The sequence below is a fragment of the Arthrobacter globiformis genome (assembly GCF_030817195.1).
Classification (GTDB): Bacteria; Actinomycetota; Actinomycetes; order Actinomycetales; family Micrococcaceae; genus Arthrobacter; species Arthrobacter globiformis_D.
Window position 1 is genome coordinate 965,708 of sequence record NZ_JAUSYZ010000001.1, and the last position, 230,686, is coordinate 1,196,393.

Here is a 230,686-nt window from a genome sequence, read left to right on the forward strand (position 1 = left end):
GGCCGCGGCCAGTTTCAGCACGCCGTCCAGGATCTCCTCCACGCGTTCCAGCTCTGCCAGGGCGCTGGCCGCGGCGTCATGCTCCCGGGCAGTCTTCAGCTCAAGCTGGAGAACGTCCAGGCGCAGCCGCAGGGCCGCTATCGGGTTGCGCAGCTGGTGGGACGTGTCGGCTATCAGCTGGCGCTGCGATTCGATACTGGCACTCACGGTCTGCGCCATTGCAGTGAACGACCTGCTCAGTTCCCGCAGCTCCGGCGGCCCCTCCTCCGGCAGCCGCCCGGCCCGTCCGGTTTCCTCAAGCTCGGTGACGGCTGCGTTCAGCCGGTGCACGGGGCGCAGCACCCAGCCCGTTACGCGGGCGGCACCAAGCAGCAGTACGGCCGCGAGGACAGCCGCGGCAGCAGCCACCACCACCCACCGTTCCAGCAGCTTCTGCCGGGCCGTACGGAGGTCCACGTCCATGACCACGGCGCCCAGAACCTGGCTGGCACTGCCGAAGGAGCGGGAAATGACTTCTGAGCCGGAGCTGAAGGGCTGCAGCGTGGCGAGGGACGTGTCATTGAGGTTGAGCTGCGCCCGGGTCAGCGCCTCCCGTACATCAGCACTGTCTTCACTGAGTCCGCCCGAGCGCGCGGTGCCCTGCTGGAGCCGGACCACAATGCCTTCTCCGTACAGTCCGGAGTAGGTGTCCATCTCTCGCTGCAGCCGCGACGTGTCACCGTCCCCGGCCGCTTCATAGGCCACCTGCGCCAGCCGGTTCAGTGAGGCCACCCGGTTTATCTGGAGTTCCTGGGTGAGTTCCCTGGCAGCGGAGGTCAGTATGGTGCCGGACACCAGGAAGACCAGCAGCAGACAGAGCACGCTAAGGATGCCGAGAACACGGAGCCTCACACCGGATCCGCTTCGATCCGGTAGCCCACGCCGCGGACATTGATGATTAAGCCGGGTTTCTGCAGTTTCGCCCGCAGCCCCGTCAGGTGCACGTCAAGTGACCGTGAGGAAGCCAGAAAAGCATCGCCCCACAGAGCGTCAAGGATCTGCTCCCGGGTGACCACGGACCCTGCATGGCGGGCCAGAAGGGCCAGGAGCTCGAACTCGGTGGCGGTCAGCGGCACCATTTCCCCCGCCCTGGTGGCTGCCCGCCGGTCCAGGTCGATTTCCAGGTCGTCCACGACGACGGTATGCGGCGCGCTCCCGCTGCTGCGCCCGGCACGCCTTGTGACAGCTTCGATCCGCGCCAGCAGTTCCACGAGCTTGACCGGCTTGACCAGATAGTCATCAGCACCGGAGCGCAGCCCGAGCACCACGCTGCGCTCGTCGTCGCGCGCAGTGAGGATCAGGATGGGGCAGTCGGTCACCTGACGAAGTTTCCGCAGCACATCCAGCCCGTCCATGTCGGGCAACCCCAGGTCCAGGAGGATCACCTCGAACCTGCGGTGCGTCAGGAGCGCATCAGCTCCGCGGGACACCCGTGTGGTCTTATGCCCGGCGGTGGCGACGGCTGCGGTCAGAGCGCCAGCCATGGCGTCGTCGTCCTCGACGATGAGCACTTCCATGGGCATGTCCCTTGTACGTTGATGCAAAGCCCGGCTGCTGAATCCGAGCGCGCAGTCCCGCAGCAAGAGCCGGCCCGTGCGCCCGGCCGCATAGTCCCTTCTGGAGATTACCGCTTTGCCAGCTTTTTCGCCCGCCGCAGGAGCAGACCCGCCTGCGGCAACCGCAAACCCGCCCCGAAACCTAAGGAAGTGTTAGGAAATCCCGTTCGCGTTGGTAGTGCGCTGGATCACCCCTAGTTTGGATAGGGTCCTCCGCGCTTCCGGGAGGCCGTTCTTGCTAAGGAAGGTTCATCGATGAGCACCCAGCACGCCGCGCCGCTGAATGAGGCAGCACAAACCCGCCGAGCCGTCGGCAACATCCTCAAAGGCTCCGCCGGAAACCTCGTGGAGTGGTACGACCTCTACGTCTACACCGTCTTCGCCGCTTACTTCCAGGCCCACTTCTTCAACTCCAAGGATGAACTCCAAGCTGGCCTGGAAGCGATGGCGGTGTTCTCGACGTCGTTCCTGATGCGTCCCATCGGCGCTTGGTTCTTCGGCCGGTACGCCGACCGCAACGGCCGGAAAGCGGCCCTGACCCTCAGCGTGACCCTGATGTCCGCCGGATCCTTTGCCATCGCCGTGCTGCCCACCACGCAGCAGGTCGGCGTCTGGGCCCTGGTGCTGCTGATCCTCATCCGCCTGGTCCAGGGCTTCTCCGTGGGCGGCGAATACGGTACCAGCGCCACCTACATGTCGGAGGCGGCCACCTCCAAACGCCGTGGCTTCTTCTCCAGCTTCCAGTACGTGACACTGGTGGGCGGCCAGATGCTGGCACTGCTGGTCCTCGTGATCCTGCAGAACGTCCTGGGCAAAGACATGCTCAACGAGTGGGGGTGGCGCATCCCGTTCGCCATCGGCGGCGTTGCTGCACTCGTCGTCCTCTGGCTCCGCCGGTCCATGGAAGAGACCGTCTCCGCAGACCAGATCCAGGCCGCCCGGGTTCCGGCCGCGGGCGAGGCGCAGCCGGGCACCATGAAGTTGCTTTTCACCCGGCACTGGAAGCCTCTGCTGGTCTGCATCGGCATCACTCTGGGCGGCACGGTTGCGTTCTACACCTACACCAACTTCATCCTGAAGTTCATGAACGATACGTCCGGCATCGCCAAAACGGACACGTCCGTGATCAACTTCTGGGCGCTGTTCATCTTCATGCTGCTCCAGCCCGTCTACGGCATCATTTCCGACAAAGTGGGCCGCAAGCCGCTGCTCCTCTGGTTCGGCATCACCGGCGTGCTCTTCACCTGGCCGCTGCTCTCCACGCTGTCCAACACCAAAGACCCCTTCACCGCCTTCCTGCTGATGATGGGCGGGCTGCTGATCGTCGGCGGTTACACGTCCATCAACGCCCTCGTGAAGGCGGAACTGTTCCCCGCCTCCATCCGCGCCCTCGGCGTCGGGCTGGGCTACGCGATTGCCAACTCACTCTTCGGCGGTACGGTGCCGCTGCTCGGCGCTGCCTTCCAGAAGGCCGAGCGCGTGGATCTCTTCTTCACCTACGTCACCGTGGCCATTGCCATCTCGCTGGCGGTTTACGTCTTCTGCCTGCGGAACAAGAAGTCCACCCACCTGGACCACGAACAGGGCCACGCCTGGTCGGCGGACCGCAAGGACGACGATAAGGACCTCGTGGACGCCTAGCGTCCAGGCGGCAAAGCTCCCAAGAGAGTACGGCGGCGGGTGGCCGGCAACGCGGTTCCGTACGGGGCGGGCCGGGCTCCCGCCGTCGTCGTCTGTCCGGCCCGCGTTCAGGCTGCCCTACTATATTGGGCCCTGTCAGTTGATCAACCTGTCAGCTGTCCCAGACGTTCGCGGGAGTATGCACTCATGGCCAAGGAACTCGCAGTCCAGCTCATTGAACAACTCCAGGCTGCCGGTGTGCAGCGGATCTACGGGATTGTGGGCGACAGCCTGAACCCCATCGTCGACGCGGTACGGCAGACCGGCGGAGCGGCCAAAGGCGGCATTGACTGGATCCATGTCCGGCATGAAGAGGCCGCAGCCTTCGCCGCCGCTGCCGAAGCCCAGCTGACAGGGAAGCTTGCCGTGTGTGCCGGCTCCTGCGGCCCCGGCAACCTGCACCTGATCAACGGCCTATACGACGCGAACCGCTCCGGCGCACCAGTTCTGGCCATCGCATCGCACATCCCGAGCAAGCAGATCGGCAGCGGCTTCTTCCAGGAAACCCATCCGGACCGGATCTTCAACGAATGCTCCGTCTACTCGGAGCTGATCAGCACGGCGGAACAGGCGCCGCGGGTGATGCACAGCGCGGTCCAGCACGCCGTGGCATTAGGCGGCGTCGCCGTCGTCACCCTTCCCGGCGACATCGCCGGGCTGGAGGCCACAGGCGAAACCCCGCTGCCCGCAAAGTTCCGGCCCGCCACGCTGACGCCGGCACCGGAAAGCATCCGTGAGCTCGCCGATGCCATCAATGCGGCGGGCAAGGTTGCCATTTTTGCCGGCGCGGGCACTCAGGGAGCCCATGACGAGGTCATTGGGCTCGCGGAACTGATCGGTGCGCCGGTCGGCCACACGCTGCGGGGCAAGGACTTCCTGCAGTACGACAATCCCTACGACATCGGCATGACCGGGCTGCTGGGGTATGGCGCCGCGGCGGAAGGGATCGAGGACGCGGACCTGCTGATCCTGCTGGGCACCGACTTTCCGTATGACCAGTTCCTGCCCGGCACCCGGACCGCCCAGGTGGACCGCGCCGCCCACCGGCTGGGCCGGCGGACCGACGTCGACATTGCCGTCCATGGCGACGTGCTGCCCACGCTCACCGCTCTGTTGCCCCTGCTGGAACGCAAAAAGAGCCGCCGCTTCCTCAACCAGATGCTCAAGAAGCATGACCGGCTCATGAACAAGGCCGTGGGCGCCTACACCCGCAAAGTGGAGAAGAAGCAGCCGATCCACCCGGAATACGCGGCCTCGCTCCTGGACCAAGTGGCGGCCGAGGACGCGATCTTCACGGCGGATACGGGGATGTGCAATGTCTGGACTGCCCGATACATCAATCCGCTGGGCACCCGCCGGCTGATCGGCTCCTACCTGCACGGCTCTATGGCCAATGCACTGCCGCACGCGATCGGGGCGCAGCTGGCGTACCCCGGACGGCAGGTCATCTCGGTTTCGGGCGACGGCGGCCTGTCCATGCTTCTCGGCGAGCTCATCACCGTGGCCGCGCACCGGTTGCCGGTCAACGTGGTGGTCTTCAACAACTCCACCCTGGGCATGGTCAAGCTGGAGATGCTGGTGGACGGCCTGCCGGACTTCGGCGTGGACGTGCCCGACGCGGACTACGCCGCCGTGGCCCGTGCCCTCGGCTTCCATGCCGTCCGGGTCACGGATCCCGCCCGGATCGAGGACGCCTACCGCGAGGCCTTCGCCCATCCGGGGCCGTCGCTGGTCGAGCTCATCACGGATCCGAAGGCATTGTCGATTCCGCCGAAAATAACTGGCTCGCAGGTCCTGGGGTTCGCCACCGCCATGTCGAAGGTGGTCCTGAACCGTGGCGCCGGTGAGGCCGTGAGCATGGCGCGCAGCAACCTCCGGAATATCCCGCGGCGCTAGTGTGCGGGCGGTTGTGCGCGGGGCGGCAGGTTCCCGAGGACGACGGCGGGCCGGCCCGCCGTCGTCCGCTCCCGCCGTCGGCCGCGTTCGATGGCGGGGTGGTACAGGCAGCGGTTAAATGTGGGAGCGTCGGAGGGTGAGACCAAACCGACGGCAAACCGTGACCGGCCAGGCATCGATACTGTCAGCGGCCGCTGGTTGACTGTGGACATACGGTGTTCGCCGGATGAGCCGAGGACTGCAATGAACAGGATTCGAATGGCCAAGATGGTGGCGGCCTCGGCCGCGGTCGCACTCGCAACGGCGTGCTCGGCGCCGGTGCCGGAAATGTTGAAGGCCAACGGCGTGGAGCGGGTTTCGGTGGATGGCACGGCGTTCGCCGCCGAGTTCCGCGCGTTCCGGGACTCCGCCCTGGGGCTTGGCCAGGCACTGCAGGCCGACGGCGGCAACGGTTCAGGCGGGAACGTGGTGTCCTCGCCCGGAAGTCTGCTGGTTGCACTGGCGATGCTTCGAGCCGGCGCATCCGGGGAAACGGCTGCCGAGCTGGACTCTGTGCTGGGCCTTCCGCTGGATCAGCGCGATGAGGCCATGAATGCGCTGCTCGCCTCCTTGGCGAAGTTCGACGGTGATCCCGGCGCCGTGGACGAGGGCAACCCGCCGCGGAGGCCTGTGATGCATGCCGCCAACGGATTGTTCGTGGACAAGGACGTGCCAACCGGTGAATCATTCCTCACCACGCTGGCAAGGCATTACGGAACCGGCGTTTATCCGGTGGATTTCAGCGACGAGGGCGCCACCAAGCCCGCGATCGATGCCTGGGTGGACAGGAACACGGGCGGCCGGATCAAGGAAGCGCCCGCGAAGTACGACCCCCGGAACACGTTCAGCCTGCTCAATTCTCTGTACTTTGCGGCGGCCTGGCAGACCCCGTTTGACCCGGGCTCAACGTCGGATTTGCCCTTCACCCTCGCCGGCGGCGAGCAAATCGACGTCCCGGCCATGCACACCCTGCTGGAGATGAAGTACGCGGAGGGGGCAGGCTGGCGGGGTGTGGACCTCCCGTATGCTGAGGGCTTCGTGATGCGTCTGGTCCTGCCGGACGCCGGGGCGGATGCCTTATCCAGAGGGTCGCAGCTCACGGAAATCGCGAATTCCATGGACAGCGCACCCCTGGAGACCGTGCAGATTCAGCTGCCCCGCTGGGACCACAAATGCAGCTTCGACCTGCGCACGGTTCTGGAAGCCGCCGGACTGCACAAGACCCTCACCAGCACTGAGGACTTCAACGCGATCCAGCCGAAAATGACCATCACGCAGGCGGCGCAGACCGCCAACATCACGGTGGCCGAGAAGGGAACCGTGGCTGCCGCGGTAACCCAGATCAACGGCATGGTGACGAGCGCGCCACCCCGGCCCGAGCGGACCATCGATTTCGACCGGCCGTTCCACTATCAGATCGTGCACCTTGAAACCGGATTGCCTCTTTTCATGGGAACAGTGGCCGACCCCCGCTCCTGACCAAACGCTTCCTCAGGTCCTGCAGCCAAAACCGGAACCCTTCCTCAAACGGTGAGGAAGGGTTCCGGATTTTTTGCGAAAGGTGAGGAAGCGTCCCCGCCAAGGCCTAGCGCGGACCGCCTTGCCAGAGGGCGTCGAACGGGGCGCCGGAGGCCACGCGGTTGCGGATGCCCGCTGTCACGAAGTCCTTCGCAGTCCGCGCTGCCTCCAGCGGCGTAGCTCCCTTGGCCAGCTCCGCCGTAACAGCCGCAGCCAGGGAGCAACCGGCTCCGGAGACAGCCACCTCGCCCACCTTTGGCGCAGTCAGGACCTCGAGGGTTTCGCCGTCGTAGAAAACGTCGACGGCGTCGAGACCGGACAGGCGAACGCCGCCCTTGGCCAGCACCGCGGCTCCGCTCAGCTCGTGGATGCGAATTGCCGCGGCCTTGAGGGACTCGACGTCGGTAATCTCCAGGCCGGACAGCGACTCGGCCTCGAAGTGGTTGGGCGTGACGAACGTGGCCAGCGGCAGGATCTGCGCCTTGAGTGCCTGGTCCGTGTCCAGGGCGTGGCCGGGCTCCTGGCCTTTGCAGATCAGCACCGGGTCCAGGACAACGTTGCTGAATGCGCCCGAAGCCAGAGCGGTGGCCACGGTCGAGATGGTGGCCGGGCTGCCCAGCATGCCGATCTTCACGGTGTCCAACACGGAAGGCGCGCCGGAAGCGGCACCGTAGGCCGCCGTCGTTGCTTCCAGCTGGTGCGCGATGACTTCCTGATCCACGGGCACGAAGCGGTGGTTCCAGTCATTCTTCGGGTCGAACGAGACGATGCACGTGAGGTTGGCGATGCCGAAAACGCCGAGTTCCTGGAACGTCTTCAGGTCGGCCTGGGCTCCAGCGCCGCCGGTCGCCTCCGAGCCGGCGATGGTCAGGACGACGGCGGGAGCGGCGGTGGTGCCGGAAACGGCGTCGGACGCGGTATCGGACGCCAAAGCGGTGGAGTCAAACGCGGTAGAAGTCATGCCCCCATCCTGCCACCGGCCGCGCGGCGCCGGCATTGTGCTCATGAACAGTTTGACCACGACGGCGGGTGGCCGGCCCCGGCGGTGACCTTTGGGTCCCCGGGGCGGCAGCCCGCCGTCGTCGTCCCCGGGGTTTTGCGTACGTGAGACTGCCCTTCCCGGTGCGGGCAATGGTGGGAGAATGAAGGGCGGTTTCGGCCAGCCGGCGGGACCGGTCCAGTGCTAATACAGCCGGCTGCCATCTCCGTTCGTGGGGACGCAGGCAGCCGAGCGAACCACTACGAATGGAAAACCATGACTACCGCCCAGTCCTCCGTGCCGAAAGCAGCGCCGAAATTCGCCTCAATCGGGTCCCCCTACTTCGGCATCATGCTTGCGGTCATGGCCGTGGTGCTGATCCTGTCCAATATCGGGGCCTCCAAGGGCGTGGCGCTGGGTCCAATCGTCACGGATGGCGGCTTCTTCCTGTTCCCGCTGGCCTACATCCTGGGCGACGTCATCAGTGAGGTCTACGGCTTCAAGGTGGCCCGGAAAGCCATCGTCACCACGTTCGCCCTGTCGGTCTTCGCCGCGATTTGCTACTGGGTGATCATTGCGCTGCCTGGCTTCGACGACGACTTCGGCACCGCCAAACAGGCCGCCCTCGAAGGCGCTATCGGCCCGGTTCCACAGATTGTGCTTGCCTCGCTCCTTGCGTTCTTCGCCGGGCAGACCATCAACTCGTGGATCCTGGTCCGGATGAAGGCCCGCACCGGGGAGAAGTCGCTGTGGGCCCGCATCATGAGCTCGTCCGTGGCCGGGGAATTCGTGGACACGCTGATTTTCTGCAGCATCGCGGCCTCGGTGATCGGCATCAGCGACTTTGGCATGTTTGCGAACTACGTGCTGGTGGGCTTCCTCTACAAGACCCTCGTGGAGTTCCTCTTCGTCCCCGTGACCGCCTTGGCCATCGGCTGGGTCAAGAAGCGCGAACCGAGCTACGGGGCGTAGGAACCCCGGGTAGGCTATGCGTGGGCCCGCCCAGCCCGGCCGCCGCGAAATCGCCGGAGCCGCGGCTCAGGAGCTTCAGGTGTAGTACCGGCCGAGCGTCTCGGCTTTGAACTCGAAGAAGTCGCCGGACTCGATCGCCAGCCTGGCGTCGTCCACCATCTTCACCACGAAGCGCTCGTTGTGGATGGAGATCAGCGTGGCGGAGAGCATCTCCTTGGCCTTGAACAGGTGGTGGATGTAGGCCCTCGAATAGTTCAGGCACGCGTAGCAGTCGCAGCCCTCCTGCAGTGGGCCGAAGTCGCGCTTGTACTTGGCCCCGGAGAGGTTGAAGCGGCCGTCGGGCGTGTAGAACGCCGAGTTGCGGGCCACGCGGGTGGGGGAGACGCAGTCGAAGGTGTCGGCGCCGTTCTCGATGGCCGTGAAGATGTCGTCCGGCTCGGAGATGCCCAGCAGGTGCCGCGGCTTGTTCTCGGGCAGTTCCTCGTTGCACCAGCGGACGATGGTGCCCAGGTTCTCCTTCTCAAGGGCTCCGCCGATCCCGTAGCCGTCGAAGGCCATGGCGCCGAGGTCGCGGCAGGCCTTGCGGCGCAGGTCCTCGTACTGGGCGCCCTGGATCACGCCGAACAGGGCCTGGTACGGCTTGCCGGCCCGCTCGGCCGTGAGCCGGAAATGTTCCTCAAGGCAGCGAACCGCCCACAGCCGCGTTCGTTCCAGCGACTCCTCCTGGTATCCCCGCGAGTTCTGCAGCGTGGTGAGCTCGTCGAACGCGAACATAATGTCCGCGCCGATCTGGTGCTGGACCTGCATGGAGATCTCGGGGGAGAAGCGGTGCCGGTCCCCGTTGAGGTGGCTCTTGAACCAGACCCCGTCGTCGTCGATGTGGGCCAGGCGCTCCTTGCCGGGGGCCACGGCATCGTCCGGTCCGGAGGTGTCCACGGACTTCATGTCGATGACCTTTTTGAACCCCGAGCCCAGGCTCATCACCTGGAAGCCGCCGGAATCGGTGAAGGTGGGCCCGGGCCAGTTCATGAACGCGCCGAGGCCGCCGGCCCCGTCCAGGACCTCGGGGCCGGGCTGCAGGTACAGGTGGTAGGCGTTGGCCAGCAGGGCCTGGGCGCCGAGTTCGGCCATGGACTCCGGAAGCACGGACTTCACCGTGGCCTTGGTTCCGACGGCGATGAATGCCGGCGTTTGGATCTCGCCGTGCGGCGTGGTGATGGTGCCGGTCCGGCCCAGGAACCCGCCTCCGTTGGCGGCCACCTGCTCGGGGGTAGGGTTGCATGTTTCGGTGAGACGCTTGCCCACCCGGAAGGAGAACTCCGACTGGCGGGCGGCCGGCACCGGTACAGAAGTGGAAGGTGATTCAGGATTGGCTGGCACGGTTCAAGTGTGCCAGCTAACAGCGGCGAACCTTCACTGGATGGGTTCTGATGTGGGGTAGTTCTCAGAGCGCCAGTCGTCCCAGAGGGAGCGGATCGTTTCCATGCTGTGGGCGCCCAGATCGTAGAGCGAGATGATCACCATCGAGCCGCCGTCGGGCCTTTTCTCGGGGATCACGGGCTGGTCAGCCACAATCAGCAGGCCCTCCCCGTGCTCCGCGTAGCTGTGTACGGTGATCCCCACCTGGTGGTTGGTCTTGTGCCAGACCCTGCCCGAGACCTCCTCGCCGGTGCCCAGGGTCAGCGAGTACTCTTCACCGGGGGCGGGGATGTCCTTGAGCCCGAGTTTCTCGATGGCGGAGCCGCCCGAGCCGGGGACGGAGAAGTAGCAGGTGCGGCGCTTCCCGTGGGGATGGCGCTCCACCGCGAACCGCAGCTGCTGCAGGAAGATCAGCCACCCCTGGGTGATGTCCTCGTCCCACGCGGCCCATTCGGAGTTGTGGTCCACACCGGCGCGGGTGACGCTGACCTCAGTTCCCGTGGGGACGGGCTTCAGCGTGAAGATGTCGCCGTTGTTGACCGTCAGGGAGGTGTGGTCCGGCCCTTCGACCACGTTCTTGCTGAAGTAGATCTCATTGATTTCTGCCGCCAGCTCGTCGGCTTCCCAGCCGTGCCATTGCGCAACTTTTGAGGGTTCACGCAGCATCGTCCAAATCTGTGGGGCGTCGGAATTGATCACAACGCTGAGATTGTTGGTCATGGCCTGAATCTACAACTTGGGCGCGACCCGGGCTAGAGGAATTTCCGGCGGAAACGGGCAGCCGTACCGCAGGGCCGCTTAGCCCCGCACGGACTCCAGTTCGTTCGCAATCCGCCGCTCCAGCTCCGATGCGCTGATGGTCTGCGATCCGCCGTGGGCGCGCAGGAACAGCAGCGATTCCAGCCGCAGCAGCCGCCACTCGCGCTCGGCCTCGTGGTTGGAGTTGTCGATGGAGCGGAAAATCTCTTTGTCGTACAGGTTCGGCTCGTTCAGTGAGCGCTGGCGGACCCGGGCCTGCATCCGCGCCTTGAACGGGTCCGTCTCCTGGTTGTCCGGCGCCCGAAGCAGCTTCTCATACACTGCGGCGCGGTCCTTCTGGCCCGTCTGCCGGCACACGTAGCTGGACAGCGCGAGCGACGCCTCCACCGACCCCCAGCGCCCCGGGTTGCCGTCGAAGGGAAGGACGTTCAGCAGGTCGGCCACGGCCAGCGACGCCTCGGCGTCCTTGAGCATGACGAACAGCTCATGCGCGAGGTCGCTCAGGTCCTTGAGGCAGCTGCCGGACTTGGTGTTGATGCCCTTGACCAGCTTGTCGGCCAGCAATTGCACGCCCACGGAGTCCGGATGGGCCTCCGCCACGGCTTCCACCACGGATTCAGGCGTTCCGGAGGGCACCGGGATCAGGGCCAGGTCCTCCGCGCTGGGGCCGACCACCGCCGGGGTGGTGGACGGCAGCGGAGGGACGACGACGGCGGCAGGCGCCGTCCGCGCAGTCTCCCCAACTGCTTCGTTCCCCACGACGGAAAGGGGAGCGCCGGCGTCGGACGCCTGGGCATCCGCCCTTTGGGCGCCGCCGTCCGCCTCTTGGGGGGCGCCGTCCGCGCCGGCGCCGTCTGCGGTGGCGGCATCTTCGACGACGGCAGCAGTCTTTACAGCGGCAGTGGCGGCGGCTTCCGGGGACGCGAAGTCGTCAACCGCGGGTCCGGGGATGCGGACGGACGAGCCGGCAGCGATGCGCAGCGTGCCGCCGCCGGTGAGGGTCGCAAGGATGATGGCGGGGCTGCCGAAATCATCGGTTTCGACTTCCACGGAGTGGATTTCCGCGGACCGCTCGCCGTCCGGCAGGAGAAGGTGGTCGCCCGCCCGCAGAGAGCCCGCCTGCTGTTCACGGTAGGTCTTGGCAGCTGCAGGGTGGTTCATCGGGAGTCCTTAAGTTCTCTTGCGGTCCGCCCAACAGTCTACAAAGGAGAGGGTGCGAAGTCCGGGAGGCGCGGGCGCCCGGGCGTCAGCTGCCGACGCCGGCGTAGGCCAGGGCCTGCCGCACAAGGGCACCGCGGCCGCCGCTGAACTCCAGCTGCACGCCGTCGCTAAGCACTTCCTGGGGCGTCATCCAGGTCAGCTCCAGCGCGTCCTGGCGGGGTTCGCATTCACCGGTCACGGGGATGATGTAGGCCAGTGATACGGCGTGCTGGCGGTCGTCGGTGAACCCTGTGTGGGAGGGGGCCGGGAAGTATTCGGCCACGGTGAACGGCGCCGGGCTGATGGGGAGCTGGGGGAATGCCAGCGGGCCGAGGTCCTTTTCCATGTGGCGCAGCAGGGCAGCGCGGATGGTCTCGCGATAGAGCACCCGGCCGGAGACGAGGGACCGGACCATGGTGCCGTCCTCGTCCGCCTGCAGGAGCGTGCCCACCTCATTTACAAACCCGAGTGGATCCAGCCGGACCGGCACCGCCTCCACATAGACCATCGGGAGCCTGCCTCTGGCTTCGAAGAGATCCTCGTCCGAAAGCCAGCCGGGGTTGGGGTCAGGGGTGCGCACGTTCATGAGTCATTTTTACCCCATCGCCACAGGTCCGGCCGCCGAGGCGTGGGATCGCGGCCCTTGGCGGCGGGCAAAACGACGAGATCCTGCCACTCGATTTGCCGCTCCGCGCCGCCTCTCTGCGCCGCAGCGGCGCGCCGCAGCGGCGCGCCGAAGCGGCGCGCCGCCCGGGGCTACGACGGGCGCCGGGCGGAGATCCAGAGCGGTGCCCGCTGTGCCGCCGCGCCGTCATTGTCCGGGTGCGGCACATGAAGGGTGCGCCCGAACGCCTCCTCGGTCAGCGTCACTTCGTGGCCCGCGGCTGTGAGGCGGTCCCGCAGGGCGTCAAGGTCCCCGGCGTACTCGAACCCGAGTCCTGCGTGCGCCGCGCCGGTGCCGGGCCGCGCCATCAGCACACCGCCGTTCTTGGCGGTGAAGTCGGCAGTTTCGTCGTCGTCCGGGACGGGCCGGAACCGTGCTCCAATGTCCCGCAGCGCCTGGGCAGCGGCCGTCACGTCCTCGCTGAACCAGACCTCCACCACGGCCAGCGCCGGATCCGCATCCGCACAGCCGGCCCCGTGGGCGGCCTTGTCGGCGAAGAAGCTGAAACCGTCCGCGCCCGTGATCCGGCAGGAGTCGCCGTGGTCCGCGCGGACAAGCTCGGCGGACGAGGAGTCAGATTCCGCGCCGGACTGGTTGGTGCGCCGGGCAAACTCCTCGAGGTCGCCGACCTCCACGCCAAAGTGCGTGACGCCGTCTTCCGCAGCGCCCGGTTCGGCCTGGTGCAGCGCCAGTCTGCCGGCTCCGGCGTCGTACTCCCGCCAGGAGCCCTCGTCGGTGGTTTTTATCATCCCCAGGTCGGTGAGGAGCCGCTCCCAGGGGTCAACCCGGGACGTGAAGTGGATGGGGCGGACACGAAGCATGCTCTCTCCTCGAACTCGAAACACCTGGATCCCGAAAACGGCGCCGACATGGCCATGATGCCACGTCTTGAATCGCGCGGCACCGGGTTGAATCACGCAGCGCTGGAGGCAGAATAGGCGCATGGCCGTTGAACTCGAGGAACTGCTGGTGACCGATGCCGCCGCATGGCGGACATGGCTGGAATCCCACCACAGCGACAGCCCCGGCGTCTGGCTGGTCCTGCACAAGAAGGGCGGCAACGTCACTGAACTCGATTACGACGCCGCCCTGGACGAGGCACTCTGCTTCGGCTGGATCGACGGCCAGGTCAAAAAGCGCGACGGCGGCAGCTACCTCCAGCGCATGACCCGCCGGGGGCCCAAGAGCCCCTGGTCGGAACGGAACGTGGGCAATGTGGCCCGGCTTGAGGCAGAAGGGAAGATGACGGTCCCGGGACGTGCCGCCGTCGACGCCGCCAAGGCCGACGGCCGCTGGGAGGCCGCCTATTCAGGACAGGCGACGGCGGAGGTCCCGGCGGATCTGGCCGCCGCCATTGCCGCCGTGCCCGAGGCACAGGCCATGTTCGACGTGCTGACTTCGGTGAATCGCTACGCGCTGATCTACCGCACCAATTCGGTCAAGCAGGCCTCCACAAGGGAGCGGAAGATCGCCGGATTTGTCGAGATGCTGGCCCGCGGCGAGACGCCGTACCCGCAGAAGAGGCGCCCGGTGCAGAATCCCGCTGGTTGAGCTTGTCGCTTCATTCCGCTGGTTGAGCCTGCCGAAACCCGGCGCCGAGCGTCCTGGTAAGGGGCATCGAAAAGGCCGCCCGCGCTAAAATTGGGAGCAACTCCCAACACGAACGGCGAACATGCAGCGGTTTTCCCTACGCACGCCCGGCCCCCGCGCGCGGTGGATTGCGGTGGCCGTGGCCCTGGCTCTGGTGCTCGCCGCGGCCGCGGTGATCGGCCTGGCCGGGCGTTCGGGCGACGGCGGAACGCAGGGCGGACTCCAAGGCGGTGGCACCCAAGGCAGCAGCACCCAGAGCGCAGCTCCGAAGTCGTTCACCCGGCCGGAGGGCACGTCGCAGTTCAGGCCCTCCTATCACCTCACTCCGGCCAAGGAATGGATGAACGATCCGCAGCGGCCGTTCCTGCTGGACGGGGTGTGGCACTACTACTACCTCTACAACGCGGACCACCCCGAGGGGAACGGCACCGAATGGTTCCACGTCACCAGCACCGATCTGGTGCACTGGAAGGACGAAGGCGTGGCCATCGAGAAGTTCAAGAACGGCCTCGGGGACATTGAGACCGGCAGCGCCGTGGTGGACCAGGACAACACCGCCGGCTTCGGCAAGGGCGCCGTGGTCGCCGTCATGACCCAGCAGGACAAAGGGGTGCAGCGGCAGTCCCTGTTCTACTCCACGGACAAGGGCTACACGTTCAAGGCCGCTGACGGGAATCCCGTGATGGACAACCCGGGCAAGGAGCACTGGCGCGACCCGAAAATCATCCGCGACGAGGCCCGGGGACAGTGGGTCATGGCGTTGGCCGAGGGGGAAAAGATCGGCCTGTACACCTCGCGGGACCTCAAAGACTGGCGCTATGCGTCGGGCTTCGAGCGGAAGGGCCTGGGGATCCTCGAATGCCCTGACCTCTTCCAGCTCGATGCCGACGGCGACCCCGCCAAGCGGACCTGGGTCCTGGCAGCCAGCGCGAACGGCACCGCGGAAGGCCGGACCACCGGGGTGGCCTACTGGACCGGGGCCTTTGACGGGACCACGTTCACCCCCGCGGATGACAAACACCAGTGGCTCGACGCCGGCGCCGACTTCTATGCAGCCGTCACCTGGGACGATCCCCGGCTGCCGGAAAACGAACGGATGGCGTCCCGCCACGCGATCGGCTGGATGAACAACTGGACTTATGCCCGGCAGCTGCCCACGACCGACTGGCAGGGCGGTGCCGACTCCATCGTCCGGGACATCCGGCTGAAAACCGTGCAGGGCCGGCCCACGCTCGTCTCCACCCCCACTCCCGCCCTGTCGGCGCTGGACGGCGAAGCCAAGACGGTAGACGGCAGGGCGCTGACCCCGGAGGCCGCCGGCGGGCTTCCCGAGCCCGCAGGTGGTGCCTACCGGCTGGACGTGACCCTGGAGCGTGCAGCGGGCGACGACGGCACGGAGGCCCTGCTGAAACTGGGCAGCGGCGGCTCGGACTTCGCCACGGTGGGCTACAACTTCGAGGCAGGCACGGCATGGGTGAGCCGGACGGCAGTGGTGCCCGGCGCTGATGCCCTCGGACCTGTGTTCACGGACCGGCGGAGCGCGCAGAGCCCGCCCCGCAACGGCAGCGCGCCGGCGAGGGGCAGCGTGGACCTGACCATTTTCGTCGACTATTCCTCGGTGGAGGTCTTCGTGAACGGCGGCGAGCAGACCCTGACGTCCGTCGTGCTGCCCAGGTCAGGCCAGCCGGCGGCCAGCGCCGCCACCGCCGGCGGAAAGCTGACACTGAAGTCGTTCAAGTACACCCCGCTGGCCACCGTGCTGACGGCGCGGTAGGCAAAGCGGCGCAGGTCAGTCCGACTCGAGCGGGAAGGCCACCGCTTCCCCCACCACGCGCAGGCACAGTTCCGTGCCTGGCTGCGCAATGGACGCATTCCAGTGGCGGATGGTGATCACCTCACCGCCGCCGGGATAGCGGTGGTCGGGCATGGCACCGGCCAGCTTGGGCGGCACCGCGAGCTTCAGCCGCACGGTGGTTTCGGGGCCGAAGTAGTCGGTATCCACCACCACGCCGCGGATCGGCCCGTCCTCGGCGATCCGGATCTGCTCCGGACGCAGCATGAGCTGGACGCGGCCCTGCGCGGGCGGGCGCCGGACGGGGATCCCACCCAGCGAGCAGGTGGCCAGCGAGCCCTCCATCCACGCATCGAGGATCACCGCATCGCCCAGGAACTCGGCCGTGGCACGGTCCGCCGGCCGGGTGTACACCACGAACGGGTTGCCGATCTGTGCCAGCTTGCCGCCCCGCATGACGGCCACCTGGTCCGCGAAGGAGAGCGCCTCGGCCTGATCATGGGTGACGAGGATGGTGGTCACCCCGGCCTCGTTGAGGACCTTGGCCACCGCCCGCCGGGTGGCGACGCGCAGCCCGGCATCCAGGGCGGAGAACGGCTCATCCAGCAGCATCAGTTCGGGCTCGCGGGCCAGCGCCCGGGCCAGGGCGACACGCTGCTGCTGGCCGCCGGAAAGCTGGTGCGGCCGGCGCTTGGCCATGGCCGTGTCCAGCGACACCATCTCGAGGAGTTCGTTGACCCGGGCGTTGACCGCGCGCCGGCCGCCGTCGAGCTTTGCGGCACTGAGTCCGAACGCGATGTTCTGTCCGACGGTCAGGTGCGGGAACAGGGCGCCGTCCTGGGCCACGTAGCCGACGTGGCGCTTGTGCGCCGGCTTCCACACACCGTCGCCTGCCACCGGGGATCCGTTCAGCGAGATGCTGCCGGTGCCCGGGTGTTCAAAGCCGGCGATAAGCCGGAGCAGGGTGGTTTTTCCCGAACCCGAGGGGCCCACGATCGCGGTGGTTCCGCCCTTGGCCACGGACAGGTTCACGCCCTTGAGGACGGCCTGCGAGCCGAAGTTCTTGGTGACGGCGTCGATCTCCAGGTGGCTGTTGGTGCTCGGCGCCACGGACGGTGAGATGCGTGGTTCCGGGAGCCTGGACGGGGATTGTTCGGTCACTGTCCCGCTACTTTCTTGGACTGCTGGAAGAGCAAATAGGTCATGGGCGCCGAGATCACGATCATGAGCAGCGCGTACGGCGCCGCGCCCGCGTAGTCGATTTCGCTGCTCTTGCTCCAGAACTCGGTGGCGAGGGTCCTGGTTCCGTTGGGGGAGAGCAGCAGAGTGGCGGTCAGCTCGTTGGCGATGGCGAGGAAGACCAACGCCGCACCGCCGGCCGCCGCGGGGGCGGTGAGCCGGAGCGTCACGCGGATGAAGGACAGCAGGGGAGGCGTGCCCAGGGCCTGGGCGGCCTCATCCAGTTCCTTGGGGGCCTGGGCCAGGCCGGCGCGGATATTCACCAGCGCGCGCGGCAGGAACAGGAGGACGTAGGCGGCGATCAGGACGCCCGCCGTCTGGTAGACGCCAGGGACCAGCCGGATGCTGACGGTGACGAAGGCCAAGGCCACCACGATGCCCGGCATGGAGCTGGTGACGTAATTGGAGAGTTCAAGTGCCTTGCTGAACCAGCTGGCGTGGCGAACGGCGAGGTACGCCATGGGGAAGGCGACAACGGTCGTGGCCGCCGCGCCGGCCAGCCCGTACAGCAGGGTCTGCCAGAGGGCCGGAACGAACTCGTCGGCGGCCCAGATTTCCGCCCCGCCGGCAAGGATCCAGCGCAGCACGAACAGCAGCGGGAGCCCGAAGGCAAGCAGGGTCAGCGCGAGCAGAGCCAGCTGGGCCGGCGCCTGGTAGCTGTGCAGGGGCAGGCGCAGGGCCTTTGCCTGTGCGCCGGATCCAACGCGGGCGTACCGGGCGGTGCCGCGGCTGCGCACCTCAACGAGGAGCAGGACCAGGCAGAAGAACACCAGCACGCTGGCCAGCATGGTGCCCGCCGCGCCGTTGAACGTGGACTGGTACTGCACCATGATGGCGGTGGTGAACGTGTCGAAGCGGATCATCGCGAAGGCGCCGTACTCGGCCAGCAGGTGCAGCGCCACCAGCAGTCCGCCGCCCGTCATCGCAATCCGGAGCTGCGGCAGGACCACCCGGAAAAACGCCCGCCAGGCTCCCAGTCCAAGGGACGCAGCCGACTGCTCCACGGCAGGATCCAGCCGGCTGAGCGTCGCGGCAGCGGGAATGTAGACCAACGGGAAGTAGGAGAGCGTGGCGATGAGCACGCCCGAAAACAGGCCGTGCAGGGACGGCACGGCGGAAACCCACGCATAGCTGTTGACGAACGCGGGGATGGCCAGCGGCGCCGCGAGCAGCACCGCCCACACCTTCTGCCCGCGCAGCGTGGTCCGTTCCACGAGCCACGCCCCGCCCACACCCAGGATGAGGCACAGCGGCACCGTGAGCACTATCAGGAGCACGGTGTTGAGCAGCAGTTCGCCAACGCGCGGCCGCACGATCAGTTCAAGGGCGGTGTCCCAGCCCGTGGCCGCGGTCATGACCGCGACGTAGCCGAGCGGGACGAGGGCGAACAGGGCGATCAGCATCGCCATGACGGCTACCGCGGAAACGCCGAAAGGCGGGCGGGGGCGCTTGCCCCGGCCCGCCGTCGTCGTGCTTCCGGATGTCTCCGGCGCCGATACTTGCGTGGTCACAGAATTAGAGCAGTCCTGCCTTGGTCATCAGTTCGGTGACCTTCTCGGAGTTCAGCTTGGCGGGGTCCACGGCGGGAGCCTCGAGTTCCTTGACGGGAACCAGCTTCTCGTTGGCGGGGACGCCGGAGGCGATGGCGTATTCGAAGGACGTGCCCTTCTGCAGGACTTCCTGGCCCTTCTTGCCGGTGATGAACTTCAGGAAGGCCTGGGCGTTTTCAGCGTTCTTCGAGGACTTCAGCACGCCGCCGCCGGAGACGGACAGGAACGCGCCCGGGTCCTGGTTCTTGAAGTAGTACGGCGTGACGTTCTTGGAGTTCTCGCCCGTCTTCGCCTGGTCGCCGTAGTAGTAGTAGTGGTAGATCAGCGCGGCGTCGACCTCGCCGGCGTTCACCGCCTTCATGGCGGTGCTGTTGCCCTTGTAGGCAGTGAAGTTTTCCTTCATGCCCTTCAGCCATTCCTCGGCAGCGGCTTCACCCTTGAGCTCAACGAGCGCGGAGACGATGGCCTGGAAGTCAGCGCCGCTGGGGGAGGCTGCCCACTTGCCCTTCCACTCCGGCTTGGCCAGGTCAAGCATGGACTTCGGCAGCTTGTCCTCGGTCAGCTTGGACTTGTCGTAGACCAGGACGGTGGAACGGGCTGCAATGCCGGTCCACTTGTTCGTGCTGGGGCGGAACTCCGCCGGAACCTGGGCGATGGTGTCCTTGTTGACGTCGGCGAACAGGCCGGCGTTCTCCACCTGCGCCATTGCGGGGGAGTTTTCAGTGAGGAAGACGTCCGCCGGTGAGGCCGCGCCTTCCTGGACGATCTGGTTGGACATCTCGGTGTCGTCACCTTGGCGGAGCGTCACCTTGATGCCGGTTTCCGCCGTGAAAGCATCCACCCATTCCTTGGTGAGGCTTTCGTGCTGGGCGTTGTAGACCGTGATCTCGCCCTTGGAGGCGTCAGCGGAAGACGTGGCAGCGGGGGAGGTGCTGGAGCCGCAGGCCGAGAGGCCGAGGGCTGCGGTGGCGGCAATCGCGATGCCGGCCAGCGCGTTGATGCGGATCTTCATCGGGGTGCTTCTTTCTGCAAAAGTCTCGTGGGCGAGGCCCTTCGTGAGCTGGGGAAGTTAGGTAAAGCTCACTCGAAAAACTGTAGGTTAGCCAAACCTAAGCACCAAGCGATAGTGGCGTTTAAGTGAGGAGGATCACATCAATTACGACACTGTTGCGTGTCCTATTTACCTGATTGCCGCACGTTACCTGATTGCCGCACGTTCGCTGACGCGGACGCCGCGGCTTCCAGTGCCATCCAGGCCTGAAGCTGGGTGGAAAGTTCGACGGCGGCACCCCGCGGGTAGGTGCCGCCCGCTGGCCGCCTCGGTTCGAAAGAGAAGATGGGGTCCCCCGCCCGGCCGTGCCGGGCCAGCGGCTCGCCTGCCGCAATCGGCCGGCGGCCGGACCAGAGGGCGCCGGCCGTTCCGGTGACCAGCCCGGCGGCGGCGGTCCGGACTTCCCGCGGCAGCCGTTGGTCGTTGGCGGCCAGCGCCAGGTAGCCGGTGAGGATGCCGGTAAACAGCCCGCCATCGCCGGTACCGTCGCAGCGGAGGACCATGGGGTTGGCGGGGTTGGCGGCGGCAGCCTCCGGCAGGGTGAGGTGTGTTGCCACGGCGCGGACCACGGTTGCGGCGCGTTCCAGGTTGGCGGTGCCGCCGAGTTCCAGCAGGGCGCCCAGGACGGGCCCCTGGTTGTACGTGTAGATGGCGTCCTCCAGCACGGTCTCCCCGGTGTTGCGGACCCGGATCCCGTCCAGGTAGAGCCCGCGGGCGGGGTCGAACAGCCGCGCATCCAGCCAGTCGAGCAGGGCCTGCGCCTTGGCGGTGTTGCCCGTGCGTGCATAGTAGAGCGCCACCGGTGCCGTGGCGGGGGTGTTCTTGAAGTCCCGCTTGGTGCTCCAGAACGTGCCGCCGCCCAGGTCGTCGGTGGATGCCGAGTCGAACTGCAGCGTCAAACTCTTGCGGATTCTCTCCTGCCGCCGGGGGCTGGGCCTGCGGCTCTCCTCGGCCAGCCCCTCCAGCCGGAGCGTGGACAGGGCCAGCCAGGCCATGTCGTCGTAGTAGTGGTTGACGAACGTCAGGAAATTCCGCAGCCGGATGCCGGTGACCAGCCGTGACGCGAGCTGGCCGGCGCTGGGGCGGCTGGCGCCGTCGAACTTTTCCGGCGGGCGCCCCGCCCTCCCAAGTTCCCGAAAGCCGGCGTCTACCAGGCAGTCCAGGTAATGTGCTTGCCACCAGTAGTGCCATGGGCGGCGGAGGTTCTCGATGCGGCCGGACGGCCGGGCGGTGGCGGCGATGTGTGTCCCGGGCAGGAAGAACAGCCGCTGGCCGAACAGGTGCGTTACCGACCGTGCGGCAACGTCGGCCCGCTCTGCCCAAGCCGTCGCAGAGGCGGGCATGGCATCCGGGGTGGCGTCAGCATCTGGCTGGGTCATGCGGCCAGCCTAGCGAACTGCCTGGCGGCGGGCGTGGGGCATGGAGGTGGGCGGCCTGGCGGACCATGCGCCGAGGGATGCATCCGCCGCCCATTTCAGTTAACATTCACTAACTAACGTTCGCGGCCGGGATCCGGATCCGCATCGACCGGTTCCGCATCAAGGAGGATGTATGGAAATCGAGGGTTCCGTCGCGCTCATCACGGGCGGTGCATCCGGCCTGGGCGCTGCCACGGCCCGGCGGCTGTTCGACGCCGGCGCTTCGGTGGTGCTAGCTGACCTCGGTTCCTCGGCCGGTGCCGCCTACGCCGACGAGCTGAACGCGGCCGGCCCGCAGAACCTTGCGGGCCATCAGGCGGCAGCCCCCAAAGCCGTTTTCATTCCGGCGGACGTGACCAGCGAGGAGCAGGTGCAGGCCGCCGTCGACGCAGCCGTCGGGCTGGGACCGCTGCGGATCGTGGTTAATTGCGCCGGCATCGCCACGCCGGGCAAGGTCCTGGGGCGCGACGGCGTGCTGCCGCTGGAGACCTTCCAGCGCGTCATCCAGATCAACCTGGTGGGGACCTTCAACGTGGTCCGGCTGGCCGCCGCCGCGATGGCCGCCACCGAGCCCGCTGCTACCGAGCTCGGCGGGGAGGAGCGCGGAGTCATCATCAACACCGCCTCGGTGGCCGCGTTCGACGGACAGATCGGCCAGCCTGCCTACGCCGCGTCCAAGGGCGGCGTGGCCGCCATGACCCTGCCGCTGGCCCGCGAACTGGCCCGGTCCCTCATCCGTGTGGTGACGATCGCGCCCGGGATTTTCGAGACCCCGATGATGGCCGGACTGCCCCAGGATGCCCAGGAGTCACTGGGCCGGCAGGTGCCGCACCCGTCCCGCCTTGGCCGGCCCGCGGAGTACGCCAACCTCGCCGCGCACATCGTGGAGAACGCCATGCTCAACGGCGAAACCATCCGCCTCGACGGCGCCATCCGGATGGGCCCGAAGTGACACAGGCCACCGGGGTTCAGGCCCTGCCCACCGCCGACTTTTTCGGCTACGAGTCCCTGCTCAACGACTCCGAGCAGCGGAAGCTGGGCGAGCTGCGGGAGTTCCTGGCCGTGGAGATCGCGCCGTTCGCGGGGGACTGGTGGAACAAGGCCGAATTTCCGGGGCACATCCTCCCCAAGCTCGCCGCCCTGGAGCTGAGCACGCCCGCCCAGCGCGGCTACAGCCACCTGTTCGCCGGGCTGGTGATCGCGGAGATGACGCGCGTGGACACGTCGATCGCCACGTTTTTCCTGGTCCACCACGACCTCTTCGTCGAGTCGCTCTACCGCTTCGGCTCCGAGGACCAGCGCACCCGGTACCTCGACGACGCCTCGAACCTCAGGACGACGGGCGCGTTTGCGCTGACCGAACCCGGTCACGGCTCGGACGTCGCCGGCGGCATGGAGACGCGGGCGCGCCGGATATCGAGCCGTACCGGAGAAGCCGACGCCGGCGGGGACTGCTGGGTGCTGAACGGCGCCAAGCGGTGGATCGGCAACGGGACGTTCTGCGACTACATGCTGGTGTGGGCGCGGGATGAAGCCGACGGTGCGGTCCGCGGCTTCATTGTGGACGCCAGCCTGCCCGGGGTGGGCCGGAGCCGGATCGAGAACAAGATCGCGCTGCGCACCGTCCAGAACGCGGACATCGTTTTCGAGGACGTCCGGGTGGCCGAGACCGACCGCTTTGCCGGCATCGGCAGTTTCGAGGACACCAATGAGCTGCTCCGCGGCTCACGCATCATGGTGGCGTGGCAGGCGGTGGGGCAGCAGTTGGCCGCGTTCGACGTCGCCCGGCAGTACGCCGTCGAACGCCAGCAGTTCGGCCGTCCGCTGGCGAGGTTCCAGCTCATCCAGCAGCAGCTGGTGTCCATGCTGGGCAACGCCGTGGCGAGCATGGGCATGATGGTCCGGATCGCGCAGCTGCAGGAGCAGGGTGCCGGGATGGCGCAGGTGGCGTTGGCCAAGTCCTACACATCGGCGAGGATGCGCGAAACCGTGGCGATGGGCCGGTCCATCCTGGGCGGCAACGGCATCGTCACGGACTACCGGATGGCCAAGATCTTCGCCGACGCCGAGGCCATTTACACCTACGAGGGCTCGTACGAGATCAACACGCTGATCGTGGGCCGCGCAGTCACGGGTGTCTCCGCGATCGCCTGACGCATCTCCCGCAGCGTTCGGAGCGCGAACGAACACTTGAGGCCCTGCGGAGCGCGAACGAACACTTGAGGCCCTGCGGTGCGGGGCTTAAGTGTTCGTTCGCGCTTGTGGCTGGGCTGAGGGAAGGCCGGCTCAGGAAACGGGCTGCTTCTCCCCGGCTTCGATCCGGGCGTCGAGGCTGTTGTTCCTCACGGGCATCGGGCAGGTGCCGTACGGCGTGAAGGCACTGGGGTAGTTGATGGCGCGGTTGAAGTCCAGGACCACGGAGCCGTCCGGCCGGGGACGCGCGGTGGACACCTTGCGCCACTCGTCGGTCGATTCGCCGTTGGTTTCGTCGTGGAACGTGACCGTAAGGGCGCCGAGCTTCTCTTCTTCAGCATGAAGCCGGTACTCGTGGTCCTTGCCGGGCAGCCGGAAGACCAGTTCCCCGACGCTGCGGTGCACCCCGTCCACCAGCGGGTTCGCGGTTGCAATCGGAACGTCCTCCGGCTCGGGAAACGCCTCAAACCGTGCTTCAACCACCAAGTCGGGCCGGTAATCGAAGGTGGGCACGCCGTCGAACTCGGTGAACACCGGCGACGTCGAATCGCGGGTACGGACCGCATACCTGTCGGCGCGCATCGCCAGCTCCACCACTACCTGTTTGCCGTCCTCGCCGCCGAACTGCACCCACATGAGGGACTCCTCGTTGGCGAGCACTGCCGTGATCGTCCCGTCCACCGGTTCCCCGGTTTCCACGAGTGTCAGCCCGTCGGACGCCGCGGCGGTGAGCGTCGCCGTCGTTACGTCCGCTGACCACAGCCCGGGGACGAGGTCGACAGCGGCCGGCTGACTTTCCAGCCACTGGAACGACGTGAGGGTGAGCCAGCCGTGTTCGGCCGCGAGGGCGGTATTGCGGCCTTTGCGGAAGCGGAGCCAGCGCTCCAGCTGGGCGTCTGCTGCGGTGCTCATGTGTCCTCCATACCGCGACCGGCTGTTCGGGTTCAAGGGCGCGACAACATCTGAGACATATTCCCGGCTCCGGCCTGCTGCGGGTAACATCCCATAGGAACAGTAACCCGGCTCACAGTATCCAGCGCAGTGTACGAGCCAAAGTCGAACACTCGAAAGATAGTTTCCATGGCTGACACTGCAATGAATTCAGAAACAGATCTCGCCGCCGAACTCCGCGCCGATGTGCGCCGCGTTTCCACCCTGCTGGGTGAATCGCTGGTCCGCCAGCACGGACCCGAACTCCTTGACCTCGTGGAGCAGGTGCGCCTGCTCACCAAGGAATCCAAGGAAGCCGCCCGGGGCGGCGCGCACGCCACAGGTCCGTGGAGCGCGCACGACGTCGTTGCCCAGGTCCGCGAGCTGCTCGCCTCCCTGCCGCTCGAGCAGGCGACCGACCTGGTCCGCGCCTTCGCCTTCTACTTCCACCTCGCCAACGCCGCCGAGCAGGTCCACCGGGTCCGCCGGTTGCGCACCCGGCAGGAGAAGGACGGCTGGCTGGCCAAGGCCGTCGAGGACATCGCGGGGCAGGCCGGCCCGGCGGTGCTGCAGGAAGTCGTCAACGAACTGGATGTGCGGCCGATCTTCACTGCGCACCCCACCGAAGCCTCCCGCCGTTCCGTGCTGGACAAGATCCGCAAGCTCTCGGACGTCCTGGCCCAGCCCACGGAGGAGGGCACCAGCGCCCGGCGCCGGCAGGACCGCCAGCTGTCGGAGATGATTGACCAGATGTGGCAGACGGACGAGCTGCGCCAGGTCCGGCCAACTCCCGTGGACGAGGCCCGCAACGCCATCTACTACCTCAACAGCATCCTGACGGACGCGCTGCCGGAGATGCTCACGGATTTCTCGGAACTCCTCAACGAGCACGGTGTTGCGCTGCCGGCCCACAACGCCCCGATTCGGTTTGGTTCCTGGATCGGCGGTGACCGCGACGGCAACCCGAACGTCACCGCGGCGGTGACCCATGAGATCCTGCAGCTCCAGAACCAGAACGCCGTGCGGATCAGCATCGCCATGATCGACGAGCTCATCTCGATCCTGTCCAACTCCACGGCCCTCGCCGGCGCCGACCAGGCACTGCTCGATTCGATCGACGCCGACCTCGCGAAGCTGCCCGGACTGGACCGCCGCATCCTGGAGCTCAACGCCCAGGAGCCCTACCGGCTGAAGCTGACCTGCATCAAGGCCAAGCTCATAAACACCGGCAAGCGGGTTGCGTCCGGAGCCAAGCACCAGCCCGGCCGCGACTACACCTCCACCGAGGAGCTCATCGGCGAACTCGAGCTGCTGGAACTGTCCCTGCGCAACCACTCGGCGTCCCTCGCCGCGGACGGCGCGCTGGCCCGTGTCCGCCGGGCCATCGCCTCCTTCGGCCTCCACCTCGCCACCCTCGACATCCGCGAGCACGCAGACCACCACCATGACGCCGTCGGGCAGCTCATGGACCGCCTCGGTGGTCCCGGCATTCGCTATGCCGAGCTGACCCGGGGCGAGCGCCTCGAGGTCCTCAGCGCGGAGCTCGCCTCCCGCCGTCCGCTGTCCGGCCACCCGATCAAGCTCGACGGCGCCGCTGACGGAACGTACGACGTCTTCCGGGAGATCCGCCGTGCCCTGCGCACGTACGGCCCGGACGTCATCGAGACCTACATCATCTCCATGACGCGCGGCGCCGACGACGTCCTGGCCGCCGCCGTGCTGGCGCGCGAGGCCGGCCTGGTCAGCCTCTTCGGCGATGCGCCGTACGCCAAGATCGGCTTCGCGCCGCTGCTGGAAACGGTTGAGGAGCTGCGGGCCTCGGCGGAAATCGTGGACGAGCTGCTGTCCGACCCGTCCTACCGCGAGCTGGTCCGGCTGCGCGGGGACGTCCAGGAAGTCATGCTCGGCTACTCGGACTCCAACAAGGAATCCGGCGTGATGACCAGCCAGTGGGAAATCCACAAGACCCAGCGCAAGCTGCGCGACATCGCCGCCAAGCACGGCGTCCGGGTGCGCCTGTTCCACGGCCGCGGCGGTTCCGTGGGCCGGGGCGGCGGACCCACCTACGACGCCATCATGGCGCAGCCCAACGGCGTCCTCGAGGGCGAAATCAAGTTCACCGAACAGGGCGAGGTCATCTCGGACAAGTACTCCCTGCCGGAACTTGCCCGCGAAAACCTGGAGCTGTCCCTGGCCGCCGTGCTGCAGGGGTCTGCGCTGCACCGCACGCCGCGCACATCCGAGGACCAGCGCGAGCGTTTCGGGCACGTCATGGAGACGATCTCCGACGCCGCGTTTGCCCGTTACCGCAGCCTTATCGACCACCCGGACCTGCCCGCGTACTTCCTGGCCTCGACGCCGGTGGAGCAGCTCGGTTCGCTGAACATCGGCTCCCGCCCGTCCAAGCGCCCGGATTCCGGTGCGGGGCTGGGCGGCCTGCGCGCCATCCCGTGGGTGTTCGGCTGGACCCAGTCGCGGCAGATCGTGCCGGGCTGGTTCGGCGTCGGCTCCGGGCTGAAGGCGGCGCGTGAAGCAGGCAACTCCGCCCAGCTTGTGGAGATGATGCACGGCTGGCACTTCTTCCGCTCCGTGCTTTCCAACGTGGAGATGACCCTGGCCAAGACGGACATGGAGATCGCGGGATACTACGTTGACACCCTGGTCCCGGCGGAACTGCACCACCTTTTCCGCGCCATCCGTGACGAGTACGAACTCACCGTCGCCGAGATCCAGAACCTCACCGGCGAGAACGTGCTCCTGGATGCCCAGCCCACGCTCAAGCGGTCCCTGGAAATCCGCGACCAGTACCTCGACCCGATCAGCTACCTCCAGGTGGAACTGCTCCGCCGCGTGCGTGCAGAGGGTGCCAGCATTTCCGGCGGCGAGATCGACGAGCGCCTGCAGCGGGCCATGCTCATCACCGTCAACGGCGTAGCAGCAGGCCTCCGCAACACCGGATAGCCCGCCCAGGCACCGGACGCGTCCTCACGTTTGGTCGCTTCATTCCAGACGCTTCCTCACTTTTGGTCGCCTCATCCCGAACGCTTCCTCACGTTTGGTCGCTTCATCCCAGACGCGTCCTCACGTTTGGTCGCTTCATCCCGAACGCGTCCTCACTCTTTGAGGAAGCGTTTGGCGTGGGGCGACGGGATCTGAGGAAGCGTCCGGCGTGGGGAGGCAGGACCTGAGGAAGGGTTGGTGGAATCGGTGCGAAACGTGAGGAAGCGTCAACTGCCGTAGTGGACCACGATGGTCCGGCGGGGCGTGCTGCTGGGGAAGCCGTCGCCGTCGTCGGAGTAGGCCACGGTGCTCACGCGCACACCGTAGAGGGCTGACAGCTGGGCGTCGGTCAGGAGCTCCGCTGCCGCGCCGGTCCGCACCCCAGCGTGGCCCAGCAGGACCACGCGGTCGGCCAGGTGCAGGGCGTGGTCGGGATGGTGGGTGCTGAGGAGCAGGGCCATTCCGTCCGCCATCAGTTCACGCAGCAGCGTCAGGACGCGGGCCTGGTTCTTGAGGTCGAGGCCGGTGGCGGGCTCGTCCAGCACCAGGACGGGCGAGCCGGCGGCAATGGCCCGGGCGATCAGGATCAGCTGCTGCTCGCCGCCGCTGAGGGTGGGGAAACGCCGGTCCCGCAGCCCGGCCGCGCCCACCCGTTCCATCGCCTCCAGAGCTGCCTCATGGTCGGAGGGCCCGGGTGTCCGGAACACTCCAACGTGCCGGGCGCGCCCCATCAGGACCATGTCCAGCGCCCGGTAGGCAAAGGCGCTCCCATGCGCCTGCGGAACGTACCCGGCGCTCTCGCTGAGCCGGACCGTTCCCTCCTGCGGGTCCAGCAGTCCCGCGGCGCAGCGCACCAGCGTGGTCTTGCCGCTGCCGTTCGGGCCCAGCACGGCGGTGGCGGTTCCCGGCGGCACGCGGAAGCTGACGCCGCGGAACACCCAGTCCCGGGGCGAATAACAGAAGCCCACGCCGTCGAGTTCAAGCACTGTCCCAGACCTTCTCGCGGTTCCGGCGCAGGAGCAGGAAAAACACGGGTGCGCCGATCAGGGCCGTCAGGACGCCGAGCGGGATCTCTCCGGCGGTTGCTGTGCGGGCGATGGTGTCCACCAGGACGATGTAGGCGCCGCCCAGCAGGAACGACACGGGCAGGAGGACACGGTGGTCCGGGCCCACCCACATCCGGGCAAGGTGGGGGATCACCAGGCCAACCCAGCTGACGGCGCCGCTGACGGCCACAGCGCCGGCCACGATCAGCGCCACGGACACCAGCACCACCCACCGGAGCGGGCGCGCGCGCACACCCAGAGCCGCCGCGTCCTCGTCTCCGAGTGACAGCACGTTGATCCGCCAGCGCAGGGCAACGAGGACGGCGGCTCCACCGAGGACGGGGATGAGGGCCACCGCGACTTTGGTGAAGGTGGCCGTGGACACGCTGCCGAGCAGCCAGAAGACGATGGCGGGCAACGTGGTGTTGGGGTCCGCAATGTAAGTCACCAGGGCAACCAGGGCGGAGAAGAAGGACCCCGTGACCACGCCGCCGAGCACGATCATGAGCATCGGCGTCCCCGCCCGGCCCGAGGTGATCAGGAACAGGGTTCCGAGGGCCAGCAGCCCGCACGCAAAGGAGCCGCCCACCAGGAGGAACGGACCCAGGCCGAGCAGCAGCGCCACGGCACCGCCGAAGGATGCGCCGGCGGAGACACCGATGATCTCGGGGCTGACCAGGGGGTTGCGGAAAATGGCCTGCAGCGCTGCGCCGCCGATGGCCAGGCCGCCGCCCACCAGCAAAGCGAGCAGCACCCGGGGCAGCCGGACCAGCAGCACCACATTTAATTCGGTGCCGCTGGCCTGAACCGGGATCGGCCCGATTTGTGCGGTCAGGATCTGGACCACGTGGTCCAGCGGCACGCTGTAGCGCCCCACCGCCAGTGCCAGCACCGTCACCGCGGCCAGGAAGCAGGCACTAAGGGCAACGGGAACGACGACGGCGGGTTCCCGCCGTCGTGCCGTCGCCTTTCGTTCCACCGCCCCGGCCGGGGCGGAAGCCGGACCCGCCCGGGGCAGTGCCGGCCGCACCCGCCTTCGCAACCGTGGAGCGCCGGCCTCATCAAGCATTGAACTGACGGTAGTTGGCGGACGGCCCGTTCTCCGCGGTCCGGAGAATCTTGTCTAGTTCAGCCTTCGTGAGCTCGTGGTTGTACAGGAACCTGAAGTATTCGGACGCCTTGTCCCGCACCGCCGACCTCTGCTGCGGGAAGGCGATGTCGCCCAGCCAGTGCCACATCAGCGGCGACTCCTGCCCGGGCGGATCCCAGCGGTAGCCGCCCAGCGGGACCTTGTAGACACGCTTCGAGCGGACCGCGGACACGTTTTGCCACACCGGGTCCGAGTAGATGTCCTGCGGCATGGCGGCGTCGAAGTTGCCCAGCAGGATGACCTCAGGATCCCAGCGCAGCACCTGCTCAATGTCCACGCCCACCATGCCGGAGCCGGTCAGCGGATCCTTGCCTGTTGGAGGGTTCGAACCTCCCACCAGCTTGATGTAGAAGTCGTTGTAGCTGTTGGCGCCGGCAACCTTGAGCCCGCCGGTGAAGCGGTTGAAGTACAGGATGCTCGGACCCTGGGCCGCCCGCCCGGATGCCAGTGTCTTGACCTCGGCGAGCTCCCGGTCGCTGCGCGTCTTTAGCTCGGTGGCACGTTCCGGCTTGCCGAGCATGGCGGCAAACATGGCCACCCAGGCGTCCACGTCCTCCTGTGTGCCGGAGTTTTTCAGCCCCAGAACCTGAAGCCCGGCCTTCTCGAGGGGCTCGATGAGCTGCGCGTCCGACCATTGGACCACCACGTCCGGGTTGAGGGCCCGGATACTCTCAACGTTGGCGGTGAAGTCCTGGGTGGCGATGTCGTGCGGGAGGTCCAGGGCGGCGGGAAACATGGCGCCCATGATGCCGTCGCGCATGGCCGCCCAGGAGGCGTTGTGCATGGCGGTGAGATGGTCGGCGCTGCGGTCGACGGCCACCAGCAGGGACGCCGACGGCATCGGGATCGTCACCACCCGCGCCACCGGCCGGGCAAAGGACAGGGTCCTGCCGCGCTGGTCCGTGAGGCTGATGCTGTTGGTGCTGCCCGCAGGGGACGACGGCGGGGCGCTGCCGGATGCGCCGCATCCGGCCAGCACGGCGGCGGAGCCGCCTGCAATGAACACCTGTAGGGCGGCGCGGCGGTTTAGGTCTGCAGCTGTCATCGTTGACTCCCTGCGCGTGGGTCTTCACAGCATCCGCTTCAAGGACAGGGCTGTCAACGCCTTCTCGGGTGTCCCGCGAAGGGCCGTCCCTTGTCCGCGCCATGGGCCGGTGCTACTTTCAGAAGACGCTCGCAGAAGGTGGCCACGGGATGGTTATCGATGGTGCCCAGTTGTTTGTCCGCTATGCCTATCCGCCCAATTCACGCGGGAGTTGCGGGCCGCCGGACAGTGACGCCCTGCTGCACTACGGGCAGTCCGGCGTCACGGACCAGGGACTCCGTGAACTGGCCAAGGGCTTCGCCGGCGCCTGGCCCTACCTCGAACTGATCGCGGGATCGCACCGCATTGCCGATCCGCTGGACGCCCGCGTGGTGGAGGCCTACTGGGTGGGCAACAGCCTTCTGGATACCGTCGGCATCACCAACATCGGCAATTCCATGGAGGACCGCTTCCGGGCCCGCACCGGGCGGCAGTTCCCGCATCTGGTGGAAGGCGTGCTGGCCGGCGGGGTCCCGCACCACAGTTTCCACGTGTTTGAGATCTACCCGTGGCTGGGCCTGCTCCGCGACGAACGCCGGCACGCCACCGCGCTGAACGTGCTGGACAGGTGCCGGATCCGCTGGGGACAGGTGCTCGCGATCACCGGGGACGACGCCGTCGTGCGGTCCCGGCCGCTGGTCTGGGACGGCACAGCCCTCGACATCGGCGAACCCGCGGTGGAGTCGGCCAAGTTCGCGGTGAACGGAACCGGCTTCGTGGAAGGGCTGGCCGTGGGCGACGTCGTGTCACTGCACTGGGACTGGGTGTGTGACCGCCTCTCGGCGCACCAGCTCCAGCAGCTGAAGCACTTTACTGCCCGGCATCTCCGCATCGCCAACAGCGGCGTCGAGCACCGCGGCGCCGCCATAGCGCTCGAACATTAGCCCCGAGCACCAGCCCCGCGACTGCCTACGGTGACTGCGGCGCCGCGCCGTCGGGGTGTTCGGGGGTCTTGACGGCGGTGGCATCGCGGGCCGACGACTCGCCGGCCGGCCGGCCGGCAGGTGATTCATCGGTGCCCGTGTGCTCGCGTCCCGGTTCGGTGCCCTCCTCCTTGATGACGTCCTCGCCCCTGCGGGTGGTGCTGACGCCGACGCCGGCGGGAGCCGGGGCCGCGTCCTCCGGGGTTTCGTCTGCTCCGGGCTGGGCGGGTTCCTTCAGCGGCGGTTCACTGCCGAAGGCCCGCGCCGTGCCTGGTGCGGTGCCCTGCGTGGCGCCCTTTTCCGTGTCGTCGGGATCAGGCTGGTTTGTGGGTGACATGCTGCCCTCCTTGTGGTGGTTGTGCAGGTTGGGATCCGGGTCCGCTGTCCGCCGGGCGGCCCATCAGTTCCAGTCCATCCATGGCCTGTGCTGCGCCCGCGGCGTCCACGCGTTCCAGCGCGAAGCCCATGTGGATAAGGACCCATGTCCCGGGTTCGAGAGGGCCCTCATCCAGCAGCCCGATGTTAATCTTCCGCTGCACTCCGGCCACGTCGACGAGCGCGAGCTGGCCGCCGTAGCCCTCGAGGAGTTCGACGACCCTGCCGGGTATTCCGAGGCACATGTACGGACACCGCCTTAGCTTGCAGTGGAGGAGCTTGGAGTGGAGGTCTGCTGGCCGAGCAGGGACCCGACGGCGGCGGCCGCCTCGGGCACCGCCGCGGCCACCGCCGGCGAGAGACCGATGCCCTCGGACAGGTCGGCGGGGACACAGCCCACCACATACGTGGCAGGCAGGCTGCCGCCCATGGACCGAAGCCTGCCCAGCACGGCCGCCGGGTCCATGCCGTGGGGATCGAGCACGGCCCTGCCGTCCAGGTCCGCCGCGCTGACCTGCAGCACGCGGATGCTGCCGGGGGCCGAGTTCGCGTCCGGGGGCACCGTGTCCACGAGGACCAGGATGTCGACGCCGGCGAGCAGGTCGTAGGCCAGATGCATGCCGCGGATGCCGTAGTCCACCACTCGGACGCCGGGGTCCAGCGGCTGCGGGTGGGCGGCGAGGTGCCGCGCCACCTCGGGACCGAAGCCGTCGTCGTGCAGGAACATGTTCCCGACGCCGGCCACGAGGACGCCGCCGGTGCGCTCGCCGGACTCATGCGCGCCGGAACCCTGCGCGGCAAACTTCTGCGGGGCGCTCCCGGCCCTGCTGGCGGCGGTCACATCCGCCGCACTTTCATGTACCGCCGGATATCCGGAACTGCGCGGATCCCGGCGTAGATGCCCCAGAGGGCCATCGCCGCCAGCACCGAAACAGTGGCCATTCCTATTGCCTTCATTGCGGGTTTTCCTTTCCCTCCAGCGGTTCGAGCTCGTCGGGCGCGTAGTAGAAGGACCGGCCGTAGCCCTCATGGAGATCGGCCGCCGGATCCTGCTCCAGGACGAGCCCGACGTGGGTGCCGCCGTCGACGTCGAAATGTACGCTGGTGACCCGCCCGGTCTGTCCGCCGAAGAACAGGTCCTGGGCGTCGGCGCGCCGTTTCGGGTGCACCCTCACCCGGCTGCCGCGCGCCACTGCCACACCATTGATCACGACGGCGTCCTCGTCCGGCCGGACACCGGCCTCCGCCTCAGGATTCCACCAGGGAACGTCCTGACCGGCTGTGCTCCATGCTTCGGCGGGATCCGCGGCGAACGCGTGCGGGTTCCGCAGAGCGCCGTGCAGCTGCTGGAGGTCCTCCGGCGACATCGCCTCGCAACGGTCGATGACGGCGGCGGCGCGCGGGTCCGTGGCCCGCGCCTCGGCCTTTTCCTCATCGGTCAGCGTGAGCACCCGCAGTGTCAGGATCTCGTCGATCTCGGTGGAGTCGTACAGCGCCACCGAACTTTCCGGGGCGACGGCGGGATGGTCGTACAGGATGATGGGCGAGATCAGCAGCACGTCGGTCTGGCCTTCCGGACCCGCCAGCACGGGCCAGCAGCGGTGCTGGGAACACCGCCCGGCTGCGGGCTGTGCCCACTCCGGCGGGTCCAGCAGCGAGACGAAGTCGCCGTCCCGCACGCCGAGCAACACGTGTGCGCCAATGAAGGAGACCGCGGTGGCGTCCTGCCGGTTCCCGGCAGGCAGCGGACGCGCCGGCAGCGGACGGGCAGGCAGGAAATCGGCCGTGTTGGCCGCGGTGACGCTGAGCCGCAGCAGCCCGCCGGAGTCTTCGGCGGCGCTGAGCCGCAGTTCGCCGCGGAGAGCCCGACGGCGGCGCACCAGTCTGCCGGCCGGCCTCCCGGCGTCGTTCTTCAGTTCCTCCACGTCGAGTCCCTCCGGGACCTCCACCGGCAGGACCAGTCCGGTCCGGAGCTGGGCCACGGAGAAGGGCCCGAACGCCGCTTCCTGTTCGACGGCCTCGTCCCAGCTCAGCCAGTTCGCACCGCCGACGGCGAGGCTGTCCACGGGAGTGAACCCGCCGCCGTCGTCCGCTTTTTCTGCCGTGCGCGCCTGCAGCTGCAGAAAGCGGAAGTGGATTTCGAGCCCGGCCTGGGCTCCCGGGGCAAGCAGGCAGTCGGCGGACATGGACGGCTCCTCCCCGCTGCCGTCCGCGGCGGCCCCCTGCGGACCCAGGATCCCGAACTGCCACCGGGCCTGGTTCTTCTGGGCCGAGGCGCGGTAGGGGTAGAGCAGGTAGCCCTCGTAGAGGACGGCGTCGGCGACGGCGCGGGCAAGGGCCAGGCTGGTGTTCATGGCAGCTCCCCGGACACGTCGGCGGTGGCCTGGGCGAGCAGCTTCTCCACGGCGGCCTCCCAGGACGTGAGGCCCCGTGAGGACTTGTACCGGGCGAGTGCTGCCAGGACGTCCCGGTCCAGGCGGATCCATCCGGTGTTGGGGAAGTACTGGTCCATCAGGCTGCGCCAGGCGGCGACGGGCAGCTGGTAGGACGCCTCAAGGTCCCAGGGCACCTGTTCCACGGTGAACCCCGTCTGCCCCCTGGTGAACACCGTGCCGGAGAACAGCAGCTCCAGCGGTATCTCGCCGTCGTGCAGGGCATGCAGGTATTTGGCGGCGGCAACGTCGAAATCAAACGTGCAGGGCAGCGGGAGGTCCACCTCGGTGCTGCCCGTGAAACCCTGCACCATGGTGCTGCACTGCATCCAGACGAACGACTTCAGGGTGGTGGGCCAGCGCCCGCGGTCGCCGAAGAGGTCCAGCAGGCCGGTCTCCTCCCCGGACGAGTAGCCGCGGCGCTGCGGCAGGATCCGGACCTGGCAGCGGAGCGCCACAGCGTGCACCACGGCACCCGTGCCCTCCGTCACCTGGAGCCTGGCGGTCAGCTGCGGGGCGGCGGCGTAAGGTTCGGGCCGGATCTCCAGCACGGCGAAGGAAAGTTCGGTCACCGGAAGCCTCCAGTGCCCGACGGGCGGCTGGTGGACGCCGTGCTGCCGGATGCCGCGCCGCCTGATGCCTCGCCGCCTGATGCCTCGCCGGCGGGATCTGCCGGTGCCGGAACGCTGCGGCGGCCAATCCGGTCGAAGAAGGCGGTGAGCTCATCGCGCGCCTCCTGGCCGCCGTCGAACCCCCGCCAGAGACGGCGCAGCCGGCCCACCAGCTCGTAGCAGGCGTCCACCGGAACGAGGTGGCAGTCCGCGGCGGCCCTGCCCGGACTCGGGCCGCGGATCAGCAGAGCCTCGGTGTCCGGCGCCGCGAGGCCGAGGGCAGGATTGCGGGCCAGCACGCCGTCCCAAGCGGCGAGGGGCAGTTCCGATTCCGTGGCCCCGGCCGGGCCCGGGTAGAACGCCACCGTGCGGCCGAGCCTGGAGCTGCGGAAGAAGAATGCCAGGCCCACCGGAATTTCCAGTTCGTCCCACTGCCCCGGACCGAGATCGAAGTCGGGGAAGGAGAGATATCTGTCCGGCACCGAGCGGTAGCGCATGTGGGCGGTGGCATCGGTGAAGAGGAGGTAGCAGGGCCGGCAGGTGCACATCATCGCGTGGCTCTCCAGGTCCACCACGTGCTGGTGTGCGTCGGGAATCGGTTCGCCGCACATTTCGCAGCATTCCCCGGCGGCGGGAGCGGGCCGGTTCGCGGAAATCCGCCGCAGTAGGGCCACCGGCAAGGCGCCGCTGGCCCGGCCGGTCCCCGCGCCGCGCCCTGTACCTCCTCCGTTCTCCACGTTCATGTCAGCTGTCCTGTCCCGCGGCTGCCTGCAACGCCGGTGCCATGGCGGCTGCCGGCGCAGATGCGGGCACCGAGGCCGCTGGCGCGGACAGCGCAGCTGGCGCAGACACCGGGGCCAGCCCGGACAACGGGGCCGGTTCCGCCGCAGGCACTGCGGCATGGGCCGGTGCTGCAGCCGGGGCTTCCGCCGGCTCTGCCGTTTCGTGGACCGCGGGGACCTCCAGGCCGGCCGGCGTCACCAGCGGGAGTGCCTGCACCGGCGTCACCTCGGCAGGGGCCACCGGTACCGGCGGAGCCGGCAACGGCGCGGACTGCACGGACACTGTCGGAACCGCCACGGACATGACTCCGTTCCGGACCAGCAGCGGCAGCGGCTCCAGGTGCAGGTCCTTGTCCTCAAGGCAGGCACCCGCACGCCTTACGTCAAAGTGCCCGCGGCAGGTGGGGCAGCGCAGCAGGCCCCCATCGGCAGGCGCCGCGAGGGCGCGCTGCAGTACGGCGCCGGCCATGGAGCCGGTGCAGCGCGGGCAATAGTCGCGGTAGGCGTAGATGTCCTGACCGGTGCGGCAGGCCAGCACCGGATAGCCGCCGACCAGGAAACCCGCCACCTCGCCGGCTTCGAGCCCGGCGACCTCCGGAAGCGGTTCCCACGTGCCGCCGGACATGTCGTGCCAGGATTCCGCCGGCGTTCCGCCCGCCGGATTGTTCACTCGGACCAGCAGTGAGTCCACCGGAATCAGCGCCGGTGAGCCTGGCTGCTTTTCCGCCTCGACGACGTCGATGGCCGTCACTTCCGGCGCGGCGTTCTGGATGGCTTCCTCAACGGCGTATTTGAGGGTGACGGACGACGACGGGCACCCCTGGCAGGTGCCCAGCAGCTTGAGCCGGACCACGCCGTCGGGGCTGATGCCTTCCAGTTCCACGTCGCCGCCGTGCGATCCCAGGTAGGGCCGGACGCTGTCCAGCGCCGCCGCCACCCGTGCCTCCATCGAATGGGGGTGCAGCCCGTGGATCACCAGGAGGCCGGCCACCAGGCTGTCAGCGGTGAGCGCTTCCAGAGTGGCGTCGTCGAGCTTTCCCTGGGCCTGCAGGATCTCCATGATCCGCTGCAGTCCGGCGCCGTAGAGGTCTGTCACCTGCCGGACCAGGTCCTCGGCACGGCCGCGGGCCACCGCCCCGCCGGCGCCGAGGGCGTCAAGGAGTGTGCCGATTTGGTCGCCGTTCTGCAACGGCGGCCGGTCCCCGCCGAGCATGGCCTACTCGCCGGTCAGGGTCTGGGTGGGGGAGTGCAGCATATCCAGCGTCTGCCCGTTGCCCAGGTACATGTGGACGCCGCACGGCAGGCAGGGGTCGAAGCTGCGGACGGTGCGCATGATGTCGATGCCTTTGAAGTGCTCCCGGTCGTTCTCCTCGAAGATGGGCTGCCCCTGGACCGCGTCCTCATAGGGCCCGGACACGCCGTTGGAATCGGTGGGGCTGGCGTTCCAAGGGGTGGGCGGGTAGGGATGGTAGTTGGCGATCTTGCCGTCGCGGATCACCATGTGGTGGGACAGGACCCCGCGGACCGCCTCGGTGAAGCCGCAGCCGATACCTTCATCGGGGACCTCGAAGGTTTCCCACGTCTTGGTGCGGCCGGCCCGGATTTCCTCGAGGGCCTTTTCCGCGAAGTGCAGCGCAGCAGCCGCGGCGTACGCCTGGAAGTAGGTGCGGGCGCGGTTGCGTTCGAGCGTGTTGCTCCACTGCGGGATGTTCCACTCGAAAGTCACGGGCCCCTTCAGCGCGGTCTTGGGCAGGTTGATCTGGACGCTCCTGCCGGTGGCCTTGATATAGCCAATGTCCACGAGTCCGGCGAGCGCCGTGGCCCAGAGGCGGGCCAGCGGGCCGCCGCCGGTGTCCAGGGCGAGGTTGTCCTGGCCATCGAACCAGCGCGGGGACATGACCCAGCTGTACTTGTCCGAAAGGTCGCGCTTCTGCGGCCGCGGGTTGGTGTGCTGGTTCCAGGGATGCCTGCGGTCCACAGGGTTGCCCAGGGGGTCGTGGGTGACGAACATTTCCTGGTCTTCCCAGTCCTCGTAGTACGAGGAGCCCAGCATGATCCGCAGGCCCAGGTTGATCCGCACCAGGTCGGTGGTGACCAGCTTGCCGTCCACCACCACGCCCGGGGTGACGAACATCTTCCGGCCCCACTCGGTCATGTCCTTGTACTCGAAGTTGCAGTAGTCCGGGTCCTGCAGGGATCCCCAGCAGCCCAGCAGCGTGCGGCGCAGCCCCACCTGCTCGTAGCCCGGCAGCGCCTCGTAGAAGAAATCGAACAGGTCGTCGTGCATCGGGACGACCTTCTTCATGAACTCGACGTAGCGCATCAGCCGGGTGAGGTAGTCCGTCATCAGTTGGATGGTAGCCACCGTCCCCACGCCGCCCGGATAGAGCGTGGAGGGGTGAACGTGGCGGCCCTCCATGAGGCAGAACATTTCACGGGTGAGGCGGCTGACCTGCAGCGCTTCCCGGTAGAACTCGCCGGTGAACGGATTCAGCGAGCGCATGATGTCGGCGATGGTGCGGTAGCCGTGGTCGCCCTCGTGCGGCGCCCTGGTGTTCTCGGCCTTGGCCAGGACGCCGGGGTTGGTTTCGGAGACCATCTTTTCGCAGTAGTCCACGCCGACGAGGTTTTCCTGGAAGATGTTGTGGTCGAACATGTACTCGGCCGCTTCACCCATGTTGACGATCCACTCGCCCAGGTTTGGCGGCTTCACGCCGTAGGCCATGTTCTGCGTGTAGCAGGAGCAGGTGGCGTGGTTGTCGCCGCAGATCCCGCAGATACGGCTGGTGATGAAGTGGGCGTCCCGCGGATCCTTGCCCTTCATGAAGATGGAGTAGCCGCGGAAGATCGAGGAGGTGCTCTTGCATTCCACCACCTGGTTGTTCTCGAAGTCGATCTTTGTGTAGATGCCGAGGCTGCCGACGATCCTGGTGATGGGGTCCCAGTTCATCTCCACCAGGTTGTTGTTGCCCGTTCCGGCTCCGGAACCCATGGGAATTGTGGACGTCATTGTCTTCGCCTGTCTGGAAGTGGGTGGGTTACCAGGTGCGCCGGGCCCCGGTGAGGAGCTCGGTTCCGGGCCGGCGCCACTTGGGCTCCTGGTCCAGCGTGTGCGTCGTGATGCCTCTCAGGGCCCGGATGGCGGATCCGTAGGGGCGGATGGTGCTGGTGGAAAGCTTGCCGCCGGGAGGCTCATCCATGAAGGGCATGAACTTGTCCGGGAAGCCCGGCATGGTGCAGCCGATGCAGATGCCGCCGACGTTGGGGCAGCCGCCGATGCCGTTCATCCAGCCGCGCTTGGGCACGTTGCACTTCACCACGGGACCCCAGCAGCCGAGCTTGACGATGCACTTGGGGGAACCGTACTCGGTGGCGAAGTCACCCTGCTCGTAGTAGCCGGCCCGGTCGCAGCCCTCGTGCACCGTCTTGCCGAACAGCCACGTCGGGCGCAGGTTTTCGTCCAGCGGAATCATCGGGGCCTGCCCCGTGGCCTGGTACAGCAGGTAGGTCATGGTTTCGGAGAGGTTGTCGGGCTGGATCGGGCATCCGGGCACGCAGACAATGGGAATGCCGGCCTTGGACTTCCAGTCGTAGCCGAGGTAGTCCGGCACGCCCATGGCCCCGGTCGGGTTGCCTGCCATGGCATGGATGCCGCCGTAGGTGGCGCAGGTTCCCGCGGCGATGATGGCGGTGGCCTTGGGCGCCAGACGGTCCAGCCACTCGCTGGTGGTTATGGGCTGGCCGGTCTCGACGTCGTTGCCGAACCCGCACCAGTAGCCGCCGGGCTCATGGAGTTTCTCGTTGGGGATGGATCCCTCGACCACCAGCACGAACGGTTCCAGTTCGCCCCGGTCCGCCTTGCGGAACCATTCCAGGAAATCGTCGGCCCCTTCTTGGGGACCGCATTCAAAGTCGATCAGTGGCCAGTGCATGGCGATCTTCGGCAGGCCGGGCAGCGCGCCGAGGGCGATTTCCTCGACGCTCGGCTGGGTGGCCGCCGTCAGGGCGACCGAATCGCCGTCACAACTGAGCCCTGCGTTGATCCACAGCACGTGGATGAGGGCTTCTTCGGCCTTAAGGGAAGTTTCCGTAGGCATCGTTGCCTCTTTCAGTGCCCCTTGCGGAGCTCAGTGTGCTTCTGTCAGGGAGCCGGTCAAGGGTTCTGGCCGGGCTGCCCCGGGGGTTGGCGCCGCCGCCGGGGAGGTGGCGCCGTCGAGCCAGCCGTACCAGTCGGCGAGGCCTTCGCCGGTGGTGGCGGACAGCGTGATGAATTCGGCCCGCGGATTGATCTGCCGGATGCGGCGCAGGCACTCGTCGACGTCGAAGTCGACGTAGGGGAGCAGGTCCGACTTGTTGACGATCACGAGGTCGGCTGCCATGAACATGTGCGGGTATTTCTGGGGTTTGTCATCACCTTCCGTTACCGAGACGATCACCACCTTGGCTGTTTCGCCGAGGTCAAAAAGCGCGGGGCAGACGAGGTTGCCCACATTTTCAATGAAGACCGTGGAACCCGGCTCCGGGGACAGGGCATCGAGCCCGTGCCGCAGCATGTCGGCGTCGAGATGGCAGCCGGCTCCGGTGTTGATCTGGATGACCGGGCGCCCGGTGGCGCGGATGCGGTCAGCGTCGAGGGACGTCTCCTGGTCCCCCTCGATGACGCCCGCGTTCAGGCGCCCGCCAAGCTCCGTCAGGGTGCGGACCAGCAGTGTGGTCTTGCCGGCACCGGGTGAACTCATGACGTTGAACGCGCGGACTCCCCGGCCCGCAAGCCAGCCGCGGTTCGTGGCGGCCAGCAGGTCATTCTTGGCCAGCAGGTTCTGCTCGAGCAGGATGGTCTCCGTGCCCGGATCCGCATGGTGGTGGCCGTCTGCGTGCCCGGGGTGGTGGTCATGGGAGTCGGCGTGGGCGTGCTGATGGGAGTCTGGGTGCTCGTGCGTGTACGTGCGCCCGTGCTCATCGGTATGGCTGTGCAGGTGCCCCGGCCCGGGCGTCTGCAGTTCTCCTGCGAGGTTTGAAATGCGGGTGCCGGCCTCGTCGCCGCAGCCGCATGTTGTACACATGTCCTATGCCACCTCCACGGACATCAGCATGAGCTCGCGGCCGCTGAGGACTTCGACGTCCGCGCTTCCGCAAGGGCACAGCAGAATGAGATCGCTCAGGGTGAATTCGTCCTGGCAGTTGCGGCACCGTCCCCGGCCCTGCGGTTCGTCGATGCGCAGCCGCGCGCCGGCCATCGGCGTGCCGGCCGTTGCCACCTCAAAACAAAAGCGCACGGCATCAGCCAGTACGCCGGAGAGGGGACCGATTCTCAGGTTGACCGCCGTGACCGTCCGTTCGCCTGTGCGGTGGAGAACGGCTTCAACAAGGCCCTGCGTGATGGAGAGTTCGTGCATAATCGCGCCCCTTCCTGCCAAGATAGGCTCGCGCCAGACAAAACGCAACCGTCCGAATACCTGCCCGCCGCTCCCCGGCACGAACGGACAGTTAAGGCCCTGCCGGGGCCCGGATTTTAGGGGTCAAGTGTACGTTCGCGCTGTGTCCGTCGCGCCCGGCGCTAGGGTGGGATCATGCCGTCCTTTCAGACCAGACTCAAGATCACCGGGCTGAAGCCGGGCAACCCTCCCGAAGCCGTGATGGACACCGCTGTCGAGTCGCTGCGGACCCGGCACCATGTGGAATCGCACCAGCTGGAACTGGCCGGCGGCGTGCCGCAGCTGAACCTGCGGTTCCTCGTGGAGCCCACCGAATACCACAGTGAGAACAGCGCTGCCCGGGAGTCGGCAGCCGTGATGCGCGACGCCGTCGAACGCGTTGCGCTGACAGGCTCGCTTTCGGTGCTCCGCCGCAGCCGGGGCCGCTGGGCGCCCGTCTAACCTTAGGGTCAGGCTTAGCCGGGCGGATCTTAATTGGCTGGGCCAGGGGCTTCGCCCGGTTCGTCCACGGGCGAGCGGTCGCCGCGCCGGCGCGTCACGATCAGACCCAGGACGGCGCCGATCACCAGGCCAACGGCCACACCGATCAGCGAACTCGCCCAGAAGGGCAGACGCGTGGCCGAACCCGTGAAGTAACCCAGGCCCACGAGCCACGTCGCCCACAGGACACCCCCAAGCCCGGCACACAGGTTGAAGCCCGGAGTGGAGACGTCGGCGATGCCTGCGGCGGCGGACGTGGCAAGCCGCCCGCCCGGGATGAACCGGGCCCCGATGATGGTGCCGTAGGTTGAGGAACGGCCGGCCTTGGCGATTGCCGCGTGGATGCCGTGGTGGAGTTTGCGGCCCCAGGTCCAGCGGTCCAGGACATGGCTCAGCCGCCGCTTGAACAGCTGGAACACCACCATATCGCCCAGCCATGATGCAGCCGCGGAGAGGATCCCGACCAGGAAGAGGTTGGCCCGTCCCGCGGCGGACAGGGCACCGCCCGTGATCAGCACCATCTCGGACGGGATCGGCGGAAAGATGGCATCGCCGAGGACAGCGGGGATGATCCAGAAGTAGATCGCCGTGCTCCAGGTGTCCGGATTGCCGAAGTCCATTTGCTCAACGTACCGCACACGGAACGGGGGCGCGCCGTGTGGATCGCCTGCATCCCTCGGAACACCCCACAGCCGGTGGACCGTTGCGGCTGGCGGACCGCTACGCCTGATCGGGGGCACAGTGCCACACTGGCTGCATGCGGATAGAGATCGTTGAGGGTGACATCACCGGGCGGCCGGTGGACGCGGTGGTGAATGCGGCGAATTCCTCGCTGCTGGGAGGTGGTGGCGTGGACGGCGCGATCCACCGGGCGGCGGGGCCGGAACTGCTGGAGGCCTGCCGCGAGCTGAGGGCAACGACGCTCCGGGACGGCCTGCCTGTTGGCGCTGCGGTGGCGACCCCCGGGTATAGGCTGCGGGCTCAGTGGGTCATCCACACCGTCGGTCCCAACCGCCACGCGGGCCAGACCAATCCTGCGCTGCTCGCGTCCTGTTTCACCGAGAGCCTGCGGATTGCCGAAGGCCTGGGGGCCCGTTCGCTGGCCTTTCCCGCTGTGAGCGCGGGGGTCTATGGCTGGGACGCCCGCCAGGTGGCGCAGGTGGCCTTCGATGCCGTCCGGTCCTATGCCAGCCGCTCCGCCGAAGGCGGAGTGGAGCTGGTGGAGTTCGTGCTCTTCAGCCCGGAAACCGTGGCGGTCTTCCGCAGTGTCCTCGAAGGTGGTTCGTAGCGGACCCTGCTCCGGTTAGCGGACTTCGCTCAACTGGAGGCGGCTGCGGTACTCGACGGGTTTCTTCGTGATGGGGTCCACGAACCGGATGCCGCGTGCCAGCAACTGGAGCGGCCTGGTGTAGTCGTCGGGCGCCTTGTCCAGCAGTTCGGGGTAGAACGAATCGTGCAGGATGCCCAGGCCCAGCGAGGCCATGTGCACCCGGAGCTGGTGGGTTTTCCCGGAGTGCGGTTCGAGCCGGTAGAGCGCGCGCCGTTCCGGGGCTCCTGCCGGAGTCCCGGCGTCGAACGTCCGCAGCAGGTCGATGCGCGTCTCCGCATTGGGTTCGCCGTCGATGACCTCCGCCAGAAGATAGCTGCGGGACTTGGTCATCCGGTTCCGGACCACAACCGGAAATTCGACGGCGGGATGCCCGGCAGCCGGTTCGGCGGCTGACACACACTCGTATTCCTTCTGGACCTGGCGCTTCTCGAACAGCACCTGGTACTTGCCCCGGGTCTCCAGGTTGGTTGAGAGCAGGAGTATGCCCGCGGTCATCCGATCAAGCCGGTGCATGGGGATCAGATCCGGCAGGTCCAGCTGGTTCCGGAGCCGGACCAGCGCCGATTCCTGGATGTATGTTCCGCCGGGCGTGGTGGGAAGGAAGTGCGGCTTATCCACCACCAGGATGTGCTCGTCCTGGTGCAGGATGTTCAGCTCCACGGGCAGCCGGGTTTCCGGCGGGAGCGTGCGGTAGTACCAGATGAAGGTGTGGTCCTCGAGCCTGGTGCCGCGGTGCAGGGGGATGCCGCCCTCGCCCACGATCTCGCCGGCGTCGAACCGGTCCTCGATGCCCTGGGGGTCGATGTGGCCCCAACGGTGCATCATGTAATCCATTGCGGTGTCCCAGGGGCCCTCGTCCGGGAGGCGCAGGCGGGTCGCGTTCACGCCGTCGCGCACGGGAAGGGGGGATTGCATCACCGGTCCATTCTACTTTGCGCCGCCGTGCCCGCCCGGCGTCCCCTCTGCCGCCGCCCAGCCCGCCCGCCGTCCCGGGCCCTCGCCCCCGCCGTCGAAATCGCCGGAAACCTCCCAGTTCACCGACGTTCCGCCGAATTCGCGCCGTTCCGGCGAAGTGGCGACCCGGCACAGGAACCGACGGTAAAAAAGTTCTTGACAAATAAAATTGTCGGTGCGGATACTTGGACCATGTTGGACATCGAAGTGATCGAGGACCCGGCGGCGGCGGAGGCTTCGTTGGATCCGATCCGGACCCGCATCCTCCAGGAGCTGGCGGAGCCCGGGTCGGCCACGCAGCTCGCCGCGAAGGTGGGGCTGCCACGGCAGAAGGTGAACTACCACCTCAAGGCGCTGGAGCGGCACGGCCTCGTCGAGCTGGTGGAGGAGCGCCGCAAGGGCAACGTCACCGAACGCGTGCTGCGGGCCACGGCGGCGTCCTACCTCATTTCCCCGGTGGCGCTGCAGTCCGTGGCGCCGGATCCGCACCGATTTGCGGACCGCTTCTCGGCCTTCTGGCTGCTGGCGCTCGCCGGCCGCATGGTCCAGGAAATGGGCAAGCTCATCGCCGGCGCTGCCGCGGCACGGCAGAAACTCGCCACGTTCGCGATCGACGGCGAGATCACGTTCCGCACCGCCGCGGACAGGGCCGCGTTCGCCGAAGACCTCGGGGTGGCGGTCGCGCGGCTTGTGGACCAGTACCACCACGGCGGTGCCGGGGGACGGAAGCACCGGCTCGTCGTCGCGCTTCACCCCGCACTCAAGCCGGAAGTACAAGACTCAACCAAAACCAAACCAGCCAAGGAGCGGGACAATGACTGACGACAGGAAATTCGAGATTGTTTTTGACACCGAGCTGCCCGGCACCCCGGAGCGGGTCTGGGAGGCCGTAACCAAGGGCACCCCGGGCTGGATGTTCCCCACGGACCAGTGGCCGGATGTGAAGACCGTGGAGGAATATCCGCAGCATCTGGTGTCGCGCATGGACGGTCCGGATGGCTGGTTCAACCAGCTGGAGCATGTGCTGGAGCCGGTCGACGGCGGCCGGGCCAGGCTCCACTATGTCCACAGCGGCATCTTCGCGGACAACTGGGACCAGCAGTACGACGGTGCCAGCAAGCACACGGAGTTCTACCTCCATACCCTGGGCCAGTACCTGAAGCACTTCGACGGCCAGCCCGTGATTTTCACGGACATCCAGGGGCCCGCGGAATCGCAGACGACTGACGGCTTCGTGCGGCTCAAGAAGGTGCTCGGCGTGGAGGGCGCCTCGCAGGGGGACGCTCTTGATGTGGAGGTCGACGGCGTCGGGCGGCTGAGCGGGCAGGTGGACTTCTCCAACGAGAACTTCCTGGGCCTGCGGACCGCGGACACCATGTACCGGTTCTTTGGCCGCAACGCGTTCGGCGCTCCCGTGGGCATGACCGTCCACGACTTCAGTGGCAGCGGGGATTCCGCGGCGACTGCCAGCGCCTGGGGTGCATTCCTCCAAAAGGTCTACACGTAGGCCAGCCAGCGACGCCCGGTCTGCCGGGCGACGCGCATATTGCCTCAGGACACTCGAATTCAAGCGTCGCCAGTCAATATGCGCGTCGTGGGGGCGGAGGCGCGACCTGAGCCGCCGGACATCAAGCGATGGCCGCGGCGGGGGAGTCCCTGAGCGTGCGCCGCAGCTGCGGGGCGGCCTCCAGCCGGTCCTGGGCGGCCCGCAGTGCGAGGACAGCAGTCTCCAGCTGGTCCGGCGGCAGGGTGAACGGGATGCGAAGAAAGTTCTCGAACACCCCACCCACACCGAAGCGTGGGCCGGCAGCTAGCCGGATGCCGAGTTCCGGGGCGATCACGGTCAGTGCCGTGCTGCCCGGGTACGGAAGCCGGCACCAGACGGCCAGGCCGCCGTCGGGCCGTTCCGCCTCCCACCGGGGCAGGTGGACCTTGAGCAGCTCCAGCAGTGCGGAGCGGTTCTCCCGGAGCGCGGACAGGCGGGCCGGCAGTGGATCGGCCAGGCTCCGCACCAGGTGGGCTGCCGCCAGCTGCTCCACCACCGGACCGCCGAGGTCCATCGTGGTCCGGACGGCCGCGAACCGCTGAATCAGGCTCTCCGACGCGCGGATCCAGCCCGTGCGCATGCCCGCCCAGTGGGACTTGCTCAGTGATCCGATGGACACCACGGCCGGACTGAAGAAAGCCAGCGGAGCCGTTGTGCCGCCGTCGAGGTTCAGCTCACGGAGCGTCTCATCCACCACCAGGACTGTGCCCGACGCCGCGGCCGCGCGGACCAGCCGGCGGCGCTGCGCGTCAGGCATTAGCCGGCCGGTGGGGTTATGGAAATCGGGAACGGTGTAGGCCATGCGGGGACGGTGCTGCACCAGGGCGGCTTCGGTCGCGTCCAGATCCCAGCCCCGCTCCGACGCAGGGGGAAGCGGGACCGGTACGATGCGGCAGCCTGTGGCACGGATGGCGTCGAGCGCGTTCGGATAGGTCGGCTGCTCCACGAGGACCTTGTCCTGCTTGCCGACCAATGCCCGCAGCACGATGTTGAGGGCATGCTGCGCGCCGGACGTCACGAGGATCTGCCCGGGCGTTGTGGGCACACCGGCGTCGGCATAATGGCCGGCAATTGCTTCCCGAAGGCCCGGCACGCCCAAGGCGTCGTAGCCAAAGCCGGGCAGCAGGGCGGGCAGCTCGGTGAGGGCGGCGGCGAAGGCCTGGTGGACCGCTTCGCCGCTGGCCGGGAGCGACGCGTACGCGAGGTCGATGACTCCGTCGGGAACCGCCAGGCCGGGCGCCCCCGACAGGCCGGCCCCGGAATCCCGTCCCTTTCCGGCATACGCCGTCCGCGGCAGGCACGTGCGGCCGCGCGTGCCCTGGCCGCTGCTCAGGAACCCCTGCTCGCGCAGGCTGGAATATGCCGCCGTCACCGTGGTGCGGCTGACCGCGAGGGTGGCGGACAGTGTCCGTTCGCTGGGCAGCGCGGTCCCCAGCGGGATGCGCCCGTCCAGAACCAAAAGGCGGACGACGTCGGCCAGCTCGCGGTAGGCGGGAGCGTTGCCGTGGTGCCACTGGCCCAGGAGGCGGGCGAGGGCGGTAGGGGTGAGTGATCCGGACATGAGGCCAGTATTTCAAACTGGCCATGGAAAACAAGGCCAGTTCTGCTTCAGGATGGTTCAATGATGACTCGCAGACTTGTACAGCTCTTCACCGGCCTTGCTATGTACGGCATTTCGCTGGCCCTGTTCATCCGGGCCGGGCTCGGACTGGACCCCTGGGACGTGTTCCATCAGGGCGTTGCCGGCAGGACAGGCCTGAGCATCGGCGTGGTGGTCATCATTGTCAGCTTTCTGGTGCTCCTGCTGTGGATTCCGCTGCGGCAGCGGCCCGGCTTCGGCACGCTTTGCAACGCCATCCTGGTGGGCGTCTTTGCCGACGTCGGGCTCGCCCTGATCCCCGCGTTCTCCCACCTCGGGGGCCAGATCGCACTGCTGGGCGGTGCGGTGCTGCTCAACGGCATCGCCTCGGCGTGCTACATCGGCGCCCGCTTCGGCCCCGGTGCCCGTGACGGGCTCATGACCGGCCTGGCCAGGCGCACCGGCTGGTCTGTGCGCCTGTCCCGCACGCTGATCGAGGTGGCGGTGCTTGCCGCGGGCTGGCTGCTGGGCGGCTCGGTCGGCGTGGGAACCGTGCTTTATGCCCTGGCGATCGGTCCGCTGGTCCAGATCCTGCTGCCGTACTTCCTGGTTCCGGCCGCCCGTGGAGGCGCCGGCCAGGCCGCCGATGCACAGTCCGGGGACCGCGAGGACCAGCCCGCGGCGCCGGCGGCCGCGTCCTGACACAGTTCATTCTGCGGCGGCTCCGTGGCCGTCAGGCTTCGGGGCCGTCCAGCAGGGGCTGGCATGTCGGACAAAAGTAGATGTCGCGTTCTTCCGTGACCGCCGCGGATGCACTGCCGGGGCGGCCCGCCGCCGCGATTCCCGCACCACTTTTGCCCGGCACGCTCTTGCCCGGCACGCTCTTGCCCAGCACGGCGTGGCGGATGGGGGTCCGGCAGCGCAGGCACGGCTGGTGCTCGCGCCGGTACACCCAGTAGCCGGGCCGCCCGGCCGCGCGGCCCACCGGAGTTCCACGGGCGTTGAGCAGTGTGGTCCGGCGGCCTGGTCCGAGGTTCGCCTCAAGGAGCTGCTTGGCGTCGGTAAACATGGCGGGCCAGTCCCTCACCGCGGCAACGGGCGACGCCGGGTGGATCCCGGCCAGGAAGCACACCTCGCAGCGGTAGATGTTCCCGATGCCCGCGAGGTTGCTCTGGTCCAGGAGGGCCACCCCGACCGGCACGTCGGGCCTCGCCGTCACCCGGCGCTCGGCCTCGGCCGGGTCCCAGTCCGGGCCCAGCAGATCGGGGCCCAGGAACCCCACAGCCTTGTCCTCTTCGCTGGTCTTGATCACCTCAAGCAGGCCAAGGGAAAATCCGACGGCGTCGGCAACGGCCGTGCGGAGCACGCACCGGGCCGTGAATCCCGGCTTCCGCCACCGGCCTCCCGGCGGGTAGACCTGCCAGCTGCCCTCCATTTTCAGGTGCGAGTGGATGGTCAGCCGCTCGTGGGCCGGGCCGGCGAGCCGCATCAGCAGGTGCTTGCCGCGGGGGACCACCTCCTCCATGGTCCAGCCGGCCAGGTTCAGTGTGGCGAAGCGGGGCACGCGGAAGTCGGATGCGAGGAGTTTCTGTCCGGCGAGGGCGGTGTGCAGCTGGTTGGCGGCGCGCCAGACGGAGTCGCCTTCAGGCACGGATCCTCAGCCCCTTTGGTGTGGAGTAGGCGCCCGCGGCAGTCAGTGCCGATGCCGCAGGGGTGTCGAGGATGCCGTGGCCGTTGACCTTTTCCATGATGAGCTTGTCCACTGCCCCGCGCTTTACCACGTCCACGAGGGCTCCGGCAGCGGCGGCGAGGACGGAGTCGCCTTCCGTGAAGACCAGGAGCGTCTTGCCGCCCCGTTCGACGTACAGCACCAGCGCGCCGTCGACCAGAACCACCAGCGCGCCGGCCTTCCGGCCCGGGCGGTGCCCGCTGCCGGCTTCGACATTGCTGGCGGGCCACGGCAGGGCGGCGCCGTAGGGGTTGGCCGGATCTGTTGCCGCCAGGGCCAGCGCCACCGGTTCCGGCTTGGCCAGCTGGGCGTCCTCGGTGTACGTGCGCAGCCTGTCGACGGTAGCGGGCACGGCGAACTGGGCAGCACCGAGATGCTCGATGAAGTACCCCCGCCGGCACCGTCCGGCTTCCTCCAGACGGGCCAGGACCTTGTACATCAGCCCGAAGCCGCCCAGGATGTTCTCGGCCATAACGGATCCGCGGGTGACCACCCCGTACCTGTCGAGTAGAAGCTCCGCAGTGGCGCGGGCGTGGATGGTGGGATCGAGCTCGGGCGTGGGCAGCGCGGACCAGCGCCCGGCCGCGAGGGGCGGGGTGGGGACAGCGCCGCTGACCGACCCGTACCGTCCGCCGGACAGTCCCGGCGAGCCGAGCAGGCCCGTGCCGTGCGACCGTCCCAGCCGGCTGAGGCGTGGCGCCCTGGCGCGGGGCGCGCGAGCGACCTGCCGGTGGGCGGTGTGCCCGCCGGCGATCAGGGACCGGACCGGGGCGAACGTGTCACCGGTGACCCGGCCTGCCCAGGCCAGATCCCAGATGGCGGAAACGACGTCCTGGTCGCCCAGTACCGCGTCCATGCCGCCGGCAATGTCCGTCAGCTGCCGGAAGAAGTAGCCCCCGCCGTTAGCCTGCAGGTGGTCCAACAGCCGACGCTGGGCGTCACCCGGTTCAAAGTCAGGGGCCGGGTTCAGCGTCAGTTCCACTGAATCTGCCAGGTGCAGACTGATCCAGCCGTCGTTGCCCGGAAGTGCACCGGCACCTGACCAGAGGACCTCCCCGGCGGCCATCAGTTCATCCAGCATGGCGGGCTGGTAGTTGGACACCCGGCTGGCGAGCACCAGCGGTTCCCAGGCCGACGCAGGTATGGGCACGCCGGAGAGCTGGTCCACGGCGGTGATGATGCCGTCGAGTCCGCGCAGCGCCGGCTGTCCACGTCCCGCGCCCGGCGTACGGACATGTTGCCAGGCCGGCAGGAACCTGCCGTAGGCGGTGATGTCCACGGGCTCCACCTCTGCCCGCAGTGCCGCGAGCGAGCGGCGGCGGAGCTTGCGGAGGACTTCGGCGTCGCACCATTCGCTGCCGGCCAGGGCCACTGCGGCCGAGGCGGCGGCCGATGCAGCTGCCGCTTGGGCGACGGGGTCAAGGCCGGAATCGGAATCAGACAGAGCGGCTGCCGGGCTTTCGCCGGCGGCGGACCCGGTGGCAGCGGACTCGGCGTGGGGCCGGAATTCGCCTTCCACCACGCGGCCGTCGGCCGCGAGCCGCTTCAGGGCAGTTTCGACGACGGCCGCACCAAGTCCCAGCCTGGCTGCGGCTTCGGTGGCGGTGAACGGACCATGGGTGCGGGCATAGCGCGAGACGAGGTCGCCCAGCGGGTCCGTCACCGGCTCGATAAAGGCGAGGGGAACGCCCATGGGCAGCGGGACGCCGATGGCGTCGCGCAGCCTGGCGGCGTCTTCCACCGCGGCGAAGCGTTCGACGCCGGCGATGGTCACCTTGATGGCCCGGTTCGCCCGCTGGAGGGCGGCGAGGTGGGCGGCAGCTTCGGCCGTTGTTGCCTGGGACGGCGGGGTTTCGACGGGCTCAACCAGCGGGGTTTCCAAGGTTTCGACGGGCTCGGTTTCGACAGGCTCAACCAGCGGGGCCTCAGCCGGGGCAAGCCTGGCGGCGACTTCCACGGGATCCAGCGGCCCGAGCAGCCGGAGAAGATCGGCCACACCCTCCATGCCCCGGACTTTCCGATCGGGGGCAAGGCGCTGAAGCTCGCGTTCGGTGGCGTCGATGACCCTGGCGTCCAGAAGCTCGCGCAGTTCGACACGGCCCAGGAGTTCGTTGAGCAGCGTGGAGTCAAGGGCCAGCGCGGCCGCCCGGCGTTCGGCGAGCGGGGAATCGCCCTCATAGAGGAACTGCGCCACGTAGCCGAAGAGCAGGGACTTGGCGAACGGGGACGGCTGCTGGGTGGTGGTCTGGACAATCCGGAGTTCGCGCCGTTCAATCGAGGCGGCGATATCCTTCAGGGCCGGCAGATCGTACACGTCCTGGAGGCACTCGCGGACGGTTTCCAGCACGATCGGGAATGCCGGGTACTTCCGTGCGACGTCCAGCAGCTGCGCGGACCGCTGCCGCTGCTGCCACAGCGGCTGCCGCTTGCCGGGGGTCTGCCGGGGCAGCAGCAGGGCACGCGCCGCGCATTCACGGAAGCGGGAGGCGAACAGGGCGCTGCCACCCACCTCGGCGGTGACAATCTGTTCCAGTTCCTCGGGGTCGAACAGGAACAGCTCGGCTCCGGGAGGTTCGTCCTCCATCATCGGCACGCGGAGCACGATGCCGTCGTCGGCGGCCATGGCCGATCCGTCCAGGCCGTAGCGCTGGTTCAGCCGCCGGCCCACGGCGAGGGCCCAGGGCGCATGGACCGGCATGCCGAACGGGCTGTGCAGGATGACCCGCCAGTCGCCGAGTTCGTCGTGGAAGCGTTCCACCACGAGCGTCGTGTCGCTGGGGACCACCTCTGTGGCCAGCTTTTGTTCCGACAGGTACTGCAGCAGGTTGTTTGCGGCGAAGTCGTCCAGGCCGCTGGCCTTGCAGCGCTCGGTGGCAGGGCCGACGTCGGATGCCGACAGTTCACGGACGAACGCGCCGAGGGCGCGGCCCAGGTCAACGGGGCGTCCCAGCGAGTCACCCTTCCAGAACGGCAGCTTGCCGGGCTGGCCGAAGGCGGGCGAGACGAGCACGCGGTCATGGGTGATGTCTTCGATCTTCCAGCTGGTGGCGCCCAGCGCGAAGATGTCGCCGACGCGGGATTCGTACACCATCTCCTCGTCCAGCTCGCCGACCCGCCGGCCTCCCTTGGCCGGGGCGGCCGTGCCAGATCCCTTGCCGTCACCTGCTCCGGCTGGGGAAGCCGATCCCTCGGTCTCCGTGCCGATGATGTAGACGCCGAACAGCCCGCGGTCCGGGATGGTGCCTCCGGACGTGACGGCCAGCCGCTGGGAGCCAGGCCTGCCCTCGATGGTCCCGGCGTTGCGGTCCCAGACGATCCGGGGGCGGAGCTCGGCGAATTCGTCGGAGGGGTAGCGCCCGGCCAGCAGGTCCAGCGTGGCCTCGTAGGCGGACCGGGGAAGCGTGGCGAACGGGGCCGAGCGGCGCACCGTGGAGAACCATTCCTCCACGTCGATGCTGCCGAGCGCGGTGGCCGCGACGGTCTGCTGGGCCAGGATGTCCAATGGGTTGGCCGGCACGCTGAGCCGCTCGATCTTGCCGTCCAGCATGCGCTCCACGGTGATGGCGGTGTGCACCAGGTCTGCCCGGTGCTTAGGGAATAGGTAGCCCTGGGAAATTTCGCCCACCTGGTGCCCGGCGCGGCCCACCCGCTGCAGTCCGCTGGCCACTGACGGCGGGGACTCGACCTGCACCACGAGGTCCACGGCACCCATGTCGATGCCGAGTTCCAGCGAGGACGTGGCCACCACGCAGCGCAGCCGCCCGGACTTGAGGTCGTCCTCGATGAGGGCCCGCTGGTCCTTGGATACTGAGCCGTGGTGGGCCCGTGCCAGCAACGGTTCAGCCCCTGCGGTGCTTCCGGCCTGCGCCATCATGTGCGCAGGCGTGCCGGTGGACGTGGCCACGCCTCCGGGCGCCGGCGGAGCAGGGTCATCCCAGCCTCCGCCAACGGTCAGGAGCTGGCGTTCCGCGTGGATCTCGTTGAGCCGCGCCGTCAGGCGCTCCGCCAGCCGCCGCGAGTTGGCGAAGACGATGGTGGACTGGTTGGCCAGCACCAGGTCCACGATCTTTTCCTCCACATGGGGCCAGATGGAGGCCTGCGGCTGCAGTCCCGACGCAGGCCCGGAATCGAAAGCCCCGGCGGCGCCCTGAAGATCTGACATGTCCTCCACGGGTACAGACACCGTGAGATCCCAGTTCTTCCGCGAGGGAGGGGCCACAATCTCCACCGGGGCGGAACCGGCCAGGAACTGCGCCACGAGTTCCCGCGGTTCCACGGTGGCCGAGAGCCCGATCCTTTGGGCGGGCGCGGGCAACAAAGCATCAAGGCGCTCGAGCGAGACGGCGAGATGCGCCCCGCGCTTGGTGCCGGCAACGGCGTGGACCTCATCCACGATGACGGTGTCCACCTCGCTGAGCGTTTCCCGCGCCCTGGAGGTGAGCATCAGGAAGAGGGACTCGGGGGTGGTGATCAGGATGTCCGGCGGGTTGCTGAGCAGGGCACGGCGGTCCGAGGCGGGGGTGTCGCCGGACCGGACTCCGACCGTGATCAGGGGAGCCGGCAGATCCAGCCGCTTGGCGGTCTGGGTAATGCCGATGAGGGGAGAGCGGAGGTTGCGTTCGACGTCGACGCCAAGCGCCTTGAGCGGGGAGATGTACAGTACGCGGGTTTTCCGCTTGGGCTTCCGTGCCCGGGGTTGTTTGGGCTTGGCGCCGGCAGGAGGCTCTTCAAGGCCTGGCAGCACTTCAGTGTCGGGCAAAGCAGCATCGGGTGCGGCCGACCCGGCCACCAGGAGCCGGTCCAGGGCCCAAAGGAACGCGGCCAGGGTCTTGCCTGAGCCGGTGGGCGCCACCACGAGGGCGTGTGAACCGGATGAAATCGCGTTCCAGGCCCCCTGCTGGGCGGGGGTGGGCTCGGAAAACGCGCCGAGGAACCACTCCCTGGTGGGCCGGCTGAACTGGCCCATCGAGTCCCCGGTGGACGTGCCGGTGGAGGTACCGGCGGGCTCCTGCGACTGCATGCCTCCATCATGCCTCACGGCACTGACACCTATAGGAACATCAGGAATTCCCTACCCGGCCGGCGGAAGGTCGCGGGTGGCCGGTCCCTCAAGGACCTGCCCGTCGCTGCTGAACCGGGAGCCATGGAGCGGGCAGTCCCAGGACTTCTCGTTGTCGTTCCAGTGCAGGATTCCGCCCAGGTGCGTGCAGACCGCGGACAGGCTGCACGTCGTTCCGTTAACAGTGGACGTGGCCACGGGCTTCCGGTCGCGCAGTGCCACGGTTCCCGTGCCCTCGGCCGGCACGGCACCGTCGGCCGGTGGAAGCTTTTTCAGTCTGCCCCAGTCCTTTGCCAGCGTGGCGGCCACTCCGGCATTCAGGGTCACGGCCGAGGCTGCGCCCGGAGGCGATGTCACCCGGCGGTGGATGGTGTTGGCCCACGGCAGCTGGCCGCCGAGGATGTCCGCAGCGATGCCCAGGGATGCAGCCACCGCGTTGGTCATGCCCCATTTGTTGTAGCCGGTGGCGAAGAAGATGCGCCCGCGGCCGCGGGGGAGCTTGCCGAAGAACGGCATGAGGTTGGTGGCCTGGTAATCCTGCGCGGACCACGTGTGGGTGACGGCGGCAACAGGGAAGTGCTGCCGCGCCCAGGACAGGACATCCTCCAGGTGCGCCTGTTCCGAGCGCGCCTTTCCCACCGGGTGCCCGTTGCCGCCCACGAGGAGGAGGTTCCGGCCGTCCGCCGGGTAGTCCCGGATGGAACGCACGGGCTGCTCGACGGACAGGTACATGCCCTCGGGCGGTGTCGCATCTCCGGTCAACTCCAGGGCTGCGGCGTAGGATCGGTTCGGTTTGAGCTTGGCGAAGTAGAGGCCGCGGTTCAGGATCGGGCTGCCCGTGGCCAGCACTACCGAGTCGGCCTGGACGGATCCGCGGTCAACATGGATGGTTGACGGCCCCGCGCCGGTGACGTTCCGGACCCGCAGCCCACTGACAATCCGGCCGCCGTGGCTCCGGACGTCCTCTGCCAGCGCAGTGAGCACGTCCATCGGGTTGATCTGGGCCTGACCGCGAAGGCGCACGGCTCCCCGCACAGGAAACGGCAGGCCCGCATCCCGGACGTAGTCCACCTCCAGGTCGGCGCTGAGGGCCGCGACAAGCTCCGCGCGGACCGCTTCCGTACCCTGCGGGGTGGCGGCGTAGGTGTAGGCGTCGCGCACCTGGAACGGCACGCCCCGTTGTTCCATGTAACGCAGCAGCCACGCCTGCCCCTCCCGGTTGCCGGACACGTAGGCGTCCACTACCTTCTGCGGGTATTGCTGCCGGAGGGCGGAGAGTACGGTGCCCTGCAGCAGGGTTACCTTGGCGGTGGTGTTGCCGGTGGTCACTGCGCCCAGCCCGCGTGCCTCCAGGACAAGCACGTCCTGTCCCGAGCGGGCCAGCAGCAGCGCCGTGGTCAGGCCAGTCAGCCCCGCACCCACCACCACGGTGTCAAAGGACTCGCCGGGGGTGAACGGGTCGCTGGTGAAAGTGTCGTTACGGTCCAACCAGAGTGACGTCACGTGTCTCAACCTGCCTTTGGCCTGCGTCTTTGTCGCGAGGCGTTCCCGCGGCTGGCCCCCCGCTGCCAGCCAGGGCCCCGACGTAACCGTAAGTGTACTTACGAAGTCAGGGCCGGAACAGGCTTGCGGCAGGGCAGGGTGGTTCCGGCAATCTTTGCCCTAGCGGGCCTGGAACGCCCCGATGCTCAGGAGCTCAATCGAGGCATTGCTGCAGGCATCCGAGGGCCGTGCCACGAACAGCGACGCCGTGTCCTCCGGCGGGTAGATCCGGAAGCCGGCGGCTGCGGTCTTGGCGCAGTCCGGGTAGTTCCCCGCCTGGGTGTAGCGGAGCACCGCCGTGCCGGACTTCCCGGGGGCCAGCAGGACGTCCTGGACGGCGACGGAGGTATCACGCTGCGCCGGTGCCCCGATCGGCTGGCCGTTGGGCCCGGTGGTCAGGGACACACCGGCGAAGCCCTTCAGATGGCAGTCGGATTTGCCGCTGTTGGTCAGGATCAGCTCCATATAAACGCTGCCGGCGGCACCGCCGCCGGTGGCATCCGTGGTGGCTTTCAGCCCTGAGGCCTTGCACAGCTGGGTGCCGGCGGCGGTGGACTGGGGCGCCGCTGAAGTGGCCGTCGGGGGCGCTGGTCGGGGTTGGGTAGGAGCGGCAGCGGACGACGACGGCGCGGAAGTTTCGGGGGCCGACTGGGTGCTCGGGGTGGCTGAGCCGGGTGCCGGTTCGGATGTCCCCTGGCTGGCGGGCTGGCTTGGCCCGCAGGCCGCGAGTAGCAGCGCCAGTGCGGCAGCCGCCGTCGTACCTATTAGTCCTTTGGTGATTCGCTGAGGCCTCATGGCTCTAACATTGCGGGCGTTCCTGCCGGAGTCAACGAAGGCGCGGCGGGCACCCGGATTTGATGCCCGGATTGTGACATCAGCCGGCAGACTCCATCCGTTCGGCCCAAACCCGTTTCTGCCGACGATGATGCAACGATAAATCACTTCCTTGGCGCAGAATTGGCTAATTTCAGCGTAAATGTTGCGTTGATCTGCAGATTTGGTTGTGTCAAACTGATCTTGGTCTCGCTTGTCCACAATTGCGTAGGAATCGAAAAGCCGGCAGGAAAAGCCGGCAAGGAAATAACGCTCATAGTCTGGCCGCGGTCCGTCATCACTCCCATGGCCAGAAGTGTCCTCCGTAAGGAGGATGCGCAGGGTTGAGGGGAGACAGCTCGGCACTCGTCCACAGCAACGCCGCTGCGGACGTACCTGAAGAGGCGCATCAGTCATTGGTTTCCGGCAACGCCGCCGAAGCTAATAACGATGGGGGCTGAGGTTATGACCGGTTGGCTTGTCCGCTGGAGTCTTAAGTTTCGATTGATTGTTTTAGCCGCTGCTGCCGGCATTCTGGGGTTTGGAATAACCACCCTGCCGTCAATGCCAGTGGATAACCTTCCAGAATTCGCTCCACCGCACGTGGAGATTCAAACCGAGGCACTGGGCCTGTCGGCCGTGGAGGTCGAACAGCTTATTACCTCGCCTATGGAGGCCGACCTGCTGAACGGGGTTGCCTGGCTCGACGAAATACGTTCGAAGTCAGTCCCGGGCCTCTCCTCTATTGAGATGGTTTTTGAGCCTGGCACAGATATTCTCCGCGCCCGGCAGCTCGTGGCAGAGCGACTGACGCAGGCTTTCGCGCTGCCCAATGTGTCGACTCCGCCGGTACTGATGCAGCCGCTCTCCTCGACGAGCCGCGTCATGATGGTGCAAATGACCTCCCAGGACGTGTCGCCGATCGACATGTCCGTCCTGGCCCGCTGGGACGTCAAGCCGGCGCTGATGGGTGTCCCGGGGGTGGCAAACGTCTCCATTTACGGCCAGCGCGAACAGCAGTTGCAGGTGCAGGTGGACCCGAAGCAGCTCAAAGCGAAGAACATCACCCTCAACCAGGTGGTCGAGACCGCCGGCAATGCGGTGTGGGTATCGCCTCTGAGCTTCCTGGAAGCATCGACCCCGGGCACGGGCGGTTTCCTCGAGTCCGCCAACCAGCGTATCGGGATCCAGCATGTGCTTCCGATCCGGACACCGGCAGACCTCGGCAAAGTCAGCGTTGAAGGTGCATCCGACAAGTCGCTGACGCTGGCCGACGTCACCACCCTGAGTGAAGACCACCAGCCGCTGATCGGCGATGCTGTCACTGGCAAGTCGCCCGGTCTGCTGATGGTCATCGAGAAGTTCCCGGACACGAGCGTCGCCGACGTGACGCAAGGCGTTGAGGCGGTGCTGGACGGTCTGCGTCCGGGCCTTTCCGGCATCACCGTGGATTCCACCGTGTTCCGCCCGGCCTCCTTCATTGAGTCCGCTGTTGGCAGCCTGGGCGTTGCCCTGCTCGTCAGCCTCCTGGTGGTTGCCGCACTGGTCGGCATCGCATTCCGGTCCTGGCGGTACGCCCTGCTGGCCTTCATCGCCATTTCCGTGGCGGCCATGGCAGCGGCGCTGGTGCTGCAGTTCCAGGGAGCGGTCCTGAACGTCATGGCGTTCGCGGGTCTGGTCCTTGCCCTCCTCGTTGTCATCGGCGATGTCATCAGCGATCTGCACAGCTTCCGGCGGGAATCGACCGGTGACCGGGTGACGCGCGAAGCCCTGCTTGCCCACGGCCTGCAGCGGTCACGCGTGCCTGTCCTGTTCGCCGGACTCACTGCACTGCTTGCCCTGGCCCCGGCGCTGTTTGTCCCGGGTGTGGAAGGGGCGTTCCTGAAGCCACTGGTGCTGTCCTACCTGTTGGCCACCGCCGTGGCAATGCTCGTCGCCCTGACAGTCACACCCGCCCTTGCGAGCCTGCTGCTGCGGGGCCATAGGCGGCCGCGGCGCAGCCTTGCGATAATCCGGAAGGCCCGGCTCGGCTACGAACGCTCGGCGAGGGCCTTCACCGGAACAGTTGCCACCGTGTTCGCCCTTGCGGCGGCGGCAATGGCCATTGCCGCACTCGCCATCGTCCCGGGAGCCACCAAGGAACTTCCTGTTGTGGCCGCTGTTCCCGACCGGACCCTCCTCGTGGAATGGGCGGCGGCGGCAAGCACAGGTACCGATGTGATGAACCGGGTGATGACCAACGCCAGCGAAGAGCTCAGTGGAATCCGCGGAGTTTCCTCCGTGGGCGGCCACGTTGGACGTGCCATCACCTCCGATAGCTCCTCTGACGTCAATGCCGGCGAACTGTGGGTGACCATGGAGGACGGCGTCAACATCAGCAGGGTGCGCTCCGAGGTGCGGGAAATTGTTGAGGGGTACCCGGGGCTGACGGCGAAGGTGACCACCTACCCGGAGCAGCAGGTTGCTGCTGCCAGCGAAATCGACAACCGCCAGTTCAGGGTGCGCGTTTTCGGCGTGGACCTGGACATCCTCCGCCAGAAAGCAGAGGAAATCCGCGGGATTCTGTCGCGTACGGACGGCGTGGTTGAGCCCCAGGTGGATGTCAGGGTAGACCAGCCTGTTGCTGAAATCGAGGTTGACCTCGCAAAGGCGCAGAAGCAGGGCATCAAGCCTGGCGATGTTCGGCGGGCGGCTGCCACCGTCCTGCAGGGCATCGAGGTGGGGTACCTGTTCGAACAGCAAAAGGTTTTCCAGGTGATCGTCAAGGGTAAGGAATCCACCCGTGACAGCCTGACAAGCGTTACCGACATGATGGTTGACAAGCCTGAAGGCGGGCAGGTCCGGCTGGGTGACGTGGCAAAGGTCACGCTCCGCCCGAACCAGACCGTGATCCACCATGATGACACCTCCAGGCGCATCGACGTCGTGGCCAACATCCAGGGCCGCAACCTCGGTGACGTTACCCGCGACGTCCAGGCCGCCATCAAGGGAATGCAGTTCCCGGTGGAGTACCACGCTGAGATCCCGCCGCAGTACGCCGAAAAGGAGGCCGCCGGCGCGTTCATCTGGTGGCTCGCCCTGGCAGCGGCAGCCGGCATCCTGGTCCTGCTGCTGACGGTCCTCGGCAACTGGCGGCTCGCAGCGCTCGTCTTCGTGCTGCTTCCGGTGGCCCTGTCCGGCGGCATCCTCACCGCCGACCTGGCCGGCGGTTTCGGCTCCGTGTATGTCCTGGTGGCCCTGGCAGCAGTGCTCGCCCTGGCAGTCCGGGACGTGGTCATGCTGATGGGAACGTACCAGTCACTGCAGTCCCGTGCCCCGGCGGACTCGCCGGCGCATCTGATGCGGCAGGCGGCCGGAGAGCGGCTGCTGCCAACTGTTCTGACCACCGTGATCACCGGACTGGCACTGGTGCCGCTGGTGCTGCTCGGCGGGCCGGTCGGCGGAGGCATGCTCCTTCCGCTGGCGCTGGTTGTGTGGGGCGGGCTTATTACCACTGCCCTCCTGACCCTCTTTATTCTGCCGATCCTCTTCCTCCGCATTGGTCCACGCACCAACACGGACTGGGGGAGCTCATTGGTGATTAATAACGGACCGGTTCTGGCAGAGAGGTCGGAATTGTCATGAAAAGCAAGAGTGATTTTGGGGGCTGGCGTTCTGTTCTTGTGCTGGTCTGCGCAGCATCGATCGGCCTCTCCGGATGTGCCACGGTAAAAACTACCGCGACACCCGCTGGGGAGGCAGCGTCCACCATGGAGAAGGCCGGCCCGGACCTGAACAGGCTGACACTGACAGACAAGGCAGTGGAGCGGCTGGGAGTAACCACGGTCAAGGTGGCCAAGGGCGAAGGCAGTCCGCTGCAGGTGTCCTACGGAGCCCTGGTCTACGACGCCAACGGTAAGACCTGGGTCTATACCAATCCCGCGCCGCGGACCTACATCCGGGCCGCGGTGACGGTGGACAAGATCGCCGACAACAAGGTGCAGCTCCGGTCCGGTCCGCCCGTAGGAACCGATGTTGTCACCGTTGGTGCCGCGGAACTGTTCGGCGCCGAATTCGGCACAAAGGGTCATTGACATGCGCCGGATTGTCGGGTTCAGCCTGAAATTCCGCGCCTTGGTGGTGGCTATTGCGGTGGCAATGATGGCGTTCGGCGGCGTCCAACTCAGCACGGCCTCGGTGGACGTCTTTCCCGAATTCGCGCCGCCGAAGGTAGAGATCCAGACCATCGCCATAGGCCTGACCGCCGCCGAGGTGGAGCAGCTGGTGACCGTTCCGCTCGAAGACGCCCTCAACGGCGTCGAGGGACTGGACGAGATCCGCTCCAAGTCAGTGGAGCAGCTGTCCTCGATCGTGCTCCTTTTCGCTCCGGGGGCGGACCTGCTCAAGGCCCGCCAGCTGGTCTCGGAGCGCATTGCCATTGTCACGCCGTCGCTGCCCACCTGGGCGGCTCCACCGGTGATGCTGCAGCCGCTCTCGTCCACCAGCCGGGTCATGAAGATCGGGCTGACATCGGACCAGCGTTCGCTCATGGAAATGTCCATGATCACGTACTGGAAGATCCGCGCCCACTTGCTGCGGGTCCCGGGCGTGGCCAACGTGGCCATCTGGGGTGAGCGTCTGCAGATGCTGCAGGTGCAGGCCATTCCGGAGAAGCTCAAGGCCAACGACGTCAGCCTGAACCAGGTCATGGAAGTCACCGCCAACGCCCTTGACGCGGGCCTGCTGCAGTATTCGCCGGGTTCCGTCATTGGAACCGGCGGGCACATCGAGACGCCCAACCAGCGGCTCAGCATTCAGCACGTGCTGCCGATCACCACGCCGAAGGACCTCGCGGGGATCACCATCGAGGAGAAGAACGGGAAGCCGCTCCGCCTCGGCGACGTGGCCAATGTGGTGGAGGACCATCAGCCGCTCATTGGCGACGCCGTGATCAACCAGGGCGAAGGGCTGATGCTCATCGTTGAGAAACTTCCGTGGGGCAACACACTGGAAGTCACCCGGGGTGTGGAAGCAGCGCTGGAGCAGATGGAGCCGGGACTCAGCGGCATCACGGTCGATACGGAGATCTTCCGTCCGGCAACCTTCATCGAGGAGTCCCTGAACAACCTCAGCCGCGCTCTGATGCTGGGCTGCATCCTCGTGGTGCTGGTTCTGGGCGCCTTCCTCTTCCAGTGGCGCACGGCGCTGATCAGCCTGATCGCCATCCCGCTGTCACTGGTGACGGCGGCGTCCGTTCTGTACCTCACAGGAGCGTCGGTGAACACCATGGTCCTGGCGGGGCTGGTGATTGCCGTCGGGGTGGTGGTGGATGATGCGATCATCGACATCGAGAACATCATCCGAAGACTCCGGCAGCACCGGGCGGAGGGCGGGACCCGGTCCACGGCATCGGTGGTCCTGGAGGCCTCGCTGGAGGTCCGCGGACCGATCATTTACGCCACGCTGATCATCATCGCCGCCGCGGTGCCGATCTTTTTCCTCCAGGGACTGACCGGGGCCTTCTTCAGGCCGCTGGCCATCTCCTACACCCTGGCGGTGCTGGCATCGATGCTCGTGGCACTGACCGTCACCCCCGCACTGGCACTGATCTTCATGCGGAAAGTCCCGCTGAAGGAGCAGGAACCGCCACTGGTGAGGGTGCTCAAACGCGGCTACCGCGCGGTCCTGAGCCGGATGGTCAGGCGGCCCGTTGCAGGTTATGCGGCCTTCGGCACCATGGCGGCCATCGGTGCCATCACGGCACCGCTGTTGGGGCAGTCGCTGCTGCCTGACTTCAAGGAACGCGACTTCCTGATGCACTGGCTGACACAGCCGGGCACGTCGGTTACGGAGGAGTACCGCGTCAGCCAGAAGGCCTGCGAGGAACTGCTCACGATTCCGGGGGTCCGGAACTGCGGCTCGCACATCGGGCAGGCCTTCAACGCCGACGAAGTCGTGGGGGTGTACTTCGGTGAGAACTGGATCAGCATCGACCCTGCAGTCGACTATGACAAGACGCTGAAGTCAATCCACGAAGTCGTGGACGGTTATCCCGGCATTGTGCGCGACGTCCAGACGTACCTGAAGGAGAGGATCCGTGAGGTTCTCACGGGTGCCAGCGACGCCGTCGTCGTCCGGCTTTACGGGGACGACCTGGCCCTCCTGCGTTCAAAGGCCGCGGAAATCCAGACGATCTTTGAGCAGACCGAAGGAACGGTTGCCCCGCACACGGCACTGCAAAAGGACATTCCACAGCTTAATATCGAGGTTGATCTGGCGAAGGCCCAGAGCTACGGGCTGAAGCCGGGCGACGTGCGGCGGGCGGCGGCAACACTCGTGGCCGGAGAGGAAGTCGGCGACGTCTACCGCGGCGGCAAGGCATATGACGTCCAGGTCTGGAGCCCGCCGGAGGTCCGTTCCGATATCAGTGCCATCCGGAACCTTCCCATCGACACCCCCAGCGGGCGGAAAATCCTGCTGTCCGATGTGGCAAGCGTCCAGGTGAAGCCGACCCCGAACGTCATCCAGCGTGACGCGCACTCCAGGCGGATCGATATCGAGGCCAACGTGAAGGAAGGCGCCCTGGGCTCGGTGGTTGCGGCCATGGAGGAAGGGCTCAAGAAGGTGGAGTTGCCGCAGGGCTTCCGCACCCAGATCCTGGGTGAGTTCCAGGAGCGGCAGGCGGCGACCAAGACCCTGCTGACGCTCGCCATCGGGGCACTGGCCGTGATCTACCTGCTCCTGCAGGTGGCCTTCGGAAGCTGGCGGCTGGCGACGCTGGTGATCCTCACGCTCCCGATTGCCCTGGTGGGCGGCGTGTTCGCCGCCTTCATGGGCGGAGGGGTGCTGTCACTGGGGTCCATTGTGGGCTTCCTGACGGTCATGGGCATTGCGGCCAGGAACGGCATCCTGCTCATCAACCACTGCCAGCACCTGGAGAAATATGAGGGTGAAAAGTTCGGTCCTGAACTGGTGCTGCGGGGCGCAGGGGAACGCCTCTCTCCGATCCTCATGACCACCCTGGCCACGGGGCTTGCCCTGGTGCCGCTGGTGGTCCTGGGGAACATCCCCGGCCATGAGATTGAACATCCCATGGCCCTGGTGATCCTCGGCGGGCTGGTCACGTCCACGCTGCTCAACCTGTTCGTGGTCCCGTCGCTGTACCTGCGGTTCGCCAAGCCGAAGGCCAGCCGGAACCAGGCACCGCCGGAGCCCGTACTGGCTAACGCCTAGCCACGACCCGCCGGTCCATCCGCCGCCCACGCCCCGCCACCCGCGGGAACGTGGGCGGCGGTGGTGCGGGGACGGAATGCGTTCCGGTGCCCGCCCGCCGGCGGCGCAGCTCCAGCGCCAGGCTCTCCTGCCCGCGGGCCATTGCCCAGCGGTGGTTGGCCGCGAAGCCGGGCTTCAGCAGCCAGCTGAGCCGCCTCAGCAGCGGCTTGGTGGCACTGACCCGCCAGTCGTAGGTGATCAGGACTTCCGGCCCGTCCTGTTCGAACGTCCAGCGCCCGGTCCCGTCCAGGTCGCCGGTTGCGCGGATCGCGAAGCCCCTGCTGGTGGTCGGTTCCGTGACGGTCAGCGTCCAGCGGAGGGTGTAAGGGAGCCAGCCCTTGGTGTGGAGCCTGGCCATCCGCCCCACACCGTTCTCCTTGCCCGGATGGATGAGGTCCACGCGGAGGTACACGGAGGGCCACCACGTGGCCAGTCCGACGGGGTCGGCCAGGATCTCGGCGACGTCGTCCGTGGTCCCCGCCACCCGCCAGACCGTGACGAAGGCGTAGTCCGTGCTCCTGGTGCCCTTGGCGTTCATCTGTGCCTCCTGCCGCGAAAAGATCTGCAACCATTCAAGCGCGTGCCGCCCGTCCGCCATAGACTGCTGGCGTAAGTCACCACGCCCAAATTGAGGAGTAGCGATGAACTACAGCGGAAGCCAGTACGAAAAGGCCGTGACGGCGGGGGAGCTTGACCGCAGCCACGTTGGCCAGACGGTGAGCTTTCAGCCGAACGATTTCACCGTGGTGTTCGGCAGGATCGCCGGAATCGCCCGCACCGACGCCCAGGTGTACCTGAGCCTGGAAGGGGTCGGCGGCGGGACGCACCTGAAGGACGAGTACGACCTGCCAGTGACGCACGAGGTGTATGTGCAGCTGGATCCGCTGAGCAGCGCGGGGAAGACCATCTCGGATGCGGAGCGGGTCATCAAGGAGAAACTGGACGAGCTCAAAAAGAACCTCCTCGACCGGGATCAGAAGTCCGGCTCCGAGTAACAGCCCCAACGGCGAAGAACCCCGCTGCACAACCGTGCAGCGGGGTTCTTCTAGGCAACCGCTCCGCGTATGGGGGAACACGGAGCGTCCCTGTCAAAACTAATGGAAAGCTTGCTTAGGTCTCAAATCGGAGCCACCTTTTCCCAAGCCCGCGGCGGTACTATCCCGCTACCGTCGCCGTAACGGGTCTCCTGGATCTACGGCCTCGGTAGGTGGCCCGCTCTGCGAACCGGGGAATGAGCGGGCCGCCGCCCCGGCCCGGGAACTTGCCCACGCCGGATGGGATGGGCCGCCGGAGTGAGATGCCGCCCGGACAGGTCCAACCAGGTTTCGATCGCTGCTCATAGGAGTCCGGCGAGGACACCGGCGGACCGGAGTTAGCTGACGCGGCGGTAGCGGATGTGGGTGGCCAGCGGTGAGTGAAGCACCTCGGCGGGTTCGAAGCCGAAGGATTCAACCCCGTCGAAGATGCGCTCGCCCGAACCGAGCAGGACCGGTGCGATGTCGAGGGTGAGTTCGTCGATCACGCCGGCGATCAGAGCCTGCCGGACGGTCGAAGCCCCACCGGCAATGTCCACGCCGTTTTCCCCGGCGGCCTGGCACGCAGCGGAGTAGGCCGCGTCGAAGCCCTCGGTGATGAAGTGGAAGGTCGTCCCGCCGTCCATCTGGATCGGGTCATGTCCGTGATGGGTCAGCACGAACACCGGCGCGTGGTACGGCGGCTCGGGGCCCCACCACCCCGCCCATTCCTCATCCCAGTCCCCGCGGATCGGGCCGAACATGTTCCGACCCATTACATACGCGCCCCGCGGGCGCATGAGCCACTCGTTCGCGACCTTGTCGGCATCGTTCGCCCGCGCGTCGCCGATGTGCCAGCCGTGCAGCTCCAGCCCCCGCTTGCCCAGGGGGTTCTCACGGCTCTGGTCTGGCCCGGCGACGAAGCCGTCCAGCGAGATCGACATGTGGCAGGTGGTGTCCGGCATCGCGAACCTCCCGGGGGATTGCGACTTTGCATGCGGTCGTGCGGGGATCGTAGCACGTGATGACTCAGAAGAAGTTACCGCTGGGCTTCTTGGAGATGAAGAAAGACCCCGGTTCCCTTTGTTTACAAGGGAACCGGGGTCTTTCTCATTGGCGGTGACGGTGGGATTTGAACCCACGTTGGCTTTTACACCAAACAACATTTCGAGTGTTGCACCTTCGGCCGCTCGGACACGTCACCAACCTGAATAGGGTACCGGAGCAAGGCCCGCATCCCCAAAACGGCATACTTTTGCCGGCAACACAGTCAGCGGCCTGGCGTTCTCAGCGGGCGCGCCGGGACGCATCTTCCCGGAAATCGGGGCCGGGCACTAGATTCATAAGCAAGATGAGTACTTCCCAGCAGCACACTAAAGCAACCGCATACTGGACCGTGGGCCCCGGCCGGGGTGAACTGCGCAGCGAGGAGCTGCCCGTCCCGGGCCCGGAGGAGGCGCTGGTGCGCTCGCTTTATTCGGGCATCAGCAAGGGCACCGAACTCGTGGTCCACCAGGCTGCCGTACCGCCCTGCATCGCCGAGAAGATGCGCGCCCCGCACCAGGAGGGCTCGTTCCCGTCGCCGGTCAAGTTCGGCTACCTGTCCGTGGGCGTGGTGGAGCAGGGTCCGGATGACTGGATGGGGCAAATGGTGTTCTGCCTGCATCCGCACCAGGACCGCTACGTGGTGCCGGTGTCCGCGCTCACCCGCGTTCCCGACGGCGTTCCTCCCCGCCGCGCGGTCCTCACCGGCACCGTGGAAACGGCCGTGAACGCCCTTTGGGAGGCGGGGCCGAGGCTGGGCGACCGCGTCGCCGTGATCGGCGCCGGGCTGGTGGGCGGCATGGTGGCCACGCTGCTGCGCACGTTCCCGCTGGCGCGGCTCCAGCTCGTCGACCTGGCCCCTGACCGCCAGGACCTCGCCGACACCTTGGGCATTGACTTCGCGCACCCGGACGACGCCCTGCCGGACTGCGACATCGTGTTCCACTGCTCCGCGTCCGAAGGCGGGCTGGAGCGCAGCCTGAAGCTCGTGGGGGACGAGGGCGACATCATCGAGATGTCCTGGTACGCCGACCGGAAAATCACCATCCCGCTCGGCGAGGACTTCCACGCCCGCAGGCTGTCCATCCGCGCCAGCCAGGTGGGCGCCGTGGCACGGGCCCGCCGGCACCGCCGGACCAACGCCGACCGGCTGGAGCTCGCCATGTCCCTGCTGACAGATCCGGTGTTCGATGCCTTCCTGACAGGTGCCTCCGCGTTCGCTGAGCTGCCGGGCGTGGTCCAGGACCTGGCCAGCGGCCGGCTCGATGCGCTGTGCCACGTGATTGAGTATCCCGCCACTGATGATCCCCTGACTGAAGACCACCGGACCGCCACCACCGAAACAGCGAGGTAACCATTGTTCAGCCTGACCGTTCGCCGCCACTTCATGATCGCCCACAGCCTTCCTCGGGAGGCGTTCGGGCCAGCCCAGGGCCTGCACGGGGCGACCTTCGTGGCGGAGGTGAGGTTCCGCCGTCGTGCTCTCAACGACGACGCGATCGTACTGGACATCGGCGCCGCCGGAAGCATGATTGAGGAGGTGCTGGCCGGGCTCAACTACCGCAACCTGGACGATCACCCGGACTTCGCCGGGAAATTGAGCACCACCGAGGCGCTGGCGCAGTACATTGCCGGCGCCGTCGCGGAGCGCCTGCGGGAGGACAGGGACGGCCGGGAACTCGCCGGCCTGGACGTCACGCTGCGCGAAAACCCCGACGCCTGGGCGAGCTATGCCCTCGAGTTCGACCGCAACTAAGGCCGCCATGCTGCCCCCACCAGCCATCCGGCTCCTGGTTCCCGCGAACATCCGCCATAACTCCGGCGGCAACGTCTACAACGCTGCGCTGGCGCAGGGCCTTGAGCAACTGGGAGCCGGGGTAACCATCCAGCCGGTCGCCGGCGAGTGGCCGGTGGGCAGCAAGGAAGAACGACGGCGGCTGGCCGGCTTGCTCGGTTCAGGAACCGCTGCAGGGGGCCCGGCAGCGGTGCCGGCCAGCACCATCACGATCGTTGACGGTCTGGTGGCCTCCGGCGCCCCCGACGCGATGGAGGCGGCCGCCGCCGGCGGGCACGCGCCATGGGTCCTGCTGCACATGCCCCTGGACGAGCACCCGGACCTGGAAGCCCGGGCACTCCGGGCGGCTGCCGGCGTGATCTGCACCAGCGGTTCAGCCGCTGCCGAGATCAGCCGGCGGCACGGACTGGCCGGCGTCCGCGCTGCGCTGCCCGGAACCAGACGTGCCCGGGTGGCTGGCGGGTCCGAGCCACCGCGCCTGCTTGCCGTGGCGGCACTGCTGCCCAACAAGGACCAGTTGACTCTCCTCGGTGCGCTGGCCCGGCTCCAGGATCTGGAATGGACGGCAGCCCTCGTCGGCTCGGGCACGGCGGACCCCGACTACGCCCGCCAGGTCGCGGCGGCGGTCGACCGGCACGGGCTGGGCGGCCGGGTGCAGCTGCCCGGCGAACTGACGGGCCAGGTGCTCGAGCAGCAGTGGCACGCCGCTGATCTGAGCCTGCTGGTCTCCAAGGTGGAGGCTTTCGGCATGGCGGTCACCGAGTCTGTGGCCCGCGGGGTGCCGGTCATCGTCCGGGCCGGCACCGGCGCGGTGGAGGCGCTGGAACTGGGTGCAGAAACCGCGCCAGAGCCTCCGGAAGGTGCAGCGCCCACCCTGCCCGGCGCCGTCGTCGAACTCGGTGCCGCCGGGGATGTTGACGCCGGGGATGTTGTGCCCGGGGACGGGGACGGGGACCCGGAGCCGCTGGCGGCCGTGCTGCGCAGCTGGCTCACGGACCCCGCCCTACGTGCGGAATGGCGCCGGCGTGCCCTCGCCGGCCGGGAACTCCTGCCTGGCTGGGACGCCACTGCACGGCGGGTGCTCGGCTACGTGGCGCCGGAGGCATCGGTAGGCGGCCATTCCTCGCAACCGCCCGCTGGTGGAGAATGAGGCATGACCAGCCACGTTCCGTCTGCCGCCACTCTGGAAACTGCTACGGCCCTCACCCCGGAGCTGCTCCGCGCCTGGGCCTGGCACCGGCAGGGGCTGGACGGCACGCTCGAGGGCCGCACGTCGCAGGAGGTGCTCGCCACGGCGGGCTGGGCGAGGTCGGTGGGCGGCGCCAATCCGTACCTGACCCTCTTCGCCCGCGCCGGAATCCGCCGCGGCCAGGTGGACGCGGACGTCCGCGAGCTCACGATCCACGAACTGCCCACCGCCCGCGGCTGCACCTATGTGCTGGGCCGGGAGGACTTCGACTGGGCGCTGACCCTCGGCAAGAGCGCTGACGAGGCCTTCCGCGTATTGGCCCGGCTCGGGGTGGACCGCGGCGAGATCACGCTGCTGGAGGAACAGATCCTGCACGTTCTCGGCGAAGCCGACAGTCCGCTGGACCCCAGGCAGCTGAAAGAGGAGCTCGGGGAGTCGGTTCGGAACCTGGGCGAGGAAGGCAAGAAAAAGGGGGCGGCCACCACGCTGCCCACGGCGCTGGGGCTGCTGCAGGCAGACGGCCGGATCCGCCGCGTTCCGGTCAACGGGCGGCTGGACCAGCAGCGCTATGCCTACACTCTGTGGGGCCTGCCGCCCAGCCGGCTCGGCCCGGAAGGCGCCCGCGAGGAACTGGTCCGCCGCTACCTCGGCTGGACGGGCGGCGCCACCAGCAAGCAATCCCAGTGGTTCACCGGCTTCACCCTCACCGACACCAAGGCGGCGCTCGCCGCCGTCGGGGCCGTGGAGGTTCCCACCGCCGCGGGCGACGTGCTCTGGATGCTGCCGGCCGACGTCGAACGCCTCGCGGACTTCAGTCCGCCGGACGGGGAACAGATCCAGTTGCTGGCCGGCACCGATGCGCTCGTGCTGCACCGCCGGAACGCAGGTGACCTGTTTGCGGACGCGGACCGGGACCGGAAGCTGCTGAACACCACCCTGGCGCTGCAGGCGGACCTGCCGGACCACCCCATCTTTGACCGTGGCACGATCATCGGACTCTGGCAGTACGATCCCGGCAGGGAAAGGATCGCCGCCTGGCTCTTTGCCGGCCGGACGCCCGCCGTCGAACAGCGCATCGCCGAGGTTGAGGCGTGGATCCGGGAGGATCTGGGCGACTTTCGCTCCTTCAGCCTGGACTCGCCATCGTCCCGGCAGGAGCGGATCGATGCGCTTGACGCCGCCGGCGTCTGACCAGCCGCCGTCTAACTGCCAGTGCGGTGGGCTGCGAAGAAGTCCCGCAGCAGCAGGCCGCATTCCTCCTCCTGCACGCCGGCGTAGACCTCCACCCAGTGGTTGAGGCGGCGCTCGCGCAGAATGTCGAACACGGAGCCCGCCGCCCCGGCCTTCTCGTCCCAGGCCCCGAACACCACGCGGTGGATCCGGGCCAGAATGATCGCTCCGGCACACATGGCGCACGGTTCCAGAGTCACCACCAGCGTGCAGTCCTCCAGCCGCCAGCCGTCGCCGCCGCCGCCGTCGAGCGCCGCGCGTTCCCGCAACCGCGCGGCGGCCTTCCGGATGGCCACCACCTCGGCATGCGCGGTCGGGTCCCCGAGGGCTTCGCGCTCGTTACGTCCGCTACCCAGGACCGTTCCGTCCGGACCGATCACGACGGCGCCAATCGGCACGTCCTCGGTTGCCAGGGCCCGCCGGGCTTCTTCGAGGGCAAGGCCCATCCATTCCAGGTGTTGCGGATCTGCCGGGGCCATGGGTCAATGATAGTTTCGAAGGATACTTAGCATCGGACAACGCGAGTGCCGGGAGTAACGATGAAGTCCTTGACGGAAAAGTACGGCCGGTGGCTGGGGCCCTACGCGGCCCTGTGGATCACCCTCGTCATCGGCGGCTTCCTGGTGGTGGTCCTGACGCTCCTCAGTGCCGAGGTATACAACAGCGTTGTCGACCAGGACGGCGTTTCGGGACTGGACAGACCCGCCCTCCAGCTGGCCAAGGAATTCCGGAGCCCCGGACTCGATTCGGCTGTTACGGCCTTCACGAACATCGGCGGCGGCATTGGCATGCCCATCCTGGCGAGCCTCCTCGTTGCCTGGCTGATCTATGTCAGCCGCAGCTGGCGGCCGCTTATCCTGGTGGGCGGCGCGGCCGCAGTCTCCGTCACCGCCACCAGCGTAGGCAAGACCCTGCTGGGCCGCACCCGTCCTGACCACGTCGACGCCGTTCCCCCGTTCGAGTTCTCGCCGTCATTCCCCAGCGGGCACACGCTGAACACCACCGTGGTGATCGGCATCGTGGTGTACCTCATGTGCCTGGAGTTCCGGAAGACCTCGGCGCGGACGTGGTTGATCATCGCGGGGGCGGCGTTCATCATCGCCATGGGACTGAGCCGCGTGTTCCTCGGCCACCACTGGCTGACAGACGTGATGGCAGCCTGGCTGATCGGGGCGGCCTGGGTGGGTGTGGTGATCCTGGCCCACAGGCTCTTCCATGCCATCCGCCGGCGGGAGCATGCCGGCCCCGCGCCCACGTTCGAGCACCCGGCCCATCTGAAGGACAGCAAAACCGAGCGGGCGGAGCGCCTCCAGGGGTCTCCCGATGCCGGCGGAGGAGCCGGAAACCGGGGCGGGGAGCCAAGCCCCGGGTGATAGTTTTGACCCATGCGCACACTCGTCGTGGACCATCCGCTGGTCGCCCACAAGCTCACCGTCCTGCGGGATAAGAACACCTCCTCGCCGGTCTTCCGCCAGCTCACCGAGGAGCTGGTCACGCTCCTCGCCTACGAGGCCACACGCGACGTCCGCACCCAGCCGGTCACCATCGAAACCCCGGTCGCCACCACGGTCGGGACCGCGTTCACCAAGCCTACGCCGCTGGTGGTCCCCATCCTGCGCGCCGGGCTGGGCATGCTCGAGGGCATGACCAAGCTGGTCCCCACCGCCGAAGTGGGCTTCCTGGGCATGGCCCGCGACGAGGAAACCCTGGACATCATCACCTACGCAGAGCGCCTGCCGGACAACCTTTCGGGCCGCCAGATCTTCGTCCTCGACCCCATGCTCGCTACCGGCGGCACGCTGCGTGAGGCAATCAAGTTCCTGTTCAAGCGCGGCGCCGCTGATGTCACCTGCATCTGCCTGCTGGCCGCTCCGGAGGGCCTGGCCAAGCTGGAGGAGGAGCTTAAGGTTGCCAACGTCACCATCGTCCTTGCCTCCATCGACGAGAAGCTGAACGAGAAGGCCTACATCGTGCCGGGCCTGGGTGACGCCGGCGACCGGCTCTACGGGATCGCAGGCTAAAGCCCCTTCCGGAGCGCAGGTCTTCCGGAGCGCGGGGCGCCCCGGCTAGCCTGTGCAGCATGGACTGGAAACTTGAACTCGTCTTCGTACCCGTGTCCGACGTGGACCGCGCCAAGGACTTCTACGTCAACAAGGTCGGTTTCAACGCCGACTACGACGAGCGGCCCATGGACGGCATCCGCTTCGTCCAGCTGACCCCGCCCGGGTCGGGCTGCTCGATCGCCATCGGGGAAGGCCTCAACGATGCTCCTCCGGGCACGGCGCCCAGCCTTCAGCTCGTGGTGAGCGACATCAACGCCGCCCACAACCAGCTCAAGGCGAACGGCGTGGACGTCAGCGATGTGGACATCCAGGATTGGGGCCACTTCGTCTACTTCGCCGACCCGGACGGCAACAAGTGGGCGGTGCAGTACCTCCCCAACCGGCCGAACGGCTGAGTTCGGAAGTCCACGTTTGCCGCGAGGATAGTGCAGGATGGAAGCCATGAGCCTTCCTGCCGAATCCGCCACCGTCACGCTGACAGCCCGAGCCGTCCTGTTCGACATGGACGGCACCTTGGTGGATTCCACGGCCATCGTGGAGCGCGTGTGGACCGAGTTCGCCGGACACTACGGCCTTGATATCGAGGAAATCCTGCGCACCTCCCACGGCGTGCAGGCTCTGGATACGGTCCGCCGCTTCGCTCCCGAGGGGGCCGACATCCACGCCCTGGCCGCCGAGCTGGGACACATGGAGCTGACCGAGACCGACGGCATCGTGGCGGTGCCGGGCGCGCTGCAGCTGCTCGACTCCCTGCCCGCCAATGCCGTGGCCCTGGTGACCTCGGCGTCGCGCGACCTTGCCACTGTCCGGATGGCTGCGGCGGGGGTGGAGATGCCGGCGGCGGTTGTCACCTCCGAGGACGTGTCCCGGGGTAAGCCGCATCCCGAGTGCTACCTGCTTGGCGCGTCCCTGCTCGGGGCCGACCCCTCGGAAGCGGTGGTGTTCGAGGACGCTCCCGCCGGCATCGCAGCAGGAGTTGCCGCCGGCATCCGGACCGTCGCGGTGGGGCCGAACACCGGCGTCCTTCCCGACGGCGTGCTGCACATTCCTGACTACACCGCCGTTTCCGCGTCGGTGGAGACCGGTGAGGACGGGCGCCGGGCGATCTCCCTGCGGCTGTAGGCAGGCCGGACGGTCCAGGGGCCAGACGGCCCGGATCCGTCAGGACAGGTTGTACACCGTGGCGCCGCCGATGGTTTCGGCCTGGTAGTTGGCGGCAACCCAGGTGGCCACCTCGGAGTTTCCGCCGCGTCCGCCGCCTCCGCCCATCTCGCCGCCGGAGATGAAGTAGCCGATCTCGCCGTTGGCCACCATCTCCTGGAACTGTGCGAGCGTGGGATAGGGGTCACCGCCGTTCCAGCCGCCGAGGGCAATCACATTGGTGTCCGTGGTAAGTTCCAGGCTGGCCGCCTGGCTGGCGCCGGAAACGATCCCGGACCACTTCGCAGTGCTGGCCTTGAGCAGCACGGTGAGTTCGAAGTTCGCCGTGCCGGCGCCATCAGGACCCATTGCACCGCCGGGAACAGTACCGCCGGGAACAGTGCCGCCGGGGGCGTTCCCGCTGTCGGTTGAGCCGTTGGGCGCTAGACCGGAACCGTCCGGGGCCAGGCCGGAGCCATCCGCCAGCCCCGAGCCCGAGGTGTCCGAGCCGGACGTGCCCGGGCCGGCAAAGCCGGTGCGCCCGCCCTGGCCGCCCGGTCCGCCCATCGCGGAGGCGGTGGGGCCCGACGTCGGAATCGACCCGGAGTGGGGCTGGGCTGCCGTGGCGAAGGTCCAGGCCGTGCTGCCCAGCCCGCCGGCCAGCAGCGAAACCGCCACGACAGTGGCAGTTGCCGTCCTGCGGAAGCGGGCGGGAACAGCCTGGAGCGAGTCGAGCCGGAGCAGCAGCGCTACGGCGGCGAGCACGCCGAGGATCACCACCGCCACCCTGATCCAGGGCAGCCACGTGGCGTCGCGTCCCAGGAGCACCGCGGACCAGACAGATCCGCCCAGGACTGTGGCGGCCAGCGTAATCCGCGCAGGCCAGTGGGCCCGGCCTCGCCACAGTTCCAGGGCACCGATGCCCACCAGTGCGGCGATTGCCGGGGCCAGCGCAACAGCGTAGTACGGGTGGACGGTGCCGCTCATGAAGCTCAGGATCCCGGCGGTGACCAGCAGCCAGCCGCCCCAGAGGACCAGAGCCGCGCGGGTCCGGGACGTGCGGGCCTCGCGGCGGGTGAACCACAGGCCGGCACCCAGCAGGATCAGGGCCGACGGTAGCAGCCAGGACACCTCGGCGCCGAAGCTGGTACCGAACATCCGGGTGATCCCCGCGGTTCCACCGAAGCCGACGTTCCCGCCCATGCCGCCGCCACCGCCGGGCATGCCGCCGCCCATGCCGCCCCCGGCCCCGGTAATGCGGCCGAGGCCGTTGTAGCCGAAGGTCAGTTCCAGGAAGCTGTTGGTCTCGGACCCGGCCATGTAGGGCCTGGCCGAGGCCGGCGTGAGCTGGAAAAGGGCGATATAGCTGCCGGCCACCAGCACGATGCCGCCTGCCGCGGCGAGCAGGTGCAGGAGACGCCGGCCGAGGCCCGTGGGGGCAGCCCAGAGGTAGGCCAGTGCGAGGCCGGGAACGATCAGGAAGCCTTGGAGCATCTTGGTCAGGAAGGCCAGGCCAATGACTGCACCGGCGGCCACCAGCCACTTCCACCCTGCCTTTTCGATGGCCCGCGTGGTCAGGTAGGCGGCCAGCACCAGGCACAGGGTGAGCAGCGCGTCGGGGTTGTTGAACCGGAACATCAGCGCGGCCACCGGGGTCAGCGCCAGCACACCGCCGGCGACAAGTCCCGCCGCGGGACCGGATATGCGCTTGACCGTCAGGTATAGGAGTCCGACGGCGGCCACGCCCATGAGTGCCTGCGGCACCAGCATGCTCAGCGGTGAGAAGCCGAAGACCCGGCCCACGAGGGCGGGAATCCACAGGGCCGCCGGGGGCTTGTCCACGGTGATCGCGTTACCGGCATCGAGGGAGCCGAACAGCAGCGCTGTCCAGTCCTTGGTGCCCGCCTGGATGGCCGCTGCATAGAAGGAGTTGGCGTACCCCGTGGCTTCAAGGTTCCACAGGTACAGCACCGCGGTGAACGCCAGGAGCGCCGCCGCCGACGGCCGGATCCAGCGGTGCTGGTTTCCCAGCAGCAGCCGGGATGCGCTGCCGGTTCGGTGGGTTCGTTCCGCAGTATCTTTGGGCTCACCGGGTGCGGCCGGCGCGGTCTGCACGGCGTTCGCCGGCTCGCGGTCTGGCGTCTGGTTGGGAGGAGTGACAGTGGTGCTCATGACTTTGTCATTTCTGTGGTCGGGGCGGATGCCTGCGGGAGGGATGCCTCGGAAGCGGCAGGATCGGCGGGAGCGTTGGTGGGGGAAGCGGCAGGATCTGCGGGGGCGTTGGCGGGGACCGGCCGCCGTCGGAAGACCCACAGACGGAACAGCAGGAACTTCACCGCGGTGGCCGCGAGGTTCGCGGCGGTGACGGTCGCCAGCTCAAGCCAGCGGTCCGGCGTCGTGCCTCCCGGCAGTGCGCCGCTGTGGACCAGGGCGAGCGCGCCGGACGTGAGGGCGAGCCCGATCCCGAAAACCAGCAGCCCCTCGAAGTGGTGGCGGGCAACGTCGCTGTTGCCGGCGATGCCGAACGTGAAGCGGCGGTTCGCGGCGGTGTTGGCCACGGCCGTGGTGAGGAGGGCCAGCAGGTTGGCCAGCTGCGGGTCCATCAGGTTGCGGCAGAGGTAGAAGAGAACCAGGTACGCCAGGGTGGATGCCACGCCGATGGTGCCGAACCGCACCAGCTGGCCGAACAGGCTGCCGCCCGGGCTTTGCTCCTGGCTGCGTGATGCGGCGGGGAGGGGGCCGCGGGCCAGGGCCGCCCGGAGTTCGGCGACCGGGATGCGGCCGGTCACCATGTCTTTGCTGAGCCGGGCCATGCCGCGGGCGTCGGCGAGGGCCGTCTGGACGATGTCCACGCTGGAGTTGGGATCGTCGGTCCAGTCCACCGGCACCTCGTGGACGCGCAGGCCGCAGCGTTCGGCGAGGACCAGGAGTTCGGTGTCGAAGAACCAGGCTGTGTCCACGGTGTGCGGGAGGATCTGCTGGGCGATGTCGGCCCGGATGGCCTTGAAGCCGCACTGCGCATCGCTGAAGTGGGCGCCCATCAGGGATTGCAGTATGAAGTTGTAGCTGCGGGAGATGAATTCGCGCTTCGGCCCGCGGACCACCCGGGAGTTGCGGGTCAGCCGCGTGCCGATGGCCAGGTCCGAGTGGCCGGAGATGAGCGGTGCCAGGAGCGGACCCAGTGCGGCCAGGTCGGTGGAGAGGTCCACGTCCATGTATGCCAGGACCGGTGACGGCGAGGCCAGCCAGACTTTGCGCAGGGCGTTGCCGCGGCCCTTCTCCTCGAGGTGCACCACGGTGACCTCACGGAGTTCGCGTGCCACCCGCTCGGCTGCCTTGAGCGTGCCGTCGGTGCTCGCGTTGTCCGCAACGGTGATGCGGAATGAGTGCGGGAACATACCGCGCAGGTAGGCGTGCAGCCGGCGCAGGCACTCCTCCAGGTCGCGTTCCTCGTTGTAGACCGGGATGGTCACGTCCAGGACCGGTACCGCCGTGGCGGTGTCGATGGGCGACCGCCGCGTGTGCCTGATGAGGGTCTGCGCCGGGGCGTGTCCGGCCGCGCCGGCTCCATGGAGCGCCTGCGGCTGGGTGTGCTGCAGCGGTGGGTGCGGCTGGGTTCCTGAAGCCTGGTCAGTGATGGTCATGCATCAACAGTGGCGGCCGCTGTTATGAGGGTTTTAGGGCGAAGCTGTGCAGGGGCTGTGGAAGTGACGGCAAGGACAGCGAGGGCGGCGATCTGTAGAACTAGGTAGCAGCACAGGGCCTTCCCAGCCGTGGGAACGCCCTGTGCTGCGACCTAGTTGGGTTGGCGGTGCTGAGTACTCGCCGTCAGCCGGTGTGGCTGCGGCAACCGGTCAGTACCAGTTGTGGGCGAGGTGGAAGTTCAGAGCACCGCACGGGGAGCCGTAGCGCTCCTTGATGTAGTCCAGGCCCCAGTTGATCTGGGTGCGGTAGTTGGTGCGGTAGTCCGCCCCGGCGCTCGCCATCTTTTCGGCCGGCAGTGACTGGACGATGCCGTACGCGCCGCTGCTGGCGTTGGTGGCCGTGGTGCGCCATTCCGATTCCTTGGTCCAGAGCCGCTTCAGGCACTGCATATTGTCTGCGGACCAGCCGAAGGAGCCGAGCTTGCTGGCCGCGTAGGCCTGGGCGCCGGCCGGATCATTCAGGGCAACAGGCGCGGCAGCCTTGGCCCTGGCAGCGGCGGCAGCCTTAGCGGCGGCGGCCTTGGCAGCAGCAGCCTTAGCGGCCGCGGCGTTGGCCTTGGCAACCGCAGCGGCGTTGGCGGCGGCGGCATTCTTAGCCGCGGCTGCCTTGGCGGCGGCGGCCTTTGCTGCGGCCGCTTTCGCGGCGGCGGTCTTGGCGGCGGCTGCCTTGGCGGCGGCAGCCTTGGTTGCGGCGGCAGCCTGGGACGAGGACTGCGGAGCGATGGACGCCGCAGACGGGGCCGGGAGGGCGGAGATCAGCGACTTGTCGAAGCTCAGCGTCTGCCCGCTGTCGGCGGTGGCCACGGACGATTCGGCGGCGGAAGGCGCAGCCTGGTCGGCCGCGTGGCCTGCGGCGCCGACGCCAACGAGCACGGCGGCCGCAGTGGTCAGGACGGCTGCCCGGCGTCCGAAGGACGGAAGGCCTGCGGCGAAACGGCCAAGTGCATTCTTGGGCTGGGCAGGCTCGGCCCGGTGACGTGAAATTTTGCTGTCGGACTGCTTGGAGGCGCGTTCAGGGCGCGCCTGAGTCTTAAATTCAGACATGGTGGATTGCCTCTCAACACCTGCGGAGTTAGCTGTCGGGTTCGGATGAGGTCATCCGGCCGCACGGAAAATTCACGTGTCGGCTTCACCCCAAGGGCTGATGCGGAAAGCCCGGGACTCTGGTTCCCCCGCCTCTGCCTGATCTAGCGGAATCCGGGAAGCGGCAGAGCTGGGCGTCAATCCGGACATGCGGCTCTAGTGGCGGCCGCACGCTATCGACCGTACAGGAGGCTTTTGATTAAGTCACATTTGGGTAACGGACATCACGACGCCGGCGCGGCGCCTTGCATGGGCAGCCGGACGGCAAACTCCGTCCGGCCCGGCCGGGATGTGACTTCCACTGTGCCGCCGTGCGCCTCCACAATGGACTGCACGATGGACAGGCCCAGGCCGCTCGTTCCCTCTGCCGACGCGACCCCCGCTTCTCCCTGTGCAGCCGCGGTATGGAGGGCCATCCCCGCGGTTGCGCCACCGGCCCCGGAACCCTTCGCCGCGGCGGATGCCGGCGCCAGGGGCGGCTGCGCCGGAGTCGCCCGTGACGCGTCTGCGCGGGCGAAGCGAGCGAACACCTTGTCCACGAATTCGGGCGGGATGCCGGCACCGTCGTCCGTGACAGTAATCACAGCGCTGCCGTCAGCCGACCGCATCACGCCGGTGGTCACCGTGGTGCCAGGCGGGGTGTGCTTGCGGGCATTGGAGAGCAGGTTCACGAGGACCTGGTGCAGCTGTGAGGCATCGCCCCGGACCGACACGGGTTCCTCGGGAAGGTCGAGGTGCCACGCCCGGTCCGGCGCCATGACTTTTTCGTCGCTGACGGTCTCGATGACGAGCTGGGTGAGGTCAACGTCGCTGAGCTTTAGCGGCTGGCCCTCGTCGAGCCGTGCCAGCAGCAGGAGGTCCTCCACCAGGGCGGTCATGCGTTCCGACTGGCTCTGCACGCGTGCAAGGGACCGCTGGCCGTCGGGGGTGAACTTTTCGGTCATGCGCATCAGCTCCGTGTAGCCGCGGATGGCGGTGAGCGGCGTCCGGAGCTCGTGGGAGGCGTCCGCCACGAACTGCCGCACCTTCATTTCGCTTTCCTGCCGTGCTTCCAGCGCGTTGGAGACGTTGTCCAGCATCTGGTTCAGGGCGTGCCCAACGCTGCCCACTTCGGTTCCCGGATGGGCGTTCGACGGCGGGACGCGGACGGCGAGTGCCACCTCACCGGCGTCCAGCGGCAGGCGCGACACCTGGGTGGCCACCTCGGAGAGCTGCTCCAGCGGTTTCATGGTGCGGCGGATGAGCACCGTCCCGGCCAGACCGATCAATACGAGGCCGCCCAGCGAGACAATCGTGATGGTCCAGACGAGCGAGGTCAGGGTGCTCTGCTTGTCCGCCAGGGGGAGCCCTGTCACCATGACATCGCCATAGGGTGTCTGGGCGGCAACCAGCCGGTAGGCCCCGGTGGAGAGGGTGCGGTCGACGGGGACGCCGTCGCGGCGCAGATCCAGGAGAACCTGGTTGTCTGCCGCCGAGAGTGCCTTGCGGGTGGCATCGGAGGCCAGGAATCCTGCGGTGACCTTGCCCGCCTGGATCCTGCCGGCAAGAGTGCCCACGCGCTGGCCCCGGCCTTCGAGGGGATCCGGCTTGTTGCCCGAGGCGCCGAGCGGCGGACGGCCAAAGTCCCGGGCCCTGTCAGCGGCCCCGGTGAGCTGCTCGTCGAGCTGGCGTGTCAGAAATGCGTCCATGCTGGCGTAGCTGAACAGGCCGATCGCAGCGCAGATGGCCACGAGCAGCGCCATGGCCACCAGGACCAGGCGGGTGCGGAGATGCCACGTGCCCGGCTTCAGCCAGCTTCGGCGCTGGGTACGAACTGCACCGGAAAGGTTTGCCACGGCCTACTCTGCCGGCTTGATGACATAGCCCGCGCCGCGGACCGTGTGGATCATCGGCGGATGCACGGCATCCACCTTCTTGCGCAGGTAGGAGATGTACAGTTCGACGATGTTGGCCTGGCCGCCAAAGTCGTAGTTCCACACCCGGTCCAGGATCTGGGCCTTGCTGACCACGCGCTTGGGGTTCTCCATGAGATAGCGCAGCAGCTCGAACTGGGTGGCGGTCAGCTGCAGCTCGTCGCCGGCGCGCGTGACTTCGCGCGTGTCGAGGTTCAGGACCAGGTCGCCCACCACAAGCTCAGCGGAATCCATGGCGGCCACCCCGGAGCGCTGGACCAGACGGTGCAGGCGCAGCAGGACCTCCTCCATGCTGAACGGCTTGGTGACGTAGTCGTCGCCGCCCGCGGCGAGGCCCACGATGCGATCCTGCACCGCGTCCTTGGCGGTGAGGAACAGGGCCGGGACTTCCGGCGCGAAGGCGCGGATCCTGCCCAGGAGCTCGACGCCGTCGAATCCGGGAAGCATCACGTCAAGCACCAGCACGTCCGGGCGGAACTCCTTGGCGAGTTTCACGGCCTCGGGGCCGTCGGCAGCGACGGCGACCGACCAGCCGGCCATGCGCAGGCCCATGCTCATGAGTTCGGAGAGGCTCGGCTCGTCGTCAACCACAAGGGCGCGGATGGGGGAGCCATCCGGGTGGGTCAGCTGGGGAAGGTTGTTGGTCATGGAGTGCGAAGTGGCCATGTGACAACTCTCCGTTCTGGTGTTTAGCCGCCGCTTTGGCAACCCTGTGCGCCAGCTGTGAATCACAGCCTAGCGAGCTGAAAGGCCCGATGGACGCATTTTTCAGGTCACAGCCATGGCTCTTGCGCGCCGCACAGGCCAAGCACAGGAAGGCTTTCCAGTCTGGAACGGACGCTTCCGCAGCCCTAAGGAGATCGCAATGAGCGGCCAGCAGCACGCACCTGTTCCAGAAACCACACCCCTGCCTCCGGCGCCGCTGCCGGACGGGCAGGCCTACCAAACGGGACCGGCGGCCGAACCGGTGACGCCCCTGGGCACGTTCTCCCAGCGGCAAGCCCTGGACCATGAAGCGCGGACTGGTCGTGGCCGGTGCGGCAACGGTTCTGGCGGCAGGCGCCGGAGCCACCGTGTACGGCCTGGGCAGCAACGCTGCCGCTGCCGGCGGGACTGCCGCCGGGGCCCAGGGCGGCCTGAGCCAGGGTGGCACGCAGGGTAGCCTGCCACAGGACGGCGGGTCGAGGGGCGGCCCGGGCGGGATGCAGGCCCCGGGCAGCGGAACCGTGCCCGGCCAAGGAGGCGACTTCGCGCCCTACGCTCTCGGCGGCATGGGCAGCGGCGTCCCGGCGGCCGTCCATTCGGAGTACGTCATTGAGGAGAACGGGCAGTACGTCACCAAGGTGGCGCAGCTCGGCGCTGTTTCCGCCGCTTCCTCCGGTTCGGTCACGGTGAAGAGTTCCGACGGCTTCACGCGCACCTACACACTCAGCGGCGACACGGTGGTGAGCAACCTGCTGCAGAGGCGGCAGCAGTCAGCAACGGGCGACCTGACAGTGGCTGACATCGTTACCGGAGCCACTGTCAGGATTGTGGCCGGCAAGGATGGCTCGGCTTTTGCAGCCGAGAACGTGCAGGTGAGCGGGACCGCCACACAGTCAGGCGGAAGCACCGGTTCGGGCGGAAGCACTCAGTCAGGAACCAGCGGCTCGAGCCAGTCCAGCTGATTAACGCGGAAAGGCGCAGCGCCCAGCCGAACCGGGCGCTGCCGCCGCCCGTCCTGGCGGATTTGACCCCTGCCGCGACCTGCGCCCGAGCAAAAAACTTTCGCCCCGCGTGCGTCATAGCTGGACAATCGGCGTATGGCGGCTGCCGGTTTGCGGCAATTCAGATGTCATTGAATATTCAGCGCGTATTCATGGAAAAATCGAAGAAGATTCCGCAGGAGCAGCTTTCCGACCGTCCGTTCAGGAAAATAAATCAAAAAACCGGCCGCCTGCAAAACTGTGATTTACCACACAAACGAGTCGTTTGTCTCAGTATGCGGACGCTTTCGTCCATTGTTACTTGCAAGTTCTCATTGTTACGTTGCACACTTTCAAATGTGAACAAGAACTCAACAGCACCTGCAGCCGCAGAACATTGGTCCAGCACACCCGCTGCTGCCGACATGCGCTGTTGTCGAATGCACGCCTAACTTTCACCACCCCTCGAAGTTTTTAGGCATTCGCCCCCAGCCCAGCGTAGGGCGCCCCTCCCCAGAATCATTGCGGGACCCAAGCATTCGAGCCGCGATGACGGCCATTCACATTGAGGTAAGCATTCATGTCAGTTGCATCCGGATACGTCCACATCTCAGTCCGTAACGCCAACAAGGCAGGTCAGGCACAGGGATTGCGCCAGGGATTCGGCGCCCGCCCCGCCTTCGCCCCGGCAGGCCCGGCCAATACCGTTCCCGCTGCCCCGGGTTACGCACCGCAGGGCTATAACCCGAACTCGTACGGCCAGTTGCGCGCCGTGCAGGCCGACGAAGCCGCGCCGCTGACCGCGCCCACACCTCTTGTGGCCCCGGCTGCCACCTCCCCGGTCCGGCCCCGTGCCGAACGAAAACGTCGCCCGCGGGTTCGTCCTGTACATGGGCATTGACGAGGAAACGGCGGCTGCCGCCGGCACCTCGATCGCCAAGCTTGCCCAGGAGATCCGCGCCTACGCCCAGTCCCTGGTTACCGGTGCTGAGAGCTACGCCGCCGTCGCTGTGGCGCCGGCCAGCGCGCCCGGTTCCGCGCTCGACGTGGTCCGTTCCACCTTTGGTGACCCCACCGTCAACGCCCGGCAGCGCACCGAGACTGCCCGCGTGCAGCCGGCCCAGGATCCCCGTCCCTCCGGTGTTCTGATCGACCTCGCCCGCCGCGAGGTGCACCTCGACGGCGAGTCCCTGAACCTGACGTTCAAGGAATTCGAACTGCTCAACTACCTCGTGGAGAACGGCACCCGCACCGTGGGCCGCGACGAACTGCTCGAGGGCCTGTGGCGCAACGCCGAAGAAGTGCCGAACGAGCGCACCATCGACGTCCACATCCGCCGCCTCCGCTCCAAGCTCGGCCGCCTCGCCAACACCGTGCGCACGGTCCGCGGCCAGGGCTACCGCTTCTACGAGCACCCGGAGGTCGTTGTCTGGGCCGCTCCGGAGTACTCGATCTAGTCGCCTCCGTCGCTCCTTGGCGCGGCTGGTCCAGGTTTGCGCTTGGCCGCCCGATAGTAGGGTGAGTCCATGAGTGCGCACCATAAGAAGCGGCTGGTCCTGATGCGCCACGCCAAGGCCGACTGGCCGGGCGGGGTGGCGGACCACGAGCGTCCCCTGGAGGAACGCGGCCACCGCGAGGCTCCGCTTGCCGGTAAATGGCTGCTCAAGCACAACATCGTCCCGGATTTCATTCTGTGCTCGAGTTCCCTGCGGACGCGGCAGACATGCACGTGGGTGTGCAGTGAACTCGGTGAGAAGGCCCCGACGCCGAAACTTGAGGACGGCCTCTACGGCGCCTCTGCGCTGCGCATGCTTGCGGTCATCAACCACGTGCCCGACACCGTGACCACGCTGATGGTCATCTCCCACATGCCCGGCGTGCAGGATTTGGCCATGCACCTGGCGTCGCGGGATTCCAACCACGATGCCTATATGGATGCCGCCACGCGCTTTCCCACGAGCGGCCTGACCGTGCTGGAGACCGAGAAGCCCTGGGCCGAACTGGACGGCCAGGACGCCAGGCTCACGCACTTCAAGGTCCCGCGCGCACACTAGCGCGGACGAGTAGGCTTGTCCCCACTGTCGTCTAATTTGGGGAAGGGCCGCCATGCTGAATTCCGTATCCGCCCGGTGGCGGGCCGGTGCCCGGCGGTTCGCTGCCGCCGTCGTCGTTCTGATGATGCTGTCCGCCGGGGCGCAGCAGGCAACCGCGGCTCCTTCCGGTGAGCCGCTGTCCACGCAGGTGGTGTCGAACCCCAGCCATGCGTGGGTCCTCGTGAACAAGTCGCGCCCGCTGAATCCGCGGCAGTTCGCGCCGTCGGACCTCGTCAGCTCGAACGGCACCGGCCACCTGCTGCGGCGACAGGTCGCAGGTGCCCTGGGCCAGCTGTTCGCCGGGGCGCGCGCCGCCGGATATTCCCTGGAAGTCATCAGCGGCTACCGGTCCTACGCGTCCCAGAGTGCCCTGTATAGCTCCTACGTGCAGATGTACGGGCAGGCCTATGCCGACCAGATTTCGGCCAGGCCGGGCTACAGCGAGCACCAGACCGGCCTGGCGGCGGACATCGGCAACGCAGGCGGCGGCTGTGGCCTCACCGCCTGCTTCGGGACCACACCCGGCGGGCGCTGGGTGGCGGCGAACGCCCACCGCTACGGCTTCGTCGTGCGCTACCCGCAGGGATATTCCGGCATTACCGGCTACACATATGAGCCTTGGCACCTGAGATTTGTCGGCGTTCCACTGGCCACGGATATGAAGATCCGGGCCATTCCCACCATGGAGCAGTATTTTGCCGCCCGCCCCACCATCCGGAGCGGGGCCGACGTACTCGCTGCCGATTCCAGCGGCGTGCTCTGGTCCTATCCGGCCAACGGCCGCGGCGGCTTCGGCACGCGCGTCCGCATCGGACCGGGCTGGTCAGGCCTGAAGGCCGGCTTCGTCGCTGACTGGAATGCCGACGGCGTTAACGACATCGTGGCCCAGTGGAAGACCGGGACGCTCGCCGTGTACCGCGGCAAGCTCTCCGGCGGATTCCTCAGCCCCCTCCGCGTGGGCAGCGCCGGATGGCAGTCCATGAACATCACCGTGGGCAAATGGCACAACGGCCAGCGTTACCCGGGCGTGGTGGGCACCGCAGCCGACGGCGCCATGTACTTCTACCCGAACGCCACGGGCGGTGCGCTCAGCACGCGGCTTCGGCTCGGGCAGGGATTCCAGGGCATGAAACTGACCATGGCCGACTTCGACAATGACCGCCGCCAGGACCTGCTGGTCACCAGGGCGACCGGCGAACTCCTGCTCTACAGGTCCGACGGCGCCGGCAAGTTCGCTGCGGAACCCCGCCGCCGGGTGGGGACCGGGTGGAACGCGCTGGTCCAGTCCCACGCGTCGTTCGGGTTCCAAGGGCCGGGAACACGCGGACTCACTGCGAAAACCACCGATGGGCGCCTCGTGTACTACAGCCTGGGCAACAGCCAGTTCACCGGACTCCGGGCGGTTGGGCCAGGCTGGCAGTCGTTTAACATCTTCCGCTAGCCGGTCTTCGGTCCGGTGGCCGGACTATGGGTGGCCGGCCGCCGGTTGCCGGACTATAGGTTGCCGGCCCTAGCGTTGCCGGACTGCGCGTTTTTGCTGCGGCGGCTTTGGCTGGGCTGGCCGCTGGGCCTGCTGTGGCCGAACCGTGGCCTGCGCTGGTTGCCGGGCGCCCGCCGGGAGTCTCGTAGCAGGACGCGCCGGCCCTCCGGCCGTCCTGGCCGGGCTTGCGCTCCGGGGCCTGGCCGCGGCCGTGGGCTGCTCCCGCCGGAGCCGCCGCCGGGACGGCCAGACCGCCGCGCAGAACAGCACCAGCAGCGTCAGGCATCCCGAGGCTGCGGCCAGGTAGAAGTAGATGTCCGAATCCCGTGTGGTCACCGCCTGGCCCAGGGCTGCCGGACTCTGGTTGAACGCCAGCCCCCACATGCGCAGGAAGGCGATGCTGCAGCCGATAAACAGGCTGGTTCCGGCACCGCCTGCCAACAGGGCAAGGTAGCGGTGCCGGGCAAAGCCTTCCGCCACGGACGCCACATACCCCACGGCCAGGGCGCCCAGGAAGGCCACCAGCGCGGCCTCTTCCAGCGTGACGGCCGTCAGCACCAGCAGGCCTGCCGCTGCGGCAAACGCACCGATCGCTGTCTTTCCGCTGTTACCCATGTGGCGCATGGGACCAATCATCCCTGAGGATCGGGTCCCTTCAGCACGTAGCCGCGCATGATTGTCATGATGGCTGCAACGCTTTGGTCACGGCTCCGTTCCGGGTTGTACGTCTGGCGATCCAGCCCCACCACAAAGCAGGCGCCAAACACGGCAGCTTCCAGGCTTCCCCGGGAAATGGTGGCGTCCACCGGATACTGCTCGGCAACGCTTTCGATTGCCGTGCCGATCACCTGCAGCAGCCGGGTCCGGAGCTCGGCGAAGGTGTCCTGCCATTCGCTCGGGCTGCGCCACTGTTCGCCCACCCACAGCCTGGCGAAGGACGGATACTCGGCCATGAAGTCCATGGCCTGGCCGATCATCGCCTCCATGCCGGCCAGCGGATCGGCCGTCCCGCCCTGCACGCTGAGCAGCCTGGCCTCGAGGATGTCCACGCCGTGCCGCAGCAGCTGGGCAATCAGGTCGGACTTGCTGCCGAAGTTGTAGTAGACGGTCCCCTTGGACACGCCCGCCGCGGCGGCGATCTCGTCCACCGTCACACCTGACGCGCCGCGTTCCCCGATCAGGTCCATGGATGCCTCGAACAGCTTTTGCTTGGTGGCGTTGGTCCGGCCGGGGCGGAGCTTCCTCGGTGCAACGGGTTCCTGGTCCGCCTCCAGCGTGCTCATACGGCGATCTCCGGTTTCAGGGTCTTGAGGGTCCAGAACTTGTTCTTGCGGACGGCCAGCGTCGAAAGGGCCATCCCCAGCAAAGTGTAGCCAAAGAGCCCCGCCACGGTGGCCGGGAGCAGGGACAGGTCCGCGCCGTAGACCAGGTGCCGCATCCCATCCACCACGTAACCCATGGGCAGGACCCGGTGGACGGCGTGCAGCGGCTCCGGTGTGGTCTGCCACGGGAAAGTGCCGCCGGAGGAGACCAGCTGCAGCACGAGCAGGATGAGCACCACGAGCTTCCCTGGCGAACCGAGCAGTGCCACTACGCCCTGGATGATGGCGCTGAACGCCATGGCGGCGGCCAGCAGGAACAGCCACATCAGCCACGGATGGGCAGGACGCAGTCCCAGGCCCACGTTGACGACCACCGTGAGCAGGCTTGCCTGCACGGCGGATACCGCCAGAAACGGAAGCCAGCCCCCGACGGCGATCTTCCAGGCGGGCGCATTGGAAGCCAGGGCGCGCTGGGTGATGGGCCGCATGGCCTGGACCAGCATGAAGATGCCGATCCACAGGGCCAGGGTCATGAAGAAGGGAGCGAGTCCTGCACCGTAGGAGCCGGCCTTTGCCTGCGAGACGTTGCTGACGGCCACGGGATCGGACATCACAGCCGAGAGGCTGCTCTTTTGCGCGTCATTGGGGTGGGGGACCTTGCCGGCTCCTTGGGACAGCCCGTCGGCCAGTTTCCCGGCCCCCGCCGCGGCGGTGCCCGCTCCGCTCTCCAGCTGCGCCGCACCGTCGTCGAGCGTTTGGGCACCTGCCGACAGGGCAGCGGAACCGTCCACCGCTGTCTGCTCACCGGCAGCGAGCGTCGAGGCTCCGGCGGCCAGCCGGTCTGCCCCGGCGGACGCGGTGGAGATGCCGCCGGTCAAAGCCGGTGCGGCGGCGGCCAGGCGCGCCGCGCCGGCACTGACCGCAGCTGATCCGTCTGCAAGCTGCTGGATCTGCGCGGCGTCCGCCTGGATTTTCACCCTGGCATCGCTGACCGGGCCGGAGGCCGCCGCGGAATCAACTTCCGCGAGCACCTTGTCCGCCTGTTCCTGGGTCAGGACACCGGCGGCCACCAGCTTGTTGTTGGACTCCTGCAGCCGGCCGCGGAGACCGTTTTCAGCAGCCTCGAGCTGCCCGACAGCGTCCTGCACCTTGCTGTTCAGCGCCGCGTTTCCTGCCGCAACCTGCGCGGCACCGTCTGCGAGGCGCTGAGAGTCCGCCGGAAGCCCGGCCGTCCTGTCCCGCAGTTCCGCCAGCCCTCCGCTCAGCTGTCCGGCGCCGGCCGAAAGCTCGTTTGCCCCGTCACGGAGCCTGACCTGGCCGTTGTGAAGGTCGGCGGCCCCGGTTTCCAGTTTCCCGGTTCCCTCATGGAGGGTGACCGTGCCGTCGTGCAGGCGGGTGACGCCGTCGGCCAGCTGGACGGCACCGTCGGCCGCCTTCACCATTTGGGTGTGGATGGTGCCAAACCCGGTGAGGAGCTGGTTGGCGGTTTCCGCGCCGACTTCCTTGGCCACCGACGCATGCACGGCCGTGGCCAGCTTGTCCACGATGGTGCTCAGCAGGTAATTGTTGGCGTCGTTCGTGGTGACGTTGAGCATGGCCTGGGTCGCCGAATCGAAGCTGCCGGGCGAGGCGAGGTTGGCGGAGAAGTCCTTGGGGATCTTGAGCGCGAATGCGTACTTGCCGTCACTGACGCCCTGGTCCGCCTCGGCGGCGGTGGGGACCGTCTGCCAGTTGAACACGTGCCCGTCGAGGAGGTTGTCCGCCACCTTCTGCCCGGCCTCCAGCCGCACTCCGTTGCCGGTGGCCGCCCCGGCGTCCTCCACCACGAGTGCGGCGTCGATCCGGTCCAGGTTGCCGTACGGATTCCAGTTGGCATACAGGTACACCGCGCCGTAGAGCAGCGGCACCAGGGTGAGCGCCATGATGGTCAGCTTGGGCAGCAACCCGCCGGTCATGCGCTTGAGTTCAGAGCGCGCCAGCCGCAGGACAGTCACTTGGCTACCTCGCTTGCCAGGCTGGAGTTTTTGTCCACATATTTGGACTTCGGGGGTGTTTTGGGGCCATTATCTGTACAAAAACTCCCAGGGGAGGGGCGGCGGTCCGCGTTGCCGATTGCCGCGGACGGTCCGGTCCAGCCGTCCGGGAGGGCAGTAACGGTTGCGACGACGGCGAGGGGCCGGCCGCCGTCGTACGCCAGTTCGCTGAGCCGCGGCAGCCAGCCGGCGGGGTCGGCGCCGTGACGGTCGGGGGAGTCCACGACGAGGAGGTCCGTGCCGGGGTTGGCGAGGGCCAGCGCCGTGAGGAGCTCGGTGCGGCGGGCCGGCGGCAACTGCTCCGTCCACAGGCCGGCGACATCCTCGAAACGGTTGACCTTCAGCCACGGCTTGCTGAGCAGGGCCCCACGGTAACGGCGGGGAACCAGGGCCAGATCCTCCGTGACGAGATCCGCGACGCTCAGGTGCTGTTCGGGTTCGGTGACGCCGGGGGAGTCCACCAGCGCACTGGCGCGCCGCAGCGGCCTGATCCCGGCCGAGCCGTCCCAGCTGACAGTGCCGCCGTCGGGCCTCATCCGGCCGCTGAGGACCAGCGCGAGGGCCGTCCTCTGGTCCTGGCGGTCGCCGGTCACCAGCAGCAGTTCGCCGCGGGCTACCTGCAGGGAGGTCGGTGGCAGGAGGTCGAGCCGCCGGCCTTTCACGCTGGGCTGTCGTGCGCAGAGCAAAGGGAGCCTTTCGCAGAAGTTGGTCTGCTTCAAGGCTAACTGAACTGACCAGTCAGTTCAAATAAGAGTTAGAGGCCGTACTTCTCCAGCAGGCGCAGCCAGACCTCGCTGATGGTTGGATAGGAGGGCACTGCGTGCCAGAGCCGGTCAAGCGGAACCTCCCCGACGACGGCGATCGTCGCGGCATGCAGGAGTTCGGCGACGTCCGGCCCGGCGAACGTGGCGCCCAGGAGCACCTTGCGGTCCTCATCCACCACGAGCTGTGCCCAGCCCTCATAGTTGCTGGCGTGCAGGGAGGAACCCGCCACGGCGATGGGCAGCTCCACCGACGATGCGCTGTAGCCATCCTTGCGGGCCTGCTGCAGCGATCTGCCGACGTTGGCCAGCTCGGGGTCCGTGAACACCACGTTGGGAATGGCGTGTTCGTCGGCCGTCTGCGCGTACCGGCTCCACGGCTCGGGTTCCCCGCGAAGCTCGCCCTTGGCCCGGGCTGCAATGGCTGCCCCGGTGGCCCGGGCCTCGTATTTGCCCTGGTGGGTGAGCAGGGCCTTGCCCGCCGCGTCGCCCACCGCGTACAGCCACGGACCGCCGCCGTTGCGCGCCGCTTCCGCCACCAGGCCGGTCGAGTCCGTGCGGATGGCCAGGGGCTTGCCGTCGCTGGCCGACAGCCCCACGCTCTCCAGCCCGAGTCCGTCCAATGCGGGCCGCCGGCCGGTGGACACCAGCAGCTTGTCCACCGTGACGGTGTCGCCGCCGTCGAGCGTGAGCGTCAGGGAACCATCCGAATTCCTGTGGACGCTGCGGGTCTTGGTGTCGACCCGGAGCTCCACTCCGTCGGCCCGCAGGCCGGCGGCCACCAGTTCCGCAGCCTCAGCCGGGAAGTTCCGCAGCAGCCCGCTGCGCGCCACCAGCGTGACCGCGGACCCGAGGCGGGCAAAGGCCTGGGCAAGCTCCGTGCCGGCGACGCCGCCGCCCAGCACGCCAAGCCGCTTGGGGACCTCCTTTGCCGAGGTCGCCTCCCGCGTGCCCCAGTACTCAACCTCGGACAGCCCGTCGACGGGTGGCTGGTTGGGCGTGGAGCCGTTGGCAAGGACGACGGCGTGACGCGCCGTGAGTGCATAGTCGTCACCGTCCAGCCCGGCTACTTTTACGGCCCGCTCGCCGGTGATCCGTGCCCGGCCGCGGATCAGTTCGATGCCCGCGCCCTCCACCCATTCCACCTGGCTGGCGTCCTGCCAGTGGGACGCGAAGGAGTCGCGCCCTGTGAGGACCGCGGCCGCGTCGAGCGTTCCGGTCACGGCTTCGCTGGCGCCGGGAACTGCCTGGGCCCCGTGCAGTGCGGTGCCCGGGCGGAGCAACGCCTTGGACGGCATGCAGGCCCAGTAGGAGCATTCGCCGCCCACCAGTTCGGCTTCCACGAGGACCGCCGTCAGGCCTCCCTGCACCACCCGGTCCGCGGCATTTTCGCCCGCGGCGCCGGCGCCGATCACAATGACATCGAATTCGCGTTCAACAAGACGTGGCATGGCATCAGACTACGCCCACGCCTGACGCGGATTTGGGCAGGGGCAGCCGTAATAATGGACCGGCCGTTCCGGGGACGTGGGACATCCGATACGGTGAGGAAAAGTACGGCCAGTGCAAAGGAGCCCCCCATGCAGCCCTCCAACGTGGTTCCGCCGGCCCGCTTCAGCGCCCAGGCCCGCCTGCGCGCCCTGCAGTCGGACATCATGGAACTGATCCTGGACCGCGAACTGGAGCCCGGAGATGCCCTGCCCACCGAAAACGAGCTGTGCTTGGCCCTCGGGGTGGGCCGGAACACTTTGCGGGAGTCGCTGAAGGTCCTGCAGGCGCTGGGGGTCATCGAGATCCGCCACGGCTTCGGCATGTTCGTCGCGCCCAGCAATTTCGAGTCCCTCGCCGACGGCCTGATTTTCCGCGGGCGGCTGTCCCTGCGGCACCACGGCCTGGAAGCGCGGCAGCTGGTGGACGTCCGCCAGGCGCTGGAGGCGGGCCTCATCGGCAGCGCGATGGATGAGATGACGGCCGAACAGCTGTCCGCCATCGAGGAGTCCGTGATCAGCATGGAGCGGAGCGCGGCAGCAGGGGAGCCCTTCGTGGAAGCCGATGCCGAATTCCACCGCCGGCTCTTTGAACCCCTGAACAATGAACTGCTGCTCAACCTGCTGGGCGTCTTTTGGAAGGTCTACCGCAAGATCTACACCGAGGTTGGACCCGGGGTGGAGGACCTTCCTGCGCTCGCTGCAGTGCACCGGAACATTTTTTCGGCCGTCGCCGCCGGGGACAAGGCACTGGCAGCCCGCGAGCTGACTCACCACTTCAACGGATTCCGCAGGCGGATACTTGAGGCCGTTGGCGAATAGGTAGCCGGTTCCGGCGTGAGTGGTTAACGGGTTTGGGGCCGCGGTCCAGGCGGGCTTAACGCAGCTCGGTAGACGGGCTTAACGCAGAAGGTCCGCGCCGGTTTCCCGGTGCGGACCTTCTCTTTGTGCGCCCAAAGGGATTCGAACCCCTGACCTTCTGTTCCGTAGACAGACGCTCTATCCAGCTGAGCTATGGGCGCATCTTCCGGTTCTCAGCGAGTTTTTCGCTCGCCCCGAACCTCGAATAACTTTACGCGAGGACAGCCGCAGTTCCAAATCGAGGACCATGTAATTTACACAACTAGACCGGTCTACGTGACCTTCGTCACTAATTTCGACTTTCCTAAATCAAAATTCCTTGATTTCCCGCGGAAGTTGTCTTCGGACGGGCAGGACATCCGATGTCTGACAGTGAATTGGTCCAGATCATCAGAAATAGCATTTAGCACACACCACTGAACCCGACGAAGGGAACTGCAATGGCCCACCTGACGCGACTGCCGCTGCTTGAAGAGGCACCCACCACCCACCCCGGTCTGCTGGCGTGGGTTGAAGAGGTCGCTGGGCTGACCCAGCCGGACCGGATTCACTGGGTCGACGGCTCCGAGGAAGAAAACACCCGCCTCACCGACGAACTCGTCGCGGCCGGCACCCTGAAGCGGTTGAACCCGGACCTGTTCCCCAACTCCTTCGCAGCCTTCTCGGATCCCGCTGACGTGGCCCGCGTCGAAGAGCAGACCTTCATCTGCTCCGAAAAGGAGCACGACGCCGGCTTCACGAACAACTGGATGGCCCCGGCGGAGATGAAGGAGAAGCTGCGCGGGCTGTTCTCCGGCTCCATGCGCGGCCGCACCATGTACGTCATCCCGTTCGTCATGGGCCACCTCGATGCCGAGGATCCGAAGTTCGGCGTCGAGATCACCGACTCCGCCTACGTTGTTGCCTCCATGCGCATCATGGCCCGCATTGGCACCGACGTGCTGAACCGGATCACCGAGACCAACGCCTTCTTCGTTCCGGCACTGCACTCCCTGGGTGCTCCGCTGGAGGCCGGCCAGGCCGACGTCCCGTGGCCCTGCAACCCGGACAAGTGGATCGTGCACTTCCCCGAAGACCGCTCCATCTGGTCCTTCGGTTCGGGCTACGGCGGAAACGCCCTGCTGGGCAAGAAGTGCTACGCCCTGCGCATCGCGTCGGTCATGGCCCACGACGAGGGCTGGCTTGCCGAGCACATGCTCATCCTCAAGCTCACCTCGCCGGAACAGAAGACGTACTACGTCTCGGCGGCTTTCCCGTCCGCCTGCGGCAAGACGAACCTTGCCCTCCTGGACCCCACGATCGAGGGCTGGAAGGTCGAGACGCTCGGCGACGACATCACCTGGATGCGGTTCGGCAAGGAAGGCGAGCTCCGCGCCGTCAACCCCGAGGCCGGCCTCTTCGGTGTGGCTCCCGGCACGGGCTGGGGCACCAACCCCAACGCCATGCGCGCCATCGCCAAGGGCAACAGCATCTTCACCAACGTTGCACTGACCGACGACGGCGGTGTCTGGTGGGAAGGCATGACCGAGGAAACCCCGGCTCACCTCACCGACTGGCAGGGCAACTCCTGGACGCCTGAGTCCGGCAAGCCGGCAGCCCACCCGAACTCGCGCTTCTGCACCCCGATCGACCAGATCGACATGCTGGCCGAGGAGTACCACAGCCCGAACGGTGTGGAACTGTCCGCCATCCTGTTCGGTGGTCGCCGCAAGACCACCATCCCGCTGGTCACCGAGGCCCGCGACTGGACCAACGGCATCTTCATGGGCTCCACCCTGTCGTCCGAGACCACCGCTGCTGCGGCCGGTGCCGTCGGCGTGGTCCGCCGCGATCCCATGGCCATGCTTCCGTTCATCGGCTACGACGCGGGCGACTACCTGAACCACTGGGTCAACCTCTCCGCCAAGGCCAACCCGGAGCGCCTGCCCAAGATCTTCCTGGTCAACTGGTTCCGCCGCACGGCCCAGGGCGGTTTCGCCTGGCCGGGCTTCGGGGACAACGCTCGTGTCCTGAAGTGGGCCATCGAGCGGCTCGAAGGCAAGGCCGACGCCGTGGAGACCCCCATCGGCTTCGTCCCCACCGGCGACGCCATCGACCTCACCGGGCTCGACATGACCCCAGCCGAGGTGGAGGAAGCAGTCCAGGTCGACCCCGACGAGTGGAAGACCGAACTCGCCTCCATCGAGGAGTGGTTCGCCAAGTTCGGTGATTCACTGCCCGCCGCACTCCAGCAGGAGCTCGAAGGACTGAAGGCCCGCCTGGTCTAGTCCAAAAAGTACGACGGCGGCCCCGCACCTTTTTCATCCAAAGGTGCGGGGCCGCCGTCGTCGGTTAAGCCGTCGTTCGTTAAGGAGAAGCGCGAACGGACATTTAAGCCCCGGGGCTTAAATGTCCGTTCGCGCTCAACTAGGGCAGCGGCCGGGGCTAGGCGGCCAGCCAGATGTCGGGGCCGAAGACCTCGTAGTGGATTTGTGTTGCCGGGATCCCGGCTTCGATGGCCTCGTTGCGGATCTTCTTCATGAAGGGGAGCGGGCCGCACAGGTACAGGGAGGCATCGGCGGGAAGGTCCACCTCGCGCAGGGACATGAAGCCGGCCTTGGTGCCGGCCTGGGGTTCCTCGAGCCAGACTTCAAGGTCCGCCCCGTCCAGGCGTGCCACGTCGGCGGTCATCTGCCCGCGGAGGGCCCAGCTTTCCATGCTGCTTTCGGCGTGCAGCACCAGGACCTGGCGTTCGGAACCGGCTTCCGCGAGGGAGCGCAGGATCGATGCGGTGGGAGTGCAGCCGATGCCGGCGGAAGCAAGGACCACCGGTCCGTCGCCGTCCTTCAGGGTGATCTCGCCGTAGGGGTTGGAAATCTCCAGGACGCCTCCCACGGCGACGCTGCGGTGCAGCACCGGGGACACCTCACCGCCGTCGTCCAGCTTGGCGGTGAAGGTGCGGCTGGCCCCGGCCTCATCGGACAGGGAGTACTGCCGGACCTGGCGGATGCCGTCGGGCAGCTGGACCTTCACACTGATGTACTGGCCAGGCAGGGCGGGGGTGACCGGGGTGTCATCGGCCGGCGCCAGGGTGAACGTCATGGCGCCTGTTCCTGCGGGTGTCTTTTCGACGACAGTCCACGGCATCCACATCTTGGTGTTTGACTGTGCCGCGTACAGGTCCTTTTCGAGCTTGATCAGGGCATCGGCCATGAGCCAGTAGACCTCGGTCCAGGCCTCGGCGATTTCCGGGGTGATGACCTCGGCCAGGTCATCGGCGATGGCCGCGAACAGGTGCTCGTAGACCACCTGGTACTGCGGTTCGGTGATGCCCAGGGAGGCGTGCTTGTGGGCGATCCGGGAGAGGACGGCTTCGGGGAGCGTGCCCGGGTTGTTCACCAGGTGGGAGGCGAAGGCGGCGATGCTGCCGGCAAGGGCCTGCTGCTGGTTGCCGGAGCGCTGGTTGGAGCGGCTGAACAGCCCGTCCAGGAGTTCGGGGTGCGCGGCGAAGAGCCGGTCATAGAACTTGGGGGTGATCTCGCCGATTCGTGAGCCGACCAGGGGAAGGGTGGCTTCGATGACAGGACGGGCTTTGTCCGAGAGCATTGACACTCCTGAGCTAGTGGTCCGGGGTCTTTGGCCGGACCGGAACTTCAGATACTGGCATTTGAAATGCGAGTTTCTGATGACTCATTTCTACACCCTGTAGAAGGGATTTTCCAAAATGGAAGGGGAACCGGCGGGGACGGGGCCTTCAGGCCCGCGATGGCAGGGCCGGTCAGGCGCAGGTTGGACGCCGGGTACCGGTCGCGCGCCGCTTGGACGCCGCCTGTCGGTCAGGCGCCCGGGCGCAGCCCAATCGCCTCGAAAACGGGCGTCATCTGGCGTGAGGTCGGCAATTCGGCCACCACGACGTCGTCGAGCTCACGGTAAAAAGCCTCGCGCGCCCGCGTGAGGGCGCCGCGGAGCCGGCATTCATTGATGAGGGGGCAGCTGCCGGCCGGGCCGATGCACTCGGCCGCGTCCTCGCGGGTGTCCAGCTCCCGCAGAACCTGGCCCACGGTGACACGGCGGCCGGCGGCACTGAGCCGCGAGCCACCGTTGCGGCCGCGCTCAACGTCAATTAGGCCCAGCATGCGCAGCTTCGCCACGGCCTTGCTGACGTGGTTGTAGGGGGTTCCGACGGCGTCAGCGACGTTCTGCGTGGTGAGCAGTCCGCCCTCGGGTGCGGCAGCGAGCACCATGAGGGCGCGCAGGCTGACGTCCGCGAAGGCGTTGATTTTCATGCTTCTAGCCTAATGGCCTGTGCAAGTCAGGGTCCGTCCGGTGCGCAGCGCGTGATCTGTGCGCAGCGCGTGACCGGGTTAAAGCCCCTGTTGCGGACCGGTCTAGTCAGCCCAAATAACAGGCTCATTGGAGTCGGCGGCAAGGTCGCCGAACTCAAACTCACTGCCTTCGCTGTTCGGTGAGTATGGCAGGACGGCTGCGAAAACCGCGCCGTCCCGGTGTTCGGTGGCCACGTGGATGGCGTCCGAGTCCTCCTCGACCAGGGTGATGTCGCAGACGATGGCGGCGGCTCGGAACTCGTCCCGGTGCTGGCGCAGAAGCTCGGTGACGTCGCGGATCATGCCGTCCGCGTCGAACTCGCCGTCCCCGTCGGCATCTTGGTCCGCCGGCGAGACCGCCACGAGGCGGACGTCGCCGTCGTTCTCCACCACGAGGGCGAACGGCAGGAACCCGCCGCTCCGCTCAAGCTGCTCCTGGGCTGCCGCCATGCCGGTGCCCAGAAGGTTTTCCAGGTCCGTGGCCGTGGCCTCCGGCACGGATGCGCGCCACGATGACTGGTCCGGGGTCGGGTCGGGTGATTCCACGGGGCTGTCCTAGCTGCGGACCAGGGCCAGCACGCGGTCGCGCACGCGCTCCATCGTGGCCCGGTCCGTGGCTTCGGCGTTCAGCCGCAGGTACGGTTCGGTGTTGGAGGGGCGAAGGTTGAACCAGAAGCTGCCGTCGGCGGCGGTGAAGGTGCTGCCGTCCAGGTGGTCCACCGCCACGTCCTCGGTCTCGAAATCGGCCCGCACGCGCTCCACGGCGCCGGCCTTGTCCTCGATTTCGGAGTTAATTTCGCCGGAGGACACATACGGTTCGTACTCCCGGCCGAGCTCCGAAAGCGGGCCGTCCTGTTCGCCGAGAGCGGCCAGCACGTGCATGGCGGCCAGCATCCCGGTGTCCGCGTTCCAGAAGTCACGGAAGTAGAAGTGGGCGGAGTGCTCCCCGCCGAAGATGGCGCCTTCCTCTGCCATGACGGCCTTGATGAAGGAGTGGCCCACCCGGGTGCGCACAGCCCGGCCGCCGTCCTCGGCGACGAGTTCGGGCACCGCACGGGAGGTCAGGAGGTTGTGGATGATGGTGGGCTTTGCCTCGCCCTGGGCCTTCGCGCGGGCGATTTCGCGGCGGGCCACCATGCCCGTGATGGCCGACGGCGAGACCGCCTCGCCCTTTTCGTCGATGACGAAGCAGCGGTCGGCGTCGCCGTCGAACGCCAGGCCGATGTCCGCGCCGTGTTCGACGACGGCGGCCTGCAGGTCGCGCAGGTTTTCCGGCTCCAGGGGGTTGGCCGGGTGGTTCGGGAAAGAGCCGTCCAGTTCGAAGTAGAGCGGAATGATGTCGAAGGGCAGCTTCGGAAGCAGCGTGTCGCCCAGGACGGCCGGCGTCGTCAGTCCGGCCATACCGTTGCCGGCGTCCACCACGACTTTGAGGGGGCGCGAGCCGGAGAGGTCAACGAGGGTGCGCAGGTACTCGGCGTAGTCCTTCAGCACATCCCGGACGCCGATCTGGCCCTGGGTTTCGGCAGCGGGAATGGAGCCTGTGTTCAGATACTGCTCTGCGAGTGCCTGAATCTCCTTGAGGCCGGTCTCGGAGGAGATCGGGACGGCGCCGGCCTTGGCCATCTTGATGCCGTTGTACTCGGCGGGGTTGTGGCTCGCGGTGAACGTGGCGCCCGCGGCGTTCAGGGCTCCGCACGCGTAGTACAGCTCGTCTGTGGAGATCAGGTCCAGCAGCTGGACGTTGGCTCCCCGGGTGGCGGCACCGGTGGAGAACGCCTTGCTGAATTCGGGGGAGGACGGGCGCATGTCACCGCCGACCAGGACTGTCTGTCCCTCAAGGCCAAGCACGTCAACGAACGCTGCGCCTACGGCTTCGACGATTTCAGCGGTGATGGATTCGCCCACGATGCCGCGGACGTCATACGCCTTGAACGAGGCCGAAAGGTCAAAAGTACGGGTCTGGTCGCTAGTCACGGCACTTATCTTACGGGCACGCGCGCGGCGGCCTGTGAAGGGGAAGTCACAGAAGCGCGCGCCGGCGTTGTCCACATGGCGGGTGCCCGGGGTTTGGTGTGTCAGAGGCGGCTGGGATACTGAATCAATGGCAAATAACCAGCACGCTCCTGTCCTTGCTTCTGCCCCCGGCCCCTCCGGCACCGGCGCCGGAAGGGATGAGGGAGCGGTCACTGGGACCCGGGGCCAGGCCCTGTCGGTGCTGCGCGAGCTGGTGGGCCGGCCGGATGCCGACTTCCACGACGGCCAGTTCGAGGCGATTGAGGCGCTGGTCGACGGCGGCCGCCGGACGCTCGTGGTGCAGCGGACAGGCTGGGGAAAGTCCGCAGTTTACTTCGTGGCGTCCCTGCTGCTCCGCCGACGCGGGGCGGGACCCACGCTCATCGTTTCGCCGCTGCTGGCCCTGATGCGGGACCAGGTGGCGGCAGCAGCCCGGGCAGGTGTACGGGCCGTGGCCATCAACTCCGCGAACCAGCTGGAGTGGGACACGGTGCGGGAGCAGCTTGCCGCTGACCAGGTGGATGTCCTGTTGGTTTCCCCCGAGCGGCTCACCAACCCTTCGTTCCGCGAAAACCAGCTGCCGGAACTCATCCGGCGCACGGGGCTGCTGGTCATCGACGAGGCCCACTGCATCTCCGACTGGGGCCACGATTTCCGGCCCGACTACCGGCGCATTGCCGACCTCATCACGCAGCTTCCGGACACCGTGCCGGTACTGGCCACCACAGCCACGGCCAACTCCCGGGTGGTCCACGACATCGAGGAACAGCTCGGCGACGGCGTGCTGACCATCCGCGGCGCGCTGGGCAGGGAGTCGCTGCGGCTCGGGGTCCTGGCGCTGCCCGACTCGCGTGAGCGTCTCGGCTGGCTTCTCACGCACCTCGCGGATCTGCAGGGCAGCGGGATCATCTACACCCTGACGGTCTCCGCCGCCGAGGACACGGCCAGGCTGCTTGCGGAGGCAGGCCACGAGGTACTGGCCTATACCGGCCGCACCGACCCGGCTGACCGGGAGAGGGCGGAGCAGCTCCTCAAGGACAACCAGGTCAAGGCGCTGGTGGCCACCTCCGCGCTGGGGATGGGCTTCGACAAGCCGGACCTCGGGTTCGTGGTGCACCTCGGCGCCCCGTCGTCCCCGGTTGCCTACTACCAGCAGGTGGGCAGGGCGGGCCGTGGCGCCGCCAACGCAGACGTCCTGCTCCTGCCCGGATCCGAGGACCGTGAAATCTGGCAATACTTTGCCACTGCCTCCATGCCCTCCGAGGAGAAGGCCGCGGCTGTGCTGACCGCGCTGGCGGAGGCCGGCTCGGCCGTGTCCACCGTGGCTTTGGAAGCCCGGGTGGACCTTCGCCGGACGCCCCTGGAACTCCTGCTGAAGGTGCTCGCCGTGGATGGTGCAGTGGAACGAGTAGGCGGCGGCTGGCGCTCCACCGGAATGCCCTGGACGTACGACGCCGAACGGTACCGCCGCATCGCGGAAGCGCGGGTGGACGAGCAGGACTCCATGGTCATCTACCAGGACACTGCCGGGTGCCGGATGGAGTACATCACCTCCGTCCTGGACGACGAAACCGCCGCCGCCTGCGGCCGTTGCGACAACTGCGCCGGCCGATGGTTCCCCGCGGAGGTCGCGTCCACAGCCACGGAGGCTGCCGGGCAGACCCTCAGCCGCGCGGGCATTGTGCTGGAGTCCAGGCTTCAGTGGCCCAGCGGAATGGACCGCCTCGGAGTGCCGGTGAAGGGCAAGATCAAACCCGACGAAAACACAGCGGACGGCCGGGTCCTCGCCAGGCTGACGGACTTGGGCTGGGGCGGGGCGCTGCGCGAACTTTTCGCGGCCGGGGCTCCGGACCGCGCTGTCGATCCCGGCATGCTGCAGGCCTGTGTCCAGGTGCTGCGCGAATGGGGCGCCGGTAACTCGCGGATTCCCGGTTGGAGCGGCGCAGGCAGGCCGGCAGCGATCGTCAGCATGCCCTCGCGCAGCAGGCCCGAACTTGTGGACTCGCTGGCCCGGGGCATTTCCCAGATCGGCCGCATCCCGTACATCGGCCAGCTGCAGCTCGACCACGGCGGGCCCACCGGCGGACGCGGCGGCAACAGCGCCTACCGGCTGGCCGGGGTGTGGGACCGGCTCGTGGTGGGGGAGTCATTGGCGGCAGAGCTCGCAGGCCTGGGCGGCGGCAGCGTGATGCTTATCGACGACCTCGTGGACAGCCGCTGGACGGTTACCGTCGCGGGGCGCGCGCTCAGGCGGGCCGGTGCGGGCGCGGTGCTTCCGCTGGCGCTGGCCCAGGCCGGCTGACCTCGGCCCCCGCATGCCGGTGCAGCATAAGGCTGTCGACGGTGCTGAGGAGCATCAGCACCGCAATCGACAGGAATGCGCCGCGGTAGGCGGCCACGCCGCTACCATCAGGTCCGGCTAACAGGACGCCGCCAAGCCCGGACGAGAGCAGGGACTCCGACTCGAAGAGGCGCAGCAGCAGGGCGCCCACTGCGATTCCGGCCCCGGTGGCCAGCTGAACGATCGTGGCCGAGACGGCGTTGGCAGACGTCAGCTGCCCGGGCTGGATATCCGCGTACTGGACCGACGCGTACGCGGAGAAGCCAATGGAACGGAACGCCCCGCTGCACACGAGCAGCGCGAATACCAGCGGTTCCGGCGTGGCCGGGGTCAGCATCGCGCAGAGGGCAAAGGTGGCAGCCGACGCCAGGGACGCGAACACCAGCGCGGGCTTGAATCCGAAGCGCCTGATGAGCGGCGTCGTCGCGGGTTTGATGCCGATGTTGCCGATGAACACGGCGGCCACCATGATGCCCGCGTGCAGGGGGCTCCATCCGAAGCCGTTCTGGAACATCAGCGGCAACAGGAACGGCACGGCACTGATGGTCAGCCGGTAAATGAAGCCGCCCGAGTTGGTCGCCCGGAAGGTGCGGGTGCCGAACACTGTCAGATCAAACAACGGGTGGGCCGCGCGGCGCATCCAGAAGACCGCCACTGCCAGCGCGAGAACCCCGGCCAGAATGCTCGGCCAGGTCCAAAAGCCGCCGGGGTGGCCGCTGGCCAGTTCAAGTCCCGCCACCAGCGCTCCCACGCCGGCCGTTGTGAGGGCAAGTCCAAGCCAGTCCAGCCGGCGGTTGCTGTCGCCGGGGACGGCGGGGACCAGGCGCAGGGCGGCGAGGAAGGCGGCGGCGCCGAGCGGCAGATTGATCAGGAAGATCCAGTGCCAGGACAGGTATGTGGTCAGGGCGCCGCCCACGAGTGGCGCCAGGACCGGAGCCAGCAGCCCGGGCCAGACCAGATAGGCCGTGGCGCGCAGCAGATCCGACTTTGGCGTCCCGCGAAGCACCAGCAGCGTACCGACCGGCACCATCATCGCCCCGCCCAGGCCCTGCAGGACGCGGCTGACGGTCAGCACCGTGAGGTCCTGGCTTGCAGCGCACAGCAGCGACGCCACGGTAAAGACAGCGATGGCAAGGCAGAAAATCCGCCGGGCCCCGAGCCGCTCTGCCAGCCAGCCGCTCAGCGGGATGCCCATGGCCACCGTCATCAGGTAGGCGGTCATGGTGATGTTCACACTGGCCGACGGCACCCCAAAGTCCCCGGCGATGCTCGGAATGGCGGTCGTCAGGACCGTCCCGTCGAGGAATTCCATGAAGAACGTGGCCGCCACAAGCAGGGCCAGCCGGGGGCTCCAGGCCTCGTTGGCGGAAAGCTTGTTCATGGACTCATCCTGCCACCGGAAAGCGCTTTATCGCCTTGACCGTCCGGCACGCGGACGGCTGCCGCCGCCGAGACGCAGGAGCCCGGGAACGCAAAAGGCCCCGGTCCGAGGACCGGGGCCAAACGCGGAGACGGGGGGATTTGAACCCCCGGTCGAGTTTAACCCCGACCCTTCATTAGCAGTGAAGTCCATTCGGCCGCTCTGGCACGTCTCCAATTGCTATTACTAGCCCACCAAGGATACGCAGAACCGGCCACCCAGTGCAAAACGGCCCGTGCCGCCCGCGAAAAACGCGGCGGCCCGGCCCAACCGCCGGAGTTTTTGTCCAGATAATGCGGGCTCAAGCGGCCCTGTCTCGCGATATCTGTACAAAAACTCCAGGAGGACCGCGTCAGGCCGTGCCTTCTGCCAGCGCCTTCCACAGGAAGTGCTGGCTGCGGCCCTGGAGCGCGGCCGCCTGCCGGTTGTCCGAGGCGCCGGCGTGCCCGCCCTCCAGCGCTTCGTGGAACCAGATGTTGGGGATGCCCATGGCCAGCATCCGCGCAGCCATCTTCCGGGCCTGCACGGGACCCACGCGGTCATCGGAGGTGGCAGTCCAGATGAACGTCTCCGGGTACTCCACGCCGTCCTTCAGCTGGTGGTACGGCGAGAAGGTCTTGATGAATTCCCAGTGCTCGGGCAGGTCAGGGTCGCCGTACTCGGCAATCCACGAGTGTCCTGCCGACAGCTTCGTGTACCGGCGCATGTCCAGCAGCGGCACCCCGCAGGACACGGCACCGAACAGTTCGGGGTACCGCGTCAGCATGTTGCCCACGAGCAGGCCGCCATTGGAGCCTCCGACGCAGCCGAGCCGTTCCCTGCTGGTGACACCCCGCGAGATCAGGTCCCTGGCCACCGCCGCAAAGTCCTCGTAGGCGCGGTGCCGGTTCTCCTGCAGCGCTGCCCGGTGCCAGGACGGGCCGTATTCCCCGCCGCCGCGGATGTTGGCCACGACGTACACGCCGCCGCGGCTGTGCCCCTCCGCTAGGCCGTCGCCCGGAACCGCGGCAGTGCGCCGCTCCAGCCACGCCCGGCCGACGGTGCCGCTGTACGCCGGCGTGCGCGAGACTTCGAAGCCGCCGTAGCCGGAGAGCTGCGTGGGGTTCTGCCCGTCAAGGACCAGGCCCCGCGCGGCCACCTGGAAGTACGGGACCCTCGTGCCGTCCGCCGAGACGGCAAAGTGCTGCTGCACCTCGTAGTCCGCTTCATTGAAGAACGACGGCGACGCCTTCACCTCCGCATGGCTGCTCACCACGCCTGCCACGGCAGTTCCGCCTGAAGCCCCGCCGTCGGCAGTTCCCCGGGCCAGTGTGTCCCGGGTCAGTGTGCCGCGGGTCAGCGTGCTCGGCGTCGTGAAGCCGGTGGCAACGAGCCAGAAGTCGTCCCCGGCCCCGCTTTCCGCCTCGTCCTCGTCGTCCACGGCGAAGGCATTGACGTCGTGCAACGGCGGGCAGGCGTCCAGCAGCGAGGACCGCCATGAGCCGGCAGGATCCAGCACGCGGATTTCCGAGGACACGTCCTTCAGCAGGTTCAGCAGCAGGAAGTTCCGCGTCCAGCTCCAGGACTGCAGGGAGGTGTGCGCGTCCGGTGCGAAGAGAACCGTCAGTTCGCGCTCGCCGGCCAGGTACGCCCGGAAATCAGCGGCCAGCAGGGAGCCCGCCGCGTAGGTGGTCCCGTTCACCGTCCAGTCGAGCTGCGGCCGGAACAGCAGCCATTCCCGGTGCACGCCCGTGTTCACGTCGGTGGGCACGTCCACCGGCACCCAGTCGCCGTCCTGGAGCACGGAGGTGCGGCGGTTGAAGAAGTCGATCCAGTCCACGGCGAACGTCCGCTCAAAGCCCGGGGTTGAGTCGTGGGCCACGATGGCCATCATGTGGTCTTCGGGGATCTCGAAGATGCGCGGCGCATCGGCCAGGACCTGGCCGCGGCGGAGCCGCACGGCCGTGCGGGCGTACGACGACGCAGTGCGGGGGAGCCCATCGGCCGTGCTGGCGACCAGCAGCGTGTCCGCATCGAGCCATGAGACGTTCCCCTTCGCCGTCGGGAGGTCAAAGCCGCCCATGGCGGGAGCAACGAAAGCCCGGGTCTCGACGTCGAACTCGCGGTAACGGTTGGCGTCGCCGCCATCGGGGGAGAGCGCCACCAGAGCGCGCCGGTACGGCTGCCCGGGTTCGGGCCGGAGCAGGTTTGCGCCGTGAAAGACCCATTCCACGCCGTCGGCGGCCGCCAAGGCGTCCACATCGAGCAGCACCTCCCACTCAGGGGCGTCGCTGCGGTAGCTGTCCCAGCTGGTCCGGCGCCACAGGCCCTTGGGGTTCTGCCGGTCCTTCCAGAAGTTGTAGTACCACTCGCCGTGCTTGCTCACCATGGCGATCTTGTCCGTCGAGTCCAGCACCTCGAGGATCTCGCCCTCGAGCCGGGCATAGTCGGCGTCCTCCAGGAGGTCCTCCGTGCGGGCATTCTGCTCGCGTACCCAGGCCAGCTGTTCCTCGCCGTAAATGTCCTCCAGCCAGATGTTCTCGTCGGTGGGCGCGGGCGCGGTCTCTGTGGGAGCGGCGCCGGACGCGGGGGCAGAATCAGCTGCGGTGGTGGTCATGCGCCCATCCAAACAACATCCCCACTCAGCTAGCAAGTCACATGCCGATACTCTGGAAGGCGTGGTTATTTCGCAGAGCATCCGGACCGCGCTGATTGGCGCCGGTCCTAGGGGTACCAGCGTGCTGGAGCGGCTGCTCGCCAACTGGTCCGCCGCCGGCCCCGCCGGAGCCCGCCTGCACATCGACGTCATCGATCCGTTTCCCGCCGGTCCGGGGCACGTCTGGCAGCCCGGACAGTCGCGCCTCTACCTGATGAACACGCAGTCGTTCTACCCCACGCTCGTTCCCGAGGACACGGGTCTGGCCGCGCCGGTGGCGGGCACCACCTTCGACCGCTGGCGTACAGCCCAGCAGCACAGCCCCCTGCCCGGGCTCTCCGACGACGAGCGGGCGGAGCTCGCCGTGCTGGGATCCTGCGACTTCCCCAGCCGCGCCATCTATGGCCGCTACCTGCGGTCCACCCTCGAGGAGCTGCTCGCCGCGCTGCCCGACGGCGTCACCGTGGAAATGCACCAGGCGACGGCCACCGCTGCGCGCCGGCAGCCGGACGGAAGGTTCGAGGTCGAACTGGACGGTGGTGGATCGGAGGGTGGCGAACCGAACGACGGCGGGACCCTCACCGTCGATTCCGTCGTCCTCGCGCTGGGCCACCTCGCGTCCCGCCTCAGCCCCGAACAGCGCGAACTGCAGGCGGCCGCCGCGCAGTTCGGCCTGCGCTACCTGCCGCCGGCCGTTCCTGCCGACGTCGACTGGAGTGTGATTCCCGCGCAGGAGCCGGTATTGGTCCGCGGGATGGGCCTGAACTTCTTCGACGTGATGGGCCAGCTCACGGAGGGCAGGGGAGGGAAGTTCGTGGAGGCAGGGGACGCCCTCGAGTACCTGCCTTCTGGCCAGGAGCCTTTCATCCTCGCCGCGTCCCGGCGCGGAACGCCGTACCGGTCCAAGGCCACCCTCGCGGGCTACTACCCGGCGTCGGTCACACTCCGCTACTTCACCGGCAAGGCGCTGCGGAGGTTCTCGGCCGCCGGGATTGTTCCGGCCTTCGACCATGACCTTTGGCCGCTCCTGCACCGGGACGCGCTCTGGGCCTATTACACGACCCTCGTGCGCTCGCAGCCGGACGCTGTTCAGGACCATGCCGCCTTCCTCAAGGAACTGGACGACGCCCTGCACCCGCATGCCCACGGCACCGGCCGGTGGGAAGAGGACTTCAACGCCGTCGTCGGCCGCCATGTCCATCCGGACAGCAGGCTGAACCTGCGCGGTCTTGCTGCCCCGCTGGCCGGGCAGACCTTCGCCTCGCGCGCCGAGCTGGACGCCGCCGTCGTCGACTACCTCGACGACGATGCCCGCCGCTCCGCGCTTGGCGAGGACGATCCCGTCAAGATGGCCATCGGGGCGCTGCACCACGGCCGTGCCGTGCTGAAATCGGTGGTGGCCGACGGCGGGATCACCGATGAGTCATGGGTCGCCGGCCTGCGGGGCTGGTTTGAGTCGCTGGTGGAGGGTCTCGCCAGCGGTCCGCCGGCGCTGCGCGCCGAGCAGTTGGCGGCACTGGCGCGCGCCGGAATTGTCAGCTTCGTGGGCCCGGACCCCAAGTTCGGCGTGGCCCGCGGGAAGCGCGCCTTCACCGCCGCCTCGCCGTGGGTACACGGCGGTGCCGCGGAAGCTCACACCCTGGTGGAGGCACTGGCGCCGGCCAACCGGGTGGCCCTCAACGAGTCCCCGCTGCTGGAGCAGCTCCTCGCCGACGGGCTTGTGCGGCCACGGACCATGATGACGGTGGAAGGCACGCCGGTGCAGTCCTCCGGCCTCGACGTCCGCCCGCACCCGTACCGGCCGGTTGCGGCGAACGGCGAGGTCACAGACGGGATGTACGTGCTCGGGCTTCAGCTCTCGGCCGTCCAATGGGGAACCGCCATTGCTGCCGAAGCGGCCCAGCAGGCCGGTCCGGTCTACCCCAGCGGGCAGCGTACCCTCCGCGACGCCGACGAGATCGCCCGCGCCATCCTCGAACTTCCCCCAAACGCTTCCTCAGGTCCTGCCGCTTGAGCCGGGACGCTTCCTCAGGTCCTGTCGCTTGAGCTGGGACGCTTCCTCAGGTTCTGCCGTTTGAGCCCAAACGCTTCCTCAGGTCCTGTCGCTTGAGCCCGGACGCTTCCTCAGGTTCTGTCGCTTGAGCCCGGACGCTTCCTCGTTTCCCGGCCTAACGGCACACAAAGAATGCCGGCCGGTAGCTTCCTGCGAAGCTGCCGCCCGGCATCCGTTCGGGGAACGTCGCCTACTGGGCGCCCTGGCCCGTGTCGGCCAGAAGCTTGAACCTGGCCCCGGTGGGGTCGGTCAGCGTGGCCATCCGGCCGTAGGGTGTGTCGTCCGGGCCGTCAAGGACCGTCGCGCCCAACTTGACGGCCTTGTCGATGGAGGCGTTGGCGTCCTCTACGGCGAAATAGACCACCCAGTTGGAGGGGACTTCAGCGGGAAGGTCGGCCGACGCATCATAGATCCCGGCCTTAGCCTCCCTGCCGGCGCCCAGGGTTGTGTAGCGGAACTCCGGGGTGTCGCTCATGACGTCGGTGTCCCAGCCGAACACGTCCTGATAGAACTTCACCGCGGCGGCGTAGTCCTTGGTGTGAAGCTCGTGCCAGGCCGGGGCGCCCGGTTCGCCCACAAGTTCGTAACCGCGCATCTCCCGCGGCTGCCACACACCAATCGCGGCGCCGGAGGCATCACCGAAGAACGCCATGTGGCCCTGTTCCGGGACGTCCATGGGTTCCATGTACACCTGGCCGCCGTTTGCGGGAACCGCCGCGGCTGTGGCGGCGGCGTCGTCCGACCACAGGTACGTCGACCACATGTCCGGCATGCCCGCCTGATCCTCCTGCTTCTGCATGATGCCGGCGACGGTCTTGCCGTTCTTTGTGGCGGTGATGTAGCCGCCGTACTTTTCCTGGTCGCCGGTCTGGAAGTCCCAGCCGAACAGTTCGCCATAGAACTGTTTCGCCTGGTTGGCATCGGTGGTCATAAGGTCGACCCAGCAGGGGGCGCCGGGAGTGGGTTCGGGCGTAGGCATAGTCTGCTCCTGGTGTTGTTTGCGGGACATTCCCGCAGGTCATGGAGGTGCTACGGACAGAACCGACACTATGCCGGGGGTGTGACACTTTCAATGGGGGTGTGCCGTCTTCAGGCGTGCGCTCAGGGCAGGTCCGAGTATGACGTGGCCGGCTCCTGGTCGTCGTCGGCCTCGATCCATTCAATGAAGTCCTTCAGCGACATGCACCAGTAGTAGTCCGAGTACCGCAGGCTCTGCTTCTCAGCCTTGCTCATGACCTCGACCCCCCACATGCAACGGTGGATGCGGAAGCTCTGTCCTGCGGTCGCGGGATAGAGCTGTGCTGATACAAGTGAACGCCTTCCGGCAACGGCGCGCATGAGTGGCGCGTACTCGTATTCTGCAGAGCAGGTACTCGGACTACCTGATTTTCGGACTGTGGTCCGAACCCCTACTTGCCCGTACAAAAGAGCCACCACTTGCCCACGCAAAAGGCCGGCAGAACCAACCTTTCGATTGGCCCGGCCGGCCTTCAAAATGGCCGTCAGCGCGGTGCTTTTCGCACGCCGCCGGCCCTGCGCGGAAGGTAAGAGATTCGAACTCTTGGTACGGGGTTACCGCACACTGGTTTTCAAGACCAGCTCCTTCGGCCGCTCGGACAACCTTCCCTAACTAGTAGTGTTTCATAGGCAGTTGGCTGCAACAAAAACCGCCGCGTGGCAGTTGTCGCCGGTGCACAGTATTTTTGGGGCAGGAATCAGCTAGAAATCGGGAGTTCGCCATGAAAGCCGTCTTTATATCGGAGCCCGGCGGGCCGGAAGTGCTGGAAATCCGCGAGGTGCCGGCTCCCGAGCCGGGCCAGGGCGAGGTTCTCATCGATGTTGTGGCGGCGGGCCTGAACCGCGCCGACGTCCAGCAGCGGAGGGGCTACTACCCGCCACCGCCGGGCGCCTCGGAGATTCCCGGGCTGGAGGTTTCCGGCAGGATCGCGGGCTTCGGCCCCGGCGTGACCAAGCCGTTTTCCATCGGGGACAAAGTCGTGGCGCTGCTGTCCGGCGGCGGCTATGCGCAGCAGGTCGCGGTGCCCTCGGAACAGGTGCTGAGGATTCCCGACGGCGTCGACCTGGTCACAGCTGCCGCCCTGCCTGAGGTGGCGGCCACCGTGTACTCGAACCTGGTCATGACCGCGCAGCTGCAGCCGGGGGAGACCGTCCTGATCCACGGCGCCACGGGAGGCATCGGCACCATGGCCATCCAGTTGGCCAAGGCGTTGGGCGCCACTGTGGCGGCCACCGCGGGCACCGACGAAAAAGTCAGCACCGCCAAGGCCTTTCTTGGTGCCGACATCGCCATCAACTATGCGGAGGAAGACTTCGCCGAGAGCCTCCGCGCGCAGAACGGGGGCAAGGGCGCCGATGTCATCCTGGACGTGGTGGGCGCCAAGTACCTGCAGAAGAACGTCGACGCCCTGGCGGATTACGGCCGGCTCGTCGTCATCGGACTGCAGGGAGGCGCCAAGGGGGAACTGGACCTCGGGCAGCTGCTGCGCAAGCGTGCGGCCGTCGTGGCCACGGCGCTCCGGCCCCGACCGGCTGCGGAGAAGGGCGTCATCATGACGGCGGTCAGGGACTCCGTGTGGCCCCTTATTGCTGACGGGCGGATCCACCCGCTGGTGGCCAAGACCTTTCCGCTGGACCAGGCAAGGGCGGCCCATAAGTACTTCGACTCCGGCGAACACGTGGGCAAGGTCCTGCTGGTGATGTAACGCCGCACCGGCGGTAGATACTCAGTATTGCCATTCGCGAAAAGACGGGCTACGCTCTGGACATACGCGGTATGCACGCGTCTTGGGGGCGCGTGCATGCCGCCGACTTCCAGCCAAGGAGCCAGATGTCCATTCGCCACAGCCTCCTCGCCCTCCTGCAGGACCAGCCGCGTTACGGCTACCAGCTCAGGGTCGAATTCGAAGACCGCACAGGCTCCACCTGGCCTCTGAACATCGGGCAGGTCTACACGACCCTCGACCGGCTGGAACGTGACGGCCTTGTCAGCAACGACGGCGGCGACGGCGAAGGCCACGTCGTCTACAGCATCACCGATGCCGGCCGGGCCGAGGTCCAGGGCTGGTTTGCGACGCCGGTGGAACGCAGCAATCCGCCGCGGAACGAGCTCGCCATCAAGCTTGCGCTCGCCGTCACCCTGCCCGGGGTGGACGTGGCAGCCATCATCCAGGCCCAGCGCGCCGCTTCCATGCGCGCGCTGCAGGACTACACGAAGTCCCGGCGGGACACCGCGGCCAACCAGCGGGCGGCGGACATGGCCTGGTTGCTGGTGCTGGATTCGCTGATCTTCCAGACGGAGGCCGAGATCCGCTGGCTGGACCTGTGCGAGGCCAGGATGGTGCAGCTTGCGCAGGCCTCTGGGACGCGCAGCCAAGCACGTAAACCGTCCAACGGGGTCACTGCGGAAGAGGCTGCCCCGCTCACAGCGGAGAACCGCCGGTGAGCGTGCAGGGACCGCAGCAGGTCCTTGAGCTCGCCAAGGTCAGCAGGACGTTCGGGCAGGGAGCGACGGCCGTTGCCGCCCTGCGGGATGTGGACCTCACCATCAACGCCGGGGAATTCGTTGCGGTGATGGGGCCATCCGGCTCCGGAAAATCATCCCTCCTGGCGCTGGCCGGCGGACTGGACCGGCCGACGTCGGGCGCCGTCTTTGTGGAGTCAACGCCCCTGGCGGGGCTGGAACTGAACGCGCTGGCACGGCTCCGCCGCCGTGCCGTGGGCTACGTCTTCCAGGACTTCAACCTGGTTCCAACGCTGTCAGCCGTGGAAAATGTCGCACTGCCGCTCGAACTCGACGGCGTGCCGGCCAGGAAAGCGCACCGGCAGGCACTGGATGCACTCCGGCAGGTGGGGATCCCCGGCCTCGCGGACCGGTTCATGGATGAAATGTCCGGCGGGCAGCAGCAGCGCGTGGCCATCGCACGCGCCATCGTGGGGAGCCGCCGGCTGATCCTTGCCGACGAACCCACCGGTGCGCTGGATTCCACCACCGGCCACGGCGTGATGGAGGTGCTCCGTTCCCGGGCCGACGACGGCGCCGCGGTCATGCTGGTCACGCACGAGGCCCGCCATGCCGCGTGGGCGGACCGCGTGGTGTTCATCCGCGACGGCCGGATTGTGGATGAGGCAACGGCGATGCACGATCCCGCGGTTCTCCTGGCGCCGGCCGGCTGAGATGGCCCTTGACGTTGCGCCCGTGCCCCACGGCCGCTGGCACAGTTTCCGTCTTGCCCTTCGGATGGCGCGCCGGGACATCAGCCGGCACCGCGGCCGCTCCCTGCTGATCATTCTGCTGATCCTGCTGCCCGTTGCCGGCATGACCGGTGCCGCGGCCCTGGCGCAAAGCATGCAGGAAACGCCCGCGGAACGGGTGCAGTACCAGTTGGGCAGCACCCAGGCGCGGCTCCGCAGCATGCCCGCCTCCAACGCCGAGACGGTGCAGGATCCCGTGCTGGAGACGGCAACCATGACGCGGAACTTCACCATCGATCCAAACTTCACACCGCGAAATCCGAGGGACGCCATCCCTGCCGGCTACGAAGTCCTCACCGAAACGCAGCTCACACTCATGGTCCGGGCCCGCGCGTCCCATGGCGGCGCGTCGGATGTCCCGGTGATGGCCAAGGCCGTTGACGCCCTGAACCCCGCTTTCACCGGCAAATACACGCTTCTGGAGGGCAGGCCGGCCGCCGCCCGTGATGAAATCCTCGTCTCGCCCGGAGCGCTGGAACGCTTCGGGATCCGCCTCGGGGACAGGCTGACGACGGCGGACGGCACCTTCGCCGTCGTCGGCACCCTCCGGGATGCCACCTACTCGGACGGCAACCCCATCCTGTTCCTCCAGCCGGGCCAGGCGGCAATCGACAGCCCGGCCGCCCAGGGGAGTCCGCTCGGCGAAACGATGTATTACCTCGTGGGTTCAAAACCCGTCACGTGGGACCACATCCGTGACCTGAACAAGTCCGGCATCGCTGTGCTGTCCCGCGCCGTGGCCCTGAACCCGCCGGTCACGTCGGGCGCTGCCGCCAACTCCGGGGCCATGCCCGCCGCCGGCTACATTGCCGGAGTGCTCATCGGGGCACTTGCCCTGCTCGAAGTGGGCCTCCTGGCTGGCGCAGCCTTTGCCGTGGGCGCCAAGCGGCAGGTCCGCGAGCTGGCACTGCTTGCCGCAAGCGGTGCGGAAGCACCCACGGTCCGTGCGGTGGTGACTGCCGCCGGGCTGTGGCTTGGGACCATCGCGGTGGTTGCCGGCGCCCTGGTGGGGGCCGGCGGGGCTGCAGCGGTAGCAAGCGTCGCCAGGCACCTGGGCTCCGTCCGATTTCCTGGCTTCCACCTGGACCTCCTGCCGACTGTTGCGGCCATGGCCATGGGCCTGCTGGCATGTTTCCTGGCCGCTGTTGTTCCTGCACGGCAGGTGGCGCGGCAGGCGGTGCTCGGCGCGTTGAAGTCGGGCCGCGCACCCGCTGCTTCGGGTCCCTGGCCGGCTCGGGTGGGAGCCTTTCTGCTGGTTGTGGCCATCATCTGCCTGGCGGCCGGGCGGACGCTGGGACTGACCGGTGACCTGGACGCCGTGGCTGCCCGCACCCCGCTGCTCGCGGCATTGCTCACCGGCGGCGCGGTCCTTGCGGTCACCGCTTTGGTGCTGCTCACCGGGACGTTCGTGAAAATCCTAACGGCACGCACCGCCTGGCTGCCGCTTCCACTGCGGATGGCCGCCCGGGACTCTGCCAGGAACCGGAGCCGCACGGTGCCTGCCGTGGCGGCGGTCCTCGCCGCCGCGACGCTTGCCAGTGCCGCTATGGTCCTCTCCGCCAGCCAGATGGGGGAGGCGAAGCGCACCCACATGTGGGCTGCGCAGGAGAACCAGGTCTCGCTGCCGCTGGAAACCGCACCTGTCCAATCACCGGGGACGGACTCCGCCCCGCCGATTGACCCGGCTGCCGTAGCCGCGGCGCTGCAGCGGGAGCTTAAAGCCGTGCAGTGGACGCAGGTCCTGAAGGGCCCGGTGCTGAGCAAGTGCGACATGCGGGCGTCCGCCGGTGGATCCCTTCCCGCCAATGCCGACGGAGCGGACTGCCGGCAATACAAGCTCGCCGTGCCGGCCGGCCAGGAATGCCCCGCCACGCCGCAGGGCCGCGTTCTGGACGGGCAGGACTGGCGGTGCAACGGATCGATGTTCCCCGCCGGCGCCGCGGGCCAGCTTCCGCCAGTGGTGGTTGGCGGCGCCGACGAGCTCCGGGCACTGCTGGGCCGGGAGCCCAGCCCTGCCGCGCTGGAGGCACTGAACACCGGCGGAATGGTGGTCAGCAACCCGGTCTTCGAAAAGGACGGGAAAACCACGCTTCAGTCCTATGACGTTCGCCAGCCCGTTCCGGGCCCCGGGTCCGCCGTTGCCTACAAGCCCCAGAGCAACACAGTGCTGCCTGCCGTCGTGGAGGCGCCGGAGGTGCCGGTCCCGTTCTACGGAGTCATCCCACCGGGCACCGCGTCCAGGGCGGGCATGCACGTGGGCAACTCCGTTCTGCTCGCCCAGCTGTCCGCATACCCGGAAGCCGCTGAGCAGGACCGGGCATCGGCGGCACTGGCGCAGGTTTACCGGATCCAGGCCTTGGGCTTCTACGTTGAGCCGGGAGCGGACCGAACGGGGTCTGAACTGCTGTGGCTGATCGTTGGCACCAGCGCACTCATCACGCTCAGCGCCGCCGGCATCACCACGGGACTGGCGCTCGCCGATGCCCGGGCAGACCACATGACGCTGGCGGGGGTCGGGGCGCCGCCGCGGCTGCGGAAGGCACTGGCCGCTGCGCAGTCCCTCATGACCGCATCCCTTGGCACCTCGCTGGGAGTGGCCGCCGGGGTGCTGCCCGCAGTCCTCCTCATTGGGGCCACCCGGATGTTTGCAGAGCCCGTCGTTCCCTGGATGCCGCTGCTGGCCCTGCTCGTTGGCGTACCGCTGACCGGCAGCGCACTGGCCTGGGCCTTTGCCCGTGCCCGCCTGCCGGTGTCCCGGCGAAGTCTCGGCTCCTGACAGTTGGCTCCTGAGAGCCGGGTTGGCCCTGACAGCTGGGTTGGCCCTGACAGCCGGGTTGGCACTGACTGCCGGCACGGGACGGGCGGCGGACAACCCGGCAAGCCGTGGGTCTCCGTGGCAGGCCGTCCGCTCACCGTGGCAGGCCGCCCGCTCACCGCGGCATCGCGACCGCTCGTCGATTCCCCGGGCAGCACCCCGCAAATGGCCGCGATTGCAGCCATACCCGTTGGTAGGGTGCCCGTGGCACACTCCGTGCCACCTGGGAATCTCAAGGAGGAGACATGGGCACCATGCCTGAGGACGGGACCCGAACCGCGGCCGAGGACCTGAATCCCGACGCCGACGGATCGCTGCCGCCGGCGTCCGTTGATGACGCGGTCCGCGACGCCGAGGAGCGCAGATGGACCCCTGCGAAGATCGCCATCTGGATTGCCATCGCACTCCTGGGCGGCGTGGCCTGGTTCATGCTCGCAATCGTCAGGGGCGAAACGGTCAACGCCATCTGGTTCGTGTTTGCCTCGGTGTGCACCTACCTGATCGGCTACCGCTTCTACTCGAAGGTCATTGAGCGGTATCTGCTCAAGCCTGATGACCGCCGCGCAACGCCCGCCGAATACAAGGCCGACGGCAAGGACTACGTCCGCACGGACCGCAACGTCCTCTTCGGACACCACTTCGCCGCCATCGCCGGAGCCGGTCCGCTCGTGGGGCCCGTTATCGCCGCCCAGATGGGGTATCTCCCCGGCACCATCTGGATCATCATCGGCGTCGTCCTTGCTGGCGCCGTCCAGGACTACCTGGTCATGTTCTTCTCCATGCGCCGCGGCGGCCGTTCCCTCGGCCAGATGGCACGCGAGGAGCTCGGCGTCATCGGCGGTACCGCCGCCCTCGTGGCCACCCTGCTGATCATGGTGATCATCGTCGCGATCCTGGCGCTCGTCGTCGTCAATGCCCTGGGCGAGAGCCCCTGGGGCGTCTTCTCGGTGGGTATGACCATCCCGATCGCCCTGTTCATGGGCGTATACCTGCGGTACCTGCGTCCTGGCAAGGTCATGGAGGTTTCCATCATCGGCTTTGTGCTGCTCATGGCGGCCATCATCGGCGGCGGGGCCGTAGCGGGCACGGAACGGGGTGCTGCGTTCTTCCACCTGGACAAGGTCACCATCGCGTGGGGCCTCATCGTCTATGGCTTCATCGCTGCCATCCTGCCCGTGTGGCTCCTGCTCGCACCGCGCGACTACCTCTCGACGTTCATGAAGATCGGCGTGATCGCGATGCTCGCCGTGGCCATCATCGTCGTGCGCCCCGAAATCACCGTTCCCGCCTTCAGCGAGTTCGCCGGCCGCGAGAACGGTCCGGTCTTCTCCGGAGCACTGTTCCCGTTCCTGTTCGTCACCATCGCCTGCGGCGCGCTGTCCGGCTTCCACGCACTGATCTCCTCCGGCACCACGCCCAAGCTCATCGAGAAGGAGCGGCAGACCCGCTTCATCGGCTACGGCGGCATGCTGATGGAATCCTTCGTCGCCATCATGGCGCTCGTGGCGGCCATTTCGATCGACCGCGGGATCTACTTCGCCATGAACGCCCCCGCGGCGCTGACCGGAGGAACGGTGGAGACGGCGGCCCAGTGGGTCAACGGACTCGGCCTGGCCGGCGTCAACATCACTCCCGACGTCCTGGCCCAGACCGCCTCCAACGTGGGCGAGGAAAGCATCGTCTCGCGCTCCGGCGGTGCACCAACGCTGGCCGTGGGCCTTGCCCACATCATGCAGCAGTTTATCGGCGGCACCGGCATGATGGCCTTCTGGTACCACTTCGCCATCATGTTCGAGGCTCTGTTCATCCTCACCGCGGTCGACGCCGGAACCCGCGTTGCGCGGTTCATGCTGCAGGATTCGATCGGGAACTTTGCCCCGAGGTTCAAGGAAGCGTCATGGCGGCCGGGCGCGTGGCTCTGCACGGCGATCATGGTCGGCGCCTGGGGCGCGGTGCTGCTGATGGGCGTCACCGACCCGCTGGGCGGCATCAACACCCTGTTCCCGCTGTTCGGCATCGCCAACCAGCTGCTGGCCGCGATCGCCCTGGCGGTGTGCATGGCCATCGCGGCCAAACGCGGCTCTTTCAGGTACCTGTGGATTGTTGCCGGGCCTCTGGCCTTCACCGCGGTGGTCACCATCACGGCCAGCATCCACAAGATCTTCTCCTCCGTCCCGGCGGTGGGGTACTTCGCCAACAACGCCGCGTTCAGCAAGGCCCTGGCCGACGGGAAGACCTCCTTTGGCACGGCAAAGACCACCGCGGCCATGGAAGCGGTGGTCCGCAACACCATGATCCAGGGCTGGCTGTCCGTCGTCTTTGTGGTCCTGAGCAGCATCGTCATCATCACCGCAGTGGCGGCCACCGTGAAGGCCTTCCGGAACACGACGGCAGGGATCCCGAACCTCAATAACGAGGACCGGCCCCATCCCTCGCGGGTGTACGCACCCGCCGGGCTGATTCCCACTGCCGCCGAACGCGAGCTCATGGCGGAATGGAACAAGGTGCCGGCAAATATGCGTGCTGAGCGGGCAGGCCATCACTGATGAGTGCCGGTGCGGGACTGGGCGGCCTGCTGCCCCCGGTAGCGCAAGCCTTCCGCGGCTTCGCGAAGTACCTGCAGGGAGTCATGGGGGCTGACGCTTACCGGAAGTACCTGGAGCACCATGCGGCGGCCAGCCACGGCACGCCGCCCATGGACGAGCGGGCGTTCTGGCGCGACCGGACCGACCGCCAGGACACCAACCCGCAGGGCAGGTGCTGCTGACCATGGCTACTCTGCCGGCCGGATTCGCCGTCCGCAGGATCGGGCCGGCGGATGCCGGCGCGCTCGTCGCGCTGGCGGCCACGGACAAGCTCTTTGACGAGGCTCCGGGCACCGCGCCGTCGGGGGTCTTAGACCCCGACGGCGCCCGGGACTTCCTTGCGGACCCCTCAGTTCTCTTCTGGCTGGCGGAGGCCGGGGGACAGACCGTGGGTTTCCTGCACTGCTGCATCCAGCGGCGCCGGACGCCCGGCCCCTGGGCGGAGCTGCTGCTGATGGAGATGGGCACCCATGCCGAGTGGCGCCGTCGGGGCATTGGCCGGACGCTTGTCGCGGACATGGAGGCCTGGATGAGGAGCAACGGCGTGGCTGAAGTGTGGGTCCCGGCCAACACCTATGCGGTCGGTTTTTACCGCAAATGCGGTTTCGCTACGGACGAAGGCGAAATCCTGGTCAAGGAGCTTCATTGACTGGACTCCGCGTTCCGGGCCCGTGAGAGTATGAACGCATGAGCGATCCTGAAGACACTCAACCCACCCAGGCGGCCGGTCTGCAGGCCGCCGTCCAGCCCGGCGAGCCCGGCGTTCAGCCCGCAGCGCAGCAGGCGGCAGAGCCTTCCGTGCCGCAGGACGACGAGGAGCCCGTAGAGGGCACTCCCCTCGATGCCGGGGCTGCCGATGGTCCCGTTGACGCCGGCAAGCCCAAACATGCCAGCCTGCAGGACCTCGTGGATGAGCCTGCCAAGGTGATGCGGATCGGCACCATGATCCGGCAACTGCTGGAAGAGGTGAAGTCAGCGCCCCTCGACGACGCCGCACGGGGCCGCCTGGCGGAGATCCACGAGCGCTCCATCAAGGAGCTTGAGGACGGCCTGGCGCCGGAACTGGTGCAGGAGCTGGAACGGATCAGCCTGCCCTTCCCGGACAACGGCACGCCCTCGGACGCCGAACTGCGGATCGCCCAGGCCCAGCTGGTGGGCTGGCTGGAAGGCCTGTTCCATGGCATCCAGACGGCGATCGCCGCCCAGCACGCGGCCCGGGAACACTCGATGGCCCAGATGCAGCTCCGGCAGCTTCCGCCGGGGACCGTCATCGCCCCCGGCGTCGTCATTGGTGAAAACGGCGAGCCGCAGCGTGCCAAGGCACCCCAGCCCGGCACCGACCCGCTGCACCCGGGCCGGAAGGAAGACCCCGACCACGGCCCCGGCCAGTACTTGTAGGCCTCTTTGGGATTTTTCACGGCCGCCCGGCAAGGGCGCAAAGACGACGCGGAACTTGGCAAGGGCTTATGGCGCCGCGCCCATGACCGGTTCCACCGCGGCCTTGACCGGTACCATCAGGTGCTCGAGGGCGTGGAGGACGAGCAGCTCTATGGAGAGCTGGTCGAAATAGCCAACCAGCTGGCGGGACTCTCCGGCCGTGTCCGGGAGATCTGTGTTGAGGCGCAGCGGCGGTCACCCAGCGACGGCCTGGATATTCCGCACGCCCTGTCCGGTGTTCACCGCTCGCTGTCGAAGGCGGGCAATTCGCTGGCCGCCACCGCCGAGGCTGCCGCGATGCTCCGGCTCGCCGTGGGACCTGTGCCCGTCGGGGCGGCCTCGGTCTGGCGCCGGGCGGAAACGGTATTTGAGCAGGTGGCCGACGCCGAGCGGTTCCTGTCGCAGTCCTGACCGGCCGGTATTTCGCCTGCCCCCGAAATATTCCTCGTGCCGGGCCGTTACGCGGCTAGCTTAGCTTCGTCATATTCCGTGCGCTCGAATTCGCTTGTTGGCAGGATGGACAAATGACTTCTTCACCAACACTGACATTCAATGACGGCAACACCATTCCCCAGCTGGGCTACGGGGTTTGGCAGGTTGAAGACGACGTCGCCGAGAAGGTTGTCTTCCAGGCATTCCAGGCCGGGTTCCGCCACATCGACACCGCCAAGATCTACGGCAACGAATCCGGCGTCGGCCGCGCGATCGCCAGCTCCGGGCTGTCGGCCGAGGAAATTTTCATCACCACCAAGCTGTGGAACGCCGACCAGGGTTACGAATCGACGCTTGCCGCGTTCGAGGAGTCACTGGAGCGCCTGGGCCTTGAAACACTGGACCTCTACCTCATCCACTGGCTCCAGCCCAAGCAGGACAAGTACGTGGACACCTGGAAGGCGCTGATCGAACTTCAGAAGCGCGGCAAGGTCAAGTCCATCGGTGTCTCAAACTTCACCATCGAAGGCCTGCAGCGGATCATCGGTGAGACCGGCGTGGTGCCCGCGATCAACCAGGTGGAACTCCACCCGTACTTCAGCCAGTCGGAACTGCGCGAATTCAATGCCTCCCAGGGCATCCTGACCCAGGCCTGGTCTCCGCTGGGCCAGGGCGGTGAGCTCCTCGAGGATCCGATTATTGCCGGCATCGCACAGAAGCATGACGCCACTCCGGCGCAGGTGGTCATCGCCTGGCACCTCGCCATCGGAAACGTCGTCATCCCCAAGTCCGTCACGGAGTCCAGGATCCGCGAGAACTTCGACGCCCTGAACGTCACGCTGGACGCCGAGGACGTTGAGGCCATCAACGGACTGGACCGGACCGCGGACGGGACCGGAAGGATCGGCCCGGACCCGGCTGTTTCTGACTTCGCCTAGTTCCCGGGCGGCCGCTGAGAGGCTCCGCCGCGTTCGCTCAAGCGGACGCGGCGGGGCCTCTCCACGTTGACCGGACCGGGCTGTTCGGGCTTGGCTGGGCACGCTTTGACGGCTTTAGGCGGCGAGCTGTTCCTGCTGGACCGCGACGGCGTCGATGATGGCCCAGCTGTCCTCGCCGGTGATGCTCCGGCTGGCGAAACGCTCTGCCGCCGCCACAGTGTCGAAGGCCTCCGAGCGGATCCGGCCGCAGTCGGCGTCGAAGTAGGTTACGTGGAACTCCTGATTAATTTCCATGGCTCCATCGTGCAACCGGGGTCTGACATTTTTGGCAGTTCAGTCCGGCGTGTTGCGGAGCCGGAGCACACGTTCCTTCGCCAGCACGGCAGACCGCTCGCTTTTCTCCGCTGCCCGGGCGTACTGCTTCGCCTCAGCGGCAGCCGTCTCACGGTCCTTGCGCGCGGCATCCAGTGAGAGCTCCAGGGCCCGAAGCCGCTGACGTGCCTCGTTGACGTCCGCGGTGAGCTGGACGAAGGCTGCCGCGGCTTCCTCCTGGGCCTGGGCGCGGCGCGCGGCCTCTTCTGCGGCATCAGCGGCCGCTTCCTCAGCCTCCGCCAGCGCCGCCTCGGCCTTCTCCAGCAGGGACGGCGTGACCGGGCGGGGAGCGGTGCGGACCGCATGGAGGCGCGGCTTCTCGGGCTCTGTGGCGTCGGCATCGCTGTCCGTCCGGGCCGTGGCCTTCCGCGGCTGGGTCCCTGTGCGCTGAACGGAGGGAGCCGTAGCGGCGGATGGTTCCTGCCGGCGACCTTTCGGTGCTTTGCCAGAGGGGCGCTGCATTCCACTGGGCCGCTGCGGCGGGAGCGGCCGCGGCGGCAGCTTGCCGAGAGCGGACGGAACCGCCACGGCGTCACTGACATCAACCTGGTCCACGCCGTCGGCTGACAGTCCGCGGAGCAACAGCCCGCTTTCGATGGCGGCGGCAGCCGCCAGATCCGCAGTTGCGGCCCGCAGTGTCTCTTCCACTTCGGTGGCAACTGCGCCGCTGATCTTCCGGCCCTGCTTTTCAGCGGCGAGCCGTGCTTCACCCACAGCGGTGCCGAGGAGCTTCCGCCGTTCCTTGGCGAGTTCCCTCAGGGCTGCGGCATCGAGTGACGCCTGGGCCTCCTGCATGGTCTGTCCGAGAGTCCTGAGCTGCTGAACGGCGTCGGGGCTGTGATGCGCCAGCATGTTGACGGTCCACGCGGCCACGGAAGGCTTCGGCAGGGTACGGATCGCCTGGGCAAGGGGCTTGTTGGACGCGGAGGCATCCTTGGCGGCGGCAGTGCGGGCGGCGACGAACTCGTCGAAGGGAAGCGCGTACAAAGCCTGGGCGGCGCGCTCCAGTTCCTCCTCCATGCAGCCATCATATGTTTCGGCGCGCAGGTTTCAGCATGCCTTCCCACGGGGCGGAGTGTCCGGCGGGACGCATTCCGCCGGACGTCGTGCCCCCTCTAGTGGGCGGCCAGTCTGCCGCCATGGCCGCTCTGCCACCTGTCCAGCAGGTAGTGATACATCCTGAGGACGGCTTTGTAGAGGCCAACGGCTATGGCGTTGATGAGTAAAACGATCACTTGCACGGCGCCGGCACCGAGCAGAAGCAGGCCAAGAATGGCGAGCGCCGGCAGGAACATAAGAAAAACGGCTATGGCAACGGCGATATAGCCGACGGCGTAGCTGACGATTGTCGCCTGGTCCACTGGAATCCAACCACAAGCTCAATGACTCCGGATGCTGCGGTCCCCTCTGCAGCTAGGGTGATGTGGTCCCCGGCTGCTTCTGCAGCCGGGGACCACTTAGCGGGAATAGGATCCGCACGCTGATGTTGCTGCACCTGCGCATTATGCGCTGTGGCGTTCTCTATAAGCTCTCCGCCCAATAAGCAGCTTTGCGTTTACCGGTATCCCGTCCCGGTCCATGAGACGTTGACTTGCTGCCGGGGACCCCTCCTTGACCTAGTTTTCCGGTGCTGGCTGATACAGATTTTTATAGCACCGGCCCCACAGGCCTGACAAGAGAATTTTCTGGGCACGGGCATCGGGTGCTTGCCAGCTACTAAGCATGCTGATTAACTCATCTCTATAGCTGGTGCCACACCCGCGGTACCTGTCTGGTGGAAAGGAAAGTGCGTCATGGGAATTCTTGGATTTCTCCTGCTCGGTCTGATTGCGGGGGCCATTGCAAAAGCCATTCTTCCCGGGAGGCAGGGCGGCGGTTGGATTGTCACCCTCGTCTTGGGTGTCGTCGGGGCTATCCTCGGCGGCTGGATCGGTTCGCTGATCTTCGGTGGTGGCTTGGGTGACTTCTTCGACCTGAGGACCTGGTTGTTGTCCATCCTCGGAGCTGTCATTGTGTTGCTGATCTACGGCGCCGTAACACGCAGAAGCCGGGTCTGACCTGACTTCATAGCACAGGGATCTGCACGTGGGGTCGGCCCAGGCATGGGCCGGCCCCACTGGTTCCCGCGTTTCCGGGGCTAGGCGGGCACGGTGGGAGCGACTATATCGATCGAGGGAACAGCATCGATCGCAAGAACACTCGGGGGAAAGAGCTCGCGGCCGGTTGGGAGGTGCACATGACGTACGCTTCGGAGGATTGGACGATACGCCGTCAGGTCATGGACGTCATTATCGATGTCCTTTCTGCGGTTGCCACGGGGCCCGACGTGCGCCTCAGCCTGTTGCGCCACCTCGAGGAAAACCCGGGCAATCCGGAAAAAGCCCTGCTGGCCCACCTGTCGGACCGGAGCATCGCCGATGACGTCGCGTAGCGGCGCCCGGTTGAAATGCCCGGTTGAAACGCTCGGTTGAACAGGCGGAAAGCCGGCCGGCCGCCGTCGTTGTGGATATCACGCCCAGGGGAAAAACCAAATTATCAGGACCAGAAATCGGCGGCCTTGGCTGTGTCCTCCGGGAATTCGTATACCTCGCTGACTTTGCCGTCTTTTAGTGCGAAGACGATGACGGTGCGTTGGTCGATGGCAGCGCCGTTGCGCTGCGCGTGCACCCTCTGGAAGCCAATGGTGTGATTTTCCCCGCCGATCAGATCGTCCAAATCGACTTTGATGGTGCCGTCGGATCGTGTGAACAGTTCGCCGAAATAGGCGAGGATGGCGTCCAGGCCCTGCTTGTCACCGGACAGCCCGCCGCTGCCGCCCAGATGCCAGACGGCGTCCTCCGCGAACAGGCCGCGAAGAGTGTCCATGTCACCTGCACCGAACGCTTCGTAACCCCGCCGCACCAAATCAACATCTTCCCGGGTTCCCATTTCGCACCTCACCGTCGTCGTTGTCGGGTCCCAGCGAGGAAAGGTTAAGCCTGCGCGAGGATGATGTCGATGGTCATTTGATTGCCGGCGTCCGGGCCTCGCGGCGTCAGCGGAAGCGGAATCCCCGCACTTATCCATTCACGAAGTGAAATTCGCAGTAAATTTTCTGCATCCCTCGGGGGATCCGGGAGTTTGGCCCCTAGGATGGGCTCGTCTCATAACTCAGAACCCGTGGGGGGAAATCCATGAGCTATCAGCAATATCCACAGCAGCAGGCCTATCAGGCGGGTGCCGGGGAGCCGCCGCTTTGGGCACCGTACTACGGGGCGCCCTTTCCTGTGGCAGTCCGCCGGTTTTTCAAGAAGTACGCCACGTTCTCGGGTCGCGCCAGCCGGAGTGAGTACTGGTGGTGGGTGCTCGTCGCGGCCGTGGTCGGCATCATCATCAACATCATCACGGCCGCCGGGGGTTCGGCGGGAGCAACCGTGGCCGCCAACGGTACTGCAGTGCCCGGTCCGGGCGCCACGGTTGGCCTCGTCCTGGCCATCATCTGGGGACTGGCGACCATTGTTCCTTCCCTGGCCTTGACTGTGCGGCGCCTGCACGACGTAAACGTGAGCGGCTGGCTTGTGCTGCTGGGGCTCGTGCCGTTCCTTGGGGCCATAGCACTGCTGGTCCTGACCATCCTGCCGTCAAAGCCCGAAGGGCAGCGGTTCGACGTGCCGGTAGCCTGAGGCCAGGGCATTACCGTAAGGAGCCCGCCGACGACGGACCAACCGGCCGTCCCGGCGGGCTCCTTTTTGCCCTGGTAAGGGCGGCAGGCTGGTGCGTAGGGGATTGACGCCGGCTTGTGAACGCCCTATGTTATCGATTGTCGTTTTTAACGAGTTTCGATAACTGGGGGATTAATGGGAGTCATCAAACGCGCCGCTCAGGCTTCAGCCGGGAAGAAGATCGTGTCCAGAAGCGATGCGCTTTTGCTGATGGTTGCCTCGGCGGCGGCAGCAGTCACGACGACGGCGTTCACGGTGTCGGGCATTGTTGCTTCCTCTGCCGGGCAGGTGACGCTTACGGTTCCGGTGGCAACGCCGCGTCAGGCTGCGTCTGGATTGTCGCTGGGTGCGACCGGACACTACACGGCCCTGGACGCGACCATTCCGGTGCTACCTTCCGGCCCGGCCGCACTGCTGGCGTGGGCTGAGGCCTTGAACCAGCTCGGCATTCTTGCCGTGTTGGGGCTGGTCTTCCTGCTCGCCTACCGGCTCCGAAGTGAGATTCTCTTCACACGTGGATCCGATTGGCTCGTTGGTGCCGGGGGAGTTGTCCTCGCACTGGCCGGGACAGCCGGGCAGATCCTCGATTCCCTTGCACGGAGCAGGCTGGCAGACCTGATCGGAGCCAACGGGCGTGTGCCAGGGGAGTCCTACCTCTTCTCCCTGGACTTCAACGCCGCTCCCCTGGTGGTGGGCATCGCCCTGGTTCTTGTTGCCGGGGTCCTCCAGTTTGGCCGCCGGCTGCAGAAGGACACCGAGGGCCTGGTCTGATGCCGGCGGACGAAACCTCGGGAATCCATTGCCGGCTCGACGAGCTGCTGGCAGAGCGCGGGATGACCCTGACCGAACTGAGCAAGCGGGTCGGCGTCAGTCTGGTGAACCTGTCGGTGCTGAAAAACGACAGGGCAAAAGCGATCAGGTTCTCCACCCTGACAGCCATCTGCGACGCCTTGGACTGCCAGGTCGGGGACCTTCTGGTCACCTCAGGCGGCACCGCTGGCATTCCCTGATCCTAATCACCTGCAGGGTCTGGACACGGGAAGCCGCCGGACCTACCGTTCAGGTGGTGGTTGCTGTGGGAGACGACGGCGACTGCCGATGGCCCGTAATCGGGCCACCCGTAATGACAGGAGGAAGCAGATGGAAACTGTTGAAGAGACCGTTGATGTCGCAGTTCCGGTCCATACGGCCTACAACCAGTGGACACAGTTCGAATCATTTCCGCAGTTCATGTCCGGCGTGGAATCCGTAACCCAGCTGACCAACACCACCAATCACTGGGTTACGAAGGTCGGCGGCGTGAAGCGGGAATTTGATACGGAGATAGTGGACCAGGAACCGGATGACCGGATCGCCTGGCGCAGCACCGACGGCAAGTCCCATGCCGGCATCATCAGGTTCACCCCGCTGGACGCCACTCACACCAAGGTGAAGGTCCACTTCGAGTGGGCGCCGGAAACCGTTACTGAGAAAGCGGGCGCGGCCCTGCAAATCGACAAGATGCAGGTGAAGTCAGACATGCGGAAGTTCAAGGACTTCATCGAATCACGCGGCACCGAAACCGGTGGCTGGCGCGGCGAAGTCGAGGACACCGGCCCCATCGGGCAGTTCTAGAGAGGCTCTGGCCGTGGACCTGTTGCATGAACAACAGGTCCGCGGCCCGTGCATTTATGCTGAGGGGTCCACAGCGCTGGGGTCGCCTGCGGCGGGGATGCGTGCGCAGACACGCGGGATTCGTGCGCGCGCACGCCGGTGGCTCGCCATCGTAGCTGTGACTGCGTTGGCGGCTGTATTTCCTGCGCTGTCTGCCTGCACCGCGCCGGAGCCACAGGAGTCTGCTGTGCCACTGCCGGTAACGGTGGAGGTGAACCAGTCGCGGGACCAGTACGGAAAACAGGCAATCCAGCTCCTGCTCACCAACGTGTCCGGCAGGCCCATGACGGTGGCTGCCGCGCAACTCGCGTCGCCCCTGTTCCGCGGGCGGATCCTGTGGGAGCCAACCGGCGGCGGCCTCGAACTGCCCCCCGGCCAGCCCAAGAGTCTTCCAGCCCGGCTTCCGGCCCCGGTCTGCGGCCCAGAGCAATCAGCCGCGCGGCAATCAGCCACGGGGCAATCAACCGCGCAGCAGCCAGTCGCCAGCGTGAGATATTCGCAGGCCGGGCAGGCCGGCGTGCGGGAGGTGGCGCCCGTCGCCGTCGACCCCTTCGGGGTCCTGGAGCGGAACAACATGGAGCTGTGCCTTGCGGCAGAGGCGGCCGCCGTGGCGGACATCGTCCTGGACCGCAGACTTGACGTTGCGCCGGACTCCCGCACCGCCGTCGTCCGTCTGGTCATCACCCCGAAGGAAACGGGCGGCGCAGGCCCGGGCGAAGGATCGATGATCATCGCGAGCATCGCCGGGACCACCCTGATTGCCGAACCGGCGGAAAGCCCTTGGCCGCGGAACATCCGGATCGTGCGGGGCGCCCCACACACTGAGCTGCGTTTGCGCATCCGCCCTGCCCGATGCGATCCGCATGCCGTCGCCGAGGACAAGGTGGGCACCCTGCTGCCCCTGAATGTGAGTGTGGGAAGACGAGAGGGACAGTTGAAGATCGCGGCCGGGCCGGCACTGCGTGGACAGGTTTACGACTTTGTGACGTCAGCCTGCGCCCAGCGCTGAAGGTACTAAGCGCTAGGTACTAAGCGCTGAAGGCACTAATGGTCCGGGCTCGGGCGGCTTGCGAGGGCGTCCTGCAGTTCCGGCAGGTGGAGGTCGATGTCCCGGGCCACGCCGGCAGCGGCGGCCAGGTCGGCGACCACCAAGGCCTTCTCCAGTTGGGTGCACAGGTGGCTCATCTGCAGGGCGCCAGCCATTGACGACGCCGTGCGCAGGCTGAGGGCAGCGTCCAGGGCCGTCTCCCGGTGCCCGACGCCGACACTCCGGATGATGCGGTCAACGCGCTGTGGGAGGAGGGCTGTGTAGTTGTCCGCGAAGGCCTCAGCTGCCGCCGTCGAACATTCTTCCGCCAAGTTTGTGAGGTGCTGCCCGTCCAGGACCGGCGGGGGCGCCTCAGCCTGAGGACGGTGTTTTGCACCATCCGCCCCCGTCCTTGACCCGTCAGCGGCGGCGGGGCCTTTCCGCCAGATCCTTGCCAGCATCACGACGACCGGCAGGCGGCCGGCCTTGAGTAACAGTTGGCTCTTGGCGGGGACCGCCGTGCCGGTCACCCCGGCCGCCGGCGCTGCTGCTGCTGTCATCGCGTGCTGCCTTACGGATGGGCCCCCTCCGCCGCGGTTCTGGGGCCAGACGACGGAGGGGACGTGTGTGGGTTAGTTGTTGGCACGGCAGGGCTGGCTGCCGGTGAACGCCACGGAGGCGAGGGCCCTGCCCGTGGTGGAATTCAGATCGCGGCCCATGGGCGAACGTCCGTTTCTTGAAGGCGCCCGGCGTGCGGACTTTGGTATGACCGGTCTTCCATGCCGGTAATGAACACTCTGCCTTCGTTGCCTCAAGGACCTATCGAGTGCTGATCAATACTGGCTCAAGAAAATCCGTCCCGCGGCCGGCAAAGAAAGATTCGCTCAAGACGCAGCGGGCCCTGCGCGGGCTTGCAGTGGAAGCGGCGATCGACGACGGGTGGACATTCACCGTCCCCGCGTGAAGCGGACGTTGGCGCTGACGGGCGCCGCGCCGACAGACGCCAAAGATGTGCCCCGGGCCTCTCGGCGCCTGGGGGCGAAACCAGCAAAAAACCCCGCATCATCGTCGAAATCAACGACAATACGGGGTTCTTCCCGAGCTTCCTATCAGAATCGAACTGATGACCTTTTCATTACGAGTGAAACGCTCTACCGACTGAGCTAAGGAAGCACCGCACCAATCAGCCGGAAAACCGGCCGGTTCATGCAAGAGACAACTGTAATAGAGTCCCCGCGTCCGGGTCAAAATGAGCGCCCCGCAGGGCTGACATTGACGTTGGCAGGACGTTCATTCCGCCGTCGGGTCCGGTTCAGGCCCGCAACAGCAACGGCCGCGATGCTGGACCCAACAGTGTGGCGCAGCATGCCTGCGCGCCAGCGGCAAAGGAGCTCGACCATGACACCAGACAGTGCAATTTCTACCCGTAGCGCACGACGCACAGCCTCCGCGGCGGACGCGGACGCGGCCGACGGCCGGCCCGTCCTGCTGGCGGTGCTGGCCATGGTGGGAACAACCGTGTACGACGGCGGCCTCATGGACCGCGCGATGTCCCGCACGCTGATGGAGCAGGGAGTCCCGGTCGGCTCCGCGCGCTTCGAAGGCATGCTGCGCTACGCGAGGGAGCGTTCCGGCATCTCGCGGATGACGGTTTTCGCCGAGTTGTTCGACGACCCCCAGTCGGCCGCCAGCGCCAACAAGAGGTTTGAGCTGAACTGCGACGAACTTATCGCCGACGGCGGCGTGCGGGCCGTCCCCGGGGCGGAAGACACCATCGGCTGGCTGCGGGACGCCGGCATCAAGGTCTGCCTGGCCACCGGCTTCGGGCGCCACACGCAGAACATGGTGCTGGAATCGCTGGGCTGGATGGGGCTGGCTGACCTTAGCCTGTGCCCCGCGGACGCCGGCCGGGGCAGGCCGTTCCCGGACATGGTGCTGACGGCGGTCCTGGCCCTCGACATCGACGACGTCCGGAAAGTGGCCGTAGTGGGGGACTCCGCCGCGGACATCCATTCGGGCCTGCGCGCCGGGGCCTCGGTGGCTGCGGGGGTGCTGACCGGGTCGAACTCCGAGGCGGCGCTTCGCAGCGCAGGTGCCACCGACGTCGTGCCTTCCATCAAGGAGTTTCCGGCCCTCCTGGAGCGGCGCGCCTCCCGGCTGTGAAGACCCCGACGGCGGCCGCCACTGCCGCAGGGGTCAGCAGACGGTGTTGTCCGCCGGCTCCTTGCCGTCAACCAGGTACTTGTCCACGGCGTCACTGATGCAGCTGTTGGACCGGCCGTAGGCCGTGTGACCCTCGCCTTTGAAGGTCAGCAAGGACGCGTTGCCCAGCTGCTTCCGCAGCTCGCTGGCCCATTCCACCGGCGTTGCCGGGTCACCGGTGGTCCCGACGACGACGATCGGTGCGGAACCGCTGTACTTGACGGCGGACGGGGTGCTGCGGACGTTCTTGTACGGCCATCCGGCGCAGTTCGCACCTCCGTAGGCGAAGAAGTAGCCAAGGGTGGGAGAGGCGTTGAGGAGCCGCTGCTCTTCGGCGCGCATTGCCGCCGGATCGCTGCTCATGGGGTAGTCCAGGCAGTTGATGGCACTGAAGGCCAAAGCCGTGTTGGAGGTGTACTTGCCGTTGGGGGAGCGGTCTGCGCCCAGGTCGGCCAGGCGGAGCATGGGGCTGACATCGCCCTTCATGGCGGCGTCCAATGCCTGGGTCAGGGCCGGCCAGCTTTCGTTGCCGTACATCGGAACAATGAGGCCGCTGACGAAGAGGTTGCCGCCCACCAGCCTGCCGTCCTTGGCGGTGCGCGGAGTCTGGACCACGGAAGTGATGAGGTCGCGGATCTGCTGGAGGCCGTCGTCGACCGTGCCGTTCAGGGGACAGCCTTCCTCGCCGAGGCAATGTTCAACGTAGGCGCGCAGCGCCTTTTCGAACGCCCGGGCCTGGCCCAGCGTCAGGTCCTCGGCGCTGAGCGAGGGGTCAATGGCGCCGTCGAGGACCATGCGCCCCACATTGTCAGGGAACAGGGAAGCGTACGTGGAGCCGAGGAAGGTTCCGTACGAAAAGCCCATGTAGTTCAGCTTGGAATCGTTGAGCACGGCGCGCAGGACGTCCAGATCCTTGGCCGCGCTGACGGTGTCGATGTGCCCGAGCACGGGCCCGGTCTCCTCTGCGCACTTGGCCGCGGTGGCCTTGTTGTCGGCGAGAAGCGTGGCCAGCCCGGCATCGGTTTCCGGCGTGTAGATCTTCGCCCGGGTCTCGTCCCGTTCCTTGTCGGTGAGGCAGGTGACGGGCGCGGAACGCTTGACGCCGCGCGGATCGAAGCCCACGAGGTCGTAGTTGGCGCGCACAGTCTCGGAGAAGTGGCTGTTGCCGGCGTCCCTGACGAAGTCGTAGCCGGACGCGCCCGGACCGCCGGGGTTGACCAGCAGGCTGCCCTTCTTGTCCCCGGTGCTGGCGATCTTCACCGCAGCCAGTTCAATGGTGTCGCCGTCAGGCTTCGCATAATCGACGGGCACCTTGACCTTGGCACACTGCAGCTTGTCCTCGCAGGGCTCCCAAATGATCCTCTGGGAGTAATAGGCCTTCAGCCCCTCGGGGGCAGCCGCCGCTATGGAGGGGTCGGCCTGTCCCGTGGAGCCGTTCTGCGAGGACTCGTCCTTGGACGGTCCCAGGGCACTGCACGATGCCAGCAGTACGGCCAGCGCCATGGCGCCGGCCGCCCGCATCCCGGCCGCGAGGGTCCGGGGTCGCGAGGACAGGGGCGGTGCAGACATCATGCGGTTTCTCCTTGTGGGCGGTGCCAGCTCGGTCAGGCAAATGGGGGTGCGTGGCTACTGGATCAGGCTTGCGGCCATTGACTCTACGGCCAACAGCGGAGCGACGTTGGTGGTGGTGATTCGCTTGCGGGTGTTGTTAATGGCGTCCATCCGGGCGAGGGTCACGTCCGGCCCGGACCTTTGGGCAAACTCTTCCAGCTCGCTCCTCAGCTCAACGTTCACCAGTTCCACGGCGTTCCCCAGCTGGATGATCAGGACATCCCGGTAAAACGACAGGAGGTCGGTCAGCGTCCGGTCGAGGGAATCGGTGACCGAGCGCTTGGCACGCCGCTTTTGATCGTCCTCCAGCTGCTTCACCTGGCTGCGCATGGCGGGCGGCAGGGTGCCGGTCTCGGGGGCGCCGAGGGTGGCCAGCAATGCGGCCTTTTCGGCGGCGTCACGTTCCTCGTTGGAGCTCGTGGCCTCTTCGGTGGCGATCTTGACGAGTTTGTCAGCCATCATCACGGCGGCCGTGATGCCCCGCAGCCCCAGCGGGAACCCGCACGGTCTCCAACCGCCGCTCCCGGGCCTCGGCATCGCGGGCCAGCCGCCGGGCGATGCCCACGTGGCTCTGCGCTGCCCGGGCGGCACGCTCGGCAAGGGCAGGATCCACGCCGTCGCGCTTCACCAGCAGGGCCGCGACGTCGGCGGCCGGAGGCAGCCGCAGCGCCACCGCACGGCACCTCGACCGGATGGTCACCAGGACGTCCGCGGGGGATGGAGCACACAGCATCCAGATGGTGCGCGGCGTGGGCTCCTCGATGGCCTTGAGCAGCACGTTGGTGGTGCGCTCTGCCATGCGGTCGGCGTCCTCCACCACGATGATCCGCCAGCGCGCCGACGACGGCCGGTTGCCGGCCGTGGCCACGAGTTCGCGCGCCTCTTCAATGGTGATGGTCACCTTTTCGGTGCGGACAAAGGAGACGTCCGCGTGGGTTTCACCCAGGATGGTCAGGCACGCCGGGCAGGTGCCGCAGCCGCGCATGGTGACGTCGTCCTGGTCGCAGTTCAGTGCGGCGGCGAAAGCTTTGGCGGCATTTGACCGCCCCGAACCCGGAGGCCCGGTGAACAGCCAAGCGTGGGTGAGCCCCTCACCCATGGATGCTTGCCGCAGCTGGGCGACGACGGCTGGCTGCCCCTGCAGGTCATCCCAGACGGTCATGGCCGCCTGCCGGTTGCTGACAGGAGATGCTCGACGCGCGCCAGGATCAGTCCGGCGATCTCCTCGACGGGCAGCCCCGCCTCCAGCACCAGGTAACTCTCCGGCCTGGCCTCGGCGAGGTCCAGGAACGCCTGCCGGATCCGGGCGTGAAACTCGTCTGCTTCCGATTCCAGCCGGTCCTCGGCAGCGTCCCCGGCGGTGCGGCGGCTGCGTCCCTCGGCCGGGTGAACATCCAGGAGCACCGTCAGGTCCGGCTGCAGCCCGGACGTGGCCCACTCATTAACACTGCGGACGGCGTCCGTCCCGAGGCCGCGGCCGGCGCCCTGATAGGCCACCGAGGAGTCGATGTAGCGGTCCGTCAGCACCACCTCGCCGCGGGCCAGGGCGGGCCTGATGACCTGGCTGGCGTGAGCGGCCCGGGAGGCGGCGAAGATCAGGGCCTCGGTGTGGGCGTCAATGTGGCCGTGGCCGTGATCCAGCACCAGGGAACGGAGCTTCTCGCCGATGGGCGTACCTCCGGGTTCCCGGGTGCGCAGCACGGTGAGGCCGCGCGATTCCAGCGAGCCGGCCAGCCGGGCCGCCTGCGTCGACTTGCCGGCACCGTCACCGCCCTCGAAGGCGATGAAAAGTCCGGGACTTTGCATATTCACTTATCCAGCCTACCGATTTCCACCGACGAAAATGCCCGGCGCCCGCTTCCGCACCTCGCCGGAAGCGGCCGCTTTCCGTGCGGGCAGGCACCCAACGTACGCTTTGACCATGAGTCTTTCCGATCAGCATGCCGCATCCCTGTCGGCCGAAACGGTGGTTGTGGCCGCCGGCCGTCCGCCCCGTGAACACGACGCGCCCGTCAACCCACCCATCGTGCTCTCGTCCACTTATTTCGGCACCGGCGCGCTCGACGACGGTGACCGGGGCTACGGCCGCTACTCCAACCCCACGTGGGACCCGTTCGAAGAGGCCCTCGGCCAGCTCGAGGGTGCCGCGCTGCCGGGCCTGCTGTACTCCTCTGGCCTGGCGGCGGTCAGCTCTGCGCTCTCCCTGATTCCCAACGGGGGCGTCCTGGTGATGCCGTCCCACAGCTATTCGGGATCGCTGGTCATGGCTGCCGAACTGGCGGAAAAGGGCCTCCTTGAGCTCCGGACCGTGGATATCGCGGACACCGAAGCGGTCCGGGCCCAGATTGCGCCGCGGAACGGCAAAGCGGCGGACATGCTGTGGCTGGAAAGCCCCACCAACCCGATGCTCGGCATCGCGGACATCCGGGCCCTGACGCAGGCCGCTCACGACGCCGGCGCCGTCGTCGTCACGGACAACACTTTCTCCACCCCTTTGGTGCAGCAGCCGCTCAGCCTGGGATCCGACGTCGTTCTTCACTCGGTGACCAAGTACCTGGCCGGCCACTCGGACGTGGTACTGGGCGCCCTGGTCACCTCTGATGCGAAACTGCGCGAAACCCTCCTCCACCACCGCATCATCCACGGCGGAATCGCCGGCCCCTTCGAAGCATGGCTGGCGCTGCGCGGACTGCGGACCCTGGCCCTGCGGATTGAGCGTTCGCAGGCCTCGGCCGCGGTGCTCGCCGAGCGGCTCAGCGCGCACCCGGCCCTGGAGAGTGTGCGATACCCGGGGCTGGTGTCGGACCCTGGCCACGATCTGGCCAAATCTCAGATGACTGGCTTCGGTTCCATCCTCTGCGTCCAGGTTGCCGCTGCCGGCGGGCTCGGCGCTTCCGAAACAGCGGACAAACTGGTCCGTGCCCTGAACCTGTGGCTGCCGGCCACGTCCCTTGGCGGGGTTGAGTCGCTCATCGAGCGGCGGCGCCGGCACGCCGCGGAACCGGTCAGCGTTCCTGAGAACCTGGTCCGGCTGAGCGTCGGCATCGAAAACGTCGAGGACCTTTGGGCCGATTTGAAGCAGGCGCTGGACGCGCTGGACCGATAGGCTGGGCTGGTGGACGGACGACTACTGATTTTCTACGTTGAGAGCACGGTCTACTACATCCTGGGGCTGATAGCACTGGCACTCGAGGTGTGGGCCTTCTTCGACTGCGTCCGCCACCGGGCCAACGCCTTCGAGGCTGTGGGCAAGCGCACCAAGACGTTCTGGCTGGCATTGACCGGCGGCAGCCTGGCCGTTGGAGCGCTGTCCGTGCTCGGCGGCGGAGCGGGCGGCCTCCTCGGCCCGCTTGGCCTGTTCGGCCTCGGAGCCGTCGTGGCAGCCTCTGTCTACTTGGCAGACGTCCGTCCGGCCGTGAAGGACGCCGGCCGCGGCGGCAGCCGGAACATGGGCCCGTACGGCCCCTGGTAGTCCCCGCCGCTGGTTGAGCTGGTCGAAACCCTGCCCGCTGGTTGAGCGTGTCGAAACCCAATGTCAGCCGGGCGCCACAGCTTCCCAGCCGACCGTAAGTTCCCCCAGCCGCCAACGCGAGGGACCATCCTGCACAGGCCACCCGCCGTCGAGCAGTGCCCGGCACATGGCCGTCCACCGTTGCCGGTTTCCGAAGGGTGCCAGCGGCGCCGACTCGAGCCAGGCCCGGTCCATCGCCTGCAGCAGCGTGTGGATGCGTTCGCCGGGAACATTGCGGTGGATAAGGGCCTTGGGCAGGCGTTCTGCGATCTCGGACGGCAGCACAAAACTCCCGAACCGCACCGACATGGTGAGGCTGAGCGGACGCTCGGCATCAAGGGCAATCCACGCGGAGCGCCGGCCAATCTCGTCGCACGTCCCGTCGATGAACAGGCCATCCGGAGCCAGCCGGCCCTGCACCAGTTCCCAGATGCCGCGCACGTCCGCTTCCTCGTATTGCCGCAGCACGTTGAACGCGCGCACAAACACCGGGTTCCCGGGCACCGGAACTTCGAATCCTCCGTTGTGGAAACTCAGGCCCGGGCGCTCCAGGGACTTCGCCGCACGCACCCGTTCCGGTTCGATTTCAATCCCGCAGACACGCACATCCGGCCGTACCGCCCGGAGCCGTTCAAAGAGTTCGACGGCGGTGGCCGGTGAGGCGCCGTAGCCCAAGTCCACCACGAGCGGGTCAGCCGCCCTCCGGAGCCGCCAGGCCTGCGGCCCCGCCAGCCACCGGTCCAGCCGGCGCATGCGGTTCGGGTTGGTGGTGCCGCGGGTCACGTTCCCCACCGGCTTGCCCCGGCTGCTCCGGTTGGTCACCACCCGTTCTGCTTTCTGCACCACGGCCCCAGCCTATCGGCCCGGCCCAGCCTATCGGGCCGGCCCTTCCGGGGGATGCGTCCGGGGGATGCGGGCGGCCCCTGCGCGTGATGTAACTCTCGGCACCCGCGGGCCGCGCTCGGCTAGGATGAAAATCATGACTTACAAGCTGATTCTGCTGCGCCACGGCCACAGCGAATGGAACGCCAAGAACCTGTTCACCGGCTGGGTGGACGTTGACCTGAACGACCAGGGCCGCGAGGAAGCAGCACGCGGCGGGGAGCTGCTGGTTGAGAACAACATTCTCCCGGACATCCTCTACACCTCCCTCCTGAAGCGGGCCATCAACACGGCCAACATCTCCCTGGACAAGGCCGACCGCGGCTGGATCCCCGTCAAGCGCGACTGGCGCCTCAACGAGCGCCACTACGGTGCACTGCAGGGCAAGGACAAGGCCCAGACCCTGGCCGAATTCGGCGAGGACCAGTTCATGCTGTGGCGCCGTTCCTACGACACCCCGCCGCCGCCCCTGGACGACAGCAGCGAGTTCTCCCAGTCCCGCGATCCGCGCTACGCGGACCTCGGCGACGACCTGCCCCGCACCGAGTGCCTCAAGGACGTCCTCATCCGCCTGCTCCCATATTGGGAATCGGACATCAAGGAAGACCTGAAGGCCGGCAAGACCGTCCTGGTCACCGCCCACGGCAACTCCCTGCGCGCCCTGGTCAAGCACCTGGACGGCATCAGCGACGACGCCATCGCCAGCCTGAACATTCCCACGGGCATCCCGCTGGTCTACGACCTGGACGAGAACTTCCAGCCGATCACCCCCGGCGGAACCTACCTCGACCCCGACGCAGCAGCCGAGGCCATCCTGGCCGTGGCCAACCAGGGCAAGAAGTAGCCCCTGCCCGCCGCTGGTTGAGCCTGTCGAAACCAAAACGGACGACGCCGGCCGGTCACCTAAGGTGACCAGCCGGCGTCGTCCGTTTTGTTTCGGGTCAGCCGTGCTCGATGCTGTTCGGGTGCCACGCGCCCGTCACGAGGTAGGTGACCTTCTGCGCCACGGACACGCCGTGATCCGCGAACCGCTCGAAGTAGCGGCTGGCCAGGGCTACGTCCACGGTGGTGGCCGGGGATTCCTGCCAGTCGGGGCGTGCGATCGCCTTGAAGACGCTGAGGTGGAGGTCGTTCACCGCGGAGTTGGCCTTGAGAATGTCGCGGGCAACCTCCAGGTCGCGGGTCTCCAGCAGCTGGGTGAGCTTGTTGGCGATCTCGATGTCCTGCTCGGCGAAACTCTTGAACGTTCCGGTCAGCGACTCCGGGATCACGGTGGAGGGGAACCGCAGCCGGGCGAGCTGGGCGATGTGGCGGGCGAGGTCACCCATGCGCTCCAGGGACGCGCTCATCCGCAGCGACCCGACGATCATGCGCAGGTCGCTGGCAACGGGGCCCTGCAGCGCGAGGATGTCGATCGCCCGTTCGTCGAGGCTGTTCTGCAGGAAGTCGATCCTGGCGTCCGCGGCGATGACATCCTGTGCCAGATCGACATCGGCACTCTCGAACGACGTCGTTGCCTTGCCGATCGCTTCGCTGACCAGCTTTGAAATCTCGATGAGGTCCTCGCCCACATGGGCCAGCTCCTCCTGAAAAACCTTGCGCACGTAGGCGTCCTTTCCTTGGAAACTCCGCCCCGCCGCGGCGGTCAGAATTTCGTGTCACCGTTCCGGCAGTCCAACCGCACACTCTTCCAGTGTTCGGTGAACTGTTACACACCTCAAGATGAACGTTAGCTGAATCCGTACCGCGTGGGCCGTTTAGCGGATATCAGGGCTTCCCGGAAGCATAAGCTGGAGGCGTGGATCCAATGCTCTTAGGTGTCATCGCCGGCCTGCTGGGCCTGTCGTTCGGCGTCTTTGGCGTGCTCGCCTTCCGTGCCAGCGAGAAGCAGCGCGAGCTTGTGGACATTGAGTACGACGAACCGGCGCTGCCGCAGGGCTCTGCGGAAGTCCTCGCCGTCGTCGGGCAGGCATTTGTGGTGGTTGACGCGATCGACGGCGTCGTCCGGGCCAGCCCGGCTGCCTATGCCTACGGCCTGGTACGCGGCCACACCGTTGTGCACCGCCAACTGCTGGACATGACGGCGAACGTCCGGCGCGACGGCGTCATTCTGGAGAGGCAGCTGGAACTGCCCCGGGGGCCGCTCGGCCAGGGAACCATCATCGTGCAGGTCCGGGCCGCGATGCTGGGCGAGGAATATATCCTCCTGCTCGCTGATGACCGCACCGAGATCACCCGCACAGAGGAGATCCGCAACGACTTTGTGGCCAACGTGTCCCACGAACTGAAGACCCCGGTGGGCGCCATCTCGCTGCTGGCTGAAGCGCTGGAGTCATCGGCGGACGACGAGGATGCCGTCCGTCGCTTCGCGAAACGCATGCACAAGGAGTCGGCCCGCCTCGCTGCGCTGGTGCAGGACATTATTGAGCTGTCCCGGCTGCAGGGTGCGAACGTGGCGCAGCAGGGCCACCCCGTGGATATCAACGAGGTGATCTCCGAAGCGGTGGACCGCTCGCAGCTGCCCGCCGAGAGCAAGAACATCCAGATCGTCATTGGCGGCCGCGCGGAGGCCAAGGTTTACGGTGACCAGGACCTGCTGGTCACGGCGCTGCGCAACCTGATCGACAACGCGATCCGGTACTCGCCGGAAAACACCCGGGTGGGCATCGGCGTGCGGTCCAAAGAAGGTCTGGTTTCCGTCTCTGTGACAGACCAGGGCGAAGGCCTGTCACCCGAGGACCAGGAACGGGTTTTCGAGCGCTTCTACCGGGTGGATGCGGCCCGGTCCCGCCACACCGGCGGAACCGGTCTGGGCCTGAGCATCGTCAAGCACGTCGTCTCCAACCACGGCGGGGAAGTCACGCTGTGGTCGCAGCCCGGCCAGGGCTCCACTTTCACCCTCCGGCTGCCGGAGATGGAAGGGCAGGAAGGGGAAGCCGCACCGGAGCCGCGTTCCCGCACCGGGGACGCCCGCGCCGCCCAGGAAACCAAAGCGCTGGCGCCCGCCTCACCGCAGGGCCAGCCCGACCGGCCGCAACCGGCCAAGGAAGCACACGACGCCGCCGGCGTCCACGAACGAGGAGCTAACGCTTGAGCAGGATTCTTATTGTCGAGGACGAGGAGTCGTTCAGTGATCCCCTTTCCTATCTTCTGGGCAAGGAAGGGTTCGAAGTGGAGGTCGTGGACAACGGCCTCGACGCCATCACGGAATTCGACCGCAACGGGGCAGACCTGGTGCTGCTCGACCTGCAGCTGCCGGGACAGTCCGGCACGGAGGTCTGCCGGCAGCTTCGGCAGCGCTCCACAGTGCCCGTCATCATGCTGACCGCGAAGGACACCGAGATCGACAAGGTCGTCGGGCTTGAGCTGGGCGCAGACGACTACGTCACCAAGCCCTACTCCTCCCGCGAGCTGGTGGCCCGTGTCCGCGCGGTGCTGCGCCGCCAGGGCGAACCGGAGGAACTCATCTCATCCACCGTCCATGCCGGTCCGGTGCGGATGGACATCGAGCGGCACGTGGTGAGTGTCGACGGCGAGCAGGTCTCGCTGCCGTTGAAGGAGTTTGAACTGCTGGAGATGCTGCTGCGCAACTCCGGTCGCGTACTGACCCGCGGCCAGCTGATTGACCGGGTGTGGGGCTCCGACTATGTGGGCGACACGAAAACGCTCGATGTCCACGTGAAGCGCCTGCGCAGCAAGATCGAGCCCGACCCGTCCCTGCCGCGGTACCTCGTCACCGTGCGCGGACTGGGCTACAAGTTCGAGCCATAGAAGCTGGCCCGGGGGGCAGGGGGGTGTCCCTATGCTTTTGTTCAAGCGGCCTGGGCTGGTTTCTCCTTGTAGAGGGTGCCGTGTTTGAGCATGGAGTAGATGACGTCGCAGCGGCGCCGGGCGAGGCAGATGACGGCGGCGTTGTGCTTCTTTCCTTGGGCCCGTTTCTTTTGGTAGTAGGCCTTCGAGGCCGGGTGGTGGCAGCTGGCGATCCAGGCGGATCTGAATAGGGCGTTCTTGAGTTGTTTGTTGCCGGAGCGGGCAGGAAATTCACCGCGAATCGAGGTGCCGGAGCGTCGTGTCACCGGGGCTATGCCTGCGTAGGCCGCGAGGTGTCCGGCGGAGGTGAAGGTGCCGGCATCGCCGATGGTCAGGAGTATCGTCGCTGCGGTCTTGATGCCGACTCCCGGCATGGACATCAAGACCTGGGAAAGAGGGAAGTCATCGAGGAGCTTTTCGACTTCTTCGGCCACGATGGCTCGCTGGTGTTTGAGTTCCTTGATCTGGGCTGCGACGCGGGGGATGACCAGTTCGACGGCTTCGGTGCCGATGACGGTGACGGTCTGCTCGTCCAGTGCCGAAAAGATGGCTTCAATGAGGTCTACCGGGTCCTTGCGGCTGTGGTTCCTGGCCCAGCGCAGCACGTTGGATCGCCCGGCAGCCCGCAGTCCGGTCGGTCCGGCGTATTTGATGAACAGTTCCAGCACCAGGGGCCGGGTCAGCACTGTTCCCGGGAAGACGCGCTCCAGGGCGGGGAATATCTGCAGCAGCAGGGACCGCAGACGGTTGATCGCCCTGGTGCATTCGTGGGTCAGGTCCGCGTCGAATCCGGAGAGTACCTTCAGGGCCGCGAGCACTTCGCTGTCCCGGTCAACGGCGCGCAGCGTGTGCGGCATTGCACGTGCCGTCTCGGCGATGATGAACGCATCCCGCGCGTCCGTTTTGGACTTTCCCGGGTACAGGTCAGCAGCTTTGCGCATCGCCAGGCCGGGCAGGTAGGCAACAGTGCAGCCGCAGTCCCGTGCCACCGCTATCGGCAGCGCGCCGATGGTGTTGGGCTGGTCCACGATCACCAGCACCCGGCCGTGCTGCTGCAGGCCGGTGAACAGCTCGCGCAGCCGGGCCTCGTCCTGCGGCAGCGGTTTGTCGAAGACCCGTTCGCCGGCTGCGTTCAACGCGGCGGCGTGATGCTCGGACTTGCCGACATCAAGCCCGCAGTAAACCTCGTATCCTTCGTCCATCCGGCGCCCCCTTGCACCACTTATGGCCGCAGTCACGACACCCGATGCTGGCACCCACGTTACAAAGAGACCTGGCCCCGCGGAAGGAGCCGGCCGTGTCCCTATCAGCAGTCAACGCGTGTCTCCGAACCTGGCGACAACACCCCCCGGATCATCAATGACAGGGCAAGAAAGTCATACCAGGTCCAGCGACCAAATCCCCGGCCCTCGGGGACGGAATAAATGTAACGGGCCGGGGGAGTGGCCCGGGCGAGGCGCCGGCAACACACGAAGAAGGAGGGGTTCCCGGCCGGGAACCCCTCCTTCTTGTATCGCTGCCCTATTGCTGCTTGGCTGCGCTCTTAGTGGCTTTCGGTGGGCGCGGCCGTGGCGGACTCGCCCGGGGTCGCGGTCTCGCCCGGGGTCGCGGTCTCACTCGGGGTGGCGGACTCGCTGGGCGCGCCGCCGGGCAGGTAGGCGGCGTATTCCTTCAGCGTGCCATCCACCACGGGAATCTTCACGGTCTTGTTGAGGTTGGTACCGTCCTCGGTCACTTGGACGTCCACGAGGGCTCCGGGTTTGCCGCCGGACGTGCTCAGGATGGCCTCGTCAGAGGAGCTGTTCAGCAGGGTGTAGGCGTTCTGCTTGACCGAAACTTCAGTCTGCGCCCCTTCGGCCCCCTTGAGGGTGACCTTGACGTCCTTGGACGAGGAGTTGTAGACGGCGCCGATGACGCGGCCGGGCTGGTTCTCGCCGGCGGAAACGATCAGCATGTTGCGCAGCTGGACCGGTCCGACCTCGGCACGGGTTCCGTCGGAGGCGGCGTACTGGTGAGAGGTCTGCTGGGCGTTGACGTAGCCGCAGCCCGTCAGGGCCAGCAGGCCGACGCTCAGGACGGCTGCCGCCATTGCCATCTTGCCGCTCTGGCCCCGGTTCATCGCAGTGAAACGCACGTCACGCACTCCTCGAAAAGTCTTTGAAACAGTTTTCAGGCATAGCCTATCGGCAAAGAGGGTCAAACAAGGATTCGGCCCCTCCACATGACCGGCCCCTCCGTCGCCGGTTAAGGGGGTCCCCGAGCCGCCGGCGGAGACCTGCAACTACCCGCGCGTAACGCTTGTGGGCCTGCATGCGATGCACTATTGTTCGCATTCGTCAAGGGGTCTGAGTGGCCGATTTCGGCCATTTTCCGCGGATTTACGGGGTTCCGGGACCGTTTCCATGCCAGTCATATGCCTTAATCGTGATAAACTGATCTGCGGGAAAGGGGAAAGTCCACATGGTTTTTGAGGTCGGCGAGACAGTAGTTTACCCTCACCACGGTGCAGCAAAAATTGAAGAGATCAAGATGCGCACTGTCAAGGGCGAAGAGAAGATGTATCTCAAGCTCAAGGTGGCTCAGGGTGATCTGACCATTGAAGTTCCAGCAGAGAACGTTGACCTTGTTGGGGTTCGCGACGTAGTGGGCAAAGACGGTTTGGAGCACGTGTTTGACGTGCTTCGTGCCGAGTTCACTGAGGAGCCCACCAACTGGTCGCGTCGTTACAAGGCAAATCTGGAGAAGCTTGCTTCCGGTGACGTCATCAAGGTAGCAGAGGTCGTCCGCGACCTGTGGCGCCGGGATCACGACCGGGGCCTTTCCGCAGGCGAGAAGCGTATGCTGGCCAAGGCCCGGCAGATTCTGATCTCAGAATTGGCTCTGGCTGAAAAGACCGACGAAGAGAAGGCTGCGAGCGTTCTCGACGAGGTCTTGGCTTCCTAACAAGAATTGAACCCCGGTGGCAAAGTGCCGCCGGGGTTTCTTCTTGCCCAAAATCAGCCAGCCCAAGAATCCCCATGTAAGTAGCAGCTCGCGGGCGTTCCCAGCGCCGAGAACGCCCGCAGCTGCTACTGAGTTGGGAGATGGAGGGGGAGCGCGGCAGGGACGTAGGCTAGAGCGCATGAACACTGCACCCAGGCGTCCTGTGACCGCCGTGATCCTCGTCGCCGCCGGTTCCGGGCAGAGGCTGGGGTATGGCATGCCGAAGGCCGCCGTGCCGCTGGGCGGTGAACCGATCCTCATGCATGCCCTTCGCGGGATCGTCGCGGCAGGCATTGCCAGCCAGGTGTGCATCGCGCTGCCGGCAGGGGAAGAGGAGCTTCGCCGGCTCTGCGAGGACTTCCGGGTGGAGCTGGTGGACGGCGGACCGCTCCTGACCATGGTCGACGGCGGGGCCTCCAGGGCGGAATCGGTCCGTTCGGCTTTGGCCGCCGTGGAGGACGGCACCGAAGCGGTCCTGGTCCATGACGCCGCCCGTGCACTGACGCCGGAGCCGGTCTTCCACCGCGTTGCCCAAGCGCTGGCTGCCGGTGCCGACGCAGTGATTCCGGTCATCCCGGTGGTGGACACGGTCAAAACGGTCGCCGCCACCGAAGGGCCGGCCACGGACATCGCACCTGAACTCGTCACGGGAACCGCCCCGCGGGAGGAGCTCCGGGCGGTCCAGACCCCGCAGGGCTTCAAGCTCTCCGTTTTGCGGCAGGCGCACGAGGCAGCCGCGGGCTTCGATGAGCGCCAGGCCGCCGCGGTTACCGACGACGCCATGCTGGTGGAGCTTCTCGGGGTGCCGGTTCATGCCGTCCGCGGGGCCAGCCAGTCCCTGAAAATCACCACGCCGCTGGACCTCATCATCGCCGAGGGCCTGCTCGAGGGACCCCTCGGCGTCCGCTGGGTGGAGGGCTGATCGACCACATGACGAAAGGCGCCATGACAGACAACGCTTCGCGATCGCCAGTGCTCCTGCCACGGACAGGCATCGGCATCGACGTGCACGCCTTCGCCCCGGACAGCGATCCGCAGCCGCTCTGGCTTGGCGGGCTTTTCTGGGAGGGGGAGCGGGGCCTCGCCGGCCATTCCGACGGCGATCCCGTGGCACACGCCGCGGCCGACGCATTGTTCTCCGCCTGCGGGATCGGCGACCTGGGCACCCACTTCGGCACGGACCGTCCCGAATTCGCCGGCGCCTCCGGAGTCACGCTGCTGGCCGAAGCTGCCCGGATCGTCAGGGCGGCAGGCTTTGAAATTGGCAACGTCGCCGTGCAGTTCGTGGGCAACCGTCCGAAGTTCGGCCCCCGCAGGGAGGAGTCCCAGCGTGTCCTGACCGAAGCTGCAGGCGCCCCGGTCAGCGTCACCGCCACCACCAGCGACGGCCTGGGCTTCACCGGCCGCGGCGAAGGCATTTCCGCTGTGGCTACGGCGCTGGTCTACCCGGCGGCGTAGCTTCCCGTCGCAACCCGGCCCCCCGGCGGCTGTCCGCCCCCACAGCCAAATCGCCTAGGCTGGAATAAGCCCAAGTACCGCAATCCCAGGAGACCCGCCGTGAAAAAGTTGCTTCCCGCCGTCGTGATCGCAGGGATGCTTCTGGCCGGCTGCGCCGGCAGCCCCCGCATGAGCGTCGAGGAGAGCTGCAAGTTCCTGCAAGGCGACACGTTCAAGCCCACGGGCAACCAGCAGCAGCAGGCCGACCAGATCGCCAAGCACTACCAGGAGGTCGCCGACAAGGTGGCCCAGGACGTCGCCGACCCCATCCAGAAGATGGCCGACATCATGAAGCAGGTGGCCGGCACCTCGCTGGGAAACAAGAGCGCCGAGCAGACGGCGGAACTCGCCAGGCAGAACAACAGGATCGGCGAGGTCTGCAAGTAAGCGGGGACATTCGCATCGGCTAATCTGGAGCGGTGACCCTGCGCTTTTACGACACTGCATCCGCCGAAGTCCGTGACTTCGTTCCCCTGGTACCGGGCAAGGTAAGCCTGTATTACTGCGGTGCGACGGTGCAGGGCATGCCGCACGTGGGGCACATCCGCTCCGCCATCGCCTTCGACCAGCTCACCCGCTGGCTGGAGTACCGCGGCTTCCGCGTCACGGTGGTCCGCAACGTCACCGACATCGACGACAAGATTCTCGCCAAGTCCGAGGCCTCCTTCCACCCGGACTTCGAGCAGGAGCCCGGCTCCGTGCCGGAGGAGGAATGGTGGGCGCTGGCCTACCGGTATGAGCAGGAGTTCCTCAAGGCCTACGACACCCTCGGCGTGTCCCGGCCCACGTACGAGCCGCGGGCAACGGGCCACATCCCGGAGATGCACGGGCTCATCCAGCTGCTGATCGACCGCGGCCACGCGTACCCTGCCCTCGACGGCTCGGGGGACGTCTACTTCGACGTGCGCTCCTGGAACAAGTACGGCGCACTGACACGCCAGAAGATCGATGACATGCAGGGTGCCGCGGACGCGGATCCCCGCGGCAAAAAGGACCCTCGTGACTTTGCCCTCTGGAAGGGCCACAAGGAAGGGGAGCCGACGACGGCGAGCTGGGTTTCGCCGTGGGGCGCCGGCCGGCCAGGCTGGCACCTCGAATGCTCGGCGATGGTCACCAAATACCTCGGCACCGAATTCGACATCCACGGCGGCGGCCTCGACCTGCGCTTCCCGCACCACGAAAACGAGATGGCGCAATCCCAGGCGGCGGGCCACGGCTTCGCCAACTTCTGGATGCACAACGGCATGGTCACGTACCAGGGCGAGAAAATGTCGAAGTCCGTCGGCAACACGGTCAGCCCGGCGGAGATGCTGGAGCTCGCGCCGCCGCGGGTCGTCCGCTACTACCTCGGCCAGGCACAGTACCGCTCGGTGCTGGACTACCAGCCGACGTCGCTGCAGGAGGCCGCTGCCGCCGTCGAACGCATTGACGGCTTCGTGGCCCGTGCGGTCCGGGCGCTGTCCTCCGACGGTGCCCTGCTGTTTGGCAGCCACGGCACCGTTCCGGAGGCGTTCGCCGCTGCGATGGATGACGACCTCAACGTGCCGCAGGCCCTCGCGGTGCTGCACGACACGGTCCGCGCCGGAAACTCGGCGCTCACCGATGGCGACCTCGCGGCTACGCGGCAGGCGCTGGACAGCGTCACCGACATGCTCAGGGTCCTGGGCATCAGCGCCGCCGCGCAGCCCGCCGTCGATGACCAGGCCACCAGTGCCCTCGGCACGCTGATTGAAGCGCAGCTCGCCGCCCGCGCCGAAGCCCGCTCAAGGAAGGACTGGGCTGCCTCCGACGCCATCCGGGACACCCTCGCAGCGGCCGGCGTTCTGGTCGAAGACAACGCCGACGGCGCCACGTGGAGCCTGCAGCGCAGCTAGCCCCGGCGGCTCAGCGCCCGCCCGGTCAACGATTTGAGGCCAGTCAGTAGACTGGAGTCCAGACTTACTCAATACAACCAAGGGTGGAATTCATGGCCAACAAAGGTCGCCCGGGCGCAGTCCGCAAGCTCAAGAAGGGGCCCACCACCGGAACCGGTGGCCACGGCCGCAAGGCTCTCGAAGGCAAGGGGCCAACCCCCAAGGCCGAGGATCGCCCGTACCACAAGGCGCACAAGAACAAGCAGCTCGCTGAGCGCTCCGCCGCCAAGCGGCCCGGCGGTGCCGGCGCCACCCGCAGTGCCGGTGCCCGATCTGGTCCGAAGGGGCGTGCCACCGAAGAAGTGGTCACCGGCCGCAACTCCGTCGTCGAAGCGCTCCGGGCCGGCATTCCGGCCAAGGCACTGCACGTTGCCATCCGCATCGAGATGGACGACCGCGTCAAGGAATCCCTGAAGATCGCCGCCGAACGGGGCATCCCGCTGCTGGAAACCGGCAAGCCCGAGCTGGACCGGATGACCGACGACGCCGTGCACCAGGGGCTCGTGCTGCAGATCCCCCCGTACGAGTACCAGGACGCCTACGACCTGGCCGAACAGACGGTTGAAGGCTGGAAGAAGGGGCACATCGCGAATGCGCCGCTCTTCGTTGCCCTCGACGGCATCACCGACCCCCGCAACCTCGGCGCGATCATCCGCTCGGTCTCGGCATTCAGCGGCCACGGCGTTATCGTCCCCGAACGCCGCTCCGTCGGCGTCACGGCCGCAGCATGGAAGACCAGCGCCGGCGCGGCCGTCCGCGTTCCGGTGGCCCGCGCCTCCAACCTGAACAACGCCATCAAGCAGTTCAAGGACATGGGCGTCTTCGTGCTGGGGCTCGACGGCGACGGCGACATCTCACTGCCGGATCTGACCGTCGCCACCGAACCCGTCTGCATCGTGGTCGGCTCCGAAGGCAAGGGCCTCAGCCGCCTCGTCCGGGAGAACTGCGACCAGATCGTCTCCATCCCGATCGACTCCGCCATGGAATCCCTGAACGCTTCCATGGCCGTCGGCATCTCGCTCTACGAGGTCTCCCGCCAGCGCTCCGCCAAGTAAGACCACCCTGTCGAGACCCGCAACGCTTCCTCACCTTTCGCAGGTAAACCGGGGACGCTTCTTCACCTTTCGCAGGAAATCCGGGGACGCTTCTTCACCTTTCGCAGGTAAACGCCAACGCTTCCGCAACCAGGTGCGGAAGCGTTGCCGTTTTAAGTGCAGGACCTGAGGGAGCGTTCCGTTTTAAGCGACAAGAGCTGAGGGAGCGTTTTTCTCTTCTAGAATTCCCGGCGGTTCGCCAGGACCGGGAGCTTGGTGCGGGCTTCCTTGACCAGATCGGGGTCCAGATCCGCGAACAGGAGGCCGGGGGCCCCGTCGAGCTCCTGGAGCACCTCACCGAAAGGCGAAATGACCGCGCTGTGCCCGACGCCCGTGGGCGCAGCGCCGCGGGGTTCGATGCCCTGGGTGGCGGGGTCGCCCTGGCCGCAGGCGAGGACGTAGGTGGTGGTGTCCACGGCACGGGCGCGGGCCAGGAGCTGCCACTGGTCCACCTTGCCGGGGCCCGAACCCCAGGAAGCGCAGACGATGTTGGCGACCGCTCCGCGATCGGCGTTGGCCGTGAACAGGGCCGGGAAACGGATGTCGTAGCAGGTGGCCAGGCCAAAGGTGAGGCCGCCGACGTCGAACGTTACGGGTCCTGTCCCGGCGTCCACGGTGTCGGACTCCAGGAATCCGAAGGCGTCGAACAGGTGTACCTTGTCATAGCTGGCGTCCACGCCCGGCCCGGTCACCAGCAGCGTGTTACGGACTTTCGCCTGCCCGCCGGAGAGCGATGAACCCGGGGTGAACATTCCGGCAATAATTACAATCCCCAACTCGCCGGCAATCGAGCGGACGCGGCCGGCCCAAGGGCCGTCCAGAGGCTCGGCGATGTCCAGCAGCGAATTGCCGAATGCGCGCATGGTGGCCTCCGGGAAAACGACGATCTCGGCGCCGCCGTCCTTAGCGCGGCGGGCGTATTCTTCGACCATGGTGAGGTTCCCGGCCACATCCCTTCCGGTGATGATCTGGGCTAATGCAATCTTCACGAAAACCTCCAGTCGGTGCGTCTTGAGAGTGTTCAGCGGTGCCGCCACAGCACGCCCGCGTAACATGCGGAGAAGATTAGCTATTTGGCTGTGACAGCTAAGCTTTAATTGATGGTAATGCCCCTTTTAGACACAGCCTTGACGGTGGATGACCCCCAGGCCTTTCCCCTCGGGGTCAGCGAAGCGCGCCAAGGTGCGGGGGGCGCGCCCGGCAGCCGCGTAAGAGTCGCCGTCTACGCGCCCGGCGTCGCGGCGCTTGAGGTGGCCTATCAGGCGCCCGGCCAAGGCTGGCGGCTCCATACCCTGTCCAGCCTCGCGAACGGCATCCACCACGGAGTGATGGACGGATTTCCCGTGGGATCCCGGTACGGCTTCCTCGCAGCTCCCAGAGGCGAAGCAACCGCCAAGGGCGACGAGGTACTGCCGCCCGCGGTTCCCACGGTTGATCTTGACGACGACGACGGCATCCGGCAACCGCTGTTGCTGGACCCCTACGGCCGGGCCGTCGATGAACGCGACGGATTCCTGACCAGCGTCAGGATGTCTTCCGACTTCGACTGGGGCTCGGACGAGAAGCCGAATACTCCGTGGCGCAACACCATCGTCTACGAGGCACACGTCCGCGGACAGAGCATGCTGCATCCGGACATCCCGCAGGCGATGCGCGGAACGTATGCCGGCATGGCCCATCCCGCGATGATCGAACACCTCACAGGCCTTGGCATCACCGCCCTGCAGTTACTGCCGGTGCATTTCCATATGGACGAGCCCCACCTCCAGAACCTCGGACTCACCAACTACTGGGGCTACAACACGGCGGCGTTCTTCGCCCCGCACCCCGCGTACGCCACCAAGGCCGCCCAGGAAGCCGGGCCGCAGGCCGTCCAGGACGAATTCAAGGGAATGGTCAAGCTGCTGCATGCAGCCGGCATCGAGGTCATCCTCGACGTCGTCTACAACCACACGGCCGAAGGCGGGCCGGACGGGACCACCCTAAGCTTTCGGGGGCTGGGCGAGCAAAAGTACTACCGCACTGACGGCAACGGAAAATACATCGACACTACGGGCTGCGGCAACACGCTCAACTTCGGCGAGCCCCGCGTTGTCCAGATGGTGCTGGACTCGCTGCGGTACTGGGTGGACGAATTCCATATCGACGGCTTCCGCTTCGACCTTGCCGTCACGCTCTGCCGGAACGCAGCCAACGAGTTCGATCCCCGTCACCCCTTCCTCGCGGCGGTCGCCGCCGATCCGGAGCTGTCGCGCGTCAAGCTGATCGCGGAACCGTGGGACGTGGGCTACGGCGGCTGGCAGACCGGACGTTTCCCCGTCGGCTGGGTCGATTGGAACGATCACTACCGGGACGCCGTCCGCTCCTTCTGGCTGGCCGACCGTGCCGCTCTCGACAACGGCGGCCGGGGCGGATCCGTGGCCCGGCTGGCCGACGCCCTGTCCGGGTCGGCAAGCCTGTTCGAACCGTCGGGCCGTTCCAGGCTGGCCTCGCTGAATTTCATCACCTCCCACGACGGCTTCACGATGACCGACCTCGTCTCCTACGACCGCAAGCACAACGAGGCGAACGGGGAACAGAACCGGGACGGGCACGGCGACAACCGCAGCTACAACCACGGCTTCGAAGGGCGCACCGAGGACGAGGGCATTCTGACGCGCCGCGCCCAGAGCAAACGCAACCTCATGGCCTCGCTCATGATCTCCCTCGGCGTCCCCATGATCACGGCCGGGGACGAACTCGGCCGCACCCAGCAGGGCAACAACAACGCGTACTGCCAGGACAACCCGCTCACCTGGATTGACTGGACCAGCACGCCGGAATCCCATGCCATGCTCCGCAGCACCAAGCGTGTCATCCGGCTTCGCAACGAGTTCCTGGCCGCCCAGCCGCACGACTATCCGGTCCGCGACGCCCGCTCCTACCTGTACTGGTACGACCGGACCGGGCAGCCCATGTCCATGGAACGGTGGAACGACAACGGGAACCGGGTGGTTCAGCTGCTCCTCGGCTCCGACGACGGGCACGTGGCCGGGCTCATCGTGGTCAACGGCGGCCCTGAGGACATTGAGGTCACCCTTCCGCAGGTCACCAACGACGACGGCACCGGCAAGCGGCTGTTCGATCTGCGCCTCACCACGTCCGAGCTGCACGACCGGCGCCAGGGAGCCCTCGTGGCGTCCGGCGAGCCTGACGAGGTGCAGGCCCACACCATCAACATTTACCGCACATAGGCTACGGGGAATCAGGCATGCGCAGGCGTTGGACTGTCGGAACGCTGCTGCTGGGGCTTGCCGTGGCTGCCCTTGTGGTCGTCAATCTTTTCATCCCACCGGGCGGCACGCCGCCCGCCGCGCGACCGCAGGGAACGACGACGGCGGCACCCACGTATGCGACGTCGGCACCCGCCGCTGCACCGTCGTCGGACGCCAAGGCCACCGGAGTGCCGAACGCGTCCGGACTGCCCGCTATCCGGGAGTCGCAGCTTCCGACTGAAGGCCGGCGGACCCTTGCCCTGATCCGGAAGGGCGGCCCTTACCCGTACAGCCGCGACGGCGTGACGTTCGGCAACTTCGAACGCATCCTGCCCCGCCAGGCCAGCGGGTACTACAAGGAGTACACGGTTCCTACCCCGGGCGAGTCGGACCGCGGAGCCCGCAGAATCGTGGCAGGACAGTCCGGCGACAAGTACTACACACCGGACCACTACGAATCGTTCAAGTTCATAGCAGAAGGCAAATAGCACCATGAAGATCTACTCCGGCGACACCTGGACCCTCGAGGAACTCCGCGACCAGGTTGTGGACGCCGGCCGCCGCAGCCTGCTGGTCCCGGCCGCCGACTCCAAGAAGGCTGTGCTCGCCGCCTTCGGCGAGGCCCTGGACTTTCCGGAGCATTTCGGCGTGAACCTGGACGCGCTCAACGACTCACTGCACGACTTCGCGGACGCCATTTCCGATGACGGCGCGGAGCCCCTGACGGTGATCTGGGAGGTTCCCGCAGCCTTCCGCGGCGACCGCTCCTTCGGCATCATCTGCGAGATCCTCCAGGACGCCGAGGCCTACGCCGGCAAGGACCTCGCAGTCATCGCGGTATTGCTATAACCCGCCTGGGCCCACGCCGTCAGGGTTCCCTGGCCGAGCTTGCGAGGCTAGGGAGACGGTGGGGACTACGCGTTGACGATCAGGCCCAGCTCGGCCCTGGACGCGAGGGCGTCGTGCTTGGGGAGCACCCTCACGGTGTAACCGAAGGACCCGGAGCGGTCGATGACGATGGACCCGGCGAAGAGGTAGCGGCCGTTGCCGAGCTCCTCCTTGGCCTCCAGCTCCACCATCGTCACATTGGCCAGTTCGTCGCTCTCGGCTGCCTGCCCGTACGCCACCTCCACTGCCACGTCCTGCGGAGACAGGTTGTGCAGTCCCACGTAGGCGTGGACCTGGAGGGTGTCGCCGATTTGCGGGTCCTCGGAGACGCCCAGCGAGTCCACGTGCTCCACGTGCAGCTGCGGCCATGCCGCGCGGACCTTGGCGACCCATGCCGCCAGTGCCTTGGCCTGGGCGTAGGAGCCTGCGACCGCCTCGCGTCCCGAAACCGCGGCGGGCCGGTACAGGACGTTGACGTAGTCCTGCAGCATCCGCTCGGCCGAGACCGCCGGGCCGAGATGCGCCAGCGTGTGCTTGATCATGGCGACCCAGTGCGTGGGGATCTTCTCGTGGCCGGACTCCGACGGCCCGGCGGCGCCGGCCGCTTCGGACACGGTGTTGCCGTAGAACCGGGGCGCAACCTGGGTCTCGAGCAGCTCGTACAGCGCCGCGGCCTCGATGTCGTCCCGCTCGTCGGCGGAAGCGCCGTTGTTGGCGGTCGGGATCGCCCAGCCGTTTTCGCCGTCGTACATCTCATCCCACCAGCCGTCCAGGACGGACAGGTTCAGGGACCCGTTGATCGCGGCCTTCATGCCTGAGGTGCCGCAGGCTTCGAGCGGCCGCAGCGGGTTGTTCAGCCAGACGTCGCAGCCGGGGAACAGCGTGCGGGCCATGGCGATGTCGTAGTTCGGGAGGAAGACGATGCGGTGCCGGACCGCGGGATCGTCGGTGAAGCGGACCAGGTCCTGGATCATCTTCTTGCCGGCGTCGTCCGCCGGGTGGGACTTGCCCGCGATGACCAGCTGGATGGGGTGTTCCTTGTGCAGCAGCAGTGCCTTGAGGCGCTCCGGGTCCCGCAGCATGAGGGTCAGCCGCTTGTAAGTGGGCACGCGCCGGGCGAACCCGATGGTCAGGACGTCCGGGTCCAGCACCGAATCGGTCCAGGCCAGCTCGGCATCGGCAGCACCGCGCTTCTTCCACGCAGCCCGTAGCCGGCGCCGCACGTCCTCCACGAGCGAGACGCGCATCTCGCGCCGGAGCGCCCAGACCTCGGCGTCGGAGACGCTGTAGGCGAGGTCCCACCGGCCCATCACCTCGGCTTCGGGCCCAAACCGCTCCCGGGCGAGCTTCGAGATGCGGGGATCCACCCAGGTGGGGACGTGCACGCCGTTGGTCACGGAGGTGATGGGCACCTCCGAGTGGTCGAATCCCGGCCACAGTGCAGAGAACATGCCGCGAGAGACTTCGCCGTGGAGCTTGGCAACGCCGTTGGCCCGCTGTGCCAAGCGCAGGCCCATCACGGCCATGTTGAACACGAAGGGGTTGCCCTCGTTGAAGTTCTCCCGGCCCAGGTCAAGGATGCGCGACGTGGGAACGTCGGGCGCCAGCCCGGCTTCGAAAAAGTGCTGGATCTGCGCTGCCTCGAAACGGTCGATGCCGGCCGGAACAGGCGTGTGGGTGGTGAACACGGTGGACGAGCGTCCGGCGGCGAGGGCCTCGTCGAAGGTGAGCGCCTGCTCGCCGGCCATCAGCTCCTGGATCCGTTCGATGCCAAGGAAGCCGGCGTGGCCCTCATTCGTGTGGAACACCTCGGGCGCGGGCGTGCCGGTGAGCTTCTGGTAGGCGCGCAGCGCCTTGACCCCGCCCATGCCCAGCAGCAGTTCCTGCTGCAGCCGATGGTCGCCGCCGCCGCCGTAAAGGCGGTCCGTGATGCTCCGGGCGGCGTCGTCGTTTCCGGGGACGTTCGAGTCCAGCAGCAGGAGGGGAACGCGTCCGACGTCGGCACGCCAGATGTGTGCCGCAAGGTGCCGCCCGTTGGGCAGCGGCAGGGATATTTCCAGCGGCTTGCCGTTGCCGTCCGCGGCGGGTTCGCGCAGCAGCGTGAGGGGCAGGCCGTCGGGATCGATGACCGGGTAGGTCTCCTGCTGCCAGGCGTCCCGGGAGAGTGACTGCTTGAAGTAGCCGGCCTGGTAGAGCAGGCCGACGCCGATCAGCGGCACGCCGAGGTCGGAGGCGGCCTTCAGATGGTCGCCGGCGAGGATGCCGAGGCCGCCCGAATACTGCGGCAGGACTTCGGTGATGCCGAATTCGGGGGAGAAGTAGGCAATGGAGGCCGGGGCGTCGCTGCCCAGGCCCTGGTACCAGCGGGGTTCGGTGAGGTACCGGTCCAGGTCCGCGGCTGCCGCCTGCACCCTGGCCACCACGTCCTGGTCCGTCGCGAGCCGGTGCATGTCTTCGCGGCCCACCAGGCCCAGGAAGCTGACCGGGTCATTGCCGCACTGGGCCCAGACACGCGGGTTCAGGCTTTCGAACAGTTCCCGGGTGGGCCGGTGCCAGGACCAGCGGAGGTTGGTCGCCAACCGGGCCAGCGGCCGGATCGGCTCCGGAAGAACGGTACGGACTGTAAATCTGCGGATTGCCTTCACCTGCGCCACACTAACCGACTAGGTGAACGGCAGGAACCGGTTTTGATTACTTTCCGGTAAATGACGAATCGCTTCATTAATTAAGTTCGCAGGCTTAGCAATCCGCCCCATTTCTCGCTAACGTCGAGCTTGTGACGACAAACACGCGAACCAGCGCCCCAGCAAAGCAAAAGCCGAAAGTTTCGATCACGGAAGGCCTTCGGTTTGGCCGTTTCCCGATCACGGACGTTCAGCCTGTTGTCGAAGGGGGGAAGTTCCCGGCCAAGGCGCTGCCCGGTGAAGGAATCGTGGTCAGCGCCAGGTCCTTCCGGGAGGGCCACGACCAGTTGGGCGTCAGTGCTGTCCTCCTGGACCCGAAGGGCAACGAGCGCCAGCGGGCCCGGCTCCAGCCGCCGTCCGGCGACCGCGGCAAGGGAACCGACCTCTGGGAAGGCCTGCTCACCCCTGATTCCACCGGAAACTGGTCCTTCGTCATCGAGGCCTGGCACGACCGCTACGGCACTTGGCACCACAACGCCGAAGTCAAGGTGGACGCGGGCATCGACGTCGAACTGATGCTTGCGGAGGGGGCTGCGCTGCTGTCCCAGGCAGCTGAGGAACCCGCCCGGAACGATGCGGACCGCCATACGCTGCGCTCCGCAGCCACCATCCTCGCGGACACCTCCCTGTCGCCCGAGGACCGCCTGGCTGCCGGCTTCAGCCGGGACGTCGCCGGCGTGGTTGAGCGCGAGCCCATCCGTGAGCTCGTCACCGTCTCCGAATCGTTTCCCCTGCTCGTCGAGCGTGACCGCGCGGGCCGCGGCTCCTGGTACGAGTTCTTCCCGCGCTCCGAGGGCGCGGTGCGCGACCCCGGCACGGGCACCTGGACATCCGGCAACTTCCGGACCGCCGCGAAACGGCTGGACGCCGTGGCCGGCATGGGCTTCGACGTCATCTACATGCCGCCGATCCACCCGATTGGCATCCAGCACCGCAAGGGCCCCAACAACACCCTGATCGCCGGCCCGAACGATCCCGGTTCGCCGTGGGCCATCGGCGCGAAGGAAGGCGGGCACGACGCCATCCACCCCGATCTCGGAACTTTCGAGGACTTCGACGCTTTTGTAGCGCGGGCGAATGAACTCAACCTCGAAGTGGCCCTCGACCTGGCACTCCAGGCCGCTCCGGACCACCCCTGGGTCACCGAGCACCCGGAATGGTTCACCACCCGCGTGGACGGCAGCATCGCGTACGCCGAGAACCCGCCGAAGAAGTACCAGGACATCTACCCGCTCAACTTCGACAATGACCCCGAGGGCCTGTCCAAAGAAATCCTGCGGATCGTCCAGCTGTGGGTCAGCCATGGCGTGAAGATCTTCCGGGTGGACAACCCGCACACCAAGCCGGTGTGGTTCTGGGAGTGGCTCATCGCCAAGGTGAACAAGAAGGACCCCGACGTCGTCTTCCTGGCCGAGGCCTTCACCCGCCCCGCCATGATGCACGCGCTGGGCAGGGCCGGCTTCCAGCAGTCCTACACCTACTTCACATGGCGCAACACCAAGAAGGAGCTGGAGGAGTACTTCCACCACGTCAGCCACGAGTCGGCTGCCTTCTTCCGGCCCAACTTCTTCGTCAACACGCCGGACATCCTCACCGAGTACCTGCAGTACGGCGGCCCGGCGGCCTTCAAGATCCGTGCAGCCCTGGCGGCAACCGCGAGCCCGTTGTGGGGCGTATACGCCGGCTACGAACTGTACGAGCACGTCGCCCGGCCCGGTGCCGAGGAGTACATCGACAACGAGAAGTTTGAGTACAAGGCCCGGGACTGGGACGCTGCCGCCGCCTCCGGCCGGACCCTCGCGCCGTACCTGACCCGGCTCAATGAAATCCGCAGGGCCCACCCGGCGCTGGGGGACCTGCAGAACCTCACCCTGCACCAGTCCACGGACGACGCCACAGTGGTCTACTCGAAGCACAAGACGCTCCCGGACGGCACGAGGGACACCATCATCGTGGTGGTCAACGTGGACCCGCACAGTGCAAGGGAAGGCATGGTGTCGCTGGACCTGTCCGCGCTGGGGCTGGACCCGGCCGATCTCACTCCGAATGGCGGGTTCTGGGTGGATGACCTGATCTCCGGCGAGTCGTGGGAATGGGGGGAGTACAACTACGTGAGGCTGGATGCACATGTTGAACCTGCACATATCCTGAGCATCCGGAGGTAGCCGCCAGTGAGTTTCAGTCCGCAGAGTCCCTTCCAGCACTTCACCCCCAAGAGCACGTTCGAGCTCAATGCTCCGGGTTTGCAGCATGATCCGCTGTGGTACCGGAAAGCGGTGTTCTATGAAGTGCTGGTCAGGGGCTTTGCGGACGCCAACGGCGACGGCTCGGGCGACTTCCACGGGCTGATCGAGAAGCTGGACTACCTGCAATGGCTGGGCGTGGACTGTCTATGGCTGCCGCCGTTCTTCCAGTCACCCCTCCGCGACGGCGGGTATGACATCTCGGACTACAACTCCGTCCTGGACGAGTTCGGCACCATCAGCGACTTCAAGCGGCTGGTGGCCGAGGCCCACGCCCGCGGCGTCCGGGTCATCATCGACCTCCCGCTGAACCACACGTCAGACCAGCACCCCTGGTTCCAGGAGTCCAGGAAGGACCCCGACGGCCCCTTCGGCGACTTCTACGTGTGGAGTGACACGGACGAGAAATACCAGGACGCGCGCATCATCTTCGTGGACACGGAGGAATCCAACTGGAGCTTCGACCCCATCCGGCGGCAGTTCTTCTGGCACCGGTTCTTCAGCCACCAGCCTGACCTGAACTTCGAGAACCCGAAGGTCATCGACGCCGTATTCGACGTCGTGCGGTTCTGGCTGGACCAGGGGATCGACGGGTTCCGGGCCGACGCCATCCCGTACCTGTACGAGGAGGAGGGGACCAACTGCGAAAACCTCCCGGCAACGCACGTGTTCCTGCGCAAGCTGCGGAAGATGGTGGACGAGAGCTATCCCGGCCGGGTCATCATCGCCGAGGCCAACCAGCCTCCCAACGAGGTGGTGGAGTACTTCGGCACAGAGGAGGAACCGGAGTGCCACATGGCCTTCCACTTCCCGATCATGCCGCGGCTCTACTACGCGCTGCGTGACCAGAAGGCCGCACCCATCATCGAGACCATGCACGACACCCCGGACATCCCGGAAGGTGCGCAGTGGGGAACCTTCCTGCGCAACCACGACGAGCTGACGCTGGAAATGGTCACCGCCGATGAGCGGGCCGCCATGCTCGGCTGGTACGCGCCGGACCCGCGCATGCGGGCCAACATCGGGATCAGGCGCCGGCTGGCGCCATTGCTGGACAACTCCAGGGCGGAAATCGAGCTCATCAACGCCCTGCTGCTGTCCCTGCCGGGCAGTCCGTTCCTGTACTACGGGGACGAGATCGGAATGGGCGACAACATCTGGCTCGAGGACCGAGACGCCGTCCGCACCCCCATGCAGTGGAACCCCGACCGCAACGCCGGATTCTCCAACGCCGATCCCGGCAAGCTGTACCTCCCGGTGATCCAGTCGCTGGTCTACAACTACGCCATGGCGAACGTGGAGGCTGAGGCCGCACATTCCGGATCGCTGCTGCGTTGGACCCGGCAGATTCTCAGCGTGCGCAAGAACCACCCGGCGTTCGGGCTTGGGACGTTCAGGCATGTGGAGGCCGACCACGAGGTGGTGCTGGCCTACCTCCGCGAACTGCCGGAGGGCAACGCAGCGGGCGAACCGGCCGAATCCATCCTGTGCGTCTTCAACCTTTCCCAGCATCCGGTGTCCTCCACCCTGAGGCTTCCGGACTTTTCCGGCCGGGGCCTGCGGGACGTCTTCGGAGGCCAGCCATTCCCCGGCATCAGCGACGACGGGCAGCTGACGCTGACGCTGGGCAGCCACGACTTCTTCTGGCTGCGCATGCGGTCGACAGCTTCAAACCCAGCTTCACCCTTTACCCAAGCGATGCCGATACTGTCGATTGAGGGATGAGATGACCCAAACCACACTGACACCCACACTCGAACAACTGCTCCGCGACTGGCTGCCGGCCCAGAGGTGGTTCCCGGTGAAGTCCCCGGACTTCACCCTGGCGCCGGTGGGCGGCCTGGTCCTGGAGGACGCCACCGGCCGAGCCGGCTTGGAGGTGTTCCTCGCTTCCGTTGAGTCCAAAACGGCCGACGGCGGCTCCCGCACCGACGTTGTCCAGATCCCGCTCAGCTACCGCAGCCAGCAGCTGCCGGGCGCCGAACGGGCCCTGATCGGTGAAAGCGACGACGCCGAGCTCGGGCACCGGTGGGTCTACGACGCCGTCCACGACCCCGCTTTTATTGCCGCATGGCTGGATCTGATCCGAACGGAGGACGCCGCCGGCACCGCCAGTGGCCACCTTTCGGGGGCCGGCCAGCCTCTGCCGCAGGCCTCCGGGACGGTCCGTGTCCTCTCCGGCGAACAGTCCAACACGTCGGTGATAGTGGACGACGGTGACTCCGCGGCAATCGTGAAGTTCTTCCGTGTGCTTTCAGCCGGGCGAAACCCGGAGGTGGAGGTTGGCGCCGCGCTGTCCGCGGCCCGCACCTCGGAGGTCCCTGCCACGCTGGGCTGGGTCACCGGCGAGTGGTACCCGCAGGGGCAGCTGCCCCAGGGCAAGCCCGCATCGGGCGGCCCTGCCCGGGGCGAACTGGCAGTGGCCCACGAATTCCTGGCCGGCGGCCGGGACGCGTGGCGGCTCGCCGTTGACGCGGCGGCCGGGGGAGTGGACTTCACGGCCGAGGCGCATGCCCTCGGCCATGCGACGGCCACAGTCCACCGCAGGCTCGCCGAGACACTGGGTGTTTCGGCCGAAGCGGTTCCGGGCGGGGAAATTGCCCCCGGAGTAGCCCAGCGTGTGCGTCAGACGTGGGCGGAGGCGGGACCCGCCGTCGGACCTTACGAAGAAGCGCTGGAAAGCCTGCTCAGCCAGCTCGAAGGCACGCCCGCCGGCGCGCTTCAGCGCATCCACGGCGATCTGCATCTCGGCCAGATCCTTCAGGTACCCGGCGCCGAAGGCGGCCAGGACCGGTGGGCCATCCTCGACTTCGAGGGGGAGCCGCTCCGGCCAATCTCCGAGCGCAACTTCCCCGACGTCCCGCTCCGGGACGTGACGGGCATGCTGCGCTCCTTTGACTACGCGGCCGGTGCCGCCGAACGCGAACAGCCGGACGTCCGTGTCCCGGAATCCTGGGTGGACGACTGCACCGAGGCCTTCCTGGCAGGCTACGCGGAAGTAACTTCCGGAACGGTGGACCGTAATTCGCCGCTCTTTGTGGCATTGTGGCTGGACAAGGCGCTGTACGAAGTCGTGTACGAGTTGCGCAACCGGCCGGGCTGGCTGGCCATTCCGGTGAATGCGGCAAGACGGCTCCTCAGCACTAAAAGCTCCGGCGAACCGGCCGGAGCAGCAGCGGAAGGTAATAAGATGACAGGCTCTGCACACACCGACAGTCCCCACGCACCGTTGCACGTGGACGCGCACACGCTTTCACGCGTCGCGGCCGGTGAACACCACGCACCGCACTCGGTGCTTGGTGCCCATTTGGACAACTACGGTCACGTGACCATCCGCACCGTGAAGCACCTCGCCGAGGCCGTCAACGTGGTGACCCAAGCCGGAACCGTGCCCATGACCCATGAGGCCGAAGGCGTCTGGGTGGCGGTACTGGAGCCATTGCAGCACGGCCACGTGCCGGACTACCGCCTCGAGGTGACCTACGAGGGCGCCGAGCCGGTGACCCTGGACGATCCGTACCGCTACCTTCCCACCGTGGGCGAAGTGGACCTGCACCTGATCGGCGAAGGACGCCACGAGAAACTCTGGACCGTGCTGGGCGCGCACGTGCAGCACTACAAGTCCTCGCTGGGCGACATTGACGGCGTGTCTTTTGCCGTGTGGGCCCCGAACGCCGAAGCGGTCCGGGTCAAGGGCGATTTCAACGCCTGGGACGGGCGGGAAAACTCGCTGCGGTCTCTCGGCTCCTCGGGCGTCTGGGAACTGTTCATCCCGGGTGTCCCGGCCGGCGCCTGCTACAAGTACGAAATCAAGACCAAGGGCGGCTACTGGGTGGAGAAGGCCGACCCGCTGGCCTTCGGCACCGAGGTGCCCCCGCTCACCGCTTCGCGGGTTGTCGAGTCGCACTACCAGTTCCAGGACGCGGACTGGATGAAGGAGCGCGCCGCCCGGGATCCGCACAACTCGCCCATGAGCGTTTACGAGGTCCACCTCGGATCCTGGCGGCTGGGGCTGAGCTACCGCGAGCTGGCCAAGGAACTCGTCGAGTACGTGAAGTGGCTGGGCTTTAGCCATGTCGAATTCATGCCCGTGGCCGAACACCCCTTCGGCGGTTCCTGGGGCTACCAGGTCACCTCCTACTACGCACCCACGTCCCGCTTCGGGCATCCGGACGAGTTCCGCTTCCTGGTGGACTCCCTCCACCAGGCAGGCATCGGGGTGATCCTGGACTGGGTGCCGGCGCACTTCCCGAAGGACAACTGGGCCCTGGCACAGTTCGACGGCCAGCCGCTCTACGAACACGCTGACCCGAACCTTGGCGAGCACCCGGACTGGGGCACCCTCATCTTCGACTTCGGCCGCACCGAAGTCCGGAACTTCCTTGTGGCCAACGCGCTGTACTGGCTCGATGAGTTCCACATCGACGGCCTCCGCGTGGACGCCGTCGCGTCCATGCTGTACCTGGACTACTCGCGGGAGCACGGCCAGTGGCAGCCCAACCGTTTCGGCGGCCGGGAAAACCTGGAGGCCATCTCCTTCCTCCAGGAGGCCAACGCCACGGTCTACAAGACGCACCCCGGCGCCGTGATGATCGCGGAAGAATCCACGGCGTTCCCGGGCGTCACCGCGCCCACCAGCCAGGGGGGCCTCGGCTTCGGCCTCAAGTGGAACATGGGCTGGATGCACGACTCGCTCAAGTACGCCTCCGAAGACCCGGTCAACCGCAAGTGGCACCACGGCACGGTCACGTTCTCCATGGTGTACGCCTTTACCGAGAACTTCCTGCTGCCCATCAGCCACGATGAGGTAGTCCACGGCAAGGGCTCCATGCTCCGCAAGATGCCCGGCGACCGCTGGCAGCAGCTGGCCAACCTCCGCGCCTTCCTCGGCTACCAGTGGGCGCACCCGGGCAAGCAGCTGATCTTCATGGGCACCGAATTCGGCCAGGAGGCCGAGTGGTCCGAACAGCACGGCCTCGACTGGTGGCTCGCAGACATCCCGGCGCACCGGGGCATTCAGATGCTGCTTAAGGACCTCAACGAACTGTACAAGTCGACGCCGGCCCTGTACTCCCGGGACAACGAACCCGGCGGATTCCAGTGGATCAACGGGGCCGACGCCGACCGCAACGTCCTGACCTTTGTCCGCTGGGACACCGAGGGCAACCCGGTGGTCTGTGCCGTCAACTTCTCCGGCGGCCCACACAAGGAATATGCCCTGGGCGTGCCGTCCGCGGGAGAATGGGCCGAGGTGCTGAACACCGACTCCGAGGAATACGGCGGATCTGGCGTCCTCAACGGCGGCACGCTGACCGCTGAGGACGAGGGCATCGACGGCCAGCCGGCAACCCTTACGGTTACACTGCCGCCGCTGGGTGCCGCGTACTTCCGGCCCGCCGGTGCCAACGTCATCACCACGGCGGCGGCGGCCAAGGCCAAAGCCACTGAGGCTGGATCCATCTTTGCCGGGCCCGCGGCTGCTGAGACCCGGGGTGCTGAACCGAAGGGTGCTGGGACCGGGGGTGTTGAACCGAAGGGTGCTGGGACCGGGGGTGTTGAACCGAAGGGTGCTGAACCGAAAGGTGCGACGGGGAAGTCTGCTTTGCCCGGCGGGCCGCTCGTCTGATTCCCGTCTGACTCACGGAGGACCGTAGATGTGAGTCCTGGCGGACCGTTGGTCGAAGCCCTGTGCGCCGCCACCGGGCGGTTGCTTCACTAGGGCGGCTGTTTCATGAGGAGGAGGGCCCGGAATCCCTTGGGATTCCGGGCCCTCCTCGGCGTTGCGCAGGCCCACTTGGCATTCCGCCAAGGTAGTGGTAGAGTTTATTTCCGCGCCGCTCCACAGAGCGAGTCGATCACGGTGATCCGGAAGCCACAGGCTGGGCCGGACAGAAACCGCCGATTTGACTCGGGTGAAGCGAGCGGGTAAGTTTGAAAAGTTGCTCCGGAGCGATCCTGAACGTTGGTTTGGGTGGTGCCGGGTGTGTCTGTTGTTTGAGAACTCAATAGTGTGCCAAGTTTGTTGATACCGATTTTTTATGAATTGGTTGATTGTGCCGGGCTGCCCACCCCCGTGGTGTGGCCTGGTGTTTTTGGCTGGTTTCAAATTTTGTGCAGCCTTCGTTCCCGTTATTTCCGGGGGTGTTGGTTGTGTCTGTTTTACTTCAACGGAGAGTTTGATCCTGGCTCAGGATGAACGCTGGCGGCGTGCTTAACACATGCAAGTCGAACGATGATCCGGTGCTTGCACCGGGGATTAGTGGCGAACGGGTGAGTAACACGTGAGTAACCTGCCCTTGACTCTGGGATAAGCCTGGGAAACTGGGTCTAATACCGGATATGACTCCTCATCGCATGGTGGGGGGTGGAAAGCTTTTGCGGTTTTGGATGGACTCGCGGCCTATCAGCTTGTTGGTGAGGTAATGGCTCACCAAGGCGACGACGGGTAGCCGGCCTGAGAGGGTGACCGGCCACACTGGGACTGAGACACGGCCCAGACTCCTACGGGAGGCAGCAGTGGGGAATATTGCACAATGGGCGAAAGCCTGATGCAGCGACGCCGCGTGAGGGATGACGGCCTTCGGGTTGTAAACCTCTTTCAGTAGGGAAGAAGCGAAAGTGACGGTACCTGCAGAAGAAGCGCCGGCTAACTACGTGCCAGCAGCCGCGGTAATACGTAGGGCGCAAGCGTTATCCGGAATTATTGGGCGTAAAGAGCTCGTAGGCGGTTTGTCGCGTCTGCCGTGAAAGTCCGGGGCTCAACTCCGGATCTGCGGTGGGTACGGGCAGACTAGAGTGATGTAGGGGAGACTGGAATTCCTGGTGTAGCGGTGAAATGCGCAGATATCAGGAGGAACACCGATGGCGAAGGCAGGTCTCTGGGCATTAACTGACGCTGAGGAGCGAAAGCATGGGGAGCGAACAGGATTAGATACCCTGGTAGTCCATGCCGTAAACGTTGGGCACTAGGTGTGGGGGACATTCCACGTTTTCCGCGCCGTAGCTAACGCATTAAGTGCCCCGCCTGGGGAGTACGGCCGCAAGGCTAAAACTCAAAGGAATTGACGGGGGCCCGCACAAGCGGCGGAGCATGCGGATTAATTCGATGCAACGCGAAGAACCTTACCAAGGCTTGACATGGACCGGACCGCCGCAGAAATGTGGTTTCTCCTTTTGGGGCCGGTTCACAGGTGGTGCATGGTTGTCGTCAGCTCGTGTCGTGAGATGTTGGGTTAAGTCCCGCAACGAGCGCAACCCTCGTTCCATGTTGCCAGCGCGTAATGGCGGGGACTCATGGGAGACTGCCGGGGTCAACTCGGAGGAAGGTGGGGACGACGTCAAATCATCATGCCCCTTATGTCTTGGGCTTCACGCATGCTACAATGGCCGGTACAAAGGGTTGCGATACTGTGAGGTGGAGCTAATCCCAAAAAGCCGGTCTCAGTTCGGATTGGGGTCTGCAACTCGACCCCATGAAGTCGGAGTCGCTAGTAATCGCAGATCAGCAACGCTGCGGTGAATACGTTCCCGGGCCTTGTACACACCGCCCGTCAAGTCACGAAAGTTGGTAACACCCGAAGCCGGTGGCCTAACCCCTTGTGGGAGGGAGCCGTCGAAGGTGGGACTGGCGATTGGGACTAAGTCGTAACAAGGTAGCCGTACCGGAAGGTGCGGCTGGATCACCTCCTTTCTAAGGAGCACCTACAGTCCTCTGTGCCCGTGTATGCGGGTGTGGTGGGGTTGTCAGGAGTAAAGGCCCGTTGCGCAGACGCAAGTTCTGCGGCGGGTGCTCATGGGTGGAATATCAACGGATAGCGGCCGCGGGTTTTTCTTCTGTGCTTAGTACGGATCTTCTTTTTGGAGGGGGTCCTGGAACGGTGCGGGTGGGGATGCGCGGTTTAGTGTTTGGCACACTGTTGGGTCCTGAGGCAACAGGGCCGGGGAGGGTGACTTTCCCGGGTTTTGTTTGTTTCTGGTTTCCTGGCTGCACGGATCATGCGCGTTGGCTCCTTTGGGGGTGGTGTGTGGGGTGTGTGGTACGGGGTTGTTGTTTGAGAACTACATAGTGGACGCGAGCATCTTTTATAAGAAGCAATTTCCAAGAATATGAACCTGGATCTGGCTGCGCGTGATGATGGCTTCCCTTGTGGGGGAGTGGTTGTTGGGTGTGGTTGGTTTTCGTGGTTCTCTCGAAAATTACTCCTTGATCTTTTGTGGTCAAGTTTTTAAGAGCACACGGTGGATGCCTTGGCATTAGGAGCCGAAGAAGGACGTAGGAATCTGCGATAAGCCTGGGGGAGTCGATAACCGGACTGTGATCCCAGGGTGTCCGAATGGGGAAACCCCGCCAGACGCGCGAGTGATCTGGTGACCCGCATCTGAACACATAGGGTGCGTGGAGGGAACGCGGGGAAGTGAAACATCTCAGTACCCGCAGGAAGAGAAAACAACAGTGATTCCGTTAGTAGTGGCGAGCGAACGCGGATCAGGCTAAACCGACCCATGTGTGATAGCCGGCGGGCGTTGCATGGGCGGGGTTGTGGGACTTGTTGTCCTGGTTCTGCCGGACCGGGGAGGTGTGAGTGCTGGTATAGGTGAACGGTCTTGAAAGGCCGGCCGTAGAGGGTGTGAGCCCCGTAACCGTAATGCTGTGCACCGCCTTTGATGAGTATCCCAAGTAGCACGGGGCCCGAGAAATCCCGTGTGAATCTGTCAGGACCACCTGATAAGCCTAAATACTCCCTAATGACCGATAGCGGACCAGTACCGTGAGGGAAAGGTGAAAAGTACCCCGGGAGGGGAGTGAAACAGTACCTGAAACCGTGTGCTTACAATCCGTCGGAGCAGCCTTGTAGCTGTGACGGCGTGCCTTTTGAAGAATGAGCCTGCGAGTTAGTGTTACGTCGCGAGGTTAACCCGTGTGGGGAAGCCGTAGCGAAAGCGAGTCTGAACAGGGCGTTGCAGTGGCGTGATCTAGACCCGAAGCGAAGTGATCTACCCATGGCCAGGTTGAAGCGACGGTAAGACGTCGTGGAGGACCGAACCCACTTCAGTTGAAAATGGAGGGGATGAGCTGTGGGTAGGGGTGAAAGGCCAATCAAACTTCGTGATAGCTGGTTCTCCCCGAAATGCATTTAGGTGCAGCGTTGCGTGTTTCTTACCGGAGGTAGAGCTACTGGATGGCTAATGGGCCCTACAAGGTTACTGACGTCAGCCAAACTCCGAATGCCGGTAAGTGAGAGCGCAGCAGTGAGACTGTGGGGGATAAGCTTCATAGTCGAGAGGGAAACAGCCCAGACCACCAACTAAGGCCCCTAAGCGTGTGCTAAGTGGGAAAGGATGTGGAGTTGCGAAGACAACCAGGAGGTTGGCTTAGAAGCAGCCATCCTTAAAAGAGTGCGTAATAGCTCACTGGTCAAGTGATTCCGCGCCGACAATGTAGCGGGGCTCAAGTACACCGCCGAAGTTGTGGCATTCACATATTTTCCAAGCCTTTGTGGTTCAGGAGTGTGGATGGGTAGGGGAGCGTCGTGTGGGCGGTGAAGTCGCGGTGTAAACCAGCGGTGGAGCCTACACGAGTGAGAATGCAGGCATGAGTAGCGAAAGACGGGTGAGAAACCCGTCCGCCGGATGATCAAGGGTTCCAGGGTCAAGCTAATCTGCCCTGGGTAAGTCGGGACCTAAGGCGAGGCCGACAGGCGTAGTCGATGGACAACGGGTTGATATTCCCGTACCGGCGAAAAACCGCCCATGTTGAACAGGGGATACTAACCGCCCGAGACCTGCCCGACACCCCTTGTGGGTGAAGGGTTTTGGTGGAGCGCGGGACCTGATCCTGGGAGGCAAGCGTATTAACAGGTGTGACGCAGGAAGGTAGCCGAGCCGGGCGATGGTTGTCCCGGTCCAAGGATGTAGGGCGAACGGTAGGCAAATCCGCTGTTCATGTGCCTGAGATCTGACGGGACTCCCGTAAAGGGGGGATTCGGTGATCCTATGCTGCCTAGAAAAGCATCGGCGCGAGGTTTTAGCCGCCCGTACCCCAAACCGACACAGGTGATCAGGTAGAGAATACTAAGGCGATCGAGAGAATTATGGTTAAGGAACTCGGCAAAATGCCCCCGTAACTTCGGGAGAAGGGGGGCCCCAACCTTGAACGGTACTAGCGACCGGGAGGGGATCGGGGCCGCAGAGACCAGGGGGAAGCGACTGTTTACTAAAAACACAGGTCCGTGCGAAGTCGCAAGACGATGTATACGGACTGACTCCTGCCCGGTGCTGGAAGGTTAAGAGGACCGGTTAGCCTCACGGCGAAGCTGAGAATTTAAGCCCCAGTAAACGGCGGTGGTAACTATAACCATCCTAAGGTAGCGAAATTCCTTGTCGGGTAAGTTCCGACCTGCACGAATGGAGTAACGACTTCCCCGCTGTCTCAACCATAAACTCGGCGAAATTGCAGTACGAGTAAAGATGCTCGTTACGCGCAGCAGGACGGAAAGACCCCGAGACCTTTACTATAGTTTGGTATTGGTGTTCGGAGTGGCTTGTGTAGGATAGGTGGGAGACGTTGAAGCCCGGACGCCAGTTCGGGTGGAGTCATCGTTGAAATACCACTCTGGTCACTTTGGACATCTAACTTCGGCCCGTAATCCGGGTCAGGGACAGTGCCTGATGGGTAGTTTAACTGGGGCGGTTGCCTCCTAAAAAGTAACGGAGGCGCCCAAAGGTTCCCTCAGCCTGGTTGGCAATCAGGTGTCGAGTGTAAGTGCACAAGGGAGCTTGACTGTGAGAGAGACATCTCGAGCAGGGACGAAAGTCGGGACTAGTGATCCGGCGGTACATTGTGGAATGGCCGTCGCTCAACGGATAAAAGGTACCTCGGGGATAACAGGCTGATCTTGCCCAAGAGTCCATATCGACGGCATGGTTTGGCACCTCGATGTCGGCTCGTCGCATCCTGGGGCTGGAGTAGGTCCCAAGGGTTGGGCTGTTCGCCCATTAAAGCGGTACGCGAGCTGGGTTTAGAACGTCGTGAGACAGTTCGGTCCCTATCCGCTGCGCGCGCAGGAAATTTGAGAAGGGCTGTCCTTAGTACGAGAGGACCGGGACGGACGAACCTCTGGTGTGTCAGTTGTACTGCCAAGTGCACCGCTGATTAGCTACGTTCGGATGGGATAACCGCTGAAAGCATCTAAGCGGGAAGCTCGCTTCGAGATGAGATTTCCATACACCTCCGGGTGTGAGAGGCCCCCAGCCAGACCACTGGGTTGATAGGCCGGATGTGGAAGCGAGGACTAACGACTCGTGAAGCTGACCGGTACTAATAGGCCGATAACTTACACCACACAAGAACAAAGAATGCTTGCGTCCACTATGTGGTTCCCAACCAACAAACCCGTTGGAAGCGAACCGAAATAAATTGAATAACAACACCACTGTTGTTGTAACCACTGTTTTCCCACACACACCCGCGCGGGTGTGTGCCGGGTCAAAGGGTTACGGCGGTCATAGCGTGGGGGAAACGCCCGGTCCCATTCCGAACCCGGAAGCTAAGACCCACAGCGCCGATGGTACTGCACCCGGGAGGGTGTGGGAGAGTAGGTCACCGCCGGACACTATTTACGGCTCAGGCCCCGACGATGAACGTCGGGGCCTGACCCTTTTAACAGCCAGGCAGACGAAACCCTCCCTCACATCCCGTCGCCTTTTCCCAAACCCTCCCTCACTTCTCGTTGCCTTTTCCCAAACCCTCCCTCACTTCCCGTCGCCTTTTCCCAAACCCTCCCTCACGTCCTGCGGGATTTTCCTGAACGCGTCCTCACGTCCTGCGGGATTTTCCCGGACGCTTCCTCATCTCCTGCGGGCCGGACTTGTTAGATGAAGTTGGCCGGCGGGATCCGGGCCAAGGATAATCGTCACCATGACCCTCGCTTCGCTTGTAGCCTTCGCTGGACTGTGCCTCGTCCTGTCCCTTACGCCCGGACCGGACACGTTCCTGGTGCTGCGCATCGCGTTGAACCGGCCCAGCGCAGGGATTGCGGCTGCGGCGGGCTCAGCGGTTGCCGCAGTCGCGTGGGCGGCCCTTGTCGGGCTCGGACTGGCAGCGATCCTGGAGCAGTCCGCAGAGGTGTTCCGCTGGATCAAGATTGCAGGCGGCCTCTACCTGCTTTACCTCGGCATTTCCTCGTTCCTGAAGACGCGGAAGGCCGCAAAGGATGGCATAGAGGGTGGCAACGAAGCAGGCGGGCCTCGATACAGCAAGATCGCTGGCCTCGGTGCCGGGGCGCTGTCCACGCTGCTCAACCCCAAAGTTGGCCTCTTCTACCTGGCGGTCGTTCCGCAGTTCATTCCACAGGGCGGCGACACCATGGGCACGGCGATGATCCTGGGGGCAGTGGAGGCGGTCATCGCGTTCGCCTACCTGGCCGTCGTCTCGCTCGTCGCTTACAAGGCGATGGGGTGGTTGCGTCGCCCTAAGGTGAGCACCGGCGTCGAACGCGCCAGCAGCGGCATCATCACCGCCCTGGGCGCCGGCGTCATCGCCTCCGGCGCGAGCAGCTAGCCCCGCTACATTTATTGGCGCGGCGGGATGTGAGGAAGCGTGCGGCGTGAGGCGGCGGGATGTGAGGAAGCGTCCGGGGTGAGGCGACGGGATGTGAGGAAGCGTCCGGGGCGAAGCGGCCGGTAGAGTTGGTAGCCATGGAAAATCTCTTCAGCCACGCCGCCGGCAGCGATGTGCCCGAGCCCGCAGACAACCTGGACCCCGTCATCTGCACTGCGGTCGTCCCAGGGCCGGTCTCCCGGGCGTTCATGGGCTTCACAGACCACACGCATCTTTGGTGGCCCATGGAGACCAGCAGCGTGTACGGGCCCGGCTCCTACGTTGAGTTCGAGGAGAACCTCATCCTGGAGACCGCCAATGACGGCCGGGGCGCCACGTGGGGAACCATTGACGATTGGCAGCCTCCGCTGTCCTTCCACGCATCGTGGTACCCCGGCAGCACCGCACTCTGGTCCACTGAGCTGCGTATCGTGTTCCGGGGCGTCGAGGACGGCACAGAGGTGCGCGTAGTCCATGATGGTTGGGAAGGTGCCGAGGATCCGGCCGCCACCCGCGCTGCGTGGGAGAAGGAATGGCCGGAGGTTCTGGGCCGGTTCGTGCGGTTCATGGGCGGCGCTTCAGACTAGTGCGGCTCTAGGACGGGGGTACCGCGGTGCTCCGCCGAACGACAAACCGCGTAGGGTATTCGGTGGTCAAGACGGCGCTCTCCGCTCCGGCGTCGAACTCCTCCAGCAGCAGGCGCACCGCCAATGCTCCCTGGCCCCCCGGATCCTGATCGATCGTGGTCAGGCCGAACAGTTCGCCCAGTTCGTGTCCGTCGAAGCCGATTACTGACAGGTCTTCGGGCACCCGGAGCCCGAAGTCCCGGGCGGCCAGGATGATTCCTATCGCCATCTCGTCCGAGGCTGCAAAGACTGCCGTTGGCCGTTCCACAGTTCCGCCGAGAAGGTCCCGTGCGACGGCGTAGGCGCCCTCGACGGTGAAATCCGCCCTGACCACCCACGAGGAAGGCAGGGGGAGTCCTGCCGCCGTCATCGCTTTTTCGTAACCGTCGAGGCGGGTGCGCGGGATCTTGAAGTCCTGCTCGTACACCGAGTCGCCCGTGAGGTGCGCGATCCGCCTGTGGCCGAGCCGGATGAGGTGGTTGACCGCCGACTCTGCCAGGCCGTGGTCGTCTATTCGGATGGTGGAAGCTCCGGGCAGTGGTCCGCCGATGCCCACGAGCGGACGGTTGATGGCAAGCATCTGGCCGATCTCCCCCTCCGTCAGCGCCAGCGCCACGGCGATGACCGCATCCACGCGTTTCCGCAGCAGGAAGTCCTGGAGGATGCTCCGCCGCCGCACCGGCCCCTCCGTGATGTTGTAGAGCGTCAGGTCGTAGCCGGCGTCGAGGAGAGCAGCCGAAATGCCCTCCATTACGGACGAGAAGTACCAGCGCCGGACGGTGGGGACCACGAGGCCGATGTTGCGGGTCCGGCCGGAGGCGAGGCTGGATGCCTGGTAGGAGGGCACAAAGCCAAGCTCGGCCGCGGCTGCCCGGGCACGCTCGCGGCTCGCGGGGGACACAGGGCCCTTGCCGCTCAAGGCGCGCGAAACGGTGGCTATGGAAAGCCCGGCCCGTTCCGCAACGTCCTTGATGCCGGCCATGTCTTAGCCCTCTGTGCCCTCGACAGGGATCCGCAGCCAGACGGTTTCGCCGGAGCCCAAGGCAAACCGCCGGCCATCCTCTCCGTAGCCCGAGGGCGACGAACTGCGGAGCGCGACCTCACCGGCGGGAAGTTCCAGCGGATCGGAGCCGGCGTTCATGACAACCAGGATGTCCCCGTTGAGGAAGGCCAGGGACGAAGCGGTGCACCATTCCTCCGCCCACGCGAGGGAGCCGCGTCCCAGGTCCAGTTCGCGGCGGACGTTGAGCATGCGGCGGTAAAGGTTCAGGTGCGACGACGGGTCCCCGGCCTGGGCGTCACGGGCCAGTTTCGCGAAGCTCTCGGGCTGCGGCAGCCAGGGCGCGTCGCCGTCGCCGAAGCCGCTGTGGAGCTCGGACGCCTTCCACGGCAGCGGGACCCGGCAACCGTCACGTCCCAGCCGGGCGCCGCCGGTCCGCGCGAACGTCGGGTCCTGCCGCTGGTGGTCCGGGATATCGATGCCGTCAGGGAGCCCAAGTTCTTCACCCTGGTAGAGGTAGGCGCCGCCGGGGAGCCCGAGCATGAACAGGGACGCTGCCGCGGCCCGGGCCCTGCCCAGCTCCTCATCCGGCTGGGGGTCCTGGGGGCCGATGCCGTCCCCGTCCCGCGGCCCGGACCAGGCGTACCCGAAACGCGTGGCGTGCCGGACGACGTCGTGATTGGAAAGCACCCAGGTGCTGGGCGCACCCACGGCATCCAAGGACGTCAGGGACTCGGTGACGATGTGCCGCAGGCGGGGGAGGTCCAGCCCCGCATGGAGGTAGGGGAAGTTGAAGGCCTGGTGCATTTCGTCGGGCCTGACCCAGTGGGCAAGCCGCGGCAGGGGGTCCACGTTGGCCTCGGCGCAGAGAATGCGGTCGGGACCGTACTCCTCAAGAATCCGGCGCCACGCACGGTAGATATCGTGCAGGGCCGGCTGGCCGAACATCGGTGCCTCGTGGCCGGGGAAACCGTCGGAGCTGCTGCCGTCCGCGCGCCCGCCCCAGGCAGGGAGGCCCGGGGCCTTGACCAGGGCATGGGCCACGTCCACGCGGAACCCGGACACGCCGCGGTCCAGCCAGAAGCGCAGGATGCGCTCAAACTCGGCATGCACGGCCTGGTTGTCCCAGTTGAAGTCCGGCTGCGATGAATCGAAGAGGTGCAGGTACCACTGGCCCGGAGCACCGCCAGGTTCGGTAATGCGGGTCCAGGCGGAGCCGCCGAAGTGCGACTCCCAGTTGTTGGGTGGTTCGTTACCCTCGGCGCCCTGGCCGTCGCGGAAGATGAACATGTCCCGTTCGGGGCTGCCAGGGCCGGCAGCCAGCGCCGCCTGGAAATCCCGGTGCTGGTCGGAGCAGTGATTCGGGACCAGGTCCACGATGACGCGCAGGCCCAGCCGGTTCGCTTCAGCCACCATGCCGTCGAAGTCCCCGAGCGTGCCGAAGATCGGGTCGACGTCGCAGTAGTCGCTGACATCGTATCCGGCGTCGCGCTGTGGGGAGCGGAAGAAGGGCGAGAGCCAGACGGCGTCCACGTCGAGCTCGGCAAGCTGCGGCATCTCGGCGGTGATCCCCGCGAAATCACCGATTCCGTCGCCGTTCATGTCCCGGAAGGATCGGGGGTACACCTGGTAAATGACGGCTGCTCGCCACCAGCCGTGCGCTTTGTCGGGGGCGTGGATGGGCGTCAGGGCGCCAGCCAGCGGCGACGCCGAGTGCAGAAACGAGTCAACAGACATTGGGCCATCCTAAAGGTGGGATACGCAGGAATGAAAGCGTTTACACCCCTAAATTGGTTGACAGTTCGGGTCAACTCGACGGCCTGCGAGGTCACCGGCATCACAAAGTTGGAAACGCTTCCAGTCAGGAAATGCCGTCTGCCCGCCGACGACGGGGCCGGCACGGAAAGGTGGTCACCACATGAGACCTAAACTGAAAGCAAACTGATCGAACGGGAGACCCATGGGCAGCATCGCCGACGAACTGACATCCATCCTGGGGCCGGGGAAAGTCCTCCGGGACGAGGCCGCACTCGCCGTGTATGCGGTGGACCAGGCGCCCGTGGTGGACTACCGGCTGCCCACCGCGGTGGTCCTGGCGGAGACCGTCGATGACGTCCAGGCCACCGTCAAAGCCTGCGCGGCCCGGAATGTACCGCTGGTGCCCCGCGGTGCCGGGACCGGGGTATCGGGAGGTGCCCATGCCACCGAAGGCTGCGTTGTACTTGGCCTGGAACGGATGAACCGCATCCTGGATCTCAACGCGGATGACGAGACCGCCGTCGTCGAACCCGGCGTTATCAACGCCGACCTGAACGACGCTGCTGCCGCGCACGGACTCATGTTCGCTCCCGACCCGGCCAGCTTCAGGATGTCCACCATCGGCGGGAACGTGGCCACCAACGCCGGCGGGCTGCGGTGCGCGAAGTACGGCGTGACCCGGGACTCTGTGCTGGCACTGGACGTGGTCCTCGCGGACGGGTCGCTCCTGCACACCGGCCACCAGACGTTCAAGGGCGTGGCCGGCTACGACCTGACCGGGCTGTTCGTGGGTTCGGAGGGCACGCTGGGCATCGTGGTCGGTGCGACGGTCCGGCTGAAGTACCTGCCCCGCGAGGTGCACACGATCGCGGCGTTCTACCCTGACTTCCGGCAGGCCGCCGCCGGTGTGCTCGCCGTCGGCAAGGCGCGCGTGCAGCCAGCCATCATGGAACTGCTCGACGGCGGGTCGCTGGCTCAGCTGGATGAGCTGCACGGCTCGGATCTCGCGTCGCGGGGGGCCGCGCTGCTCCTGGTCCAGACCGACGGCTTCGGGGCGGCGGCGGAGGCCGACGTGGTGCGGGAGGTCCTGGCGGCCGGTGGTGCCGTGGTCACCACTGAGGCCAGTGCAGAAGCGGAACAGCTTGTGGAACTGCGGCGCAACAGCCGGGGCGTGGAGATGGATGACGAGTATCGCGTAGGCGAGGACGTTGCCGTGCCGCGCTCCAGGCTGGTGGACTACGTGGCGGCACTCGAAGCCTTGGCCGAGGCCCACGACGTCAGCCTGAAGGTTGTGGCCCATGCCGGCGACGGCAACCTGCACCCGACGTTCTGGATTGACCGTGTGAACGACGAGGTGGACGCCGGCGCCGTGCGCCGCCTGAACACGGCGCTCGACGCGTCCATCGTCGCGGCACTGGAAATGGGCGGGACCATCACGGGCGAGCACGGCGTGGGGCAGTACAAGCTGCGCTGGCTCGGCCTGGAACAGCCCGAGCCGCTGCGGCAACTGCAGCGCCGGGTCAAGGACCTCTTCGATCCCGCCGGAATCCTGAATCCGGGCAAGGCAATCTAAGAGACGATCTAAGACAGGGCTAAAGCCCGCCCGAAGGACTCAGTCGTCGGCGTCAGGATACTCGTCCTCGGTTTCATCGGCCCCGTACCGCGACTCCTCGGTCTCCACGGCGAGGATCTTCAGCATCTCCGTGTCCGGGTTCAGCATGATGGCGGCCTCGTCGCGGCGGTGGCGCAGGATCGAGTCGATGTAGGACTGGACGGCTTCAGCCAGAGGGATGTGCCGTTCCTGCTTTTCGGACATGTACCAGCGGTGCTCCAGCACCTCGTGTACGGCTTCGGCCGGTTCGAGCTTTCCGGAGAGGTCGCGGGGGATGGAACGGACGATCGGCTCGAAGATCTGGCTGACCCACAGGTGCGCGCTGTATTCCTCGTCCATCTCCGGGTTGTTGTCGGCCCGGAAGGAGTCCATGTCGTTGAGCAGGCGGCGGGCCTGGTTCTCCTGGGCGTCGAGGCCGGTCAGGCGCAGCAGGCGGCGCATGTGGTGGCCGGCGTCGACGACCTTCGGCTGCAACTGGATCGTGGAGCCGTTCTGGGTGGTCTTGATCGCGTACTCTTCGACGTCGAAGCCGAGCTCGTTGAGCCGGCGGATGCGGGCGCCGACGCGCCAGCGCTCGCCCAGTTCGAAGGATTCCTTGGCGGTCAGCTCCGTCCACAGGCGTCGGTAGCTTTCCATGATGAGTTCGCTGGTGGCCACGGGGTCCACCTTCTCCTCGATCAGCCCGCCGTCGAGAAGGTCCATGAGTTCGCCGGCGATGTTGACGCGGGCGATCTCCAGGTCGTACTCGCGCTGGCCGGTGGACAGGTCCGGGTACAGTTCACCGGTTTCGGCGTCCACCAGGTAGGCGGCGAAGGCGCCTGCGTCCCGGCGGAACAAGGTGTTGGAGAGCGAGACGTCGCCCCAGTAGAAGCCGATGAGGTGTAGCCGGACCATCAGCAGCGCCTGGGCGTCGATGAGCCGGGTGAGCGTGTCCTTGCGCAGCATCTGGGAGAACAGCGCGCGGTACGGCATGGAGAACTTCAGGTGGCGGGTCACGAGAACCGGGTTCAGGGGGCGCCCGTCGGGGGTGGTGCGCCCGGTGATGACGGCCACGGGCTCCACGCAGGGCACGTCCAGGCGCGCGAGCTTGCGGAGCATGTGGTACTCGTGGCGGGCCACGTGCTCGGACGTTTCCTTGATGGCGATGACGGAGCCGCCGAGGTGGGCGAACCGTACGATGTGCCGGGAGATACCGCGGGGAAGTGCTGCCAGGTTTTCCGCCGGCCAGTCTTCGAGCGCTATATGCCAGGGCAGATCGAGGAGTTCGGGGTCGGCGGCAGCGGCCGTGATGTTGAGGTTGCTTGCGACCGAGGCTGCCTTGTCGTCATTGGCACTGGCTGCTTCGAACCGCGGCAGCTTGCCGATCTGCCCGTAGTCGGTGGGTTCATCGTGCCACTGCGCGTTGTGTTCCTCGGTCATGGGTCAATTCTTCCGTATTTTGCGGGGGGTGCCTAAAAGGGGGCAGCGGTTAACGCCCGACGGCGGCCCTCCGGTTGGGGAGGACCGCCGCCAAGGTTTTGGTTGGGAGAGAGACTAGTCGCCCAGGCGCTCGCCGGTCTTGGTGTCGAACAGGTGCACGTGGCCAGACTGCGGACGGACCCAGATGGACTCGCCCTTCATCGGGGGGCGGCGGCCGTCAACGCGGGCCACGATGTCGTGGCTCTTGCCATCCAGCGTGGTGTGGCCGTAAACGTAGGCGTCGGCGCCGAGCTCTTCGACGACGTCGACCTCAACCTGGATGCCTTCGCCCTGGGCTGCGGTCTCGAGGTCTTCGGGGCGGCTGCCCAGCGTGACGGTCTGGCCGTGCGCCTCTTCAAGGATGTTGCGCGGTACGGGGTAAACGGTGCCGCCGAACTGGACGCCGCCGTCGACCACGGGAAGTTCCAGCAGGTTCATTGCGGGGGAGCCGATGAAGCCTGCCACGAAGACGTTCTTGGGGCGGTCGTACAGGTTGCGCGGGGTGTCCACCTGCATCAGCAGGCCGTCCTTGAGCACCGCAACGCGGTCGCCCATGGTCATGGCCTCGACCTGGTCGTGGGTCACGTAAACGGTGGTGACGCCCAGGCGGCGGGTGAGGGAAGCGATCTGGGTGCGGGTCTGGACACGGAGCTTGGCGTCCAGGTTGGAGAGCGGCTCGTCCATGAGGAAGACCTGCGGGTTACGCACGATGGCGCGGCCCATGGCAACACGCTGGCGCTGACCACCGGAGAGTGCCTTCGGCTTGCGGTCGAGGTACTGCTCAAGGTCCAGGAGCTTTGCGGCTTCGCGGACCCGCTCGGCGCGCTCTTCCTTGCTCACACCGGCGATCTTGAGGGCGAAGCCCATGTTGTCCGCCACGGTCATGTGCGGGTACAGGGCGTAGTTCTGGAAAACCATCGCGATGTCGCGGTCCTTCGGCGGAACGTCGGTGACATCGCGGTCGCCAATGAGGATCCGGCCGGCGTTGACGTCCTCGAGGCCTGCGAGCATGCGCAGGGAGGTGGACTTACCGCAACCGGAGGGTCCAACGAGGACCAGGAATTCGCCGTCGGCGATTTCGATGTTGAGCTTGTCAACAGCGGGCTTTTCAGTGCCCGGGTACAGACGCGTAGCGTTGTCAAAAGTAACTGTTGCCACAGTTATCAATCCCTTCACCGGCAGGTACGTGCCGGACGATCCGTAGTGAATGGTTCATGTAATTCAGTTGTGCCCTACATGATGACTCCCCGGCCGAGGCCGAGGAGCATCCAGTGACGCCGCACGGTTCCTGTGCGCCACATCACAAAGAAGAGTATGTCAGATTTATCGCAGATCGGACAAAATGTTACGGACCTCACATATGAGATGCCGCACAACGGCGTTTACGCCGCGGCCTCGTCAGGATGCGGGAGCAACGGCCTTCCGGCGTTCCCGCAGCAGGGCCTCGAGGAGTTCGGCGACATGGACCGGGGCTTCAACCCGGAACTGTGCCTGGGTGAAGTCGAGGCCCACCTTCACGCCAACGTCGTGCTGCCCCAGGCGGGCCAGGGCGTCCTCATCGGTGGTGTCGTCGCCGGCGAACAGCACACCGGTGGCTCCAGTGGCCTGGCGGAGGAAGTCCACGCCCTCACCCTTGGATGCGTGCACCACGGACGTTTCAAGGACGCGCTTGCCATTCTTGAGGTAGACGCCCGGGCGGTCCTGGAGTGCGGCGCGGGCGGCCGCGACGGAGTCCTCTGCAACGTCGTCCGCCGCCAGTCGTGTATGCAGCACTACGCCGGCGGGCTTTTCCTCCAGAACGGTGCCGGGGGCGAGGTCCGCGATCTCCGCCAGGATGGCCCGGACCTCATCGAGAAGTGACAGCTGCTCGGGGTCGAGGGTCAGCGGTGCCGACCCCGGACCCAGCCACGCCTCGGCGCCGTGGCTGCCGATCAGCAGGGTCTCCTCCGGCGGGGAGGCGACCGCCCGGAGACTGTCCAGTGCCCTCCCGGAGATGAGCGCCGTCGTCGTACGCGGAAGGGAACTCAGTTCGGCGAAGGCGGCAGCCGAGCGCGGGAGCGGGCGCGCGTCCCCGGCGTGGTCCACGATGGGGGAGATGGTGCCGTCGAAGTCCATGGCCACCAGCAGGTGCTCCGTGCCGGCGATGCGGCGCACTGCCTCCAGCAGTTCGGGGGACAGCGTCAGCCGGGTGCCGGCGCCGCCGGTGTGCTCTGCCTCAGGAGTCATCGCGGATTACCTTCTCGTTGAGGGCGTTCAGGAAGTCGGCCGACCAGTGGTCGACGTCGTGGTCCAGGATCTGCTTGCGCATGGCGCGCATGCGGCGGGCGGATTCCTTAGGGGACATCTTCACCGCCCGCATGACGGCGTCCTTCAGGCCGTCGATGTCGTGCGGGTTCATCAGCAGGGCCTGCTTGAGCTGGTCGGCGGCGCCGGCGAACTCGCTGAGCACCAGGGCGCCGTCGTTGTTGGTCCGGGCCGTGACGTACTCCTTCGCGACGAGGTTCATGCCGTCGCGCAGTGCGGTGACCAGCATGACGTCCGCCGCCAGGTAGAGCGCCACCATCTCCTCTACCGGGTAGCTGTGGTGCAGGTAGCGGACCGCCGTGTTTTCGATGGTGTCGTAGGTGCCGTTGATGTGGCCCACCGTGCCCTCGACCTCTTCACGCAGGAGCCGGTACTGCTCCACGCGCTCGCGGCTGGGGCTGGCAACCTGGATCAGCGTTGCGTCGCCCACCTTGAGCTGGCCCTCATTCAGGAGCTCCTCATACGCCTTGAGCCGGTGGCCGATGCCCTTCGTGTAATCCAGCCGGTCCACGCCCAGCAGGATGGTCTTGGGGTTGCCGAGGTCCTGCCGGATCTGGCGGGCGCGTTCGATGATCTCGGGCTTCCGGGCCAGTTCAGTAATGTGCTGGACATCGATGGAAATGGGGAAGGCCTGGGCGCGGGCGATGTGCGTGAGGTCGCCCTCGGTGTCCTTGACGTGGACCTGCTGCTGCTTGACGCTGGCGCCGAGGAAGCGCCGGGCCGAACGCATGAAGTTGCCGGCGTCGCTGCTGCGCTGGAAGCCCACGAGGTCGGCCCCCAGCAGCCCGTCGATGATGGCCTGGCGCCAGGGGAGCTGGGCGAAGATCTCCGGCGGCGGGAACGGGATGTGGTTGAAGAACCCGATCTTCAGGTCCGGCCGCGCCTGGCGCAGCATCCGCGGCACCAGCTGGAGCTGGTAGTCCTGCACCCAGACAGTTGCGCCTTCGTCGGCAGTACGGACGACGGCGTCGGCGAACCTTCTGTTCACTGTGCGGTAGGCGTCCCACCAGGTTCGGTGGAACTCCGGCGGCGCGATGACATCGTGGTACAGGGGCCACAGCGTCGCATTGGAGAAACCTTCGTAATACAGCTCTACGTCATCGCTGCTGAGCTGGACCGGCACAAGATCCATGCCGCCGTGGCTGAACGGCTCCACCGTCTCATCCGCGGCACCGTGCCAACCCACCCAGGCGCCGTCCGTCCGGGTCATCATGGGAGCGAGGGCGGTTACCAGGCCGCCCGGGGAGCGCCGCCAGCCGGAGCCGTCATCGCCGGGCTCGCCGGGGGCGCAGCGGTCCACCGGCAGGCGGTTCGAGACCACCATGAAGTCGTACTTGGCGGCGTCCGAGCTGTCGCCGGGCACGGCCGAGCTTTCCGTTTTTGTGTCGGATTTGTCGCTTACGGCTCCGTGCATGGGGGGCTCCCTAAGGTTGCTTGTGACTCCCATCAACCCTATCGGGCCGGAATCTTACGGGCCATTCGTCCGTTGGGCAGGCTGAACGAATACTTGAAAGCGCAAGCTCCAGGGTTCTCCCCTAAACTGGGGGAGTTGCCCCTGGTGGCCCGCATCTGTCCGTACGACACGAGGAACTAATGAGCCCCGCAAACGAACCCCGCAAGTCCAAAGCAGAACGCACGGCCGAGGCCCGCGAGAAAGCCCGCGAGATCCGGGAGGCGCAGCTCAAGAAGGACAAGCGGAACAAACTGCTCATTGGCTGGGGCATCGTGGTTGCCGTCGTGGCCATCCTTGCCGTCGTCGCACTGGTGGTCACCAGCAGTCTTAAGAACAACGCCCCGGTGGCGGACCAGGGTCCCACCCCGGCCAACGGCAACGTCCACGGCGGCATCACCCTGCTCAAGGGCACGGAAGTGGCAAAGTCCGCCGCCGCCACCGTAAACGTCGCAGACATTCCGTCGCCGGCAGCCTCGGCGCCTGCGACGGTCACGGCGCCGGGCGCGGAAGCCGAAAAGGGCAAGCCTGTTAAGGTCGTCCTCTACATCGACTTCATCTGCCCCGTCTGCAAGAACTTCGAGGCGACGTACAACGAGACGCTGACGAAGCTCCGTGACGAAGGCAAGATCACCGTGGAGTACCGGGCGCTGGGCTTCCTGGACAGCCGCTCCACCACCAACTACTCCTCGCGTGCGGCCAACGCAGCCGCATGCGTCGTGAACGAATCCCCGGAGAAGTACTCGGCGTTTGTGGATACCCTGTTCGCCAACCAGCCGGCCGAGGGCAGCGCCGGGCTCTCCGACGACGAGCTGAAGAAGCTGGCCACGGACGTCGGCGCCAAGAGCATCGACTCCTGCGTCGAGAACAAGACCTACCGTCCGTGGGTCAAGTACACCACCCAGGAGGCCGCAGCCATTGGCGTGAGCGGTACGCCGACGGTCCTCGTGGACGGCAAGCAGTGGGGTAAGGGCGACAGTGCCCAGACCGAATTCCCGGCCTTCGTCGAGGCGGCCATCAAGGCCAAGGCCTAAGCGGTCATTTTTGGGCGGTGGCCCGGCGTCCGGATTTCCGGGCACGGGCCGCCTTCCGTTTAATCGCATGTCCGTTTTTACGGGCGGGCTGTCCTTGGGCTAACCTTATCTAGCGCCATAGCGCGCCTGCCCTGACGGGCACGCCTCCTTAGCTCAGTTGGCCAGAGCACCGCTCTTGTAAAGCGGGGGTCGTCGGTTCGAATCCGACAGGGGGCTCCATTTACCCCTCTGTTCCGGCAATTTTGCCCCGAACGGAGGGGTTTTTCATGCCGGAAAATAGGGCACGACACGCTTACGACACGCTTTCAAGGAGACGGGATACGCCCGTCGGCTTTCGGGCTGCATAGGGAAACCATGCAGACAAGCAGAAAGACCTTGGCACCGGCAACGGACCAAGGCAACGCAGTGCAGCTCTTGACCACCGAGGAAGTGGCCCTCTGGCTGCGGGTGGCTCCCAAGACCCTCCGGAACTGGCGCTCCGCCGGCATCGGTCCGGCGGCCCTGAAACTCCATAGTGTCGTTCGCTATGACCGGGCCGCTGTCGAGGCTTGGATCGGCAAGACTTCGAAGGCTGCGGCCTGATGGGGCGGTCGAGCCTCCCACTGGGAGCGTGGGGAACAGTCAGCGCGAAGAAAGACACAGCGTCGGGGAATTGGCGGGCAAGCTGCAGGTTCCGAGGATATGACGGTGTGACCAGGCCGTACAGCAAATTCGGGTCCACTAAGGACAAGGCAAAAAACGCCCTGCTGGTCTCCATGATGGAGCGCCAGCAGGAGAACGGGCGCTTGGTCGAAAATCCTTCCATGAAGGACGTGGCGGAGAAGTGGCTGTCCAGCATCGAAGTTCCTCACGTGGTCGTCGACGAAAACGGGAACATGAATTCGGTCGACTGTAAGGAGGAAATCCGGCGGCAGACGTGGGACCAGTACGAGAGCATCATCCGCCGCCTCATCGAACCGAGCGTCGGCGGGCTGAAAATCAAGGAAATCACGACGTCGACGTGTGATCGCTTCCTGCGGTCTCTGGTCGTGGATGGAAAAGGGCACACGAATGCTCGACTGGCGAAAACGGTGCTCAAGCAAATCATGTCCTACGCTGTCCGGCACGACCTTTACATTTGGGGTAATCCGGTCGTTGAAGTAGATCGCCTCAGGAAGCCCCGCAAGAAGCCCTTGGGGCTCAGTGAGACGACGCTGGTGGAAGTCCGTGAGGCAGTGCGGAATTGGGGGCAGGAACCCCGGCGCTCCGGTCCGCGGCCGAGCAGCGTTCTGGCAGACATTGTGGATGTGCTGCTCGGCACGGGTGCCCGCATCGGTGAAGTACTTGCGATCCGACTTGAAGACATCGACCTGTCAGGCGGCGTAGGAAAGATCGCCATCACTGGCACTTTGGTGGAACCGCGGCACGGCCCCAAGTACCGGCAGGACCTCCTGAAGAACCCCGGCAGCGAACGGATCATCCCGGTGCCTGAGTTCGTCGTGGACGTGCTCGTGCGCAGAATCTCGGAATCTCCGGCAAACAATGCAGCTGGCGCGCTGTTCTGGTCCCGGCGCGGAACTTACATGCAGGCCTCCAGTGTGAGGAGGCAACTGCGCGCCGCTTTGGACGCTGCTGGCATTGACAATGCACAGCTGATTACACCGCACGCATTCAGGCGTACAGTGGCGACCCTCCTCGCCAGGCAAGTGGAGGACAAAGCCGCGGCCTCCATGCTGGGTCACGCCGACTTGACGATGACGCATGCCGCGTACATTGAACGGCTCAAAGAGGTTGATGACTACACAGCGGTCCTGGACGGTCTTGGGCCGAAGCCCCTGTCCTAGGCCGATCGATGTTCTGCGTCCATGCCATTTGAATCCGCACTCGCGTGGATAGGCCGGACCCAAGCCATGCTCATTGCATCGAAGAGGTCAGGAGTTCGATTCTCCTTAGCCCCACAGATTGTAGGGGTTATGAGGTGCAGGTCTGCGCGCTGACCTCAGGTGGGGATGCCTTCGGGCTGGTGTGTTTGTGTCTTGCCAGCCTGTGTGCGGCCGAGGCAGTCAACCAGTGGATATGATTCCATCGACATCATTTGCACGAACCATGGGGGAAACTATGTCTGAAACTGTTCCGAAGCGCCGTGGCTGGATCTGGCTCGTCGTCATCGGCCTGGTCACGTCGATTATCGGCATCATCGTCGGTTCCATGAAAACCGGAGGCATGTGCGGCAGCGTTTTCAGCCCGAAGAGTAACGTCGCCGAACTGTACGACACCCTGCAGGGTTCTTTTGGCGGCGCAGCAGCCGACTGCAAGGAGAGCATTGCGGCGGCCGCCGTCCCGACATGGATCCTGATCGTCCTGGGCGTCATTCTGGTCCTGGCCGGAATCATCATCCGGTCCATCGGCAACAACCGTCCCACTGTCGTCACCTCGGCTGCAGCGCCGTCCGTCGCGTCCCAGATCGAGGACCTGTCCCGACTCAAAGGGCAGGGCCTCGTCAGCGATGAGGAGTTCGAGGCGAAACGGACAGAGCTGCTCAGCCGGCTCTGATCCCAGACACAGATTGAAGGACCCCGGCGGACTTGCCGGGGTCCTTCGTTGTTGAGGGCTCAGGTGGCTCGATGACCACAGCGTCAGGATTCTCGCGCAGCCCCACAGGCCGTCCGCGCCGGAGAGCACCAGGCCCCCTGCGAGGTGACCGGCCGCCGCCTCGCTCGAGGTGCGATTGAGCAGTTTGCGCTATTGTTCCCTCTTCGAATTGATTTCACATTTGCTCTACCGCCTTCGTGGCGCCTTTGAGGCAAACTCGACGGAGTCTGGGACTAGCTGCGCGAAAGGTTTCGCTCGGGGCGGAGCGATTCGCTTCGTCCCGGTCGCGGCGCTTCTGGTTGGGTTTGACCCCTCAATTGGAGGATGGAGGCATAAAGGGTCCCGGCCGGGTGTCTGTTGTCCGTATGAGGGAATCCTGTGAATCGTCCAAACGATCTCTGGAAAATCGACCACGGTAGGCCGTTTTGGCGTTCCAAAGTGGAGCCGGCAAAAATTCCTGGGGGCCGAGCGCCAGTCATTCCCGAGGTGCAAGTAATCGCGATCCGGAGCTCCGCGGGATGCGCTTGAGACACCCCTAGCCGCGAAGGGCCGGGCCGAATCCTCGGCGACAGCGAGGCCAATACCAACGTCTTGCCCGGCATCAGCGCCTGCGAAATCCACGACATCCAGAAGTATGGCCTCGGCTAGAACCTGACCGGCTACTTCGACGACGAGGACTTCCGCGAGGCCCGGAGCACCTTCCGCCAACAGGGTTGGCGGCTCATTGCATCGAAGAGGTCAGGAGTTCGGACTCCTTGGCCCCACCCAAAGTAAGTGACGGGAACAAGCGGCATCCAGGCTCGCGGTCGTTGAGCTTGACCAAGGGTCCCGTTCTGCTTCCCCGACTCGTTTCGCTTCAGTGATGGCGGCGAAGGGTCCGGCGAGCGTCGTTCATTCGTTGTCGGACCCCTATGAGAGGATCGGGGCGTGATTGAGAGCGACGTGCCTTCCCGCCACAAGTGGCTCCCGTTGGCACTCCCTGTGCTCTTCGGTGTAGAGCCGGTGGTGTCAGACCCGTGGCCGTCGATCCGGGAAGCCGTGGCAGCCTTCGCCGCTCAAGCTGGAGTCATCCGCGATCAGGCACTGCTCGACGAGGCCGAGCTCGATGGTATCGACTCCGCCCTAACCAGTGCCGACAGCGGGTCATGGGCAGCCTGGCAAGAAGCAACCGAAGATTTCAACGCGCCGATGCGCGTTGTCCTGATGGGGCGGACGATGGCCGGCAAGTCATCGCTCCTGTCGGCGCTGTCTGGCTCACATTTCGACAGGATCGGAGACGGTAGTCAACGATTTTCACGCGATGTCTTCGTTGCGACCCCGCGGGCGTCCGACCGCATCGAGGTCGTCGACACGCCTGGCGTCGGCGCACGCGATGGAGCCGAAGACTACGATTTGGCGTTCAGCGCTGCGTATGACGCGGATCTCATCTTGTGGGTCGCGAGTAGCGACTCAATCCAGGAAGAGACAGCGCGTGCGCTTCGCCTCCTCGGTGTCATCGGGAAACCGATCATCGTCGTTCTCAACTGTCGCCAGTCCCTCAAAGGTGTCGGCCGGCTGAACCTGCTGAAGTTCCCTGAGCGCGTCTTCGGACACCGCGAGGGACTGGTCGATGATCTTAGGCGTCACATGGCAGCAGTCGCCGTCGAGCCTCTCGACGTGGTCTACATGCACGCGCTCGCTGCGACCGAATCGTTGGCACACGGTGGTGAGATCGACGTTGAGCTCCACGAGGCGAGCCGCATCGATGACCTCACCGATGCCCTGAACCGCGAGTACTCCAGTCACTGCGAAAGCCGTCGAGCGCTGAGGGTGGTCGACGGACAGCGCCGAAAGGTCGACAGCCTCATGCTTTCGTTGGCGCAGGGATCGACCACCCGCCGCGCGCAGGCAGACCACAATAGGAAACTGAACGAGGACATTCAGGCGCGGCTAGCCCGCGTTGTTCGCTTAGCACGCGAAGGCATGGTCTCCGACATCGCAATCGCTGTCGGACGACGCCGTGACTTGCACCTCTCGTTGACAGACTTTGGAAAGTCGCTCCAGCAGGCTTGGGAGAAGGAAATCGATGCGTTGCAGGCGGAGCTGAACGAGCCCTGGACGCCAGGTTCTCGCAGTTGAGGGCTGAAGTGGAATCGACGATCAACGAGGCAGACACCGAGTGGGCCCGTGTCTCGCCGGACCAGTTCGCCTTGCGGGATCTCACCGGATTCGACTCAGTACTCGGGAACCGTTTGGCGCGCGCGGGAATCGCGGCAGTGGGTGTTGGTGCCGCCTTAGCCGGTGCCAAATTGGGCGCTGTGATCGGGTTGAATCTCGGGCTGGCGTCCGGCCCCGGAGCAATCGTCACGACCATCGTCGGCGGCATTGTTGGAGCAGGCGTCGGCGCGGCAGTGAATCCCCTCAAGGGACTCGTTGACAGCTGGATCTTGGGCCAAGACGGTGTGTTGCGGAAACGACGTGACCAGGTGGCTGGGCAGATCGGGCCACTTCTCGACGAGCTCAAAGGCAATTACGAACGGACCGTCGACGAGCGACTCGACGTGCTCCGTGGCCGCCTTGCCAGTGCGCGCGCTCAGAGCGACGACCGCTCGGCAAGACTAGAGTGGTTGGCGGACCGGTCGACTCAGCACAGCAAGGGCTTGCATGCGCTGATTCGAGAGTTGGACAAGGAAACGACGTCAGCCTTGCTTCGAATCTCGGGCCGGGAACGGCTGGCACGATCCCTGAAGCGGGCGACACGGGTGCCTGGGGTCTGCATCCTCGCCGAGTTCAAGGACGCTGCGTTCTCGGAGGCATGGCTGTACCCGCCAGACATCGGGGAGAGATTGGCCGGCGGAAGGGCCCCCGACGCTGGCGGCGAGGCGGCAGGTGCGCTCTCCTACACACTCGGCCTTGTCGACGCGCCAGCGCGCCTATCGAGGGCAGACGCAGCCTCCGCGACCATCTGCGTGGACGATGCTCTCCCCGCAGCCATCACGGAGACATGGTCTTACGCGTTGACGTCCCACATCGGCAGAAACATCCGCATAGAGAGCACCAGAAGGACATCGGGGTTATGAGCGTGAACCTTTTCAAAGAATCGTCCGCCGCTACCAGGGAGCTGGGCAAGGAGCTTCGCGGCATTCTCGGCGAACTCGATCCTGCGGTCGCGCAACCCCTGCTCGACCGTCTGTCGGTCGAATCCCACTCAACTCCACTGCTGGTGTTCACCGGGCAGTACAGCAGCGGCAAGTCGACTCTCATCAAGGCGCTCACCGACGGCGCCGCCAGCGTCGTTATCGGATCGGGTGTGACCACCGACGCCGTGGAAGAGTTCGACTGGGAGGGCGACGTCCGCCTTGTAGACACCCCAGGCGTGCATGCAGGCCGCCCGCACCACGACGACCTAGCCGAAAAGGCACTCCAAAAGGCCGATCTCGTGCTATTTGCAGTAACGGTCGAGCTCTTCGACGATGTGCTCACCGAGCATCTCCGAGACGTTCTCGGCCGACTCGGCAAGTCCCAACAGACACTCATCGTCGTCACCAAGGCAGGAACGATGGAGGCCGACGAAGGTGTGCGAGATAGAGCAATCAAGGAAGCCCTCGGCTCGTTCGAACAGATTCCATGGGTTGAGTGTGACGGCCAGTATTACCTCGACGGACTTGACCTTGCGGCATCTGATCCCACCGCCTCGAACGCCTTCATTGAGGCGTCGGGTTTGGGTAGCGTCGCAACTCTCATCAACCGCTTCGCTAGCCAACAGGGAGAGCTGGGCAAGCTGAGTCAGCCGCTGCAGCTCATCGGCGCGCTTGCCTTCGAAGCATCTGCCGACCTCACAGATGACCCCAATGAACAGGCCGCACTCACCGTTCTTGCCAGACAACGTTCTGCGCTTTCCAAGAAGCGGATCCATCTCGACAATCTGCTCGAAGCGCGCGCAGCGCAGTTCCGAGCGCATGCGGTGCGCGCCGCCACGCAGTTCGCCGACAGCATCGAACGCGACGAACAGAGCCGGGCCGAGGGCACCCTGGAGGAAGCCTCGGACGAGCACATGACAGCACTCAACGACAACCTCCGCGCTGCCTTGGATCGGTTTGAGGATGAAGTACGTCAAGTGCTCGAAGTCCAGTTTGACGACCTCGCCTCGGAAGTCCTGGAGATCGAAGCCTCTCCCTACGGCCGCATCTCGGTCCGACTCGGTGACCAGGAAGCCAGCGGCTTCGACGCGCGGCACGTGGAGGTTCGGCCAGGGGGTTCTCCGCTTCCCCCTCCGCCAAGCTGGGCAGGCGACCTGTCGAAGTACCTCAAGCAGTTCCACGAGTTCTGGGGTGCGGGTAGCGGTACGAAGGCAGCTGCAGGCAGCACTGGACACAAGATTGTGCTGACAGTCGGTAAGGCATTCGGTAAGAAGTTCAAGCCCTGGGAAGCAGTGCGGACCGCTAACAAGATCGGAAGAGTTGCGAAGGTCGGCGGGGTCGCAATCTCTATCGGACTGGAAGCGTACGGAGTAGTTGCCGAGGAGCGGTCGGCCGTCAAAGAAGAGCAGGCACGGGCAGAGCGTCGCCGCAGCATTACCCATGAGGTATTGGCCCAAGCAGACGGGATTGTGGCTGATGCGCTCCACGCAGTCAGTTCCAACTTAAAGGACACTTTCGGGCCGGAGTTCCGACGCATCGACGCGATGGCTGACGAGATCGATGGGGCACGCGCAACGCGATCCGGTCTGCTAGATCGGCTTATCTCCATCCGGCAGCGGGCAGAGACCGCGGTAGCCGCGCTGTCCATCTCGAACGGCCCCCTGGCCGCTGGATCGGCAGCAGGTCTAAGCCCGCAAATAGTCCGCTAGATACTCAGCCGAGACCACCAACGGCCAACTGCGTCCAACAGTTCCGAGAGTGCGTTGTCCAACAGTTCCGAGAGTGCGTTTTCGCAGTTCAGGTCAGCTAGCGGCCCTACTCCGAGTCGACCAACGACTGCCAGGGGCCTTGAGCAGCACGTCGAAGTCGGAGAGGCAGAAGCAGCCCACGCGCACGTTCGCGCCCGCCGAGGCAAAGGCGACACCATTGCGCACCATCGCGCGCCGTGAATCGCGCGCCCGACATCCCGAACTAAGCTGTTGGTGCAGCGCACTAGCCTGCAGCAACACCCGGCACCGCAAATTTGGAGCACCGATAAATCGATGAAGGCTGATTCGCCCCACTGGAAGGTGATGGGCCCGCCTGCGACGCCCGAAGAGGCGGCCGCGCTCGAGGCCTTCCGCGAGGTCCTGCCCGACGACGGGCGCACGACTGCGTGGGTCAACCTGACCTTTATCGACCTGAACAACCGAACTGCCGAGGTCGATGTCCTGCTGTTGACTCCGGTCGGTTTCTTCTGCGTGGAGCTCAAGGGCTGGCACGGGACCATCACCGGCGACTCGCAGCGCTGGTACCAGCCGGGCAAGACGCACCCGAACCCTTTCCTAGTCACCGACCGCAAGGGCAAGCGCCTCGCGTCGCTGCTCAAGTCGTATGCTTCGAACGCGCATATGGAGCGCGCTGTCCCGTGGGTCAGCCCTCTTGTCGTGCTGCACGGCCAGGGATCCACATTTGCGGTCGATGCCTCGGGCCGCGCTGGCGTCGTCAAGCTTGATACGTACAACGTCACCTCCAAGCCTCCCCTGCAGCGGCTAAGCGAGTTCCTGGCGACGCCGCCGGCGAACCCGAAGGATCTCATCGACCCGCAGCGTGCCCAGCTCGTGCGGCACCTCTGTGACAAGGCGGACTTCCGTCCGACTCCAAAGACGCGGATGGTCGGCGACTACGCGGTCGCTGACTCCGACCCGGTGGCCGAGGGCGTCGACTGGCAGGACGTGATTGTCACGCACCCGAACCTGCCCAAGTTCAGGCAACGGCTTCGCTTGTATGACGTACCGCCCAAAGCGTCCGCGTCGGAGCGCAGGCGTATAGAGCAACTTGCCCAGCGCGAATACCAGCTGACCTTCGGCATCCGCCACGAGGGGATCGCGGTTCCCCAGCAGTTCCTAGTGACCGACGACGGTCCCGCTCTCGTCTTCGAGTACCAGGATGCTGAACGTCCGCTCGACGCCTTCCTCGCCGACAAAGGCGCCGCGCTCACGCTTGACGACCGAGTCGCCATGGTCGAGCAGCTCGGGGACATACTCCGGTTCGCGCACAACCGCCATCTGTTCCACCGTGCTCTGTCACCTCAGCGGGTGTGGGTGCGGCCCTCGCCGGCCGGTCCCCGCCTCGAAGTGCGTGATTGGTACTCGGCGCAGAAGGACCGCGAAACGGCCACTTCGACAAGCTGGACCGTCATCAGCCGCGGCGTGACGGACTTGCTCGGCGTCGCCGGCGCCGTAGACCTCGTGTGGCTCGCGCCCGAGGCACGCCAGTCGCTTACCGACGTGCCCGGTGCTCCCTTGGACGTCTTCGGATTCGGAGCATTGGCGTTCCTGATCCTGACAGGCAAGGCACCGGGGACGACAATTGTCGAGGTCCAAGAGCTCCAGCAGCAGGCCGGGCGGTTCGATCCACGGGCGGTCACCGCAGCCCTGCCCGACACGCTCGCCGAGATTGTGGCCGATTTGACCTCCGTAGACGAGGCCGCGCGCCCCGCTTCTGTGGCGGACGCGCTGGAACTGGTCCGCATCGCCTGGGACGAGGTGCGCCGACCTGACGACGACGTCCCGCCGCCGGAGATCGAGGATCCGCGCGACGCCCAGACTGGGGACATGATTGGCGAACGATTCCTCGTGGTCGGTCGCCGCGGCGAGGGCTCGTCGGGCGTTGCCCTCGCGGTGCTGGACGACGCCGCAAACGACGACAAGGAGCTCATCCTCAAGGTTGCACGCGACGACGCGGCCAGCCGCAGGCTCGACGTCGAGGGGGAGGTGCTCGGCGGGCTCGAGCACCCGCGCGTCGTCCGGCTTGTCGAGAGGCTCGAGCTGGGTGGCCGCAACGTCCTGCTTATGTCCGACGCCGGCAAGGAGACCCTCGCCACGCGTCTGGTCAAGGAAGGCCAATCGACTTTGGAGCAGCTGCAGCGCTGGGGCACCGACCTTCTGGAGGCCATGGCCTACCTGGTCGACGTCAAGGGCCTCTTCCACCGGGACATCAAGCCCGCGAACCTGGGCATCGCACCTGACCCTGGCTACCGCAAGCCCCACCTGACCCTGTTCGACTTCTCGTTGGCCCGCGAGCCGCTGGACAACGTTTCCTCCGGCACGCCCGGCTACCTTGACCCGTATCTGGGCAATGGTCGGCGCACTCGTTACGACCGGGCTGCCGAGCTGTGGGCAGTCTCCGTGACGCTGTTTGAGATGGCGACCGGCGTGTTGCCCTGGTGGCCCAACGGCGCGAGTGCACCGGCCGGCACGGCCGACCGGCCGGTGGTCGAGCCGACGTCGTTCGACCCGGCCGTGGGCGCCCCTCTCGCCGAGCTTTTCCGTAAGGCACTGTCGCCGGACGTCAAGGAGCGGTTCGGCAACGTCGAGGACCTCCTGCACGCTTGGAGTGATGTCTTCGCAAGTCTCGCCTTGGACGTCGACGCCCGGCAGAAGGATGACGAGCTCGCTTCCAAGGTCACGCTCGAGACACCGCTGGAACAGTCCGGTCTATCAGCGCACGCACTGTCCGCCCTGCGTCGCCTCGATGGCGTCGTGACGGTGGGCGACGTGCTCGGCGTGCACCCGGTCAAGATCAACGGCATTCGGGGTCTGGGGGAGACCTACCGCAAGGAGATTCAGGCACGAATCGCGCAATGGCGCACCGCACTGAGCCCCGCCGAGCCCTCTCCGGGCGTCGAGGTTGCGCTCGGTGTCGACCGCGTAGTCGACAACCTGCTCGAGATGCTGCCCGCAGCGGATAGGCCGCTCGCGCACGGCCTCCTCGGCCTCGGCGACGACGCCCAATGGCCCACGGCGGCCGAGGTCGCGGCCAGCTTTCAGACCACGCGCGACCGCGTCACGCGCATGCTCGACGACGCAGTCGGCGAGTGGTCGAAGGACAAGCGGTTCCTCGCTGCATGCAGCGAGCTGACCAACATTGTCGCAAACGCCGGGCGCGTCATGACCGTGCCCGAGGCGGTCGCCGCACTCCTAACCCTGCGCGGATCCACGCTCGACGGCGCCGAACGTTCGACCTACGGCACTGCACTTGTGCGGGCGATCGTCGAGCTCGACGCGCGCGGCACCCATCCCGTCTTCGTGCTGCGCCGCCGTGCCGGCGCCAAGGTCGGCCTTCTGGCACTTAGCGAACACGCCGTGACCCCGGAGGACGGCGGAGTCGCCCCGTCTGCAGACCTGCTCTCCGATCTGGCCGGCGAGCTCGGCAGCAAGGCCGATGACCTGGTTGCCGGGGGCATCGTCGCCGCTAGTACGGCGACAACCGCGCTCCGCGGTGTCGTCGACGACCTCGACGGTGCTGGCCAGTGGCAGGTGACCGACGTGCGCCTCCTGCGATTGGCCGCGGCTGCGAGTCAGACGGCGGCAGTGTCGGGGTTCCAGGAGCTGTACCCGCGGGCAATGCCCATCAAGGAGGCCCTGGAGCACGCGATGCGTGGCAAGCCCGGACGCTCTATCAGCCAGATGGCGGTGCGGCGCACGCTCAGTTCGCGGTTCCCGCGCCTGACCGAGCCGCTGCCGAGCTCCGACCGGCTTAACACTCTCATGCGCGAGCTGTTCCCCGAGCTGGTGAACCGGAACGGGCTTTATGAGCCCAAGAGCACCGCGCTGTCCACCACGGGCACGGTCTCGACGACTCAGTTCGCGCCCACACCTGCCGCCGAGGTCGCGCGAAAGCTCACTGAGTCGATATACAGGCATTCGGCGCTCACTCTCACCGTCGCGCCCAAGCGGTACGTCGTTGCCGGGAGGGCCTTGGCCTCAAAGTTCGACATCGATGTGCTCGACGTCGCCGAGCTCGTCATCAGCGCTACCAAGGAGCAGATCGAGAAGGCCGGCGGTATCTGGAGCGGTCTGCTCGGCTATGACGCCCTGGGCCATGACAGCAAGCAGTGGAAGGCGCTCGAGGGTGTCGTCCAAAGGTCGGTCGAACCGGTGTGGGCAGAACGACTCAGCTCGCATCGGCCGCTTCTGCTGACCAACGCCGGGCCGCTGGTGCGCTACGGCATGACCTCGCTGCTTGCCACCATGCTGGATACCGGCACGCGGCGGCCTGCCGCCCGCTGGCTGCTGGTCGCCAAGGCCGGCGACGCCCGCGCCCCGCTTTTGGAAGGCCGGTCGGTACCGCTGGGCCCGAGCGGCTGGATAGATCTTCCGCGCGATGTGGCCCAGCTCACTAACTACACCAACGAACTTCAGCGCACTAATCTTGGAGACCATGCATGATCGACTCTTCTGCCCTCCTTGCCGCCCTCAAGGTACAGCTGCGGACGTTGCAGGCCGACCTGAAGGAGCGCGCCGACGACCCAACCACCACTTGGGGCGCCGCCCTCCAGGGGGAGCACGCCGAAGCATTGCGCCGCGAGCGCACGGGGCTCCCTTGGAGTGTGTGGCGCGACAACGAAGTCGATCAGGCGGCCGTCGAATGGATCGTCGCTACGACGTTCGTCCGCTTCTGTGAGGACAACGACCTGCTCGTCGGCGCCACGCTCGACGGAATGCCCGTCCAGGTCGGCTGGATCGCCGGGCCCGGCGACCGTATCCTCCGCGCACGCGAGAACCAGACCGCCTACTTCCGCGTCAATACCAGCCACCACGACCGCGACTGGCTCCAGCAGTCCTTCCGCGTGCTGGCAGCCCAACCCGCCGGAGCATCTCTTGTCGACCCCCGGCACAACCCGGTCTGGACCGCAGAGATCAGCGCCGAGGCTGCAAAAGGCCTCGTCGACTTCTGGCGCCGCACTTACGACGACGGCGCGCTGGTGCACGACTTCACCGACCCCGGCCTGGACACCCGTTTCCTCGGCGACCTCTACCAGGACCTGTCCGAGCACGCAAAGAAGACTTACGCGCTGCTGCAGACGCCGGTGTTCGTCGAAGAATTTATCCTTGATCGCACCCTTACCCCCGCGATCGCCGAGTTCGGCGTCGGCGGGCTCAAGCTGATCGACCCCGCCTGCGGATCCGGTCACTTCCTGCTCGGAGCGTTCGAACGCCTCAACCAGCAGTGGGCCACCGACGCTCCCGGCATGGACCCCAAGCAGCGTGTGCGCAAGGCGATGGACTCCATCCACGGCGTCGACCTCAACCCGTTCGCCGTCGCGATCTCCCGATTCCGCCTAACCGTCGCGGGAATCCTGGCCGCAGGCGAGAAGTCTTTGGTCGGCGTAGAGGAGTGGGGATTCCATTTGGCTATTGGAGACTCGCTTCTCGGTCAGCAAGGCGTCACCAAACCTCTCTTTGGCGACGACACTTATACCTATGCCACCGAGGACCTCGCTGAATACATCGACATCCTCAAGCCCGGGCGGTACCACGTGGTCGTAGGCAACCCGCCCTACATCACCGTCAAGGACAAAGTCCTCAACCAAATCTACCGAGAGGCCTACAAAACGGCGGCAGGCAAGTATGCGCTGTCGGTGCCATTCATGGAACTATTCTTCCGTCTCGCGATCAAGGGTGGAGCAGGGCAGGGTTCCGGCCACGTTGGGCAGATCACGTCCAACTCGTTCATGAAACGTGAGTTCGGCAAGAAAGTCATAGAGGACCTCTTCGCTGGCTATCACATCGACAATCCTGTCGACCTGACCCACGTCATAGACACTTCAGGCGCCTACATCCCAGGCCACGGGACGCCAACCGTCATCCTAATCGGACGACGACGCCGGCCTGTCGCAGGCGATGTTCGGGCAGTCCTCGGGGTTCGTGGTGAGCCGGGACAGCCCGAGGACCCGTCGAAGGGGCTGGTCTGGACCGAGATAAACGCGAACATTGACAGCCCGGGCTTCGACGGCACCTACGTAAGCATCGTCGACCTCGCCCGCGAGACCCTGTCGACATTCCCTTGGTCGCTTAGCGGCGGTGGCGCGGGGGCGACGATGGCAATGATCGAGGGTGCGGCGGAGGGGAAGCTCCACGCGTATGTAGAGTCAGTCGGGTTCTCTGCCATTACTGGTGACGACGAATTTCTGACTGCGCCGTCTCGTATTGCGGCCCGACTCCGCAACGAAGGTGCACCGCCATTCGTCCTGGGCGATGAAATACGCGACTGGTGCGCGTCGGAGTCGCTTGTTAGTCTCGTGCCGACGGCACTCGACGGTGTTGAGCTGGAGCCATCAGTGGAGTTGGCCAGATTTCTCTGGCGAGGGAGGGCCGTGCTCTCCAACCGAAAGTATTTCGATAAGACGCCGAGCCAACGCGGTCTTCGATGGTTCGAGTACGCGATTCAGTTCCCGGCTAGAAACGTGGCTCCTCGAAAGCTGGTATTCGCGTTTGTGGCGACCCACAACCACTTCGTGCTCGACCGTGGCGGGAAGGTCTTCAAGCAGTCCGCGCCAGTGATCAATTTGCCGGACGACGCAACCGAGGAACAGCACCTCGAGCTGCTCGCCGTGCTAAATAGCTCGGTGGCGTGTTTTTGGCTCAAACAGGTCAGCTATCCGAAGGGCGGTGACCCAGTCGGCGATGACGGTGCACGCGTCAGCGCCGAGGGCTGGAGTGATCGCTTCGAGTTCACAGGAACCAAGCTTCAAGAGTTTCCGCTTCCGTCGAAACTGCCGGGAGACCGGGGAAAGCTCCTGGACCAGCTAGCTCAGCTGCTCGGTGCCGTTTCGCCTCGGGCTGTCATTTCTGCCTGGTTGGCCGACAGTGGAGGACTTGATCTGGGAGAACGCATCGCGGCGGCTCGACGAGAATGGGCCGAACTGCACCGTCGCATTGTGTTCGAACAGGAAGAGCTTGACTGGGAGACATACAGGCTTTACGGCCTCGCCGAAGAGGAAATGACGTATAGCGGATCGGCCACGGATCAGATCGTTCCGGGGCAGCGGTCCTTCGAAATTGCGCTTGCTCGCCGTGTGGAGGACGGCACAGAACTGAGCTCCTGGTTCTCTCGGCATAGTTCCGTGGCGCTGACCACGCTGCCGACCGTATGGTCGGAGGAATATCGGGACGTCGTGGAGAAGCGTCTTGAGCTGATCGAGGTAGATCGGAGCATACGCCTGCTCGAGCGCCCGGAGTACAAGCGTCGGTGGGCGACTGTTCCATGGGACAAACGGCTCCAGGATGCGCTGGAAGCTTCTATTCTCGAATGCCTCGAGCGGGTAGAACTTTGGCGCGACTACCAGGGTCCGAGCACTCGTTCGGTGGCTCAGCTGGCGGATTTATCGCGAAACGATGACGTCCTGCTCGAACTCGCACGAGCTCTGACCGGCAGTGCCGAGCCTGATCTCGCGGCGGTCATCGGTTCACTTGCGCCGATGGAAGCTGTTCCCTATGTCGCTGCGTACCGGTACAAGCCCTCGGGACTGGAAAAGTTTAGCGAGTGGCAGGCTATCTGGGACCTGCAGCGGCGCGAGGACTCGGGGGAGAAGGTCACAATCCCGGTTCCGCCGAAGTACTCGACGCCGGACTTCCAGAAAGTTGAGTACTGGAAGGCCCGGGGCAAGCTCGACGTACCCAAGGAACGGTTCGTACTGTATCCGGGCGTCGGTCGCGAGGGAGACAACAGCCTCGTGCTCGGCTGGGCCGGCTGGAGCCACCGTGACCAGGCGGTCGCGCTGGTCCGCGAGATCATGAACCAGCAGGCCCTCGGTGCGCCTAACGAAGCCCTGGTACCCATGGTTGCCGGGCTTGTCGAACTGGAGCCGTGGCTGCACCAGTGGCACACCGAGCTCGAACCGGAGTTCGGGTCCAGTGCGGCGCAAGCGGTCACCAGCCAGATCGACCAGCTCCTAGCACAGTTGGAAATGACCCGCGACGATGTGAACGCTTGGCGTCCGCCGGCGGCGGCGCGGCGACGTCGCAGCGCTTGATCGACCTTGGATTCACACGCCGCAGTAGACGAGAAGCGACCTATTTGATGAACGGAAATTCCCACCGATGAGCACCCACACCACAGGCGCCTTGGCTATGATGTTGCGCGATGCGATTCACGTCCCCGAGGCCGTCCATGATGACGACTTCGTCATGCGCATCCACGAGGGTGTTCCCGCCGCTGAGCAGACCCTCAAGGACTACGTAGTCACGGAGAAAATCTCCGAGGCGTTCGGCGAGGGTCTGACCCTTGTGAAGTCCGCGCTAACTCGCGGGAACGCCAAGGGTGCGTTCATCCACGGCTCGTTCGGTGCTGGTAAGTCGCACTACATGGCCGTGATGCACTTGCTCCTGACCGGGAACCCGCACGCGCGGGCGCTGGAGGGGCTGCAGACTGTCGTCAGCGAGCACACCGATGTCTTATCCCGGAAGTTTCTAGCAGTCGACTACCACCTCATTGGTGCGGAGTCCTTCGAGAGTGCTTTGTTCTCGGGGTACATAAACACCGTCAAGGCGAAGCACCCGAAGGCTGCCGCCCCAGTGCTCCACCAGAGCGCCCTTTTGTTCCAGAATGCCCAAGGGCTGCGGGCGCAGATGGGAGACGAGCTCTTCTTCTCGAAGTTTGCGGCTGACGTCGACCCCGTGCTCGGTACCCTGAGCGAGGGCGGGCTCGCCGCCCCCGAGCTCGACGCGGCCGCCAACGGCACGGCGAGCGACCGCGACCGGCAGGCGGTGGCCGCGAAGCTCGTGGAGACCTACTTCCCGGCCTATACCTCCACCTCCGCCTGGCTGCCGATTGACCAGGGCCTGCGGATCATGACCGCCCACGCCAAAGACCTAGGCTACGACGGACTGGTCCTGTTCCTAGACGAGTTGGTGCTGTGGCTGGCCAATCACCTTCGTGACTCCGCGTTCATCCAGAACGAGACCTCCAAAGTGGCCAAGCTCGTCGAGACCGGGTCGGGGCAGATGGCGATCCCGATGATCTCGTTCGTCGCGCGGCAGCGAGCGCTGAAGGAGTTTCTTGGTGGCGGCAACGTCGGCGCCGAGCAAGTCGCGCTGGAGGACTCGTTCCAGTGGTGGGAGGACAGATTCGACAAGATCACGCTCGCCGCGGCCGACCTTCCAGAGATCGTCAACAAGCGTCTGCTGACCCCCATGTCGGAGGCGGGCAAGACGGCCTTGGCCGCTGCCGTCGCCCGCGTGCGTGCCAACCCGACGGACTGGAAGCATTTGCTGACGGATACAGCAGGTTCGGGCGCCGTCGACTTCGAGAAGGTCTACCCGTTTTCCCCAGCGCTCGTGGACGCCATGGTCGCCCTGTCGGCGATCATGCAGCGGGAGCGCACCGCGCTGAAGATCATGAGCGAACTGCTGTACAGGGGGCGTGATGAGCTCACTGTGGGCGACGTCATCCCGGTCGGCGACCTGATCGACGCCGTCGTGCTCGGCGATGCCAAGCCGCTGACGGACGATATGGTAAAGGTCTTCGAGGCGGCAGCCGCGTTCTACCGCGGCAAGATGCGCCCGTACCTGATGGACAAGCACCATGTCAGCGGGGCAGACCTTCGGACGCTCGACCGGGACCACCCATTCCGCCGCGAGGACCGCCTCGCCAAGACCCTCCTCGTTGCGGCGATCGCCCCAGGGGCCACATCGCTGAAGGACTTGACGGCGTCCAAGCTCGCCGCGCTCAACTTCGGCAGCGTCGTGTCGATGTTCGGAGGGAATGTGTCAGGGCAGGTCGTGACACTGGCCACCGAGTGGCAGGGCAAGTTCTCTGAGATCACAGTCGGCTCGACCGCGGACCCGGTGATCAGCCTGCAGCTCACGGGCGTAGACTTCGATGCCATCCTCGCGCACGTCACGCAGGAGGACTCCCACGCGAACCGCCGTCGAGTTATCCGCGACACCCTCGTCGCAGAGATCGGCGCCGCCGCCACCGGTTCGTTCGCGGGCGAGTACACGCTCGACCACGTCTGGCGTGGCCAGAAGCAGACAGTCGACGTCGTGTTCGGGAACGTCCGTGACAAGGTCGCGCTCCCCGTCGAGGCGCTTAAGGCGTCGGACGGGCGTTGGAAGCTCGTAGTCGACTTCCCGTTCGACGACATGGATGACCGCGGACCGTCCGACGACGTCGAGCGCATCTACACGCTTCGGCAGGAAGGCATCCTCACCGACACGATCGCGTGGGTGCCGCACTTCCTGACCACGCAGCGCATGGAGGACGTGGGCAAGCTGGTTCAGCTCGAGTACCTGCTCACCGGCGACCGGTTCGACCAGTACGCCGCGAACCTGCCGGTGAACGACCGCGAGCCAGCACGCCGGTTGCTGACGGGACAGCGCGATTCGCTGCGCAGCCAGCTGGCCGCGCTCCTGCGCCAGGCCTACGGCGTCGACGCCAAGAACGAGGAGAACCTCGGGACCTTTGTCGCCGGGACCAACTTCGTCACTCTAGCCGACGGGTTTACACCGACGCAGCCCTCAGTAGCGACATTGCGCGACGCCGTCGCCGGCGTGCTCGGTTCCGCTCTGACCGCCCGATACCCCAAACACCCAGAGATCGAGCGCGGCGTCGAGGAGGTCCGCCGGGCTGAGCTGAACGCCGTGCTGGACCTGGCGCGCAAAGCCGTGGACGCCGGCGGGCGTCTGGCTGGCGTTGACCGGACCACCGGAACTCGCGTGCGTCGCGTGGTTACCGCTTACGGCGTCGGGGCCCTGCGCGAGACCACCTACGCGCTGGACGCCCAGCACTTCGCTTTCTTCGACGAGTTCACCCGCGCCGCGGGCACCGACGACGTGTCCGTCGGGACTCTGCGGGGCGTGCTGGCGGAGCGTGGCATGACGGCCGACGCCATGGACCTGCTGGTCCTGGCGTGGGCGAAGATCACCGACCGCGAGTGGTACCGGGCCGGCGCCCGCACATCCGAGCCAGGCATCGGTTCTCTGACCGCTGACATGCTCCTGCGCGAGCCCGCGCTGCCGTCCGAGGAGGAGTGGCAGGTCGCGCTGACCCGCGCCAAGGCGCTGTTCGGCGTGGGAGCCGACGAGTACCACCTGTCGACCGCCGCGCTGCAGCGCGTGACCGACGCGCTCATCGGCAAGGTCCGACCAGCGGTACACACGACGGAGGAGGCCGCAGCAGAGCTGTCCGCTCACTTCGAGACACTTGGGCTGGACGAGACCATGGCGCGGTGGCAGACGGTGACACGGGCACGGGATCTGGTCGCCCTCCTTCATGCGTCCGATGGGCCGCTGGCGCGGATCGAGGCTCTTGCCCAATTCGACCTCCCTGCCGAGTCGCAGGCCATCGCCCTTTCGATCAGTGCGTCCGGCGACCTCGTGGCCGCCCTGCGCGGTGCGAACTGGGGGCTCATCGACAGGCTGCCCGCACTCGGCGGCGACCGCGCGGCCCGTGCGCTGGCTCAGCTGCGAGAGATCGCAAGGCAGGCAGAGCTGCACGCCGCGCTCAAGCCGGCCCTCGACGCTGCAGCGGGCGAGGCGACCGAGGCTCTACTCGACGATCCTAACGAAGTCGAGCGGCGCCGTCGGGACGAGGAAGAGCGGCGTCGCCGGGAGGCGGAAGACGCACATCAGCGAGAAGAAGCGGAGCGAACAGCTGCTGAGGAGCGCGCGGCTCGTGAGGCGCAGCTCCTGCGTGAGCGAGAACAGCTTGAGACCCAGCGTCGTGAGCAGGAGGAGCGCGAGGCGGAGATCGCTCACAAGCTCGCCGAGCTCAACCGGATCCGTCTGGAAGATGAGGAGCGTCAGCGGCAGCGGACAGCTGAGAAGAGCCAGCTTGTCGCACGCGTCGTCGAGGTCCAGGAAATCGGGAGGAAGATCAGCGACGAGCTGGCCAATCCAGTTCAGGGCAAAAAACTACGGGTGAGCTGGAGGTGGGAGTGATCAGCGCCCCGACCGAAGTGACCCGCGCCGTCGCCGTCTCTGAGGCGCTTGTGCGGTCACGCGCAGCCGAACTCATCGCCAAGGGCGGCGACTCGCGCGTGCTCGTGATGCGCGCCCAGCCCCGCTGGCACAGCGGGAACCTGACCATCGAAGGTCGACGTGTACGGGTGGTCGAGGGCATCTCCCAGCTGGCGATACTCTACGCCTACGCCTCACAGACCGACGACGAGTACTTGGTAGTGCTCACCGACCGACCACGCTCCGATCTCGGCGACACCGTGCTTGCCCGGGCCTACCGGCAGCAGATCGAGGACCCCGATGAATGGGGAAGTGTTCCGGCATTGTTCGGCGGAGCGCGTGAAGTCAGCCGCGAGTTGCGCCGGCTTGACTGGGCGGCCACTGCTCTGCTCGACCACGAGCCTGCAGGGGGGTGGGCGCCGTCGACCGACCTCGCCGTGACCGCCGAGCACGCCATTGGCGGACTGCTCGCGCACATGCTGGAGATGGACTCGGGCGACCTCGACGGCGTCATCATTCTCAGCGCGCTGAGCAACGGGTCTCGCGCTTCCTGGTCTGCGGTGGAACCGAAGCTACAAGACCACCTGATCGAGTGGGCTGAGCGGGAGTACGGCACCGCCGCCGGGTTCGCGCTTCGCACGGCCGCCGTTCCGGGCGGGCTCGTCAAGCCCCTCGCGCTCGGGCTGGCCATCGACGTGCTGTGGCCTCACCCTGCCGGCGATCTCACCGAGGAGCTGGTTGCCGCGCGCACCCGGTTGCTCGAGCGCTACGTGGGCGGCCGATCTATTACACCGCTGCAGGCGCGGGAGATCGCCAATGCCTCGGTGTCCGCTGTGCTGCGCCTGTCGAGAGAGGGTGACCCCGAGGGGCGGCTGGGCGTGGTACTCGACCAAGCCGAAGCGCTGCTGCGCGATAATCTGGGCTGGCCCACCGGCGCGGAGCGGTCGGCGATCCTGCGCCCCGGATTCACCGCTCGGCTACGAGCCCTCGGGCAGTCGCTCGACGTCGGGGCGGGGAGCGAGGAGGCACTGGCGGCGGTGCTCGAGCACCGCGAAGCAAGCCTGGACGGATACGACCTCCCACCGCGGATGGCCGTGCGACTTGCCCGCTGGTTGGCCACCAAGGAGCAGGAGGTGCACACCTTCGGAGGTGACCTGCAGCGGCAGCTCGACGATGGCGCCTGGGTCGATGCGGCCCTCGGCGTGCTTTGGAGCGGTTCTACTGACGCGCAGGTGGGCGCCGCGTATGGGCGGCTGATCGAGCGCGTGCGCGCTCGGCGCCGCACGCGCGATGAGGCAGCCGCGACGCACTTGGGTGACTCGCCTGCGGAGCGTTCGCTCGCCGAACAGGCCGAAGGACCGGCGGTCGGAATTGAAAACGTTCTTCGCGCTGTCGTCGACCCGTGGAAGTCCCACGGCGGCGTGCTCCTGGTGGTATTGGACGGGATGAGCGCTGCAGTCGCCGTCGACCTCGCCACCGAGGTTGGGCGTTCGGGGCTCGTCGAGTGGGTCCCGGCCGCCACCAAGCGCCGACTTGCTGCGGCGGCTGCGCTGCCGACTGTGACAGGGATCTCACGCACGAGTCTGTTGTGTGGCGAGATTCGGGGTGGCAACTCGACGACGGAGAAGGCCGGTCTCGGAGTGGCGTTCCCTGGCGCGAGGGTGTTCCACAAGGGCGAGCTGCGGGCCACAGGTGGGGCCCAACTCGGGGAGATCGTCGCGTCGGCGATCGCCGACCGGACCGTCCCCGTAGTCGGCGTGGTCATCAACGCCATTGACGATGCGACGCACAAAACCGACACCGCCGGTCGGCCTTGGGCCCTGGGGGACCTGGAGCCGCTGCGGGCGCTGCTCAATGCCGCGTCGATCGCCGGACGCGCCGTCGTGCTGACCTCCGACCACGGCCACGTGGTCGAGAGGCAGACCGAGATGCTGCCCGCTGTGGCTGGCGGAGATTCGCGCTGGCGACCAGCGAATTCGGGTCCTGTCCGAGATGGCGAACTGCTGGTAAGGGGGCCGCGCGTCGCGCTCGACGCAGGCGAGGCCGTCCTCCTGTGGCGTGACGACTTACGGTACGGGGCGGCTCGGGCCGGTTACCACGGTGGTGCGTCTTTGGCCGAGCTGACCGTGCCGGTCCTGGTGTACCAACGATCGCTGGCGCTGTCGGCGCCAGACGGATGGGAGGCTGCGCCGCCGCAGGCGCCCGCATGGTGGAACGACCCGGTCATCGAGACGCCGTCCGCGCCTGCGGCTTCTCCAGCGAAGAAGGCGCACAAGAAGCCCACCGTCGGTAAGACGCCGCCCGCGTTGTTCGAGTTCGACGAGCCGCAGACTCCCGCGGCGGCGAAGTCGGACGACCTCGTTACCCGAGTGCTCGGGTCGTCGGTCTATTCCGAGCAGATGGGGCTCGCCGGGCGCGCAGCTACCGGCGCCGGATCGCTCGTGGAAGCGGTGCTGCGCATGCTCGTGGACCGCGGTGGGCGAGCGCACCAGGACACGGTCGCGTCGGCCGCGGGACTGTCTTACGCTGGCATCGGGCAAGGGCTGTCTGTGGTCAAACGCGTCCTGAACGTCGAGGGCTACGACATCCTGTCCTACGACAGCGATGGTGAGACCCTGCGGCTCGACATCGACCTGCTCAAAGACCAGTTCGGAGTGGTGTGATGGCGGATGTTGCGATCAGCCAGCGGCGGCGCAGGGAGATCATCAACGCCCTGCGCCGCGGCACCGTGCCGCAACAAGGGCTCGACGTCATGGCCGTGGGGCTCGGCAGCTTCGAGGCCGCGATCGATGCCGAGCTGGACGCAATCAAGCACGGCGCAGCTCAGTTCAAAGCCGTCCGGGGTGAATACGGTTCCGGCAAGACGTTCTTCTCCCGCTGGCTCACAGAGCGGGCCAAGAAAATGAACTTCGCGACCGCCGAGATCCAGATTTCTGAGACCGAGACGCCGCTCTTCAAACTGGAGAAGGTCTACCGGCGCATCGTCGAGAACCTTTCGACGCCTACCGTCTCCAGCGGAGCCCTCAGCGACGTCATTGACGGCTGGCTATACGTGCTCGGACAGGATGTCCAGGCCGCCGGACCCGCTGACGCGGCTGACCTCGAGCTTCGGACGGACGAGTTGCTCGAGAAGCGCCTCGCATCGGTGTCGAAGGAGGCACCCGCGTTCGCCATGGCGCTGCGGGCCTACCGCCAGATGAGTACGAGCGCGAAGAATGCCGAGGCGGATGCCCTTCTGGCGTGGTTAGGTGGCCAGCCGCATATTTCTGCCAGCGCTCGCCGGTCGGCTGGCGTGCGAGGCGAGCTCGACCACTTTGGCGCCCTCGGGTTCCTCCAAGGGCTCCTGACCGTGCTGCGCGACTCGGATTACGCGGGGCTCGTCCTCGTCCTGGACGAGGTCGAGACACTCCAGCGAATGCGATCCGACGTGCGCGAGAAGTCCCTTAACGCGCTGCGCCAGCTCATGGACGAAGTCGATAGCGGACGCTTCCCGGGCCTGTACCTCCTCATGACGGGGACGCCGGCCTTCTACGACGGCCATCAGGGCGTCCAGCGACTTCCGCCACTCGCCCAGCGTTTGCAGACCGACTTCGCCACCGACGCACGATTCGACAACCCGCGGGCGACGCAGATCCGCCTGCGTGGGTTCACACTTGAGTCGTTGGTTGAGCTCGGCAGCCGCGTCCGCGACATCTACGCCGCGGGGACCGAGCATGCCGAGCGCATCCACGCGGTCGTGGACGACACCTACATCGCTGACCTCGCCGGTGCAGTCGCTGGTGAACTGGGTGGCCGGACGGGGGTAGCGCCTCGCGTATTCCTCAAGAAGCTGGTGGCCGATGTACTCGATCGTGTCGATCAGTTCCCGGACTTCGACCCGCGCAAACACTACGATCTCACGCTCAGCGTCTCCGAACTTACCGACGTCGAGCGGGAAGCTCAGACACGCGGTGCCCTGCCCGCTGCGTCGTCGGTCGACGACGTCGACATAGGGTTCTAGCGCCGTGACAAGCGGCACTAGCCTCGACGAGGCCATCGAGTACCACGTCGTCAACTCGCTAGGCTGGTCCAGCCTGCGCCCTCTGCAGGCCGCCTCCGTCGAACCCGTGCGATCGGGCGCCGACTGCGTGCTCATCGCACCCACGGCTGGCGGCAAGACTGAGGCTGCCGTCTTCCCCCTGCTCTCGTCGGTGGTTCAGGAGCAATGGCACGGCCTGTCCGTCCTCTACGTGACACCGCTACGGGCGCTGCTGAACAACCTGCACCCACGTATCACCAAGTACAGCGACTGGCTTGGCCGCCGCGTCGGACTATGGCACGGGGACGTCGGCGACACCGCGCGCAGGCGCATCCTCGCCGACCCGCCGGACATCCTGCTGACCACACCCGAGTCACTCGAAGCGCTGCTCGTGTCGCGGCGCGTCGAGCACGACCGGTTGTTCTCGGGGCTACGAGCCATCGTCGTCGACGAACTGCACTCGTTCGCGTCCTCTGACCGCGGATGGCACCTGCTCGGCGTTCTGGCTCGCCTGGAACGGATAGCCGGGCGCCCGATCCAGCGGGTCGGGCTGTCGGCGACGGTCGGCAACCCGGAGCAGATCGGCCGCTGGCTACAAGGTGGCGAGGCCGCGACGGGGCCGGGGGAACGGGAACTTCGGGTGGTCTCCGAGGAGACAGCGGCATCTGCGCCCGAGCCTGAGGTGATGCTCGACTACGTGGGCTCGGTGGCCAACGCAGCGAAGGTCGTCGCGGCACTCCACCGCGGCGAGAAGCGGCTAGTCTTCTGCGAGTCGCGCAGGGTCAGCGAGCAGCTTGCGTTCGAGCTGCGCACGTTTGGCGTCGAAACGTTCGTGTCCCACTCGTCGCTCTCCGCAGAGGAGAGGCGCCGGTCAGAGCAGGCATTCGCCGAGACTCAGAACACTGTCATAGTAGCCACATCGACGCTCGAGCTAGGGATCGACATCGGCGACCTAGACCGCGTCATCCAGATCGACGCCCCACGAACTGTTGCCTCATTCCTCCAGAGGCTCGGGCGAACGGGACGCCGACCAGGGACGAGGCGCAACACGTTGTTCCTAGCCACCAGCCCGGACTCGTTGCTGGAGGCCGCAGGGCTCCTCCTTTTGTGGACGCGCGGCTTCGTCGAGGATGTCACGCCGCCACCACACCCGCGACACCTCACCGCCCAGCAGCTTCTGGCACTAGCGCTGCAGGAAGGCGCCTATGGGGCCAACACGTGGCGGGAGTGGTGGGGATCGTTGGGACTGATGGACGAAGGCGATGAAGTGCTCGCATATTTGCGAAACGAAGGTTTCCTCGTCGAGGACGGCGGACTGCTGATGATTGGGCCGGCCGCCGAGAAGTCGTTCGGCCGGCGCCACTTTATGGACCTGCTCAGCTCATTCAACGCCGAGAAGGAACTGCGCGTGATGAGCGGGAACAAGGAACTCGGGTTCATTTCACCGCTGGCGTTGCCACGCGAGGGCTCTGACAAGCTCGACGCCAAGCCCATCCTCATGAATGGTCGGGCCTGGCATGTCGAGCAAGTGAACTGGGAACGGTTCGAAGTCCTTGTCAGCCCGGTGACCCACAAGGGCGACGTCCGGTGGCAAAGCGACGCAATCGCGCTGTCGTTCGAGATGATGCGAGCGCAACGGGATGTGGTTCTCGGCGAGACGCCAGATGTGCCGCTGTCACGGCGAGCGACCGAGCGGCTGGAACTCGTCCGCCATACGCGGTTCGACCAGGTCTCACGGGACGGGCTCGTCCTCGAACGAACGGGGCACGACTCCCACCTCTGGACCTGGGCGGGGCTCAAGGCCAACGAGACACTGCGAGCTGGCCTGGGAGGAGTGGAGGGGCAGTCGTACAACGACGTCATGGTCCTGCGCGGTGCGGGCGATCTGGGGCGGCTCGCAGAGATCTCGTTCGACGACGTGGTACCGCGCATCCCTGTGGAGATGGTGGAGAACCTGAAGTTTTCGGCGGCGCTGCCAGAAGCGACGGCTATCAAGACGCTCTCGGAACGGTTCGCCGACGGGGCAGGTGCAGCAGCGGTTGCAGCGGATCACATGACACGCATGGCCGATCGGAGCGATTCCTGAACAGGGTGCGGCACCGTGAATGAGCCCTTTGCGATTGCGCGTGGCAGGTAGGACGCTGCACCAGCTCCTGGACGCGTCACTGGACCACGAGCAAGTGCAGGCTCCGTTCGCCGCTGCCGGCGAGCCTGACCACTGCCAGGGCGGGGCGACGTACAGCCAAATTTCTTGACCATGAGTGGCGCCCCCTGCAACTGTAATTCTCGGGGCTAAAGATGACTTCAGCAGCATCGCCGCCGTGGTGAGCAAAACCATTGGCCGCGCAACGCTGCGGTGATGCGCGGGCCAGTACGAGGGCCTGTGAGGAAGTGATCGGTGTTACGCGATGATCCGCAGACGCCGCGGTAGCTGCGTGTCGCGGGCACGGCCAACGCCCGTCCCGAGCGGTCGTCCTTTGGCTGTCTTCGGTTTGGCCGGGGCAGGGTGAGGGACCGGCTCACCAGCGCGTTCTATGGGACTCCCAATAAGCTCTGTGTAATCCTTCCCGGCTTCACGGAGCCAGTAGGGCGTGGCTCCCAGCAACGGTGCGTTGTCGATGACGGCCGTCGCGTCGAACGTCGCGGTCCAGGGCTCGAACTTCTGTTCATCAAGGAGTCCGCGGGGGATCCATTTCGCCGCGCCTTTTCCGTGACCGACGGCAAAATCAGCTTCGAGGCGGAAAAAACTTTCGCTCAATTCGTGGCGGGCGGGGAAGTAGTCGCCCCATGATGCGACACCGATGCGTGCAGCGGGTGAGTCGGTGCCCGTCCCTGGGAACTCTCGGAGGACGACGTCGCTGATGGCGTTGCGTATGGCCGTCAGAGGATTTGTCCCATCCTTCCGGCGAGGGTGTGGGGCCGCGATAAAGACGACAGTAAGCCCACTCGTCTCCATCGGGTGTGCCGCGAGAGCCTGAGCCCATCGGCGGACCTTGCTCTCCAATCCTCGTGACGCTGTGGCGGTGATTTCGTAGGCGATCCGCAGGCCGTCGGTGCGGACGATCACCCCGTCGGCGCGACGGTTGTCCGGCCTCTTCACAGTCTTGCCGAGTCCGCTGCCAAGGAGCAGGTCCACAGAGGCGAATGTTTCGCCCAGGACCGTTCCTATGGGTAGCCATTCACTAGCACGGATCGCAAGCTCGGCTGCGAGGACGTTGTGCCTGTCGTATTGTCCCCCGGAGGACCAGGGTTGGCCTCCGGTCACGGTCAGTGACTCGGGGCCGGTCAGGGTTGGTTCGACAAGCTGTTTGTAGACGTCCGTGGCTGCTGGACGGTACAGGATGTTGCGGCCGGGCTTGATGCCCGAATACTGCCGGGGAACCGGAAACCAGCCAAGGTCCACGAGATCAGCAGAGAAGGAAGCGGCGAGAGGCGCACTGCGGTAGTCCAGGAACTTCAAGCAACCGGTGAAAGCGGCGAGCTGTTCTGCGGTGACAGTGCGGTAAGCATGCATGACGGACCATGCGTTCTGTCGTGCGATCCGGCCCCGATTTGCGGTCAGGAGGCGCAGGTGTTCGCCGTCGTCCATGAGAAGGCGCGGCGGGACGCCTGGTGCTGCTCCGTGGTCACGGCGATAACGTTCGCCATAGGCCGTCGTCCAGTTCGCCTGGCTGCCTGGCACCCACAGCTCATCCCAGTATGGATCGACCCGCTGGGCCGTAGAGACGGCATCCAGAGTGCAGGCGGACGGCAGCATCGATGCGTGGATGCTTTCGGGCGTCTTCCGCCGAGGGTGTTGTGCGTTCACTGGGAACACCTGCCGGCCGTGCTGGCGATGGCGAAGGACGGTGAGTCATTCTTGACGTCTCTTCTTGTTTTCCCTGCGCTAGTTCCGGTGCAGGGAGAGGCGGGAAAGTCCTGGGCGTGCGATTCTCGGTCCATTAAGGATCTCTTCGATGATGACGGCGTCTGCCGCAATAGTTGGCTCATACAACGGAACATGCGTAGACGCAGGGACAAAGGCGGCCCGGCGGGAAACATCACCGATTTGCGGCTCTGATTACGCCAGAAGCGCGGCTGCAAAACGCCGCGAATCCCCCAACCCGGGCCTGGAACGAGACTTCCGTTTCCCTTGTTTCCGGGTGCTGTATCGAGGACGCCCCAGGCAGAGGGGATACTTCGCCATTCACTGATGAGGGGGAGGACCTTGAACTTGAAGCCGTGACGATGCAAACGCCTGTGGATGGATCGAGACGGCGACATGAGGCATGAGGCATTAGGACTGGGGTTCGGCGTGAGCGCGTCTAGGGATGGTGTTGTAGGAGGCCGGAAAAGGACGGCTCCGGCGTGCCCGGGCGGCGAAGCGGCTGCCGCCGCCTGTCGGGCACCGTGCTGGTTGCGTGAGATTGTCAGTGACTGGAAGCGAACCGGGAGAAGTTTGGTTGGCTGATCGATCTGCCAACGGTTAGAGATCGCGGGTGAGACTCGTCAGAGTCGAACCTCCTCATATAGCGCCCGCTCTCGAGAACCCTCCCGTTTCCCAGGCTTGTCGGCTATCGCCGCCGGCCTTGGGCGGAAGTCCTCGTCTGGATTCGGCGCGGTCGTTCATCACCTTGGCTCGCTGGCCCTCAGCCTTTGAAAGGGGGCGACGGTGTTCCAACGCATCGCGTGGTCTGACCGGAGGCTGACAGGCTACGGTTGTCCGGCCAGACAGTCAGGCGAATGCTGAAGGAATGCTCGGCGGTTGGGGTTGGCCGCCTCGATCGAAGTGGAGTCCCGGCGGGAAGCGGCGAGTGCAAAGAGGCAAGCGCCCGTGCGGCGCCCCGGGCAGGAACCTAGAACTCGGGGTCACTCGGCCGGACGACTCCGACGCCTGACAGGGCACCGGTGAGGCCGACGGATCCCATGAGTTTGATTTCGGTGAGGGCATAGGAATATGGGGTTCCCACGCACACCACCGATGCCGTGATGAGCGGGGTGAAGCTGGGGGCAACCTTGGAAAGTACGGAGCGGAGGAGTCGGCAGTACGATACGCGTGCCCCGGGAGGGTGCGATGGGAGGAAACGGGCCAGAAGCGCGGCCGGGTTCACCATCATCGCCGAGAGCTAGCGAATGCGTCCGCCAACCGAAGGCGGCGGTTACGAGGACGCTGATCGTCCGGGAGACCAGGACGATTGGTGGCCAAGGCATCGGCAAACGGCGTTCGGAGTTGGCCGGCAACGGTTGTCGCCCTATGGGAGCGAGCTTCACCAGCCAGCCGTGAAAGTGGCAAGGAGTCTTTGATGGGACCGACCGACCCTCACAGGTCGGTGGCTCGATGACGCCCTCTAAACCATTCTGGCCTCGGAAAGCTGGCGGGCCCGCCCGAGCCACAGCCGCCCCGGAGAGGTCAACGCAGCTACAAAGCCTCACAGTGGCTGAAACAGGATTCCGACGCAGTTGTGCCAGCCCGGCCACTCCACCAAGAATGCCCAGGGTACAGGCAGCAATCGACTAGGCGGTCGAGCAGGAAATGGGTCCTGAAACTCAACAACGGCGCAGAATTCTCCCCCTAAACTGACCCCACTCGACCCGAACGACCTCAGGTGTTACGCGCCCCTAGGGAAATTATGCTCTTACTAAGAGATAGAGGGGTGGGGTGAATTAAGAATGCGAGAGGCCCCTGTATATATATATTATAGGTCGAATAGGTAGAGTGATATATATAAGGGCCCCTTCTTCCCTTTGTTTGCAAGGGATTGCCCACTCGACCTTCTGGTCGAGTCCTGGTCGATTCGGACGATCCTGAGGTCGAGTGACGGTGGAGTTCGTTTCAGAACCGTGCTCCGGGCCGGGCCGGGGCACGGTCAGGCCCATGGCCGCAATCCTCACCAATCCGATTTGTATCGGACTGCCACCCCACCTGGTGCACACGTGGGCGGACCCTTTGCTACTGGACTCGCCGACGGTAACCCGTGAGGAGCGACCTCCCACCAAGTCGACTCCTTACGCAGAAGCGACGCCCTACAGAAGGCCCACTGCCAGAGGCGGTGTCCGAGCCTCACCGGCCCTGCGCTGTACGTTGGCGGGACGGCGATGGGACAGTCGACACGGAGCCGGCGAGAAACAGCTGACAACGGATTCAGGATCGTCGCAACCGATCTGACAACCAAGAGGACTATTCCGGTGCCAGGAACTGGTGATGTGCGCGCGCTCTCAGGCCTCTCATAACTTGTTGTCGTACAGGACGTGTTAGACGGACTTTCCCACAGTCAGCAGCTCGGTCGGCGGGAGCGCGGTCGAAGGGTAAGCCGTGCTAATCGAATCTCTGGACATCGAGCGGCCGCCGAAGAACTCAGACATAGGCGGACTGAAGCATCGGTGAGCGTCTCTGGGACCGCCGCACACATTCAGGAAGTCACAGAAAGGAAGTTCAATTGACCGCCAATGAGCCCACAACCGGCCTCGGCAGGATCGCCCACACGGCGAAGTTGCGAGCCGACATGATCAAATCCGCACTCGAGCTCAAAGAGTATCTTGAGCAGATAGGGAGGTTCCCGCGCGGGACTGAACCGGCGTATGCAAGGCTGACGTACTTCCGGAAGCTTTGGGATCAGAACACTCCGGTGCCACACGAAGTCGCGGCATTGCTTGACTTCGCTGACACGCTCCCGAAACCCAGGCAGCTCGCGCACGGGCAGCGGCTGGAAGAGTACCGGCATTTCATCGCCGAGAACCGCCGCCTCCCTTCTAAGACACGGCCCGCGAAGGAGGCGTCGCTGGCTCGCTGGGCTGAGAAGTTGAAGAAAGAAGGGGCCCTCAAAAACACTGACATCCGGGATAGCCTGCTCGCTCTCATCGCGGAAACGAAGCAGCAGACCTGGGACTACGAGTAGTGTGTCGACGTTCCTCCCCACCGCTTCCATACACTTCACGGCGACCCTACGCTGACGGCGTGCAGTTGGTGTCGCGGTCTGCTCAACTGGGAAGAGTCGTCAGCGACGCTGAATGTCCGTCCTGTTCAGTCAGCCGTCGTCGGCCCGGACGCCAAGTGTCCTGATCGTCTTGCACCAGGCCATGTCTCTTTATTAGTGCACTCGATGAGGGACCGACGCTGTTAGCATCGCCGCCGAAGTCCACCGGTGCTCCCTGTGTCGCTGCGTATGCAGCTGGCGCGCCGGCCACCGGGCTTAGGAAGTACGGCTGAGATTCCCCGCTCGCGAATAGCTGAATAGTGGTAGTCCGCGTCGTATTCACCGCGAAAGAAAGGCGAGTGTGCACCGCCCGGGGCCGGCGCGCACCCCTGATCGTCAAATGTCGTTCGCCGGATTCCCCGTCCCGAAGGGAAGGTTCGATCCTTGAAAGTGGGAGCGGTTGAAAGTCGAGTCCACGAACACGGGACAGCCTGTTGCACCCGCTGCATAGGCTTCCGCTTGGAGCAGGTTTTGGATCCGGTCCCAGATGCCATCTGCCGCGAGAACTCGGTGACGCTTCCAAGCGGTTTGCCAGGGACCGAACTGCTCCGGCAGGTCGCGCCATGCGATCCCGTGCCGGTACCGGTAGGCAATACCTTCGACGACTTGACGCTGGTTTCGGAACGGGCGTCCCCGGCGGCCGTCGGAGTTAGGCAGTAGAGGCTCGACTAGGCCCCATTGATCATCGGTGAAGACCTGGAAATGCGATGCGACCACGGGTTTGTCAGGCACGGGTTCAACTATCTGGCCAATACTCCCTAGGCCGGCCATTCGTGGCCGGAGGTAGGAGTTCATGGTCCGGGGGCTCTCTTCGATGGCGATCCAGCGGCGGCCAAGCTTTTCTGCCACGGCCGCGGTGGTTCCGGAGCCGGCGAAGCAGTCCAGGATGACGTCGTCAGGTTCTGAAGCCAATGTGATGATTTTCCGGAGGAGGCCCTCCGGCTTCGCACTCGGGAACGGCAGATCTGGATGCAGTTCCTTCTGCTGTCGCGCGGCGTCCTCGTTCGTTTCCATCGATTCGAGCTGCCACGACCACAGGTTGGTCACCAATTTCGGGTTGCCGCCGGGCGCGATGTAGCTGGGGCGGAACGGTACTTTGGGGACTATGAAGTCAGCACCGTCGCTTATCATCTGATTCAGCTTTGCGGCCGAATAACGAGAGGGCATGGTCAGGTGCAGCCAAGTCACATTGCGGCCAGCGGCTACGGCTACGTCTTTCAAAAGATGGGCGTCAATGCCGGGAGATGAGTGGTCTCCTGCGGAGTAGGTTCCGTCGCCACAGTTGAATTTGACCGTGCCCGGAGGGAATGCCAGTTCTACAGCCCGGTTTCCCCTGTGAGCAAGGGGTGTTCGTTTGCTCCGCTCCGTGGCCCCATCCGTGAACGGGCGGAGCTTAGAGCGATCTTTTGCATAGACCAAGATGAAGTCCGTGACCGAGGACATCTGTCCGTGCAAAAACACCGGGCGACGCGTCCGTTCCCACGTTATGACACCGCTTGAGTTATCCGCGCCGAAGATCTCCTCACACAGCAACCGAGCCGTGCCGAGCTCGTTTGCATCCACATGGAGCCACAACGAACCGTCGTGCCTGAGCAAGGCATGCACGCTCCCCAAGACCTCCCTCATAAGGTCTGCCCACTGCGGGGTTGTCCGGTGGTCCCTGTAATGGCCGCGGGTTGACTGCGCGCCCAGAGTATTAAACGGTGGATCGAGGTAGCAGAGTTTCACGCTGCCTTCCATACCGTCCGCCAGGAGGCCAGGCAGGACTCGGCGGGCATCGCCGAGATGAATGGAATTTGAAATGCTCCCAGTAAAACTCACTTGCTAATTCTCGCTCAGGGGAGATACTTCTTTGACACTGCACAAACGTGACTAGAGGCCAACCGGACGTCCGGTTGGCCTGGTTAAATCTGGGGCGATTTCCACGGAATGCCGCACACATTACTGCCGCGACCGAAATGCGACCCGCCCCGGACGGAAGTAGCACCTTACGAAAGAAACAACATGTAGTTGCAAGCCTGACCTTGCCCGACAGCCTAAATGCTCACGAATACCTGTTGAAGTCGGAACGCAGTCTTGAACTGGGCTCGGATGAGGAGCTCGTCGAGGACGGCTTACCTTCCCTGAAGTGACCTAGGGCGTGTCTCTTTATTGGCGTAGCCAGATCAGGCATGCGTAAAGGGCGACGCGGCCCGGTAGGTGAGCGGGAACTTGTCGTACCAAGTGGCGATGCCGCGCCATTGCTTGAAGAGGTTGAAGGACTGCTCGACGGCGGCCCGCCCCTTGTAGGCCCCGGCGTCGAAGTTCACCGGGCGACCGCCGCGGGAGCCCCGACGTTTGCGGTTGGCGATCTGGTCCCTGGGTTCGGGGATCACGGCCCTGATCTTCCGGGCCGGCAGCCGTTCCCGGTTGGCCTTCGAGGAGTAGGCCTTGTCCCCGAGCACCGCATCGGGCCGGGTCCTGGCCCGGCCGCCGCCGGCGCGGGGGACGCGGACCGCCTCGATGACGTGCGCGAACATCCGTGAGTCCAAGCCCTGGCCGGGCTCGATGAGGAATGCCAGCGGCCAGCCCTTCCCGTCGTAGGCGTGGTGGATCTTCGTAATCAGCCCGCTGAGGGAGCGGTCGACAGCAGGGCACTTGAACGACTCAGGACTCGAACGCCAGGACTGTCTTCACAATCCCTGAGGATCGCCCGGGTGGTGGAGAATCAGTCCAGGAAACGCTGCGATGAAAGGGCCATGGGGGATGGGCGAAGGAAGACGCTTCAAAGTCGGCGATCTGGTCGAGGCCAAGCACTGGGATAGGGGCGACGTCATCACAGATGGAGTGATCGCCGAGGTTTTTGAGCCCAAAGACGACGATCACTTCAGCAAGCGTTACGCCTACCACGTGGTGCACGCCTGCAACCACCCGCTGCGGAGGGGGGATTTCTTCACTGAACACGAGGTCAAGCCACGCTCTGCGGACGATGCCTGGCGTGCGGGGCATTTCTTCCTTCGCGACTGGGTGGTTGCCGACGACGGAATAACGTCCTTCAAGGGAGTCGTCGAGAAGTTCGTGGCGGATGGCGACCGGCCCTACAAAGTGCAGGACTTTAAATCGGAGCAGTCCGGTTTCTTTGGCGACGCACACCTCACACTTGAACACCGGAACCGGGACCCCTACAACGCACCGGAGCGGTTCCAGCTTGGTGACTGGGTGGTTGCTGACGACGGGGAGGTTCGCTTCGTGGATGCCGTGATTGGGCGAACGCCCCCCGATGGCAGCGGTCGTCTCAACCGGACATGGCACTACGTGTATGCGGCCGATGGGTCCGGGGATGTACGCGTGTACAGCGAAGAGCATCTCAGGCCCAGGAGCACCCCCGTGTTCCCGGATCTCCGAGACCCCGAAGGACGGGACCCGGACTGGAAGTGGGCCTACTTCGCCCCTAAACGAGCCCGCATCGAAGCTCTCCAGGAAAGCCGCCGGCAGTCGGCAGAAGCAAAGGTAGAGGTACTGCCTAAAGAGTCCAGCCTTTTCAAGCACCTCTACGGTGAACCGCCAAAGCGTCCGATCGTCAGCGGGTTCAGGGGCGTGCTGATGTGGATTGCGGCCGTACCGGTGGCATCCCTCGCTGCCGAATCCCTGGCCCCCGGAGCAGGCCAAACAGTATCGCTGATCCTCGTCGTGAGCTCCGCTGTGGTCGTGCCATGGATCGCCCGTCGGATACCTGACTAGACCACCGGAGCAGCACCAGAGAGTACCGGCACCCTCTCAACACCGCCGGCAAAAACGAGCCGCAGCACCGGCGCGGTGAAACACCCAGGGGCGTTGGTGATGCCCCGCGTGGGGGCGTGACATGAAGAAGACCTCCGGATGGGGTGGTGCTTACGACAGTCATCACGTCTGGCCCGGAGGTCTTCAATGCCTCCTGCCAACGCCGTCCTGACCTCGAAGGGCCGGTTCCGGCTGGCCCGCTGCATCGTCGAGGACCGGTGGCTGCTGGCCCGGGCCGCCGAGCAGTCCTTCAACCTCTCGCTCACCTACCGGGCCGGCGTCGACCTTTACGCATGCCTGATGTGGCTCCGCCAATAAAGAGACACGCCCTAGCTCGAATGGGCAAATCTCGTCAATGTTTCCCACAGAGCCTAATCCCCCTCAGACGAGATAAAGGACTGATATGGGGGCCGTGCTGTCGCGGCTTGCCAACGCCCGTCCTCAGACGCTTGGTAAGGACCTCGCAGCCCAACGCGTTAACCCGCGTCCGCACGGATCGTCCCTGTTGTGCACCGGCCGGGTCAGGCCCGTGCAGTCCGCTGCTGATCAAACCGAAGACGGCCCAGGCCGCCATCCAGCGCGCTGTCCATTGAGTTCAAAACGTAAGACGTTGCCGAGGAGTGTGTGCGATTGGGGATGCATACGGTGACAGAAGGCAAGGTCCTCGGGGGGCAAGTTTCAGGATGTGAAGATGAAGCACACGCCGTGCACCCCGATCAGCTTGTCACTCCCAGCCATCGTTGTGAGACCACATGCACCGGGGAGAGAATGCCTTGGCTCCGCACACATAGTCAACATGAGAACTTCGAAAGCCGGAAACCACCGCAAGCCGCGACCCAAGGGCTGGCGGAAAACCGCAAGCTGCGCACTTCGCGCCCGAATGTGGGCCCAATTCAAACCTTCCCGCTGCACCGGGACCGGTCGTCCTCTTAGACGACGAAGAACCGTAGATACAGGGAGGCCGGCAGATGGACGCTGACCGTGCCATGACCTGACCAAGATGCAGCAAGAGGCCAGCGGTTCGGAACTGTCTGGCCAGCCCTCGATCCTGAAGGAAGGCCCGACCTCGGGTTCTTTGAGGGCCCACGTACCACTCCAGCTCCGGATGCAGAAAGACTAGTCGATCTTCCAGAGACTTGGGCGGCAGGAAATCAAGGTCGCCGTCGACAGCGTCGTCGTCGTCTGTGCCGGTGCTCTTCGGGGAAAAGAAAACAGCACGAATGCCGTGACGTCGTGGGCCCTCGTTGCCTTTCGGCCGGTGATCGCATGACACTACCGCCCCGTCTGCCGAGAGGAGCAGGTTCCGTCCGGATAGCGGGTCGCCGGAAGCGAACAGATCTGGAAGGTCATCGTAGAACAGGCGCCATTTGGTCATTGTGGTTGCATTGGAGCCGAGGTCTGCTGCCAAACGTTCAACCCACTCGGCCAAAACTTCCGGCGCAGGTTCGAGACTAGAACCTAGATGCTTTCCGGTTTCAGCGAGCCGCCCCAACCTTGTCTCGCTGACACGTGACGGATCGACGAGGTGGGCAGCGGTTACTCCGGCAACTGATTCAGCTGTGATGACATTGCCTGAATCAGTTGGCCACCGATGAACGCTCGACAGCGCGGCCCAACCCGAGCCAACGCAGGGAACGCGAATAACGTCTGCTAACGGCCTGTCGTTCAGACGTTTAGAGGCCTCATCAACAAAGCTGAGTGAGTTGACCGCCCAAGTGGTCAGATCGACGACAGAGTTTGCGTCCAGATCCGCGGCTATCAGTTGTTCGGCGGAGCGGATGCAGAGCTCTGCAGCGAACTCGAGGAGGAGTTTATTTACAGGTTGCTCCGGGTCCAGGCCGAGCCGGGCAAAGTCAGTAACAAAAGGGGCGTTAATGTGGCCTGAAAACGGGGCAGCAGTGTTGTCGCCCATTGGGAGGTATGTGAAAGCATGCGGCGCGCTCACCTCCCATCCGTCACCCACCGCGACGCTCACCTCAGCACTGGCATCCCACTCAAGCCACCTCGCGTCCAGCGCGCCCTCGTCGACCGACTCCTGCAGGGCAGCCAAGAGTCGTTCCTGTGGAACCATGAGACTGAACACATGAAAGCGGATGGAATCGTTGAGGATCACTCGCTTGCCGAAGAATTCCGCTGGAATTTCGTTTCGGACGAGCACCTCACAATCCGATTGGTTGCTCGACTGGATAGTCATGGAACTGAGGCGGTCAAGGAACAACATGATGGGAGCAGGCGAGTTGAGAAGCCGGCCGATCCGCTCCTCAACTTCCTGTGCAGCTCTGGGTGATGAGCAGGGCAACCTTAGAACCGTGACGTAGCCCTGCTCGCGCAGTGCCTGGGCGCGACGAGGGACGGTAGACAACGGGACCGTCAGCATGCTCAGGGAAAGATTTTTTTCTACTTGGTCGGCGCGTATATCGTCGTCATCCAGCATCTCCAGGAGGTCCGCCCGAGTACCCAAACGAAATGAAAATCCATTGAACATCGGATCTCGGCTATCCCGAGCGCTGTATATCTCGGGTACATCGCAGATCTGGAAGACGCTTTTAAACCCGACGCCCTTGTTGCCGATCCCTTCCCCGATAGGTTTGTCACTCTCACCGAGTGTCGCCATCCGCTCAAAGTTGCTTTGCGACAACGGGCGCCCGCCATTTGCAACATAGAGCACGCCATGCGCACCCTCAGTTTCGTCAAAAATGATGGCGACTTTGCCATCTCGAGTCCCGGGAAGATGCGCGTCGTAGCCATTCTGAATCAGCTCGTGAAGAAATCTCCCCCGGTACTCTTTGATCGTGTGAGCGACCATCGCCTTGACGGCGCGAGCGAATCCCACCTCATCGCCCAGTACGCCCGCTATGACCTTTTCAGCACGTGCGCGAATGAATTCTGCCGGTACGAAGTCATCCGGTTCGTGAGAATCTACGGGCGCTACCGGCGAGTTGGTATCAAGCATGCAGCCAACTGTAGCCTTTCATTTGTTGCCTATATCGGAGGGTCTATCTGTCTTTTGTTTGCGGCGTTCCGGGTGCGTCTCCTCGGCAAATATCCAAGACGGGGCCCGGTTCGGCCAGGACATTCTTGACACGCCGGCCAGCGAGTCCGGAGCCGACGGAAATGACCCACCGAGTGAAACTGGCGAAGTGGAAGAAGCTGAAGTGCAGCACGCGAAAGTTATGCCGTTCGAACATGAGTGGGCGGCCGGCTCGATGAATGACTCGCGATCGTAGTGGCCCGCGACCCCCGAGAAGACCCAGATCTGCATCTGGCGGAAGAGCATCACTCGTCTCCGCTCCATCAGCCTCCGCCAGATGCCCTCGAAGGGATCGGGCGTTGTAACGACGGATAGAACTCGCCCACAATGTTGCCTGGCATTCTGCTCCTATATCGCCGACTAGGATCGTTGGGTGAGTATTGACATGCCGGAGAACACCGAAGAAGGACGCTTGCAGGCAGCCCAGGATTTGTGGCACCAAACCAAGACATTCGAAGATGCCTGCGTGATGACAGCCGCATGGCTTGAAGGCATCATCCCGTTTATGCCCGGACGGTTCGGTGCCATTGAGAGTGAGACCGGACCGATTGCGTCAGATCTCGCCGAAATCAACAGGCTCGGACTGTGGACACAGGAGTCCCAGCCTGGGGAGGCCTCCGAGAACTGGGCACAGAGAGAATTCATCCACGGCCTGTGCGAGGAGGGCACCGCTCTGCGGCTGGAATTGCTGAGTAACCGCTCAGACCTTGTCGCTCTCTCCTTCCGCCCCGGCACCACGGGCTTTGGATTGATTCCGGCAACCGCCTCTCCCGGCGCTGTGGCATCTCTCCATCTTGGGCAGAGCATGGCTTTGTGCGATGAGGATAGTGACTTCATCCAGATACTTCAGGATTACACTACTCGGGAGCTCGCCCTAGTCGCTGTTGGACTCTGGGAAGTCCAGATCTTCGATCCGGTCTGGGGCCGTGCGGGGCTTCTAATCCCGTCCGTTATTGAGGCCCTCAGCGCGCCGTAGAAGCAAAGCTCCAGCTGTGGCTGGCTCGGCTTCCAGCTGCCCCGTCGGCCACCACCCGCACCCGTGGAGGTGGAGGGGACCCTCGGAGGTCCGCACACGGGGCTGCATGGACCCGTGCAATTGAAAGGTATTACGGTCCCGCTCGTCCGTTGCCTCTACCGGCACCTGCGCTTCGCTCAGCCGGCAAGCAGAAGCTCGTTCGAGATCGTCATCATTTCAGGGACGGCTAACGATCAACGACGACACGGACACCTTCCTGTTTTCCCACGTCCGAAGGATGCTCCGGCGGGGCCCGTATCCCCGTTGCCTACGCACAAGTTAGGGTTTTGAGCCGCGGTGAAGTTCCTTGCCCATCTGGTCTCGGCATCGTAGCCTCATGCAAGTATCGCGAGCATCCCTAGTCGCTGCTATTGCCAAGGAATCCACGCGTCATCGCCGCGTGGACTAACGGCTGCACACCTGTGTCGCCGAGGGCGCCGCGTAACGCATCGATCAGCTCCTTCACCTGATGGACGATGGAGTAGTTGCTGGGCGAAGAGTTGTGAACGCGTTCCGCGAAGTGTGACACCAGAACCGAGCCATGAGCTGAGAGCGCTTCTTCTGGGAAATGCGGACGGAAGAACCGACTGCCCAGACCGATGCTGTGGTTGCTGAGCAGCTCGATCGCTTCGGGAATTTCATCGCCGAGGTAAGGGACAGTATCTGCCCAGCAGGTCAGTTCTTCCATATTCGGGGTCCTTGGCACCCCGTGCAGTCTTGTCGTGAGGTGGTCGCGAAGCCATCGCTTCCACACCTCCGCGCCGTCGATCCCGTCCAAATGGAGGAAACGAACAATCGCCTGAGCGAACTCCGCTGCGTGGGCGCCGTCGTCGACCAGCACGCTTTGATCGAGCAGGGCTAGGCGTGATTCTGGAGTGATACCAGCGAAAGAGACAATAGAGGCGACTAGTGCGAAGAATTGACTCCGGAGATGGGACCCTAGCACGTCCAGCCGGGCCCACTCCGCTATCGTGCTCTCCAAGAGACCGGCCGCGAGCAGCTTGTCGTTGTAGCGGGGTTGATGTAAATACGGATTCCAAACCAACGCCGCAGTCGAGTCTTCACGGAATAGCGGAAGCACATGCTCGGTGGTGAAGGTCGCGTCGGCGGCGAATAAAAAGAACAAGTGGCTCGCCACAGCGGGTCTGGTGGCGTCCAGCGCATGCGGCGGCCCGTCGAGTAGTTGTGTCAGCGCGTCGCGCTCGTCCTCGTTGAGGCCCGACCAGTCATCACGATCCTTCCGCCAGCGTCGATCAACCTCGGCCATCCAGTACTGGGCGAGGTCTCCTGGCCAGGAATTGAGGTAGAGCGGAGCAAACGAATTCGGGTCCAGTTCCTCCGCGTGCGTGAATGACTGGCCGTGCTCTCTCCAGAGTCGGAAGGCGATGCGTCGCATGCCAGCGAGAGCCGGTGTCTCGTCACTTTCGATCTGCTTGCGAACCTGCTCCAGTAGGAATCGGCTGACTGACCGTGCGGATTCGGAATTTGGAACCTGTGTTGCAACTCGTTCGACGACAGCATCGGCGGCCCCACCCAAGGTCGCCTGTGCCCAGCCCTCGACAGTTGCTCGTCGAAGGTCGTGTGCCAGAGGACCAAGCCCACTCCGATCGTCGACGAGTGTCCAGAGTTGTTCGCCGAGTTCTGGACGGGACTCAACCACTCGGCTCACAAGGGAAAGAGCGTCGCGCCAGTCCGGTTCGTCGAAGTTCCGCGCCGAGTAGTCCCGGGCGAGAAGGTCATCGACGGCGGCGGCGGGGTCCGCTTCAAAGCGCCTGATAAAGTCTTCCGGTTCCATCGGCAGTTTCCCACCCCAGGTGCCGCTCGTCATCCAGCTGTCGAAGTCGGGATGTCCACGCGGGGCGAAGTCAGGGTTTGCGGCCTGCGCCGCTTCCAGTGCTGCGCCAGCCTCTGACCATCCAGGTGCGACCTGGGCCAGCCAAACCAGCAAGTTGTAGGTTGCGTATTTGGTGTGTCTTTCAATGTCGGCGATGTCTTCGGGGAGGCTTGGCCCGGCCTGCGCGGCCGCGAGAAGGCGCGCGCGGGCTTCTTTCGATGCTTTTTCAGCCGACACTTTGAGGACCCGATAATTTTCGTGCTTGAGGTCGGTTTCATAAAGAACGGATCGTTCGAGCAGCCACGAGATCTTCTCGTCGCATGACCGTGAGGCGTCAAGTGCGACCAAATGGAGCGCGAGACGGCGGAAGAGAACTCGATCGAGCGACCACCACTTTTCGGGCAGCTCCGGCCGTGCGACCAAGGCTTTCTCGCCATACGCTCGTAGTCCATCGATGACCGCGTCGACGGGATCGCGAAACTGATCCTGCCCGTGTGGTTCGATTGCCGATCGACCGAAGCTCAACGGATCCCACGAGCGAAGACCGTGGTAAGCGTCGAGAAGGTCGTAAGCTGCGCTCAGCGACTCCTCGAGTACCGCTCCCAGCGCCAGATCTCCATGAGGCGTCGCCTCGACAACCGTCAACACGTGTCTTATGAGGTTGTCCGCGTCGGCTTTCCACCGCACTTCAGCGTCCGGCAAAGTAGTCAGGTCCTCGGAGTCATCAAGGAACCATCGTCGCTTGAGCACGAGGTAGGGTCTGAGAGCTGCTCTGACTACCGTCAAATCCTCTGGCTGGTCAGCCGGGAAGTGTGACAGTAGCGTCTCAGTGGCGACCGGTGCAGAGTGTCCGTGTACTGAGGTCGCGAGCAACGCTTTCCATCGCCGCCCGGCGTCAGCATCTGCCTTGCTCAGATCGGCGGCTGCCCAACCGGCAGCACGGAAGAGGCCGTTGCTGAACGCTTGGCCCAACCGCTGCAGCGTCTGCAATGCCGCTCCGTGAAGTTCGGGCGACGCGATGAAGTTCTGACAGAACCAGTTCCCAAGGATATTGGCCGCGGCGTCTCCGTCCTGACCATTGAAGAGCGCTTTGAACTCCGGCAGTTCCTCCGCCCAGTGGAGCCACGCGACCTGGAGAACCGGTTCAGCAGCTCCGACAGCATGGACGAACTCGCTTGCACCGCTGGCGGTCTTGAGTTGAGCGACGAGGTAGTCGTAGTCGACCGGGGTGAGAGTTGGTCCTCCGTTGACAACTTCAACGATCCGAGCGCGGTGCTCGGTCTGCCGCATCCGGGCGCGGAGATCCCACGCCTCCAGCGCAGCCACAAGCGCAGTGTGGTCGTGGCCCTGGACAGGGTAGCCGATCGTCTCAACCCCGAGCCTCGACCACTTAACGTCGTCGACGTCGTCGACACTCATGAAGGCGAATCGCGGCGTCCCCGACGGGAGGCCAAGTGCGAGGTATCTCATGATTGGGTCATCATGGCTGTAACCGATGAACAGCACCGTAAACCTCTGGAACATCGGTAGCAGGAATCGGGTAGCCCAGGCGTTGGTGAGGTAGGCCCGCCCGAAGTCTCCATCGGTGAGAACGAGCTCCCGAGGTTCGCGGAGCACTGAACCGTGAAGATGGACAATGCCAGTGAAATCTTCCCCGAGCGGTAGGGCCGGACCGATCCACATGTCGGAAACCTCGATTCCACCGGCAGCCGCTGCGGACGAGAGGTGGTTATCGAAGTTGGTTGTGACGACCCGCAGCTGGCCGACTGAAGAAGCGACTCGAACGAGCGCTGTGTGAGTGGTGTTCGGTGCGGAGCCTTCGCGAGCGACGATATTCCGGGTGTGGCGATGCGTTTCGAAACTCTCCGGCATCGACCCCAGGAAAAAGTCGAGCTCGACGTTCTTCTTGAACGGTACCCGTGCCATTACTGCCAACTGACGCGCCAATTCGCCGAAAAGCGGAAGACCTGACGGAGCGTCAACCGAAGCCCCCGCGCCAACAAAAAATACTAAGCGCCCATCAGATTGTGCGTCGAGAACGGCCTGCGGCAGGTTCACGTCGCTGGTTATCCACATCTGATGCCCCCCACTAGCGCTGATTGCAAGCTCGTGCTGCAAACCGTCCGTTCGCTTCGACGATCGGACACGTGACCACAACATGATCGTATCGACGGAGAACGACAGCTGCGAACATCGGCACGGCTGGCACATGAGTTGGCAGCGGCCATTTCGCGACCGGCATGATTCGACTCGACCCAACGCAGGAAACTGACAGTTGAGTAGAGGTAATGACTAGCTACTGCCGGCTGCCATCCCAACTCAAGCCTGGGCATGACGACAAGTGGAATGACGTCTACCGCCGTGTATCTGAGAGCTTCAGGCGGGCGCCATTTCCGGCACCGTGTTCAACAGGACGGAGCCGGCTCCAGCACTGAAGTTAGCCGGTCCTGCAAATCAGGTCTCCGGATGGAAGCTAAACTTCGCCATAACTCTTTGACCGTATCCTTGGGGGACTTTGATGAGCTTGACCCTAGCGCGACCTATTGCCGTAACGGTAGCTGCCGCCCTAGTGCTTGTGTTGCTTCTGTCGGGGGCACTGTCGGCGCAAGCATTTACGCCCGCTTATGACTCAAAAATCACGGGTCGGATCGTTGGACCCGACAGTGAACCGGCGGCAGGTATGGACGTAATCGTCTATGCGGAAGCGGACAAGCCTTACGGTTCAGGCTTCCAGGACATGAGCGCGCAAACAACTACGGATGCCAATGGACGCTTCAACTTCCGTGCCGACAGCCGCACTGTCTACAAAGTGAGGCTTATGGACAGCTACGGATGGGGCGGCCGTAATCCTTTCACCTTTGCTGACAAGTGGATTGGCGGCAAAAGTACCTTCGACGACGCTGAAGGATACGCGTCTGCGCGGGAAATTGTCCTTGATGCTCCGGGAATCATCGATCTCGGTACCGAGGCCGCCGCTTTCAGCGACCTTCCTGCCTTCACCGTCTCCTCAAAGCCGACCATCATCGGCGACCCGGCCTTCGGTCAGGAACTATTCGCAACTCCCGGTTCGTGGTCTCCGACCCCTCTCTACGGCTGGAAGTACACGTGGTACCGCGGGGAAGAACAACTCACTGGCGCCCGGACCGATCCGACATATCGGCCAGGGTTACCTGACGTCGGCCAAGGCCAGATTCATGTCGTTGTAAGTGCTGCACAATGGGGAGTAGCTCGTTACACAGAGGCCAGATCGTCCGACGTTTCCGTTCCGCCGATCAAGCTTCCTGATCCGGGCGTCACCATCGAAGGCCAGACCCAAGTGGGCCAGCGACTAACCGCGGCATTAGCCGTTCCCGAGGGGTGGCACGCAGAGTATCTCCAATGGATTCGATCGCCTCAGTGGTACCGCGATGGAATCAAGATCAGCGGTGCGGAGTCGATCGACTATGACATCGTGGAAGCCGATTTGGGGGCTGTTCTAAGTTTCACGGCCGGCGACCGCATCAGCCATGCCCCTGTCGAGACACCAATAGTCGCTCCGGGGGCGCTTGGCGCGGCGCCGGTCCCGACGATCACGGGTGATCTGAAGGTCGGCTCTGTTCTTACGGCCAACCCCGGGGCGTGGGAGCCGTCACCGGTGAGCCTGGAGTACCAGTGGTTCCGCTCTGGTGTTGCCATCAGCGGTGCCACTGAGAGCACTTACGTGCTGGCCGGGGCGGATGCCGGTCAGGCTTTCACGGTTCAGGTCACCGGGTCCAGGTCCGGGTATGAGGCTGTGACGAAGTCCTCGGCCTCGACTGCTGCCGTTGCTCCGGGGGCGCTTGGCGCGGCGCCGGTCCCGACGATCACGGGTGATCTGAAGGTCGGCTCTGTTCTTACGGCCAACCCCGGGGCGTGGGAGCCGTCACCGGTGAGCCTGGAGTACCAGTGGTTCCGCTCTGGTGTTGCCATCAGCGGTGCCACTGAGAGCACTTACGTGCTGGCCGGGGCGGATGCCGGTCAGGCCTTCACGGTTCAGGTCACCGGGTCCAGGTCCGGGTATGAGGCTGTGACGAAGTCCTCGGCCTCGACTGCTGCCGTTGCTCCGGGGGCGCTTGGCGCGGCGCCGGTCCCGACGATCACGGGTGATCTGAAGGTCGGCTCTGTTCTTACGGCCAACCCCGGGGCGTGGGAGCCGTCACCGGTGAGCCTGGAGTACCAGTGGTTCCGCTCTGGTGTTGCCATCAGCGGTGCCACTGAGAGCACTTACGTGCTGGCCGGGGCGGATGCCGGTCAGGCTTTCACGGTTCAGGTCACCGGATCCCGGCCAGGATATACGCCCCTGATGAATGAATCCGCTTCGACAGGGCCTATTGCCGAAGGTTCCTTCGGCCAGGTTCAGGTTCCGAGGATCTCAGGGACACCCAAGTACCTGGAAACACTGTCGGTGCCACGGTACAGCTACGACTGGTTCTCAACTCCAGCGGCGCAGTCTCGGACCTCCCAGTGGTACCGGGACGGTGTAGCGATCCCGGGAGCCACAAGCATGGACTACTCCGTTCAGCTTGCCGACATTGGTCACGCCGTATCTATCCGCTTGACTCTCACGAAACCTGGATATGCCACCCACACAGTTGAATCCCTGCCCACTGCGAAGGCAACTCCTGCCGTTTTTGTAGCCCCAATACCGGTCGTGAACGGTGCAGTGAAGGTGGGCAATGTGCTGACTTTCGATACAACAACCTGGAATACGGGCCGCGCCTCGAACTTCTACGACCCCCAACTGACAAAGCGTTACCAGTGGTATCGCTCCGGCGTCGCCGTCCCCGGTGAGATCGGACCCGGGTATCGACTCTCCGCAACCGATTTAGGCAAGCGTGTGAAGCTCCGGGTCAGCATTTCCAAGCCGGGCTACGCGACCGTCACCAAGGACTCACTTGAAACTGGGACAGTCGCTGCCGGAACCCTGACAGCTCCGGCTCCGACCGTCACGGGAATCAAGAAGGTTGGCTACGCGCTGACGGCTACCCCTGGAACCTGGATGTCCGGGACGATCCTCAAGTACCAGTGGTACCGCTCCGGCGCCGCCATCGCCGGCGCGACAGTAGCCAAGTACACACTGGGGGCTGCAGACCTCGGCAAGTCCATAAAAGTGCGCGTCACCGGCTCCAAGGCAGGATACACCACACTAGCCAAGGACTCGGCGGCAAGCATAGCGGTGGTCGCCGGAACGCTCGTCGCACCGGTCCCCAGGATCAGCGGCACGCCGCGTTCCGGGTACACGCTGACCGCAGCGCCCGGGACCTGGACCTACGGGACGATCCTGAAATACCAGTGGTACCGGTCAGGTGTCGCCATTGCCGGCGCAACCGGGAGGACCTACCGGCTGGTTGCCGCCGACCGCTACGACACAATCAAGGTCCGTATCGTCGGCACCAAGGCCGGCTACACCACAGCCATCAAGTACTCCGCGTCAACGGTTCGCATTCCGTAAACAGAGGCGCCGCGAGGCCGCCGGCATCTACACCAGCGCAAGGAACGGAAGTGTCGCGGCGGAAATCTGCGGTTGCGTTGCAGTAGCCTCACGATGAGCCAGCTGTGGAGGCGGCCGGACGGCCGAAGGGGGAAAGATGTTTTGCGAAAGCCACAACGTTGGGGCCTTTGTGGGGACGCTCTATGAGCGCAAAGGAAAGGTGACCCTCTACAAATGGATCAGAATGACACCTGAGTTTTCCGTGCGGATCATTGACGTGACCCGCTTCTCCGTCCAGCCAAACAAGAAGTCCAACGATGAGCTGGTGAAAGTCTTCGGCAGCGGAGCAGAGCTGGCCTCGGCACGGGTCTTTGAGGGCGGCGGGGCGAAAATCGAAGCCTGGTTCCGGCGTCACCCTGACTTCGGGGGCAACATGGCCGCCGGCGCACCCTCGAACGAAACCAACGTGGCGGATGGGCTGACGAAGCTCGCTGCCCTGCGTGGCTCCGGCGCTCTCACTGACAAGGAATTCACTCGGCAAAAAGGCAGGCTGCGGGGCTAAAGCCGTGAGCAGCGGATTTTCGCCGGCGGAGCGCGACATCTACGCGGTGCTGGACTCGGCGGACTCAGATGTGCCGGTCTGTGCACCGGCGGACAGGAACGCGGCACGGCGACTGAAAACCGCGCATACGTTCCATTGCTCGACGGCTCTGGGCGGCTGCGGCACCGAACTGACGTTCGCTACCGGTGACATTAACATCCCCCATTTCCGGCACCGGGCGGGAGTCAGGTGCGCGCTGATGGGCTCCGGATCCATCACTGACCGGTACACCCATCTGGCCATCCAGAACGCCCTACGCGACTGGATCATCGCCATGCCGGGATTCACCTGTCAGCTGGAAGTCTCCGTGGAGGATGGACGCACCGACGTTCTGGCCACCGGGCCGGACTTCGAAGCAGCCCTGGAGGTCCAGCGGTCCCAGCTGAGCGGCACTGCGGCGAGGGATCGCACATCCCGGTACCGAACCCGCGCTCCCGCCGTCGACTGGCTGTTTGAATCCACCAGCATCGACGCCTTCAAAGCCGAAATGGCCGAGCGTGGTTGGAGCCTCAGGGTCTGGTGGGGCTGGGCCAAGCAGGAATGCCGGATCGGTGTCAGCTACCAGTCCGGGGACGAAACCGAGCCGGAAGAGAGGGCCATCGGGGGCGCCCTGGACGATTGGCTCCTGACCCCGGGCGGGCTCGACTCAGAGCACCTGAGGAAGGCTAAACAGGCGGTCGCCGACCGGCAGGAGGCCCTGCGGCGCCGGAGCGAGGATGAGGCAGCCGAAGCGGCGGAACAAGCGGCGGACAAGAGGGCACGGGAGGCGGCCGCCCGACGCGCTGCCCTTGCTGAAGATCTGGCGCGCGTCCGCCACTATGAGGCGCAGCTGCAGGGGTATTCGGTCGGCGTGGACAATCGATGGCCAGCCAAGTGGCCGGTGCTACAAGGCACTCCAAAACAGGTCCGCTGGGCCGCCGGGCTCCGGGCGAAGGTCGTCGGATTTCTCCACGAAGAACTGGCCAACAACTGGCTTAACGCGGAGCGCGGCTATCCGGTCGCCCAATGGCTGTCGGAGCAGGAATCCGCCAAGTTCTGGATCGAACACCTCAAGAATGTCCGGGACGTGATCGATCTCCTGAGGGTCCACGAATACCGCGGATGACAGGTACCGCGGATGACAGGGCTTAACTGGTCAGCGACGTGGATACGACACGTTTACGACACGCTTTGAACGGGAACTGCAGGGAACACAGAGGTACGATTTCAACACCAATAGTTGCAAAGTTGCTGGTCAGGGGACGTTTCGGGGCACCGCCGGGAGCACCCGGGATACCCCGTCTTGTAAAGCGGGGGTCGTCGGTTCGAATCCGACAGGGGGCTCACAAAAAACCGCTCTAACACTGTGAAGAAGTCCAGTGTCGGAGCGGTTTTCTTTTCGCCTCGACGGCCAACCCCTCGGAGTCCCCTCCAGCCACGCTCAACAGCGTTCTTCTCGAGTGCGATTGACACCTTCCGGTTCTCGGCCGGTGCTGCTCGTGCCTTCACCACGCTCGGTGCGGACGACTATGCGGAAAACCACACCTCGGTGGTCTTCCGCGAGCCCGTGGGTGTGGTCGGTGTGATCACGCCCTGGAACTACCCGCTGCTGATGGCCGCATGGAAGATTGCCCCGATCCTGGCCGCCGGCAACACCCTGGGACGGAGGGGTTTCCTTCGTGCGGGCTACGCTGCGGTTAGTCCGCGTCGATCTCTTCCAGCAGGTCCTTGGCAGCCTTGCGGATGTCGTCGTGGTCGTACTGGGCCGCCCGGCTCTCCAGCGAAATAATGGCGCAGCGGTGGACCTTCTTGAGGTCTCCGAAGGGGAAACTGACGCTGCCCTTGGTGCCCTCGGACTTCTCGCTATCAATGCCGAGGTGCCACTTCGAGAACTCGTCGAAGCCGTGCTTATCGATGAAGGAGTTCTCGTCGTCCGCCGAGGGAGCGTGTTCACTCCAGTCATCACGGATGTCCCGCTCCACCTTCCCGTTCTTAACGAGACTGCGTGCATGCTCCAACGCCTTGCGGTTCAGTTTCGTAGCCATGGTGTGCCTCCGCCTGCTGGGTGGTCAGATCCAAGAACAGCTCAAGGCTAGGACCGACGACGGCGCCCCGCCAGTCCCCGGGGTAGGCCCCGGTCCCGGTGGCCCCCTTTGGGCCCGGTCCCGGTGGCCCCGGACCGGGCAGTAGGGGCATGTGGTTTAACTGCCCGGAGACGCGGCCGAAACGTGTCCACAACACTGGCCGCATAGCTTTGCGCCATGACCATCACAGAGTTGCTTGCCCGGATGCGCGCGGCGCTCGCGGACGCCCTGCTGTTGCCACCGGTTCCTCCCACGACCGAGCAGGCCAACGACGTCCTCCAGGAGGTCACGCGGTGGGCGTGGCTGCCTGCGCTCAGCGGGGTCGCTGTCGGGGGTGACCACGCGCTCAGGACGCACGGAAATGCCGCCGGCCAGGCCGCGAAACAGGCGGAAAAGACCATTTAGTGTCGCGTTGGCCACACTATTCTTGACGTTGCCGCTTTATGACCTAAACTGCTTCACTGAGGTGCCTGAATGGCGCTGTGCAGCAACGAAAGTGAACAACGCTATGGCTACCGATTACGACGCCCCACGCAAGACAGAAGAAGAGTCTCCCTCCGAATCGCTGGAGGCACTCCAGGCGTCCCGCGGCGGCGGTGCCCAGACCGCCGTTATCGACCTCGACGAGAATGACACCGCCGAGGGCATCGACCTTCCGGGCGCCGATCTTTCCAACGAGGAACTGACGGTCATCGTCGTCCCCGAGCAGTCCGACGAGTTCACCTGCGGCTCCTGCTTCCTGGTCCGCCACCGGTCCCAGGTAGCCAAGGAAAAGAACGGCATGAAGTACTGCCACGACTGCGAAGGCTAAAACAGCCACTCCGCGCATATCCCGCTTTGCAGCCAGGCAGCCTTCATAGCCAGGCAGCCGCCAAAGCAAAGCCGCGCGAGGCGCCGGCTCCCCATGGGGAGGCCGGCGCCTCGCTTTTTGTGCCCGCCTCGCTTTTTCATGCCCGGATAAACGCCGTTACCTGCGGTAACGGAAGCGTGGAGAAAGGGCCACGAACGCCTCTCGATGCCCTTAAAAGCACGCCCGGAGTCACGGCCCCGTGACCCGTATTTTGCGACATTAACGGTTGCGCCCCGAACCGGCCACATCCCTCGTTTAGGGCTTTTGGCGACCCTACTCTGGAGGTATCCAATCACTCACCCGAAAGGGGTGGCCAAATGAAAAGAATTCCCGCCTGGCTCACAGTCATATTTCTGGCTGTTGGGCTGGGCCTGCTGGCTCCGGGCTCCGCCTCGGCAGCCTCCTACTGCGGGCAGGTGTGGGGCTCGCTGGCGAAGGCAGACAAGACCATGAGCACCGCAGCCCTCACGAATGTCCGCACGGGGCAGCACTACTGCTTCGACCGCCTGGTGATCGACCTCAACGGCAAAGCCAAAGGCTACAACGTCCGCTACGTTTCCGAGGTGGCCCAGGAAGGGTCCGGCCTGCCGCTCAAGCTCCGTGGCGCGGCCTTCCTGCAGCTGACCATCAACTCGCCGGCCTATGACAATGCCACCGGCAAGGCCACCTTCATTCCGGCCAACCGGTCCGAGGTGACCAACGTGTCCGGATACCACACGTTCCGGCAGGTGGCGTGGGCCGGCAGCTTCGAGGGGTACACCACCCTTGGCCTGGGCGTCCGTGCCCGGCTGCCGTTCAAGGTGTACACGCTGGATGGCCCTGGCTCCGGCTCCCGGCTCGTCATCGACGTCGCCCACTACTGGTGAGTTACCTGCGGTAGGGGAGCAGGGCAGCTGACGGGACAAGGGGTCCCTGAGACGCTGGTTGACTCCAATAAGCGATGCCCCGCCTTCCGGCAACCGGAAGGCGGGGCATCGCTGCTTGTCCAAGGTGAAGGCTATTCGGGGACCACCAGCGCGGGGGTGTCCTGGCGGATGGTGTCGCCGCGGAAATAGCCGGGCCGCAGCCGCGCCATCACCAGCATGAAGGCGATCCCGAGGGCCAGGATCCCAACGCCGAGCACGAAGACGAGCCCCACGCCGAAGATCTCCGAACCGCTGCCGAACTCAGGCGCCCAGCTGTCCACGGCGGTCTGGATGAAGACGACGGTGAGGACCAGTCCGCCCAGCATGGGGAACAGCAGCCGCATAAAGAAGTTGCGGACGCTGGAGAACAGGCTGTGCCGGAAGTACCACGTGCAGGCGAATGCCGTGAGGCCGTAGTAGAAGCAGATCATCAGGCCCAGCGCCAGGATGGTGTCGTTGAGGACGTTCTCGCTGACCACCTTCATGACGGCGTAGAAGCCGCCGGAGATCCCGCCCGCGACCAGCGTGGCGAAGCCGGGGGAGCCAAAGCGCTTGCTGACTGACGCGAAACGCGGCGGCAGGGCGCCGTAGTGACCCATCGCGAGCAGGCTGCGTGCCGGGGAGGCCATGGTGGACTGCAGGGACGAGGCGGTGCCAGAGAGCACGGCGAGGGACATCAGGATGGCAAGCGGACCCATCACCGGCGAGGCCAGCGCGGCAAAGATATTCGACTGGTTGTCCGGGTTGTTCAGACCAATGCCGTCGGCGCCGGTGCCGGCTACCATCATGGTGGCCACGATGACGGCGAGGTAGAGGGCCAGGACGGCGACCGCTGTCGTCGTTCCCGCCTTGCCTGCGGTGCCCCTGCCGCCCTTGGTTTCCTCATTCACGGTCAGGCAAACGTCCCAGCCCCAGTAGACGAAGACGGCCAGTGACATGCCGGCGGTGAACTGCTCGAAGCTCTCGATCTTGGCGGGGTTGAACCAGTCCCAGCTGAACGCGAGGGACGGACCGGCGTCGCCGGATGCTGCGTGCGTGAGCGCCATGACGATGAAGACGCCCAGAACCAGGACCTGGAAACCAACCATGCTGTACTGCACGAGCTTGGTGGCGTGCAGGCCCCGGTAGCTGACCCAGACGGCGAGAGCCACGAACGAGAGGCAGGTGGCAATATTGACTGCGGTGTTGGAGGTCAGGTCCGCGAGCTCGGGGTTGTTGAACAACTGGGCCAGGAAGAGGTAGAAGAAGTCCACCGCGACGCCTGCCAGGTTGGACAAAACAATGATGTTGGCGGCGAGCAGACCCCAGCCGCCCATCCAGCCGACGAACGGGCCGAACGCTTTTGTCGCCCAGGTGAACGAGGTGCCGCTGTCCGGGGAGTCGGCGTTGAGCTCGCGGTAGGCGAACGCCACCAGGATCATTGGGATGAACGCAACGATAAAGATTGCCGGCAGCTGCACTCCCACGGCCCCGACGGCGGGCCCAAGCGAACTGGTGAGGCTGTAGGCCGGGGCCACCGAGGAAATACCCAGGACGACGACGGCCAGGAGGCCCAACTGCCCGCCCTTCAGGCCTTTCCCGGTAATGCTGTGCGATGCTGCGCCGGCCGGGGGAGTGCTCTTCCCGCCGGGCTGGATGCTCTCACGCGTGGTTTGGCTCATGACTTGCCCTTTCTAGATTGCAGCGGGCTGCTGCTGGGTGATGCAGTGAATGCCCCCGCCGCGGGCGAAGAGTTCGCGGGCATCGATGCCCACCACCTTGCGCCCAGGATACGCATCCGCGAGGATGCGGAGTGCCTTCTCGTCGTTGGGGTCGGAGAACGTGCAGGCGATGACGCCGCCGTTCACCACCACATGGTTGATGTAGCTGTAGTCCACGAAGCCCTCCGGATCCGTCAGGGCAACGGGTGCCGGGACTTCGACGATCGACCATTCCCGGCCAGCAGCATCTGTAGTGGAGGACAGGAAGCTGATGATTTCGCGGCTCACCTCATAGTCCGGGTGGGCCGGGTTCTGCTGGGAATGGACCAGCAGGGTGCCCGGGGACGGGATGGCGGCAACGATATCGACGTGCCCGCGCGTTCCGAACCGCTGTGAGTCGCGGGTTAGGCCGCGGGGCAGCCAGATCACCTTTTTGGCGCCGATGGTCCTGGCCAGTTCGGCCTCGACGTCGGCCCTGCTGAGGCCGGGGTTGCGGCCCGGATCAAGCTGCACCGTTTCGGTGACCAGCACCGTGCCCTCGCCGTCCACCTGGATTCCGCCGCCCTCGTTGACCAGTTCGGACACGAGGTGCCGGGCGCTGGACCGTCCGGCCACCTCGGCGGCGACCAGTGAGTCCTTGTCCCAGCTGGCCCAGTCCTGGCCACCCCAGCCGTTGAAGACCCAGTCGACGGCGCCCAGGGCGCCGTTTCCGTCCAGGACAAACGTCGGGCCGATGTCGCGCATCCAGGCGTCGTTGAGTTCCGCCGTCAGCACTTCGACGGCGGGGGACAGATAGCGAGCGGCTGTCCCGACGTCGGACGGGTCCACCACCATGGTGACCGGTTCAAACTCGACGGCGGCGTTCGCGACGGCGGCCCAGACGGAACGGGCGGCGTGCGCCGCCTCGGCGGTGTCGCCGAGGGTGTAGCCGCCGGTGGGAAAGGCCATCCAGAGCCGCTCCTGGCGCGCCGTCTCGGCTGGCATGCGCCACGTGCTCACGCGTTTACCCCGGCGGTTGATCCTGCCGAAACCCCGGTGGTTGAACTGGTCACGATCAGTGCATCCGGCGTGCCGAACGGCTCCTCGGGGCGGACCGGTTCGGTGAGCCGGGCGTAGGTGTCGGGTCGGCGGGTGGTCAGGAACGGGAACAGCGTCAGCCAGTCCCTGCGCTGGTCCAGGTCGAG

At 65.9% G+C, this 230,686-nt stretch carries 180 protein-coding genes, 7 tRNA genes, 3 rRNA genes, 4 pseudogenes and 1 riboswitch (2 of these 195 cut by a window edge); of the genes and pseudogenes, 103 read left to right on the plus strand and 91 right to left on the minus strand.

Annotated elements, in window-relative coordinates; translation table 11 throughout:
• Both QF036_RS04530 and QF036_RS04535 read right to left on the minus strand, forming a co-directional pair.
• Window positions 1-891, minus strand: the 5' portion of a protein-coding gene (locus QF036_RS04530; protein WP_307099611.1) for a sensor histidine kinase. It extends 552 nt beyond the left edge of the window; the window shows 891 of its 1,443 coding nt (coding positions 1-891); its start codon is at window positions 889-891; the stop codon falls past the left edge of the window.
• On the minus strand, window positions 888-1,556 hold the full coding sequence (locus QF036_RS04535) for a response regulator transcription factor (protein ID WP_307099613.1): 669 nt from the start codon (window positions 1,554-1,556) through the stop codon (window positions 888-890). The genes QF036_RS04530 and QF036_RS04535 overlap by 4 nt, the downstream gene beginning before the upstream one ends.
• 294 nt (window positions 1,557-1,850) lie before the next feature.
• Between QF036_RS04535 and QF036_RS04540 the strand changes: the two genes are divergently transcribed.
• The 3 genes from QF036_RS04540 to QF036_RS04550 all read left to right on the plus strand — a co-directional run bounded on the left by QF036_RS04540 (window position 1,851) and on the right by QF036_RS04550 (window position 6,689).
• Window positions 1,851-3,236: an MFS transporter gene (locus QF036_RS04540; RefSeq protein WP_307099615.1), complete on the plus strand. Its 1,386-nt coding sequence runs from the start codon at window positions 1,851-1,853 to the stop codon at window positions 3,234-3,236.
• A 186-nt stretch (window positions 3,237-3,422) separates the two neighbouring features.
• Window positions 3,423-5,171 carry a pyruvate dehydrogenase gene (locus tag QF036_RS04545; protein WP_307099617.1) on the plus strand — a complete coding sequence of 583 codons (1,749 nt, stop codon included), beginning with the start codon at window positions 3,423-3,425 and terminating at the stop codon, window positions 5,169-5,171.
• A gap of 243 nt (window positions 5,172-5,414) precedes the next feature.
• Window positions 5,415-6,689: a serpin family protein gene (locus QF036_RS04550; RefSeq protein ID WP_307099619.1), complete on the plus strand. Its 1,275-nt coding sequence runs from the start codon at window positions 5,415-5,417 to the stop codon at window positions 6,687-6,689.
• 106 nt (window positions 6,690-6,795) lie between these two features.
• Here QF036_RS04550 and QF036_RS04555 read toward each other — a convergent pair whose 3' ends face one another.
• Window positions 6,796-7,689: a hydroxymethylpyrimidine/phosphomethylpyrimidine kinase gene (locus QF036_RS04555; RefSeq protein WP_307099621.1), complete on the minus strand. Its 894-nt coding sequence runs from the start codon at window positions 7,687-7,689 to the stop codon at window positions 6,796-6,798.
• A gap of 294 nt (window positions 7,690-7,983) precedes the next feature.
• Between QF036_RS04555 and QF036_RS04560 the strand changes: the two genes are divergently transcribed.
• Window positions 7,984-8,679 carry a queuosine precursor transporter gene (locus tag QF036_RS04560; RefSeq protein WP_307099623.1) on the plus strand — a complete coding sequence of 232 codons (696 nt, stop codon included), beginning with the start codon at window positions 7,984-7,986 and terminating at the stop codon, window positions 8,677-8,679.
• A 75-nt stretch (window positions 8,680-8,754) separates the two neighbouring features.
• Here the strand turns inward: QF036_RS04560 and tgt are convergent, their stop codons facing one another.
• From tgt to QF036_RS04585, 5 genes are all read right to left on the minus strand, one after another.
• Window positions 8,755-10,059, minus strand: a complete 1,305-nt coding sequence (tgt, locus tag QF036_RS04565; RefSeq protein ID WP_307099624.1) for a tRNA guanosine(34) transglycosylase Tgt — start codon at window positions 10,057-10,059, stop codon at window positions 8,755-8,757.
• Window positions 10,060-10,092: 33 nt separating this feature from the next.
• Complete coding sequence (locus QF036_RS04570; protein WP_307099626.1) at window positions 10,093-10,818, minus strand: SRPBCC domain-containing protein; 726 nt, start codon at window positions 10,816-10,818, stop codon at window positions 10,093-10,095.
• 78 nt (window positions 10,819-10,896) lie between these two features.
• Entirely contained in the window at window positions 10,897-12,018 is a 1,122-nt protein-coding gene (locus QF036_RS04575) for a DUF6707 family protein (RefSeq protein ID WP_307099628.1), read from the minus strand.
• Window positions 12,019-12,103: 85 nt separating this feature from the next.
• Window positions 12,104-12,643: an NUDIX hydrolase family protein gene (locus QF036_RS04580; protein WP_307099631.1), complete on the minus strand. Its 540-nt coding sequence runs from the start codon at window positions 12,641-12,643 to the stop codon at window positions 12,104-12,106.
• Window positions 12,644-12,813: 170 nt separating this feature from the next.
• Complete coding sequence (locus QF036_RS04585) at window positions 12,814-13,542, minus strand: VOC family protein (protein ID WP_307099633.1); 729 nt, start codon at window positions 13,540-13,542, stop codon at window positions 12,814-12,816.
• 121 nt (window positions 13,543-13,663) lie between these two features.
• On the opposite strand from QF036_RS04585, the gene QF036_RS04590 reads away from it, so the two are divergent.
• Entirely contained in the window at window positions 13,664-14,272 is a 609-nt protein-coding gene (locus tag QF036_RS04590; RefSeq protein ID WP_307099635.1) for a YdeI/OmpD-associated family protein, read from the plus strand.
• Window positions 14,273-14,393: 121 nt separating this feature from the next.
• Window positions 14,394-16,085, plus strand: a complete 1,692-nt coding sequence (locus QF036_RS04595; RefSeq protein ID WP_307099638.1) for a glycoside hydrolase family 32 protein — start codon at window positions 14,394-14,396, stop codon at window positions 16,083-16,085.
• 15 nt (window positions 16,086-16,100) lie between these two features.
• Here the strand turns inward: QF036_RS04595 and QF036_RS04600 are convergent, their stop codons facing one another.
• The 4 genes from QF036_RS04600 to QF036_RS04615 all read right to left on the minus strand — a co-directional run bounded on the left by QF036_RS04600 (window position 16,101) and on the right by QF036_RS04615 (window position 21,322).
• Window positions 16,101-17,264, minus strand: a complete 1,164-nt coding sequence (locus tag QF036_RS04600; RefSeq protein WP_307099640.1) for an ABC transporter ATP-binding protein — start codon at window positions 17,262-17,264, stop codon at window positions 16,101-16,103.
• A complete protein-coding gene (locus QF036_RS04605) occupies window positions 17,261-18,853 on the minus strand; it encodes an ABC transporter permease (protein ID WP_307099642.1) in 1,593 nt (530 codons plus the stop codon). Before QF036_RS04605 ends, QF036_RS04600 begins: the two co-directional genes overlap by 4 nt.
• A 4-nt stretch (window positions 18,854-18,857) precedes the next feature.
• Complete coding sequence (locus QF036_RS04610; RefSeq protein ID WP_307099644.1) at window positions 18,858-19,904, minus strand: iron ABC transporter substrate-binding protein; 1,047 nt, start codon at window positions 19,902-19,904, stop codon at window positions 18,858-18,860.
• A 164-nt stretch (window positions 19,905-20,068) separates the two neighbouring features.
• Window positions 20,069-21,322, minus strand: coding sequence for a glycoside hydrolase family 76 protein (locus tag QF036_RS04615; RefSeq protein ID WP_307099645.1), 1,254 nt, complete (start codon window positions 21,320-21,322; stop codon window positions 20,069-20,071).
• A gap of 172 nt (window positions 21,323-21,494) precedes the next feature.
• On the opposite strand from QF036_RS04615, the gene QF036_RS04620 reads away from it, so the two are divergent.
• Window positions 21,495-22,313 carry an SDR family NAD(P)-dependent oxidoreductase gene (locus tag QF036_RS04620; RefSeq protein ID WP_307099647.1) on the plus strand — a complete coding sequence of 273 codons (819 nt, stop codon included), beginning with the start codon at window positions 21,495-21,497 and terminating at the stop codon, window positions 22,311-22,313.
• Window positions 22,310-23,515 (plus strand): acyl-CoA dehydrogenase family protein, encoded by a 1,206-nt coding sequence (locus QF036_RS04625; RefSeq protein WP_307099649.1) that lies wholly within the window; start codon window positions 22,310-22,312, stop codon window positions 23,513-23,515. Before QF036_RS04620 ends, QF036_RS04625 begins: the two co-directional genes overlap by 4 nt.
• A 132-nt stretch (window positions 23,516-23,647) precedes the next feature.
• Here the strand turns inward: QF036_RS04625 and QF036_RS04630 are convergent, their stop codons facing one another.
• Window positions 23,648-24,466 (minus strand): DUF1684 domain-containing protein, encoded by an 819-nt coding sequence (locus tag QF036_RS04630; protein WP_307099651.1) that lies wholly within the window; start codon window positions 24,464-24,466, stop codon window positions 23,648-23,650.
• 168 nt (window positions 24,467-24,634) lie between these two features.
• Between QF036_RS04630 and ppc the strand changes: the two genes are divergently transcribed.
• Complete coding sequence (gene ppc, locus QF036_RS04635) at window positions 24,635-27,445, plus strand: phosphoenolpyruvate carboxylase (RefSeq protein ID WP_307099653.1); 2,811 nt, start codon at window positions 24,635-24,637, stop codon at window positions 27,443-27,445.
• 266 nt (window positions 27,446-27,711) lie between these two features.
• Here the strand turns inward: ppc and QF036_RS04640 are convergent, their stop codons facing one another.
• The 3 genes from QF036_RS04640 to QF036_RS04650 are packed head-to-tail and all read right to left on the minus strand — an operon-like array spanning window position 27,712 to window position 30,725.
• On the minus strand, window positions 27,712-28,470 hold the full coding sequence (locus QF036_RS04640; protein WP_307099654.1) for an ABC transporter ATP-binding protein: 759 nt from the start codon (window positions 28,468-28,470) through the stop codon (window positions 27,712-27,714).
• Window positions 28,463-29,599, minus strand: a complete 1,137-nt coding sequence (locus QF036_RS04645) for a FecCD family ABC transporter permease (protein ID WP_307099656.1) — start codon at window positions 29,597-29,599, stop codon at window positions 28,463-28,465. The genes QF036_RS04640 and QF036_RS04645 overlap by 8 nt, the downstream gene beginning before the upstream one ends.
• A complete protein-coding gene (locus tag QF036_RS04650; RefSeq protein WP_307099659.1) occupies window positions 29,592-30,725 on the minus strand; it encodes an ABC transporter substrate-binding protein in 1,134 nt (377 codons plus the stop codon). Before QF036_RS04650 ends, QF036_RS04645 begins: the two co-directional genes overlap by 8 nt.
• A 149-nt stretch (window positions 30,726-30,874) precedes the next feature.
• Here QF036_RS04650 and QF036_RS04655 point away from each other — a divergent pair, with 149 nt between their 5' ends.
• Window positions 30,875-31,648 (plus strand): DUF6390 family protein, encoded by a 774-nt coding sequence (locus QF036_RS04655; protein ID WP_307099661.1) that lies wholly within the window; start codon window positions 30,875-30,877, stop codon window positions 31,646-31,648.
• A 25-nt stretch (window positions 31,649-31,673) separates the two neighbouring features.
• On the opposite strand, the gene QF036_RS04660 is transcribed toward QF036_RS04655, so the two are convergent.
• Genes QF036_RS04660 through QF036_RS04710 form a run of 12 tightly spaced genes read right to left on the minus strand, consistent with a single transcriptional unit; the run spans window position 31,674 to window position 41,283 of the window.
• Window positions 31,674-32,024, minus strand: coding sequence for a hypothetical protein (locus QF036_RS04660; RefSeq protein ID WP_307099662.1), 351 nt, complete (start codon window positions 32,022-32,024; stop codon window positions 31,674-31,676).
• A complete protein-coding gene (locus QF036_RS04665) occupies window positions 32,002-32,307 on the minus strand; it encodes a HypC/HybG/HupF family hydrogenase formation chaperone (protein ID WP_307099664.1) in 306 nt (101 codons plus the stop codon). Before QF036_RS04665 ends, QF036_RS04660 begins: the two co-directional genes overlap by 23 nt.
• A 14-nt stretch (window positions 32,308-32,321) precedes the next feature.
• Window positions 32,322-32,903 (minus strand): hydrogenase maturation protease, encoded by a 582-nt coding sequence (locus tag QF036_RS04670; RefSeq protein ID WP_307099666.1) that lies wholly within the window; start codon window positions 32,901-32,903, stop codon window positions 32,322-32,324.
• Window positions 32,900-33,019, minus strand: coding sequence for a DUF6893 family small protein (locus QF036_RS25220; RefSeq protein ID WP_373460082.1), 120 nt, complete (start codon window positions 33,017-33,019; stop codon window positions 32,900-32,902). The genes QF036_RS04670 and QF036_RS25220 overlap by 4 nt, the downstream gene beginning before the upstream one ends.
• Window positions 33,016-34,416, minus strand: coding sequence for a hypothetical protein (locus QF036_RS04675; protein WP_307099667.1), 1,401 nt, complete (start codon window positions 34,414-34,416; stop codon window positions 33,016-33,018). The genes QF036_RS25220 and QF036_RS04675 overlap by 4 nt, the downstream gene beginning before the upstream one ends.
• Window positions 34,413-35,066 (minus strand): DUF6084 family protein, encoded by a 654-nt coding sequence (locus QF036_RS04680; protein WP_307099669.1) that lies wholly within the window; start codon window positions 35,064-35,066, stop codon window positions 34,413-34,415. Before QF036_RS04680 ends, QF036_RS04675 begins: the two co-directional genes overlap by 4 nt.
• Window positions 35,063-35,848 carry a DUF5947 family protein gene (locus tag QF036_RS04685; protein ID WP_307099671.1) on the minus strand — a complete coding sequence of 262 codons (786 nt, stop codon included), beginning with the start codon at window positions 35,846-35,848 and terminating at the stop codon, window positions 35,063-35,065. The genes QF036_RS04680 and QF036_RS04685 overlap by 4 nt, the downstream gene beginning before the upstream one ends.
• 1 nt (window position 35,849) lies before the next feature.
• Window positions 35,850-37,100 carry a NifU family protein gene (locus QF036_RS04690; protein WP_307099673.1) on the minus strand — a complete coding sequence of 417 codons (1,251 nt, stop codon included), beginning with the start codon at window positions 37,098-37,100 and terminating at the stop codon, window positions 35,850-35,852.
• A gap of 3 nt (window positions 37,101-37,103) precedes the next feature.
• On the minus strand, window positions 37,104-38,897 hold the full coding sequence (locus QF036_RS04695; RefSeq protein WP_307099674.1) for a nickel-dependent hydrogenase large subunit: 1,794 nt from the start codon (window positions 38,895-38,897) through the stop codon (window positions 37,104-37,106).
• 28 nt (window positions 38,898-38,925) lie between these two features.
• Window positions 38,926-39,984 (minus strand): hydrogenase expression protein HypE, encoded by a 1,059-nt coding sequence (locus tag QF036_RS04700; protein ID WP_307099676.1) that lies wholly within the window; start codon window positions 39,982-39,984, stop codon window positions 38,926-38,928.
• A 30-nt stretch (window positions 39,985-40,014) separates the two neighbouring features.
• On the minus strand, window positions 40,015-40,950 hold the full coding sequence (gene hypB, locus QF036_RS04705; protein ID WP_307099678.1) for a hydrogenase nickel incorporation protein HypB: 936 nt from the start codon (window positions 40,948-40,950) through the stop codon (window positions 40,015-40,017).
• Between the two features lie 3 nt (window positions 40,951-40,953).
• Window positions 40,954-41,283: a hydrogenase maturation nickel metallochaperone HypA/HybF gene (locus QF036_RS04710; RefSeq protein WP_307099680.1), complete on the minus strand. Its 330-nt coding sequence runs from the start codon at window positions 41,281-41,283 to the stop codon at window positions 40,954-40,956.
• Between the two features lie 174 nt (window positions 41,284-41,457).
• Here QF036_RS04710 and QF036_RS04715 point away from each other — a divergent pair, with 174 nt between their 5' ends.
• Window positions 41,458-41,763, plus strand: a complete 306-nt coding sequence (locus QF036_RS04715; RefSeq protein WP_307099682.1) for a hypothetical protein — start codon at window positions 41,458-41,460, stop codon at window positions 41,761-41,763.
• A 29-nt stretch (window positions 41,764-41,792) separates the two neighbouring features.
• Here QF036_RS04715 and QF036_RS04720 read toward each other — a convergent pair whose 3' ends face one another.
• Entirely contained in the window at window positions 41,793-42,422 is a 630-nt protein-coding gene (locus tag QF036_RS04720; protein WP_307099684.1) for a DedA family protein, read from the minus strand.
• Window positions 42,423-42,559: 137 nt separating this feature from the next.
• Here QF036_RS04720 and QF036_RS04725 point away from each other — a divergent pair, with 137 nt between their 5' ends.
• Window positions 42,560-43,090: an O-acetyl-ADP-ribose deacetylase gene (locus QF036_RS04725; RefSeq protein WP_307099686.1), complete on the plus strand. Its 531-nt coding sequence runs from the start codon at window positions 42,560-42,562 to the stop codon at window positions 43,088-43,090.
• Between the two features lie 15 nt (window positions 43,091-43,105).
• On the opposite strand, the gene QF036_RS04730 is transcribed toward QF036_RS04725, so the two are convergent.
• Window positions 43,106-44,047, minus strand: coding sequence for an RluA family pseudouridine synthase (locus QF036_RS04730; RefSeq protein WP_307105774.1), 942 nt, complete (start codon window positions 44,045-44,047; stop codon window positions 43,106-43,108).
• 231 nt (window positions 44,048-44,278) lie between these two features.
• Between QF036_RS04730 and QF036_RS04735 the strand changes: the two genes are divergently transcribed.
• Window positions 44,279-44,908, plus strand: a complete 630-nt coding sequence (locus QF036_RS04735; RefSeq protein WP_307099689.1) for a winged helix-turn-helix domain-containing protein — start codon at window positions 44,279-44,281, stop codon at window positions 44,906-44,908.
• Window positions 44,901-45,593 carry an SRPBCC domain-containing protein gene (locus QF036_RS04740; protein WP_307099691.1) on the plus strand — a complete coding sequence of 231 codons (693 nt, stop codon included), beginning with the start codon at window positions 44,901-44,903 and terminating at the stop codon, window positions 45,591-45,593. Before QF036_RS04735 ends, QF036_RS04740 begins: the two co-directional genes overlap by 8 nt.
• A 121-nt stretch (window positions 45,594-45,714) precedes the next feature.
• Here QF036_RS04740 and yczR read toward each other — a convergent pair whose 3' ends face one another.
• Complete coding sequence (gene yczR / locus QF036_RS04745) at window positions 45,715-47,193, minus strand: MocR-like transcription factor YczR (RefSeq protein ID WP_307099693.1); 1,479 nt, start codon at window positions 47,191-47,193, stop codon at window positions 45,715-45,717.
• Between the two features lie 60 nt (window positions 47,194-47,253).
• Between yczR and yczE the strand changes: the two genes are divergently transcribed.
• A complete protein-coding gene (yczE, locus tag QF036_RS04750; protein WP_307099695.1) occupies window positions 47,254-47,913 on the plus strand; it encodes a membrane protein YczE in 660 nt (219 codons plus the stop codon).
• Between the two features lie 31 nt (window positions 47,914-47,944).
• Here yczE and QF036_RS04755 read toward each other — a convergent pair whose 3' ends face one another.
• The 4 genes from QF036_RS04755 to QF036_RS04770 all read right to left on the minus strand — a co-directional run bounded on the left by QF036_RS04755 (window position 47,945) and on the right by QF036_RS04770 (window position 56,336).
• Window positions 47,945-48,862 carry an Fpg/Nei family DNA glycosylase gene (locus QF036_RS04755; RefSeq protein ID WP_307099696.1) on the minus strand — a complete coding sequence of 306 codons (918 nt, stop codon included), beginning with the start codon at window positions 48,860-48,862 and terminating at the stop codon, window positions 47,945-47,947.
• Window positions 48,855-53,960, minus strand: a complete 5,106-nt coding sequence (locus QF036_RS04760) for an Lhr family ATP-dependent helicase (protein WP_307099698.1) — start codon at window positions 53,958-53,960, stop codon at window positions 48,855-48,857. Before QF036_RS04760 ends, QF036_RS04755 begins: the two co-directional genes overlap by 8 nt.
• Before the next feature lie 51 nt (window positions 53,961-54,011).
• Window positions 54,012-55,502 (minus strand): FAD-dependent oxidoreductase, encoded by a 1,491-nt coding sequence (locus tag QF036_RS04765; protein WP_307099700.1) that lies wholly within the window; start codon window positions 55,500-55,502, stop codon window positions 54,012-54,014.
• 159 nt (window positions 55,503-55,661) lie between these two features.
• Window positions 55,662-56,336: a DUF4232 domain-containing protein gene (locus QF036_RS04770; RefSeq protein WP_307099703.1), complete on the minus strand. Its 675-nt coding sequence runs from the start codon at window positions 56,334-56,336 to the stop codon at window positions 55,662-55,664.
• 483 nt (window positions 56,337-56,819) lie between these two features.
• Between QF036_RS04770 and QF036_RS04775 the strand changes: the two genes are divergently transcribed.
• The 3 genes from QF036_RS04775 to QF036_RS04785 all read left to right on the plus strand — a co-directional run bounded on the left by QF036_RS04775 (window position 56,820) and on the right by QF036_RS04785 (window position 63,566).
• On the plus strand, window positions 56,820-59,978 hold the full coding sequence (locus QF036_RS04775; protein WP_307099705.1) for an efflux RND transporter permease subunit: 3,159 nt from the start codon (window positions 56,820-56,822) through the stop codon (window positions 59,976-59,978).
• 125 nt (window positions 59,979-60,103) lie between these two features.
• Window positions 60,104-60,427 carry a hypothetical protein gene (locus QF036_RS04780; protein WP_307099707.1) on the plus strand — a complete coding sequence of 108 codons (324 nt, stop codon included), beginning with the start codon at window positions 60,104-60,106 and terminating at the stop codon, window positions 60,425-60,427.
• A gap of 1 nt (window position 60,428) precedes the next feature.
• Window positions 60,429-63,566, plus strand: coding sequence for an efflux RND transporter permease subunit (locus tag QF036_RS04785; protein WP_307099709.1), 3,138 nt, complete (start codon window positions 60,429-60,431; stop codon window positions 63,564-63,566).
• Here the strand turns inward: QF036_RS04785 and QF036_RS04790 are convergent.
• Window positions 63,556-64,143: an SRPBCC family protein gene (locus QF036_RS04790; protein ID WP_307099711.1), complete on the minus strand. Its 588-nt coding sequence runs from the start codon at window positions 64,141-64,143 to the stop codon at window positions 63,556-63,558. The genes QF036_RS04785 and QF036_RS04790 overlap by 11 nt on opposite strands.
• Before the next feature lie 103 nt (window positions 64,144-64,246).
• Here QF036_RS04790 and QF036_RS04795 point away from each other — a divergent pair, with 103 nt between their 5' ends.
• Window positions 64,247-64,600, plus strand: coding sequence for a hypothetical protein (locus QF036_RS04795; RefSeq protein WP_307099713.1), 354 nt, complete (start codon window positions 64,247-64,249; stop codon window positions 64,598-64,600).
• A gap of 377 nt (window positions 64,601-64,977) precedes the next feature.
• Here QF036_RS04795 and QF036_RS04800 read toward each other — a convergent pair whose 3' ends face one another.
• Window positions 64,978-65,583: a dihydrofolate reductase family protein gene (locus QF036_RS04800; protein WP_307099715.1), complete on the minus strand. Its 606-nt coding sequence runs from the start codon at window positions 65,581-65,583 to the stop codon at window positions 64,978-64,980.
• A 149-nt stretch (window positions 65,584-65,732) separates the two neighbouring features.
• Window positions 65,733-65,822, minus strand: a tRNA-Ser gene (locus QF036_RS04805).
• 147 nt (window positions 65,823-65,969) lie between these two features.
• Here QF036_RS04805 and QF036_RS04810 point away from each other — a divergent pair.
• From QF036_RS04810 to QF036_RS04825, 4 genes are read left to right on the plus strand one after another with little or no spacing between them, the layout of a single operon-like run.
• Window positions 65,970-67,016, plus strand: a complete 1,047-nt coding sequence (locus tag QF036_RS04810; protein ID WP_307099717.1) for a zinc-dependent alcohol dehydrogenase — start codon at window positions 65,970-65,972, stop codon at window positions 67,014-67,016.
• A gap of 3 nt (window positions 67,017-67,019) precedes the next feature.
• Window positions 67,020-67,418 (plus strand): 6-pyruvoyl trahydropterin synthase family protein, encoded by a 399-nt coding sequence (locus QF036_RS04815; protein ID WP_307099720.1) that lies wholly within the window; start codon window positions 67,020-67,022, stop codon window positions 67,416-67,418.
• A gap of 7 nt (window positions 67,419-67,425) precedes the next feature.
• Window positions 67,426-68,607, plus strand: a complete 1,182-nt coding sequence (locus tag QF036_RS04820; protein WP_307099721.1) for a glycosyltransferase family 4 protein — start codon at window positions 67,426-67,428, stop codon at window positions 68,605-68,607.
• Between the two features lie 3 nt (window positions 68,608-68,610).
• On the plus strand, window positions 68,611-69,837 hold the full coding sequence (locus QF036_RS04825) for a DNA glycosylase AlkZ-like family protein (protein WP_307099723.1): 1,227 nt from the start codon (window positions 68,611-68,613) through the stop codon (window positions 69,835-69,837).
• An 11-nt stretch (window positions 69,838-69,848) separates the two neighbouring features.
• Here QF036_RS04825 and QF036_RS04830 read toward each other — a convergent pair whose 3' ends face one another.
• Window positions 69,849-70,355, minus strand: a complete 507-nt coding sequence (locus QF036_RS04830; RefSeq protein WP_307099725.1) for a nucleoside deaminase — start codon at window positions 70,353-70,355, stop codon at window positions 69,849-69,851.
• Between the two features lie 60 nt (window positions 70,356-70,415).
• Here QF036_RS04830 and QF036_RS04835 point away from each other — a divergent pair, with 60 nt between their 5' ends.
• The 4 genes from QF036_RS04835 to QF036_RS04850 are packed head-to-tail and all read left to right on the plus strand — an operon-like array spanning window position 70,416 to window position 73,061.
• Complete coding sequence (locus tag QF036_RS04835) at window positions 70,416-71,249, plus strand: phosphatase PAP2 family protein (protein WP_307099727.1); 834 nt, start codon at window positions 70,416-70,418, stop codon at window positions 71,247-71,249.
• 12 nt (window positions 71,250-71,261) lie between these two features.
• The gene (upp, locus tag QF036_RS04840; protein WP_307099729.1) at window positions 71,262-71,897 is read left to right on the plus strand and encodes a uracil phosphoribosyltransferase; all 636 of its coding nucleotides are present in this window, start codon (window positions 71,262-71,264) and stop codon (window positions 71,895-71,897) included.
• A gap of 59 nt (window positions 71,898-71,956) precedes the next feature.
• Window positions 71,957-72,334, plus strand: coding sequence for a VOC family protein (locus QF036_RS04845; protein ID WP_307099730.1), 378 nt, complete (start codon window positions 71,957-71,959; stop codon window positions 72,332-72,334).
• A 46-nt stretch (window positions 72,335-72,380) separates the two neighbouring features.
• Window positions 72,381-73,061: an HAD-IA family hydrolase gene (locus QF036_RS04850; protein ID WP_307099732.1), complete on the plus strand. Its 681-nt coding sequence runs from the start codon at window positions 72,381-72,383 to the stop codon at window positions 73,059-73,061.
• A gap of 39 nt (window positions 73,062-73,100) precedes the next feature.
• Here the strand turns inward: QF036_RS04850 and QF036_RS04855 are convergent, their stop codons facing one another.
• The 5 genes from QF036_RS04855 to QF036_RS04875 form a co-directional block, all read right to left on the minus strand.
• Entirely contained in the window at window positions 73,101-75,251 is a 2,151-nt protein-coding gene (locus QF036_RS04855; protein WP_307099733.1) for a glycosyltransferase family 39 protein, read from the minus strand.
• A complete protein-coding gene (locus QF036_RS04860; RefSeq protein ID WP_307099736.1) occupies window positions 75,248-76,723 on the minus strand; it encodes a bifunctional glycosyltransferase family 2/GtrA family protein in 1,476 nt (491 codons plus the stop codon). The genes QF036_RS04855 and QF036_RS04860 overlap by 4 nt, the downstream gene beginning before the upstream one ends.
• Before the next feature lie 210 nt (window positions 76,724-76,933).
• Window positions 76,934-77,827: a hypothetical protein gene (locus QF036_RS04865; protein WP_307099738.1), complete on the minus strand. Its 894-nt coding sequence runs from the start codon at window positions 77,825-77,827 to the stop codon at window positions 76,934-76,936.
• A 5-nt stretch (window positions 77,828-77,832) separates the two neighbouring features.
• Window positions 77,833-77,996, minus strand: a riboswitch (cyclic di-AMP (ydaO/yuaA leader).
• Between the two features lie 94 nt (window positions 77,997-78,090).
• Entirely contained in the window at window positions 78,091-79,701 is a 1,611-nt protein-coding gene (locus QF036_RS04870) for a sensor histidine kinase (RefSeq protein ID WP_307099740.1), read from the minus strand.
• A gap of 3 nt (window positions 79,702-79,704) precedes the next feature.
• A complete protein-coding gene (locus QF036_RS04875; protein WP_003801275.1) occupies window positions 79,705-80,445 on the minus strand; it encodes a response regulator transcription factor in 741 nt (246 codons plus the stop codon).
• A 344-nt stretch (window positions 80,446-80,789) separates the two neighbouring features.
• On the opposite strand from QF036_RS04875, the gene QF036_RS04880 reads away from it, so the two are divergent.
• The 4 genes and pseudogenes from QF036_RS04880 (at window position 80,790) to QF036_RS04895 (ending at window position 84,998) form a co-directional block, all read left to right on the plus strand.
• Window positions 80,790-81,446: a hypothetical protein gene (locus tag QF036_RS04880; RefSeq protein WP_307099742.1), complete on the plus strand. Its 657-nt coding sequence runs from the start codon at window positions 80,790-80,792 to the stop codon at window positions 81,444-81,446.
• Window positions 81,447-82,044: 598 nt separating this feature from the next.
• Window positions 82,045-82,921 (plus strand): annotated as a pseudogene (locus tag QF036_RS04885) (winged helix-turn-helix domain-containing protein).
• 69 nt (window positions 82,922-82,990) lie between these two features.
• Window positions 82,991-83,518: a SixA phosphatase family protein gene (locus QF036_RS04890; protein WP_003801267.1), complete on the plus strand. Its 528-nt coding sequence runs from the start codon at window positions 82,991-82,993 to the stop codon at window positions 83,516-83,518.
• A gap of 52 nt (window positions 83,519-83,570) precedes the next feature.
• Window positions 83,571-84,998 (plus strand): D-alanyl-D-alanine carboxypeptidase family protein, encoded by a 1,428-nt coding sequence (locus QF036_RS04895; RefSeq protein WP_307099745.1) that lies wholly within the window; start codon window positions 83,571-83,573, stop codon window positions 84,996-84,998.
• 69 nt (window positions 84,999-85,067) lie between these two features.
• On the opposite strand, the gene QF036_RS04900 is transcribed toward QF036_RS04895, so the two are convergent.
• The 5 genes from QF036_RS04900 to QF036_RS04920 form a co-directional block, all read right to left on the minus strand.
• A complete protein-coding gene (locus QF036_RS04900) occupies window positions 85,068-85,652 on the minus strand; it encodes a hypothetical protein (RefSeq protein WP_307099748.1) in 585 nt (194 codons plus the stop codon).
• A gap of 17 nt (window positions 85,653-85,669) precedes the next feature.
• Window positions 85,670-86,320 carry a TetR/AcrR family transcriptional regulator gene (locus QF036_RS04905; RefSeq protein ID WP_307099750.1) on the minus strand — a complete coding sequence of 217 codons (651 nt, stop codon included), beginning with the start codon at window positions 86,318-86,320 and terminating at the stop codon, window positions 85,670-85,672.
• Window positions 86,317-88,353 carry a YhgE/Pip family protein gene (locus tag QF036_RS04910; RefSeq protein ID WP_307099752.1) on the minus strand — a complete coding sequence of 679 codons (2,037 nt, stop codon included), beginning with the start codon at window positions 88,351-88,353 and terminating at the stop codon, window positions 86,317-86,319. The genes QF036_RS04905 and QF036_RS04910 overlap by 4 nt, the downstream gene beginning before the upstream one ends.
• The gene (locus QF036_RS04915) at window positions 88,350-89,078 is read right to left on the minus strand and encodes an ABC transporter ATP-binding protein (protein ID WP_307099754.1); all 729 of its coding nucleotides are present in this window, start codon (window positions 89,076-89,078) and stop codon (window positions 88,350-88,352) included. Before QF036_RS04915 ends, QF036_RS04910 begins: the two co-directional genes overlap by 4 nt.
• 68 nt (window positions 89,079-89,146) lie before the next feature.
• The gene (locus tag QF036_RS04920) at window positions 89,147-90,604 is read right to left on the minus strand and encodes a dihydrolipoyl dehydrogenase family protein (protein WP_307099758.1); all 1,458 of its coding nucleotides are present in this window, start codon (window positions 90,602-90,604) and stop codon (window positions 89,147-89,149) included.
• A gap of 129 nt (window positions 90,605-90,733) precedes the next feature.
• Here QF036_RS04920 and QF036_RS04925 point away from each other — a divergent pair, with 129 nt between their 5' ends.
• Window positions 90,734-91,462, plus strand: coding sequence for a FadR/GntR family transcriptional regulator (locus QF036_RS04925; RefSeq protein ID WP_307099760.1), 729 nt, complete (start codon window positions 90,734-90,736; stop codon window positions 91,460-91,462).
• A gap of 126 nt (window positions 91,463-91,588) precedes the next feature.
• Here the strand turns inward: QF036_RS04925 and QF036_RS04930 are convergent.
• A tRNA-Arg gene (locus QF036_RS04930) sits at window positions 91,589-91,662 on the minus strand.
• A 279-nt stretch (window positions 91,663-91,941) separates the two neighbouring features.
• Here QF036_RS04930 and QF036_RS04935 point away from each other — a divergent pair.
• Complete coding sequence (locus tag QF036_RS04935; RefSeq protein ID WP_307099762.1) at window positions 91,942-93,768, plus strand: phosphoenolpyruvate carboxykinase (GTP); 1,827 nt, start codon at window positions 91,942-91,944, stop codon at window positions 93,766-93,768.
• Window positions 93,769-93,925: 157 nt separating this feature from the next.
• On the opposite strand, the gene QF036_RS04940 is transcribed toward QF036_RS04935, so the two are convergent.
• From QF036_RS04940 to QF036_RS04955, 4 genes are all read right to left on the minus strand, one after another.
• A complete protein-coding gene (locus tag QF036_RS04940) occupies window positions 93,926-95,086 on the minus strand; it encodes a globin domain-containing protein (RefSeq protein WP_307099763.1) in 1,161 nt (386 codons plus the stop codon).
• Between the two features lie 230 nt (window positions 95,087-95,316).
• Window positions 95,317-95,766 carry an RrF2 family transcriptional regulator gene (locus QF036_RS04945; protein ID WP_307099765.1) on the minus strand — a complete coding sequence of 150 codons (450 nt, stop codon included), beginning with the start codon at window positions 95,764-95,766 and terminating at the stop codon, window positions 95,317-95,319.
• A 102-nt stretch (window positions 95,767-95,868) separates the two neighbouring features.
• On the minus strand, window positions 95,869-96,351 hold the full coding sequence (locus tag QF036_RS04950) for a hypothetical protein (RefSeq protein ID WP_307099767.1): 483 nt from the start codon (window positions 96,349-96,351) through the stop codon (window positions 95,869-95,871).
• Between the two features lie 9 nt (window positions 96,352-96,360).
• Window positions 96,361-97,779, minus strand: a complete 1,419-nt coding sequence (locus tag QF036_RS04955; RefSeq protein WP_307099769.1) for a phosphomannomutase/phosphoglucomutase — start codon at window positions 97,777-97,779, stop codon at window positions 96,361-96,363.
• Between the two features lie 127 nt (window positions 97,780-97,906).
• Between QF036_RS04955 and QF036_RS04960 the strand changes: the two genes are divergently transcribed.
• Window positions 97,907-100,120, plus strand: a complete 2,214-nt coding sequence (locus tag QF036_RS04960) for a RecQ family ATP-dependent DNA helicase (protein WP_307099771.1) — start codon at window positions 97,907-97,909, stop codon at window positions 100,118-100,120.
• Here QF036_RS04960 and QF036_RS04965 read toward each other — a convergent pair.
• The 3 genes from QF036_RS04965 to QF036_RS04975 form a co-directional block, all read right to left on the minus strand.
• Window positions 100,065-101,540: an MFS transporter gene (locus tag QF036_RS04965; RefSeq protein ID WP_307099773.1), complete on the minus strand. Its 1,476-nt coding sequence runs from the start codon at window positions 101,538-101,540 to the stop codon at window positions 100,065-100,067. The two genes, QF036_RS04960 and QF036_RS04965, sit on opposite strands and share 56 nt — an antisense overlap.
• Window positions 101,541-101,665: 125 nt before the next feature.
• Window positions 101,666-101,754 (minus strand) — tRNA-Ser (locus QF036_RS04970).
• Between the two features lie 177 nt (window positions 101,755-101,931).
• Complete coding sequence (locus QF036_RS04975; RefSeq protein WP_307099775.1) at window positions 101,932-104,175, minus strand: prolyl oligopeptidase family serine peptidase; 2,244 nt, start codon at window positions 104,173-104,175, stop codon at window positions 101,932-101,934.
• Window positions 104,176-104,236: 61 nt separating this feature from the next.
• On the opposite strand from QF036_RS04975, the gene QF036_RS04980 reads away from it, so the two are divergent.
• Window positions 104,237-106,228, plus strand: a complete 1,992-nt coding sequence (locus tag QF036_RS04980) for an FAD/NAD(P)-binding protein (protein WP_307099777.1) — start codon at window positions 104,237-104,239, stop codon at window positions 106,226-106,228.
• A 229-nt stretch (window positions 106,229-106,457) separates the two neighbouring features.
• On the opposite strand, the gene QF036_RS04985 is transcribed toward QF036_RS04980, so the two are convergent.
• The 3 genes from QF036_RS04985 to QF036_RS04995 form a co-directional block, all read right to left on the minus strand.
• Complete coding sequence (locus QF036_RS04985) at window positions 106,458-107,246, minus strand: VOC family protein (protein WP_307099779.1); 789 nt, start codon at window positions 107,244-107,246, stop codon at window positions 106,458-106,460.
• Between the two features lie 122 nt (window positions 107,247-107,368).
• Entirely contained in the window at window positions 107,369-107,500 is a 132-nt protein-coding gene (locus QF036_RS04990) for a hypothetical protein (protein ID WP_307099781.1), read from the minus strand.
• Window positions 107,501-107,805: 305 nt separating this feature from the next.
• Window positions 107,806-107,893 (minus strand) — tRNA-Ser (locus tag QF036_RS04995).
• A gap of 113 nt (window positions 107,894-108,006) precedes the next feature.
• On the opposite strand from QF036_RS04995, the gene QF036_RS05000 reads away from it, so the two are divergent.
• From QF036_RS05000 to QF036_RS05045, 10 genes are all read left to right on the plus strand, one after another.
• Window positions 108,007-108,990 (plus strand): NAD(P)H-quinone oxidoreductase, encoded by a 984-nt coding sequence (locus tag QF036_RS05000; protein WP_003801230.1) that lies wholly within the window; start codon window positions 108,007-108,009, stop codon window positions 108,988-108,990.
• 125 nt (window positions 108,991-109,115) lie between these two features.
• Window positions 109,116-109,730: a PadR family transcriptional regulator gene (locus QF036_RS05005; RefSeq protein ID WP_307099783.1), complete on the plus strand. Its 615-nt coding sequence runs from the start codon at window positions 109,116-109,118 to the stop codon at window positions 109,728-109,730.
• Window positions 109,727-110,461: an ABC transporter ATP-binding protein gene (locus QF036_RS05010; RefSeq protein WP_307099786.1), complete on the plus strand. Its 735-nt coding sequence runs from the start codon at window positions 109,727-109,729 to the stop codon at window positions 110,459-110,461. The genes QF036_RS05005 and QF036_RS05010 overlap by 4 nt, the downstream gene beginning before the upstream one ends.
• Before the next feature lie 22 nt (window positions 110,462-110,483).
• Window positions 110,484-113,315, plus strand: a complete 2,832-nt coding sequence (locus QF036_RS05015; protein ID WP_307099787.1) for an FtsX-like permease family protein — start codon at window positions 110,484-110,486, stop codon at window positions 113,313-113,315.
• Between the two features lie 284 nt (window positions 113,316-113,599).
• Window positions 113,600-115,900: a carbon starvation CstA family protein gene (locus QF036_RS05020; RefSeq protein ID WP_373460084.1), complete on the plus strand. Its 2,301-nt coding sequence runs from the start codon at window positions 113,600-113,602 to the stop codon at window positions 115,898-115,900.
• Window positions 115,900-116,121, plus strand: a complete 222-nt coding sequence (locus tag QF036_RS05025; protein WP_307099789.1) for a YbdD/YjiX family protein — start codon at window positions 115,900-115,902, stop codon at window positions 116,119-116,121. Before QF036_RS05020 ends, QF036_RS05025 begins: the two co-directional genes overlap by 1 nt.
• Before the next feature lie 2 nt (window positions 116,122-116,123).
• The gene (locus QF036_RS05030; RefSeq protein ID WP_307099791.1) at window positions 116,124-116,588 is read left to right on the plus strand and encodes a GNAT family N-acetyltransferase; all 465 of its coding nucleotides are present in this window, start codon (window positions 116,124-116,126) and stop codon (window positions 116,586-116,588) included.
• A gap of 38 nt (window positions 116,589-116,626) precedes the next feature.
• On the plus strand, window positions 116,627-117,337 hold the full coding sequence (locus QF036_RS05035) for a bacterial proteasome activator family protein (RefSeq protein WP_307099793.1): 711 nt from the start codon (window positions 116,627-116,629) through the stop codon (window positions 117,335-117,337).
• A 6-nt stretch (window positions 117,338-117,343) separates the two neighbouring features.
• Window positions 117,344-117,787, plus strand: coding sequence for a hypothetical protein (locus tag QF036_RS05040; protein ID WP_307099795.1), 444 nt, complete (start codon window positions 117,344-117,346; stop codon window positions 117,785-117,787).
• Between the two features lie 113 nt (window positions 117,788-117,900).
• Window positions 117,901-118,746, plus strand: a complete 846-nt coding sequence (locus QF036_RS05045; RefSeq protein WP_307099797.1) for an aldo/keto reductase — start codon at window positions 117,901-117,903, stop codon at window positions 118,744-118,746.
• A gap of 114 nt (window positions 118,747-118,860) precedes the next feature.
• On the opposite strand, the gene QF036_RS05050 is transcribed toward QF036_RS05045, so the two are convergent.
• The 3 genes from QF036_RS05050 to QF036_RS05060 form a co-directional block, all read right to left on the minus strand.
• Window positions 118,861-119,040, minus strand: a complete 180-nt coding sequence (locus QF036_RS05050) for a hypothetical protein (RefSeq protein ID WP_307099799.1) — start codon at window positions 119,038-119,040, stop codon at window positions 118,861-118,863.
• Between the two features lie 39 nt (window positions 119,041-119,079).
• On the minus strand, window positions 119,080-120,138 hold the full coding sequence (locus tag QF036_RS05055; RefSeq protein WP_307099801.1) for a hypothetical protein: 1,059 nt from the start codon (window positions 120,136-120,138) through the stop codon (window positions 119,080-119,082).
• A gap of 95 nt (window positions 120,139-120,233) precedes the next feature.
• The gene (locus tag QF036_RS05060) at window positions 120,234-120,479 is read right to left on the minus strand and encodes a hypothetical protein (RefSeq protein WP_307099803.1); all 246 of its coding nucleotides are present in this window, start codon (window positions 120,477-120,479) and stop codon (window positions 120,234-120,236) included.
• A gap of 432 nt (window positions 120,480-120,911) precedes the next feature.
• Between QF036_RS05060 and QF036_RS05065 the strand changes: the two genes are divergently transcribed.
• On the plus strand, window positions 120,912-121,175 hold the full coding sequence (locus QF036_RS05065) for a GlsB/YeaQ/YmgE family stress response membrane protein (RefSeq protein ID WP_003801204.1): 264 nt from the start codon (window positions 120,912-120,914) through the stop codon (window positions 121,173-121,175).
• 179 nt (window positions 121,176-121,354) lie between these two features.
• Window positions 121,355-121,549 carry a hypothetical protein gene (locus tag QF036_RS05070; protein ID WP_307099804.1) on the plus strand — a complete coding sequence of 65 codons (195 nt, stop codon included), beginning with the start codon at window positions 121,355-121,357 and terminating at the stop codon, window positions 121,547-121,549.
• Window positions 121,550-121,653: 104 nt separating this feature from the next.
• On the opposite strand, the gene QF036_RS05075 is transcribed toward QF036_RS05070, so the two are convergent.
• The gene (locus QF036_RS05075) at window positions 121,654-122,046 is read right to left on the minus strand and encodes a nuclear transport factor 2 family protein (protein ID WP_307099806.1); all 393 of its coding nucleotides are present in this window, start codon (window positions 122,044-122,046) and stop codon (window positions 121,654-121,656) included.
• A 245-nt stretch (window positions 122,047-122,291) separates the two neighbouring features.
• On the opposite strand from QF036_RS05075, the gene QF036_RS05080 reads away from it, so the two are divergent.
• From QF036_RS05080 to QF036_RS05100, 5 genes are all read left to right on the plus strand, one after another.
• Entirely contained in the window at window positions 122,292-122,780 is a 489-nt protein-coding gene (locus QF036_RS05080; RefSeq protein WP_307099808.1) for a DUF805 domain-containing protein, read from the plus strand.
• Between the two features lie 345 nt (window positions 122,781-123,125).
• Window positions 123,126-123,590 (plus strand): hypothetical protein, encoded by a 465-nt coding sequence (locus QF036_RS05085; RefSeq protein ID WP_307099810.1) that lies wholly within the window; start codon window positions 123,126-123,128, stop codon window positions 123,588-123,590.
• Window positions 123,590-123,829 (plus strand): helix-turn-helix domain-containing protein, encoded by a 240-nt coding sequence (locus QF036_RS05090; protein ID WP_307099812.1) that lies wholly within the window; start codon window positions 123,590-123,592, stop codon window positions 123,827-123,829. The genes QF036_RS05085 and QF036_RS05090 overlap by 1 nt, the downstream gene beginning before the upstream one ends.
• A gap of 130 nt (window positions 123,830-123,959) precedes the next feature.
• Window positions 123,960-124,433: an SRPBCC family protein gene (locus tag QF036_RS05095; protein ID WP_307099814.1), complete on the plus strand. Its 474-nt coding sequence runs from the start codon at window positions 123,960-123,962 to the stop codon at window positions 124,431-124,433.
• A gap of 226 nt (window positions 124,434-124,659) precedes the next feature.
• Complete coding sequence (locus QF036_RS05100; RefSeq protein ID WP_307099815.1) at window positions 124,660-125,481, plus strand: hypothetical protein; 822 nt, start codon at window positions 124,660-124,662, stop codon at window positions 125,479-125,481.
• 35 nt (window positions 125,482-125,516) lie between these two features.
• Here QF036_RS05100 and QF036_RS05105 read toward each other — a convergent pair whose 3' ends face one another.
• Complete coding sequence (locus QF036_RS05105; protein WP_307099817.1) at window positions 125,517-126,059, minus strand: hypothetical protein; 543 nt, start codon at window positions 126,057-126,059, stop codon at window positions 125,517-125,519.
• Between the two features lie 266 nt (window positions 126,060-126,325).
• On the opposite strand from QF036_RS05105, the gene QF036_RS05110 reads away from it, so the two are divergent.
• Window positions 126,326-126,463, plus strand: coding sequence for a hypothetical protein (locus tag QF036_RS05110; protein ID WP_307099818.1), 138 nt, complete (start codon window positions 126,326-126,328; stop codon window positions 126,461-126,463).
• 136 nt (window positions 126,464-126,599) lie between these two features.
• Here the strand turns inward: QF036_RS05110 and QF036_RS05115 are convergent.
• A tRNA-Thr gene (locus tag QF036_RS05115) sits at window positions 126,600-126,672 on the minus strand.
• A 225-nt stretch (window positions 126,673-126,897) separates the two neighbouring features.
• Here QF036_RS05115 and QF036_RS05120 point away from each other — a divergent pair.
• The gene (locus QF036_RS05120) at window positions 126,898-127,662 is read left to right on the plus strand and encodes an HAD family hydrolase (protein WP_307099819.1); all 765 of its coding nucleotides are present in this window, start codon (window positions 126,898-126,900) and stop codon (window positions 127,660-127,662) included.
• Between the two features lie 33 nt (window positions 127,663-127,695).
• Here the strand turns inward: QF036_RS05120 and QF036_RS05125 are convergent, their stop codons facing one another.
• From QF036_RS05125 to tmk, 3 genes and pseudogenes are all read right to left on the minus strand, one after another.
• On the minus strand, window positions 127,696-129,270 hold the full coding sequence (locus tag QF036_RS05125) for an alpha/beta hydrolase (protein ID WP_307105777.1): 1,575 nt from the start codon (window positions 129,268-129,270) through the stop codon (window positions 127,696-127,698).
• Window positions 129,271-129,327: 57 nt separating this feature from the next.
• A pseudogene (locus tag QF036_RS05130) lies at window positions 129,328-130,474 on the minus strand (DNA polymerase III subunit delta').
• Window positions 130,471-131,118 (minus strand): dTMP kinase, encoded by a 648-nt coding sequence (gene tmk / locus QF036_RS05135; RefSeq protein ID WP_373460258.1) that lies wholly within the window; start codon window positions 131,116-131,118, stop codon window positions 130,471-130,473. Before tmk ends, QF036_RS05130 begins: the two are co-directional and overlap by 4 nt.
• Before the next feature lie 115 nt (window positions 131,119-131,233).
• On the opposite strand from tmk, the gene QF036_RS05140 reads away from it, so the two are divergent.
• A complete protein-coding gene (locus QF036_RS05140) occupies window positions 131,234-132,418 on the plus strand; it encodes a trans-sulfuration enzyme family protein (RefSeq protein WP_307099823.1) in 1,185 nt (394 codons plus the stop codon).
• Between the two features lie 9 nt (window positions 132,419-132,427).
• Window positions 132,428-132,784: a DUF2516 family protein gene (locus QF036_RS05145; RefSeq protein ID WP_003801177.1), complete on the plus strand. Its 357-nt coding sequence runs from the start codon at window positions 132,428-132,430 to the stop codon at window positions 132,782-132,784.
• 63 nt (window positions 132,785-132,847) lie between these two features.
• Here QF036_RS05145 and QF036_RS05150 read toward each other — a convergent pair whose 3' ends face one another.
• Window positions 132,848-133,669, minus strand: a complete 822-nt coding sequence (locus QF036_RS05150) for a class I SAM-dependent methyltransferase (RefSeq protein WP_307099826.1) — start codon at window positions 133,667-133,669, stop codon at window positions 132,848-132,850.
• Between the two features lie 133 nt (window positions 133,670-133,802).
• Between QF036_RS05150 and QF036_RS05155 the strand changes: the two genes are divergently transcribed.
• Window positions 133,803-134,549: a phosphoglyceromutase gene (locus QF036_RS05155; protein ID WP_307099828.1), complete on the plus strand. Its 747-nt coding sequence runs from the start codon at window positions 133,803-133,805 to the stop codon at window positions 134,547-134,549.
• 97 nt (window positions 134,550-134,646) lie between these two features.
• Here the strand turns inward: QF036_RS05155 and phoU are convergent, their stop codons facing one another.
• Window positions 134,647-135,309, minus strand: a complete 663-nt coding sequence (gene phoU, locus QF036_RS05160) for a phosphate signaling complex protein PhoU (protein ID WP_307099830.1) — start codon at window positions 135,307-135,309, stop codon at window positions 134,647-134,649.
• A gap of 203 nt (window positions 135,310-135,512) precedes the next feature.
• On the opposite strand from phoU, the gene QF036_RS05165 reads away from it, so the two are divergent.
• On the plus strand, window positions 135,513-136,799 hold the full coding sequence (locus QF036_RS05165; RefSeq protein ID WP_307105779.1) for a sensor histidine kinase: 1,287 nt from the start codon (window positions 135,513-135,515) through the stop codon (window positions 136,797-136,799).
• Complete coding sequence (locus QF036_RS05170) at window positions 136,796-137,476, plus strand: response regulator transcription factor (RefSeq protein ID WP_003801167.1); 681 nt, start codon at window positions 136,796-136,798, stop codon at window positions 137,474-137,476. The genes QF036_RS05165 and QF036_RS05170 overlap by 4 nt, the downstream gene beginning before the upstream one ends.
• A gap of 41 nt (window positions 137,477-137,517) precedes the next feature.
• On the opposite strand, the gene QF036_RS05175 is transcribed toward QF036_RS05170, so the two are convergent.
• Window positions 137,518-138,717, minus strand: coding sequence for an IS110 family transposase (locus QF036_RS05175; RefSeq protein ID WP_307099832.1), 1,200 nt, complete (start codon window positions 138,715-138,717; stop codon window positions 137,518-137,520).
• A gap of 341 nt (window positions 138,718-139,058) precedes the next feature.
• The gene (locus QF036_RS05180) at window positions 139,059-139,649 is read right to left on the minus strand and encodes a hypothetical protein (RefSeq protein WP_307099834.1); all 591 of its coding nucleotides are present in this window, start codon (window positions 139,647-139,649) and stop codon (window positions 139,059-139,061) included.
• Between the two features lie 326 nt (window positions 139,650-139,975).
• On the opposite strand from QF036_RS05180, the gene QF036_RS05185 reads away from it, so the two are divergent.
• From QF036_RS05185 to rlmB, 6 genes are all read left to right on the plus strand, one after another.
• Window positions 139,976-140,458: a CarD family transcriptional regulator gene (locus tag QF036_RS05185; protein ID WP_003801164.1), complete on the plus strand. Its 483-nt coding sequence runs from the start codon at window positions 139,976-139,978 to the stop codon at window positions 140,456-140,458.
• A 178-nt stretch (window positions 140,459-140,636) separates the two neighbouring features.
• Complete coding sequence (gene ispD / locus QF036_RS05190) at window positions 140,637-141,419, plus strand: 2-C-methyl-D-erythritol 4-phosphate cytidylyltransferase (RefSeq protein ID WP_307099837.1); 783 nt, start codon at window positions 140,637-140,639, stop codon at window positions 141,417-141,419.
• 23 nt (window positions 141,420-141,442) lie between these two features.
• Entirely contained in the window at window positions 141,443-141,955 is a 513-nt protein-coding gene (ispF, locus tag QF036_RS05195; RefSeq protein WP_307099839.1) for a 2-C-methyl-D-erythritol 2,4-cyclodiphosphate synthase, read from the plus strand.
• 99 nt (window positions 141,956-142,054) lie between these two features.
• Window positions 142,055-142,381 (plus strand): hypothetical protein, encoded by a 327-nt coding sequence (locus tag QF036_RS05200; RefSeq protein WP_307099840.1) that lies wholly within the window; start codon window positions 142,055-142,057, stop codon window positions 142,379-142,381.
• 32 nt (window positions 142,382-142,413) lie between these two features.
• Window positions 142,414-143,868, plus strand: a complete 1,455-nt coding sequence (gene cysS, locus QF036_RS05205; RefSeq protein ID WP_307099842.1) for a cysteine--tRNA ligase — start codon at window positions 142,414-142,416, stop codon at window positions 143,866-143,868.
• A 92-nt stretch (window positions 143,869-143,960) separates the two neighbouring features.
• Window positions 143,961-144,962 carry a 23S rRNA (guanosine(2251)-2'-O)-methyltransferase RlmB gene (gene rlmB / locus QF036_RS05210; RefSeq protein WP_307099844.1) on the plus strand — a complete coding sequence of 334 codons (1,002 nt, stop codon included), beginning with the start codon at window positions 143,961-143,963 and terminating at the stop codon, window positions 144,960-144,962.
• Window positions 144,963-145,180: 218 nt separating this feature from the next.
• Here the strand turns inward: rlmB and QF036_RS05215 are convergent, their stop codons facing one another.
• Window positions 145,181-145,990 (minus strand): carbon-nitrogen hydrolase family protein, encoded by an 810-nt coding sequence (locus tag QF036_RS05215; RefSeq protein WP_307099845.1) that lies wholly within the window; start codon window positions 145,988-145,990, stop codon window positions 145,181-145,183.
• Window positions 145,991-146,101: 111 nt separating this feature from the next.
• Between QF036_RS05215 and glgX the strand changes: the two genes are divergently transcribed.
• The 3 genes from glgX to QF036_RS05230 are packed head-to-tail and all read left to right on the plus strand — an operon-like array spanning window position 146,102 to window position 149,104.
• Entirely contained in the window at window positions 146,102-148,234 is a 2,133-nt protein-coding gene (glgX, locus tag QF036_RS05220) for a glycogen debranching protein GlgX (RefSeq protein ID WP_307099847.1), read from the plus strand.
• 17 nt (window positions 148,235-148,251) lie between these two features.
• On the plus strand, window positions 148,252-148,743 hold the full coding sequence (locus tag QF036_RS05225; RefSeq protein ID WP_307099849.1) for a ribonuclease domain-containing protein: 492 nt from the start codon (window positions 148,252-148,254) through the stop codon (window positions 148,741-148,743).
• 4 nt (window positions 148,744-148,747) lie between these two features.
• Window positions 148,748-149,104 carry a barstar family protein gene (locus tag QF036_RS05230; RefSeq protein WP_307099851.1) on the plus strand — a complete coding sequence of 119 codons (357 nt, stop codon included), beginning with the start codon at window positions 148,748-148,750 and terminating at the stop codon, window positions 149,102-149,104.
• Between the two features lie 65 nt (window positions 149,105-149,169).
• On the opposite strand, the gene glgP is transcribed toward QF036_RS05230, so the two are convergent.
• Window positions 149,170-151,788, minus strand: coding sequence for an alpha-glucan family phosphorylase (gene glgP / locus QF036_RS05235; RefSeq protein ID WP_307099853.1), 2,619 nt, complete (start codon window positions 151,786-151,788; stop codon window positions 149,170-149,172).
• A gap of 131 nt (window positions 151,789-151,919) precedes the next feature.
• Here glgP and QF036_RS05240 point away from each other — a divergent pair, with 131 nt between their 5' ends.
• The 8 genes from QF036_RS05240 (at window position 151,920) to QF036_RS05275 (ending at window position 167,255) form a co-directional block, all read left to right on the plus strand.
• Window positions 151,920-153,992: an alpha-1,4-glucan--maltose-1-phosphate maltosyltransferase gene (locus QF036_RS05240; RefSeq protein WP_307099855.1), complete on the plus strand. Its 2,073-nt coding sequence runs from the start codon at window positions 151,920-151,922 to the stop codon at window positions 153,990-153,992.
• A 6-nt stretch (window positions 153,993-153,998) separates the two neighbouring features.
• Complete coding sequence (treS, locus tag QF036_RS05245) at window positions 153,999-155,795, plus strand: maltose alpha-D-glucosyltransferase (RefSeq protein WP_307099856.1); 1,797 nt, start codon at window positions 153,999-154,001, stop codon at window positions 155,793-155,795.
• A gap of 1 nt (window position 155,796) precedes the next feature.
• On the plus strand, window positions 155,797-159,696 hold the full coding sequence (locus tag QF036_RS05250) for a 1,4-alpha-glucan branching enzyme (protein ID WP_307099858.1): 3,900 nt from the start codon (window positions 155,797-155,799) through the stop codon (window positions 159,694-159,696).
• Between the two features lie 538 nt (window positions 159,697-160,234).
• A 16S ribosomal RNA gene (locus QF036_RS05255) occupies window positions 160,235-161,760 on the plus strand.
• A gap of 525 nt (window positions 161,761-162,285) precedes the next feature.
• A 23S ribosomal RNA gene (locus QF036_RS05260) occupies window positions 162,286-165,412 on the plus strand.
• Between the two features lie 152 nt (window positions 165,413-165,564).
• Window positions 165,565-165,681, plus strand: a 5S ribosomal RNA gene (rrf, locus tag QF036_RS05265).
• Together the 16S, 23S and 5S rRNA genes form the textbook arrangement of a ribosomal RNA operon.
• Before the next feature lie 306 nt (window positions 165,682-165,987).
• On the plus strand, window positions 165,988-166,629 hold the full coding sequence (locus QF036_RS05270) for a LysE family translocator (RefSeq protein ID WP_307099860.1): 642 nt from the start codon (window positions 165,988-165,990) through the stop codon (window positions 166,627-166,629).
• A 137-nt stretch (window positions 166,630-166,766) separates the two neighbouring features.
• Window positions 166,767-167,255, plus strand: coding sequence for a hypothetical protein (locus QF036_RS05275; protein ID WP_307099862.1), 489 nt, complete (start codon window positions 166,767-166,769; stop codon window positions 167,253-167,255).
• Between the two features lie 7 nt (window positions 167,256-167,262).
• Here the strand turns inward: QF036_RS05275 and QF036_RS05280 are convergent, their stop codons facing one another.
• Both QF036_RS05280 and QF036_RS05285 read right to left on the minus strand, forming a co-directional pair.
• Window positions 167,263-168,276 carry a LacI family DNA-binding transcriptional regulator gene (locus QF036_RS05280; protein WP_307099864.1) on the minus strand — a complete coding sequence of 338 codons (1,014 nt, stop codon included), beginning with the start codon at window positions 168,274-168,276 and terminating at the stop codon, window positions 167,263-167,265.
• 3 nt (window positions 168,277-168,279) lie between these two features.
• Window positions 168,280-170,031, minus strand: coding sequence for a glycoside hydrolase family 13 protein (locus QF036_RS05285; protein WP_307099867.1), 1,752 nt, complete (start codon window positions 170,029-170,031; stop codon window positions 168,280-168,282).
• Window positions 170,032-170,254: 223 nt separating this feature from the next.
• Between QF036_RS05285 and QF036_RS05290 the strand changes: the two genes are divergently transcribed.
• The gene (locus QF036_RS05290; RefSeq protein WP_307099868.1) at window positions 170,255-171,625 is read left to right on the plus strand and encodes an FAD-binding oxidoreductase; all 1,371 of its coding nucleotides are present in this window, start codon (window positions 170,255-170,257) and stop codon (window positions 171,623-171,625) included.
• 39 nt (window positions 171,626-171,664) lie between these two features.
• Here QF036_RS05290 and QF036_RS05295 read toward each other — a convergent pair whose 3' ends face one another.
• The 4 genes from QF036_RS05295 to otsA all read right to left on the minus strand — a co-directional run bounded on the left by QF036_RS05295 (window position 171,665) and on the right by otsA (window position 176,750).
• Window positions 171,665-173,083, minus strand: coding sequence for a DUF4032 domain-containing protein (locus QF036_RS05295; protein WP_003798280.1), 1,419 nt, complete (start codon window positions 173,081-173,083; stop codon window positions 171,665-171,667).
• A 114-nt stretch (window positions 173,084-173,197) separates the two neighbouring features.
• Window positions 173,198-174,280 (minus strand): ABC transporter ATP-binding protein, encoded by a 1,083-nt coding sequence (locus QF036_RS05300; protein ID WP_307099870.1) that lies wholly within the window; start codon window positions 174,278-174,280, stop codon window positions 173,198-173,200.
• A 240-nt stretch (window positions 174,281-174,520) separates the two neighbouring features.
• On the minus strand, window positions 174,521-175,348 hold the full coding sequence (gene otsB / locus QF036_RS05305) for a trehalose-phosphatase (RefSeq protein ID WP_307099873.1): 828 nt from the start codon (window positions 175,346-175,348) through the stop codon (window positions 174,521-174,523).
• The gene (gene otsA, locus QF036_RS05310; RefSeq protein ID WP_307105781.1) at window positions 175,338-176,750 is read right to left on the minus strand and encodes an alpha,alpha-trehalose-phosphate synthase (UDP-forming); all 1,413 of its coding nucleotides are present in this window, start codon (window positions 176,748-176,750) and stop codon (window positions 175,338-175,340) included. The genes otsB and otsA overlap by 11 nt, the downstream gene beginning before the upstream one ends.
• Before the next feature lie 269 nt (window positions 176,751-177,019).
• Here otsA and QF036_RS05315 point away from each other — a divergent pair, with 269 nt between their 5' ends.
• The 14 genes from QF036_RS05315 to QF036_RS05380 all read left to right on the plus strand — a co-directional run bounded on the left by QF036_RS05315 (window position 177,020) and on the right by QF036_RS05380 (window position 203,428).
• Complete coding sequence (locus QF036_RS05315; RefSeq protein WP_307099875.1) at window positions 177,020-177,910, plus strand: DsbA family protein; 891 nt, start codon at window positions 177,020-177,022, stop codon at window positions 177,908-177,910.
• Window positions 177,911-178,052: 142 nt separating this feature from the next.
• Window positions 178,053-178,129, plus strand: a tRNA-Thr gene (locus tag QF036_RS05320).
• A 135-nt stretch (window positions 178,130-178,264) separates the two neighbouring features.
• Window positions 178,265-178,492: a helix-turn-helix domain-containing protein gene (locus tag QF036_RS05325; protein WP_307099877.1), complete on the plus strand. Its 228-nt coding sequence runs from the start codon at window positions 178,265-178,267 to the stop codon at window positions 178,490-178,492.
• Between the two features lie 173 nt (window positions 178,493-178,665).
• Window positions 178,666-179,733: a tyrosine-type recombinase/integrase gene (locus QF036_RS05330; RefSeq protein ID WP_307099878.1), complete on the plus strand. Its 1,068-nt coding sequence runs from the start codon at window positions 178,666-178,668 to the stop codon at window positions 179,731-179,733.
• Window positions 179,734-180,007: 274 nt separating this feature from the next.
• Window positions 180,008-180,442: an SHOCT domain-containing protein gene (locus QF036_RS05335; RefSeq protein ID WP_307099880.1), complete on the plus strand. Its 435-nt coding sequence runs from the start codon at window positions 180,008-180,010 to the stop codon at window positions 180,440-180,442.
• Between the two features lie 966 nt (window positions 180,443-181,408).
• Window positions 181,409-182,599: a GTPase gene (locus tag QF036_RS05340; protein ID WP_307099882.1), complete on the plus strand. Its 1,191-nt coding sequence runs from the start codon at window positions 181,409-181,411 to the stop codon at window positions 182,597-182,599.
• Window positions 182,596-183,540, plus strand: coding sequence for a hypothetical protein (locus tag QF036_RS05345; RefSeq protein WP_307099883.1), 945 nt, complete (start codon window positions 182,596-182,598; stop codon window positions 183,538-183,540). The genes QF036_RS05340 and QF036_RS05345 overlap by 4 nt, the downstream gene beginning before the upstream one ends.
• On the plus strand, window positions 183,537-185,309 hold the full coding sequence (locus QF036_RS05350; RefSeq protein ID WP_307099885.1) for a GTPase: 1,773 nt from the start codon (window positions 183,537-183,539) through the stop codon (window positions 185,307-185,309). Before QF036_RS05345 ends, QF036_RS05350 begins: the two co-directional genes overlap by 4 nt.
• A gap of 333 nt (window positions 185,310-185,642) precedes the next feature.
• Window positions 185,643-189,812 carry a BREX system serine/threonine kinase PglW gene (pglW, locus tag QF036_RS05355; RefSeq protein ID WP_307099888.1) on the plus strand — a complete coding sequence of 1,390 codons (4,170 nt, stop codon included), beginning with the start codon at window positions 185,643-185,645 and terminating at the stop codon, window positions 189,810-189,812.
• Complete coding sequence (gene pglX / locus QF036_RS05360; protein ID WP_307099889.1) at window positions 189,809-193,399, plus strand: BREX-2 system adenine-specific DNA-methyltransferase PglX; 3,591 nt, start codon at window positions 189,809-189,811, stop codon at window positions 193,397-193,399. Before pglW ends, pglX begins: the two co-directional genes overlap by 4 nt.
• A 67-nt stretch (window positions 193,400-193,466) precedes the next feature.
• On the plus strand, window positions 193,467-197,306 hold the full coding sequence (locus QF036_RS05365; protein WP_307099892.1) for a hypothetical protein: 3,840 nt from the start codon (window positions 193,467-193,469) through the stop codon (window positions 197,304-197,306).
• Window positions 197,303-199,987, plus strand: a complete 2,685-nt coding sequence (pglZ, locus tag QF036_RS05370; RefSeq protein WP_307099893.1) for a BREX-2 system phosphatase PglZ — start codon at window positions 197,303-197,305, stop codon at window positions 199,985-199,987. Before QF036_RS05365 ends, pglZ begins: the two co-directional genes overlap by 4 nt.
• Window positions 199,987-201,324, plus strand: coding sequence for a BREX system ATP-binding protein BrxD (brxD, locus tag QF036_RS05375; RefSeq protein ID WP_307099895.1), 1,338 nt, complete (start codon window positions 199,987-199,989; stop codon window positions 201,322-201,324). The genes pglZ and brxD overlap by 1 nt, the downstream gene beginning before the upstream one ends.
• A gap of 4 nt (window positions 201,325-201,328) precedes the next feature.
• Window positions 201,329-203,428, plus strand: coding sequence for a DEAD/DEAH box helicase (locus tag QF036_RS05380; protein ID WP_307099896.1), 2,100 nt, complete (start codon window positions 201,329-201,331; stop codon window positions 203,426-203,428).
• A gap of 315 nt (window positions 203,429-203,743) precedes the next feature.
• Here the strand turns inward: QF036_RS05380 and QF036_RS05385 are convergent, their stop codons facing one another.
• Both QF036_RS05385 and QF036_RS05390 read right to left on the minus strand, forming a co-directional pair.
• Window positions 203,744-205,150: a hypothetical protein gene (locus QF036_RS05385; RefSeq protein WP_307099898.1), complete on the minus strand. Its 1,407-nt coding sequence runs from the start codon at window positions 205,148-205,150 to the stop codon at window positions 203,744-203,746.
• Between the two features lie 1,027 nt (window positions 205,151-206,177).
• Complete coding sequence (locus QF036_RS05390; protein ID WP_307099899.1) at window positions 206,178-206,438, minus strand: hypothetical protein; 261 nt, start codon at window positions 206,436-206,438, stop codon at window positions 206,178-206,180.
• Between the two features lie 1,320 nt (window positions 206,439-207,758).
• Here QF036_RS05390 and QF036_RS05395 point away from each other — a divergent pair.
• Entirely contained in the window at window positions 207,759-208,217 is a 459-nt protein-coding gene (locus QF036_RS05395) for a hypothetical protein (protein WP_307099901.1), read from the plus strand.
• Between the two features lie 414 nt (window positions 208,218-208,631).
• On the opposite strand, the gene QF036_RS25225 is transcribed toward QF036_RS05395, so the two are convergent.
• Window positions 208,632-210,116, minus strand: coding sequence for a DNA methyltransferase (locus tag QF036_RS25225; RefSeq protein WP_373460086.1), 1,485 nt, complete (start codon window positions 210,114-210,116; stop codon window positions 208,632-208,634).
• A gap of 344 nt (window positions 210,117-210,460) precedes the next feature.
• A complete protein-coding gene (locus tag QF036_RS05410; protein ID WP_307105783.1) occupies window positions 210,461-210,901 on the minus strand; it encodes a transposase in 441 nt (146 codons plus the stop codon).
• A gap of 121 nt (window positions 210,902-211,022) precedes the next feature.
• Between QF036_RS05410 and QF036_RS05415 the strand changes: the two genes are divergently transcribed.
• Both QF036_RS05415 and QF036_RS05420 read left to right on the plus strand, forming a co-directional pair.
• Window positions 211,023-212,015: a hypothetical protein gene (locus QF036_RS05415; RefSeq protein WP_307099903.1), complete on the plus strand. Its 993-nt coding sequence runs from the start codon at window positions 211,023-211,025 to the stop codon at window positions 212,013-212,015.
• A gap of 186 nt (window positions 212,016-212,201) precedes the next feature.
• Window positions 212,202-212,321 (plus strand): annotated as a pseudogene (locus QF036_RS05420) (IS481 family transposase); the annotation flags it as partial.
• A gap of 457 nt (window positions 212,322-212,778) precedes the next feature.
• On the opposite strand, the gene QF036_RS05425 reads toward QF036_RS05420, so the two are convergent.
• A complete protein-coding gene (locus tag QF036_RS05425; protein WP_307099905.1) occupies window positions 212,779-215,007 on the minus strand; it encodes a sacsin N-terminal ATP-binding-like domain-containing protein in 2,229 nt (742 codons plus the stop codon).
• A gap of 451 nt (window positions 215,008-215,458) precedes the next feature.
• On the opposite strand from QF036_RS05425, the gene QF036_RS05430 reads away from it, so the two are divergent.
• On the plus strand, window positions 215,459-216,061 hold the full coding sequence (locus QF036_RS05430) for a DUF6919 domain-containing protein (protein ID WP_307099906.1): 603 nt from the start codon (window positions 215,459-215,461) through the stop codon (window positions 216,059-216,061).
• A gap of 397 nt (window positions 216,062-216,458) precedes the next feature.
• On the opposite strand, the gene QF036_RS05435 is transcribed toward QF036_RS05430, so the two are convergent.
• Window positions 216,459-219,992 (minus strand): SIR2 family protein, encoded by a 3,534-nt coding sequence (locus QF036_RS05435; protein ID WP_307099907.1) that lies wholly within the window; start codon window positions 219,990-219,992, stop codon window positions 216,459-216,461.
• A gap of 679 nt (window positions 219,993-220,671) precedes the next feature.
• Between QF036_RS05435 and QF036_RS05440 the strand changes: the two genes are divergently transcribed.
• The 5 genes and pseudogenes from QF036_RS05440 to QF036_RS05460 form a co-directional block, all read left to right on the plus strand.
• Complete coding sequence (locus tag QF036_RS05440; protein WP_307099909.1) at window positions 220,672-223,404, plus strand: hypothetical protein; 2,733 nt, start codon at window positions 220,672-220,674, stop codon at window positions 223,402-223,404.
• Window positions 223,405-223,627: 223 nt separating this feature from the next.
• Window positions 223,628-223,945, plus strand: coding sequence for a hypothetical protein (locus QF036_RS05445; RefSeq protein ID WP_307099911.1), 318 nt, complete (start codon window positions 223,628-223,630; stop codon window positions 223,943-223,945).
• 4 nt (window positions 223,946-223,949) lie between these two features.
• On the plus strand, window positions 223,950-225,089 hold the full coding sequence (locus QF036_RS05450; protein ID WP_307099913.1) for a competence protein CoiA family protein: 1,140 nt from the start codon (window positions 223,950-223,952) through the stop codon (window positions 225,087-225,089).
• A 151-nt stretch (window positions 225,090-225,240) separates the two neighbouring features.
• A tRNA-Ser gene (locus QF036_RS05455) sits at window positions 225,241-225,307 on the plus strand.
• Window positions 225,308-225,419: 112 nt separating this feature from the next.
• A pseudogene (locus tag QF036_RS05460) lies at window positions 225,420-225,623 on the plus strand (aldehyde dehydrogenase family protein); the annotation flags it as partial.
• A gap of 37 nt (window positions 225,624-225,660) precedes the next feature.
• Here QF036_RS05460 and QF036_RS05465 read toward each other — a convergent pair.
• Window positions 225,661-226,008 carry a hypothetical protein gene (locus QF036_RS05465; RefSeq protein ID WP_307099914.1) on the minus strand — a complete coding sequence of 116 codons (348 nt, stop codon included), beginning with the start codon at window positions 226,006-226,008 and terminating at the stop codon, window positions 225,661-225,663.
• 216 nt (window positions 226,009-226,224) lie between these two features.
• Between QF036_RS05465 and QF036_RS05470 the strand changes: the two genes are divergently transcribed.
• The 3 genes from QF036_RS05470 (at window position 226,225) to QF036_RS05480 (ending at window position 227,763) form a co-directional block, all read left to right on the plus strand.
• Complete coding sequence (locus QF036_RS05470) at window positions 226,225-226,452, plus strand: hypothetical protein (protein WP_307099915.1); 228 nt, start codon at window positions 226,225-226,227, stop codon at window positions 226,450-226,452.
• A 103-nt stretch (window positions 226,453-226,555) separates the two neighbouring features.
• Complete coding sequence (locus QF036_RS05475; protein WP_307099917.1) at window positions 226,556-226,858, plus strand: DUF4193 domain-containing protein; 303 nt, start codon at window positions 226,556-226,558, stop codon at window positions 226,856-226,858.
• Between the two features lie 356 nt (window positions 226,859-227,214).
• Window positions 227,215-227,763 (plus strand): AMIN-like domain-containing (lipo)protein, encoded by a 549-nt coding sequence (locus QF036_RS05480; RefSeq protein WP_307099919.1) that lies wholly within the window; start codon window positions 227,215-227,217, stop codon window positions 227,761-227,763.
• Between the two features lie 131 nt (window positions 227,764-227,894).
• Here the strand turns inward: QF036_RS05480 and QF036_RS05485 are convergent, their stop codons facing one another.
• The 3 genes in view from QF036_RS05485 to QF036_RS05495 are tightly spaced (at most 12 nt apart) and all read right to left on the minus strand, a layout consistent with a single transcriptional unit that may run on beyond the window.
• On the minus strand, window positions 227,895-229,463 hold the full coding sequence (locus tag QF036_RS05485; protein ID WP_307099921.1) for an APC family permease: 1,569 nt from the start codon (window positions 229,461-229,463) through the stop codon (window positions 227,895-227,897).
• A 12-nt stretch (window positions 229,464-229,475) separates the two neighbouring features.
• The gene (locus tag QF036_RS05490) at window positions 229,476-230,486 is read right to left on the minus strand and encodes an agmatine deiminase family protein (RefSeq protein ID WP_373460260.1); all 1,011 of its coding nucleotides are present in this window, start codon (window positions 230,484-230,486) and stop codon (window positions 229,476-229,478) included.
• 11 nt (window positions 230,487-230,497) lie between these two features.
• On the minus strand, window positions 230,498-230,686 hold the 3' portion of the coding sequence (locus QF036_RS05495; RefSeq protein WP_307099926.1) for a nitrilase-related carbon-nitrogen hydrolase. It continues 885 nt past the right edge of the window; the window shows 189 of its 1,074 coding nt (coding positions 886-1,074); its start codon lies beyond the right edge, outside the window; its stop codon occupies window positions 230,498-230,500.

Coding starts and splice junctions, on each gene's coding strand:
- QF036_RS04535 (WP_307099613.1), bottom strand. CDS start 1,556: ATGGAAGTGCTCATCGTCGAGGACGACGACGCCATGGCTGGCGCTCTG.
- QF036_RS04540 (WP_307099615.1), top strand. CDS start 1,851: ATGAGCACCCAGCACGCCGCGCCGCTGAATGAGGCAGCACAAACCCGC.
- QF036_RS04545 (WP_307099617.1), top strand. CDS start 3,423: ATGGCCAAGGAACTCGCAGTCCAGCTCATTGAACAACTCCAGGCTGCC.
- QF036_RS04550 (WP_307099619.1), top strand. CDS start 5,415: ATGAACAGGATTCGAATGGCCAAGATGGTGGCGGCCTCGGCCGCGGTC.
- QF036_RS04555 (WP_307099621.1), bottom strand. CDS start 7,689: ATGACTTCTACCGCGTTTGACTCCACCGCTTTGGCGTCCGATACCGCG.
- QF036_RS04560 (WP_307099623.1), top strand. CDS start 7,984: ATGACTACCGCCCAGTCCTCCGTGCCGAAAGCAGCGCCGAAATTCGCC.
- QF036_RS04570 (WP_307099626.1), bottom strand. CDS start 10,818: ATGACCAACAATCTCAGCGTTGTGATCAATTCCGACGCCCCACAGATT.
- QF036_RS04575 (WP_307099628.1), bottom strand. CDS start 12,018: ATGAACCACCCTGCAGCTGCCAAGACCTACCGTGAACAGCAGGCGGGC.
- QF036_RS04580 (WP_307099631.1), bottom strand. CDS start 12,643: ATGAACGTGCGCACCCCTGACCCCAACCCCGGCTGGCTTTCGGACGAG.
- QF036_RS04585 (WP_307099633.1), bottom strand. CDS start 13,542: ATGCTTCGTGTCCGCCCCATCCACTTCACGTCCCGGGTTGACCCCTGG.
- QF036_RS04590 (WP_307099635.1), top strand. CDS start 13,664: ATGGCCGTTGAACTCGAGGAACTGCTGGTGACCGATGCCGCCGCATGG.
- QF036_RS04595 (WP_307099638.1), top strand. CDS start 14,394: ATGCAGCGGTTTTCCCTACGCACGCCCGGCCCCCGCGCGCGGTGGATT.
- QF036_RS04610 (WP_307099644.1), bottom strand. CDS start 19,904: ATGAAGATCCGCATCAACGCGCTGGCCGGCATCGCGATTGCCGCCACC.
- QF036_RS04615 (WP_307099645.1), bottom strand. CDS start 21,322: ATGACCCAGCCAGATGCTGACGCCACCCCGGATGCCATGCCCGCCTCT.
- QF036_RS04620 (WP_307099647.1), top strand. CDS start 21,495: ATGGAAATCGAGGGTTCCGTCGCGCTCATCACGGGCGGTGCATCCGGC.
- QF036_RS04630 (WP_307099651.1), bottom strand. CDS start 24,466: ATGAGCACCGCAGCAGACGCCCAGCTGGAGCGCTGGCTCCGCTTCCGC.
- ppc (WP_307099653.1), top strand. CDS start 24,635: ATGGCTGACACTGCAATGAATTCAGAAACAGATCTCGCCGCCGAACTC.
- QF036_RS04645 (WP_307099656.1), bottom strand. CDS start 29,599: ATGCTTGATGAGGCCGGCGCTCCACGGTTGCGAAGGCGGGTGCGGCCG.
- QF036_RS04650 (WP_307099659.1), bottom strand. CDS start 30,725: ATGACAGCTGCAGACCTAAACCGCCGCGCCGCCCTACAGGTGTTCATT.
- QF036_RS04655 (WP_307099661.1), top strand. CDS start 30,875: ATGGTTATCGATGGTGCCCAGTTGTTTGTCCGCTATGCCTATCCGCCC.
- QF036_RS04660 (WP_307099662.1), bottom strand. CDS start 32,024: ATGTCACCCACAAACCAGCCTGATCCCGACGACACGGAAAAGGGCGCC.
- QF036_RS04665 (WP_307099664.1), bottom strand. CDS start 32,307: ATGTGCCTCGGAATACCCGGCAGGGTCGTCGAACTCCTCGAGGGCTAC.
- QF036_RS25220 (WP_373460082.1), bottom strand. CDS start 33,019: ATGAAGGCAATAGGAATGGCCACTGTTTCGGTGCTGGCGGCGATGGCC.
- QF036_RS04675 (WP_307099667.1), bottom strand. CDS start 34,416: ATGAACACCAGCCTGGCCCTTGCCCGCGCCGTCGCCGACGCCGTCCTC.
- QF036_RS04685 (WP_307099671.1), bottom strand. CDS start 35,848: ATGAACGTGGAGAACGGAGGAGGTACAGGGCGCGGCGCGGGGACCGGC.
- QF036_RS04690 (WP_307099673.1), bottom strand. CDS start 37,100: ATGCTCGGCGGGGACCGGCCGCCGTTGCAGAACGGCGACCAAATCGGC.
- QF036_RS04695 (WP_307099674.1), bottom strand. CDS start 38,897: ATGACGTCCACAATTCCCATGGGTTCCGGAGCCGGAACGGGCAACAAC.
- QF036_RS04700 (WP_307099676.1), bottom strand. CDS start 39,984: ATGCCTACGGAAACTTCCCTTAAGGCCGAAGAAGCCCTCATCCACGTG.
- hypB (WP_307099678.1), bottom strand. CDS start 40,950: ATGTGTACAACATGCGGCTGCGGCGACGAGGCCGGCACCCGCATTTCA.
- QF036_RS04710 (WP_307099680.1), bottom strand. CDS start 41,283: ATGCACGAACTCTCCATCACGCAGGGCCTTGTTGAAGCCGTTCTCCAC.
- QF036_RS04715 (WP_307099682.1), top strand. CDS start 41,458: ATGCCGTCCTTTCAGACCAGACTCAAGATCACCGGGCTGAAGCCGGGC.
- QF036_RS04720 (WP_307099684.1), bottom strand. CDS start 42,422: ATGGACTTCGGCAATCCGGACACCTGGAGCACGGCGATCTACTTCTGG.
- QF036_RS04725 (WP_307099686.1), top strand. CDS start 42,560: ATGCGGATAGAGATCGTTGAGGGTGACATCACCGGGCGGCCGGTGGAC.
- QF036_RS04730 (WP_307105774.1), bottom strand. CDS start 44,047: ATGCAATCCCCCCTTCCCGTGCGCGACGGCGTGAACGCGACCCGCCTG.
- QF036_RS04735 (WP_307099689.1), top strand. CDS start 44,279: ATGTTGGACATCGAAGTGATCGAGGACCCGGCGGCGGCGGAGGCTTCG.
- QF036_RS04740 (WP_307099691.1), top strand. CDS start 44,901: ATGACTGACGACAGGAAATTCGAGATTGTTTTTGACACCGAGCTGCCC.
- yczR (WP_307099693.1), bottom strand. CDS start 47,193: ATGTCCGGATCACTCACCCCTACCGCCCTCGCCCGCCTCCTGGGCCAG.
- yczE (WP_307099695.1), top strand. CDS start 47,254: ATGATGACTCGCAGACTTGTACAGCTCTTCACCGGCCTTGCTATGTAC.
- QF036_RS04760 (WP_307099698.1), bottom strand. CDS start 53,960: ATGCAGTCGCAGGAGCCCGCCGGTACCTCCACCGGCACGTCCACCGGG.
- QF036_RS04770 (WP_307099703.1), bottom strand. CDS start 56,336: ATGAGGCCTCAGCGAATCACCAAAGGACTAATAGGTACGACGGCGGCT.
- QF036_RS04775 (WP_307099705.1), top strand. CDS start 56,820: ATGACCGGTTGGCTTGTCCGCTGGAGTCTTAAGTTTCGATTGATTGTT.
- QF036_RS04780 (WP_307099707.1), top strand. CDS start 60,104: ATGGAGAAGGCCGGCCCGGACCTGAACAGGCTGACACTGACAGACAAG.
- QF036_RS04785 (WP_307099709.1), top strand. CDS start 60,429: ATGCGCCGGATTGTCGGGTTCAGCCTGAAATTCCGCGCCTTGGTGGTG.
- QF036_RS04790 (WP_307099711.1), bottom strand. CDS start 64,143: ATGAACGCCAAGGGCACCAGGAGCACGGACTACGCCTTCGTCACGGTC.
- QF036_RS04795 (WP_307099713.1), top strand. CDS start 64,247: ATGAACTACAGCGGAAGCCAGTACGAAAAGGCCGTGACGGCGGGGGAG.
- QF036_RS04800 (WP_307099715.1), bottom strand. CDS start 65,583: ATGCCGGACACCACCTGCCACATGTCGATCTCGCTGGACGGCTTCGTC.
- QF036_RS04810 (WP_307099717.1), top strand. CDS start 65,970: ATGAGTACTTCCCAGCAGCACACTAAAGCAACCGCATACTGGACCGTG.
- QF036_RS04820 (WP_307099721.1), top strand. CDS start 67,426: ATGCTGCCCCCACCAGCCATCCGGCTCCTGGTTCCCGCGAACATCCGC.
- QF036_RS04825 (WP_307099723.1), top strand. CDS start 68,611: ATGACCAGCCACGTTCCGTCTGCCGCCACTCTGGAAACTGCTACGGCC.
- QF036_RS04830 (WP_307099725.1), bottom strand. CDS start 70,355: ATGGCCCCGGCAGATCCGCAACACCTGGAATGGATGGGCCTTGCCCTC.
- QF036_RS04835 (WP_307099727.1), top strand. CDS start 70,416: ATGAAGTCCTTGACGGAAAAGTACGGCCGGTGGCTGGGGCCCTACGCG.
- upp (WP_307099729.1), top strand. CDS start 71,262: ATGCGCACACTCGTCGTGGACCATCCGCTGGTCGCCCACAAGCTCACC.
- QF036_RS04845 (WP_307099730.1), top strand. CDS start 71,957: ATGGACTGGAAACTTGAACTCGTCTTCGTACCCGTGTCCGACGTGGAC.
- QF036_RS04850 (WP_307099732.1), top strand. CDS start 72,381: ATGAGCCTTCCTGCCGAATCCGCCACCGTCACGCTGACAGCCCGAGCC.
- QF036_RS04855 (WP_307099733.1), bottom strand. CDS start 75,251: ATGAGCACCACTGTCACTCCTCCCAACCAGACGCCAGACCGCGAGCCG.
- QF036_RS04860 (WP_307099736.1), bottom strand. CDS start 76,723: ATGACCATCACTGACCAGGCTTCAGGAACCCAGCCGCACCCACCGCTG.
- QF036_RS04865 (WP_307099738.1), bottom strand. CDS start 77,827: ATGTCTGAATTTAAGACTCAGGCGCGCCCTGAACGCGCCTCCAAGCAG.
- QF036_RS04875 (WP_003801275.1), bottom strand. CDS start 80,445: ATGGCCACTTCGCACTCCATGACCAACAACCTTCCCCAGCTGACCCAC.
- QF036_RS04880 (WP_307099742.1), top strand. CDS start 80,790: ATGAAGCGCGGACTGGTCGTGGCCGGTGCGGCAACGGTTCTGGCGGCA.
- QF036_RS04890 (WP_003801267.1), top strand. CDS start 82,991: ATGAGTGCGCACCATAAGAAGCGGCTGGTCCTGATGCGCCACGCCAAG.
- QF036_RS04895 (WP_307099745.1), top strand. CDS start 83,571: ATGCTGAATTCCGTATCCGCCCGGTGGCGGGCCGGTGCCCGGCGGTTC.
- QF036_RS04900 (WP_307099748.1), bottom strand. CDS start 85,652: ATGGGTAACAGCGGAAAGACAGCGATCGGTGCGTTTGCCGCAGCGGCA.
- QF036_RS04905 (WP_307099750.1), bottom strand. CDS start 86,320: ATGAGCACGCTGGAGGCGGACCAGGAACCCGTTGCACCGAGGAAGCTC.
- QF036_RS04920 (WP_307099758.1), bottom strand. CDS start 90,604: ATGCCACGTCTTGTTGAACGCGAATTCGATGTCATTGTGATCGGCGCC.
- QF036_RS04925 (WP_307099760.1), top strand. CDS start 90,734: ATGCAGCCCTCCAACGTGGTTCCGCCGGCCCGCTTCAGCGCCCAGGCC.
- QF036_RS04935 (WP_307099762.1), top strand. CDS start 91,942: ATGGCCCACCTGACGCGACTGCCGCTGCTTGAAGAGGCACCCACCACC.
- QF036_RS04940 (WP_307099763.1), bottom strand. CDS start 95,086: ATGCTCTCGGACAAAGCCCGTCCTGTCATCGAAGCCACCCTTCCCCTG.
- QF036_RS04945 (WP_307099765.1), bottom strand. CDS start 95,766: ATGAAAATCAACGCCTTCGCGGACGTCAGCCTGCGCGCCCTCATGGTG.
- QF036_RS04960 (WP_307099771.1), top strand. CDS start 97,907: ATGGCAAATAACCAGCACGCTCCTGTCCTTGCTTCTGCCCCCGGCCCC.
- QF036_RS04965 (WP_307099773.1), bottom strand. CDS start 101,540: ATGAACAAGCTTTCCGCCAACGAGGCCTGGAGCCCCCGGCTGGCCCTG.
- QF036_RS04975 (WP_307099775.1), bottom strand. CDS start 104,175: ATGACCACCACCGCAGCTGATTCTGCCCCCGCGTCCGGCGCCGCTCCC.
- QF036_RS04985 (WP_307099779.1), bottom strand. CDS start 107,246: ATGCCTACGCCCGAACCCACTCCCGGCGCCCCCTGCTGGGTCGACCTT.
- QF036_RS04990 (WP_307099781.1), bottom strand. CDS start 107,500: ATGAGCAAGGCTGAGAAGCAGAGCCTGCGGTACTCGGACTACTACTGG.
- QF036_RS05000 (WP_003801230.1), top strand. CDS start 108,007: ATGAAAGCCGTCTTTATATCGGAGCCCGGCGGGCCGGAAGTGCTGGAA.
- QF036_RS05005 (WP_307099783.1), top strand. CDS start 109,116: ATGTCCATTCGCCACAGCCTCCTCGCCCTCCTGCAGGACCAGCCGCGT.
- QF036_RS05020 (WP_373460084.1), top strand. CDS start 113,600: ATGGGCACCATGCCTGAGGACGGGACCCGAACCGCGGCCGAGGACCTG.
- QF036_RS05025 (WP_307099789.1), top strand. CDS start 115,900: ATGAGTGCCGGTGCGGGACTGGGCGGCCTGCTGCCCCCGGTAGCGCAA.
- QF036_RS05030 (WP_307099791.1), top strand. CDS start 116,124: ATGGCTACTCTGCCGGCCGGATTCGCCGTCCGCAGGATCGGGCCGGCG.
- QF036_RS05035 (WP_307099793.1), top strand. CDS start 116,627: ATGAGCGATCCTGAAGACACTCAACCCACCCAGGCGGCCGGTCTGCAG.
- QF036_RS05045 (WP_307099797.1), top strand. CDS start 117,901: ATGACTTCTTCACCAACACTGACATTCAATGACGGCAACACCATTCCC.
- QF036_RS05050 (WP_307099799.1), bottom strand. CDS start 119,040: ATGGAAATTAATCAGGAGTTCCACGTAACCTACTTCGACGCCGACTGC.
- QF036_RS05055 (WP_307099801.1), bottom strand. CDS start 120,138: ATGGAGGAGGAACTGGAGCGCGCCGCCCAGGCTTTGTACGCGCTTCCC.
- QF036_RS05065 (WP_003801204.1), top strand. CDS start 120,912: ATGGGAATTCTTGGATTTCTCCTGCTCGGTCTGATTGCGGGGGCCATT.
- QF036_RS05070 (WP_307099804.1), top strand. CDS start 121,355: ATGACGTACGCTTCGGAGGATTGGACGATACGCCGTCAGGTCATGGAC.
- QF036_RS05075 (WP_307099806.1), bottom strand. CDS start 122,046: ATGGGAACCCGGGAAGATGTTGATTTGGTGCGGCGGGGTTACGAAGCG.
- QF036_RS05080 (WP_307099808.1), top strand. CDS start 122,292: ATGAGCTATCAGCAATATCCACAGCAGCAGGCCTATCAGGCGGGTGCC.
- QF036_RS05090 (WP_307099812.1), top strand. CDS start 123,590: ATGCCGGCGGACGAAACCTCGGGAATCCATTGCCGGCTCGACGAGCTG.
- QF036_RS05095 (WP_307099814.1), top strand. CDS start 123,960: ATGGAAACTGTTGAAGAGACCGTTGATGTCGCAGTTCCGGTCCATACG.
- QF036_RS05105 (WP_307099817.1), bottom strand. CDS start 126,059: ATGACAGCAGCAGCAGCGCCGGCGGCCGGGGTGACCGGCACGGCGGTC.
- QF036_RS05120 (WP_307099819.1), top strand. CDS start 126,898: ATGACACCAGACAGTGCAATTTCTACCCGTAGCGCACGACGCACAGCC.
- QF036_RS05125 (WP_307105777.1), bottom strand. CDS start 129,270: ATGTCTGCACCGCCCCTGTCCTCGCGACCCCGGACCCTCGCGGCCGGG.
- tmk (WP_373460258.1), bottom strand. CDS start 131,118: ATGCAAAGTCCCGGACTTTTCATCGCCTTCGAGGGCGGTGACGGTGCC.
- QF036_RS05140 (WP_307099823.1), top strand. CDS start 131,234: ATGAGTCTTTCCGATCAGCATGCCGCATCCCTGTCGGCCGAAACGGTG.
- QF036_RS05155 (WP_307099828.1), top strand. CDS start 133,803: ATGACTTACAAGCTGATTCTGCTGCGCCACGGCCACAGCGAATGGAAC.
- QF036_RS05165 (WP_307105779.1), top strand. CDS start 135,513: ATGCTCTTAGGTGTCATCGCCGGCCTGCTGGGCCTGTCGTTCGGCGTC.
- QF036_RS05175 (WP_307099832.1), bottom strand. CDS start 138,717: ATGGACGAAGGATACGAGGTTTACTGCGGGCTTGATGTCGGCAAGTCC.
- QF036_RS05185 (WP_003801164.1), top strand. CDS start 139,976: ATGGTTTTTGAGGTCGGCGAGACAGTAGTTTACCCTCACCACGGTGCA.
- ispD (WP_307099837.1), top strand. CDS start 140,637: ATGAACACTGCACCCAGGCGTCCTGTGACCGCCGTGATCCTCGTCGCC.
- ispF (WP_307099839.1), top strand. CDS start 141,443: ATGACAGACAACGCTTCGCGATCGCCAGTGCTCCTGCCACGGACAGGC.
- rlmB (WP_307099844.1), top strand. CDS start 143,961: ATGGCCAACAAAGGTCGCCCGGGCGCAGTCCGCAAGCTCAAGAAGGGG.
- glgX (WP_307099847.1), top strand. CDS start 146,102: ATGGTAATGCCCCTTTTAGACACAGCCTTGACGGTGGATGACCCCCAG.
- QF036_RS05225 (WP_307099849.1), top strand. CDS start 148,252: ATGCGCAGGCGTTGGACTGTCGGAACGCTGCTGCTGGGGCTTGCCGTG.
- QF036_RS05230 (WP_307099851.1), top strand. CDS start 148,748: ATGAAGATCTACTCCGGCGACACCTGGACCCTCGAGGAACTCCGCGAC.
- QF036_RS05250 (WP_307099858.1), top strand. CDS start 155,797: ATGACCCAAACCACACTGACACCCACACTCGAACAACTGCTCCGCGAC.
- QF036_RS05270 (WP_307099860.1), top strand. CDS start 165,988: ATGACCCTCGCTTCGCTTGTAGCCTTCGCTGGACTGTGCCTCGTCCTG.
- QF036_RS05275 (WP_307099862.1), top strand. CDS start 166,767: ATGGAAAATCTCTTCAGCCACGCCGCCGGCAGCGATGTGCCCGAGCCC.
- QF036_RS05280 (WP_307099864.1), bottom strand. CDS start 168,276: ATGGCCGGCATCAAGGACGTTGCGGAACGGGCCGGGCTTTCCATAGCC.
- QF036_RS05285 (WP_307099867.1), bottom strand. CDS start 170,031: ATGTCTGTTGACTCGTTTCTGCACTCGGCGTCGCCGCTGGCTGGCGCC.
- QF036_RS05290 (WP_307099868.1), top strand. CDS start 170,255: ATGGGCAGCATCGCCGACGAACTGACATCCATCCTGGGGCCGGGGAAA.
- QF036_RS05295 (WP_003798280.1), bottom strand. CDS start 173,083: ATGACCGAGGAACACAACGCGCAGTGGCACGATGAACCCACCGACTAC.
- otsB (WP_307099873.1), bottom strand. CDS start 175,348: ATGACTCCTGAGGCAGAGCACACCGGCGGCGCCGGCACCCGGCTGACG.
- otsA (WP_307105781.1), bottom strand. CDS start 176,750: ATGGTGGTCTCGAACCGCCTGCCGGTGGACCGCTGCGCCCCCGGCGAG.
- QF036_RS05315 (WP_307099875.1), top strand. CDS start 177,020: ATGAGCCCCGCAAACGAACCCCGCAAGTCCAAAGCAGAACGCACGGCC.
- QF036_RS05325 (WP_307099877.1), top strand. CDS start 178,265: ATGCAGACAAGCAGAAAGACCTTGGCACCGGCAACGGACCAAGGCAAC.
- QF036_RS05330 (WP_307099878.1), top strand. CDS start 178,666: ATGATGGAGCGCCAGCAGGAGAACGGGCGCTTGGTCGAAAATCCTTCC.
- QF036_RS05335 (WP_307099880.1), top strand. CDS start 180,008: ATGTCTGAAACTGTTCCGAAGCGCCGTGGCTGGATCTGGCTCGTCGTC.
- QF036_RS05350 (WP_307099885.1), top strand. CDS start 183,537: ATGAGCGTGAACCTTTTCAAAGAATCGTCCGCCGCTACCAGGGAGCTG.
- pglW (WP_307099888.1), top strand. CDS start 185,643: ATGAAGGCTGATTCGCCCCACTGGAAGGTGATGGGCCCGCCTGCGACG.
- pglX (WP_307099889.1), top strand. CDS start 189,809: ATGATCGACTCTTCTGCCCTCCTTGCCGCCCTCAAGGTACAGCTGCGG.
- QF036_RS05365 (WP_307099892.1), top strand. CDS start 193,467: ATGAGCACCCACACCACAGGCGCCTTGGCTATGATGTTGCGCGATGCG.
- brxD (WP_307099895.1), top strand. CDS start 199,987: ATGGCGGATGTTGCGATCAGCCAGCGGCGGCGCAGGGAGATCATCAAC.
- QF036_RS05390 (WP_307099899.1), bottom strand. CDS start 206,438: ATGATGGTGAACCCGGCCGCGCTTCTGGCCCGTTTCCTCCCATCGCAC.
- QF036_RS05415 (WP_307099903.1), top strand. CDS start 211,023: ATGAAAGGGCCATGGGGGATGGGCGAAGGAAGACGCTTCAAAGTCGGC.
- QF036_RS05425 (WP_307099905.1), bottom strand. CDS start 215,007: ATGCTTGATACCAACTCGCCGGTAGCGCCCGTAGATTCTCACGAACCG.
- QF036_RS05440 (WP_307099909.1), top strand. CDS start 220,672: ATGAGCGCGCAAACAACTACGGATGCCAATGGACGCTTCAACTTCCGT.
- QF036_RS05445 (WP_307099911.1), top strand. CDS start 223,628: ATGACACCTGAGTTTTCCGTGCGGATCATTGACGTGACCCGCTTCTCC.
- QF036_RS05465 (WP_307099914.1), bottom strand. CDS start 226,008: ATGGCTACGAAACTGAACCGCAAGGCGTTGGAGCATGCACGCAGTCTC.
- QF036_RS05470 (WP_307099915.1), top strand. CDS start 226,225: ATGACCATCACAGAGTTGCTTGCCCGGATGCGCGCGGCGCTCGCGGAC.
- QF036_RS05475 (WP_307099917.1), top strand. CDS start 226,556: ATGGCTACCGATTACGACGCCCCACGCAAGACAGAAGAAGAGTCTCCC.
- QF036_RS05480 (WP_307099919.1), top strand. CDS start 227,215: ATGAAAAGAATTCCCGCCTGGCTCACAGTCATATTTCTGGCTGTTGGG.
- QF036_RS05485 (WP_307099921.1), bottom strand. CDS start 229,463: ATGAGCCAAACCACGCGTGAGAGCATCCAGCCCGGCGGGAAGAGCACT.
- QF036_RS05490 (WP_373460260.1), bottom strand. CDS start 230,486: ATGCCAGCCGAGACGGCGCGCCAGGAGCGGCTCTGGATGGCCTTTCCC.